221 protein-coding genes, 2 tRNA genes and 1 pseudogene (2 of these 224 only partly in view) are annotated in these 230,686 nt (G+C 65.2%); 99 read left to right on the top strand and 125 right to left on the bottom strand.

Annotated features, from left to right (window positions below; translation table 11 throughout):
* Positions 1–1,310, bottom strand: the 5' portion of a protein-coding gene (locus ACOOHB_RS03905; protein ID WP_420443502.1) for an FAD-dependent monooxygenase. 268 nt of this gene lie to the left of the window's left edge; only the first 1,310 of its 1,578 coding nucleotides appear in the window; it begins with the start codon at positions 1,308–1,310; its stop codon lies off the left edge, out of view.
* Positions 1,311–1,423: 113 nt separating this feature from the next.
* Here ACOOHB_RS03905 and ACOOHB_RS03900 point away from each other — a divergent pair, with 113 nt between their 5' ends.
* Positions 1,424–3,706 (top strand): CotH kinase family protein, encoded by a 2,283-nt coding sequence (locus ACOOHB_RS03900; RefSeq protein ID WP_420443501.1) that lies wholly within the window; start codon positions 1,424–1,426, stop codon positions 3,704–3,706.
* 64 nt (positions 3,707–3,770) lie between these two features.
* Here ACOOHB_RS03900 and ACOOHB_RS03895 read toward each other — a convergent pair whose 3' ends face one another.
* The 4 genes from ACOOHB_RS03895 to ACOOHB_RS03880 form a co-directional block, all read right to left on the bottom strand.
* Complete coding sequence (locus ACOOHB_RS03895) at positions 3,771–4,196, bottom strand: PPOX class F420-dependent oxidoreductase (protein ID WP_420443500.1); 426 nt, start codon at positions 4,194–4,196, stop codon at positions 3,771–3,773.
* A gap of 220 nt (positions 4,197–4,416) precedes the next feature.
* A complete protein-coding gene (locus ACOOHB_RS03890) occupies positions 4,417–4,896 on the bottom strand; it encodes an adenine phosphoribosyltransferase (RefSeq protein ID WP_420443499.1) in 480 nt (159 codons plus the stop codon).
* A 37-nt stretch (positions 4,897–4,933) separates the two neighbouring features.
* Positions 4,934–5,320, bottom strand: a complete 387-nt coding sequence (locus ACOOHB_RS03885; protein WP_420443498.1) for a type II toxin-antitoxin system VapC family toxin — start codon at positions 5,318–5,320, stop codon at positions 4,934–4,936.
* Entirely contained in the window at positions 5,317–5,574 is a 258-nt protein-coding gene (locus ACOOHB_RS03880) for a type II toxin-antitoxin system VapB family antitoxin (RefSeq protein ID WP_420443497.1), read from the bottom strand. The genes ACOOHB_RS03885 and ACOOHB_RS03880 overlap by 4 nt, the downstream gene beginning before the upstream one ends.
* 240 nt (positions 5,575–5,814) lie before the next feature.
* On the opposite strand from ACOOHB_RS03880, the gene ACOOHB_RS03875 reads away from it, so the two are divergent.
* Positions 5,815–6,645 carry an HNH endonuclease gene (locus tag ACOOHB_RS03875; protein WP_420443496.1) on the top strand — a complete coding sequence of 277 codons (831 nt, stop codon included), beginning with the start codon at positions 5,815–5,817 and terminating at the stop codon, positions 6,643–6,645.
* 11 nt (positions 6,646–6,656) lie between these two features.
* On the opposite strand, the gene ACOOHB_RS03870 is transcribed toward ACOOHB_RS03875, so the two are convergent.
* The 9 genes from ACOOHB_RS03870 to ACOOHB_RS03830 form a co-directional block, all read right to left on the bottom strand.
* Positions 6,657–6,950: a hypothetical protein gene (locus ACOOHB_RS03870; RefSeq protein WP_420443495.1), complete on the bottom strand. Its 294-nt coding sequence runs from the start codon at positions 6,948–6,950 to the stop codon at positions 6,657–6,659.
* 63 nt (positions 6,951–7,013) lie between these two features.
* Positions 7,014–7,550, bottom strand: a complete 537-nt coding sequence (locus ACOOHB_RS03865) for a DUF1697 domain-containing protein (protein ID WP_420443494.1) — start codon at positions 7,548–7,550, stop codon at positions 7,014–7,016.
* A complete protein-coding gene (locus ACOOHB_RS03860; protein WP_420443493.1) occupies positions 7,543–7,677 on the bottom strand; it encodes a hypothetical protein in 135 nt (44 codons plus the stop codon). Before ACOOHB_RS03860 ends, ACOOHB_RS03865 begins: the two co-directional genes overlap by 8 nt.
* On the bottom strand, positions 7,674–8,045 hold the full coding sequence (locus ACOOHB_RS03855) for a DUF5615 family PIN-like protein (RefSeq protein WP_420444653.1): 372 nt from the start codon (positions 8,043–8,045) through the stop codon (positions 7,674–7,676). Before ACOOHB_RS03855 ends, ACOOHB_RS03860 begins: the two co-directional genes overlap by 4 nt.
* A gap of 5 nt (positions 8,046–8,050) precedes the next feature.
* Positions 8,051–8,497, bottom strand: a complete 447-nt coding sequence (locus tag ACOOHB_RS03850) for a hypothetical protein (protein WP_420443492.1) — start codon at positions 8,495–8,497, stop codon at positions 8,051–8,053.
* A gap of 4 nt (positions 8,498–8,501) precedes the next feature.
* A complete protein-coding gene (locus tag ACOOHB_RS03845; protein WP_420443491.1) occupies positions 8,502–9,443 on the bottom strand; it encodes a phytanoyl-CoA dioxygenase family protein in 942 nt (313 codons plus the stop codon).
* 21 nt (positions 9,444–9,464) lie between these two features.
* Positions 9,465–9,884, bottom strand: a complete 420-nt coding sequence (locus ACOOHB_RS03840) for a nitroreductase family deazaflavin-dependent oxidoreductase (protein WP_420443490.1) — start codon at positions 9,882–9,884, stop codon at positions 9,465–9,467.
* Between the two features lie 115 nt (positions 9,885–9,999).
* The gene (locus ACOOHB_RS03835; protein WP_420443489.1) at positions 10,000–11,307 is read right to left on the bottom strand and encodes a sensor histidine kinase; all 1,308 of its coding nucleotides are present in this window, start codon (positions 11,305–11,307) and stop codon (positions 10,000–10,002) included.
* Complete coding sequence (locus tag ACOOHB_RS03830; RefSeq protein WP_420443488.1) at positions 11,304–11,981, bottom strand: response regulator transcription factor; 678 nt, start codon at positions 11,979–11,981, stop codon at positions 11,304–11,306. Before ACOOHB_RS03830 ends, ACOOHB_RS03835 begins: the two co-directional genes overlap by 4 nt.
* A gap of 149 nt (positions 11,982–12,130) precedes the next feature.
* On the opposite strand from ACOOHB_RS03830, the gene ACOOHB_RS03825 reads away from it, so the two are divergent.
* The gene (locus tag ACOOHB_RS03825) at positions 12,131–13,471 is read left to right on the top strand and encodes a hypothetical protein (protein ID WP_420443487.1); all 1,341 of its coding nucleotides are present in this window, start codon (positions 12,131–12,133) and stop codon (positions 13,469–13,471) included.
* Between the two features lie 34 nt (positions 13,472–13,505).
* Here ACOOHB_RS03825 and ACOOHB_RS03820 read toward each other — a convergent pair whose 3' ends face one another.
* The 3 genes from ACOOHB_RS03820 to ACOOHB_RS03810 form a co-directional block, all read right to left on the bottom strand.
* The gene (locus ACOOHB_RS03820; RefSeq protein WP_420443486.1) at positions 13,506–14,393 is read right to left on the bottom strand and encodes a phytanoyl-CoA dioxygenase family protein; all 888 of its coding nucleotides are present in this window, start codon (positions 14,391–14,393) and stop codon (positions 13,506–13,508) included.
* A gap of 215 nt (positions 14,394–14,608) precedes the next feature.
* Positions 14,609–15,106, bottom strand: coding sequence for a hypothetical protein (locus tag ACOOHB_RS03815; RefSeq protein WP_420443485.1), 498 nt, complete (start codon positions 15,104–15,106; stop codon positions 14,609–14,611).
* 417 nt (positions 15,107–15,523) lie between these two features.
* Positions 15,524–17,200: an Eco57I restriction-modification methylase domain-containing protein gene (locus ACOOHB_RS03810; protein WP_420443484.1), complete on the bottom strand. Its 1,677-nt coding sequence runs from the start codon at positions 17,198–17,200 to the stop codon at positions 15,524–15,526.
* Between the two features lie 257 nt (positions 17,201–17,457).
* Between ACOOHB_RS03810 and ACOOHB_RS03805 the strand changes: the two genes are divergently transcribed.
* On the top strand, positions 17,458–18,090 hold the full coding sequence (locus ACOOHB_RS03805) for a GNAT family N-acetyltransferase (protein WP_420443483.1): 633 nt from the start codon (positions 17,458–17,460) through the stop codon (positions 18,088–18,090).
* Positions 18,091–18,146: 56 nt separating this feature from the next.
* The gene (locus ACOOHB_RS03800; protein WP_420443482.1) at positions 18,147–19,109 is read left to right on the top strand and encodes an alpha/beta fold hydrolase; all 963 of its coding nucleotides are present in this window, start codon (positions 18,147–18,149) and stop codon (positions 19,107–19,109) included.
* Between the two features lie 39 nt (positions 19,110–19,148).
* Here the strand turns inward: ACOOHB_RS03800 and ACOOHB_RS03795 are convergent, their stop codons facing one another.
* From ACOOHB_RS03795 to ACOOHB_RS03785, 3 genes are all read right to left on the bottom strand, one after another.
* Positions 19,149–19,538: a RidA family protein gene (locus tag ACOOHB_RS03795; RefSeq protein WP_420443481.1), complete on the bottom strand. Its 390-nt coding sequence runs from the start codon at positions 19,536–19,538 to the stop codon at positions 19,149–19,151.
* Positions 19,539–19,596: 58 nt separating this feature from the next.
* Complete coding sequence (locus ACOOHB_RS03790; RefSeq protein WP_420443480.1) at positions 19,597–20,718, bottom strand: LLM class flavin-dependent oxidoreductase; 1,122 nt, start codon at positions 20,716–20,718, stop codon at positions 19,597–19,599.
* A 95-nt stretch (positions 20,719–20,813) separates the two neighbouring features.
* Complete coding sequence (locus ACOOHB_RS03785) at positions 20,814–21,659, bottom strand: TauD/TfdA dioxygenase family protein (RefSeq protein ID WP_420443479.1); 846 nt, start codon at positions 21,657–21,659, stop codon at positions 20,814–20,816.
* 70 nt (positions 21,660–21,729) lie between these two features.
* Between ACOOHB_RS03785 and ACOOHB_RS03780 the strand changes: the two genes are divergently transcribed.
* The 5 genes from ACOOHB_RS03780 (at position 21,730) to ACOOHB_RS03760 (ending at position 26,300) form a co-directional block, all read left to right on the top strand.
* Positions 21,730–22,869 (top strand): hypothetical protein, encoded by a 1,140-nt coding sequence (locus ACOOHB_RS03780; RefSeq protein ID WP_420443478.1) that lies wholly within the window; start codon positions 21,730–21,732, stop codon positions 22,867–22,869.
* A 171-nt stretch (positions 22,870–23,040) separates the two neighbouring features.
* Positions 23,041–24,267 carry a cytochrome P450 gene (locus ACOOHB_RS03775; protein WP_420443477.1) on the top strand — a complete coding sequence of 409 codons (1,227 nt, stop codon included), beginning with the start codon at positions 23,041–23,043 and terminating at the stop codon, positions 24,265–24,267.
* A 22-nt stretch (positions 24,268–24,289) separates the two neighbouring features.
* Positions 24,290–24,688, top strand: a complete 399-nt coding sequence (ligA, locus tag ACOOHB_RS03770) for a protocatechuate 4,5-dioxygenase subunit alpha (protein WP_420443476.1) — start codon at positions 24,290–24,292, stop codon at positions 24,686–24,688.
* A complete protein-coding gene (locus ACOOHB_RS03765; protein WP_420443475.1) occupies positions 24,685–25,572 on the top strand; it encodes a class III extradiol dioxygenase subunit beta in 888 nt (295 codons plus the stop codon). Before ligA ends, ACOOHB_RS03765 begins: the two co-directional genes overlap by 4 nt.
* Before the next feature lie 68 nt (positions 25,573–25,640).
* Positions 25,641–26,300 (top strand): TetR/AcrR family transcriptional regulator, encoded by a 660-nt coding sequence (locus ACOOHB_RS03760; protein ID WP_420443474.1) that lies wholly within the window; start codon positions 25,641–25,643, stop codon positions 26,298–26,300.
* Between the two features lie 4 nt (positions 26,301–26,304).
* Here the strand turns inward: ACOOHB_RS03760 and ACOOHB_RS03755 are convergent, their stop codons facing one another.
* The 5 genes from ACOOHB_RS03755 to ACOOHB_RS03735 are packed head-to-tail and all read right to left on the bottom strand — an operon-like array spanning position 26,305 to position 30,418.
* A complete protein-coding gene (locus ACOOHB_RS03755; RefSeq protein ID WP_420443473.1) occupies positions 26,305–26,925 on the bottom strand; it encodes an LLM class flavin-dependent oxidoreductase in 621 nt (206 codons plus the stop codon).
* Between the two features lie 51 nt (positions 26,926–26,976).
* On the bottom strand, positions 26,977–27,753 hold the full coding sequence (locus tag ACOOHB_RS03750) for an SDR family oxidoreductase (protein ID WP_420443472.1): 777 nt from the start codon (positions 27,751–27,753) through the stop codon (positions 26,977–26,979).
* Between the two features lie 10 nt (positions 27,754–27,763).
* Entirely contained in the window at positions 27,764–28,294 is a 531-nt protein-coding gene (locus ACOOHB_RS03745) for a 3-phenylpropionate/cinnamic acid dioxygenase subunit beta (RefSeq protein WP_420443471.1), read from the bottom strand.
* Positions 28,291–29,661 (bottom strand): aromatic ring-hydroxylating oxygenase subunit alpha, encoded by a 1,371-nt coding sequence (locus ACOOHB_RS03740; RefSeq protein ID WP_420443470.1) that lies wholly within the window; start codon positions 29,659–29,661, stop codon positions 28,291–28,293. The genes ACOOHB_RS03745 and ACOOHB_RS03740 overlap by 4 nt, the downstream gene beginning before the upstream one ends.
* 16 nt (positions 29,662–29,677) lie before the next feature.
* Positions 29,678–30,418: a class II aldolase/adducin family protein gene (locus ACOOHB_RS03735; protein ID WP_420443469.1), complete on the bottom strand. Its 741-nt coding sequence runs from the start codon at positions 30,416–30,418 to the stop codon at positions 29,678–29,680.
* A 178-nt stretch (positions 30,419–30,596) separates the two neighbouring features.
* Between ACOOHB_RS03735 and ACOOHB_RS03730 the strand changes: the two genes are divergently transcribed.
* From ACOOHB_RS03730 to ACOOHB_RS03720, 3 genes are all read left to right on the top strand, one after another.
* Positions 30,597–31,784, top strand: a complete 1,188-nt coding sequence (locus tag ACOOHB_RS03730; RefSeq protein WP_420443468.1) for a CaiB/BaiF CoA transferase family protein — start codon at positions 30,597–30,599, stop codon at positions 31,782–31,784.
* Between the two features lie 86 nt (positions 31,785–31,870).
* Positions 31,871–33,082, top strand: a complete 1,212-nt coding sequence (locus ACOOHB_RS03725) for an LLM class flavin-dependent oxidoreductase (RefSeq protein ID WP_420443467.1) — start codon at positions 31,871–31,873, stop codon at positions 33,080–33,082.
* Between the two features lie 67 nt (positions 33,083–33,149).
* The gene (locus ACOOHB_RS03720; RefSeq protein ID WP_420444652.1) at positions 33,150–34,253 is read left to right on the top strand and encodes an NAD(P)H-dependent flavin oxidoreductase; all 1,104 of its coding nucleotides are present in this window, start codon (positions 33,150–33,152) and stop codon (positions 34,251–34,253) included.
* Between the two features lie 117 nt (positions 34,254–34,370).
* Here ACOOHB_RS03720 and ACOOHB_RS03715 read toward each other — a convergent pair whose 3' ends face one another.
* From ACOOHB_RS03715 to ACOOHB_RS03705, 3 genes are all read right to left on the bottom strand, one after another.
* Positions 34,371–35,081: a nucleotidyl transferase AbiEii/AbiGii toxin family protein gene (locus ACOOHB_RS03715; RefSeq protein WP_420443466.1), complete on the bottom strand. Its 711-nt coding sequence runs from the start codon at positions 35,079–35,081 to the stop codon at positions 34,371–34,373.
* Entirely contained in the window at positions 35,078–35,821 is a 744-nt protein-coding gene (locus ACOOHB_RS03710) for a hypothetical protein (RefSeq protein WP_420443465.1), read from the bottom strand. Before ACOOHB_RS03710 ends, ACOOHB_RS03715 begins: the two co-directional genes overlap by 4 nt.
* Before the next feature lie 102 nt (positions 35,822–35,923).
* Positions 35,924–38,173, bottom strand: a complete 2,250-nt coding sequence (locus ACOOHB_RS03705; protein ID WP_420443464.1) for a xanthine dehydrogenase family protein molybdopterin-binding subunit — start codon at positions 38,171–38,173, stop codon at positions 35,924–35,926.
* Between the two features lie 232 nt (positions 38,174–38,405).
* Between ACOOHB_RS03705 and ACOOHB_RS03700 the strand changes: the two genes are divergently transcribed.
* The 4 genes and pseudogenes from ACOOHB_RS03700 to ACOOHB_RS03685 all read left to right on the top strand — a co-directional run bounded on the left by ACOOHB_RS03700 (position 38,406) and on the right by ACOOHB_RS03685 (position 40,507).
* A complete protein-coding gene (locus tag ACOOHB_RS03700; RefSeq protein ID WP_420443463.1) occupies positions 38,406–38,663 on the top strand; it encodes a hypothetical protein in 258 nt (85 codons plus the stop codon).
* 12 nt (positions 38,664–38,675) lie between these two features.
* Positions 38,676–38,930: pseudogene (locus ACOOHB_RS03695) on the top strand (redoxin domain-containing protein); the annotation flags it as partial.
* A 57-nt stretch (positions 38,931–38,987) separates the two neighbouring features.
* On the top strand, positions 38,988–39,581 hold the full coding sequence (locus ACOOHB_RS03690) for a protein-disulfide reductase DsbD domain-containing protein (RefSeq protein ID WP_420444651.1): 594 nt from the start codon (positions 38,988–38,990) through the stop codon (positions 39,579–39,581).
* Positions 39,582–39,601: 20 nt separating this feature from the next.
* On the top strand, positions 39,602–40,507 hold the full coding sequence (locus ACOOHB_RS03685; protein ID WP_420443462.1) for an aminotransferase class IV: 906 nt from the start codon (positions 39,602–39,604) through the stop codon (positions 40,505–40,507).
* Positions 40,508–40,516: 9 nt separating this feature from the next.
* On the opposite strand, the gene ACOOHB_RS03680 is transcribed toward ACOOHB_RS03685, so the two are convergent.
* From ACOOHB_RS03680 to ACOOHB_RS03645, 8 genes are all read right to left on the bottom strand, one after another.
* Positions 40,517–41,224, bottom strand: coding sequence for a hypothetical protein (locus tag ACOOHB_RS03680; RefSeq protein ID WP_420443461.1), 708 nt, complete (start codon positions 41,222–41,224; stop codon positions 40,517–40,519).
* A gap of 132 nt (positions 41,225–41,356) precedes the next feature.
* Positions 41,357–41,971, bottom strand: a complete 615-nt coding sequence (locus ACOOHB_RS03675) for a hypothetical protein (protein WP_420443460.1) — start codon at positions 41,969–41,971, stop codon at positions 41,357–41,359.
* A 19-nt stretch (positions 41,972–41,990) separates the two neighbouring features.
* Complete coding sequence (locus ACOOHB_RS03670) at positions 41,991–42,866, bottom strand: alpha/beta fold hydrolase (protein ID WP_420443459.1); 876 nt, start codon at positions 42,864–42,866, stop codon at positions 41,991–41,993.
* An 81-nt stretch (positions 42,867–42,947) separates the two neighbouring features.
* Positions 42,948–45,170, bottom strand: coding sequence for a catalase/peroxidase HPI (gene katG / locus ACOOHB_RS03665; RefSeq protein WP_420443458.1), 2,223 nt, complete (start codon positions 45,168–45,170; stop codon positions 42,948–42,950).
* A gap of 112 nt (positions 45,171–45,282) precedes the next feature.
* Positions 45,283–45,723 carry a Fur family transcriptional regulator gene (locus tag ACOOHB_RS03660; protein WP_420443457.1) on the bottom strand — a complete coding sequence of 147 codons (441 nt, stop codon included), beginning with the start codon at positions 45,721–45,723 and terminating at the stop codon, positions 45,283–45,285.
* A gap of 86 nt (positions 45,724–45,809) precedes the next feature.
* Positions 45,810–46,850 carry an LLM class flavin-dependent oxidoreductase gene (locus ACOOHB_RS03655; RefSeq protein WP_420443456.1) on the bottom strand — a complete coding sequence of 347 codons (1,041 nt, stop codon included), beginning with the start codon at positions 46,848–46,850 and terminating at the stop codon, positions 45,810–45,812.
* A gap of 455 nt (positions 46,851–47,305) precedes the next feature.
* The gene (locus ACOOHB_RS03650) at positions 47,306–48,013 is read right to left on the bottom strand and encodes an ABC transporter ATP-binding protein (RefSeq protein ID WP_420443455.1); all 708 of its coding nucleotides are present in this window, start codon (positions 48,011–48,013) and stop codon (positions 47,306–47,308) included.
* Positions 47,997–48,521: a PadR family transcriptional regulator gene (locus ACOOHB_RS03645; RefSeq protein WP_420443454.1), complete on the bottom strand. Its 525-nt coding sequence runs from the start codon at positions 48,519–48,521 to the stop codon at positions 47,997–47,999. Before ACOOHB_RS03645 ends, ACOOHB_RS03650 begins: the two co-directional genes overlap by 17 nt.
* A 66-nt stretch (positions 48,522–48,587) precedes the next feature.
* Here ACOOHB_RS03645 and ACOOHB_RS03640 point away from each other — a divergent pair, with 66 nt between their 5' ends.
* Both ACOOHB_RS03640 and ACOOHB_RS03635 read left to right on the top strand, forming a co-directional pair.
* Positions 48,588–49,280: an ABC transporter ATP-binding protein gene (locus tag ACOOHB_RS03640; protein WP_420443453.1), complete on the top strand. Its 693-nt coding sequence runs from the start codon at positions 48,588–48,590 to the stop codon at positions 49,278–49,280.
* 50 nt (positions 49,281–49,330) lie between these two features.
* A complete protein-coding gene (locus ACOOHB_RS03635) occupies positions 49,331–51,685 on the top strand; it encodes an FtsX-like permease family protein (RefSeq protein ID WP_420443452.1) in 2,355 nt (784 codons plus the stop codon).
* Positions 51,686–51,709: 24 nt separating this feature from the next.
* Here the strand turns inward: ACOOHB_RS03635 and ACOOHB_RS03630 are convergent, their stop codons facing one another.
* Complete coding sequence (locus tag ACOOHB_RS03630) at positions 51,710–52,543, bottom strand: phosphate/phosphite/phosphonate ABC transporter substrate-binding protein (RefSeq protein ID WP_420443451.1); 834 nt, start codon at positions 52,541–52,543, stop codon at positions 51,710–51,712.
* Positions 52,544–52,605: 62 nt separating this feature from the next.
* Positions 52,606–53,817, bottom strand: coding sequence for an acyl-CoA dehydrogenase family protein (locus tag ACOOHB_RS03625; RefSeq protein ID WP_420443450.1), 1,212 nt, complete (start codon positions 53,815–53,817; stop codon positions 52,606–52,608).
* Between the two features lie 78 nt (positions 53,818–53,895).
* Here ACOOHB_RS03625 and ACOOHB_RS03620 point away from each other — a divergent pair, with 78 nt between their 5' ends.
* On the top strand, positions 53,896–54,528 hold the full coding sequence (locus ACOOHB_RS03620) for a dimethylsulfonioproprionate lyase family protein (protein ID WP_420443449.1): 633 nt from the start codon (positions 53,896–53,898) through the stop codon (positions 54,526–54,528).
* Here ACOOHB_RS03620 and ACOOHB_RS03615 read toward each other — a convergent pair.
* The 5 genes from ACOOHB_RS03615 to ACOOHB_RS03595 all read right to left on the bottom strand — a co-directional run bounded on the left by ACOOHB_RS03615 (position 54,506) and on the right by ACOOHB_RS03595 (position 59,117).
* Positions 54,506–54,949, bottom strand: coding sequence for an SRPBCC family protein (locus ACOOHB_RS03615; protein ID WP_420443448.1), 444 nt, complete (start codon positions 54,947–54,949; stop codon positions 54,506–54,508). The genes ACOOHB_RS03620 and ACOOHB_RS03615 overlap by 23 nt on opposite strands.
* 79 nt (positions 54,950–55,028) lie before the next feature.
* Complete coding sequence (locus tag ACOOHB_RS03610) at positions 55,029–55,943, bottom strand: SDR family NAD(P)-dependent oxidoreductase (protein WP_420443447.1); 915 nt, start codon at positions 55,941–55,943, stop codon at positions 55,029–55,031.
* Positions 55,944–55,947: 4 nt separating this feature from the next.
* Complete coding sequence (locus tag ACOOHB_RS03605; protein ID WP_420443446.1) at positions 55,948–58,122, bottom strand: heavy metal translocating P-type ATPase; 2,175 nt, start codon at positions 58,120–58,122, stop codon at positions 55,948–55,950.
* A gap of 43 nt (positions 58,123–58,165) precedes the next feature.
* Positions 58,166–58,567, bottom strand: coding sequence for a heavy metal-responsive transcriptional regulator (locus ACOOHB_RS03600; RefSeq protein WP_420443445.1), 402 nt, complete (start codon positions 58,565–58,567; stop codon positions 58,166–58,168).
* 127 nt (positions 58,568–58,694) lie between these two features.
* The gene (locus ACOOHB_RS03595) at positions 58,695–59,117 is read right to left on the bottom strand and encodes a DUF1330 domain-containing protein (RefSeq protein WP_420443444.1); all 423 of its coding nucleotides are present in this window, start codon (positions 59,115–59,117) and stop codon (positions 58,695–58,697) included.
* A 96-nt stretch (positions 59,118–59,213) separates the two neighbouring features.
* Between ACOOHB_RS03595 and ACOOHB_RS03590 the strand changes: the two genes are divergently transcribed.
* Complete coding sequence (locus ACOOHB_RS03590) at positions 59,214–60,239, top strand: aldo/keto reductase (protein ID WP_420443443.1); 1,026 nt, start codon at positions 59,214–59,216, stop codon at positions 60,237–60,239.
* A 51-nt stretch (positions 60,240–60,290) separates the two neighbouring features.
* Here ACOOHB_RS03590 and ACOOHB_RS03585 read toward each other — a convergent pair whose 3' ends face one another.
* Both ACOOHB_RS03585 and ACOOHB_RS03580 read right to left on the bottom strand, forming a co-directional pair.
* Complete coding sequence (locus ACOOHB_RS03585) at positions 60,291–61,418, bottom strand: methyltransferase domain-containing protein (RefSeq protein WP_420443442.1); 1,128 nt, start codon at positions 61,416–61,418, stop codon at positions 60,291–60,293.
* A 15-nt stretch (positions 61,419–61,433) separates the two neighbouring features.
* Positions 61,434–61,823, bottom strand: a complete 390-nt coding sequence (locus tag ACOOHB_RS03580; protein WP_420443441.1) for a hypothetical protein — start codon at positions 61,821–61,823, stop codon at positions 61,434–61,436.
* A 127-nt stretch (positions 61,824–61,950) separates the two neighbouring features.
* On the opposite strand from ACOOHB_RS03580, the gene ACOOHB_RS03575 reads away from it, so the two are divergent.
* Both ACOOHB_RS03575 and vapC read left to right on the top strand, forming a co-directional pair.
* Positions 61,951–62,187, top strand: coding sequence for a type II toxin-antitoxin system VapB family antitoxin (locus ACOOHB_RS03575; protein WP_419922966.1), 237 nt, complete (start codon positions 61,951–61,953; stop codon positions 62,185–62,187).
* Positions 62,174–62,566, top strand: coding sequence for a type II toxin-antitoxin system VapC family toxin (gene vapC, locus ACOOHB_RS03570; protein ID WP_420443440.1), 393 nt, complete (start codon positions 62,174–62,176; stop codon positions 62,564–62,566). The genes ACOOHB_RS03575 and vapC overlap by 14 nt, the downstream gene beginning before the upstream one ends.
* A gap of 66 nt (positions 62,567–62,632) precedes the next feature.
* On the opposite strand, the gene ACOOHB_RS03565 is transcribed toward vapC, so the two are convergent.
* The gene (locus ACOOHB_RS03565) at positions 62,633–63,082 is read right to left on the bottom strand and encodes a cupin domain-containing protein (RefSeq protein ID WP_420443439.1); all 450 of its coding nucleotides are present in this window, start codon (positions 63,080–63,082) and stop codon (positions 62,633–62,635) included.
* Between the two features lie 127 nt (positions 63,083–63,209).
* Here ACOOHB_RS03565 and ACOOHB_RS03560 point away from each other — a divergent pair, with 127 nt between their 5' ends.
* The 7 genes from ACOOHB_RS03560 (at position 63,210) to cysC (ending at position 72,122) form a co-directional block, all read left to right on the top strand.
* On the top strand, positions 63,210–64,259 hold the full coding sequence (locus tag ACOOHB_RS03560; RefSeq protein WP_420443438.1) for a sterol desaturase family protein: 1,050 nt from the start codon (positions 63,210–63,212) through the stop codon (positions 64,257–64,259).
* Between the two features lie 15 nt (positions 64,260–64,274).
* Complete coding sequence (locus ACOOHB_RS03555) at positions 64,275–65,021, top strand: sulfotransferase family protein (protein ID WP_420443437.1); 747 nt, start codon at positions 64,275–64,277, stop codon at positions 65,019–65,021.
* Between the two features lie 111 nt (positions 65,022–65,132).
* Entirely contained in the window at positions 65,133–66,311 is a 1,179-nt protein-coding gene (locus tag ACOOHB_RS03550; protein WP_420443436.1) for a DUF1214 domain-containing protein, read from the top strand.
* 42 nt (positions 66,312–66,353) lie between these two features.
* Positions 66,354–68,660: an SDR family NAD(P)-dependent oxidoreductase gene (locus ACOOHB_RS03545; protein ID WP_420443435.1), complete on the top strand. Its 2,307-nt coding sequence runs from the start codon at positions 66,354–66,356 to the stop codon at positions 68,658–68,660.
* Entirely contained in the window at positions 68,657–69,580 is a 924-nt protein-coding gene (gene cysD / locus ACOOHB_RS03540; RefSeq protein ID WP_420443434.1) for a sulfate adenylyltransferase subunit CysD, read from the top strand. Before ACOOHB_RS03545 ends, cysD begins: the two co-directional genes overlap by 4 nt.
* The gene (gene cysN / locus ACOOHB_RS03535; protein WP_420443433.1) at positions 69,580–71,526 is read left to right on the top strand and encodes a sulfate adenylyltransferase subunit CysN; all 1,947 of its coding nucleotides are present in this window, start codon (positions 69,580–69,582) and stop codon (positions 71,524–71,526) included. Before cysD ends, cysN begins: the two co-directional genes overlap by 1 nt.
* The gene (cysC, locus tag ACOOHB_RS03530; protein ID WP_420443432.1) at positions 71,523–72,122 is read left to right on the top strand and encodes an adenylyl-sulfate kinase; all 600 of its coding nucleotides are present in this window, start codon (positions 71,523–71,525) and stop codon (positions 72,120–72,122) included. The genes cysN and cysC overlap by 4 nt, the downstream gene beginning before the upstream one ends.
* Positions 72,123–72,190: 68 nt before the next feature.
* Here cysC and ACOOHB_RS03525 read toward each other — a convergent pair whose 3' ends face one another.
* On the bottom strand, positions 72,191–72,928 hold the full coding sequence (locus ACOOHB_RS03525) for a maleylpyruvate isomerase family mycothiol-dependent enzyme (RefSeq protein ID WP_420443431.1): 738 nt from the start codon (positions 72,926–72,928) through the stop codon (positions 72,191–72,193).
* A 224-nt stretch (positions 72,929–73,152) separates the two neighbouring features.
* Here ACOOHB_RS03525 and ACOOHB_RS03520 point away from each other — a divergent pair, with 224 nt between their 5' ends.
* Both ACOOHB_RS03520 and ACOOHB_RS03515 read left to right on the top strand, forming a co-directional pair.
* The gene (locus ACOOHB_RS03520; protein WP_420443430.1) at positions 73,153–73,569 is read left to right on the top strand and encodes an ester cyclase; all 417 of its coding nucleotides are present in this window, start codon (positions 73,153–73,155) and stop codon (positions 73,567–73,569) included.
* Positions 73,570–73,639: 70 nt separating this feature from the next.
* The gene (locus ACOOHB_RS03515; protein WP_420444650.1) at positions 73,640–75,649 is read left to right on the top strand and encodes a molybdopterin-containing oxidoreductase family protein; all 2,010 of its coding nucleotides are present in this window, start codon (positions 73,640–73,642) and stop codon (positions 75,647–75,649) included.
* Here the strand turns inward: ACOOHB_RS03515 and ACOOHB_RS03510 are convergent.
* The 4 genes from ACOOHB_RS03510 to ACOOHB_RS03495 form a co-directional block, all read right to left on the bottom strand.
* On the bottom strand, positions 75,638–75,874 hold the full coding sequence (locus ACOOHB_RS03510) for a hypothetical protein (protein ID WP_419922951.1): 237 nt from the start codon (positions 75,872–75,874) through the stop codon (positions 75,638–75,640). The genes ACOOHB_RS03515 and ACOOHB_RS03510 overlap by 12 nt on opposite strands.
* Complete coding sequence (locus ACOOHB_RS03505) at positions 75,871–76,092, bottom strand: type II toxin-antitoxin system HicA family toxin (RefSeq protein ID WP_419922950.1); 222 nt, start codon at positions 76,090–76,092, stop codon at positions 75,871–75,873. The genes ACOOHB_RS03510 and ACOOHB_RS03505 overlap by 4 nt, the downstream gene beginning before the upstream one ends.
* 66 nt (positions 76,093–76,158) lie before the next feature.
* Complete coding sequence (locus tag ACOOHB_RS03500; protein ID WP_420443429.1) at positions 76,159–76,476, bottom strand: type II toxin-antitoxin system PemK/MazF family toxin; 318 nt, start codon at positions 76,474–76,476, stop codon at positions 76,159–76,161.
* Entirely contained in the window at positions 76,470–76,703 is a 234-nt protein-coding gene (locus ACOOHB_RS03495; RefSeq protein WP_420443428.1) for a hypothetical protein, read from the bottom strand. Before ACOOHB_RS03495 ends, ACOOHB_RS03500 begins: the two co-directional genes overlap by 7 nt.
* Before the next feature lie 98 nt (positions 76,704–76,801).
* Here ACOOHB_RS03495 and ACOOHB_RS03490 point away from each other — a divergent pair, with 98 nt between their 5' ends.
* From ACOOHB_RS03490 to ACOOHB_RS03460, 7 genes are all read left to right on the top strand, one after another.
* Positions 76,802–78,175 (top strand): LLM class flavin-dependent oxidoreductase, encoded by a 1,374-nt coding sequence (locus tag ACOOHB_RS03490; protein ID WP_420443427.1) that lies wholly within the window; start codon positions 76,802–76,804, stop codon positions 78,173–78,175.
* Positions 78,172–78,837 carry a maleylpyruvate isomerase N-terminal domain-containing protein gene (locus tag ACOOHB_RS03485; protein ID WP_420443426.1) on the top strand — a complete coding sequence of 222 codons (666 nt, stop codon included), beginning with the start codon at positions 78,172–78,174 and terminating at the stop codon, positions 78,835–78,837. The genes ACOOHB_RS03490 and ACOOHB_RS03485 overlap by 4 nt, the downstream gene beginning before the upstream one ends.
* An 11-nt stretch (positions 78,838–78,848) precedes the next feature.
* Positions 78,849–79,442, top strand: coding sequence for a hypothetical protein (locus ACOOHB_RS03480; protein ID WP_420443425.1), 594 nt, complete (start codon positions 78,849–78,851; stop codon positions 79,440–79,442).
* Positions 79,443–79,601: 159 nt separating this feature from the next.
* Positions 79,602–80,093, top strand: a complete 492-nt coding sequence (locus ACOOHB_RS03475) for a sulfatase-like hydrolase/transferase (RefSeq protein ID WP_420444649.1) — start codon at positions 79,602–79,604, stop codon at positions 80,091–80,093.
* A gap of 9 nt (positions 80,094–80,102) precedes the next feature.
* On the top strand, positions 80,103–80,876 hold the full coding sequence (locus tag ACOOHB_RS03470) for a TIGR03084 family metal-binding protein (RefSeq protein WP_420443424.1): 774 nt from the start codon (positions 80,103–80,105) through the stop codon (positions 80,874–80,876).
* 8 nt (positions 80,877–80,884) lie between these two features.
* A complete protein-coding gene (locus ACOOHB_RS03465; protein ID WP_420443423.1) occupies positions 80,885–81,247 on the top strand; it encodes a hypothetical protein in 363 nt (120 codons plus the stop codon).
* An 18-nt stretch (positions 81,248–81,265) separates the two neighbouring features.
* The gene (locus tag ACOOHB_RS03460) at positions 81,266–82,051 is read left to right on the top strand and encodes a hypothetical protein (RefSeq protein WP_420443422.1); all 786 of its coding nucleotides are present in this window, start codon (positions 81,266–81,268) and stop codon (positions 82,049–82,051) included.
* Between the two features lie 85 nt (positions 82,052–82,136).
* Here the strand turns inward: ACOOHB_RS03460 and ACOOHB_RS03455 are convergent, their stop codons facing one another.
* Together ACOOHB_RS03455 and udp are read right to left on the bottom strand one after the other, a co-directional pair.
* On the bottom strand, positions 82,137–83,300 hold the full coding sequence (locus ACOOHB_RS03455; protein WP_420443421.1) for an enolase C-terminal domain-like protein: 1,164 nt from the start codon (positions 83,298–83,300) through the stop codon (positions 82,137–82,139).
* The gene (gene udp / locus ACOOHB_RS03450) at positions 83,297–84,088 is read right to left on the bottom strand and encodes a uridine phosphorylase (protein WP_420443420.1); all 792 of its coding nucleotides are present in this window, start codon (positions 84,086–84,088) and stop codon (positions 83,297–83,299) included. The genes ACOOHB_RS03455 and udp overlap by 4 nt, the downstream gene beginning before the upstream one ends.
* 57 nt (positions 84,089–84,145) lie before the next feature.
* On the opposite strand from udp, the gene ACOOHB_RS03445 reads away from it, so the two are divergent.
* The 5 genes from ACOOHB_RS03445 to ACOOHB_RS03425 all read left to right on the top strand — a co-directional run bounded on the left by ACOOHB_RS03445 (position 84,146) and on the right by ACOOHB_RS03425 (position 91,951).
* Positions 84,146–85,759, top strand: a complete 1,614-nt coding sequence (locus ACOOHB_RS03445; RefSeq protein ID WP_420443419.1) for a flavin-containing monooxygenase — start codon at positions 84,146–84,148, stop codon at positions 85,757–85,759.
* A gap of 62 nt (positions 85,760–85,821) precedes the next feature.
* Complete coding sequence (locus tag ACOOHB_RS03440) at positions 85,822–87,054, top strand: cytochrome P450 (protein WP_420443418.1); 1,233 nt, start codon at positions 85,822–85,824, stop codon at positions 87,052–87,054.
* A 61-nt stretch (positions 87,055–87,115) separates the two neighbouring features.
* A complete protein-coding gene (locus ACOOHB_RS03435; RefSeq protein ID WP_420443417.1) occupies positions 87,116–88,345 on the top strand; it encodes a cytochrome P450 in 1,230 nt (409 codons plus the stop codon).
* 132 nt (positions 88,346–88,477) lie between these two features.
* Entirely contained in the window at positions 88,478–90,181 is a 1,704-nt protein-coding gene (locus ACOOHB_RS03430; RefSeq protein ID WP_420443416.1) for an RNA-binding domain-containing protein, read from the top strand.
* A 129-nt stretch (positions 90,182–90,310) separates the two neighbouring features.
* Positions 90,311–91,951: a hypothetical protein gene (locus ACOOHB_RS03425; protein WP_420443415.1), complete on the top strand. Its 1,641-nt coding sequence runs from the start codon at positions 90,311–90,313 to the stop codon at positions 91,949–91,951.
* A 53-nt stretch (positions 91,952–92,004) separates the two neighbouring features.
* On the opposite strand, the gene ACOOHB_RS03420 is transcribed toward ACOOHB_RS03425, so the two are convergent.
* Entirely contained in the window at positions 92,005–94,554 is a 2,550-nt protein-coding gene (locus ACOOHB_RS03420) for an NB-ARC domain-containing protein (protein ID WP_420443414.1), read from the bottom strand.
* Positions 94,555–94,730: 176 nt separating this feature from the next.
* Here ACOOHB_RS03420 and ACOOHB_RS03415 point away from each other — a divergent pair, with 176 nt between their 5' ends.
* Genes ACOOHB_RS03415 through ACOOHB_RS03390 form a run of 6 tightly spaced genes read left to right on the top strand, consistent with a single transcriptional unit; the run spans position 94,731 to position 101,407 of the window.
* The gene (locus tag ACOOHB_RS03415; protein WP_420443413.1) at positions 94,731–95,864 is read left to right on the top strand and encodes an aromatic ring-hydroxylating oxygenase subunit alpha; all 1,134 of its coding nucleotides are present in this window, start codon (positions 94,731–94,733) and stop codon (positions 95,862–95,864) included.
* Entirely contained in the window at positions 95,861–96,889 is a 1,029-nt protein-coding gene (locus ACOOHB_RS03410; RefSeq protein ID WP_420443412.1) for a hypothetical protein, read from the top strand. Before ACOOHB_RS03415 ends, ACOOHB_RS03410 begins: the two co-directional genes overlap by 4 nt.
* 6 nt (positions 96,890–96,895) lie before the next feature.
* Positions 96,896–97,753: an FAD binding domain-containing protein gene (locus ACOOHB_RS03405; protein ID WP_420443411.1), complete on the top strand. Its 858-nt coding sequence runs from the start codon at positions 96,896–96,898 to the stop codon at positions 97,751–97,753.
* Positions 97,750–98,238 carry a (2Fe-2S)-binding protein gene (locus ACOOHB_RS03400; protein ID WP_420443410.1) on the top strand — a complete coding sequence of 163 codons (489 nt, stop codon included), beginning with the start codon at positions 97,750–97,752 and terminating at the stop codon, positions 98,236–98,238. Before ACOOHB_RS03405 ends, ACOOHB_RS03400 begins: the two co-directional genes overlap by 4 nt.
* Positions 98,235–100,616 carry a xanthine dehydrogenase family protein molybdopterin-binding subunit gene (locus ACOOHB_RS03395; protein ID WP_420443409.1) on the top strand — a complete coding sequence of 794 codons (2,382 nt, stop codon included), beginning with the start codon at positions 98,235–98,237 and terminating at the stop codon, positions 100,614–100,616. The genes ACOOHB_RS03400 and ACOOHB_RS03395 overlap by 4 nt, the downstream gene beginning before the upstream one ends.
* Positions 100,613–101,407, top strand: coding sequence for an IclR family transcriptional regulator (locus tag ACOOHB_RS03390; protein ID WP_420443408.1), 795 nt, complete (start codon positions 100,613–100,615; stop codon positions 101,405–101,407). Before ACOOHB_RS03395 ends, ACOOHB_RS03390 begins: the two co-directional genes overlap by 4 nt.
* A 24-nt stretch (positions 101,408–101,431) precedes the next feature.
* On the opposite strand, the gene ACOOHB_RS03385 is transcribed toward ACOOHB_RS03390, so the two are convergent.
* From ACOOHB_RS03385 to ACOOHB_RS03375, 3 genes are all read right to left on the bottom strand, one after another.
* Positions 101,432–101,596: a hypothetical protein gene (locus ACOOHB_RS03385; RefSeq protein WP_420443407.1), complete on the bottom strand. Its 165-nt coding sequence runs from the start codon at positions 101,594–101,596 to the stop codon at positions 101,432–101,434.
* A tRNA-Leu gene (locus ACOOHB_RS03380) sits at positions 101,556–101,639 on the bottom strand. Before ACOOHB_RS03380 ends, ACOOHB_RS03385 begins: the two co-directional genes overlap by 41 nt.
* A gap of 92 nt (positions 101,640–101,731) precedes the next feature.
* Positions 101,732–102,571 (bottom strand): TIGR03560 family F420-dependent LLM class oxidoreductase, encoded by an 840-nt coding sequence (locus tag ACOOHB_RS03375; RefSeq protein WP_420443406.1) that lies wholly within the window; start codon positions 102,569–102,571, stop codon positions 101,732–101,734.
* Between the two features lie 74 nt (positions 102,572–102,645).
* On the opposite strand from ACOOHB_RS03375, the gene ACOOHB_RS03370 reads away from it, so the two are divergent.
* A complete protein-coding gene (locus tag ACOOHB_RS03370) occupies positions 102,646–104,118 on the top strand; it encodes an N-acyl-D-amino-acid deacylase family protein (protein ID WP_420444648.1) in 1,473 nt (490 codons plus the stop codon).
* Positions 104,119–104,128: 10 nt separating this feature from the next.
* Here ACOOHB_RS03370 and secG read toward each other — a convergent pair whose 3' ends face one another.
* On the bottom strand, positions 104,129–104,356 hold the full coding sequence (secG, locus tag ACOOHB_RS03365) for a preprotein translocase subunit SecG (protein ID WP_420444647.1): 228 nt from the start codon (positions 104,354–104,356) through the stop codon (positions 104,129–104,131).
* Between the two features lie 237 nt (positions 104,357–104,593).
* On the opposite strand from secG, the gene ACOOHB_RS03360 reads away from it, so the two are divergent.
* Positions 104,594–105,823 (top strand): ATP-binding protein, encoded by a 1,230-nt coding sequence (locus tag ACOOHB_RS03360; RefSeq protein ID WP_420443405.1) that lies wholly within the window; start codon positions 104,594–104,596, stop codon positions 105,821–105,823.
* A gap of 35 nt (positions 105,824–105,858) precedes the next feature.
* Here ACOOHB_RS03360 and ACOOHB_RS03355 read toward each other — a convergent pair whose 3' ends face one another.
* From ACOOHB_RS03355 to rapZ, 6 genes are all read right to left on the bottom strand, one after another.
* The gene (locus ACOOHB_RS03355) at positions 105,859–107,481 is read right to left on the bottom strand and encodes a thioredoxin (protein ID WP_420443404.1); all 1,623 of its coding nucleotides are present in this window, start codon (positions 107,479–107,481) and stop codon (positions 105,859–105,861) included.
* Between the two features lie 87 nt (positions 107,482–107,568).
* On the bottom strand, positions 107,569–108,336 hold the full coding sequence (tpiA, locus tag ACOOHB_RS03350) for a triose-phosphate isomerase (RefSeq protein WP_420443403.1): 768 nt from the start codon (positions 108,334–108,336) through the stop codon (positions 107,569–107,571).
* A 20-nt stretch (positions 108,337–108,356) separates the two neighbouring features.
* Positions 108,357–109,517: a phosphoglycerate kinase gene (locus tag ACOOHB_RS03345; protein ID WP_420444646.1), complete on the bottom strand. Its 1,161-nt coding sequence runs from the start codon at positions 109,515–109,517 to the stop codon at positions 108,357–108,359.
* Between the two features lie 14 nt (positions 109,518–109,531).
* Positions 109,532–110,536, bottom strand: coding sequence for a type I glyceraldehyde-3-phosphate dehydrogenase (gene gap, locus ACOOHB_RS03340; protein ID WP_420443402.1), 1,005 nt, complete (start codon positions 110,534–110,536; stop codon positions 109,532–109,534).
* A gap of 164 nt (positions 110,537–110,700) precedes the next feature.
* Entirely contained in the window at positions 110,701–114,516 is a 3,816-nt protein-coding gene (locus ACOOHB_RS03335) for a cadherin-like beta sandwich domain-containing protein (protein WP_420443401.1), read from the bottom strand.
* A 451-nt stretch (positions 114,517–114,967) separates the two neighbouring features.
* Positions 114,968–115,882 carry an RNase adapter RapZ gene (rapZ, locus tag ACOOHB_RS03330; RefSeq protein ID WP_420443400.1) on the bottom strand — a complete coding sequence of 305 codons (915 nt, stop codon included), beginning with the start codon at positions 115,880–115,882 and terminating at the stop codon, positions 114,968–114,970.
* Positions 115,883–116,067: 185 nt separating this feature from the next.
* On the opposite strand from rapZ, the gene ACOOHB_RS03325 reads away from it, so the two are divergent.
* On the top strand, positions 116,068–117,402 hold the full coding sequence (locus tag ACOOHB_RS03325) for a DUF222 domain-containing protein (protein ID WP_420443399.1): 1,335 nt from the start codon (positions 116,068–116,070) through the stop codon (positions 117,400–117,402).
* 286 nt (positions 117,403–117,688) lie between these two features.
* Here ACOOHB_RS03325 and uvrC read toward each other — a convergent pair whose 3' ends face one another.
* Positions 117,689–119,581 carry an excinuclease ABC subunit UvrC gene (gene uvrC, locus ACOOHB_RS03320; protein WP_420443398.1) on the bottom strand — a complete coding sequence of 631 codons (1,893 nt, stop codon included), beginning with the start codon at positions 119,579–119,581 and terminating at the stop codon, positions 117,689–117,691.
* A 194-nt stretch (positions 119,582–119,775) separates the two neighbouring features.
* Between uvrC and ACOOHB_RS03315 the strand changes: the two genes are divergently transcribed.
* The 5 genes from ACOOHB_RS03315 to ACOOHB_RS03295 all read left to right on the top strand — a co-directional run bounded on the left by ACOOHB_RS03315 (position 119,776) and on the right by ACOOHB_RS03295 (position 125,442).
* Positions 119,776–120,111 (top strand): STAS domain-containing protein, encoded by a 336-nt coding sequence (locus tag ACOOHB_RS03315; RefSeq protein ID WP_420443397.1) that lies wholly within the window; start codon positions 119,776–119,778, stop codon positions 120,109–120,111.
* 8 nt (positions 120,112–120,119) lie between these two features.
* Positions 120,120–121,295, top strand: coding sequence for a PP2C family protein-serine/threonine phosphatase (locus ACOOHB_RS03310; protein ID WP_420443396.1), 1,176 nt, complete (start codon positions 120,120–120,122; stop codon positions 121,293–121,295).
* An 88-nt stretch (positions 121,296–121,383) separates the two neighbouring features.
* Positions 121,384–121,812 carry an ATP-binding protein gene (locus ACOOHB_RS03305; RefSeq protein WP_420443395.1) on the top strand — a complete coding sequence of 143 codons (429 nt, stop codon included), beginning with the start codon at positions 121,384–121,386 and terminating at the stop codon, positions 121,810–121,812.
* Positions 121,805–123,121, top strand: a complete 1,317-nt coding sequence (locus ACOOHB_RS03300) for an ABC transporter substrate-binding protein (RefSeq protein ID WP_420443394.1) — start codon at positions 121,805–121,807, stop codon at positions 123,119–123,121. The genes ACOOHB_RS03305 and ACOOHB_RS03300 overlap by 8 nt, the downstream gene beginning before the upstream one ends.
* Positions 123,118–125,442 (top strand): sensor histidine kinase, encoded by a 2,325-nt coding sequence (locus ACOOHB_RS03295; protein ID WP_420443393.1) that lies wholly within the window; start codon positions 123,118–123,120, stop codon positions 125,440–125,442. Before ACOOHB_RS03300 ends, ACOOHB_RS03295 begins: the two co-directional genes overlap by 4 nt.
* Positions 125,443–125,456: 14 nt before the next feature.
* Here the strand turns inward: ACOOHB_RS03295 and ACOOHB_RS03290 are convergent, their stop codons facing one another.
* Positions 125,457–126,035, bottom strand: coding sequence for a carboxymuconolactone decarboxylase family protein (locus ACOOHB_RS03290; RefSeq protein WP_420443392.1), 579 nt, complete (start codon positions 126,033–126,035; stop codon positions 125,457–125,459).
* A gap of 30 nt (positions 126,036–126,065) precedes the next feature.
* Entirely contained in the window at positions 126,066–128,918 is a 2,853-nt protein-coding gene (uvrA, locus tag ACOOHB_RS03285; RefSeq protein WP_420443391.1) for an excinuclease ABC subunit UvrA, read from the bottom strand.
* A 211-nt stretch (positions 128,919–129,129) separates the two neighbouring features.
* Here uvrA and ACOOHB_RS03280 point away from each other — a divergent pair, with 211 nt between their 5' ends.
* The gene (locus ACOOHB_RS03280; protein WP_420443390.1) at positions 129,130–130,221 is read left to right on the top strand and encodes an S-(hydroxymethyl)mycothiol dehydrogenase; all 1,092 of its coding nucleotides are present in this window, start codon (positions 129,130–129,132) and stop codon (positions 130,219–130,221) included.
* A 247-nt stretch (positions 130,222–130,468) separates the two neighbouring features.
* On the opposite strand, the gene ACOOHB_RS03275 is transcribed toward ACOOHB_RS03280, so the two are convergent.
* Together ACOOHB_RS03275 and ACOOHB_RS03270 are read right to left on the bottom strand one after the other, a co-directional pair.
* Positions 130,469–131,932, bottom strand: a complete 1,464-nt coding sequence (locus tag ACOOHB_RS03275) for an HNH endonuclease signature motif containing protein (protein WP_420443389.1) — start codon at positions 131,930–131,932, stop codon at positions 130,469–130,471.
* 613 nt (positions 131,933–132,545) lie between these two features.
* Positions 132,546–132,788, bottom strand: a complete 243-nt coding sequence (locus ACOOHB_RS03270; RefSeq protein ID WP_420443388.1) for a hypothetical protein — start codon at positions 132,786–132,788, stop codon at positions 132,546–132,548.
* A 49-nt stretch (positions 132,789–132,837) separates the two neighbouring features.
* Here ACOOHB_RS03270 and ACOOHB_RS03265 point away from each other — a divergent pair, with 49 nt between their 5' ends.
* A complete protein-coding gene (locus ACOOHB_RS03265) occupies positions 132,838–133,248 on the top strand; it encodes a hypothetical protein (protein ID WP_420443387.1) in 411 nt (136 codons plus the stop codon).
* Between the two features lie 119 nt (positions 133,249–133,367).
* Here the strand turns inward: ACOOHB_RS03265 and uvrB are convergent, their stop codons facing one another.
* A complete protein-coding gene (gene uvrB, locus ACOOHB_RS03260; protein ID WP_420443386.1) occupies positions 133,368–135,482 on the bottom strand; it encodes an excinuclease ABC subunit UvrB in 2,115 nt (704 codons plus the stop codon).
* Positions 135,483–135,660: 178 nt separating this feature from the next.
* Here uvrB and ACOOHB_RS03255 point away from each other — a divergent pair, with 178 nt between their 5' ends.
* Entirely contained in the window at positions 135,661–136,170 is a 510-nt protein-coding gene (locus ACOOHB_RS03255) for a hypothetical protein (protein ID WP_420443385.1), read from the top strand.
* A 45-nt stretch (positions 136,171–136,215) separates the two neighbouring features.
* On the opposite strand, the gene coaE is transcribed toward ACOOHB_RS03255, so the two are convergent.
* The 5 genes from coaE to ACOOHB_RS03230 all read right to left on the bottom strand — a co-directional run bounded on the left by coaE (position 136,216) and on the right by ACOOHB_RS03230 (position 142,066).
* Positions 136,216–136,845: a dephospho-CoA kinase gene (gene coaE, locus ACOOHB_RS03250; RefSeq protein WP_420443384.1), complete on the bottom strand. Its 630-nt coding sequence runs from the start codon at positions 136,843–136,845 to the stop codon at positions 136,216–136,218.
* Between the two features lie 29 nt (positions 136,846–136,874).
* Entirely contained in the window at positions 136,875–138,218 is a 1,344-nt protein-coding gene (rpsA, locus tag ACOOHB_RS03245; RefSeq protein WP_420444645.1) for a 30S ribosomal protein S1, read from the bottom strand.
* Between the two features lie 249 nt (positions 138,219–138,467).
* Positions 138,468–141,188 carry a DNA polymerase I gene (polA, locus tag ACOOHB_RS03240; protein ID WP_420443383.1) on the bottom strand — a complete coding sequence of 907 codons (2,721 nt, stop codon included), beginning with the start codon at positions 141,186–141,188 and terminating at the stop codon, positions 138,468–138,470.
* A 62-nt stretch (positions 141,189–141,250) separates the two neighbouring features.
* Positions 141,251–141,826 carry an ANTAR domain-containing response regulator gene (locus ACOOHB_RS03235; RefSeq protein ID WP_420443382.1) on the bottom strand — a complete coding sequence of 192 codons (576 nt, stop codon included), beginning with the start codon at positions 141,824–141,826 and terminating at the stop codon, positions 141,251–141,253.
* A gap of 157 nt (positions 141,827–141,983) precedes the next feature.
* Positions 141,984–142,066 (bottom strand) — tRNA-Leu (locus ACOOHB_RS03230).
* A 147-nt stretch (positions 142,067–142,213) separates the two neighbouring features.
* Between ACOOHB_RS03230 and fabD the strand changes: the two genes are divergently transcribed.
* The 5 genes from fabD to ACOOHB_RS03205 all read left to right on the top strand — a co-directional run bounded on the left by fabD (position 142,214) and on the right by ACOOHB_RS03205 (position 146,699).
* On the top strand, positions 142,214–143,398 hold the full coding sequence (gene fabD, locus ACOOHB_RS03225) for an ACP S-malonyltransferase (RefSeq protein ID WP_420443381.1): 1,185 nt from the start codon (positions 142,214–142,216) through the stop codon (positions 143,396–143,398).
* A 14-nt stretch (positions 143,399–143,412) separates the two neighbouring features.
* Positions 143,413–144,378, top strand: a complete 966-nt coding sequence (locus tag ACOOHB_RS03220) for a beta-ketoacyl-ACP synthase III (protein WP_420443380.1) — start codon at positions 143,413–143,415, stop codon at positions 144,376–144,378.
* A gap of 52 nt (positions 144,379–144,430) precedes the next feature.
* Entirely contained in the window at positions 144,431–145,165 is a 735-nt protein-coding gene (gene fabG, locus ACOOHB_RS03215; protein WP_420443379.1) for a 3-oxoacyl-ACP reductase FabG, read from the top strand.
* A 108-nt stretch (positions 145,166–145,273) separates the two neighbouring features.
* Entirely contained in the window at positions 145,274–145,507 is a 234-nt protein-coding gene (gene acpP, locus ACOOHB_RS03210; RefSeq protein ID WP_419552816.1) for an acyl carrier protein, read from the top strand.
* Positions 145,508–145,517: 10 nt separating this feature from the next.
* A complete protein-coding gene (locus ACOOHB_RS03205; protein ID WP_420443378.1) occupies positions 145,518–146,699 on the top strand; it encodes a beta-ketoacyl-[acyl-carrier-protein] synthase family protein in 1,182 nt (393 codons plus the stop codon).
* A 61-nt stretch (positions 146,700–146,760) separates the two neighbouring features.
* Here the strand turns inward: ACOOHB_RS03205 and ACOOHB_RS03200 are convergent, their stop codons facing one another.
* Positions 146,761–147,927, bottom strand: coding sequence for a serine hydrolase domain-containing protein (locus tag ACOOHB_RS03200; RefSeq protein WP_420443377.1), 1,167 nt, complete (start codon positions 147,925–147,927; stop codon positions 146,761–146,763).
* Positions 147,928–148,115: 188 nt separating this feature from the next.
* Between ACOOHB_RS03200 and ACOOHB_RS03195 the strand changes: the two genes are divergently transcribed.
* On the top strand, positions 148,116–148,964 hold the full coding sequence (locus ACOOHB_RS03195; protein WP_420443376.1) for an alpha/beta hydrolase: 849 nt from the start codon (positions 148,116–148,118) through the stop codon (positions 148,962–148,964).
* Positions 148,965–149,013: 49 nt separating this feature from the next.
* Positions 149,014–150,354, top strand: a complete 1,341-nt coding sequence (locus tag ACOOHB_RS03190; protein ID WP_420443375.1) for a CapA family protein — start codon at positions 149,014–149,016, stop codon at positions 150,352–150,354.
* Between the two features lie 5 nt (positions 150,355–150,359).
* On the opposite strand, the gene ACOOHB_RS03185 is transcribed toward ACOOHB_RS03190, so the two are convergent.
* Positions 150,360–152,861 carry a CoA transferase gene (locus ACOOHB_RS03185; RefSeq protein ID WP_420443374.1) on the bottom strand — a complete coding sequence of 834 codons (2,502 nt, stop codon included), beginning with the start codon at positions 152,859–152,861 and terminating at the stop codon, positions 150,360–150,362.
* Positions 152,862–153,021: 160 nt separating this feature from the next.
* Here ACOOHB_RS03185 and ACOOHB_RS03180 point away from each other — a divergent pair, with 160 nt between their 5' ends.
* From ACOOHB_RS03180 to ACOOHB_RS03165, 4 genes are all read left to right on the top strand, one after another.
* Complete coding sequence (locus ACOOHB_RS03180; protein ID WP_420443373.1) at positions 153,022–153,489, top strand: PPOX class F420-dependent oxidoreductase; 468 nt, start codon at positions 153,022–153,024, stop codon at positions 153,487–153,489.
* A 24-nt stretch (positions 153,490–153,513) separates the two neighbouring features.
* Positions 153,514–153,918, top strand: coding sequence for a hypothetical protein (locus ACOOHB_RS03175; RefSeq protein WP_420443372.1), 405 nt, complete (start codon positions 153,514–153,516; stop codon positions 153,916–153,918).
* A 25-nt stretch (positions 153,919–153,943) separates the two neighbouring features.
* Positions 153,944–154,312 (top strand): nucleotidyltransferase, encoded by a 369-nt coding sequence (locus ACOOHB_RS03170; RefSeq protein WP_420443371.1) that lies wholly within the window; start codon positions 153,944–153,946, stop codon positions 154,310–154,312.
* Between the two features lie 356 nt (positions 154,313–154,668).
* Positions 154,669–156,066 (top strand): HNH endonuclease, encoded by a 1,398-nt coding sequence (locus tag ACOOHB_RS03165; protein ID WP_420443370.1) that lies wholly within the window; start codon positions 154,669–154,671, stop codon positions 156,064–156,066.
* A 230-nt stretch (positions 156,067–156,296) separates the two neighbouring features.
* Here ACOOHB_RS03165 and ACOOHB_RS03160 read toward each other — a convergent pair whose 3' ends face one another.
* The 12 genes from ACOOHB_RS03160 to ACOOHB_RS03105 form a co-directional block, all read right to left on the bottom strand.
* The gene (locus ACOOHB_RS03160) at positions 156,297–156,680 is read right to left on the bottom strand and encodes an MmcQ/YjbR family DNA-binding protein (RefSeq protein WP_420443369.1); all 384 of its coding nucleotides are present in this window, start codon (positions 156,678–156,680) and stop codon (positions 156,297–156,299) included.
* Positions 156,681–156,702: 22 nt separating this feature from the next.
* The gene (locus tag ACOOHB_RS03155) at positions 156,703–158,142 is read right to left on the bottom strand and encodes an acyl-CoA dehydrogenase family protein (RefSeq protein WP_420443368.1); all 1,440 of its coding nucleotides are present in this window, start codon (positions 158,140–158,142) and stop codon (positions 156,703–156,705) included.
* A gap of 94 nt (positions 158,143–158,236) precedes the next feature.
* On the bottom strand, positions 158,237–158,800 hold the full coding sequence (locus ACOOHB_RS03150) for a hypothetical protein (protein WP_420443367.1): 564 nt from the start codon (positions 158,798–158,800) through the stop codon (positions 158,237–158,239).
* Between the two features lie 114 nt (positions 158,801–158,914).
* Positions 158,915–159,703 (bottom strand): enoyl-CoA hydratase/isomerase family protein, encoded by a 789-nt coding sequence (locus tag ACOOHB_RS03145; RefSeq protein WP_420443366.1) that lies wholly within the window; start codon positions 159,701–159,703, stop codon positions 158,915–158,917.
* A gap of 22 nt (positions 159,704–159,725) precedes the next feature.
* Positions 159,726–160,106 carry a MaoC family dehydratase gene (locus tag ACOOHB_RS03140; protein WP_420443365.1) on the bottom strand — a complete coding sequence of 127 codons (381 nt, stop codon included), beginning with the start codon at positions 160,104–160,106 and terminating at the stop codon, positions 159,726–159,728.
* Positions 160,103–160,552: an FAS1-like dehydratase domain-containing protein gene (locus ACOOHB_RS03135; protein WP_420443364.1), complete on the bottom strand. Its 450-nt coding sequence runs from the start codon at positions 160,550–160,552 to the stop codon at positions 160,103–160,105. The genes ACOOHB_RS03140 and ACOOHB_RS03135 overlap by 4 nt, the downstream gene beginning before the upstream one ends.
* 22 nt (positions 160,553–160,574) lie before the next feature.
* The gene (locus ACOOHB_RS03130) at positions 160,575–160,865 is read right to left on the bottom strand and encodes a hypothetical protein (protein WP_420443363.1); all 291 of its coding nucleotides are present in this window, start codon (positions 160,863–160,865) and stop codon (positions 160,575–160,577) included.
* A gap of 6 nt (positions 160,866–160,871) precedes the next feature.
* A complete protein-coding gene (locus tag ACOOHB_RS03125; RefSeq protein WP_420443362.1) occupies positions 160,872–161,609 on the bottom strand; it encodes a Phenylacetic acid catabolic protein in 738 nt (245 codons plus the stop codon).
* Between the two features lie 107 nt (positions 161,610–161,716).
* Positions 161,717–163,552, bottom strand: a complete 1,836-nt coding sequence (locus ACOOHB_RS03120) for an ATP-binding cassette domain-containing protein (protein ID WP_420443361.1) — start codon at positions 163,550–163,552, stop codon at positions 161,717–161,719.
* Positions 163,553–163,602: 50 nt separating this feature from the next.
* Entirely contained in the window at positions 163,603–164,490 is an 888-nt protein-coding gene (locus tag ACOOHB_RS03115) for a branched-chain amino acid ABC transporter permease (protein WP_420443360.1), read from the bottom strand.
* Entirely contained in the window at positions 164,487–165,248 is a 762-nt protein-coding gene (locus ACOOHB_RS03110; RefSeq protein WP_420443359.1) for an ABC transporter ATP-binding protein, read from the bottom strand. Before ACOOHB_RS03110 ends, ACOOHB_RS03115 begins: the two co-directional genes overlap by 4 nt.
* A gap of 59 nt (positions 165,249–165,307) precedes the next feature.
* Entirely contained in the window at positions 165,308–166,585 is a 1,278-nt protein-coding gene (locus ACOOHB_RS03105; protein ID WP_420443358.1) for an ABC transporter substrate-binding protein, read from the bottom strand.
* A 90-nt stretch (positions 166,586–166,675) separates the two neighbouring features.
* Between ACOOHB_RS03105 and ACOOHB_RS03100 the strand changes: the two genes are divergently transcribed.
* Positions 166,676–167,980, top strand: a complete 1,305-nt coding sequence (locus ACOOHB_RS03100) for a glutamine synthetase (protein ID WP_420443357.1) — start codon at positions 166,676–166,678, stop codon at positions 167,978–167,980.
* A gap of 56 nt (positions 167,981–168,036) precedes the next feature.
* Here the strand turns inward: ACOOHB_RS03100 and ACOOHB_RS03095 are convergent, their stop codons facing one another.
* Complete coding sequence (locus ACOOHB_RS03095; protein WP_420443356.1) at positions 168,037–169,374, bottom strand: glutamine synthetase family protein; 1,338 nt, start codon at positions 169,372–169,374, stop codon at positions 168,037–168,039.
* A 52-nt stretch (positions 169,375–169,426) separates the two neighbouring features.
* Here ACOOHB_RS03095 and ACOOHB_RS03090 point away from each other — a divergent pair, with 52 nt between their 5' ends.
* The 3 genes from ACOOHB_RS03090 to ACOOHB_RS03080 are packed head-to-tail and all read left to right on the top strand — an operon-like array spanning position 169,427 to position 172,690.
* The gene (locus ACOOHB_RS03090; protein WP_420443355.1) at positions 169,427–170,698 is read left to right on the top strand and encodes a cytochrome P450; all 1,272 of its coding nucleotides are present in this window, start codon (positions 169,427–169,429) and stop codon (positions 170,696–170,698) included.
* A gap of 4 nt (positions 170,699–170,702) precedes the next feature.
* A complete protein-coding gene (locus ACOOHB_RS03085; RefSeq protein WP_420443354.1) occupies positions 170,703–171,995 on the top strand; it encodes a cytochrome P450 in 1,293 nt (430 codons plus the stop codon).
* Positions 171,992–172,690 carry a type 1 glutamine amidotransferase gene (locus ACOOHB_RS03080; protein ID WP_420443353.1) on the top strand — a complete coding sequence of 233 codons (699 nt, stop codon included), beginning with the start codon at positions 171,992–171,994 and terminating at the stop codon, positions 172,688–172,690. The genes ACOOHB_RS03085 and ACOOHB_RS03080 overlap by 4 nt, the downstream gene beginning before the upstream one ends.
* Before the next feature lie 14 nt (positions 172,691–172,704).
* Here the strand turns inward: ACOOHB_RS03080 and ACOOHB_RS03075 are convergent, their stop codons facing one another.
* Positions 172,705–173,589: an alpha/beta hydrolase gene (locus ACOOHB_RS03075; protein WP_420443352.1), complete on the bottom strand. Its 885-nt coding sequence runs from the start codon at positions 173,587–173,589 to the stop codon at positions 172,705–172,707.
* 110 nt (positions 173,590–173,699) lie between these two features.
* Here ACOOHB_RS03075 and ACOOHB_RS03070 point away from each other — a divergent pair, with 110 nt between their 5' ends.
* The 3 genes from ACOOHB_RS03070 to ACOOHB_RS03060 all read left to right on the top strand — a co-directional run bounded on the left by ACOOHB_RS03070 (position 173,700) and on the right by ACOOHB_RS03060 (position 175,694).
* Positions 173,700–174,494, top strand: coding sequence for an SDR family NAD(P)-dependent oxidoreductase (locus tag ACOOHB_RS03070; RefSeq protein WP_420443351.1), 795 nt, complete (start codon positions 173,700–173,702; stop codon positions 174,492–174,494).
* Positions 174,495–174,634: 140 nt separating this feature from the next.
* On the top strand, positions 174,635–175,450 hold the full coding sequence (locus ACOOHB_RS03065) for a DUF433 domain-containing protein (RefSeq protein ID WP_420443350.1): 816 nt from the start codon (positions 174,635–174,637) through the stop codon (positions 175,448–175,450).
* A 76-nt stretch (positions 175,451–175,526) separates the two neighbouring features.
* On the top strand, positions 175,527–175,694 hold the full coding sequence (locus ACOOHB_RS03060; protein WP_420443349.1) for a hypothetical protein: 168 nt from the start codon (positions 175,527–175,529) through the stop codon (positions 175,692–175,694).
* 101 nt (positions 175,695–175,795) lie between these two features.
* On the opposite strand, the gene ACOOHB_RS03055 is transcribed toward ACOOHB_RS03060, so the two are convergent.
* The 11 genes from ACOOHB_RS03055 to ACOOHB_RS03005 form a co-directional block, all read right to left on the bottom strand.
* Positions 175,796–176,224 (bottom strand): hypothetical protein, encoded by a 429-nt coding sequence (locus ACOOHB_RS03055; protein ID WP_420443348.1) that lies wholly within the window; start codon positions 176,222–176,224, stop codon positions 175,796–175,798.
* Positions 176,225–176,406: 182 nt separating this feature from the next.
* Entirely contained in the window at positions 176,407–176,865 is a 459-nt protein-coding gene (gene fabZ / locus ACOOHB_RS03050) for a 3-hydroxyacyl-ACP dehydratase FabZ (RefSeq protein WP_420443347.1), read from the bottom strand.
* Between the two features lie 87 nt (positions 176,866–176,952).
* The gene (locus ACOOHB_RS03045; RefSeq protein WP_420443346.1) at positions 176,953–177,348 is read right to left on the bottom strand and encodes a c-type cytochrome; all 396 of its coding nucleotides are present in this window, start codon (positions 177,346–177,348) and stop codon (positions 176,953–176,955) included.
* A complete protein-coding gene (locus ACOOHB_RS03040) occupies positions 177,345–177,758 on the bottom strand; it encodes a hypothetical protein (RefSeq protein WP_420443345.1) in 414 nt (137 codons plus the stop codon). The genes ACOOHB_RS03045 and ACOOHB_RS03040 overlap by 4 nt, the downstream gene beginning before the upstream one ends.
* Positions 177,759–177,761: 3 nt before the next feature.
* Positions 177,762–178,568, bottom strand: coding sequence for a tryptophan synthase subunit alpha (trpA, locus tag ACOOHB_RS03035; protein ID WP_420443344.1), 807 nt, complete (start codon positions 178,566–178,568; stop codon positions 177,762–177,764).
* 10 nt (positions 178,569–178,578) lie between these two features.
* On the bottom strand, positions 178,579–179,745 hold the full coding sequence (gene trpB, locus ACOOHB_RS03030; protein ID WP_420443343.1) for a tryptophan synthase subunit beta: 1,167 nt from the start codon (positions 179,743–179,745) through the stop codon (positions 178,579–178,581).
* Between the two features lie 57 nt (positions 179,746–179,802).
* Complete coding sequence (locus tag ACOOHB_RS03025) at positions 179,803–180,474, bottom strand: phosphoribosylanthranilate isomerase (protein ID WP_420443342.1); 672 nt, start codon at positions 180,472–180,474, stop codon at positions 179,803–179,805.
* A 64-nt stretch (positions 180,475–180,538) separates the two neighbouring features.
* Complete coding sequence (locus ACOOHB_RS03020; RefSeq protein ID WP_420443341.1) at positions 180,539–180,853, bottom strand: putative quinol monooxygenase; 315 nt, start codon at positions 180,851–180,853, stop codon at positions 180,539–180,541.
* A gap of 89 nt (positions 180,854–180,942) precedes the next feature.
* Positions 180,943–181,827, bottom strand: a complete 885-nt coding sequence (locus ACOOHB_RS03015) for a YgfZ/GcvT domain-containing protein (protein ID WP_420443340.1) — start codon at positions 181,825–181,827, stop codon at positions 180,943–180,945.
* Positions 181,824–184,013, bottom strand: coding sequence for an anthranilate synthase component I (locus tag ACOOHB_RS03010; protein WP_420443339.1), 2,190 nt, complete (start codon positions 184,011–184,013; stop codon positions 181,824–181,826). The genes ACOOHB_RS03015 and ACOOHB_RS03010 overlap by 4 nt, the downstream gene beginning before the upstream one ends.
* 21 nt (positions 184,014–184,034) lie before the next feature.
* Positions 184,035–184,364 (bottom strand): GroES family chaperonin, encoded by a 330-nt coding sequence (locus ACOOHB_RS03005; protein ID WP_420444644.1) that lies wholly within the window; start codon positions 184,362–184,364, stop codon positions 184,035–184,037.
* Between the two features lie 136 nt (positions 184,365–184,500).
* Between ACOOHB_RS03005 and ACOOHB_RS03000 the strand changes: the two genes are divergently transcribed.
* Positions 184,501–185,199 carry an alpha/beta hydrolase gene (locus tag ACOOHB_RS03000; protein ID WP_420443338.1) on the top strand — a complete coding sequence of 233 codons (699 nt, stop codon included), beginning with the start codon at positions 184,501–184,503 and terminating at the stop codon, positions 185,197–185,199.
* Between the two features lie 12 nt (positions 185,200–185,211).
* On the opposite strand, the gene ACOOHB_RS02995 is transcribed toward ACOOHB_RS03000, so the two are convergent.
* The 8 genes from ACOOHB_RS02995 to ACOOHB_RS02960 form a co-directional block, all read right to left on the bottom strand.
* On the bottom strand, positions 185,212–186,768 hold the full coding sequence (locus ACOOHB_RS02995) for an acyl-CoA synthetase (protein WP_420443337.1): 1,557 nt from the start codon (positions 186,766–186,768) through the stop codon (positions 185,212–185,214).
* A gap of 78 nt (positions 186,769–186,846) precedes the next feature.
* On the bottom strand, positions 186,847–187,629 hold the full coding sequence (gene hisF / locus ACOOHB_RS02990; RefSeq protein WP_420443336.1) for an imidazole glycerol phosphate synthase subunit HisF: 783 nt from the start codon (positions 187,627–187,629) through the stop codon (positions 186,847–186,849).
* Between the two features lie 38 nt (positions 187,630–187,667).
* On the bottom strand, positions 187,668–188,474 hold the full coding sequence (locus ACOOHB_RS02985) for a HisA/HisF-related TIM barrel protein (protein WP_420443335.1): 807 nt from the start codon (positions 188,472–188,474) through the stop codon (positions 187,668–187,670).
* On the bottom strand, positions 188,471–189,130 hold the full coding sequence (gene hisH, locus ACOOHB_RS02980; RefSeq protein WP_420443334.1) for an imidazole glycerol phosphate synthase subunit HisH: 660 nt from the start codon (positions 189,128–189,130) through the stop codon (positions 188,471–188,473). The genes ACOOHB_RS02985 and hisH overlap by 4 nt, the downstream gene beginning before the upstream one ends.
* 63 nt (positions 189,131–189,193) lie before the next feature.
* Positions 189,194–189,802 (bottom strand): imidazoleglycerol-phosphate dehydratase HisB, encoded by a 609-nt coding sequence (gene hisB / locus ACOOHB_RS02975; protein WP_420443333.1) that lies wholly within the window; start codon positions 189,800–189,802, stop codon positions 189,194–189,196.
* A gap of 82 nt (positions 189,803–189,884) precedes the next feature.
* Positions 189,885–190,958: a histidinol-phosphate transaminase gene (gene hisC / locus ACOOHB_RS02970; RefSeq protein ID WP_420443332.1), complete on the bottom strand. Its 1,074-nt coding sequence runs from the start codon at positions 190,956–190,958 to the stop codon at positions 189,885–189,887.
* Positions 190,955–192,259, bottom strand: coding sequence for a histidinol dehydrogenase (hisD, locus tag ACOOHB_RS02965; protein ID WP_420443331.1), 1,305 nt, complete (start codon positions 192,257–192,259; stop codon positions 190,955–190,957). Before hisD ends, hisC begins: the two co-directional genes overlap by 4 nt.
* Positions 192,260–192,512: 253 nt before the next feature.
* The gene (locus tag ACOOHB_RS02960; RefSeq protein ID WP_420443330.1) at positions 192,513–193,661 is read right to left on the bottom strand and encodes an ATP-binding protein; all 1,149 of its coding nucleotides are present in this window, start codon (positions 193,659–193,661) and stop codon (positions 192,513–192,515) included.
* Positions 193,662–193,871: 210 nt separating this feature from the next.
* Between ACOOHB_RS02960 and ACOOHB_RS02955 the strand changes: the two genes are divergently transcribed.
* Complete coding sequence (locus tag ACOOHB_RS02955) at positions 193,872–194,030, top strand: hypothetical protein (protein WP_420443329.1); 159 nt, start codon at positions 193,872–193,874, stop codon at positions 194,028–194,030.
* A 125-nt stretch (positions 194,031–194,155) separates the two neighbouring features.
* Here ACOOHB_RS02955 and ACOOHB_RS02950 read toward each other — a convergent pair whose 3' ends face one another.
* Both ACOOHB_RS02950 and ACOOHB_RS02945 read right to left on the bottom strand, forming a co-directional pair.
* A complete protein-coding gene (locus ACOOHB_RS02950; RefSeq protein WP_420443328.1) occupies positions 194,156–194,734 on the bottom strand; it encodes an IS3 family transposase in 579 nt (192 codons plus the stop codon).
* A gap of 90 nt (positions 194,735–194,824) precedes the next feature.
* The gene (locus ACOOHB_RS02945) at positions 194,825–196,273 is read right to left on the bottom strand and encodes a Fic family protein (RefSeq protein WP_420443327.1); all 1,449 of its coding nucleotides are present in this window, start codon (positions 196,271–196,273) and stop codon (positions 194,825–194,827) included.
* 179 nt (positions 196,274–196,452) lie between these two features.
* Between ACOOHB_RS02945 and ACOOHB_RS02940 the strand changes: the two genes are divergently transcribed.
* On the top strand, positions 196,453–196,641 hold the full coding sequence (locus tag ACOOHB_RS02940; protein ID WP_420443326.1) for a hypothetical protein: 189 nt from the start codon (positions 196,453–196,455) through the stop codon (positions 196,639–196,641).
* Between the two features lie 19 nt (positions 196,642–196,660).
* Here ACOOHB_RS02940 and ACOOHB_RS02935 read toward each other — a convergent pair whose 3' ends face one another.
* From ACOOHB_RS02935 to mshD, 4 genes are read right to left on the bottom strand one after another with little or no spacing between them, the layout of a single operon-like run.
* Positions 196,661–197,578: an HpcH/HpaI aldolase/citrate lyase family protein gene (locus ACOOHB_RS02935; RefSeq protein WP_420443325.1), complete on the bottom strand. Its 918-nt coding sequence runs from the start codon at positions 197,576–197,578 to the stop codon at positions 196,661–196,663.
* 54 nt (positions 197,579–197,632) lie between these two features.
* Positions 197,633–198,274, bottom strand: a complete 642-nt coding sequence (gene nth, locus ACOOHB_RS02930) for an endonuclease III (RefSeq protein WP_420443324.1) — start codon at positions 198,272–198,274, stop codon at positions 197,633–197,635.
* A gap of 9 nt (positions 198,275–198,283) precedes the next feature.
* The gene (gene rlmN / locus ACOOHB_RS02925) at positions 198,284–199,444 is read right to left on the bottom strand and encodes a 23S rRNA (adenine(2503)-C(2))-methyltransferase RlmN (RefSeq protein WP_420443323.1); all 1,161 of its coding nucleotides are present in this window, start codon (positions 199,442–199,444) and stop codon (positions 198,284–198,286) included.
* A complete protein-coding gene (gene mshD / locus ACOOHB_RS02920; RefSeq protein ID WP_420443322.1) occupies positions 199,441–200,205 on the bottom strand; it encodes a mycothiol synthase in 765 nt (254 codons plus the stop codon). The genes rlmN and mshD overlap by 4 nt, the downstream gene beginning before the upstream one ends.
* A gap of 105 nt (positions 200,206–200,310) precedes the next feature.
* On the opposite strand from mshD, the gene ACOOHB_RS02915 reads away from it, so the two are divergent.
* Together ACOOHB_RS02915 and ACOOHB_RS02910 are read left to right on the top strand one after the other, a co-directional pair.
* Complete coding sequence (locus ACOOHB_RS02915; protein WP_420443321.1) at positions 200,311–200,754, top strand: hypothetical protein; 444 nt, start codon at positions 200,311–200,313, stop codon at positions 200,752–200,754.
* The gene (locus ACOOHB_RS02910; RefSeq protein ID WP_420443320.1) at positions 200,751–201,464 is read left to right on the top strand and encodes a ubiquinone/menaquinone biosynthesis methyltransferase; all 714 of its coding nucleotides are present in this window, start codon (positions 200,751–200,753) and stop codon (positions 201,462–201,464) included. Before ACOOHB_RS02915 ends, ACOOHB_RS02910 begins: the two co-directional genes overlap by 4 nt.
* Positions 201,465–201,488: 24 nt before the next feature.
* On the opposite strand, the gene ACOOHB_RS02905 is transcribed toward ACOOHB_RS02910, so the two are convergent.
* From ACOOHB_RS02905 to ACOOHB_RS02890, 4 genes are all read right to left on the bottom strand, one after another.
* Entirely contained in the window at positions 201,489–201,980 is a 492-nt protein-coding gene (locus ACOOHB_RS02905) for a YbaK/EbsC family protein (protein ID WP_420443319.1), read from the bottom strand.
* Positions 201,981–202,050: 70 nt separating this feature from the next.
* Positions 202,051–202,929 carry a 1,4-dihydroxy-2-naphthoate polyprenyltransferase gene (locus tag ACOOHB_RS02900; RefSeq protein WP_420443318.1) on the bottom strand — a complete coding sequence of 293 codons (879 nt, stop codon included), beginning with the start codon at positions 202,927–202,929 and terminating at the stop codon, positions 202,051–202,053.
* Positions 202,930–203,052: 123 nt separating this feature from the next.
* Complete coding sequence (locus tag ACOOHB_RS02895) at positions 203,053–203,376, bottom strand: hypothetical protein (RefSeq protein WP_420443317.1); 324 nt, start codon at positions 203,374–203,376, stop codon at positions 203,053–203,055.
* 6 nt (positions 203,377–203,382) lie between these two features.
* Positions 203,383–203,649, bottom strand: a complete 267-nt coding sequence (locus ACOOHB_RS02890; RefSeq protein ID WP_420443316.1) for a hypothetical protein — start codon at positions 203,647–203,649, stop codon at positions 203,383–203,385.
* A gap of 171 nt (positions 203,650–203,820) precedes the next feature.
* On the opposite strand from ACOOHB_RS02890, the gene ACOOHB_RS02885 reads away from it, so the two are divergent.
* The 3 genes from ACOOHB_RS02885 to ACOOHB_RS02875 all read left to right on the top strand — a co-directional run bounded on the left by ACOOHB_RS02885 (position 203,821) and on the right by ACOOHB_RS02875 (position 209,217).
* On the top strand, positions 203,821–204,912 hold the full coding sequence (locus tag ACOOHB_RS02885; RefSeq protein ID WP_420443315.1) for a Zn-dependent alcohol dehydrogenase: 1,092 nt from the start codon (positions 203,821–203,823) through the stop codon (positions 204,910–204,912).
* Between the two features lie 43 nt (positions 204,913–204,955).
* Positions 204,956–206,080, top strand: coding sequence for a DUF418 domain-containing protein (locus ACOOHB_RS02880; RefSeq protein ID WP_420443314.1), 1,125 nt, complete (start codon positions 204,956–204,958; stop codon positions 206,078–206,080).
* An 80-nt stretch (positions 206,081–206,160) separates the two neighbouring features.
* Positions 206,161–209,217, top strand: coding sequence for an N-6 DNA methylase (locus tag ACOOHB_RS02875; protein ID WP_420443313.1), 3,057 nt, complete (start codon positions 206,161–206,163; stop codon positions 209,215–209,217).
* A gap of 111 nt (positions 209,218–209,328) precedes the next feature.
* Here the strand turns inward: ACOOHB_RS02875 and ACOOHB_RS02870 are convergent, their stop codons facing one another.
* Positions 209,329–210,240 carry an MBL fold metallo-hydrolase gene (locus ACOOHB_RS02870; protein ID WP_420443312.1) on the bottom strand — a complete coding sequence of 304 codons (912 nt, stop codon included), beginning with the start codon at positions 210,238–210,240 and terminating at the stop codon, positions 209,329–209,331.
* Positions 210,241–210,367: 127 nt separating this feature from the next.
* On the opposite strand from ACOOHB_RS02870, the gene modA reads away from it, so the two are divergent.
* From modA to ACOOHB_RS02855, 3 genes are read left to right on the top strand one after another with little or no spacing between them, the layout of a single operon-like run.
* Entirely contained in the window at positions 210,368–211,138 is a 771-nt protein-coding gene (gene modA, locus ACOOHB_RS02865; protein WP_420443311.1) for a molybdate ABC transporter substrate-binding protein, read from the top strand.
* A complete protein-coding gene (modB, locus tag ACOOHB_RS02860) occupies positions 211,135–211,980 on the top strand; it encodes a molybdate ABC transporter permease subunit (protein WP_420443310.1) in 846 nt (281 codons plus the stop codon). The genes modA and modB overlap by 4 nt, the downstream gene beginning before the upstream one ends.
* Positions 211,965–213,152: a sulfate/molybdate ABC transporter ATP-binding protein gene (locus ACOOHB_RS02855; RefSeq protein ID WP_420443309.1), complete on the top strand. Its 1,188-nt coding sequence runs from the start codon at positions 211,965–211,967 to the stop codon at positions 213,150–213,152. Before modB ends, ACOOHB_RS02855 begins: the two co-directional genes overlap by 16 nt.
* Here ACOOHB_RS02855 and ACOOHB_RS02850 read toward each other — a convergent pair whose 3' ends face one another.
* The gene (locus ACOOHB_RS02850; RefSeq protein WP_420443308.1) at positions 213,153–214,307 is read right to left on the bottom strand and encodes an epimerase; all 1,155 of its coding nucleotides are present in this window, start codon (positions 214,305–214,307) and stop codon (positions 213,153–213,155) included. It lies immediately after the preceding gene.
* Between the two features lie 220 nt (positions 214,308–214,527).
* Here ACOOHB_RS02850 and ACOOHB_RS02845 point away from each other — a divergent pair, with 220 nt between their 5' ends.
* The gene (locus tag ACOOHB_RS02845; RefSeq protein ID WP_420443307.1) at positions 214,528–215,202 is read left to right on the top strand and encodes a hypothetical protein; all 675 of its coding nucleotides are present in this window, start codon (positions 214,528–214,530) and stop codon (positions 215,200–215,202) included.
* Positions 215,203–215,262: 60 nt separating this feature from the next.
* On the opposite strand, the gene ACOOHB_RS02840 is transcribed toward ACOOHB_RS02845, so the two are convergent.
* Positions 215,263–217,560: a N,N-dimethylformamidase beta subunit family domain-containing protein gene (locus ACOOHB_RS02840; RefSeq protein WP_420443306.1), complete on the bottom strand. Its 2,298-nt coding sequence runs from the start codon at positions 217,558–217,560 to the stop codon at positions 215,263–215,265.
* Positions 217,561–217,605: 45 nt separating this feature from the next.
* Positions 217,606–218,013, bottom strand: a complete 408-nt coding sequence (locus tag ACOOHB_RS02835; RefSeq protein WP_420443305.1) for a rhodanese-like domain-containing protein — start codon at positions 218,011–218,013, stop codon at positions 217,606–217,608.
* 166 nt (positions 218,014–218,179) lie between these two features.
* Here ACOOHB_RS02835 and ACOOHB_RS02830 point away from each other — a divergent pair, with 166 nt between their 5' ends.
* The gene (locus ACOOHB_RS02830; RefSeq protein WP_420443304.1) at positions 218,180–220,486 is read left to right on the top strand and encodes a hydantoinase/oxoprolinase N-terminal domain-containing protein; all 2,307 of its coding nucleotides are present in this window, start codon (positions 218,180–218,182) and stop codon (positions 220,484–220,486) included.
* Here ACOOHB_RS02830 and ACOOHB_RS02825 read toward each other — a convergent pair.
* Positions 220,455–222,023 carry an amidase gene (locus ACOOHB_RS02825; protein WP_420443303.1) on the bottom strand — a complete coding sequence of 523 codons (1,569 nt, stop codon included), beginning with the start codon at positions 222,021–222,023 and terminating at the stop codon, positions 220,455–220,457. The genes ACOOHB_RS02830 and ACOOHB_RS02825 overlap by 32 nt on opposite strands.
* 67 nt (positions 222,024–222,090) lie before the next feature.
* Between ACOOHB_RS02825 and ACOOHB_RS02820 the strand changes: the two genes are divergently transcribed.
* From ACOOHB_RS02820 to ACOOHB_RS02790, 7 genes are all read left to right on the top strand, one after another.
* On the top strand, positions 222,091–223,716 hold the full coding sequence (locus tag ACOOHB_RS02820) for a flavin-containing monooxygenase (protein WP_420443302.1): 1,626 nt from the start codon (positions 222,091–222,093) through the stop codon (positions 223,714–223,716).
* A gap of 27 nt (positions 223,717–223,743) precedes the next feature.
* Positions 223,744–224,895, top strand: coding sequence for an acyl-CoA dehydrogenase family protein (locus ACOOHB_RS02815; RefSeq protein WP_420443301.1), 1,152 nt, complete (start codon positions 223,744–223,746; stop codon positions 224,893–224,895).
* Between the two features lie 29 nt (positions 224,896–224,924).
* Positions 224,925–226,043: an acyl-CoA dehydrogenase family protein gene (locus tag ACOOHB_RS02810; protein WP_420443300.1), complete on the top strand. Its 1,119-nt coding sequence runs from the start codon at positions 224,925–224,927 to the stop codon at positions 226,041–226,043.
* 31 nt (positions 226,044–226,074) lie between these two features.
* Positions 226,075–226,299, top strand: a complete 225-nt coding sequence (locus ACOOHB_RS02805) for a type II toxin-antitoxin system HicB family antitoxin (RefSeq protein WP_420443299.1) — start codon at positions 226,075–226,077, stop codon at positions 226,297–226,299.
* On the top strand, positions 226,296–226,538 hold the full coding sequence (locus ACOOHB_RS02800) for a type II toxin-antitoxin system HicA family toxin (protein WP_420443298.1): 243 nt from the start codon (positions 226,296–226,298) through the stop codon (positions 226,536–226,538). Before ACOOHB_RS02805 ends, ACOOHB_RS02800 begins: the two co-directional genes overlap by 4 nt.
* Positions 226,539–227,369: 831 nt before the next feature.
* Positions 227,370–229,982 carry a UvrD-helicase domain-containing protein gene (locus ACOOHB_RS02795; RefSeq protein WP_420443297.1) on the top strand — a complete coding sequence of 871 codons (2,613 nt, stop codon included), beginning with the start codon at positions 227,370–227,372 and terminating at the stop codon, positions 229,980–229,982.
* Between the two features lie 470 nt (positions 229,983–230,452).
* On the top strand, positions 230,453–230,686 hold the 5' end (the start) of the coding sequence (locus ACOOHB_RS02790) for a 3'-5' exonuclease (protein WP_420443296.1). It continues 2,145 nt past the right edge of the window; 234 of the gene's 2,379 nt are visible here — the first part of the coding sequence; the start codon lies at positions 230,453–230,455; its stop codon lies off the right edge, out of view.

The raw sequence follows: 230,686 nt of genomic DNA, 5'->3' as shown, positions 1-230,686 counted from the left end.
CCGTCAGCGATGATCTTGGCTCGTTCGGGGTGCAGCAGTGTCAGGAACGTCGACGGTCCGTCGTCAGGCTCGACACGCACCCTCGGGAGCAGCTTGCGCAGGCGTGGCGGCACGTCGTCGGCCAATTCGAGCGAGCGTGCGGTGGGAGCGATCTGAGCGGTGATGTCGATCGGTTTGCCGCGTCGCAGTCGGCTGATCGTCGCTCGCAGGGCGTTGGCCGGCGGCGAGGTGTTGAACAGCAGCTTGCCCATCTTGAGCGCTTCTTTGATCGTGCCCTTCGTGTCCTCGTAGCACTCGGCTTGGTAGCGATCCAGCAGCGAGCTGGGGGCGGCGGCGGCGGCCACCAGCTCGATCTTCTGGCACAGGTTGCGGGTGTTGCGGATGCCCATGTTGAGGCCTTGGCCCAGGAACGGCGAGGTCTGGTGCGCTGCGTCGCCACAGAGGAAGACGTTGCCGAATCGCCAGCGGTTCGCGATGAGCGAATTGAACTTGTAGACGGTGTGGCGAAGCAGCTCGGTGTGGTCGGGGTCCGAGAACGGGGCGATGAACTCTCGGATCCGCTCGGGTGACTGGATCTCCAAGATGTCGTCACCGGGGTTGATCCGGAACTCCCAACGGACGTGGTTCTCCACGCCCATGGGCAGATATGTCGTCGGGCGTTGTTGGTCGACAATCTGGTAGGCGCAGCCGTCGTCACCCACTCGATGCTCTGGCGCCGAGATGGCATCGATGACCAGGAATGACACGTTGTCGCCGAGCTGTGTCAGGCTGCCGCCGGCCTGCTTGCGCACGAAGCTGTTGGCGCCGTCGCACCCGAGCAGGTACGTCGAGCTCAGGTCATGCATCGTTCTGCTGGACAGCTCTTCGATGGTGAGCTGCGATTCGCCTTCGGTGTAGAGCTTGCGGGCGCTCCAGCCGTAGAACGTGTCGATGTTGTCGGTCTGGCCGACTACGTCCCGGAGGATGTCCTCGACCTGGGGTTGCACAAACCAATTGCGGGTATCGCCAACCTCAAGGGCTGTGTGCGCGAACGGTTCGTCGAGGTTGTCCTTGTCGAGGTAGTAGCCCGCTCGTGGAGTCCGCTTCAGCGAGATGCGGCCGAAGTCGTCGCCCAGTATCTCGGCGAGGATGGCGCACGAATAGGCGTCGAACATGACGGCCCTGGGGTAGGGGTAGGGGTGCTCGAACTCCTCGATCAGCGCCACCGCCATGCCGGCCCGAGCCAGATGCAGACTCGCGACGCTGCCAACCGGTCCGCCACCGACTATGATGGCGCCGTAGTGCTGCCGATCCGGGAGCGTCCCTGACATCGCGGCAACCCTAAACGGCTCCTATCAGAGGCGAAGCGGGCTGACTGCGCTACTCGATGAGACCTCCTCGATATGGTCCGCTCACATCTCGCTGACTTTGAGAGGCTGGACGAATGCGAGCACGCACTCGCCGCCAGCGCCGCTTGGCCGCTGCGCTATTGGCAACGACGATCATTGCGGCCGGCTGCACGAGCACAGCCGACAACGCTGTACCCCCGGCCACGGCTCTCGTCCCAACCACGGTCCCCTCCACCACCGCGGCGCCCGCAGCACTCACAGACGACGAAGAAGCCCCTCAGCGCGACGCCTATTTCGCCCTCGACCGCGTGCTCGACGTCAGCATCGAGATCGCCGTCGAGGACTGGGACGCCTTGCGCCACCAGACCCGCACTCTCGCGGACGTGTTCGCCGAGATCGAGGAGTACGGCCTCTCGCGGCCCTTTGCCGACATCTACACCTGGTTCGGTGCCACGGTGACCGTCGATGGCCAGACACACGCCGATGTGGGCGTGCGCAAGAAGGGTTTCGTCGGCTCTCAGAGCTCTACCAAGCCATCCCTCAAGCTCCGCTTCGACAAGTACACCGACGGCCAGTCCCTTTCAGGGGGCATGAACCGGATGACCTTGAACAACAGCGTCCAGGACCCCTCGATGGTCAATACCTGCCTGTCCTACCGGGTGTTCGCTGCGGCTGGCAATCCTGCACCGCGCTGCAACTTCGCCAACATGTCAGTGAATGGCACCGATCTTGGGCTGTACGTGCATGTGGAGGAGTTCAAGGCCCCGTTCCTGTCGAGCCACTTCGGGAATGCGGATGGCAACCTGTACGAAGGCACTGTCAGCGACTTCACGCCGGAGTTCCGCGGCACCATCGAGAAGAAGACCAACGAAGACGCCGACGATTGGTCCGACATCGACGCGGTGGTTGGGGCCTTGAGGGATTCGTCCGATGCCGGCCTGAATGCGTTGGGCGAGATCGTGGACCTCGACCGGTTTCTCTCGTTCTGGGCGACAGAAGTGCTGGTGGGTCACTGGGACGGCTACGCCGGCGACCGGAACAACTACTGGTTCTACCGGGAGCCCGAGGGCCGGTTCGTGTTCATGCCATGGGGCACCGACGGCACGTTCCACCTCCAGGACGACCCCAATCCTTTCGACAACATCTCCGACCCTCCGCCGTCCGTGCTGGCGCTCACCGCCATTCCGAACCGCCTGTACAACCACCCTGACTGGCGGGCAAAGTACGTTGCCCGGCTCACCGAGATCCTGGACGCAGTCTGGGATGAAACCGAATTGCTGGCAGCGGCTGACGAGATGGCCGCCATCGTGCAGCAGCACGCCCTACCAGAAGAAGCCAGGGCGGCCGCCGCCGATACCGAACGGGTGCGGACGTTCATCTTGAAGCGAAAGGCCGAGATCCTCGCTGACCTCTCCCCCACGCCACCGGACTGGCCCGAACCCCAGGTGTCTGCGGGGCCCAGTGCCGGGTCGGGAACCTTGGAGATCACCTTCGAGACAACCTGGGGAAGCAACCTGAGTCCCAACCCGCTCGGGCAGGGAACCATCCACAGCCTGCTGCTGAACGGTGCCCCCGAGCCGATCCAAGGCATGGGAGTCTTTGCGGGCGACGCCAACCCCGACGAGAGAGTTCTGCTTCCGGGGGTCGAGGCGGCCGCTTCCATCGTCGTCGCGGGGCTTGACGACGACGGCTCCGTCAACGGAATGTCACTGGTCATAGATCCCCGACTGTTGGTGGCAGGCAGAACGCTGGTCATCGGCGTGGACGCCATAGCGGGGGGAATATGGTCCATCCCGCCGGGAGGCTCGGCACCGGACAGCTTCTCGCCCTTCACCGAGGGCGCGCTGGAATTGTCGAGTGGCCAAACGACTCCCGGCGCCGCCATCTCCGGCGCCTTCTCCGGCGCCTACGGGTCCGCGCCGTCATTGTCCGGCGGCAACGGCGCAGACGCGCAGGATGCCGACCCTTCCACGACCCCTCTCGACGTCGGATTGGTCATCAATGAGGTCGCTGCCAAGGGCGACCCGCTCGACTGGTTCGAGCTGCACAACGCATCGCGTGTCCCGATTGCCCTCGATGGCTTCGAGATGGCCGACAGCCTGACGGACGCCGGAAAACGAGTGCCGTTCCCAGCCGGCACGGTGATCCGTCCGGGCGCGTACATGGAATTCAGCCTTGACAAGGACAGCTGGCCTGGCTTCGCGCTCGGGGGCGACGAGGAATTGGGCATCTGGCTGTCGGACGGCACGCTCGTTGCCAGTGTCGACTGGGACGAGGGCCAGTCCGGTGCGGACCAGAGCTACGCCCGAGTGCCCGACGTCACCGGCCGATTCGAAACTGTCGAAACCCCCACCCCAGGAGCCGCCAACCAGCCCTGAAGCGACAGTCCCTCGTAGGGCGCTGTCGTGGCGAGTGCTGTGCTGCGTCTGAGGTCGAGACCGCCTATGCCGGGGTGTGCTCGAAGGCCAAGTCTTGGTACAGGTACTGGGTGACCGTGACCCGCAAAGCAACGCCCGTTTCTCCGCGGTCCGGGAACGGCTCGCCCGTGTACTTGTGGCTCAGCGCGTCGAGAACCGCCATGTCGGCATCGGGCTCGACCACGCACGTGCCGCGCATCTGCAGCTCCTCATAGGGGTTGTCGATGTCGACGATCGAGATTGCGACGCGTGGATCGCGCAAGACGTTCCGCGTCTTGAGCGAGTCCTGGCCCGTGGCCATGATCACCGTGGATTCGTCGACGAGGTCGATCCAGACTGGGTCGAGCTTGGGCGATCCGTTGGCGCGGACGGTCGCAAGGTGCGCGAAGTTCGGTCTGCGCACCAGGTGCTGAGCTTCGGCGCTCATGATCTTCGCTGTCGGTGTGGTCATGATTTGCCTCGCTCAGTGGATCCGCCGGTCGGACTCACCGTAAGCGCGGTCGCCGCGCGAACGCCACGCCATCGCCATCGCCATCCGTGCCAGTGAATGCCGGGTGCGTTGCTGTTCGGTGACGGCTGCAACTGCCGGGAGCGTTGCTGGACGGTGACGGCTGCAACTGCCGGGAGCGCTATTCGACGGTGATGGCCGCAGCGATGTGCGCCCCTCTGAGCTAGCGACGCCCGTCGAGGATTGCGAGTTCGACAATGAACGAGAAGCCGACCAGTTCGCCGCCGCCGAGCGTGACCAGTCGGGCGGAAGCAGCCGCCGTGCCACCGGTGGCCAGCACGTCGTCGACAATCAGCACCCTTGCCCGGTCGGCGACCGCGTCGGTGTGCATCTCGAGCCGCTCGGAGCCGTACTCGAGCTTGTAGTCGGCGTGCAACGTTTCGCGGGGAAGCTTCCCCGGCTTGCGAAGCGGAACGAAGCCAGCACCGAGCCGTTCCGCTGCTATTGAGCCGATGACGAATCCCCGAGCCTCAGGCGCCGCAACGAGGTCGATGCTGTGGTGCTCGAATGGCGCCACCAGCTCATCGACGCAGGAACGAAGCCCTGCCGGATCCGCCAACAGCGGCGTGATGTCCTTGAAGACAATCCCCGCCCGCGGAAAGTCCGGAACGTCCCGAATCAACGACTGCCAATCGCCAGCCATAAGGCGTCTCTCTACACAACCCGCCGAGCCGGCTGCATCATGCTGATTCAACGTCAGTCGCTGCGAAGTCGCCGCCCTTGTACAGCAGTGATTCTTGGGTTACTTCCGCCAGCGCGTACGCGAAGCAATCGCCGAAATTCAACCCGGCGGGGTGCCGACCCTTCCCGTAGCGTCGCCACGCCAGTCGCGCTACATGCGCCTGTTCGGCCGTCACCTCAACGAGCTGGATCGGCGCGCGGTCGACGAGGCGGTCGAGTTCGTCACCCGCAGCGGTTCCGCCACGGCCTTCGACCACCATGGCAGCTTCCAAGAAATTTGCGACGGACATTCGGCAGTTCTCGGCCCGTGCCAGCGCAACTTCGTGGCGGTCAGCATCTTCCTCGACAAACAGGATCGCAAGGACCGCCGACGTATCGACGATCACTTGGGCAATCCGTATTCGTCGTAGAGCGCATCCCCATGTGCGACCGCTGGTGGTCCGTCGGTGAGCAGGCTCGCGCAGCGCTGTCCGATGGCATGCAACTCACGGACACGAGCATCAACGCTGCGCCGTCGCAATTCCCGTTCAAGGCGTTCTCTGAGCGCCTGGGTGATCGCTCCTGTCTTGGATTCACCGGTCAAGTGCGCGAGCTCCTCAGCAAGTCGACACGTTTCGTTGTTCTTGATGTTGAGGCTCATGACGCCGAGCGTAGGGTAGATACGCACACTCCACATCTACCTTCTTTCGACGCGTGATGCAGAGCTCCTCCCGATCGACCCTGCTGTGGGACCACCGCGACTCGAGGCAGCCGTCCCAACTACTGTCCCGGAGTGTGACGCCGCAGGTCTCCGTTGGCCGCCAGCACTGACTTTGACGAGCGGGTGCGCTCGTCGGCGCTCGCGTTTCTTCGTGTTGTCCAAGAACGCACAGGTGGACTCGTGCGTCGTGAAGATGTCGCTGACTTCAATATCGATGGCCAGCGAATCGCCCTAATGGACCCGCAACGCGGCATTCGCAAACCGAGGCAACTTGACGCAGCGCTGAGCATTCGTACTGTCTTCTCGATCGACCCCGGCCGGCGACCGTATGACGATGAGAGGGGCTCGGACGGCTACCTGCGCTACAAGTGGCGAGGAACTGATCCACGACACCCCGAAAACGTCGCTCTTCGACGAGCCATGGAGGCCAACCTTCCGCTGATCTGGTTTCAAGGCATCGAGACCGGGCTGTACCTGCCGGTCGCTCCGGTTTGGTTCGTACACGAGGAGCCAACCCGGCACCAATTTGTGGTCGCCTTCGATGAGCACCAACGTGACTCGTGGGATCAGACGAGCGACGCTCAAGTGATCGATCTGCGTCGGGCCTACGCCGACCGTGTCGTGCGCGAACGGTTGCACCAACCCGTGTTCCGTGAACGAGTACTAGCGGCGTATGAGAATCGCTGCGCGCTGTGTCGTCTGCGCCACCGTGAGTTGCTGGACGCCGCACACATTCGCAGCGACGCTAAGGGGGGCGAACCAGTCGTAACGAACGGCATCGCCATGTGCAAGATCCATCACGCCGCGTTCGACAACCGGTTCATGGCCGTGCGGCCTAACTACGAAATCGAGGTGAGAGCCGACGTGTTGGTCGAAGAAGATGGCCCGACGCTCAAGCACGCGCTTCAGGGACTCCACGGCCGCAGCATCGAGGTTCCGCGTAGAAGGGCATTGCGGCCCAGTTCCGCACTTCTGGAAGAGCGGTACGAGGAGTTTCTCCGCGCCGGCTGACCAAGGGTGGGTTACCGGCGAGGCACCACTGTCCTTTTTGTTCCCGTAGCAGTCTTCGGTCCGTACTTGCGTTGCGCGGCTTGCTTCGACACCCCCAACATGGCCCCGATCATGGACCAACTTCGACCCTCGACTCGTGCTGACCGCACAGCCTCGACGAGCTGCTCGTCGATGGTGTCACGTCGGGTCGCGAGTTTGCTGATGAGCTGAAGCGATGCGGTGTCGGCTTCGACGAGATCTGCTGGGTCAACTCGATCCGCCCACTCTTCCAGCGCCTCGGCGCGCTGCGCACTCGTCAAGCTCATCGCTGCCACCAACCTCTCAAGAACTTCGGGCGTGCCGCCATGGCATGAATGATCGCAGCTGCGTCAGAGCTTGGTGGCGATTTTCTGCAGTGTGTTCCAGTTGCGGGCCGTGGCGACGATGCCGAGACGCTTCTCAAGGTAGGCGTACGACAGGGTCATCGCCTTGACGCCCTCCGGCGTCCACACGAACGCCTCGGTGCCCGCAATCGCGAGGGCTTCGGGGCTGTGGTCTTCCTCCAGGAGCACGGCTGCCGCTGCCACGCCGGGCTCCTCCGAGAGGAAGTTCACCAGGTAGCGGGAATTGTCGGTGGCGGCCTCCCGAAGCGGATTGCGGCCGAGCACTGCACGAATCTGGTCTGCTGTTCGAGCGACGCAGGGGACGTTGACGTCGAACTCTTCGGAGAGCAACTGCTGCACTGCGGCGGCGACCTCCTCGGGCACCGCCGATTCAGCCGTGAGAATCACGTTCCCGCTCTGCAGGACGGTCGCAACGTCGTGATAGCCCCTGTCGACCAAGACCGACCTGAGCTGTGCCATCGGCACTCGGTTGTGGTTCCCGACATTGATGCCGCGTGGCATCACGAGATAGCGCTCAGACATCGCGGTCAGGAATGTCGATGAGGCGGCCGCGTGGGATGAGGCGGTCGGAGTCGTGCGCCAGCTCTTGGTTCATGCGCGGGTGCAACGCCATGGGCAGGGAAAGCTCGCTCGTGGGCACGCACGTCATCGCTCAACTCTTTCGAGCCACCAGACGAACGATTCGGATTCCTCGAACGCAACAGCGTGTTCGGTCAGGAACGTGGCGAGCGCATCAACCAACTCCGGCACGTGATCGCCTGTCCCACGTGGGAACCGGCGCGAAGAAGTGAAGATCACGCCCGAGTGCCGTTGCCCGGCGGCGATTTTCGACTTGTGAAGGGCGGCGAAGTCCTTGACGTTCTCGGTGACGATTGCACGGCCGTCTGTGGTCGCAGCGATGAACAACTCGGCATCGGGTAACCCCGCCAGTTCGCTGCGCTCCTTGACGGCGACGACATCGTGTCCGAGCAGTCGCAGCTCAGCGGCGACCGCTGGAGCGTGCATCTCGTCCAGCAGCAGCCTTACCCCGAGAGCAGTCGGCGCTCGTTTTCCCAGACGGCCAATTCGAGCTCTGCTGCTTCGTCGTTCTGAGCGATCCCGGCGTCGATCTCGTCTGTGAATTCGGCGTAGTAGCGACTCGCGGCTCGGACCTGTGGCTCTGCAAGGCCCATCTGGTCGGCCACATGGGCAGCTCGTACATCGAGACTGCCTTGTAGGTCTCGCAACAGTCCCACGATTTCCCACACGTCCGGTCCGGCAGCCAAACTGGCTCTGCGACCGCTTGGCCCGTCGCGGAACACGACCCCGGGGTGAGCCTCCATGCGGAGTCCCTCGTCGATCAATCGCTCGCCCACCGCAGAAATCGATTCTGAGCCCAGGTGTGCTCGCCGCTTTAGTCGGTCATACGCGCCCGGGCGCCGGAAGCGAATCGACAGCACGGTCATGGTGACACTGTAGTCACTTGTCACCGTGTCAGTATTGGCGAGGCCAGACCCTTGGGAAGCGTTCAGCGCCGTCGAGATTGTCGCCGTCGTCGAGCCCCACGGTATTACGGAACGGCTCGGGGGACGACGGCCGCTTGAAGAAGGTGACGTCGTCGCCTGCGAAACGCACCGAAGCCGCCCGCCGCAGCCGGTCCGCACTGACGTTGCCAAGCGAGCCGTGCAGCGTCATCCAGTGGTGCACGATGACATCGCCCGGACCGGCCTCGTACCTGCGAACGTCGAAGTCGTCGGGATGGTCGTCGATCGCAGGCAGGTCATCGAGACCGTCGAAGTTCAGCCCCGGAATATTCATGGTGCCCTTCAAGGTCACGAAATCGTTCGGCTTGAACACCTTGCCCCAGCGGTGGCTCCCGGCGACGTAGCCCATGACGCCGGATTCCATCGTGACCTCGTCGACGGGAACCCAGCAGACCGCCACCTTGGTGCCTTGCAGCAGCCAGTACGGCTTGTCCTGGTGCCACGGCGTGCGCACGCTCGAACCAGGCTCCTTGAGGAACAGCTGGTCGCTGTACAGATTCACTCGCTCGCTGCGGGTCAGCGCAGCGGCCACCTCGGGAAGCGGACCCGCCACATGCAGGTCGCGCAGCCCGTCGTGCCAGCTGCACGCATCGGTCTCCACGATGCTGCGGCCTTCCGGCAGCCGATCGGGCTCGATCGCAAGCGTCGAGGAATCGTGTTCGTCCAACATCTGGCGCACGCGATCGGCGACGTCCACCCGGCACCCGGCCCGGCTCGCGCCCGACACCAGCCCTTCGCGCCCCGTCTCGGTATCCCGGTTGAACACTTGGTCCAGCGCGGTCCGGAACTCGTCGACCCAGCCCGCCGGACAGATGTCGCGCAGCACCACAACGCCGTCCCGGTCGTAATTCTCGAGTTCGGCGTCGGTCACCGAGCGGATGGGGTCAATCATCGGGCAGCTCCCGATCGCGGGTCAGTTGCGGACGAGGCGGAAGACGGGGATCTCGCGGCCGTGCTCACCGGCGCTCTTCTCGTACTCAGCGAACTGCGGCATCAGTGCAGCCTGGGCATCGAAGAGCCGCTTGCGCTCATCGCCCTCGGTGAGGTGCGCCGTGGCTTCCCACGTCTCGGTGCCGACTTCGACCGTGACCGTCGGATTGGCGACGAGGTTGTAGTACCACAGCGGATTCTCGGGAGCACCACCCTTGGAGGCGATGACCACGATGTCGTCGCCGTCGGTTGAGTACACGAGTGGCGAGCACAGCTCACGGCCGGTCTTCGCGCCCGTCATCGTGACCAGGATCATCGGAGCACCCTTGAGCCAGCCGCTGCACTTGCCCCCGTTCTCACGGAACTCTTTGATCACCGGTTCGTTGACCTTCAAGAAATCCATCGGGTGCTCCTGCCTGTCAGACGAGCCTGTGCCTCGTCACGTCGTGGATGCCGCGCCACAGCGACGACGGCGCACGTTAGCTGCACGCTTCGGGATTGCTCAGGCCCAGTCGTCGTCAAGGCTCGGTTGGGCTTGCTGGCTCTGGTTCATCGAGCGTTGCCAGTGCGGCACGAGGCAACTCCAAGAGCACCTCAGCACCGCCCAGAGCAGTCGACTCGCCGATTTCGACCGTTCCGGAATGCCGATCGACGATTGCCTTGACCAACGACAGACCGATACCGGCGCCGCCGGAGGCGCGCTGTCGGGAATCGTCAAGTCGGACGAAGCGGTCAAACACCCGCTCCCGGTCGGCTGCGGCGATGCCTGCCCCGTCATCCTCGACGGTTGCCCGCACGGCGTCCGCAGAGCTCATCGTGGTGATCTGCACCCGACTCGCGGCATGGCAAACGGCGTTCTGCACGACGTTGAACACCGCACGTTCGATCTGCGTGCCGGTGCCAAGTGCCAAAGCGGAGCCGTCGGAGGACACAGTGATGTCGATATCGGCATCGTCCAGCCGGCTCGCGACCTCCCTGCACACCGCCGAGAGATCGACCGTCGAGAAATCCCGGTCATCGCGCTGTACATCGAGCCGAGCCAAGTCCAGCAAGTCTGCTGCCAGACCCTGCATTCGGCGGGCCTCGGTCTCGATCTTCGGGGCCAACTCGGCCAGTCGCTGGGGATCGCTGCTGATCTGGGCAATCTCCGATACGGCGATGATGGTCGCCAGTGGTGACTTGAGTTCGTGACTGGCGTCTGCCACGAACGCCCGCTGGCGTTCGGAGGCGGACTCGAGCCGGTCCAGCATCTCGTTCATCAATCCAGCCAGCTCTGCAATCTCGTCATCGCCGCTGGGTTCCGGTACTCGTTCATCGAGTGTCGACCCGCTGATCGCTGCGACACGACGGGAGATGTCGCGCACGGGCCGCAACGTCCGCCCGACAGTGATCCAGATCGCGGCGCCGAGGAGCAGTACGACAACCGGCACGATGATCTTCAGCGCATCTGCCACGGCGTCGACACCGTCTTGAACCTCTCGGATCGATGCCTCAGCAAGTTGCTCGTTTCGCAGATCGCTGCCGGAGGCTTGTTCTGAGTCACCAGCAGAGCCATCGGCATCCTGCTCGGCCATGGGTGCGCCGTCGTCGTGGACTGCACCGCCTGCAGCACCCTCACCGTCGTCGCTCTCGCTGGACCCTTCGCCGCTGGCCGCATGCGAAGCCGACTCCAGAGCATCGCCGAGTGCAGCCCGCGCATTGTTGGCAAGGTTCCGCTCGACGAGCTGCACGATCACTATCGAGGCCGTCACCAGCACGAGCGCGGTCGCCACCGTTGCCGCCAACGTGGCCCGAACCTGGACAGAGCCGAGTCTCGGGAGCCTCATGTCGCCGGCTCGACTATCCGATATCCGACGCCGCGCTGGTTGGTGATTGTCCTGACTCCGAAGGGCTCATCGAGTTTGCGACGCAGGTACCCGATGTACACCTCGACGATCTTGGGGTCCACGTCAGTGTCGAATCCCCAGACCCTCGCGAAGATCTCCCGTTTCGATACGGGTGCCCCGCCGGCACGCATCAACACTTCCAGCACTCCCAGCTCGGTCCGGCTCAGGCCGATCTCATGGCCCTGACGCCGAACTGAGACAGTCGCCGGATCGAACACCAGGTCCCCCACCTCCAGCACCGCTGGCCGGGGAGTCGGCGGCCGGCGAGCGAGAGCACGCAGACGGGCCAGCAGCACGACGAACGAGAACGGCTTCGCCAGGAAATCGTCTGCACCGGTGTCGAGCGCCTCGGCTTCGTCCCACTCGCCGTCTTTCGCGGTCAGCATCAGGATCGGTGTCCAGTCGCCTTCTTCCCGCAGTGTCCGACAGATCAGATAGCCGTTGAGGCCCGGAAGCATGATGTCCAGAACAATCACGTCGTAGCTGCCCTCGCGAGCCCGCCACAGGCCCGCAGCGCCATCATGCTCGACGTCTGCATTCATTCCGTGCTCTGCCAGACCGTCGCGAATCACTTCCGCCAAGTTGACTTCGTCCTCAACCAGCAGCACGCGCACATGCCCATCTTGGCCGAGGATTGCCAAGAGGAAGCTGAGAGAAGACTGAGAAGACAGGCGGTCGTTCTTACCCGTCTCTCAGTGTTCGGGAACGACCATGCGTCTCGATGAGGTCGCTTCCGCGATCGAAACCAAGGAGTTCTTCACTCATGACCAATCGCAAATGCTCTCTCTTCGCCGCACTGGCCCTGTGCTTGGGCCTGCTGCTTGCCGCCTGCGGAGGCGACAACGAATCCGAAGGCGAACACGGCGGCGGCGAATCCTCCGGTGAGCACGGCGGCTCGGAGGACGCAAACACCATCGCTGCCCGCGAAGACGGCCCTGAGGGCGGTTCTGCCCCTGCGTCGGCTACGTATCTGACCACCAGCGGGATCAGCCGCGGGGTCTTCTCGGGCCCGGAGGTGCGGGCCGACGACTACTACGCCGACAAGCTCAACGGCCTCGAGTTCGCTCTTTCCTATGACAGCACGAGCGGGTCATTCTTGGGTCGGGTCAAGAACGAAGCCTCCGAAGGATTATGCGATTCAAGGATCAAGGTGATACTTGACGGCGACAAAGCCAATTCTCAGAGCCTGGTGATCCCGTCGCTGGAGGTTCGCGAGAGGGCCACCTTCACTCTGACGGCGGATTCTGGATCATTTGCGACCTGGTCCGTAGAGACAGAAACATTCACCTGCAACAACACGCCCGCACACGGTTCATTCGAAAGCGGCGAAGGCGGGTCCGAAGGCGGGTCCGAAGGCAGCGAGGGCGGGCACGAAGGCAGCGAGGGCGGCGAAGAGAACGAAGGCCTCGGCTTGTCGATCGATCAGCCCTCGGTGGCCAACATCAACGGCTTCGATGTGAATATCGTCTTTGACCCGACCGCCAAGGCGTTCACGGGCGTGATGACCAACAGCACGAGCCAGCCAATCTGCGGCGGTCGCCTTGAGATCCATGTCGGCCGTGGCGGTTCGACCCTCGAACTCGGCCCAACCGTCGATGTCGATTGGGCGCCCGGTCAGGCTCGCACTGTGGTCTTGGGATTTGACGCAATGCCCGGCGACACGTACAGCCTCCACCCAGAGGTCACCCCCTGCCCCGGCTCGTCGGCTGCAGAGAGCGCTGCGGAGAGCACTGAAGGCGGCGAGGAATCCGGCACCCGCTACGCCAAGGACGAGACGCACGACGAGAGCCGTAGGGGTGTCCGACTCGTCCTTCGCTACGACCCCGTCCAAGATGCCTTCGTGGGGACCGTCACCAACACAACCGACACTGTCCTCAACCGAGTCCGCGTCGAAGTCCACCTGTCCAACGGAGTCGAACTCGGACCTACCACCCCAGGCGACCTGCAACCGGGTGAGTCAGCCCAGATCACCCTCACCGCGGACGGTGAGCAATTCGACGCCTGGAGCGCCCATCCCGAATCAGGCAGCGACGAGCACGGCACCGAGGGAGACGCTGGGCACGGCACCGAAGAAGACGCCGAGCACGACGAGTCGTCCAACTAGATCGCGGCTCACGTGTCGCCCGAGGACGGTCGGCTCAGGCTGGGTTGCCGTCCTGGGTCACCACGTCCTGCATCTCGCGGACGTGACGCAGCCACAGGCCACCCCCGTTGTACGGGCGAGGGTCGTAGGAGCGGTGCCCGAGCAGCCGTTGGACGCGCTCGCTGCACCCGGACAGCTCGCCGAGGCTGAAGTCCAACGGGCTGGCTTCTTCAGGGGTCAGCCAGCCAGCTACGAAGCTGACGTGCATCGCCCTGCGCCACTGATCCGCAGCGAGATTGGCGCCGCCCCCGTGCAGCACATAGCCCGAGTAGACGAGGGCGTCCCCCGGCCCAAGCTCAGCCGGCACCGAGGGGCGCTCCTCATAGCGAGCAAGTTCGGACTGACGATGGCTGCCCGGCACCACCCGGGTTGCGCCGAGTTCCTCGGTGACCTCATCCAGCCCGATCATGGCGCTGACCGTGACCTCCGGCGAATTTGGCCATGTCGCCTTGACGAACGCCCACCAGTTGTTGGCGTCGCGGTGCAGCATCTGCTCCGGCTCCCCCGGCCCGATGTACATCACCTGCGCGGTGTTCAGCCAGTACGAGCCGCAGACCGGCAGCAGCATCGCATCGGCAATCGCTGCATACAGCTCGTTGTCGAGAATGTCGAAGAACGCCGGCGACAGCCGGGCCAAGCTCGAAAAGCGGATCGTGTTCGCCCCAACGAACCGCTTGCCGTCCTCGCCGAGTCCCTGTGTCGCACCTCCCGGCTCGACACCTCGGGCAAACGCGTCGGCAGCGGCACGCATCTGGGCGATGGGCTCGGCCCCGAACATCCCCTCGACAATCACGCCACCGTCGTCACGAAGCGCCCCGAGGATGGGCTCGAGCCCGGCTGTGGCCGGGGTCCTGCGGAGCGAACGAGTAGCGGTCATGCTCATGGAAACACGTCTCGGAATCTTCGGCTCGCACAACGAGCGATCCGCAACGACGCTACTCCTCCAGTCGTGTCGTAACCCTTGATGTGCCTGCTGCGCCGACGAGTCCGCTAGCCCGAAATGCACGTCGGCCACGAGGGGCTTGTTTCTGCGGTGTCGTAGCCCGAGTCCATCTTTCTAGGAGGACTGAACGACCTCTGACTTGAGAGCCCGAACGTTCAATGGGTCGCTGTAGCTTGGCGCTCACGCACCTGCGTGTACACGCTTACCGGCATATGGGTGAGCGCTTTGGAGACGAGTCGCCGAAAGAACGCACCAGCCGAGAGATCCTCCGGCGTCCTGTCGTGCACGAGCTCGACCTCTGTGTTCGGCTCCCGAGGTGCTTCGTCGGCGATCGATCGCTCTGCTGCACCCGACTCCGTGATCTCGGCCTTGTCCGCCACTCCGAAGAGCAGCAAGCAGCAACAGTCGGAAACATCGGGCCCTGACGTGAGCTTTCGGAGCATGTCGATCGCGAAGTCAAGTTCTTGGTCCGGAATGTCGGCGCCTGCGACGGAGAGGAACCCGAGTGAGGACAGTGGATGGCGACCTCGAAGGTTTTTTGCGTCGCCGTATCCCTCTTCGAACCGGTTCCGCAGGTTCTTGGCGTAACTCGACAGCATCGTCTTGGTCGAAATCAGCACCTCGACGCCCGCCGCCCATGACGCGATGACCACATCACCCTGCTTGAGATAGGCGGCCCATCACGCGGGCCTCAGCAGGCAGCGCTCGCCGTGCCCCCTGCGTGTTGTATCGGCCTTCTACCTGCGAACGGAGGCTGCGGGTTAGGCCTCGCTCGACGAACTCACGTACATCACGTGGAAGGATTCGCGGAATCTGGCGTCGAGGCCAGCTCGACGGAGTTCTTCTGCGGCCCACACATCTGTGGCGCCCGCCACGATGCCAGAGCTCTGTTATGTGCCGACCGCTTCTCTGAGCAGGAGTGAGAGCAATTCGAAGTCGGGCGCGTAGCTTCCGTCGCGCCGCCACGGATTGACGAACGGCTCCCTTGGAATGAATGCATCGAAGCGGTCAAGCTTCTGCGGTTGGGCCATTGAGATCCCTGTCGGGTCGGCGCTGCGTGGCGGGCGGCGTCAAGCCGCGACCCGCTCTGCGGGCAGCGTTACACCGTAGATGCACTGCGCCACCGCGGTTGCCGCCGCTCGGTCGCGCGTCCTGAAAGCCCGCCTCAACCGGCTCTTGTCGTCTGCGCTGATTGACGACAGGTGCGGAACTCGGATCTTGCGCAGGTATTGCGCTTGGAAGCGATACGTCCCACCTCGCATCTTGACGCAGTAGGCCCCGACGAACAGGTTTGCGATATCGGACAGCAAGAGGCCGCCGAGTACTTCGAGGTCCCAGACGTCCGAGACGACGAAGTAAAGGTTGTGGTGGGGGTAGTAGTGCCCCTCGTCGAGCACCGGATGAGCAGCCGACTTGATGTCCGGAATCAGCAGCTTGGGTCGTTCCCGCAGACCAGGGGTCACACGGTCGATTGTCCTGTACCAAGTGCTCGGCCGACGCCTCGCAACATGCCGGCGGCGTACCCGTGACTCGTGGACTCGAAAGTACGCAGCAAGACGGGGGAACTCGGCGAGGTCTACGAGCCGGCCGTCTTCCCATGGGTTGATCAAGTAGCGGCCGCCCCACTTCGGTTGCCCGCTGGCGATGTCGCCGGCAGTCACGAGAGGCAGCAGCCGATCGTCCTCGATGCCCTGCGGGGCGTCAGAGATGTAGACCTCATCGCAGCCGGTCGCGATGCCGATTCCGACTCGCGTACCGGTCCGCGGATCTTCGAGCGGAGGGAATCGGGATTCGAGGTCGGCCAATAGTTCGAGGACGTACGGCGAACCTGTCGGCCAGTGATCGCCGCCTGTGAGCCATCCCTTCAGCTCCGCGACCTCGAAAGAAGCGTCGGCCGGCTCCTCGTCTGCTTCTGAGCGAAGCCAGGGTGCAAGACGGCGGCTTGCCGCTTCGTCAAATGAAGGACGGGCCTCGACGAGCTTTACCCGTCCTTGCGGCGCATTGCGCAGAACGGTGATGGCTGGGTAGGAAGACACCGAGGCTTCGAATGCGTCGGCGTCGTGCATCTCGATGAGCGCTTCAAGTGCGTACCGGTCGCCGACGAGCTGGCGCAATCGGGCGCCGTATTGGTTGCGCATCCAACGATCGGCACAGATGAACCCGAGCCGCCCGCCTGGCGCCAGTAGCGCCAAGCCCTTCTCGAAGAATCCGACGAACAGGTCTGCTCGGCCCCGCATTGTCGAGCACTCGGACCGGTAAGCGTCGCTGACGTCGTCCGGTATCTGTTCCAGCCGGACATAGGGCGGATTGCCGACTACGAAGTCAGCGACATCGTCCCCATGATCGGTGAGCAGGAAGTCGCCCGTCGTGACCCAGCTTTGGGCTAGGTGCTCGGCAGTGCTTAACGACTCACCGAGTTCCAAGAGCTTGGCGGCGACGGTCTTACGCGTGTGTTCGGCGTTGTGCGCCAATAGGTCGAAGCCCTGGACTGCGTCGTCGAGATCAGCGAGCACTCGTCCATGCATTGCGCAGGATTCGGACAGCCGCTCGATGATGGGAAGCAGGAAGGCCCCGCAGCCACACGCCGGTTCCACGATGGTGGAGGCACCGAGGTCAGCCTCGGGCCGGTAGCCGACCAAATCCAAGATGAGGTCCACCACCCACCGGCGCGTGAATACCTCGCCGTGCTCGCCGTCTGGGTCCGGCACCCACGCCGGAGGCGGCAGTGCCTCGCTCGTCAACGTCAACTGGGTACCCCTCATCGCCGAGCCCCGACTCCTGTCGCCAAACTACATCCGTGTAGCCCCGTGGGCTGCGACGCTAAGGCCCCCCTGTGACAAGCCCGTCACGCCCTGAGTCATATCCAGGCCCGACCGCTGACCCTCTCACCATGACCGAGTTTCTCTCTCATCCCTCCCTCCACTTCCGACTCTCGGGACGATACGGAAATCTCATCGGAGTAGCGTCGCTGAGCGAGGACCGTTAGCGACCTTTGGGGGTAGCGATGGAGATCGTCACTGTCGACCGCGACCGGGCTGCACAGCTCACCGACGAGGTAGTGGAGCTGGCCTATGCCACCGGGCCTTCGACGTACGACTACCAATTCGGCCCCCGCGCGGCGTTCGACCGTCTGGTGGGCGACTCATGGCTCGCCGAAGGCACGCTTTACGCCTTCGACGAGACCAGGCTCGCAATCGACGGCGACGATCTGTTGGGCATCGAGATCGGTTTTTCGGGTCCCGAGTTCGACCGTCGCAAGAAGACCCTGCGACCGCTGTGGCAGCCGATCCTCGACGACGGCGTGTTCACCCCCGCCGAGTTCGCAGAGCTTGGGCGGCGCTCTTACCTCGCCAGTTACCTCAACGTCGTCATCCCCTCAAGCGCCTACTACGTCCATGCGCTGTCGGTCCGGCCCGACCGGCACGGCCAAGGGATCGGCGCTGCACTGATGAAGGACGCCATCGAACGCGCCACAGACGAGGGGTACCGGGCGGTCCACCTCGACGTGCTGTCCGACAACCCAGCGGTCAAGTTCTACGAGGCATTCGGGTTCGAGGCACTAGCACAGACAATCGCGCCCATCCCCCACAGCCACGGCGTCCCGATGGAACAGCGAATGGCGCTCGACCTGCGCTGACCCGCAGCCGAAGCTGGCATCATTCGCTGGCTCCGACAGGCCCCCGGGGGATGACCGTGACTGAATTCGTTCGCACCGACGAAGCGCACTTCGACGCACTCAGCGACTGGGACTACGAGCCCCGGTACCACCAGTGGAAAGACTTGCGCGTCCACTACATCGATGAGGGACCTCGGGACGCACCCGTCATGCTGCTGCTGCACGGCATGCCGACGTGGGCGTACCTCTACCGGACGATGATCCCGGGCCTCGTCGACGCCGGGTACCGCTGCATCGCTCCCGATCACCTCGGCTTCGGCCGAAGCGACAAGCCGACCGATCCGAACTGGTACTCGATCGCCCGACACACCGAGGTCCTGACCTCACTCATCTGCGGCCTCGATCTCTCAGACATCACCGTGGTCTGCCAGGACTGGGGCGGCCCGATCGGCCTCGCCCAGGCGGCGATGATGCCCGAGCGATTCAGCCGGCTCGTCATCATGAACACCTGGCTCCATCACCCCGAGTTCGAATACGACGAGAGCTTCCTGCGGTGGATCGACGCCTGGGGTCCCGGTGGCCGGTATGCGCACCCGCGCCCGAGCATCGGGCTCGTGCCCCTGCTGGCAGGCCGCATGGTCCGCTCGCGCGACGTGGTTCCCGCGATCAAAGCCGGCGTCGAACCGGATCTCGACGGCGAAGCTGCACTGAGGTTCGCTGGATTCTCAGCGCCGTTCCGTGGCCTTCCCGAGGAAGGATTCAACGGTGCCCGCTGGTTCCCGCTGTCCATCCCCGTCGGCGACTACGACAGCGGTAACGGCGCCGGGCAGACCCTGCACTACCGGGTGCTGCTTGGCTGGAACAAGGCCACCCACTTTGTCTGGGGCGCTGAGGACGACGGCTTCACCGAGGAGTGGGGTCGCACGTGGGCTGAACGAATGAACGCACCGATCGACGTGCTGCCCGACGCCGGCCACTTCCTGCAGTTCACCCACGGGCCCCAGATTGTCGAGCACATCTTGCGACGCGCCGACGCGTAGCCGGCCGAGCGCCGCCGGTCGCCTCGGGGCTGGCGACAACTACTCCTTGTAAGCGACCACTTCGATCTCGATGAGCGCTCCGGGAATGACGATCCCGGCGATCACGGTCGTGCTTGCGGGCGGGTCGCTCGGGAAGTACTTCTTCCGAGCTGCGCTGTACTCGCCGTACTGCTCGATGTCGGTGATGAACGCCTGCAACTTGACGACATCGGCCATCGAGAAGCCTTCCTCGCTCAGCGCGAGGCTCATGTAGTCGAAGATCTCCTCGGTCTGCCCGCCCATTCCCTTGCTCAAGTCGTTCGCGATGGAACCCGAGATGTAGATGGACGGTCCGGCTCGCACCGCTACGGAGAAAGCCCCCGATCGGATGAGCTCAGGAACCGGATGGGCCTCGATGAGTGCCTCTGAACGTATGACCTTGCCAGCCATGGATCATTCCCCCTTGTGATCGGATGAGATTCTTGGTCTCGTCATGTTCCCACGACCATCAGATCAGGAACCGAGGCTTCTCCACCCCGTAGTCGCCCCACATCGATTGCCGTCTGACGGCGTTGGGCCCTCGGAACTCCGGAATCACGTACTTGCCGATGAGCTCGATCGCCTTCAGGTGCGCTGAGACGCCGAGATCGTCGATGCGCAAGACGATCTCGTCGACTCCCATCGCCTCGAGACGCTTGATTCGCTCGACAAGGTCGTCAGGCGTGCCGATCATGATCGTTGGGGTGAACTCTCCAAGGGCGAGCGGATCGTTCTCGTGTTCCTTCATCTTGCGGATCTCGTTGATGCCCTCGAAGCCCGACCGCTGGTCAAGCTGGTCGTACATGTCATAGGTGCTGCGGAAGAACCTGATCACGTCGTGGCGGGATTCCTCGACGGCCGCTTCCCGAGTTGCAGCGCAATGACTCGTGAGAGGGCAGAAGCAGAGCGACGTGTTGACCGGGTACTGCGCTATCGGTTCGGGCGTCTTGCAGGCGTCGCGGTACAGCCCAATCAACTCCCCGAGGTGGTCCCAGCCAAGATACGAGTCATTGGTGATGGCGCCCAGGCCCATGTTTCCCGCAATCGTGTGTGTCTCGGGACTGATGGTGACCACCCAGATCGGAAAGAGCTCCTCGCGGTAGAGCCGCGGGGTCACCTCGATCGGCGGGATGTTGTAAAACTCGCCGTGGTGCTCCATCGGGAACTCCGTGAGCGCCTTCACTGTCACTTCGAGGCCTTCACGCCACTGCGCCCGGGTGTCGGAAGGGTCGACCTCGAACGGATCCAGCGTCTTCACGTTGTTGGAGCGGGCCGTACACAGCTCGACCCGACCGTGAGACAGGATGTCGACTGTCGCCAAGTGATTCGCCACCTTGATCGGGTGGTTGAACTTCAGCATCAGGATCGACATGAATCGGAGCTTGATCCGGCTCGTGCGCATCGCGACTGCGCCATAGAGCGTCTCGGGCGCAGCGATCGTGGCACCAGGGGCAAAGTGCTGCTCAGAGGTTCCCCAGAAGTCCCACCCCATCTCCTCGCAGAGCTCCGCCTCGCGGATGACCTCGTGCAGCCGGTGATGATGCGTCATCCCCCGCGGTGTCGTTCCCTCGCTCAAGAACCCGAACCGCATGAGTCAACTCCCCCTGCGTGCGCGCTTTGACGCGCCGGCCGGCGCAATCATCCTCGCACAGGCCTCTCGCGGAGGCCGAGGGAGCGTTTCGCCGGTCAGAAAGGCCGGTCGCCGATGAGGGTCACCCGCTCCATTCGGCGGTGCATGCCGCCGTGGTCGGGGACGGCGTAGTGCTGAGTGCAGCGGTTGTCCCACTGGGCGATTGACTCCGGCCGCCACCGGAACCGGCATTGGTACTCGGGTCTGCTCGCCTCGTCGTACAGGCGCTGCCGAAGCGAGCGGCTCTCATCGGGGGTCATCCCGTCGATGGTGAGCGTGAAAATGCGGTTGACGTACAGGCTCTGGCGACCCGTGACGGGGTGCGTGCGCACGACCGGGTGCTTCTGGTCCGGGTACTGCTCCGCGGCCTCGGCGCGCTTGCGTTCGCTCATGTGACGTCCGAACGCCTTGACGTAGGAGTGGATCGCAAATCGGCCGTCGATCTGTTCCTTGACGTCATCCGGCAGCCGCTCGTAGGCCAGTTCCATGTTCGCAAAGCAGGTGTCACCGCCATATGACGGGACGATGCGACCCATCAGGACAGAGCCGAGCGGGGGACTCTCCCGGAACGTCACATCGGAGTGCCAGGTCTCGGCGGCATAGAAATTCTCGGCGGTCGACTCGAGCACGAGGATCTCGGGGTGATCGTCGACGTAGGGGGCGAAGGGGTGAATCTCCAGATCGCCAAGGGCCCGCCCATATGCCACATGCTCGGCCTGGCTGAGGTGCTGATCGCGAAAGAACAGCACCTTGTGGGCCAACCACGCGTCCTGCAGTTCGGCCATCAGCTCGTCGTCAAGTTCCCGCAGGTCAACGTTGGCGATCTCGGCACCGATCGAACCGGTGAGCGGCTCTACTCGTATGCGGTCATATTCGTTCGCCTTTACCGCATCGACACGCACGTAACTCCCCCTCCGAGGCTCGCGACACATACTGTCACCCACAGTCGAGTCATCACGCAAGCGAGTGCACATGAGCACAACGACACCTCCCGCTGGCCCCGTGTCGCTGTGCCGGCCGGACTGGCTGTACCAGATCGTCGTCGACTATGCGGGTTTCGGCGCGCACCTGACAGGCACAGATGCAGATCGCTCCACAGCCGACTGGCTCACAAATCTGATCTCTGAGATCGGCGGAACGGCGACTCTCGAACCCTTCGCCTTTGACCGTTTCGACGTGGGCGCAGAGCTGCTTGCCGACGGCGCAGCGGTGCCGTCGGTTCCGCTCTACTACAGCGCGATCGGCAGCTTCGAAACCGACGACGTGCAGGTGGTCAGGTTTGGCGCCGGCGTCGCAGGCTCGGCCCCGGCATTCGAGGAGCGGCTGCGCGGCCTGGACTCACGAGCTGCCGTCATCGCCGTCGACGGGCCCGACGATCTGCCGGTGCAGTGCAATCGCTTCCCGACCAAGATGCTCGGTGTGCCAGGCGTGATCGTGCCCGGCAACTGGTTCGATCGGCTCGGCAAGGCTCAGCTGCGCCTCCGGTTTGATGCTTCGATCGAGCCGGCGACGAGCACAAACGTGCTTGCCACATTCGGGTCAGCGGATTCGTCGGTGACCGCCGTCACGACCCCGCTGACTGGATGGACGCCCGCTGCCGGCGAGCGGGGCACCGGGCTCGCAGCCGCCCTCGCTGTGGCCGTGGAGCTGTCAAGCGAGTACTCCGTGCACTTCGCGGCGTGCAGCGGGCACGAGATCGACCACATCGGCCTTCGCCATCATCTCGCTCAGCGCGATGTGCGAGGCATGCCCGCCGTCCACTTCGGCGCTTCGATCGGCGCGGGCGCAGTTGAGCCCGGCGTCTCGGGAGCGCTCGAGCTCGCTTCGACGCGAATCGCACTGACGACGGCTACGGGACGCTGCAGGGCCGATATCGCCGAAATGGCGGCAGGTGCCAACTGGACCCTGCGCGACGTCGAGCCTCCCTGGCCGGGCGAAGGCGGCACGTGGCAGGAAGCCGGAGCTTCGGTGCTGTCGTTCCTCGGACCGTTCACGCTCTTTCACACCGCCCACGACACACCTGAGCGGGCCACGACGCCAGAAGCGCTCCACCTGGCGACAACAGTCGCCCTCGCCGCCGCTCGTCGATTTCTCGAGGATGCGAGTCGGTGACGTCACGTCAAGCCAATGCCAAGATCTGCGAGCCAGGACCGGCGATTTAGGCGGGACCGCTGAATTCTCGGGGGCATGAACGCACCTCCTACGCTGAACCCTTCAGTCCGACGTACGCGCTCTGGCGATCTCTTCACGAACTGACCCGCCCTAACCGCAAAGGAACGCTCGATGACCGACACGGCACCTGTTGACGATTGGGACACCGACTACGACATCTTCGACCCGGGATACGTGACCGATCCGGCGCCGGTGTGGGAGGAGCTGCGTAGCCAATGCCCCATCGCCCACAGCGAGCGGTGGGGCGGCTCCTACTTGCCCACCAAATACGACGATGTCCAAGCCCTCGCCAAGATGGTCCCCGAGTTGTCGAGCCGGGACGTGCTGGTGGTGCCGATAGCTGCGGCGCCCTCCGACGCCACCGACTCCCTGCCGTACGGCACCGTCAGCGCTCCGATCTCGGTCGATCCGCCGATGCATGGCTGGACTCGCCGGCTGCTGCTGCCGCACTTCTCCCCCAAGGCGGTCGAAGGGCACCGCCAGTACACCCAAGAACTCGCTGACCGCCTGATTGATGAGTTCATCGAGCGCGGCACGGTCGACGGCGCAGGCGAATACGCGCAGCAGATCCCACCTCGGGTGATCGCTCACTTGCTGGGCATCGACGAGAGCCGGGTGGAGGAGTTCACCTACTGGGTGCGATGCGTGCTCGAGCTGGGGCTGACCAAGCCCGAATTGCGGGCGGAGTACCGCGACGTCATCCGAGACTTCTTCAAGGAGGTCGTTGCCGACAAGTTGGAAAACCCGGACGACGGCTTCGTGAGCGACCTGCTGGGGGGCACCGACGCCGACGGCAACCCGGTCGATCCGCTGGTCGTGGTCGGCATGCTCAACCTCCAGCTGATCGCCGGTATCGACACCACGTGGAGCTCGATCGGCGCGTCGCTGTGGCACTTCGGCACCCATCCCGCCGACCGTGAGCGCATGGCGGCTGAACCCGAACTTTGGCCCTCGGCGATCGAGGAACTGCTGCGCTTCTATTCCCCGGTGACCATGGGCCGTCGTGCTGAGGTGGACGTGGAGATCGGCGACGTCACGATCCCAATGGGCAGCAAGGTGCTGTTGAACTTTCCCGGCGCCAACCGAGATCCCGAGATGTTCGAACGTCCCGACGAGGTCATCCTGGATCGTCCCCACAATCGCCACATCGCGTTCGGCGCAGGCATCCATCGCTGCGCGGGCTCGAACCTGGCCCGCCTCGAGATGGACATTGCGCTGCGCACCTGGTTCGAGCGCATCGGGGACTTCGAGGTGAGCGAGCCCGATGAGGTGACCTGGGCAGGCGGCCAAGTCCGCGGCCCCCGCTACCTCCCGATCCGCTTTCCGTCCACCAGCTGACGCTGCGCAGCTGGAGACGACCATGCCGCTCGACAAGCCTTACCTCGACGTGCCCGGCACCACCATCTTCGATACCGAACAGGCCCGGAAGGGTTACTGGCTCAACCAGTTCTGCATGTCGCTGATGAGCGAGGCGAACCGCGAGCGGTTCCGTGCCAACGAGCGTGCCTACGTCGATGAATGGAACATGTCCGATGAGCAGAAGGCCGGCGTCCTCGAACGCGACTTCAACCGGCTGATCGGCCTCGGCGGCAATATCTATTTCTTGGCAAAGATCGGCGCCACGGATGGCTTGTCATTCGTCCAGATCGTCAGCTCGATGACCGAGAACGACGCGGAGGGCCACCAGTCGATGATGCTCGCCGGCGGCCGATCTCCCGACGGCAACCGCTACCTGAGCGAGTGGGAGGCGCAGCAGTGAGTGCACGCATCACCGCCAGTGTCTTCACGAGCCACGTGCCCGCCATTGGCGTCGCCATCGACCGGGGCAAGACCGGCGAAACCTACTGGCAGCCCCTGTTTGCGGGGTTCCAACCGGCCCGAGCGTGGATCCGGGAGAACACGCCCGACGCCGTGATCCTCGTCTACAACGACCATGCCAACGCGTTCGGGCTCGAGATGATCCCGACGTTCGCCCTCGGCCTGGCAGCGAGCTACGAACCAGCCGACGAAGGATGGGGACCCCGACCCGTGCCGACGGTCCACGGCCACCCGGAGCTGGCGGCGCACATTGCACACTCCGTGATCCAGCAGGACTTCGACCTGACCCTGGTGAACGAGATGACAGTCGACCACGGGCTCACGGTCCCGCTGTCGATCATGTTCGGACAGCCCCAGGCATGGCCCTGCCCGGTCGTGCCGCTCGCCGTCAATGTCGTGCAGTACCCGGTCCCTTCGGGCCGGCGCTGCTTGCAGCTGGGCCAGGCCATACGGCGTGCCGTCGAGAGCTTCGACAACGATCTCGACGTTCAGATCTGGGGCACCGGCGGCATGAGTCACCAGCTCCAAGGGCCTCGCGCCGGTCTCATCAACCAGCCGTGGGACAAGGCATTCATGGACCGACTGATCGCCGATCCCGCCGATCTAGCCGGCATGCCCCACATCGACTACGTCCGCGAGGCCGGTTCTGAGGGCATCGAACTGGTCATGTGGCTCATCGCCCGTGGAGCCATGTCCGACTGTGCTGAAGTCGCCGACCCGGCCGAACGCGCCGACAGTGCAGCGCCCTCAGTCGTCCACCGCCTGTATCACGTGCCGGCCAGCAACACCGCCGTGGGCCAACTCATCCTGGAAGAACGCCCCTAGCGCTCTCGCGCATGCGTCCGGCGACACTGAAAATCCGGCGTTACCAGCGTCGCTAGCGTTAGACCGCGATGTCGATCACGGGTGACCCAATTCTCGGCGAGAACGCCGACCTCCACGGCACCGAATTGGGCAAACGCCAGCGCAACAAGCTGGACAAGCAGCGGCGCATCGTCGCCGCTGCCACCGCCCTCTTCCAAGCGAAGGGCTTCGAGGACACCACCACCGCCGAGATCGCCACGGCCGCAGGAATTGGCGCAGGCACGCTCTATCTCTACGTCGAGTCGAAGGAGGAGTTGCTGGTCAGCGCGTTTGTCAACGTGGCAGTCGAGGCGTGGACCGAAGCGTTCGAGCTCGTCGACCGCTCGGCGAAGGTGGTCGATCAGATCATGACGCTGCTGCTCCACGTCACCGACCACCACGAAGCGGATCGGCGGCTGGCTCGGTCGTTCTTCAAGGAGCTCCCCTACGTGAGTACGTCCGGACGTGTCGGTACCGATGCATTCACTGGCTGGTTCTCCAAACGGCTCGCCTCGCTGCTCGACGACGCAAGCACAAACGGCATGCTCGATCCCGACGTCCCCAAGTACACGCTGGCCTTCAACCTCTATTCGCTGTGGCAGGTCCTCATGCGGCGCCTCGTCACGGACAGGATCGCCTACGACGAAATGGTGACCCAGCTCGAAGACGCCGTCCGAGTTGCGGTGTGGGGGATGACGCCGGAAGCCTGAGACCTCAGGCGGTCTTCGCCACCGGTCCGACGGTGTCGAGCCACCTGCGCATGAGCAACACGATCTCGGTTGGCCCCTCGCCTGCTGCGAAGACCTTGAGATGGGTAGCGCCGAGATCGCGGTACGCCTCGGCGAGTTCCACCCACTTGGCCAGATCGTCATCGGGCCGGGTCCGGATCGCGCATTCGATGCCCAACTCGGCAGGATCACGCCCGGCATCGCGCGCATAGCCCCGGACACGGTCGAGGCTGTGCCACTGGCCTTGGTAGGAGACATGCTCCGAGGTCCAGTAGCGCCGCAGCCGGCCCCCCGAGAGCAGATCGAGTTCGGCGCACTGCTTGGCGACCAGGGTGGTCTGGCGCTGGGGCAACAACAGCACGCCCGTCGCCAGCTCGACGCGTTCGGTCACCGCAGCGATGAAGCTCAGGAACACGAGCGGCTCGTGGACACCGGTGGACGACGTGTGGACCCTCTCCCCCTCGGCACGTTCGGGATGCCCGCCGATCACATGATCATTGGTGGAGATGCCGTCGAAGCCGGCCGCCTCGAGTTCACCGACTAGGCCGCGAATCACGCCCCAGTCGGTGCCCATGTTGATGTTGCCGAAGGCCGCTCCGAGTCGCATGAGGTCCCGGTCTACTCGAGGGCCGGCGACGACGAGTCCCTCGTGGCCGGGCTAGGGGAGGTTGGCGCCGCCGTCGCTGTGGATGAAGCGACCGGTCATGCCCCGCGATGCTTTGGATGCAAGGAACACGTAGCTCTCGGCGTGGTCCGCAGGGCCGAGGGCGACATCGAGCGGGCTGCGCTGACGGATGGACTCGACTCGGTCAGGTTCCTGCCCAAGGGATCGGTCGTACAGGCCGAGAGAGCGCAGGCCGCGCAAGTCAGTGCTGTGCGTGCCGCCAGGGGCGACACCGTTCACCCGGATTTCGGGTGCCAGCTCATGGGCCAGTGACAGCACAAGGCCGCGCACAGCGAACTTGCTGGCGACGTACAGGATTCCCCCGCGTCCGGGCGTGAAGCTGCTGGTCGAACCGGTCAGGATCACCGACCCTCGGCTCTCTCGCAGGGGCTCGATGCTGACCCGGACCGCCAGCAGCATGGAACGCACATTGACATCCATGACCTCGGTGAACGCTTCGTCGAGGGCGTCATGGGGAAGCTCGGCCAGCCCGAGGTAGTAGTCGAACAGCCCGACGCAGCTCACCAGCGTGTCGATGCCCCCGAATGCGTCGAGCATCGACGCCACGGCGCCGTCGTTGTCGTCCGCGCTCGTGGCGTCGCCGCAAATGACAGGCCCAGCCGACGCTTCGGCCAGCGCCTCACACTTGAGCGGATCGATCTCCAGCGTGCCCACGCTGGCTCCCTCGGCCAAGAAGGCGTCGTGAACGCCCCGGCCGATGCCGGATCCTGCCCCGATGATCAGTGCTCGTTTGCCGGCCAGCCTGCTCATGGAATGACCGTCACAGGAAGATGGCCAGGTTCTGGGTGCGCAGCACCGATTCGTCGATCTGGATGTCCCTCGATCGCAGGCGCATCCCGTCCGGGGTCGTCACCAAAACGTCGGTGCGGCCGGCGGACAGCAAGCTCGGCGCCGTCCGGTCGCCACGCGAGCGGTACAGCAGCACGGCCGATTCCACGATCAGCTCTTCCTCGTCGCCCTCGAAGGTCCGGACATTGGAGATGTGGTGGCGGATCCGGCTCTGTGGGTCCTCGGTCCATGCGTAGTCAGTCGCAAAGCGCTGCACTCGTTTCGACAACGAGTACCAGTCCTCGTCGAAGTGGTCCATCGTTTGCAGATCGGCCTCGTCGGCTGCCTTGACAGCCGTGACTCGCACCGGCATCCGGTAGCGGATCTGCGGATCCATGAGCTCAAGCCATCCCTCGAAGTCGGCGCTGTCAAGAAGGTGCGCTTCCTCCACCAGGAACTGCGCGGCGGCCTGATGCCGCGGGTCGCCGTATGGCAGCGGAGTCCGAGCCCGCTGCGAACTCATACGGGCGTCTCCCCCATGCCGAAGGCGATCATCTCGCGTTCGGGCGCTGGCCGGGAGACCAGTTCGGCCCACATCGAGAACCAGTGGCGCTGATTGTGCTCGCCGAAACCCTGGTACGCCGTGCCTGGGCCACGGAAGCCCTCGAATTGGGAGACGATCGGATCGCCGTCGAGCGTCAGGCCCATGCGGTTGTTGAGGAGCAGGTTTCGTGCCATCGACCCCCGCGCCATCGTCGTAATCGACACCCAGTTCTCGACATCGTCCTGCTCGAACATGCCCGACGACCCAAAGCACATCAAGTACGCCTTGTACGACGCGGCCTTGTAGTCGTCCGGGGCGTCAGCCGCCACGCAGAACCACGAGTACACCTCGGTCTCGGCCGGTCCGACGGGCTGCCACAGGCGCACCGAGATGAACGGTGTGATCCGCCCCTCGCCGTCGGTCTGGGGCCAGTTGTGGACGAAGCTCAGGTTCGGGAACAGCGTCGCTGCCGACGGCATGAAGCCCGACTCCCCTGCCAGCGCACGTTGGGGAGCGCTCAACCTCTCCCCCATGCGGTCGATCATCTCGTCGGGGTAGCCGACGTACTGCAGTCCTGTCCTGAACCCGCTGCCGGCCGGCAGCTTGTAGGTGGTGCCGCCGCCGGGTCCCGCGTGCCACAGCACGCCTTCCTTGCGCTTGTAGGGCTTCGGCTCGCCGAAGAGTTCTATGTCGACCACGCTCGCGTGGGTGTGGGGCGTGTGGTAGCTGTCGCCCATGAAGTTCTCGGCGCCGATCTTCCAGTTCGCCTCGATGCGCCAGCGCTGGGGGCCCCGGAACTCCATCCCCACCGCGCTCTGGCCGGTGTAGAAGTCGAGATAGAACGCAAAATCCCCCAGCCAGGTCTCGAAATCGGGAGCATTCGGGTCGAGGCTGGCGAAGATCATTCCGTTGCGAACTGCGATCGACGGGGCGGGCAGGAGTGCCTGACCTTCCTTGATGAAGCCCGCATCGCCGCCGTAGGCGTCGGCGTGGAATGGCAGCCCGGCGAGTTGGCCGTCGTTGCGGTATGTCCATGCGTGGTACGGGCACCGAAATGTCCGGGCGCTGCCGCGTTCGGCACGGCAGACCTGCATGCCCCGGTGGACGCACATGTTGAACATCACGTGGATCTGCCCGTCGCTGTCGCGGGTCACCAGGAACGAATCGTCCAAGATGTTGCGGACGACGTAGTCGTTCGGCTCAGCGATCTCGGATTCGTGCGCCAGGAAGTTCCACGACCGGCCGAACAGCCGAGCCCGTTCCAGCTCGAACACTTCGGCGTCGTTGTACAGGTAGGCAGGAATGAGGCCCTGGCGCACCGCGGCGGTGACCTCGTCGATCTCCATAAGTCCTCCCCGTGTCTTAGTTCAGCCCAAATCCGTCCTGGTCCAGGGCCGTCAAGTGGTGCCGCCACAGCGTCTCACGGTTGAAGGCCCCTCCGAGGTCCGGCAGTTCGGCCAGGTCGGCGCTCGGAATCGCCTCAGGAATCGTGCCTGCGGAGCGCACACGCAGGTGAATGCGGGCAAGCGTGTCGAGCTGCAGCGCCCGCAGCACCGCCTCGGCGACGTTTGCGCCGATGGTCACCACGCCGTGCCCCTTCAGCGCGAGGGCCGCAGCGCTGCCCAGCGACGCCACCATCTCTGCGGCCAGCTCGTCGGTGCGGATCAGGACCGAACGCGGGTGCATTGGAATGCCGGCGGCTGCAAGATGAGTCGCCGGGATGTCGTAGGCGCCGAAGATCGGCTCAAGCGCGAAACCCGCAAGGCTGGCCACTACGACATCGGGCGGATGGGCGTGCACCACACAGGCAACGTCGGGATGTGCCGCAAGCACCGACGTGTGGATCGGCAACTCGCTCGGCAACTTGTAGTCCCCACCGGGGTCGTCGATGATCTCGCCCGAGTCGAGATCGATGACACGCACGTCGTCGGGCGTCGTGAACCGAAGCCCCGCTTCCTCGGGCCCACGGCACCGCATCAGCGCCCGGTTGCCGTCGAGCCGCAAGCTGATGTGCCCCAAGATGTTCTCGACCAGCCCGCGATAGGCCATAACCCGACACCCAACGGCAACCTCACGCCGGAGTTCGTCGAGGCCATCAGACACATCCCGACGCTATATCTGATCCAAGACCCTCAAGGCTCGGAGCCGAGCGGCGCTGTCGCCGCCGGGGTTGTGGCGATGTACACGGACAGCTCACGCTTGTCAGGACATGGTTCTTCGTCCGGAGTGACTGAACCCGTGATAGTTCTGCACGTCGGCAAGATGGCCTATCGGGGGCGAGATGAGCACAGGTGAGACCTCTGCGGGGCCGCTGTCGGGGGTCCGAGTTCTTGATCTGTCGTCGGTGTTGATGGGTCCGGCTGCCACGCGCACGCTCGGGGATCTCGGCGCCGATGTCATCTTTGTTGAGCCTGCGAAGGGCGATCGCAATCGCACAATGGGGTCCGGTCCTGCCGAGGGGTTTTCGGGCATCTCGCTCAATCTGCTGCGCAACAAGCGCAGCATCGCGGTCGACCTCAAGCATCCGCGTGGCCGCCAGGCATTCCTGGACATCGCCGCGACCTGCGACGTGATGATCACGAACCTCCGCCCCGGTCCGCTCCACCGGCTCGGCTTGCACTACGAGGCGGTACGGGAAGTCCGAGACGACATCGTGTTCTGCCGGGCACACGGCTACCCGTCGTCAAGCGACCAGGCGAACGCCCCCGCCTATGACGACATCATCCAGTCCGCCAGCGGCGTCGGCGACCTCTTCCGCCGCATGGGCGCCGAGCCGAGCCTGCTGCCGAGCCTCGTCGCCGACAAGGTCTGCGGTCTGACCATCGCCAACGCCGTCGTCGCGGCGTTGTACCACCGGTCTCTCACCGGCCAAGGCCAGTGCATCGAGATCCCGATGATCGACGTCATGCGGGCCTTCGTGCTCACCGAACACGGCTCGGGCGCCATCTCCGAGCCCCCCGTTGCAGAAGCCGGCTACGCCCGCATCCTGACGCCCGAGCGCAAGCCGCAGAAGACGTCTGACGGATGGATCAACATCCTCCCCTACGACGCTGCGCACTACATCGCACTCTTCGAGGCCGGAGGCCGTCCGGATCTCGCCGAGGACGAGCGCTTCAGTTCGGCGCGGGGCCGCGTCGTCCACAGCGACAGCCTGTACCGCGACGTTGCGTCGGTTCTCCCTCAGCGCACGAGCGCAGAGTGGGTGGCGTTCTGCGAAGAACACCGCATTCCGGCGACAGAAGCGGCTTCGCTCGATGAGCTCGTCGAACAACTCCCGCTTGCCGAACATCCCGTCGCCGGCCCGTACCGGGTCATCCCGCCTCCCGAGCAGTTCTCCGTGACACCCGCAACCATCCGGCGCCCGGCGCCCGGCATTGGCGAGCACGGCCGAGAGATCCTGTCCGAGATCGGATACGAGGCAGCCGCCATCGACGATCTGGAAGCCGAAGGCATCCTCACCTCCCCGTGAGCGGCGAGCAGCGGGCGCAGCATCAGCCAGCGATACAGCCATGATCGCTCGTTCCGGCGCCGCAGCGCTTCGGTAGTGTCCCGAGGGTGAAATTCGCCGCGTTCCTGGCCCCCCATCATCTTCCCGGGGAGAGTCCTGCGCTGCAGCTGCAGCGAGACCTGGACCTCGTCACCCACCTCGACCGGCTGGGCTACGACGAGTTCTGGTGCGGCGAGCACCACTCGACCGGCTGGGAGACGATCGGCTCGCCCGAGATGTTCCTGGCCGGTGCCGCCATGCGCACCAGCCGCATCAAGCTGGGCACGGGCGTCACCTCGATCCCCTACCACCACCCCTTCAACGTCGCCCAACGCATCGTCCAACTCGACCAGATGAGCTTCGGGCGGGCCATGCTCGGCACCGGACCGGGCGCGCTGCCCTCGGATGCCCACACCCTCGGCATCGATCCCATGCTGCTGCGTGACCGCCAGGACGAAGCCATCCCGGTCATCAAGCGGCTGCTCGCAGGCGGAGAGCGCTTCACCTACGAGTGCGACTGGTTCTCGATGTACGACGCCAAGCTGCAGATCCTGCCGTACCAGCACGAGATACCGATGACGACGGCGTCGATGATCAGCCCGTCGGGAATGACCCTTGCGGGCAAGTACGGCATGGGCGTGCTGTCGATCGGGTCGATGTCTACCGACGGTCTGGCATCGCTGCCGCTGCAGTGGAGCTTCGCCGAAGAAGCCGCTCAGAAGCACGACCAAGTTGTGGACCGGGCCAACTGGCGGGTGATGTTCAACTTCCATGTGGCGCCCACCCGTGAGCAAGCCCATCGAGATGTCGAGCACGGACTGCTGCGGTGGCACAACGAATACAACGTCGACACGCTGCAGCGTCCGGGCCTCGAACCGCTGGCGTCCACTGCGGAGGCCATCGACTTCTACGCCAACCCTGACACCGCCGCGGGCGTGATCGGCACGCCGGACGACCTTGTCGAGAACATCCTGCGAATGCAGGAGATCACCGGCGGGTTCGGCGTGATGATGGGCTTCGTCAATGACTGGGCAGAACCCGAATCCATGTTTCGCAGCTGGGATCTGGTAGCTCGCCACGTCATCCCGGCGGTGCGCGGGCAGCTCACATCGATGCAGGAGTCGAACGAGTTCGTGATCAAGAACCGGGGGTACTTCGACCGGGCGGGCAAGGCCATCCTGGCGAAGATCCTGGCCAATGAGCGCGCCACGGCCGCGCTGAAGGGCGGCGGCACCCCCAAGACAGCATTCACGCCTCGCCTCGGCGCCGATACTGACTGACAGCCGCACTTTCTCCCCGGCGCCGGAGCCCGATGGGGACCAACGCTGACCCACCTAGGGTGCGGGAATTCTGACTCCTGGGGATCCCGCACGGCTCGAAGCCGTCATCGGTGTCACGGCCCCCGTCCTGCAGTCAGGCATGGGTGGTGTGGCCGGTCCTGAGCTGGTCGCGGCGGTGAGCAACGCCGGCGGACTCGGGATTCTTGCCGCGCTCAACCTTCGGCCCGACGCCGTGCGTTCGGCGATCAGCAAGGTGCGACAGCTCACGGAGCGGCCGTTCGGCGTCAACATCTGGCTCCACGACGACGTTCGGACGCCGCCTGACGTCATGGAGCACTCTGACCTGGTTCGCTCGGTGCAGAGCGTTCTCAACGAACTCCGCCCCCGCTTCGACCTGCCGGCAACACTCGAAGCCCCGCGGCCCATGCCCGATCTTGTCGACGCAGCGCTCGAAGTGATGATCGAGGAACGCATTCCCGTGTTCTCTGCGGGCCTCGGCATTCCAGAACCCGAACTGGTCGACCGGTTCCACGAGGCCGGCACTCGGGTCGTGACCATGGTCGCGACGGAAGCAGACGCCACAAGCGCCGTCGCGCAGGGCAGCGACGTGGTGATCGCGCAAGGTCTCGAAGCAGGCGGGCACCGCAGCCACGGCCGCAAGCTCCCCGCTGCGGAGGCCGTCGGCACCGGGACGTTCACCCTGATCCCCCAGGTTGTCGAGGCGATCGACGACCGAGTTCCCGTGGTGGCAGCCGGCGGCATCGTCGACGGGCGCGGCCTTGCGGCGGCCACGATGCTCGGCGCTGCGGGCGTGCTCATGGGCACCCGATTCGTGGCCACTACAGAATCACAGGCCAGCCAGCTCTGGAAGGACCGCCTCATTTCGGGACGCGGCACGACCGTGCTCACCGACGGATTCACCGGCCAGTGGGCCCGGGTCCTGAGATCGGAGTTCACCAGTCACTGGGCAGAACATGGCGGAATGCCGCTGCCTGGCCTGCTGCAGGCAGCGGCACGTGCCGACCTCCAGCGGGCCGCGGTGGCGGCCGATGACGACCAGATGCAGCCGCTCTATGCCGGCGCCGGGTTCGACTTGCTCCACGACTTGCCGGGCGCAGGCGACGTCGTCAACAGCGTCGTCGAGGAAGCGAGACAACTCCTCGGCCGGTGACAGCGACGATTGCCGTTGTCTCGACCCGTCGGCGGCGCTCGCCAAGCCGAGTCGGTGTCGAGGTCCAGAATGCGGACAATCGCGCTGGTGCGCTCAGCATGGCGCTCGGCCGTCCGGTCAATCAAAGGCGGTGGCCAGCCAGGCAGCCAGTTCCGGTTGGCGCTGGTGCCAGTAGGACGAGACTGTCGTGAAGCTCGCCTCCGGCGCTGCCTCTGCAAGCCATGGGTCGTCGGCCACGTCGTCGAAAGAGCCGAGTGCCTTCACAATGTGCGCCACGCTCACGTGCTCCAGATCGACTCCGTACCGCTCGGCGTACAGACGCAGCCCCATTTGCGGACCAATGCCGGCATCAGCGTCGATGCGCATGAGGTCGAAATAGTCCCGGAGCTCACCTCGATCGCCGATCACCTTGTACTTGGTTGCTGCGATGTCGCGAACCGATCCAACGGCCAATTCCTCGATGAGCACCGGCGGATCGATCTGTCTCTGATCACGCGCATGCAGGAACTGCACTTTCACACCGTCCACCTCGCAGTTGAGCGTGCCGTCTGCAAGTGCCATAGCCGAGACCTCTGCCGCGGTTCGCAGGTCGTCCAGGACCGCCTCTGGTTCGAACGTTTCATGCACGAAGACATCGAGGTCTCGGCTGCGCCGGTGCCGCAGATGCACAGCCAACGCTGTTCCGCCCATCAGAACGCCCGACGGCGGCGAGGCCGCAGCAACTATCGGCCAACAAGCGCGGGTCTGCGGATCGAGCACATCGGACCAGTTCTCGAGGGTGTCGCCGCCGGGTTCCTCGCCACTGCGTTCCTCGTCGCGCGGATTCATTGCGACGCGGGACAGCGATGTGCCAGGGTGTTCTCTATGAGTGCACGCGTCGTGGGCTGGGTCGATCTCAGCCTCAAGCAGTTTCGGAGCGCATCGATGGAAATGTGCACTGACGCCCACAGCGCGCCGCCGGCCGACGGGCCATTGAGCAGCCGGTTGGCGACGTAGGCCTCGTCGTCCGGTAGCCGCAGCGACGACGGATCTGGGTGGTTCCAGAACAGCGACCAGAATTGGCACGGCAAGGGTCCCGAATGCACCTGCGTCGGCGATGGCGGAGGCAGCCGTACACCTGTGGCCTGAGCAAGCAGCTGCTCGAAATCTGGGGAGGCAACCGCAGGCTCCCAGACACTGACCTCACGTACGCCACTGCGGCGGCCCCGCTCCGAGGCACGAATTCTCACCGTGCCGCGTGCGGACAGCGTGTTCAGCGCGTGGCGCGCCGCTGACCACGACACCCTTGCGGCCCTGGCAACGTCCGCAACGCTGCGGAGACTGGCGGACGACGTCACCGCAGCGAGCACCAAGCGCTCGACTCGGCTGAGCTGGTCCGGTGACTCGGCACACGAAGCTCCGACGTCGTCCGGCTGTCGTGCCTCCACAGCCATGCACCGCTCACGGGCCGCCTCACGGACGAAGCGCGCAATTGTCTCGCCGGAGACAAGTGCGGCCTCGCGGATCCGGTCGAGATCCTGTTGACCGATCCTCAGCGAGAACTGCACCGAGCGGAGCTGGGCGGCCATGGATTAATCGTATCAACAGAATCTCGCGTTTATATATGCATTCGCGAGCAGCTTCCCTTGACCCATGATGCGGCTCGGGGGGATAAGCCAACCTCGAACGGATCACTGCAGTGAGCGCCAGATCTTCTCGGGAGTCAGCGGGAGATCCAGGTGCTCGACGCCGTAGGGCTCCAGGGCATCGAGCACGGCGCTGTGGATCGCGGGAGTGGCAACAACGGTCCCGGACTCGCCGATGCCTTTGACGCCGAGGGGGTTGAGTGGCGATGGCGTCTCGGTCTCGTAGCACTCGAAGAAGGGAAGCTCCGCAGCGGACGGCAGTGCGTAGTCGGCGAGGCCGACGGTCATGGGGATCGCCTCGTCGTCGTAGAACATCTCCTCGTACAGCGCAGCGCCCACAGCCAGCGCCAAGCCGCCGTGCACCTGCCCATGAGCCAGGACCGGCTGCAGGATGACGCCGGCGTCGTCGACGCTCACCAGGCGGCGCACGTGCACCTCCCCGGTTGCGGTGTCCACCTCCACCGCCGCCACGCATGCCCCGAACGAAAAGGATCCCGCTCCGCCTTCGGTTCTGAAGTGGTGGTCGACGCTGAGTTCTCCCAGGTCGGCCCAGCCGAGGGAAAGGGCCGGGGTCCCCACCACGTGAAACAGCCCGCGGCCGCTGTCGAACGTGACATCGTCGGGGTCGGCCTCGAGGAGCTCGGCTGCACGCTCACGAGCCGCCGCAACAAGGTCGACGGCCGCGCCGTGGGCGGCCGAACCGCCGAGCTGCGCCGAACGAGACCCGATCGTTCCCCCGCCGATTGGCGACCTGTCCGTGTCGTCGTGCGAGATGGTGATGAGGTCGATATCGAGGCCGAGCTGGGCGGCGACAATCGGAGCAAAGGTCGTCTCGTGGCCTTGACCATGCGGCGAGGTTCCGACCACGACGTCGACGCGACCGTCCCGTTCGAGTCGGGCCGTCGCTCGCTCCCCCTCGCCGCCACCGGTGATCTCGACGGTGCAGCTCACGCCGACGCCAAGGCGCATGGCGCTGTCGCCGCCGGCGAGTCGCTCGACCTGCTCAGCGCGCAGCCCGTCGTAGTCCGCTTCGGCCACGGCCCTTCGCAGCGCTTCGGGATAGTTCCCGCTGTCGTAGGTGGCTCCTACAGCTGTCCGGTACGGGAAGCGGTCGGCCGCCACGAGGTTGGCCATGCGCACCTCGAGCGGGTCGCGGCCGATCGCACGGGCGAATCGGTCGACCGCCCGCTCGATCGAACAGGCGGCCTCAGGCCGGCCGGCGCCTCGGAACGCAACGGTTGGTGTCGTGTTGGTCACCACCGAGGTGCCTCGCAGCGTTGCGTGTGCGATGTCGTAGACACCAGTTCCGCTGTTGCGCAGGTTGGTGGTGACGTTGGTGCCCATGGCCGGGTACGCACCGCTGTCCTGCAATGCATCCACTGAATAGGCCACGATCGTGCCGTCGCGATTGCCGCCGATGCGGATTCGATGGCACGAGGCTCGTCCGTGGCCCATCGCCAACGACGCTTCCGAGCGGGTCTGTGCCCAGCGAATGGGCCGCCCGAGCTCGCGTGCCGCCCAGGCGACGGCCACGTCTTCGGGGTAGCAGCCCCATCCCCCTTTGGCGCCGAATCCGCCTCCGACGTCAGGCGAGATGGCCCTCACCGTTCCGGGTTCGAGGCCGAGCAAAGTCTCGATGACGTGCTTGGCCCCCGCCGGTCGTTGGGAGCAGACCCAGGCCGTACAGCGACCGTCGGGACCCCACGACGACGCGCCGGCGAGCGGTTCGATTGGGTGCGGTCCCAGCCGCGGGTGCGCCAGGTCGAACTCCACCGTCACGTCGCAGCCAGCCCACACCTCTTCGGGGACGGGGTCAAGCTCCCAGGCGAGGGCGACATTCGTCCCGGCGTGCTCATGCAGCAGAGTCTCACCACCGAGGCTGGCATCAAGGTCGACGACCGCGGGCAGCGGTTCGTAGTCGACGACGACCAGCTCGGCTGCGTCCACCGCCGCTGCACGCGTCTCGGCGATGACCAGGGCGATGGGCTCGCCGACGAAACGCACGGTGTCATTGGCCATGAGCGGTCGCCACAGGTCGCGGTTCATCGAGGGCAGCCGGGGCGGAAATGGCCAGCCGTCTACCTCGGGCCCGAGGTAGACCGCGATCACCCCGTCGGCCTCGCGAGCCTCCTGCACATCGACCGAATCGAGCCGCGCATGGGCTTCAGCCGAGCGCACGAAGGTGGCGTGCGCCGCGCCAGCCAGCTCGGGGACATCGAGTCCGTCGATGTAGGTGCTCTGGCCGCGCAGCAGCGGCTCGTCTTCACGCCGACCGCTGAATCCTGATGTAGCCACGGCAGCAACGTAGCTCCCCGCCCCTACGGCGAGCGCGGCGCTCCCGGACAGCGGGTTTGGCGCCCGGCTGGCCGCTTGACTGAAGAAATCTGTTGCCGAGCGCGTGGCCAAGCGCTCCTGGCAGGGACCAGCTCGGTCCTGTTGGGGCGCTCGTACCGGGAAACGCGGACAACGAGCGTGCAATGATCAACGCCGCAGAACAGCACTTCACGGCAGACGATGGGAGCGTGTGATGGAAATCACGGTTGACACCAGAGGCGGCCCGTCGAATGGTCCGTACTTCGAGGACGCCGAGGGCTTCAACATGCCGGAGCCGCCTGGCAACGGGAGCCGCCGTATCCCGTTAGGAGACTTCCCGACCGGACCCCAGGTTGGAACCCGGTTGCCCGACATCGTCGCGACCGACCAGTCGGGTCGGCTGGTCGACGTGCACGCCGACCGGGCTGGCCAGCCGGCGGTGGTCGTGTTCTATCGGTCGGCTGTGTGGTGACCGCCATGCCGCACCCAGCTGGTCGAGCTGGAACGAGGCATGGACACCTACCGCGAGGCGGGCGTTCGCCTATATGCGCTGAGCTACGACGAGCCTGATGCGCTCGCCGACTACACCACGGCCCACGACACAACCTTCACCATGCTGTCGGACCCCAACAGTGAGGTAATCACGTCGTTCGGGATCCTCAACACGCTCATCCCGCCAGACGATCATCCGTGGTACGGCCTCCCGTTCCCCGGCGCGTACGTCATCGACGCTGACGGGACAATCGTCGCCAAGTTCTTCGAACACAACTTCGCCGTGCGCTCCGGTCCCGAGCAAATGCTCGCGGCCGCGCTCGGTCAGGAGTTTGCGGTCGCGGCCGCGCAGCGGCCCGTCGACAAGGTTTCAGCGGAAGTGACCATCAACGGAGATCGGCTGCCGATGGGCGTCACTCGCCACATCGTCGCCACCTTCCGGGTGCCCGAGGGTCAGCATCTCTACAGCGATCCCGTTCCCGACGGGCTGGTGGCCGCAGCGATCGAACTCGACGACATCGACGGGATCCTCTCCTACGAGCCGCTGGGGCCGCCGACCTCGCCCCTGACGCTCGCCGGATCCGGCGAAACGCTGCAGACCTACGAGGGGGACGTGGTGCTGCGGCTCCCCGTCACCCAGAACGCACGGCAGATGCACAAGGACGACCAGGGCCGCTACGTCATGATCAGCGGCCGGGTTCGCTGGCAGGCCTGCAACGACTTCGAGTGCTTCGGGCCCGAATCGATGCCGTTCAGCTTCCGCGTGGATGCGGGCTTCCCGGTGCTGGGCGACATGGGACCGGGCGTGGGCCGGGTGCCGGCCATGAACGGCGCACAGCACTTCCAGAGACTGATCGATCGCCGCGCCGTCGCGGCGTCCAGCGCCGACGACGAGTAACCCAGCAAACGGAGCCTTCGATGACCGACGACAACCCTTACAGCCGGGGCTGCGCCTGGATCCAGGGTGAGTTCGTCCCGATCGGCGACGCCAAGATCCCGCTGCTCGACGTCGGATTCAGCCGGTCGGATGTCACCTACGACGTCGTTGCGGTGTGGGACGGGAAGTTCTTCCGCCTGGACGAGCATCTGGACCGGTTCGAACGCAGCATGAAGCATCTCCACTTGAACCTGGACGTCGACCGAGAGCAGATCGGGCAGATCCTGCATGAGTGCGTTCGACGGTCGGGGCTGCGGGAGTCCTACGTCGACATGATCGCGACGAGAGGCTGGCCCGGCCGTGAGAGCCGCAATCCTTGGACCTTCCGGAACCAGTTCTACGCCTATGCGATTCCCTATGTATGGATCGTCGAGCCCGACAAGCAGGAGGCCGGGTCACACCTGGTCATCGCCCGGGACACGGTGCGCATTCCCGAGGCCTCCATTGACCCGACGGTCAAGAACTTCCATTGGGGCGACCTGACCCGCGGCGCGTTCGAGGCCCGCGAGCGGGGCGGCAGCGTGGTCGTGCTTCCCGACCTGGAGGGGAACCTCACAGAAGGGCCCGGGTTCAACATCTTCCTGGTTTCGGATGGCGAGTTGTACACACCCGACGCTGGTGTGCTCGAAGGCATCACCCGCCGGACGATCCTCGAGCTGGCTGCCGAGCTGGGGCTGCCCACCCATGTCGCACCGATCCCGGTCGGCGACGCCAGCCGAGCCGACGAAGCGTTCATGACCAGCACTGCCGGCGGCGTCATGCCGGTCACGTTGATCGACGGCCGACCGCTCGGCGATGGACACCCGGGGTCGATCACGACTCAGCTTCGGCAGGCCTACTGGGACGCCCACGACGATCCCCGCTGGACAACCCCGGTCTCCTACTGAGTCGCCCCGTTACCCCTGCGTCAGTTCGAGGTCGGTGCTCACGAGCGGCGTTTCAATCACGAGGCTGTGCTCGGTCCGCTCAACGGTGGCGCCTGGGGGTCCGGCAATCTGCCATGACCCCGGCGCAGCTCCGATGACCCGGAACGTCGTTCGCTGCTGCGGGTTCTCCCGCAGCGGTGCCAGGCCGAGCCGGAGCGTGCTGTCGGCCCAGTCGGCGTGGCGGAGGGCGACCCGGGGGAAATCGACGTCGACGACTTGGGGGCACGACTCCAACGGGGCGGCCGACAGCGCAGTCCACCGCCCCGGACCGGAAGCCTCGGCTGCTGCCAGGAAGGCGTTGAACTGGCCCCGCGGGTGCTCCTCGTCCAGACCCATGCCCCAGGTGAATTCGCCCCGGTCGTCGTCCCAGGTCGGCTCGTACGACGCGTCGATGGCCGACGCCAGCCGTTCGGTGAGGTCGGTCATGCCCCACTCACGGGCCAGTACCAGCGCCGAGGGGACGCCGCGGCCAGCGACCAGGGGCAGATCCGGATCTTGGTCGAGGCGGGCCGACCGGCATGCCGCGTCGAACAGGCGACGGGCCTCTTGCGCCTCCTGGGGGGCCACGTAGAACGCCGTGGTCAGGGCGGCTCGGACCGGCAGGCGATGGTGCACGTCGACCTGGGGGTCGTAGTAGAAGGTGGTGGTCGTGGGCTCGGCCTCGCCGACCAGATCCAAGTAGTGCTCTCGGGCGTACTCCCACCAGGGCCCAAAGGCCGCCTGGTGGTGGTCAGTGCCGTAGCGGTTGTCATGAAGCCTCAGACCGAGGCCAGCTCCAGCCAGTCAGAACGGCCAGATCTTGGTGTTCTCTCAGTGGCAGCCGATCGGGGCCGCCAGCCACTGCTGGCGCAGGTGACCGGCAATCTGTGAGTGCGTCCACGTGAAGGTGTGCTCGCCGTCCCGGATCATCTCGAACGGCTCGTTCCAGCGGCTCTCGGCAGCGATCATCTCGCGGATACCGAGTAGCACCAAGAAGAAGCCCTTGTAGAAGAGCATGCCGTCGGCTGCTACGGGGTCCATCTGGATGCCCCACGGCTCTATGCCGTTGGCCGTCCAGCCCGGCACGTCGTAGTCGCCCCACAGTTGGCGAGGGATGAATGGCCGGTAGGCGTCGGGATAGTTGGCGCGGTCAGGGTCGGGGCCGAACTGGGTGAGCCAGTCGGCGGCCGACCACCAGCCAGTGTGTCGTTCAATCAGCTGGTCCAAGATCGCCACGTACCGCTCGGTCCACGCTGGCGTGCGGTGCGCCAACAGGCCGAGGGCGTAGGAGGAATCGACCAGGTCGAAGCGATGCCCGCTGGCCATCGGCGGATCGGAGCGGTCGTCCCAATGAGGATGGGGCTGGCCGGTTCGCGACCAGTCATCAGGCGTGTGGGCCTTGCGGTCGAGGTAGCGGAGCCAGCCCAGGCTGCGATCGGACAGCATCAGAGCTTCCTGAGAAGAGCTACTGGGCCGTGTGGGCGAGGATCTCGTCCCACACCTGAGGCCAGATCACCTCTGGCAGCTCGTGGCCAACCCGGTCAAGGGTCACCATGCGTGAGCCCTCAATCGCCTCCACCGTGGCTTCGCCATGGGGATACGGCAGGATCGGATCCTCGGTTCCGTGGATGACGATCGTCGGCGTAGAGATGCCTCGCAGCTTCGCCGACCGGTTCTCCTCATCCATGAGAGCCAGCCCGTGGTGGTTCATCGCAGGCCAGTTTGCGGCCCGGTCGTGCTCCCGCTCAAAGATCGCCGTGAAGCGCTCGACGTCGAATTCGGCACGGCTGCCGGCGAGCGCTCCGAAACTCTCCAGCCGCGACTGCACCCGGTCTTCCCGCGTCAGCGGCGGCTCCATCATGTATTTCACGTTGACGTCGATGATCTTCTGGTGTGGCGGCGGCAGCTCTGGGGTCTCCCCCATGAAGATCGCCCGTGCGATCTCGCCGCCGGCAGGCGACGACATGATTGACGTCATCGACCGTATCCGGTCCGGATGATCGATTGCCACCTGTTGGCTGATCATCCCGCCCATCGAGGCCCCCACGAAGTGTCCGCTGTCGAGCCCGTAGGCGTCGAGCACCCCCACCGCGTCATTGGCCATGTCGGCCAGCCCGTACGACTCCTGCTCGAGGTCGAAGCACGTGGTCTGGCCCGTGTCCCGGTTGTCGAACCGGATCACGTAGCGCCCGCCGTCCACGAGACCGGCGATGAAGCCCTCTTCCCACAGGATCGCTTGGGCACTCGCACCCATCACGAGGAGAATGGGAATGTCATCTGGGTTGCCGAAATCCTCGGTCCAGATGTCGATCCCATTGGCTTTCACCGTTCGCTCGGCCATGTCTCTCCCTCTGCTGTGGCGCCGAAGCTAGCCCCGACCCGACGACGTGCCGAAGCCGACACCGAACTCGGGACGCTGACCTCAGTCGAGGTCGAACCGGTCCAGGTCCATGACCCTCGCCCACGCCGCCACGAAGTCCCGCACGAACTTGTCTTCGGCATCGGCTGACCCGTAGAGCTCGGCGATGGCCCGCAGCTGGGAATTCGAGCCGAGAACGAGGTCGACGGCGCTGGCCGTCCAGGTGACCTCGCCGGTTCCGCGATCGCGGCCCTCGTAGACGTGCTCGGTCTCCGACACCTGCCACTGGGTGCCCATGTCCAACAAGTTCACGAAGAAGTCGTTGGTCAGCGCCCCGGCCCGGTCCGTGAGCACGCCCACCGATGTGCCGCCGGTGTTGGCGCCCAGCACCCGCAGCCCGCCGATGAGCGCCGTCATCTCCGGGGCCGTCAACGACAGCAGGCTCGCCCGGTCCACCAGCATCACCTCGGGCCGTCGCTTGTCACCGGACCGCCAGTAGTTGCGGAACCCGTCCGCAGTCGGTTCGAGCACGGCGAAGGACTCGGCGTCGGTCTGTTCCGCCGAGGCATCGGTGCGCCCCGGCCAGAATGGAACCGAGACGTTGTGACCGGCGTTGCGCGCCGCCTGCTCGACGGCGGCACACCCGCCTAGAACGATCAGATCCGCAAGCGACACCTGCTTCGAGCTGCTCTGGGAGCCATTGAACTCGGCCCGGATTCCTTCGAGCGCCGACAGCACTGCCGCGAGCTCAGCCGGGTCGTTGGCCTCCCAATCCTTCTGGGGAGCGAGCCGGATCCGGGCGCCGTTGGCACCGCCGCGCAGGTCGCTGTCACGGAACGTCGATGCCGAGGCCCAAGCGGTCGAGATCAGCTGGGACACAGAAAGTCCTGAGCCGACAATCTGGGCCTTGAGCGCTGCGATGTCGCCATCGTCGATCAGCTCGTGGTCGACGGCAGGGACGGGGTCCTGCCAGATCAGCTGCTCGTCGGGGACCTCTGGTCCGAGGTAGCGCGCCACGGGTCCCATGTCGCGATGGGTGAGCTTGAACCACGCCCTGGCAAACGCATCCGCGAACTCGTCTGGGTGCTCCAAGAAGCGCCGCGAGATCGGCTCGTAGATGGGATCGGTCCGCAGCGCCAAGTCGGTGGTCAGCATGACCGGGACGTGGCTCTTGGACGGGTCGTGCGCGTCGGGCACGGTGCCAGCCGCAGCGGGATCGGTCGGGATCCACTGCCACGCACCCGCGGGGCTCTGGGACAGTTCCCACTCGTAGCCGAACAGGATCTCGAAGAACGAGTTGTCCCACGTCACCGGTGTGTGTGTCCAGATGCCCTCGAGACCGCTGGTGATCGTGTCGCCCGCTTTGCCGCTGCCGTAGGTGCTCGTCCACCCCAGACCCTGCTCCTCCAGGCTGGCGCCTTCGGGTTCCGGGCCCACATGCTGGTCGCCATCGGCGGCGCCGTGGGTCTTCCCGAAGGTGTGGCCTCCGGCGATCAGAGCAACCGTCTCGGTGTCGTCCATGGCCATGCGGGCGAACGTCTCTCGGATGTCCCTCGCCGCTGCGAGCGGGTTGGGCTCGCCATTGGGCCCCTCGGGATTCACGTAGATCAGGCCCATCTGTACGGCGCCGAGCGGGTTGGCCAGCTCCCGATCGCCGCTGTAGCGCTCGTCGGCGAGCCATTCGTTCTCGGGCCCCCAGTAGATGTCCTCCTCGGGCTCCCACACGTCTTCGCGGCCGCCGCCGAACCCGAACGTCTCGAAACCCATCGACTCGAGCGCGACGTTCCCGGCCAGGATCATCAGATCGGCCCAGGAGATCTTGCGGCCGTACTTCTGCTTGACGGGCCAGAGCACACGACGTGCCTTGTCCAGGTTGGCGTTGTCGGGCCAGCTGTTGAGCGGCGCGAAGCGGTGCGTGCCTGAGCCGCCGCCTCCCCGGCCGTCATGGATGCGGTAAGTGCCTGCGCTGTGCCACGCCATGCGGATCATCAGCGGCCCGTAATGGCCGAAATCGGCCGGCCACCAGTCCTGCGAGCTGGTCATCACCGCTTCGACGTCGACCTTCAGCGCTGCGAGGTCGAGGCTCTTGAACTCTGCGGCGTAGTCGTACTCGGCGTCCGTCGGGTCGATCAGCGGGGAGTTCTTGCCGAGCGGCCGCAGGTTCAGCTGCTCGGGCCACCAATGCTGATTCGCCAACGATCCCATTGCAGTGGCGCTGTCATGTTGCACCGGGCATCTGGCCGCTGGCGTCGCTCCGGCGGCGGTGCCGGTGTCTTCAATCGTCATGGGTGCTCCTTAGCTGAGTGTTGGGCCGTTTGTTGAACTGTTGTTTCGGCTGGTTGGGGGGCTGGACGGTGGGCTGTCCGCTGAGCTGGCTGGCGAGATTGCTCTGCGGCCCTCATGCATCGGTCCCCGCGACAGCGGACGCCGCTAGGCACGCGGGGCAGTAACCCCAGTAGATGACCTCGGCTTCATCAATGGTGAAGCCATTGTCATCAGAGGCTTCTAGGCAAGGCCGGTATCCCACTGCGCAGTCGACGTCGACCATCCGGCCGCAGCCGCGGCACACAAGGTGATGATGGTTGTCGTCGACCCGGTCCTCGTAGCGGGCCGCCGAGCGGGCCGGCTGAATGCGCCGGATCAGACCTTCGGTGGTCAACATGGTCAAGGCGTCAAAAACTGCCTGTCTGGATACTGACCCGATATTGGCACGCACATCGTCGGCCAGATCGTCAGCAGTGGCATGCGGACGGGCCGCCACGGCATCGAATACTGCCAACCGCTGTGCGGTCACCTGTATCCCGCGCGTTCGCAACAGCAGCTGGGCGTCCTCAATCACGCCGTCAATATATCAGCAATTCTAGACTAGGTCCAAAATTAGATTGGACCTACATAGAGGACCAATCGAGGCAGGTGCTGCTCGCCTCAGGCACTGGCTAGCGAGACGACCTCGAACAGCGACTCGTAGCCCGCGAGCCCGGGTGGATCGTTCCGTTGGGGCAGCCGGTACAGGATGATCTCGTCGCTCAGACCGGTGTAGTCGGCGATGCGTGCCGCGCACTGGGCCGGGGTCCCGGTGATGCTCATGGTGTCGACCACCTCGTCGGGCACCAGTTCCATCGCGTGGCGCATCTGCCCCTGCGGTACCAGCCGAGCGGCGGCATCAGCAAACTCGTCGAAGCCGAGCTGGCGGAGCTGTGAGTCGTAGTACGGATGCGGCACCGGGTGAAACAGGCCGCAGATAGTGGCTTGGGTCACCTTGCGAGCCAGCTCCTCGTCGGCGTTGACGCTGAGGAACGAACCCATGAGGAAACCCAGGCTGTTGGGGTCACGGCCAGCTTCGGCGGCTGCACTCCGTGCCGCCGGCCGGACGATGTCGCTCATGAAGCCGACCGAAGCCATCACTCCGACGCCGACGCCGTCGGACACCTCGCCCGCCAGCCGCACCATCTTGGGCCCCGAGGCCGACAGGTACACCGGAATCGACGGCCGTGTCGGCTCCCAGGTGGCCCGCCAGCGGATCCGGTGGTGATCGCCGTCGTAGCGCACGGGCTCCCCCGCCCGCCCGGCGACCACGCTGCGAACAATCTCGATGTATTCGCGCATCTTGGCGAGCGGGCGGGAGGAGTCGGCGCCTATGTACCAGTCATTGAAATGGGGATTGCCGGTGCCGATCCCCAGGGTGAATCTTCCGCCGCTGAGCTCGTCAAGATCTCGGGCCGCGATCCCCGTCAGCCACGGCTCACGGGCGTAGGCATTGGCGATGTAGGTGCCGACAGTGACCCGCTCGGTCGCAGCGATCACAGCAGCCGCCGAGACGAACGCACTTCGACCGGCCTCAACCGTGTACATCGAGCCCATCCCCGCGGCCTCCCCCTCACGTGCCAGCTCGACGAAGTCGGCCATCGAGTCCTCAAAGCCAAGCAGCAGGCCCAGCACGGGCTTGGATGTCGATTGCTCGTTCACACTCATCGCATTCCCTCTCGTCCGCGGTCCGACGCAGACACGGCACTCTTACAACTATGGCGAATGCGAAGAAGCATCGCCGCACCGACGGGATCGAGCCCCCATGCCCCCAACCGGACCTCTCACTGGACGCATCGCCTTGGTCACCGGGGTCTCCCGCGACCTCGGCATCGCGGCGACTGTCGCTCGACGGCTCCATGAACGCGGTGCTGCCGTATACGCGACCGGATGGCCCGCTCACGACCGAGAGATGCCATGGGGCCACGAGCCGCCACCACCGGCGGAGCCTCCGTCCGGACGCATGATCTGGTTCACCAGCGGCCAGCACATAGCACCGATGGATACGGAGATCGCCTACGCCGTGTCCAAGGGCGCGCTCCACCAGATGACCGCGACGATCAATCATTCACTCTCGGCATCGCGCATCGTCGCCAGCTGCGGCCACCGGTCCGGCGCTACCGGTCGCGAACGGTGTGGGGTTCAACGACGCGTCCGTCGAGGAGGCGAATAGAGCGGTCGGCGAAGGCAGCGGCCCGGGCGTCGTGGGTAGCCATGACGATGGTGTGGCCGTCACTGGCGAGGGTTCGGAGGAGGTCGACGATCTCGTCGGACCGCACGCTGTCCAGGAACGACGTCGGTTCATCGGCAAGGACACACTTCGGTTCGTTGTAGAGCGCCCTAGCGACGGCGACGCGCTGGGCCTCTCCAGTGGACAGCCGTGAGGCAACGGTGTGGGCGCGGTGAGAGAGTTTGACCGCATCCAGCAATTCGGTGGCCCGTGCTCGGCCGTCAGCCATGGCTCGGCCGTCGAGGAGCAAGGAGATCGCCACGTTCTCCCAGGTCGCCAGACTTGGGACGAGTTCGACGATGGGCAACACGATGCCGATGCTGTGAAGACGCAGACGGGTGCGCTCGTTGTCGGTCAATGTGGCGAGGTCGACGCCGGCAAAGCGGACCGTGCCCGCCGTCGGCGTGTCGAGCCCGCCCAACAGGTGAAGAAGGGTTGACTTGCCACACCCACTCGGTCCCTGAATGGCTACGAATTCGCCCGGGTAGACGCTGATTGACACGCTGTCGAGTGCGGTGACGGTCCCGTCTGTGCCAAAGACTCGGGTGACACCGATGGTCTCGACGACTGGCAACGTGTCACACGTCGAGGGCACGTCGAAGCTCGCCGAGGCGCTGGGCGGTGTGGTCCATCCAGCGCAGATCTGCCTCAAGGTGGAACAGGGCGAAGTCGAGCAGCACACGCATGTGCTCGTCGGCGTCGGACTTGGCTCTCGTGAGCTCTCGCATCCGCCCCGAGTGCATCTCCCTTTGCGCTTCGATGATCTGCCCGGCATCCCTGCCCGACAGCAATGCAAGGGTCACCTTGAGGAACAGGGCGCTGTCTATGGGCGACTGGGCCGGTTCGGGCTCGGAATACCAACGCTCGAGGTCGGTAACGCCATCGGCGGTGATGGCGTAGGTCTTGCGGTCGGGGCCCAGTCCGGGGGTGGTCTCGGCGAGTTCGACAAGACCGTCACGCTCGAGGCGTGACAGCGTTGCGTAAATCTGGCCGAACCGCAGCGGCCGCATCTCGGCGAACAGGCTGTCGTAGGAGCGCTTCAGGTCGTAACCGTGGCGTGGGGTGGTCTCCATGAACCCGAGCAGGGCGTGTTGCACACTCATCGACACGAGTGTGGCACAAGATCGTGGTCCATGCACACTCGGTATACACAGATAGAATAGTTGCTTGTGACCAACATTCGTGCCACCAACTTGAGGCGTGTTCACCGACGCGGAGCCACCGAGATCGTCGCCCTCGACGACGTATCCCTGGACCTCCACCCGGGCGAGTTCGTGACCGTCACCGGTCCGAGCGGCTCGGGCAAGTCGACGCTGCTGCACCTTCTCGGGCTCATCGACAACCCCACCGCCGGCACGCTGTGCATCGACGGCGTCGACACCGCCGGCTTCTCCGATAATCGACGCGCAGAGTTCAGGCGCCGAAGGTTCGGCTTCGTGTTCCAGTCATTCCTGCTCCTGCCGGGCCTGGCCGCGTGGGAGAACGTCGCCCTCGCCGAACTGCTCGACGGCAAGCCGCTGCGCACCCAACGCACCAGGGCATTGGCGCTGCTCGACGACGTGGGCCTGACGGATCGATGGGACCATCCACCCCACGAACTCTCCGGAGGCGAGCAACAGCGAGTCGCAATTGCCCGCTCGCTCATGGCAGACCCCGAGGTCGTCTTCGCCGACGAACCGACCGGAGCACTCGACCAAGCCAACTCGGTGAACATCCTGGCGTTGCTGCGCCAGCTCACTGCTGAAAGAGGGCGGAGCCTCTTCGTCGTCACCCACGAACCCGCCATTGCTGCCAGCGCCGGTGCCAGGATGATCAGCCTGCGCGACGGGCAGATCGCCGACGACCCGGTGCCGACGTCATGAGGTTCGACCGGTTCCGGCTGCTTCACCTTCGACGACTTCGGGAACACCGAATGCGTACGGCCGTGTCGGTCCTCGGGATCGCTTCAGGTGTCGGGCTCATCGTCGCCATGTCGTCGCTGCTCACTTCTGCGACCGCGACGGCCAATGCGACTGTGGCCCTCCTGGGCGGGGCTCGCTACGAAGTCACCGTCGCCGCAGCAGACCTGGACCGGGCACGCGACGCAATTGCGGGCGTCGAAGGTGTCGAGGGCGTCCGCCGCTTTGTCGAAGTGCCCGTCATGGTCGACGGCGACCAAGGATGGCTTGTCGCGCTTGAAGACCGTGGCGATGGGGTCACTACCCGCCAGGCACAAGCCCTGGCGTCCACCACGGGCGTCCGGACTGGGTCAGCTCTTCCGGCGTCTGGCCGTCATGTCTTCACTGGCCCGACCGGGGAGCCCACGGTCGCCCAGATCGCAGGCCGAGCTGACCCCGAACTGCAGGATCGCTACGGGGGCCGCTTTGCGGCCGCTGACCTCGATACCGCGCTCGGACTGCGCGGACACGCCGGGACCGAAACACTGCTCGTCTATGGGCAGCCGGACGCAGCCGCTCTGGCGGCCGTTGCTGGAGACGCGGACATCCGCGAGGCGAGCAACAGGGTCGTCCAAGCCCGCAACACCATCAATGTCTTGTTCACCTCGCTCTCGATCCTGGGAGCCATGGGACTGGTTGTCGGCGGCTTCCTGCTCTTCAACACCATGAACATGACCGTTCTCGACCGTCGCCACGAAATCGCGTCGCTGCGAGCGCTCGGCGGCAGCCGACGAACCATCCTCACCGGCGTGCTCGCCGAAGCCGCAACGCTCGGGGCCGTCGGCTCGGCTCTCGGACTGGTGCTGGGCGCAGCCCTGGCTCGCTCGGTGATCGCCACGGTTCCCGATGCGTTCGCGCGTGCCATCGGAACACCCCTGCAGACCTCGGTCCCGGCGGATCTCCTCGTCGTCGCATGGCTTCTGGGAGTTGCAACCGCGATGGCATCCGCCATCGTTCCGGCTCGCAGGGCGCTTCGTATCGAACCCCTCGAAGCACTCCGCCCCGACGTAGGTGATCCCTCCGAGCATCGTGTCACCGGTCGCTTGTGGCTCATCGGCCTCGGTGTCGCCCTCTTCGTGATCCCACGAGGCCAGCTTGCAGTCGGCGCCGCCATAGCCGGACTCTTGTGCATCGCTGCCGGCGCCGCCCCGCTGATTACGGCGATGACCGTTGCCGTCGCCCGACGGTTGGGTACCAGCGGCGAGCTTGCAGCGACAGCGCTGAAGCGTTCCCCGCGTCGCGTGTGGGGTACCACGGCCGTGGTGATGGTCGCCGTCGCCGTCGCCGTCACCACCACTGGCATGGCGATCAACCTTCGCGACACCTCCAACGAGAACCTGTCCACGACCCTTCACACTGACTTCTGGATCGGCACCACTACCGGTGACACCATCGCCCTCGTCGGCCTTCCGCCGGCCTGGACGTCTGAATTCGAAGCCATACCGGGCGTGCGCTCCGTTGCCGCCAGTACCTGGATCCCTGCTGAGTCGGGACCCCACATCGTCGGCATCAGCGGCGTCTACGGCGATTCCGCCTACCCCTTCTCCCGCCTCGCCAGCGATGACGCACGTGCCCAGATGGCGGCCGGTGACGGTGCCATCGTGCTGAAGCAGACCGCGCTCACATTCGACTTGGAAGTCGGCGACGTCATCGACATCCCTGGCGCAACACCCACCCTGCGACTGCCGATCGTCGCCATCAGTGACGCCATCGCCCCCGGCAGCGGCGGCATGATCAACATTTCCCATGACCTCTTCGCCACCCACTACGGAATCAGCAGCTTCGCTCGATACGAAATCCAACTCGAACCCGACGCCGACCCAGCCGCGGTCCGCGAGCAACTCGACCGGATCACCGCAACCGCACGACTTCCTATCCAGACCTTCACCGGCGAGGAGTTCCTCGGCGACCTCCGGCGATCCGCCGACCAGATCCTCGTCCTCGTCGCGATGATGCTGCTCGTGATTGTCACCTGCGCCGCAATTGCGCTCCTTAACACGCTGCTGGCATCAACACTTGAGCGAACCAACGAATTCGCTGCGCTCCGAGCCATCGGTGCCACCAAGCGACGCATCCTCACGAGCGTCGCGGCCGAGGCCCTCGCCATCGGCCTCACAGGGGCAATCCTCGGCGCTCTCGCAGGATCCGCCTATCACGCCATTCTCGTCCGCACCTTTCGGACCACAACCGCGTTCGACGTCGACTACGCCTTCAGCCCCGCCGCGTTCGCTGCCGCCATCATCACTGGCGTCGCCATTGCTGCAGCCGGCGCAGTCCTCCCGTGCCGCCGAGCCAATCGACTCAACATCCTCGACGCACTCGCCCGCTGAGCCTTGGCCTTGCGCGCTGCAGGATCAGAAGATCTTGCCGACGAGTTCGGCCTTCTCGACGGCGCCCATGAGGTCGCCCCAGCCGTCGTCGGTGGCTCGCACCCACTTGGTGAGGTGTTCCATGCGCATCATCTCGGCAATCTCTGGCTCGTCGGGGTCCATGGCCACGAGGAGCTCCACAAACCGGGCGCTGATGTCGTCGCCCAGATCGGGTCCGGCGGTGAAGGCGCAGTGGCTGTAGGGGCGGGTGCGCCACACCTCGACGATGTCGTGCTCGGTCACCGGGTGGCGTCGCATCAGCGACGGCAGCCACGGCTCGAAGATCACACCAGCATCGGCTCGACCATCGACCACTGCCCCGAAGATCGCCCAGTCATCCACCCACGACTGGAGGTTCGGGTACTCGGTGGGCTCAAGCTCGACGAGCTCGCAGTCCGATTCGACGTCGAACCCGGCCTCTGCGAGCTGCGCAACCGGCAGCAGGAACAGCTCGCTGGAAACGTCGACACCCAGGGCAAGGCGTCGCCCGCGCAGATCATCGAGATCAGTGATGCCAGCGTCGGCTCGGGCGACGATCAGGGTGTGAACGTCCTCATCGGTGTCGCGCATCGCCAAGGTCCGGCATGCGTCCGGGGACTGCAGCAGCAACTGGGCATGGGCCATCGGCGCGTTCCACGCAATGTCGACATGGCCCTCCAGCACAGCGCTGCACAGGGCGTCGTAGGTGGAATAGAGCGCGTACTCCATCTCGAGGCCGACCTCGTTGAAGTACTTGCGAATGGCGTTCCAGATGAAGATGGCTCGCTTCGGATCAGCCGCAGTGGCACCGATCAGAAGCGGTCGCGGATTCTCGGTCATCGAATCGTCTCCCCTGCAGCTCAACGTAGTGCCGTGCCCGGTGGCGACGAACGTTGCGCCCGTCAAAGCAAATCCGTTGGTGCGGGATCGAGGCCGAGCTCCAGCTTGCCGGCGAGCTCTGCGGTGCGGTCCCAGTCGAAGACCATGTGCCCTCGGAGCGTCAGCAGATCGCGGGAAATGCGCTGCAGCGGCGAATCGGCGAAGTGCACGGACGCACCCGACGCTTCCAGCACGGTGCTGACGGCGTCGATCGACAGGCGAACCGTTTGGGCAGCCGCGAGGCGGATTCGGCCTCGGTCGACGGTTTCGAATACCCCTCCCCCGTCGTAAACGTCGCACACCTGATCCACCGCGTCGTCCCATACCAGACGTGCCGCTCGCACCGTCGCCTGCGCCTGAGAGAGGCGGATCTGAGACGCCGGTTGGGCGGCTTGGCGGTCACCCATCGAGTACGCAAGCACCCGCGACGACAGGCGCTCTCGGAAGTTCTCGACGGCGGCTTCGGCGCCGCCCAATGCTGCTGCGGCGGCCACGAGCGTGAGCACCGGCACCATCGGGTACCGCACGAACGGATCGGCGCTGTGTTCCGCCCCTGGCGGGGAATTGCCCGCAAGCTCGATGGCGGCGAGCGTCTGGTCGGCGGGGACGAACACCCGATCAGCCACCACATCGTTGCTGCCGGTCCCCCGCATGCCCGAGGTGTGCCACACGTCCACGACCTCGACCTCTGCGATCGGCAGCAGGAAGAACCGCGCCTCGGGGCCTTCGTCCCGACGGATCAGCCCATTGAGCATCACCCAGTCAGCGTGTTGTACTCCCGTCGCCCATTGCCACCGGCCCGTGAGCTCGTAGCCGCCGTCGACCGGTGTGGCGGTCCCGGTCGGCGCAAGCGTGCCTGGCATCAGCACATAGGGGCGATCGCCCCAGACCGCCGCCTGGAGCTCTTGCGGCCCGCGTGCCACGAACCAGTTGTGCAGCACGAGGAACAGCAGCGTCCACGCTGACGAGACGCAACCGTGAGCGAGGATGCGTGTCATCTCGCCGAGCGACCGGAGCCCGAGTCCGTGGCCGCCGCGCTCACTGGGCACAAGCATCCTGAACACACCGCTGGACGCGGCGTCCTCCATCGTCGCCTGGGGAAGCTCGCGTAGCTCTTCGGCCTCAGCCGCCCGCTCATCCAGGCGCTCCACCATCGACACCGCCCACGCCACGACATCAGCGTGCGAGAGGCGCCCGTCCGGTGATCGATCCCCGTGCGGCAGCGTTGCGTTCACCGCTTGGAAGATAGCTGTGGTTCTGAAGTCGGCTTGCAGGCTGTGTGTATCTGGGAAAATGCCGGGGTGTCAGGCGTCATGGATGAGCTGCTTCAGCGCATCGCCGAGTTCCACCGCAGCCGTCCAGTGGTCCCCGAGTACCCGATGGTCGCTGAGGTGCTCGACGCGCTCGACGAAGCACGCAGCCCCGCCCAGGTCGAGCCCCGTCAACTGCCAGTGCTCCGGCTCCTCGACGCCGTTGGACTCAGCGGCGATACCGCCATCGACGCTGTGCTCGAAGAATTCCTCTCGCTCGCCCCTGCGCTGCCTTGGCGCCAGACCGCCGGCTATTTCGGCGTGCTGAGCCAGGACTTCCACGACAACTACGGCTATGTGCAGCTAGTGGGCCCTGGCTCGATCATCGAGCATCACTCGGTGCGGGTCGGCATCGCCGTGTGGGGTCCGCACCTCCACTACCCCAACCACCACCACGAGGCCGAGGAGCTGTACCACGTGCTGGCCGGCGAGCCGTTATTCAGCGGCAGCGATGGCGTGCGCCGTACCACCCGACCCGGAGACGCCGTGCATCACGCGCCCTGGCAAGAGCACTGCCAGGACTTCGGCGCCACCCCCACGGTGCTTCTCTACTGCTGGACCGGAGCCGTAGTGGCCGACGCGGTGCTGTCGGAAGGCATGCCTTCGGGATCGGCTATGCCTCAGCGACAGCCTTGAGGTTCTCCAGGCTTTGGGCGATGTTCTGCACCAAGAGACCGTGACGGTTGTGCTTCTGGAAGAACTCCAGGTCGAGAATCGGAGAATCGAAGCTCTCGGTGACTCGGCAGCCCGAGTCGGTGGCCTCGATCTCGTAGCGCCATAGCGTGCGGCGGCCGTCCTGGGCGGGTACTTCGAAAGCCCATTCGCGACCAGGCTCAGCAGAGACGACGACGCAGCCTGCGTCCCACTTCATGTCGCCGTTCTGGTTGTATCCCCGGAACTTCGCGCCGACCACGGGCTCAGTCGAGCCGTCCTCCCACTCGGACTTGTAGCACTCGGGACTGATCTCGCTGATGCGTGACAGACCCGTCAGTAGCTCGTACACCGCCTCTGGACTTGTGTTGATGTCGATGCTTGTGCTGCCGGTGGTCTCAACCATGAGTGCCCTCCTGTCGGGGTCGTAGCTAGCGTGATACTACCGACGTCGACCCCAGCGGACCCGCACATCTGGTCGCCGGTCAGACGCTAAAGCTGACAGCCGTGAGTTCTTCTGAGGCATGCCACAGCCGCCGCTGCAACGCTGCCTCCTGAGATCGGGCACTCGACGTCACCACCACCGGATGGCCGCGCATCTCCATGAACCCGTCCGGGCCGTAGAACTGGGCTCCGGAGGCGGTGGGATCGGTCGCAGCCCTCAGCGTCGAAAGGGCGCCCATGGCTGCGCTGTGCCGCAGCGGCTGAATCAACAGATGGATGACTCGTATGCCCGGGAAATGGCGCAGGATCTCCGTTTCGGACCAGCCTGGATGAGCCGCCAACGCCACAGTCGGAGTCCCAGCCGCCAGCAACCGGCGTTGTAGCTCGTAGGTGAACAACAGGTTCGCCAGCTTCGAGCGTCCGTACGCAGCAGCCTGGCTGCGATCCTGCGCAGCCCCGAGACGGTCGAAGTCGATCCGCGACCGGTACCGGTGAGCGTCGCTGCTCACCGTCACCACCCGCGACCCGGCAACAGGCAACATCCGCTCCAGCAGCAACCCCGTCCAGGCGAAGTGGCCCAGGTGATTGGTGCCCATCCGGATTTCGAACCCGTCGGCGGTCTGCCGGCGCGGTGTGTGAAAGACCCCTGCGTTGTTGACGAGCAGGTCGATGCGCTCGAACCGGTTACCGATGGCCGACGCCGCTTCACGCACCGAATCCAGCGACGCCAGGTCGAGTTCCTGTAGCACTAGGTCGGAACCGGGATGATCGGCCCGAATCGCATCGACCGCCGCCCTGCCCCTGTCGAGATCCCGCACCGCAAGCACCACCAATGCGCCACGGCCCGCCAGGGCACGCGCCGTCTCGAGACCATTCCCGGAGTTGGCGCCCGTGACAACCGCCACCCGGCCCGACTGGTCGGGAATGTCGGAAACAGTCCACTTCTTGCTGGTCACGCGATCAGACCGTCTGGCGGTAGCCCGCGAAGCGTCGCAGACGGAGGCTGTTCGTGACGACGAACAGCGACGACACGCCCATGGCGCCGGCGGCGATCATGGGGTTCAGGATGCCCAACGCCGCAAGCGGGATCGCGGCGGCGTTGTAGGCGAAGGCCCAGAACAAATTGCCCTTGATCGTCGACAGCGTCCGACGTGCCAGCGCTATGGCATCTGCCACGGCTCGCAGGTCGCCGCTCACGACGGTGAGATCGGAGGCTTCGATGGCTATGTCGGTGCCGGTTCCCACGGCAATGCCGAGATCGGCTTGCGCCAATGCTGGGGCGTCGTTGATGCCGTCCCCCACCATCGCCACTCGCTTCCCGTCTGCTTGGAGCTGTTGCACGACGGCGGCCTTTTCACCGGGATAGACCTCGGCGATCACAGATTCGATGCCGACCTTGGCGGCGACCGTGCGGGCAGTGCGCTCGTTGTCGCCGGTGAGCAGCGTGACCGCCAGGCCCTGGTTGTGCAATGCCGCTACCGCCTCCAACGAGGTCGGCTTGATGCGGTCGGCGACCACCAGGACAATCTCCGCTGTCCCGTTGCGGCCGGCAAGGACGGCCGTCGCGCCTGCGGCCTCGGCGGACCCAGCCAACTCAGCGACGGGGCCGGGCACGGTGTCGAACAGACTGCGTCGGCCCACCCGGATTTCGATCCCGCCGATCGTCGCCGTTACGCCCGAACCCGGTGTCACCTCGAACTCGTCCATGTCAGCCAACCCGTGGGCGAAACCATCGGCCAACCCGTCGATGGAGTGGGCGATGGCTTGGGCGATCGGATGCTCCGACAGCGCTTCCGCCGACGCCGCCAGCCGGTGCACCTCGTCACGCTCGGCGGCCGACAGCTCGCCCGCATGCACGCCGGCGAGCGTCATGGCTCCTTCGGTGACGGTGCCGGTCTTGTCGACCAGGACGACATCGACCGAGCGTGTGTCCTCAAGGATTTCGCCTCCCTTGATGATGACCCCAAGCTGAGCGCCTCGACCGGTGCCCACCATGATCGCGAGCGGTGTCGCCAACCCGAGGGCACAGGGGCAGGCGATGATCAGCACCGCCACGGCCGCGGTGAACGCTGCCCCGGCCACGTTGCCCAGCACCAACCACACCGTCAGAGTGACGAGTGCTGCGGCGATTGCGAAGGGCACGAACACCGCCGACACCCGATCGGCGAGACGCTGTACCTCTGCCCGGCTGCCTTGCGCTTGGGTGACCAGCCGGATGATCTGGGCCAGCGCCGTATCAGCGCCTACCTTCGTCGCCTCGACGACGAGCGCACCGTTCGCATTGATCGTCGAACCGATCACCTCATCGCCGGGTCCGACCTCGACCGGCACCGGTTCGCCGGTCACCATCGACGCATCGACTGCCGAGTGTCCGTCGACGACCACACCGTCTGTGGCGATCCTCTCCCCCGGCCGGACCACGAACCGCATCCCGACCGCCAGATCCGCGAGCTCGATCTCACGCCCGTCGACCAAGCGGGCTGTCCGCACGCCAAGGTCGGCCAGCGCCCGGATGGCGTCACCGGAGCGGCGCTTGGCCCGAAGCTCCAGCCACTTGCCCAGCAAGATCAGCGTCACGATCACAGCGCCGGTCTCGAAGTACACATGGCCATCGCCGACGCCGCCAATCGACACAGCCAGCGACCAGGCCAGCGCCGACAGCGACCCCATCGACACAAGCGTGTCCATCGTGGTGGCGCCGTGCCGCAGGTTCACCGCCGCAGCTCGATGGAACGGCCACCCCGACCCAACGATGACCACCGTTGCCAACGCGGCGACCGGCCATTCCCAGCCGCCGAACTGCAGCGCCGGGATCATCGAGATAAGCACCGACGGCACCGTCAGCACCACGCCGATGACCAGCCGGATCAGCAGGTCCGCCTGGCGCCGCTGCTCGGCTGCGTCGCCTTCATCGGGGGCGATGACGGAGTAGCCCAGTGCCTTGATCTCCGCTGCGACGAATGCCTCGTCGAGCGATCCGTTATGGGTGATGGTGGCCCGCCCGGTGGCGAAGTTCACGTTTGCCGCCGCCACGGCATCCAGCTCGTCCAATCGGCGCTGAATCCGGCTCGCGCAGGCGGCGCACGTCATCCCATCGATCGCCAGGTCGGATCGGGCGGTCACATCGGTGGCCATGTGCCCACCCTAAAGGTTCCACTCAACTGGAAGGTCAAGTCCCTTATCGGGTCCGGCTGATCACCTGGCAACGGTTGGGGTCAGTGCATGACGCCGGGTCGAGACCCTGTGCCCGTCTCAGCAGTGCCGCCAGCTCCTTGCGGGCCGAACGGAGCTGGGCGATCTGAACGTCGATGGCATCCACGTGGGCCTCGATGAGTGTCGTGGTATGCGCGCACGAACGCTCGCCGACACTCTTGAGCTCGAGCACCGAAGAGATCTCGGCCAATGTCAGCCCGGTCGCCTGCGCATCCCTGATGAACTGCAGTCGCTCCACAGCGTCGCCCGCATATTCGCGGTACCCGCTCGCTGTGCGGCCTGGTTCATCGAGCAGACCGATCGACTCGTAATATCGAATGGTCTTCGTGCTCACCCCGCAGCGATCGCCCAATTCCCCGATTCTCATACGCACGACCGTACTTGACCTCCCCGCCTCAACCTTCCAGCTGGAAGGAATCCCGACGGAGGAATAGAGATGAGAATCACCGCTGTCGTGCTCTCCGAGGTCGGCGGTCCGCAAGGCCGCCTCGATTTCACTCCCGGACGAACTCGGCGACCGTCTCGATGTTGAGCTGACCGGCCAGCCCAGCAGTGCGGTGAACAGATGCTGCCCGCCACTCGTTGGAGGACGACATCGCAAGGAGTGCACCGCGGCTGGGGTACTTGGCGATGGCGATTTCGTCCCACAGGTCCTCGACCTGGCCGAGCGCCAGGAACGTCACGTCTGCAGCGAACTGGATCTCGCCGCCGTAGTCCCCGATGATCTTCATAACCGCTCGGCCGTACAGCTGGTACGCCTCGTAGCCGGTGAGATCGGTTTCCCGCCCATCCTCGTACTCGGCCTTGTCCTTGAACTTCAGCAGGTTGACCATGTAGATCGGCCCGTCGGGACCGGGCTGCATCATCTCGTCGATGCGTTCCCGGCGCGTGGGCATCACTTCGTTGACGACCTCCATCGGGTCACCCTCCTGTCCTGGGCGTGGGCCCCATCAGTCAACAGCTTCCTTGAGCCAGAGATCTAGGGTCGGTTCCTCACGACATCGGGGGGACCCATGGCCGATCTGGTGACACGAACCCAAGCAGCGCCCGTCGTGTTGGGTGCAATTGCCTTCGGCAAGCCCTCCGAGACGACTCGCGACCATCCCCTGGCGGCCGATGACTCGTGCAATGACCTGCTTCGAGCCTTCGCGGCGCTCGGCGGCGAAGAACTCGACACGTCGAGGATGTACCAGAACGGAAACAGCGAGGCGGTCATCGGCCGACTGCCGGCAGGCGCGGGCATCAGGGTGGGCACCAAGTACCACCCCAGCGTCGACGGAGGACCGGTTGCGCAGATGGAGCAGTCGCTTGCGGCCCTGCGGCGCGAATCGGTGTCGATCTACTACATCCACATGCCCTCGACCGAGATCCCCCTCGAGGACACGCTCGCCGCGATGAACGAGTGCCATAACGCTGGTCAATTCGAGCGATTCGGACTGTCGAACTTCCCCGCCTGGCAGGTCGTCGAGATCGCCCAGTACTGCCAGCGCCAGGGGTACGTGATGCCGACCGTGTACCAGGGGGTGTACAACGCCCTGAATCGCACCGCGGAGTACGAGCTTGTCCCGGTGCTGCGCAACTACGGCATCAGCTACTACACCCACGGGTCGCTCGCGAGCGGGTTCCTCACGGGCAAGTACCGCAAGGGTGTCGAACCGGTGAAAGGGGTCGACCGGTTCGCCCAGTCACGCCGCATCAGGCAGTACCAGGAGCGCTACCTGCATCGGGATGAGATGTTCGCAGCGCTCGATGCCATCACAGCCGCCGCATCAGCAGCCGGCCTCAGCACGCTCGAAGCGGCCGTGCGCTGGACCCAGCATCACTCCGCCGTCGATGCATCGCTCGGCGATGCGGTGCTCATCGGCGTGTCACGCATCGAACAGCTCGAGCCGATCATGGCGGCGTCAGGGGGCGGACCGCTGCCCGATGCCGTCGTCGAGGCATTCGACGTGGCGCACGACTGCGTGAGGATGAAGTCCGAGTACTACATGCAGTACCCCTACCCCACCGAAGGCAGCCCCTGGCGCTCGCGCTATTGACGTGGCGCTGGCGTCGCCGCCTATCGCAGACTGCTCGAGAGGTCGGTCTGGTCAAGTCCGGCCGACGAGCAACGTGAGCTGCCCGCGTTGCTGCTTGCCCGTCTGCAGTACTCGTCCCGTCGGCACTGTCTCGATGGAGACCATTCCATCGTCGAACCCGGCACTCACGGACTCGGCCACGAGGTCCATGTCACGCATCGGGCCCCAGAAGGGCTCGTGGTTGTTGTAGGTGTCCCAGTCGATCATCGCCTGGGTGACAGGGTCGACCCCCGCGTATCCGGCGAAGTCGGCGTGGACCATGAGCCCGCCCGGAGCCAAGAGACGACGGCACTCGGCGAACGTTCGGCGCAGTGCCGCAGGAGACATCTCATGCAAGACGATGTGCGACACGATGAGATCGAAGCTGGCGTCTCCGAAGTCTGTGCACTCGGCGTTCTGCTGGGAGAAATGCACCGCCCGGCCCAGCAACTCGGCTCTCGCATGCGCGTACCGCAGCACAGGCGCGCCCAGGTCGATGGCGTGGACCTCGGCGTCACCGAACGCGTCGACGTAGGGCAACGTGGAATTGCCGGAAGTGCAGCCCATGTCGAGAATCTGCCGCGGCGAGAACTCGGGGAACGAGACCGCCAGAAAGTTCTGGCAGATCGACTGCCCGTAGTCGTCATTGAGAGCGCCCATCTGGCCCATCGCATAGACGTAGACACCACGGTCGAACACCGCTCCGGCCGACACGTCGTCGTCGGTGTACTCGCCCCGGTAGCCGCCTGGCATGGCATGGATGTCGACGTCGGCGTTGTACCAGGGGATCTCGAGACCGGGATCGAGGCGCAGGGACCCGAGCCCCGTATCGGCTGCACGCGCACGTTCCGCGAGATCGTCGGCCTGGCGAGCCACGGCATCGCCGACCGAGCTCCACAGCAAGTGCTGGCTGGATCGCCGGACCGAACTCCACAACCGGTAGTACGTGTCCGAGCTCAGTGCTTCGCGGACTTCGTGGCGATCGGCCGGTTCGGCGCCGTGCTCGGAGACCCACCGGTCCCGCACCCGACAGTCGTAGATCTCGCGAACGCCAGGACTGACCCGGGTCGCGATGTGCGACTTCAGCGCCTGGACGAAGCTCTCGCGTGCGACCTCGTCGTGCGTCTCGTCGGGAAGGAGTGCGTGTCGTTGCTGGCTCATCTGGCTGTCCCCTGTCTATAGCTCTGCGAATGCGCGATCGACAACTTGCAGATACCGGTCCTCGGTCTCGCCAGCCAGCGCCTCTTCACGCATTTCCTCGAACACGCGGTACACGCGGCCGGCGAACGCCGCCGCCTCTGCAGCTCGGGCTGCGGTCTGGTCGCCGTCGGGTCGGTACGCCTCGATCGCCTCTGCGACCTCAATGCCGGCTTCGGTGAGCACCGCTTCGAGGGTGGTCTGCCGCTCCCGCAACGTCCACACCTCGGCCGCCAGCGCCGTCACGATCGCCAGGACCGCATCGGTCGCACCTTCGTCATCGAAGAACGTCGGCCGGGCGCCGCGCGCCATTGTCGGATAGCTCCGCCCTTCGGTCGGCTGAGCTTGCGGCGCTGTGGGCTCGCCCATCACTCCAGCATTCCAGAAACTCGTTCGCCAAGCCGACTGTCCTGCCCTTACTGTGCCTCGTCGGCGCCGGTCATCGGGCGGGCTGTCGTAATACACCTCTATACACCACTAGGTGTAAAATGCGTCCATGAGCCGGACAAACATTGACATCGACGACGAGCTGATCGGACGAGCAATGAGCAGATACGGGCTCAGAACCAAGCGTGAAGCGGTGCATTTTGCGCTTGAACAACTCGTCGGAGGCGAGCCGATGAGCGTCGAGGATCAATTGGCCACCAGGGGCATCGGTTGGGACGGTGACCTCGATGCCATGCGTGCCGACCGCTTCGGAGACTGGGGGCAAGACGACGATGCTTCTGGCTGACTCATCCGCGTGGGTCGAGCACCTCCGCGGTGCCGATTCCGATGTCGCGTTCGCACTGCTCGATTCGATTGAGCAGCACGAAGTGTCGGTTATCGATCCGGTCGTGCTCGAAGTCATGGCTGGCGCCCACGCCGGGGCTGTCGGCCGAACTCAACGAGTCTTGGAAGCTCAGCACTTCGAAACTCTGGAACCCTGGCGAGACTTTCTCTCCGCGGCAATGATCTACCGGGGGCTGCGCCGGAGAGGCATCACCATTCGCTCCCAGATGGACGCTGTGATTGCTGCAGTGGCCATCCGGCTCGACATTCCTGTCCTCCACCGCGACCGCGACTTCGACGTCATCGCGCGGCACACGTCCTTGCGAATCGCGACCGTCTGAGCCATATCGAGTACGGGGGGCGCGAGCATGTCGCGAACGGAACGCAATTGACCGTCACCCAGCAATTCATTCGCTCGCTCGTTCGACACGTCTCCCCTCCGCGAACACGTTGAGGATCCACGTGGTTGCCGGCGAGTAGACGTCGATGAAGACGGCTTGCTCGTCGCCGAGGACCCTGCCCCCGTGCGGCACATCTGTCGGTGCGTACCAGCCATCGCCCGGCCCGATCTCGCGGGTCTCATCGCCAACCGTCAGCAGCAGCCGGCCCGACAACAGGAGGCGGTCGCTTAGGACCGCCCTGAACTGGTCGTAGGGATGGCTGTGCATCTCGTAGGTCGCACCCGGCTCGTACACCGCCCGGATCAGGTGCATGTGCTCGCCGGTCACGATCTGCGCTGCGACCTGATCGGCGTCCCAGCGCGTCGTGTCGAGCTCGTCCCAACGGAAGATGCGCAGACCCGTGATCTCGGCGCCGTGCTCGTTGTAATGCGTCTCGTTCGACAGCGGTTCGTTCATGCCGCTCCGTTGCTCCGACTGAACCGGAATGCGTCTTTCGGCAGTCTCGACGCCGAACATACACTGGTGTCAGTGGCAGGCTTGCAGACCCGCCAACAGCCGCTCGAGACCGCTCGGGGGTGATGCCGTGCCCTCGACGCCCGCTGGCGCTCGCAAGACGTGGAACTACGCGCCGGAGCTGCCGCTGCGCTCGGCGCCATTCCTGCGCTGGCCTCCCCGACCGATCGCCATCGCAAAGCACCTCGGCCGCACATGGCTGCCCCTGCGGTCCCGCTTTTTCATGCTGGCAGTGTCGTTCGGGATCTGGGCCTGGTTCATGCCATCGCCCGAGCGCACCAAGCGCTTTGAGCTCGACTGGATCTTCGGGGTGTGGCTTCGCAACCTGATCCTCGTAACCGTCGTCGCAGGCGGGCTCCACGTCTGGTTCTACGTCATCGGTCGCCAGGGCGATTCCTTGCGCTACGACGCCCGGCCTTTCGGCCGGAACAAGCGGGTGTTCCTGTTCGGGAACCAAGTCCGGGAGAACGTTTTCCTCACGCTCGGACCGGCCGTGCTGATCTGGACCGGGTTCGAAGCCCTGCTGCTTTGGGCCTACGCCAATGGATACGCCCGAATGATCTCGTTCAGCGACAACCCCATCTGGTTCGTGGCATTCGTGGCGATCATCCCGTGGTGGTCCGTGCTGTACTTCTCGGCCCACCATCGGCTGCTGCACACCGGCCTTGCGTACCGCCGCGTCCACTCCTGGCACCACCGCAACATCAACGTCGGTCCGTGGTCAGGGCTCTCGATGCACCCCGCCGAGCACCTCGTCCTGTTCTCCGACGTGGTGCTGCTGTTCCTGGTGCCGTCCCACCCGGTGCACCTGTACTTCATGACCATGCACCACGGCATCGGGGCACCGTTGTCGCACACCGGCTACGACGCCCTGTTGCTGGGGCCGCAAAAGCACCGGCAGGCCCGTTTCGAGCTGGGCGATTTCCACCACCAGATCCACCACCGGTTCATCGAGTGCAACTACGGCGGACCCGAATCGCCACTGGACGAGATGATCGGCTCGTTCCACGACGGGACTCCGCAAGGCGACGCAGCGCTCGCGCACCGCCGTCACGAGCGGTTGAGCACCCGCACGGCCCGCAAGGACACCGGAGGGGATCACCGTGCCGGAGCCGGCTGAGCGGGGGGCTCACAGATGCTCTTGATCCTGTGGGCCACACCCCGCTCGATCTCGACGGCGTTCGAGTGGATGATGCGCCAGCGAGGCGACTTCGAGTGCTTCCACGAGCCCTGGAACGAGCTCTACTACTACGGCGAGGACCGCCGGTCCCAGCGCGATGCCCATGTCCCCGCACGACCGGGCCACAACTATGCGTCGTTCTGGAACGAGATCTCAGCGCTTGCCCAGGCGCAGAAGGTGTTCGTGAAGGACTTCGCCTATTCGGTCGAGCATCACCTCGACGACGCCAAGCTCTCGGCGATGACCCACACGTTCCTGATCCGGGACCCGAAGCGAGTGGTCCAGGGGCTGGGCCGTCACTGGCCCGACTGCACGTGGGACGAGGTCGGGTTCGGATCGCTGCACCGCCTGTTCGGACAGATCGCCGACCGCGACGGCACTCCCCCGCCCGTCATCGACGCTTCCGACCTAATCGGCGACCCCGAAGGAACGATCCGGGCCTATTGCGACGCGGTCGGCATCCGGTTCGTCGCCGAGGCGCTCGAGTGGTCCCAGGGCGAACGCACCGAAGTGAGCTGGTACGGCGAGGGTTCTGGCCCTTGGCACGATGCGCTGCGCCAGAGCACCGGCTTTCACAAACCCCCCACGGAATATCCGCCCTTGGAGGACACTCCTCGCCTCCAAGAGCTCTACGAGCGAAGCCTGCCCCTCTACGCAGACATGCTCGCCCACAAACTCGGTCCCGCCGCGCTGCTGGGTTGACTTGCCCGGTCTTCTGGTCCTGCCGGTGAGGAGGCAACCGTGTTGACGATGGAACGGCTGCGAGCTGGGCAGGAGTTGCTGTCGGGCCGCTCGCGTCTGTAAAGGTGCGCCATGCGACGGTTCGCCATCGGTCTCCTTGCGGCGTTTCGAAGGGTCTCGCTGTTCGTCTTGAGAGTGCGCGGCAAGACGCACGACGATGTGGCCGCCCAGCGCGTCGTCAGCGGCCAATCCTGGAACGAATTCTGCGACTCGTTGAAAGCGGCGGGTGCTGCGCTGAATTTCCCCGGCACGCCGCAGGACTCGTTCAGCCAAGCCGAGGGGTATCGCTACCTAAGCCGTCTCGCTCGTGCCGGCCTGAATGCGTTCGTTGAGCACGCCGACCCCAACGCACCTGTGCTGCATCGCGTCGTCGACGAGACCACCAAGCTGGGGGCGGACAATCCCGACAACTTCTATCTGACGGCCGCATTGGACGGGGACTACGAGTACAAGATCACCGGCCAGCGCAACGACATCGCCTACCTGAGCTTCGGAACGCAGTCCGGCAACTACGGCCAGGGCGGCGGGCTGCCCCCCACGGGATACATCGAATCCGACGAGATCGACATGGACCCCGACGGGGGCTTCGAGCTAGTGCTCAGCAACACTCCCCAGGTCAGCAACTGGCTCCCGATGACGCCCGAGACCGGCACGCTGGTGGTCCGTCAGACGTTTGGGGACCGTGTTACAGAAACCCCGGCCGATCTGACGATCGATCGCATCAATTGTCCGGCCGACGAGCGCCGCCCCTCCCACCTGACGGCACGGGCGCTCGATGAGGGGCTGAAGAAGGCGGGGACGCTGGTGATGGGCGCACCATTGCTGTTCGCCAAGTGGGCGCGCGACTTCTCCAAGCACAGCAACGAGCTGCCGATGTTCGATCCGGACGTGTCGCTGGCCGCCGGCGGGGATCCGAACATCACCTACTACCACAGCCACTGGGCACTGGCGCCCGACGAGGTTCTGCTCATCGAGGCCACGCCTCCCGAATGCGAGCACTGGAACTTCCAGCTGAACAACTACTGGATGGAATCGCTGGACTATCGCCATTTCACGATCCACACCAACAAGCATCTCGCCCACTACGAAGCCGACGGTTCTGTGCGCTTGATCGTGGCGCACGAAGATCCCGGCCTGCCGAACTGGCTCGACACCGCAGGCCACACGTCGGGCACGATGTGTTTCCGGTGGGTGCGGGCCGCCGAGCACCCCCAACCGAGGTGCCGAGTGGTCAAGCTGAACAGCTTGTGAAGCTAGCCCAATGACAGAACGCTCCTGCAGCCGGAAGGTGTCGTGACTTCCACGGACTATGAGAACCCCTATCGCCCTGTACCCATCAGGATCTTCAACCGGCTCGGTGGGGCCGGTCTGCAATTCGGGCTCTCCGACCGGCTGGACGTCGGTGCATTGCGTGAGGCTGCGCAACGCAAGACCGGCCTGACGGACTTCGGCGACGACGGGCATTTGCGTGCCCTCGAAGTGCTCGTCGCCTCGATCAACGACGAAGCCCGCCTGACCCCGACTGGACTGCAGATACAGAAGTCGCGGCTCGTCGCGGCGCTGGTTCACCGGCTGCGTATCGAGGATCTGCTCAAGCGGCACCCCGAGATCGACGACATCGGCCTCGGCACAATCATCCTCGTCACGGGCTTGCAGCGCACCGGCACCACGTTGCTGCAGCGCCTGCTGAACTCCCATCCGGAGGTGCGGGGCATCTCGGGCGCGGAAGCGCTGGTGCCGGTGTCGACGGCCGACGGGACCGAACGCGCGCAGCGAGCTCGCCAATGGCGTGCGGTTCTTGCCCAGAAGACGATCTCCTATCTGGCACCTGAGTTCATGGCGATCCATCCGATCGGCCACGACCAGGCCGAAGAAGACGTCCTGCTGCTCGACCTGAACTTCATGAGCCAGTCAGCCGAAGCCATCATGCATGTGCCGAGTTATTCCCGCTGGCTGGAAGAACAGGACCACACGCAGACCTACGAGTACTTCCGCCGGGTGCTCAAGGTGCTGTCGTGGCAGCGTCCCGGGCGCGCCTGGGTGCTCAAGACCCCACACCACATGGAGTACCTCGACGTGTTCGGGAAGGTGTTCGATGGCGCGACCATCGTGCAGACCCACCGCGACCCCCGAGTGACGCTCGCATCGTTTTGCAGCATGGTTGCCCACGGCCGCGGCATCTTCAGCGACTTGGTCGATCCGGCCGAAATCGGGCAACACTGGTGCTACAAGTCGCACAGGATGGTTGACGTGGCCATGCAGACCCGGGCCGAATCCTCAGCCGGTCGATTCGTCGACGTTTCCTACTACGAGCTGACGAACGAACCGATCGCCGAGGTGAGGCGGATCTGCGGTCTGGCGGGGATCGGTTTCGATGCCGAAGCCGAGCGAGAAGCCGGGCAGTACATGGCGGCAAACCCGCAGAACCAATTCGGCAAGCATGAATACAAGCTCAGCGATTTCGGACTGAGCGAGCAGATCGTCGACGAAGCCTTTTCCTCCTACCGGGAGGCCTATGCAATCCCGTTCGAAGAGGCCCCGAACCAGCCATCGAGCGCTCATGATCAACCCACCGGCGAGGCACCTTCTGGCATGACACGAGAGAAGCGAACGTTCCCTGGCAGCGCCATCGTCAACGCCATGAGCGCGGCCCTCCGGGACCTCCGAGATTCGAAGAACCCCGACCTCAGCCCTGTCCCAGATGACGTGCGGATCGACGGCAAGACGTGCCTCGTGACCGGCGCCAACAGCGGAGTGGGTCGAGCTGCGGCGGTTGAGCTCGCACGGCGCGGCGGGAACATGATCCTGGCTTGCCGTCCCGGTCACGACGGCATCTGCGACGAGATCAAGCGACAGTCCGGGTCCGAGACCGTGGAGATGATTGAGGTGGACCTCGCCGATCTCCGTTCTGTGCATCGCTGCTGCGACCAGCTGCACGAGCGCGGCATCCGCATCGACATTGCGCTCATGAATGCCGGCCTCTTGTCGCGCAGGTCGAGGCAGACCCCGCAGGGATACGAAGTCATGTTCGCGGTCAATTTCCTATCCAAACGGGTGATGATCGACCGATGGCTGACCGACGGCGTCATTCGCCCGTCGAGCCACCCCAGCGAGACCCCGCGGATCGTGTTCGTCGCATCGGAATCTCACCGGTCCTGCGACCCCATCGATTTCGATCGCTTCGGTGCCTACACCGAACACGCGATGACCGAGAGCCTGCAGAGATACGGCCAAAGCAAGCTGACCCTGTGCACGTTCGCAACCGAGCTGTCCCGACGCCTGAATCAGGACGAGAGCATCGATGTCGCAGTGCACGCGTTGTGCCCGGGAGGCGTGGCCACCAATATCGCCAGGGAATCGCCGCCACTGCTGAAGCCGATCATCAGCCCGGTGCTGCGATTGTTCTTTCAGTCTCCCGAAGAGGCCATCGGACCGGTCGTGTACCTGTGCTGCGCTGAAGAAGCGGGCAGCTCCACTGGGATGTACCTGCACATGATGCATCGCAAGCAGGTATCGGCCCCGGCGTCGGACCCGGAAAATGGGACCAAGCTGTGGGCGGCCAGCGAGGCATTGGTGGCGGAATCGAGCGAATTCAGATGAGCGCCTCAGTGCCGGTCGAGCTGCGGCTGACCCATCTTGAGCAGCTGGAATCTGAGGCGATCCACATCATGCGCGAGGTGGTCGCCCAGTGCGAGCGGCCGGTGATGCTGTATTCGATCGGCAAGGACTCATCGGTCCTGCTGCACCTCGCCCGCAAGGCGTTCTACCCAGGGAAGATTCCATTCCCGCTCCTGCACGTCGACACGACGTGGAAGTTCTCCGAGATGATCTTCTTCCGGGATCGGATGGCCGCTGAGGTCGGGTTCGAGCTGATCGTCCACACCAACGCCGAGGGTGTGGCCCAAGGGATCAACCCGTTCGATCACGGCTCGAAGAACTACACCGACATCATGAAGACCCAGGCGCTCCGCCAAGCGCTGGACGCGGGCGGGTTCGACGCAGCGTTCGGGGGTGCTCGGCGTGACGAGGAGAAATCACGGGCGAAGGAGCGGGTGTTCAGCTTCCGCAACGCGCATCATCGCTGGGATCCGAAGAACCAGCGTCCCGAGCTGTGGAATCTGTACAACGGACGGGTCAACAAGGGCGAATCGATCCGGGTGTTCCCGCTGAGCAACTGGACCGAGCTCGATGTTTGGCAGTACATCGGTCTCGAGGAAATCCCCATCGTTCCGCTCTATTTCTCGGCGATGCGGCCGGTGGTGGATCGCGACGGTGTGCTGATCATGGTGGACGACGACCGGTTCGTCTTCAATGAAGGCGAGGTGCCGGAGCTGCGCTCGGTGCGGTTCCGCACGCTTGGCTGCTACCCGCTCTCGGGAGCGATCGAGTCGACGGCGACGACGCTGTCCGAGATCATTCAGGAGATGCTGCTCGCCACCCGCTCTGAGCGCGAAGGCCGGGTGATCGACTACGACCAGTCGGGCTCCATGGAGGAGAAAAAGCGCGAGGGGTACTTCTGATGGCCCCTGCATCCGGTCTGGCGGCCTCTGGATTCGTCGAGTCTGACTTTGACGCCTACCTGGCCTCCCATCAACAAAAGGACCTGCTGCGTCTGTTGACGTGCGGCAGCGTGGACGACGGCAAGTCGACGCTGATCGGCCGGCTGCTGCACGACTCCCAGCTCATCTACGAGGACGTGCTGGCCAGCCTTGAGGCCGACTCTGCGACGCAGGGTTCGGCAGGCGACCAGGTCGACCTTGCCCTGCTCATGGACGGTCTTCGGGCCGAGCGGGAACAGGGCATCACGATCGACGTCGCCTACCGCTGCTTTTCCACGGCCCGGCGCACGTTCATCATCGCCGACACCCCGGGCCACGAGCAGTACACCCGCAACATGGCCACCGGCGCGTCGACCTGCCAGCTGGCGGTCATCCTGGTCGACGCCCGCCACGGGGTACTGCCCCAGACCAAGCGCCACAGCTACATCACCAGCCTGCTGGGCATCCGCCATGTGGTGGTGGCGGTCAACAAGATGGATCTCGTGGACTGGTCGGCGGATCGCTTCGTTGCGATCTGCGAGGACTTTCGAGCGTTCTCCAAGACGCTCGAGTTCGGCGAGCCGTACTTCTTGCCGACCTCCGCCCTGCTGGGCGACAACGTGGTCGACGGGGGCGACAACCTCGACTGGTTCGACGGGCCGCCGCTCTTGAAGCACCTCGAAACCCTGGACGTCGACGCCGGTGTCGATCTTGAGCACTTCCGTATGCCGGTGCAGATGGTCAGCCGGCCGAACCCTGATTTTCGCGGCTTCTCCGGCACTGTTGCTTCCGGGGCCATTCGGCCCGGCGATGAGGTCGTGGCCCTGCCATCAGGGCTCGGCTCGACGGTGGAGCGGCTCGTGACCTTCGACGGCGACCTCGACGTCGCCGGGCCGGGCCGGGCGGTCACCGTCACCTTGGCCGACGAGATCGACATCAGCCGCGGCGACATGCTGGCCAGGCGCGGCGATGAACCGCTACGGGCGCACGAGCTCGACGCGATGGTGGTGTGGATGGCCGAAGCCGAGATGGAGACCGGCAGCTCGTACCTGCTGCAGTCCGCCAACGGCATCTCGAACTGCACGATCCGCGGCCTGCGCCACCGCGTCGACATCAACACGCTCGGACACGAGCAGGCCCTGGCCCTGGGACTCAACGACATCGGGTGCTGCGTGGTTGCGTCGGACCGGGAGCTGCTCTTCGACCCCTACAGCAGCAACCGCACGACAGGGTCGTTCGTGCTGGTCGATCGACTCTCGAACGCCACCGTTGCCGCAGGCATGATCACCGGCGCGGCGTCGGCTTGGGACCACACGCCAGACGCAGCGCTCGTGCGACAGATCTCCGAGATCAGCGACGCCGAGCGGGCCATCCGGTTCGGCCAGCAGCCCTGCACCATCTTGCTTACAGGGCTCACCGCAGCGGGCAAATCCACCCTCGCCACCGCCCTCGAACGTGAGTTGTTCGACCGGGACAAGGTGTCGATCCGTCTCGACGGCGAAAACGTTCGCATGGGCATCTCGCGGGATCTCGGCTTCAGCGCGCAGGAACGCTCCGAGAACCTCCGCCGGGTGTCGGAGGTCGCACGGCTCGTCAACGGACAAGGACTCATCGCGATCGCCGCACTGGTGGCGCCCAAGAGCGAGGTTCGCCAACTCGCCCGCGACCTCGTCGGCGTCGACCGCTACGTGGAGGTGTTCGTGGACACACCCATCGAGGTGTGCCGGGAACGTGATCCCCATGGCATCTACGCCATGGCCGACAGCGGCGAGATCCCCCAGTTTCCTGGCGTCTCGGCCCCCTACGACCGGCCCGCCGACGCCGACCTGCGCGTCGACACCTCCACACAGAGCGTGGAGGAGTGCGTAGCTGTGATCGTGCGGTTGCTGACCCAACGTGGCTTCCTTCGGGGGCCGAGCGCGCCATGAACGAACCCGTCTCGCGCAACATCGTCCGTGCCGAAGGTCGGGTCAGCGGTGCCGACCGCCAAACGCACTTCGGCCACCGCTCGGTGACGGTCTGGTTCACCGGGCTCTCCGGCAGCGGCAAGTCCACGCTCGCCTTCGCCCTCGAAGAAGCGCTCATCGAACGCGGCATCGCTGCTTACGTCCTCGACGGCGACAACATCCGCTTCGGGCTTAACCGCGACCTCGGCTTCTCGCCCGAGGACCGCGCCGAGAACATCCGCCGCATCGGCGAGGTGTGCCGCCTCTTTGGTGATGCGGGCATCGTCGTGCTGACCGCATTCATCTCGCCCTATGTCGCCGACCGCGACCAGGTTCGTGCCATTCACCCTGAGGGCACGTTCGTCGAGGTGTACGTCGACACCCCGCTCGAGGTCTGCGAAGCCCGTGACCCGAAGGGCCTGTACGCGAAGGCCCGCGCCGGCGAGATTCCCGACTTCAGTGGCATCTCGGCGCCCTACGAACCGCCGCCATCACCCGAGTTCGCCATCGACACGTCGCAACCCCTCGAAGACTGCGTCGCCCAACTCCTCGAAGCCCTCCCGCTGTCCCTCGCGTAGGAAGCTCAAGCGGTGACCGAGTGCGCGCCGCTTCCCGTGAGGCCGCCAACGCAAGCGTGGCGCCGCCGCTAGTCCCAGGTCCCGAACTGGAAGGCCTCGCTGGGCAAGGCCCGCCACTGCTGCCATACCTCCGAGTCGCCGTCGCAAACCTCGACCCCGTGGTGCGGTCGGCCCCACAAGCCCAGCAGAACCTGGATCGGCGGGCCTTCGATGACTGCGGCCGCCGTCGACCCGGACTCAGACAACGACTCGATGGTCACGCTGCCGACTTCGTCGCCGTCATCGACCAGGCGAGCAGTGAGCCGGCCCGGGTCCCGATCGAGAACGCGGCGCATCGCGGGCAAGAAGAACTGGCACGTGTACTCGGCGGCGTCGAGAGCCTGCGCCGACGTCATGGAGTGCTCGTGACCCAGAGCCAACTCGACATCGAGGCGGTGCATGCCCAGCTCGGATGCCGCATGCCAGGCCCACAGCCGTGCGGTGCCTTCTCCTCCGGTCATTGAGAAATAGCAGCGTTGATCGGGATCGTCCACGAGTCGATCGATCGCAGAGTGGGCCCACGCTGCGAGATCCGTCATCGGCGAGCCGGCCAGTTTGCGGCCGCTTCGCTCATACCCACGTTCACGGGACTGGGGATCATCCGGTGCCGAGCTGATCATCTCTGCCCACGCGATCCCCACGCGACCGATATGTGCCGCTGCGTTGTGCACCGTCCAGCCAGGACAGTTCGGAACCGGCTCCGCCTGCTCTTGGTCGGTACGGCCACAGATGTAGTCAATGGCCGACCGCGCGGTCGCGATTCTCACGGAGTGTTCCAGCATCGGCTCCCTTTCGCCGCTACCAACTGTCGAGCCAACAGTACGAACTCAGATCTTCGCTGTGCCGATCTCGGACGACAAACTCGCAGGCGTCCGCCGTCGGTTCCACCGCCGTTAGTGTCGGCACGTACTTCGCCGGTGCGACTCCCCCAGCGCTGTGTGAACAGCCACGGCGTCCATCAGGTGAATTCCTCCACGAAGGGAGCCATTCCATGGGACAGATCAACGACACAGCCGCCGCGTTCTTCGACGCATGCGAGACCGGCGCAGGATGGGACGGTTGCGCCCAGTACTGCACCGACGATGCGACGTTCTCCGCACAGTCCGAAGCGATCGGCGACCTCACCGACCTCCGCTCCTACACCGAGTGGATGAAAGGCATCCTGACGATCCTCGAAGACGGCTCGTACGACCTGAAGTCGTGGGCCGTCGACGAGGAGCGCAGCAGCGTGCTGGCCTACGCCGTATTCAACGGCACCCACACCGGCGACGGCGGTCCGGTTCCGCCGACGGGGAAGGCAGCCAGCTCGGACTACGTGTACGACATGCGGTTCGAGGGCGGCAAGATCGCTCACATAACCAAGATCTGGCACTCAGGCGTCGCCCTGCAGCAGCTCGGCTGGGCCTGAACTCCGACGCCAGTCCTACCACCAGATCCGCCGGGGTCGAGGAGTGCCAGGAGACCAGATCGTGACGCCAATGCGGACGAACTGCCCACGTGACTGCTACGACAACTGCGGGATCGTGGTGCGCTCCGGCAAGGACGGTCGGGTCATCGTCCAAGGCGATCCCGAGCATCCAGTCAGCCGAGGAACGCTGTGCACGAAGTGTGCAACGGCCTACAACGGCGTGTGGCAGGACCCCGAGGCCCGCCTCGCCACCCCGCTGCGCCGGGTCGGCCCGAAGGGCGAAGGCGCATTCGCACCCATCAGCTGGGAAGACGCTCTGGCCGAGACCGCGGAACGCACGCAGCAGGTCGTCGACGAGCGCGGCCCCGCGGCCGTGCTCCACACCCACTACTCGGGAACGATGTCGATGCTGGCGTTCATGTTCCCGCTGCGGTTCTTTCACCGCTTGGGCGCGACCGAAGTAGAGCCGGATTCGATCTGCAATCTGGCCGGACATATCGCGTGGTCGTACATGTTCGGCACGTCCGTCGCTGGATTCGACCCGCGTACCGCGGTCGATTCATCGTGCATTCTCGTGTGGGGTGCCAACCCCTCTCACAGCGCCCCGCACATGGACAAGAACTGGCTGGGAGACTTCGACGGGTCCGTCATCGTCGTGGATCCGATACGCACGGCGACCGCGGCCCGGGCCGATCTTCATCTCCAGCCGTACCCCGGCACCGACGCTGCACTGGCGTTTTCCATAGCGCACGAACTCGGCGCCATGGCGGCCTTCGACACCGAGTTCATCGCTGACCATGTCCAAGGCGTCACCGAAGTGCTTCCCGCCATCGAGACGTGCACGCCGGAATGGGGTGAGGAACAAACGGGTGTCCCGGCTGGTGACATCAGGCAGGCTGCCCGGCTCTATTCAGCCGGGCCGGCGCTTCTGTGGGCCGGTCAAGGACTCCAACGTCAGCCCACGGGCGCAAATGTCATGCGCGCCGTCGGCTTGCTGCCGGCGCTGACTGGCAACATCGGCAAGCCCGGCGCAGGGATCAGCTACCTCAATGTTGCGGCGGCCATGCTCGGCGCGGACTTCGACGAGCTGTCCGGCACGTCACTGGCCCAAAACGGCGCTCCCAAGGTCAACCACATCGGCCTTGCAGCCAAGCTCGAGAACCCCGAACGATTCGGAGCGTTGTTCAGCTGGAACACGAACCCGGTCGCCTCGGCTGCCGAGCAGGACAGGCTCCGTGCGGCACTGTGCCGACAGGACCTGTTCACCGTCGTCGTGGACTGCTTCCCAACTGACACGGTCGACTACGCCGACATCGTGCTGCCCGCCGCAAGCTTCCTGGAATTCGACGACCTCACGTTCAGCTACATGTCACCGATCGTGGGAGCGCAGCAAAGGGTCCGAGAGCCGATCGGCGAGGCGCTGCCGAACCAAGAGATCTTCCGCCGGCTCGCTGGGGCGATGGGCCTCGACGAGCCAGAGCTCCACGTGACCGACGATATGTTGATCCAGCGGCTCCTCGACCAGCTCGACCTCGGTCTTTCCTTCGCGGAGCTGGCAGAGCGAGGCCACGTGTATCTGGCCCGTGAGCCAGTCGACTTCTTCGCCGACCGACGCTTCCGCACCCCGTCGGGCCGAATCGAAATCGCATCCGACGCTGCAACGGCAGCCGGCTTGCGACGGGCTCCGGTTCCGACTGCGGACGCCCGTGAAGCCGACGGGATCTTCCGGCTGCTGTCGCCTGCCTCACAGTGGCGGCTCAACGACTCCCACGCCAACGACCGCACCATCGCCCGGCGAGCAGGTCCTGCAACCGTCACGATCCACCCCGCGGACGCGGCCGATCTCGGCATCGCCCACGGCGACCAGGTCCGAATGCGCAACAGCGCAGGCCAACTCAAGGTCGAGGCAAACGTGGAGAACGTCACACCTCGTGGCGTCCTCGTCAGCTACAAGGGACGTTGGCCCAAGCTCGAACCCAGCGGGGCCAACGTCAATGTCCTCCACGAAGCCATTTCTTCCGACATCGAGGGCTGCAGCGCAGTGCACGCCACGCGGGTCACGCTCGAACTAGCGCATTGACGCCGTCGGACCGCGCTCGGATGCCTGCCTGACGTCGATATCGATCTCGATGCCGTCGGGCTCGATGTCGAGCAGCTCGGCGATCACCGTTCGCGCAGCACGCTCAACATCGCTCCTGCGGCGCGCCTGGCTGACGCCCAGCATGTTGGGAGGCAGACCATAGGTGATCTCGATCTCCCACCAATCCCCGTTTCGTTCTGCAACGGCTCTATAGGGTGCGTTCACGAGTTCTCTCCCTGCGCCACTCGCTCAAGGTGCGCCTCCAGCTTGCCGAGAATCGTCCGTGCGGTTCCATCTGCAATCACTCGGTGCCTCGGGATCGGGAACCGAAAGCCGGCACACTCCCAGATCTCATGCTTGCCCTGGCGCAGGATGACGGCTGTGCAGCCATGGGCATCGGCGAGCCGCCGGATTCGACGCACCAACTCCGTTCGTCTTGGCACCGTAGTTGTATACGACACCCCAGACAAGCAACGCAAAGGGATTCGTCAGCAGAACGCCGTGAATCCTCAGAGGCTGAGAACAGCCCGGAGGCCTTCGTCGATGGCGTCCATGAGCGCCCCGGGCAGTTGCCCTGCCGCCTCGGCCAGCCACGAGCGGTCGACAAGCTCCAACCCGAGCGGCACCGCGACAGAGTCCGTCGGCAAGCCCGTCACGGCTGTGTTCAGCAGCACGTTGCCGGCGAGTCCCGCTCGGTCGAGATTCGACGTCAGGGGTACGACATGGGTCTGCCAAACCTCGGCTCGCAGAACGTCATCCGACGACACCACGACACATGGCCGACGCTTGTCCAGATCGACCCAGTACACCGCACCTCGCGCTACCACGGCGCAGATCGCTCCATCCGCTGTCCGGCAGCGAGCGCATCTGCCCTGCTCAGCTTCCGCTCGGTAGTGACCAACGCTGCGTCTGCGGTGAGCTGTTGAGCGAAGGACATGGTCGACTGAGCCGCATGGCGGCGGAGCTGTTCGGTCACCCACCTCGAGAACGGGACGTGCAGGCTGTCGATGATCGGCACAACGTCATCGGGGACGCTGATCGTCTTGTTGGGCACATACGTATTATACATACGTACTCGCGCACGCGGAACAACTCGGCGGCGCTGCCGTATGCCACGAAGCAATCCTCGTTTCTGTTGAATGAGGGGCCACTATGCAACGGGACATGCATCTGAGCGCGTTCATCCAGGCGTCGCCGAACCATCAGATCAAGGGGATGTGGAAGCACCCTGCGGACGAGACGTCGTGGGGCTACCGGACCTTGAGCTGGTGGCAGGACCTCGTGCGCACCTTGGAGCGGGGCTGCTTCGACGGGATCTTCTTCGCAGACGTGTTGGGCACCTACGACGTCTACGGGGCGAGTCGCGGCGCTGCCTTGCGTGGCGCGGTCCAGATTCCCGGCATCGACCCCACCCTGCTGATCCCCGCGTTGTCGGCGTGCACCGAGCACCTCGGTTTCGCAGTGACTATGTCGACCAGCCACCACGCTCCGTACCACACGGCTCGGCTGTTCTCGACTCTCGACCACCTCACCGCAGGCCGTGTCGGCTGGAACATCGTGACCTCGTACCTGTCCGATGCCGAACGCCAGGGACTCGGCGAGATCCTGCCCCACGACGCCCGTTACGACCGGGCCGACGAATACGTCGATGTCTGCCTGAAGCTGTGGGAACGCAGTTGGGAAGACGGCGCGATCGTCCTCGATGCCGAGGCCGACACGTTCACCGACCCGGCCAGAGTGCACGAGATCAACCATTCCGGCGAATGGTTCACGGTCGAGGGCCCCCATATGGTCGAGCCCTCCCCTCAGCGCACACCGGTGCTGTACCAGGCCGGTAATTCGGCGCGCGGTGTCGAGTTCGCGGCCAACACGGGAGAGGTCGTCTTCATGTCTGTGCCAGGCAACGACCGGGGTGCCGCTGTTGTGGCATCGCTGCGCGAACATGCCGCGGCAGCCGGCCGCGATCCCGAACAGATCAGGGCACTGCAAGTGGCGCGGGTCGTGGTCGCCGAGACTGATGCGCAAGCCCGGGCGATGCGCGACGAGTGGTCACGGTTGTTCTCCGTCGACGGCTACCTCGCTCTCTACGGTGGCTGGACGGGCATCGACTTGGGCGGCCACCCGCCGGACACGCCGATCGACGACATCGAGGCGAACGCGATCCGCACCCAGGTCGAGCGCTGGAAGCTGGAAGATCCCGACAAGACCTGGACCGTCCGCGATGTCGCACGCCGGCTGTCTGACACCGCCGGCGGGCTGGGGTTTGTGGGTTCGCCGGCCACCGTTGCCGATCAGATGGAGGCGTTCATCGAGACCACGGGCGTCGACGGGTTCAACGTGACGACGGCTCCTGTCCCGTGGGGGTTCACCCAAGTGGTCGACTTGCTGGTGCCCGAGCTCCAGCGGCGTGGTCGGTTCCGCACCAGCTACGAGGGCAATACCTTCCGGGAGAACTTCTTCGGCGCCGGCCAGCGGCACCTGCACCCCACCTACCCCCGCCTGAAACGAAACGAGATACACCCATGACGTCTGCCACCGACCCGTCGATCGACTCAGCCCGCGTCCGGGCCCTTGTCGTCGAAGCCGTCACCAAGTCAGCCGAACTCATCGACACCCCGGCCACAGCCGAGCAGTGGGACCAGCCCTCGGCCCTCGAAGGCATGACTGTCGGAGCACTCTGCGCCCACCTGGTACGCGCCGCCGGCGCCACCATCGCCTACCTCGACCGCACCTCGCCCGACCGACGCCCCGACGGCGACCTCCTCACAGCGGCCACCTACTTTCACGCTGCGGTCGACTCCCCCGTCCACGAACAGATCAAGGATGTCTCCGCAACCGAATCGGCCATCGGTCACCAAGCCACCGCGGACAAGTGCCGCCAACTGGCCGACGACCTGGAAACACGACTGGCCGACGAACCCACCGACCGCCTCGTCGCCGCACTGGGAGGCCGACTCCTCACGCTCGACGACTTCTGCCGCACCAGGCTGATCGAAGTGCTCCTCCATCTCGACGACCTCGCCGTCAGCACCGGCCAGACCCGCCCGACCACCGACCCGCTCGGCGCAGCCATCGTCATCGAAATCTGCATCGACATCGCCCGAAACCGCATCGGCGACTGGAACGTCCTCTACGCCCTGACCCGAGCAGAACGCTCAAGCGACACCGCGGTCTTCCCCGTCTTCTGATCGCAGACCCAATGAGCCTGATCAACGTAGCCAGGTTCAGCGCCGATGAGCTGTACGAGATCGTCGCGACCTACGCGGGCTTCGGCAACCATCACACCGGAACCCCGGTCGATGCCCAGACCACTGCGTGGCTGAAGGACGTGCTCTTGAGCCTCGGTGCCTCGGTGCATGAAGACTGGTTCGAGTTCGACCGCTTCGTCTGCACCGCCGAGTTGCGGGTCGGGGACCAAGTCGTGCCCGCGCTGCCCGTCTTCTACAGCGCGCACGGCGACTGGCGGACCAAGGACCTCTCGGTCGTCGAGGCCAATGTCGCCGTCGGCGAGCGCGGCACCGGTCTCGCGGTCGCGTTGGCGATGGCCGCCGAACTCGCCGCCGATCACCACGTCACGCTCTCTGCATGCAGCGGCCACGAGTTCGATCACATCGGCCTCAAGCACTATCTCGCCGGCCGAGAAGTGGTCGGCTGGCCAGTCGTCCATCTGGGCGGGTCATCGCTGTTCCACACCACTGCCGACACTGCCGCCGCGACGACGCCGCAGGCCATGGCCCTGGCCGCCGACGTCGCGATCGATGCGGCCAGGCTTTTCCTAGACAGTCACCGATGAGCGGTGCAGGCAACCCCTGCCCACGCTGAGCGATCGCCTGATCGACGAGGTCCTCGGACACGTGGTGATCGTGCTCGACGACACAGGGTTCGCGCAGCTCGGGTGCTTCGGCTCCGACATCGACACACCGAACATTGATCGACGGGCTTCGCCCGCGGCCTGCGCTACACGAACTTCCACACGACAGCGCTGTGCTCGCCCACCCGGGCATGCCTGTTGACCGGGCGCAACCACCACTCGGTGGGCATGCGGTTCGTCTCGAACATTGACAGCGGATTCTCGAACAGTCGCGGCGTGATCTCGCCGAGTGCGGCGACGATGGCCGAGATGTTCCGCGATCACGGGTACGGCACCTTCGCGCTCGGCAAGTGGCATTTTGCGACGCTCGAAGACTGCTCGCCCGAGGGGACGATCCTCGCGCCGCGCAACCCCGGCGTCGAGCCATGGGACAAACTGCACGATGCCAACAAGGCCGTCTACCTGCGCATGCAGGAGGCCTTCGCCGGCTTCCTCGATCACACCGCCGACCAGGTCGGCCGGCTCATCGACTTCCTCGAGATGATCGACTTGCTCGACGACACGATCGTGATGTCGGTGTCTGACAACAGTGCCAACCAGGAGACGGGGACTTCGCTGGGAACGCCGCTCTAGCATTCGATCGTGGATCAGATTTGCGACGATCTCGAAGCTGAAACCGAGGCTCTGACCGCCGTCGTCGGCTACTTGAACGAAGAACAATGGCGCTCACCTACTGTTGCCGCGGGCTGGGACAGCCACGAGACAGTCCTGCATCTCGGCGCCGGTGATTGGCTCGCGCATCTCACGCTGACCGATCCGACGTCATTTGCCATCGCTCATGGCCAACTGTCGAGCGGTGAGGCATCGGTCAACGCGTCGGTCGGCCCAGAAGTGCGGTCTCTTTCCGGAGCTGATCTGTGGCGGTGGTTCCTCGATATGCGTACCGCCATGATCAACGCACTGCGCAGGCGGGATGCTCGGGATCGCATTGCCTGGGTCGGCCCTGAGATCGGAGCGCGGTCGATGGCGACAGGTCGACTGGTGGAGACGTGGACGCATTCCCACGATCTGGCGGACACTTTCGGCGTCGAGTATCCCCAGACTGACCGGTTGCGCAACATTGCACACCTTGGCGTCATCACCCGCGACTTCAGCTACGTCAATCGAGGATTGACTCCGCCGGTCGATCCAGTTCGAGTTGAGCTCACCGGCCCAAGGGGAGACATCTGGGCCTGGGGACCCGAAGATGCTGCAGACCGAGTAACTGCCACCGCCTATGAATTCTGCCTGGTCCTGACACGGCGTCGACCGCTGTCCGACTCTGCAGTCCACGCGCGGGGCCGCCTCGCCATCGAATGGATGGAGATCGCCCAACCCTGGTTCGAACCGCCACGGATCAGCGATATGGCCTACTGAGCATGAACGTGAGCGAAGAAACCCCCAGTGAGCTTCAGGCCGCTTCGGAGGCCGCTCTTGAGTGGATCAACGCAACGCAAGAGTCGCACTACGAGATCACCGGAGTCATCGACGCCGAAGACACCGTGGCACGAGCACGAGAAGGATCCTTCGAACTGGGCTTGGTGCTGTGCGACGGCGACGTCTGTGCGCGTGAGCAGGTGGTGGTCGAACGATCCGCCGAGGGCTTTCGAGTGTCGGCCGCCGACGTTGACGATCCGCTGATCCCGCCGCTGCTCGACCCGCCGATCGGGGTACGCACCGGGTGGCTCAACGCCCAACTCGACAAGCACAAGTTTGTCGTCCTGGTGTTCTACCGCGGCTTGTGGTGACCTCCGTGCCGCCGCGAGTTGCGCGGCTTTGGAAAGTCGGGAGTCGTCGAGGAGATCCGGGCTGCGGGCGGCGAGATCTTCGCCGTCTCCAGTGAACCCCAGAGTCTCGCGAGCGAAGCACAGGACACATGGAAACTGGAATATCAAGCCGTAGGCGACCCGCACCACGAGATCCTCGGAGACTGCCGCGAGACTGACCGGTTCGACCTCTACATCGGCGACACAGCAGTATTGGAGCGACACTGGTCCTCGCACCCGAACGGCATCTTCCAGGCCGGGATTCTGGCCCTCACCGAGGACCAACGAGTGCTGTACCGGTGGCACTGTCGCCCAACTCATCAGAACCGTGGTGGCGCCTCCGGTCGAGTCACTGCGTCGCACGTGTGGTCTCGCATCCGAGACGGACTAGCCAGCGACACCGACGCCGCATGGGATACCGATCCCTCACTCGACGCCCCAGAGGCCTTCTGGCCGTACTTCGTCGCTCAGCTGTTTGCCCATGGATGGTTCATCAAACCGAAGCGGTTCCCACTCGGCCGATCCGACGACGAGCCGTCTGCGCGCGTGTCCGCGATGAAACCACGACTCATTGGATTCGCCGCGGCGTGGGCCATCTGCTTCGTGCTCCTGCCAGCTCGCCGAGTCCTCCTCGCTCTGACCGGCTACGCCGTGGCTATCACACCGGCCGTCCGCCGAGTGAATCGCGAGTTCCAGCACATTCCCGCCGGCAGCACGCCCGAGCCAGGCGGGCGAAGCCTCGGCACCGAGCCCCCGAAGCCCCACCCTCGACAGCCGAGTCGCTAAGACGATCTCGAACCGACTGACCGAGTTGGAGGCAGAAGCTTGAGATCGCGCCGCCTTGCACCAAGTGGCGGAAGGGCGAGTCGAGTTACTCGAAGGTGCGCCTGGCCGTTTCCCAAGCGTTGATCTTGTCCCAGTCGTACTCCACTCCCAGCCCCGGGCCGGTGGGTACAGCGACGTATCCATCAGCATCCACATCGTCGAGGCCATCGCCATAACCGTCTGCGTAGATCGGCGGTTGCAGGCAGTTTTGCGATGTGTCGGGATTGACCAAGCCGAGTTCGTAGAAAAGCGTGTTGGGTATGGCAGACATGCAGTGTCGGTGCATCGGGCCGGCCGTGTGGAGCTGTACCTCCATGCCGATGGCGTCGCAGAAGTGGGCCAGCCTCATCGTGCCGGTGATGCCGCCGTCCAACTCGGGATCGATGTGCATGATGTCGGTGCCACGAGCGAGCACGAAGTCGGCCTTTTGCTCGAATCCTCGGATGTGCTCGGCAATGAGCATCGGTGTGCGGACGAAGTCTCGCAGACGCTTGTGAGCGGCGGCGCTCGAAGAGGCATCGCGGTACGGGTCTTCGTACCAGAGGAATCCCAAGTCATCGCAAGCCCGACCGACTTCTACGGCATCCATGAATGACCCCAAGGACGACGCGGGGTCTGTCATCAACTTCATCGTGGACCCGACGCGATCGCGAACCGCTGTCATGATGCCGATCTCGTTGTCCACGTCGCCGTCGAAGAAGCCGTGAATCTTGAACGCCGGGAAACCGCGTTGCTGGCATTCCTCCGCGAAGTCTGCGTACTTCTCGATGCTGTCTAGGCCGCCGGACGTCTTTTGGCCCGGTGTCGTGCTCGCATACGTCGGCAGCCGTTCCCGGTACCCGCCCAACAACTGGCTGATGGAGGCGGCGTACTTCTTGCCCGCGAGGTCCCACAGGGCTGTGTCCAATGCTGCGATACCGACCTTGTCGTAGTGCCGGAACTGCAGTTTGAGGAGCTCGAATATCCGTTCGCGCTGCTCTGGGTCCCTACCGATCAGGAGTGGCGCCATATCGCTGACCTGCGCCATTGCGTGTTCGGTTGCGCCGAAGTGGGGTGCGTAGCTTCCCGTGTGACCGTCGTCGGTCTCGATCGACACCATGAACTTCGAGACGCTCAGCTCTGCCCCAGGCGAGTAGGTCACGATCGACGGACCGACGTCGGGGAGCTGATACGTGTAGGCCTGAACGACGATGCGGCTGATCTTGCTCACGGTGCACCTCGGTGAGATTTCTGTTGAAGCAGACGCCGGGCCGCCTCGACGACCACGCCGACCGCCCGTTCCTCGGTGGCAGCGATTCGGGTCTCGTCGACGACGGCCTCGGATTCGGTGCGCTGAGCGATCACCCCGGCGACGCACCCGGCCCGCCAGCCGTTGGCCGCACACATCGTGAACAAGGTGGCCGACTCCATCTCATAGTTGAGCACGCCGATGCGACGCCACTCCGCCAGGCTGCCCCGCAGCCACGGCACGACCTCGCCGGCCACGGTGTCGTAGCGCTCCTGGCCGGGGTAGAAGGTGTCGCTCGACGCCGTGATCCCGACCTGGTGGGGAGCGTCGAGGGCGACCGCGGCATCGACCAAGGCCCGGGTGCACTCGAACGAAGAGGCGGCCGGGTACTCCAGCGGCGCGAAGTGCCGGCTCGCCCCGTCCAGGCGCACCGCTGCCTGGGTGATGACCAGGTGACCGATCAACAGATCAGGCTGGATGGATCCGGTGGTGCCGACCCGCAGGAACGTCCGCACGCCGACCTGGGCCAGCTCCTCGACCGCAACCGAGGTCGACGGCCCGCCGACGCCAGTCGAGCAGACCACCACCGGCTGGCCGTCGATCAACGCCCGATAGCTCGTGAACTCCCGGGTCGAGGCCAAGTGGGTCGGCTCGGCCATCGTCTCGGCGATCCTCGCCACCCGGGCAGGGTCGCCCGGCACGATGGCGAGCGAGGCCCCGCCCAGATCGGCGGCACTCACACCCAGGTGCATCACGCGCTCGTCACTCATCACCCGACCCTATTTCTCCGCCGCCATACTGCGAGGCGGGCGATCGAAGGGACAGCAATGAGCGATTCCCGCCAGAGCGAAGTGGCGGTGCTGGGTGCTGGGGTGTCGGGCATCTACCAGATCAAACGCCTCGTGGACCTCGGCATCGACGCCGTGGTCCTCGAAGCCGAGAACGGCCTCGGCGGCACCTGGTATCGCAACCGCTACCCGGGCTGCCGGTTCGACTCCGAGAGCTACACCTACGGCTACTCGTTCTCCAAAGAACTGCTGGACGAATGGCACTGGAAGGAACGCTTCAGCTCCCAGCCCGAAAACCTGCGCTACCTGAACTACGTGGCCGACAAGTTCGACCTGCGCCGCCACATGCGCTTCAACAAGCGAGTCGAACGCATGGCCTGGGACGAAAGCGAACACCGCTGGCACCTCTCGCTCGCCGACGGCGACACCCACACCGCTCGCTTCGTGGTCACCAGCCTCGGTCCGCTGTCGGCACCGACCCTGCCTGCCTACCCCGGCATGGACGAGTTCGAAGGCCCGTCATTTCACACGTTCTTCTGGCCCAACGAACCCGTGGAGCTCGCCGGGAAGCGCGTCGGCGTCATCGGCACCGGGGCCACCGGCATTCAGGTGATCGGCGAGATCGCAGACAAGGTCAGCGAGCTCAAGGTGTTCCAGCGCCGGCCCAACTGGAGCACGCCGCTGAACAACTCCCCCATCTCCGAAGCAGAGATGGACGCAATCCGCGATCGCTACGACGAGATCTTCGCCAACTGCGCTGCCTCGCCCCAAGGCTTCGAGCATGTGCCCCGCTGGGGATTCTGGGACATGACCGCCGACGAGCGCCGCGAGCTGTGGGATGAGCTGTACACCCGGTCTGGTTTCGCCATCCTGGCGGGCAACTTCGCTGAGATTTTCGTGGACGAGGCTGCGAACCGGGAGATGTCGGAGTACATCGCCGACCGGATCCGCCAACGGGTCCACGACCCCGCCGTGGCAGAGAAGCTCATCCCCACCGACCACGGCTTCGGACTTCAGCGGCTGCCGCTGGAGACCGACTACTTCGAGGCCTACAACCGCCCCAACGTTGAGCTGGTGGATCTGTCAGAGACACCCATCGAGCGCCTGACCGCAACCGGCATCCAAACCGCCGACCGCCACTACGACTTGGACCTGATCGTCTACGCCACCGGCTTCGACGCCATTACCGGGGCATTCGACCGGGTGGACATCCGCGGAGTCGACGGCACCTCGCTCGGCGAGAAATGGCGTGACGGACCCAGCACATACTGCGGCCTGCTGTCGCACGGTTTCCCCAACATGGCGATGGTGGCCGGACCCCAGAGCGTGTCCGGCTCCACAAACTTCCCACGGGCCATCGAGGGCGGCGTCGACTGGGTGACGGGATTGCTCGAATACCTGCGCGAGCACGGATACAGCCGGGTGGAGGCGCAGCCCGAGGCCGAGCAGGAATGGGTGGACGAGGTGATGCGGTTCCACGAACGGCTGCTGTTCCGGCGCAGCAAGGGCTGGTTCACCGGCTACAACTCCAATGTCGCCGGCCACGAGGAAGGCAACGTCCGCTACCAGGCCTACTTCGGCGGGGCCACCCGCTACACCGCCAAGGTCACCGAGCTTGCTGCGAACGGCTACCCCGGCCTCGCCATGGCCTGACGCGTCCCGGCAGGCGCGCTTGCTTCCCTCGCGCGCACAATGAGCACGAAGGGGAGCCAGCGATGTCGACGTGTCCGTTTCATCCGTTCTCGACGGAATACCTCGCCGATCCGTACCCGACGTTCGCCGCGGTGCGTGAGGAGTCCCCGGCCTTCTACAGCGACGAGCTCGACATGTGGGTGGTCACCCGCTACCGCGACGCGGCGATGGTGATGTCGGACACCGAGCTGTTCTCGGCGTTGAACTCCCAGGATCCGCTGCTGCCGTTCTGCCCCGAAGCCGGCGAGGTGCTGGCCCAGGGGTTCGGCTACACGCCGGTGATGACGAACCTGGACCCACCCGAACACGCCCGGATTCGTCGGCACAACATGACGGCGTTCTCGACCCGACGGGTCGCGGGCCTCGAGCCGGTCATTCGTGAGATCACCACGAGCCTCCTCGACGACATGCTGTCCGAGGAGCGGTTCGACTGGGTGGCCGGTGTGGCGTACCCGTTGCCGATCAACGTGATCTTCGAGCTGGTGGGCTTTCCCTCCGAGGACGCCGACATGGTCAAGGGGTGGGGCGGGGACCGGTTGACGATCATGTTCGGCCACCCTGACGAGTCCGAGCAGCTGCGCGTCGCAAAGAACATGGCATCCCTCTGGCAGTACTGCTCGGAGCACGTGCAGCGCCGCAAGGTCGACCGGGCCGACGACTTCACGTCCGCCCTGCTCGACATCCGCGACGCCGATCACGATGCGATCACCGAGACCGAGATCACCAGCGTGGTCATGGGACTCGGGATCGCCGGTCACGAGACCACCACCAATCTGCTGGCCAACGCGATGCGACTGCTGCTCGAGCATGTCGACCAATGGACCGAGATCTGTGCCGACCCGTCGCTGATCGCCAACACAGTGGAGGAAGCCCTGCGGTTCGACTCCAGCGTCAACGCGTGGCGACGACTGGCTCGTACCGACGTCGGCCTCGGTGAAGGAGTGGTGATCCCCGAGGGGGCCAAGGTGCTGGTGCTGCTCGGCTCGGGCAATCGCGACACGGCCGAGTTCGACGACCCGGACCGCTTCGACATCCACCGCGAGCGTGCACGTCGCCACCTCTCGTTCGGCAAGGGAATCCACTACTGCCTCGGCGCCCCACTGGCCCGTCTCGAGGCCCGCGTCGCGTTCGAGGAGGTCACTCGTCGAGCACCCGACCTTCGGCTCGCCGACCAACAGCTCGACTACCCGCCCATCATCTCCTTTCGCGGACCCCGGCAGCTCTGGCTCACCCGCAACCAGGAGAACGCCCCATGACCACTCCCGACCTCGACTGGCTCCATGCGGAGGTACGCGCCGCGAACCGGGGGCGGCAGCTGTGAGCACGGGTCACGACCTGGGCGAGTACCCCCAGTGGGCTGCGGACCCGACGAGCTTCAATCTGAACGACCTCGACGACCGCTTCCTCGACTACCCGTTCCCGACCTACGCGCGCCTGCGCGAGGAGTCACCCATCCACCGCAACCCCGACGGCAGCTTCTTCGTGACCTGCTACGACGAGGTGGCGGCGGTGCTGAACGGTCGGGCGATGAGCTCGGACAAGAAGGTCCCCTTGCGAGGCGTCTTCGGACCCGACGCGCCGATCTACGAGCACCACGCCAACGTGATGGTGTTTCTCGACCCGCCCGACCATCCGCGCGTGCGTGGCCTGGTTGCCCACGCCTTCCGGACGCGAACGCTGGCGACATGGCAGCCGAAGGTCGAGCGTGTGGTCGACGAGTTGCTTTCCGACGGCCTCGTCGACGGCGAGATGGACCTCATCGGCGACTTCGCCTATCTCCTCCCCCTCACTGTGGTCGGGGAGATGCTCGGCGTTCCTACCGACGACCGTGAGCGATTCAAGTTTTGGGGAGCGTCGGTGACGGCGTCGCTGGAACCAAATCCCGCCCAGGAGGTCATCGATAGGGCCAATGCCGCAGTCGAGGACTTCAAGGGCTACCTCGGCGAGCTCGCCGATCGCCGCCGCCGCGAACCTGGTGACGATCTGATGTCGATCCTCGTCAAAGCCGAAGAGAACGGCCAGACGCTCACCGAGTCGGAGCTGTTGCACAACGCCGCATTCCTGCTGAACGCCGGACACGAGACCACTTCGAACCTGATCGGGAGTGGAATGGACGCCTTGTTCCGTCACCCCGATCAACTCGAGCTGCTGCGCGAGCGCCCGGAACTGGTGGACTCGGCAGTCGAGGAGATGCTCCGCTTCGACAGCCCCAACCAGATCGGCGGGCGCCTGGCCCTCGAAGACGTCACCTTGCGGGACACGACAGTGCCGGCCAACACCTTTGTGTGGGTGTCAAACGGCGCCGCGAACCGCGACCCCGCCGCCTGGCAACAGCCGGATCGCTTCGACATCACTCGCAGTCCCAACCCTCACCTCGCGTTCGGACACGGACCGCACCTCTGCCTGGGGGCAGCACTGGCTCGCATGGAGGGCCGCGTCGCCTTTGACCGCATTGTTCGCTTCCCAGATCTCCGCCCCGCTGCCCGGCCCGTGCGCCGACCGCGCGCTCGCCACAGAGGATTCCTCTCCTACCCAGTAGCGGTGTGAACTGCCTCGCCCACGGCGTCATCGATCGCCACATCGACGGCACGAGGACCTCGTTATGCGCAGTTCGCATTAGTTATGCGTACTGCGCATAACTTTTTCAATAACGCATAACTCTGTCGTATAATGTTTGGCGTGGACAGCCAAGAGCTGCGTCAGCTACTGGACGGGGGCGAGACCTTCACCGTCGAGTTCAAGTCTGACCACGGCGACAATCCGATCAGCGATGCCGAAGTGGTGGAGACAGTGGCTTGCCTGGCCAACGGCGACGGTGGATTCTTGCTGATCGGCGTGAGCGATGACGGCACCCCCCACGGCGCTCAGCCTCGCCACGGACCGCAAACCCACCCCATTCGCATCCAGGCGCTCATAGGAAGCCGAACTGAGCCTTCGGTGGAGGTCGCGGTGGAGCTCGTTGAGGTTGATGAGGCAGAGGTGCTGGTGATCGTCGTGACTGCGCCTGACTCGGTGGTGGGCACTCAATCGGGGCGGTACCTGCGCAGGGCCATCGACGTGCACGGTCGACCCCAGTGCCTGCCGATGCGACCTCATGAGGTGGTGTCGCGAGCGGGCAGCGTGGGGGCCCAGGATTACAGCAAGGTGGTTGTGCCCGGGTTGGCGCTCGACGATCTCTCAGAGGTGGAATTCGCCCGGATGCGTGAGCTGGCGCGGACCGGCGACGACACGCTTGTCCTGCTGTCGAGAGAGGAGATGCTCAAGGCGCTCGGCTTCATGACGGCCGATGGCCGGGTCTGTGTCGGCGGGCTCTTGCTGTTCGGCGCAGAAGGGCTGATCGCCCAAAGGTTGCCCGCCTACGAGGCGGGGTTTCAAGAGCTTGACGGGCTCGAGGTGCGAAGCAGTGAGACGGCGGCCTTCCCATTGCTGCGAGCGATGTCCGAATTCTCCGATCGGGTCCTGGCTCGGAATCCCGAGGACGAGATCGACGTGGAACTCCAGCGGATTGCCTTGCCGGCCTTTGCCAGCACAACCGTGAGAGAGCTGATCGCCAACGCCCTCGTCCACCGTGACTACACCGCCAAAGGGCCGACGCTCGTGGAAGTTGCCGCTGACGCCCTGACCATTTCCAATCCAGGGGGTCTGCCTGCGGGGGTGACGACCGCCACGCTGCTGACCGCGCCCCCGCATCCTCGGAATCCGGCGCTGGCTGATGCGTTCAAACGAGCCGGGCTGGTAGACCGGACCAGCCGGGGCATCAACCGGGTATTCGAAGGCCAGCTGACGCTGGGGCGCCCGGCACCGGATTACAGCCGCAGCACGCCCAGCTCGGTGGTCGTCCGGGTGCATTCGGGGTCGCTCGACAAAGAGCTGGCTCGCTTCGTCGCTGAAGCTCGGCGTCGAGGCGAAGCGCTGTCGCTGGACGACCTGCTGGTCCTCTATGAGATCCGGGCCGATGGCAGCGTCACCGTGGAGCGGGCAGCCGAGTTGGGCCATGTCGGCCACGCCGAGGCTCGCACCGTGCTGAATCGCCTCGCCGACAGGGAGATCGTTGAACCCCAGGGAAGCGGCCGGGGCCGACGTTACGTCTTCACGCCAGCTCTGAGCCGCCGCTTCGGACTGCCTCCCCGACAGGGAACGACCGGTTTGCCGAGCAGCGCCGAGCACCGAGAGAGGGTTCTCCATTTCGTCCAGCAGCACGGCTCCATATCTCGCGGTGATGCCGTTGAGCTCTTCGAAATAACCCCCGATCAGGCCAGCCGCCTGATGCGCGCCATGCGCGACAAAGGCCTCCTGGACATGGTCGGCCAACGCCGCGGCACCCGCTACGTACTCCCCTCACACTTTGGAGGGAATCCGGGGTCGCAGCGGCGCCGCTGCTAGAGACCCAGCTCTTGGTGCTTCTGTCTGAGCCGGCTCAGACCGCCGTTGTTCTCCTTGGGCGGCTCCGTCCAATGAACCGTCGACAGCCCCAACACCCGCTCCTCCGCCGACGCTCTAGGTTTCAGCGCTGTGGTCGGAGCAGATCCGCGAAGCAACCGCCTCCCGGTCGGTGCTGACGCGCGTCAATGGAACACGCTTCAATTCGAGCGGACGGTGCTTGTGGTCGCCCGCACGCTCACGTCGACCGTCTGGGGCTTGGACTTCTTGGACGAGGTGCTGGCAGATCCACGAGTCCAGATTGTCTTCACCGTGGAGGACCAGTCACCGTCAGCATTTCACCGGGGTGCGTCAGACCTCTTGGACATGGTCGAGGCACCGGTCATCTCGTGGGCGCAGGCTGCATCGCATCGCTTCGATTTAGCGATCTGCTCGAGCCACCGCGGCAGCCTCACTCAGCTCAACGCGCCGCTGCTCGTCGGACTGCACGGCGCCGGCATCGGCAAGCCGTCAGCCGTGCCCGATCCCGACATGCTGCGTCGGACTGCATCCAAAGCGATCGGCGGGACGCCAGCATTGACCATCGCCGTCGCACACCCCGAACAGATCCCGTACTTCGCCCATCCCGAAACGCCGCGCGACCCACACTCGGTGGACGTTCAGGTAGTCGGTGATCCACTCCTCGATCGGCTTGCGGCGAGCGAAGTCCTGCGTGAGCAGTATCGCAGCGAACTGGGCCTTCACGACGGCCAGCGGCTGATCGTCGTGTCCTCGACGTGGGGCGACAACTCGCTGATGAGCAACGTCGGCGACCTAGCCGCCAGACTGACCGCAGTGCTGCCCGCGGACCGCTACCGCGTGGCCTATGTGCTGCACCCCAACATCTGGATCGGTCACGGCGGTTGGCAGGTGCGTGCCTGGCTTCGCAGGGAACGCGCCGCCGGTGTCCTGATTGTCCCACCCTGGCGCAATGCATGGCGAAGCTGTGTCGTGGCATCCGACGCCGTCATTCATGACCACGGCTCGGTGGGACTGTATGCCGCGGCGCTGGGACGACCCACCCTGCATGTCGTGCATGACACCCGGGACATGCTGGCCGGCTCGGCGATCGCCGAGCTGACGCGTCTGAGTCCGAGACTTCGACTTGACCGGCCGCTGTTTCCTCAAGTCAGTGAAGCAATCGATGAGCATCAAACCGACAGTTACCGCGACGCGACGAACCGTGTCAGCGGCGCCCCAGGCCAATCCCTCGCCCTGCACCGCAATCTGATCTATCGCTTGCTCCACTTGGATCCCCCGTCGTGGCCCGCCAGGGTGCTCGCGGTGGATCCGCCTCCGGAGCGGCTGCCGCAGGTTCACAGCCATCAAGTTGTCGTCGACGTTCGCGCCGATCGCGCCGTCGGTGTCCGTCGGTTTCCCGCAGCTACCCCCCCCCCCCCCCCCCCCCCCGTACGAACAATCGTTTGGGTCACGTCATCTGGTGTCTGCCGTATCGGAACCCGATATCGCTCTGTCTCGCAGTGCGGCGGTCATCGTCGCGGATTCCCCAGCACTGCCCGCCCAGCAGCTCCTGGCGCGTTTCCCCGGCTGCGCTCTCGTCGTCGAGCCGTGGCCCGCTCCAGCTGCGACGATGTACTGGCGCGACGGCGAGTCGTTCACCTTCCAGCCAGCGGATCCCAACAGAGCGTGCGATCCAGCCGTTGCCGCCTCGGCGCTGTATGCCCTGGTGACGGCCGGACGCCCCGTGGGCTTCGACCTGAGATTGAATGTTGAACCCAGCGGATCGCAGCAGACCTGGCAGGTGCGGCGCTCTGGCAGACAGCCGGCTAGGCGCTGATGAGACGCTGTTCGAGCCGCTCGGCTTCGGGATGGCCGATCCGCGTGTAGCAGCGGTGACTCTTGTGCAGCCGCTCCGCTGCCGCGGCCTGGCGTCCCTCGCGCTGCAGCAGTTCGGCCCACAGCTCGTGCAGGCGAGCCAAGTCGAAGTCCAGCCGAAGTCCGTTCATCACCCTCTCCGCAGCTGCCAGCTCCGTATGTGCCGCTCCTCGATCATCGAGAGCCAAGAGCGCCTCCGCACGACACCGCCGGACCTTTGCCAAGCTGATCGTGTCCCCGAGTACCGTCAGCGGGGGTGATGCAGCATCGAGAGCTTCGAGCGCATCTTGAGGTTGGCCGAGTCCGATCAGGGCCTTGCCACGCAGGTAGTCCGCCAGGGCGACGCCCCGGCGGTTCTGCAGCGCCTCCATTTGCTGGCGTGTGCTCTCCAGGGCATCGAGAGCATCCGACCAGTGGTGCTCGATCAGCGCACAGACCCCTGCGAACTCTGTCACTGATGCCACGAGCGCTGCATGGCCTGAGCGACGCGCAGCAAGGTCCGCAGACCTCAGCTCCGATCGGGCACGCTCGTGATCGCCGAGCTCGGCGTGCGCGCGGGCGAGATGGGATCGCAGCCGCGCTTCGGCGGCAGGTTCGCCATCAGCCACCGCAGCCTCGATGCCCATGGTGTCTGCATCCATCCACTCGCTGTAACAGCGCCGTGCTTGGATCAACGGCCAGAGCGCTTCTGCAAAGTCCCACGCATCACGGTGCAAGCCGTGATCGACCGCCAGCTGCATCGCCGCGAGCACGTTGCGGCGCTCCTCGTCGAACCATTTGAGCGCTGATTGCTGCGATCCGAACTCCGGCGCGGCGGGCGGGACGCCGATCCAGCGCTGCGAGAGCCGCAGGCGTTCGCGCACCATCGCCCGGTCGGCCCGATGCAGCGCGCCCAGATACCAGTCCACAACGGCACCAGCAATGCGCCGGTGGACATGAGGCTCATCGTCGCGGCGAGCTGCCAGGATCATGTGGCTGTGTACAAGCGGGTGGATCGCGAAGCGACCGCCGGGTTCGGCATTGATCAGATGACGCTCACGCAATGCTTCGAGCCGCTCGACTGCGTCGGCGAACGTGCACTCCGCGGCGACGGCGACGATCGGCGCGCCCAGCGATGTGCCGGGGTGACATCCGAGCCGCCTGTAGAGATGCCGAGCGTCTGCTGGCAGGGCGGCGTAGGCAGCTTCGAACGTGGCCTCGACCGAATGGCCGTGTCCCGCCGGTATCGCCTGCAAGCGATCTGCGGCGCTGCTGATCTCGTCGATCAAATCCTCAGCGGCCAACTCGGGGCGAAGCACCAGCTGGCTCGTGCAGACATTCAGCGCGAGCGGCAGACCAGCGCACAACTCGATCAGTTGCGCTGTGACATCGTCCGACGGCATTGGCCGGTCCGCCACGAGACGATCCCTCACCAGCGCAACCGCCTCGGTTCGCGGCAGCGGTTCGACCCGCACAGGGTGTGCCCCTCCGAAAACCAGATCGCGGAGTTGCGAGGTGCTCACCGCCACCACCAGCGAGCCTGGCCCGCTCGGCTTCGCGGCTTGGACCTGAGCCGGCTCGTCCACGTTGTCGGCGAGCATCAGGAGCCGGCGATCGTCCGTCAATCGGCGGTAGTGACGGCATCGCTCCTCGAATGAGTCGGGGACGGCATCGGGCGGTACGCCGAGGTCTCGGAGCAGACCGGCGACGACGTCGCTCGGGTCCGGCCGGGTCGCTCCCTGGCGCGGCGCGAAATCTGCGTACAGGGCGCCCTCGGGGAACTCTTGCCGTACCGAGTTCGCCCACCGCGATGCCAGCGCTGACTTGCCGACACCGGGCATCCCACTGACGACGGCGACCACCGTTCCTTGATTGCGCTGTGCATGCTCCAGGACGCCGTCGAGCCGTGCGAGTTCGCCACGGCGGTTCACGAATCGAGACGGCGCGGGCGGCAGGAAGTTGGGAGCCCGCGTCGGCTTGCTGTCCTGCCCGATACCCAGCACGTAGAGCAAGGGCCACTCCAAGGACTCCCGCTCGCGCACCAGCAGTCTCGAGATCTCTTCGCCTCCGAAGAAATCGATCGGAACCGACAGACGGAACGGCTCTCCGGCGAGGTCTGCCCGAATCTTCTCCTGCGCACCCCGGGGTATGTCGCGCTCGGTGTAGGCGAGCAGGCGATCAACGCTTTCGTGACCCTCGCACGCCCGTTTCGCGTCGGCGCATATCTTGCGCGCTAGGCCGCGCTGCTGGAGCGTGCAGAGGCCAACCACTTTGTGCCTGCGCTCGACGCCGAGTTCGATGCCGTCCCGCAACACCTCGCTATCGGCAGTCCAGAACGTCTCGAAGTCCCGGCCCTGATCGCCGCCGGCACCGACCGGACCGGCCGGGTAAACGAAGTACGAAGAGACGGTGACGCATGCCAACTCGAAGCACAGCCGCTGGAAATCGAGGCTGGCATCACGGGCACCTAGTTGGGTGAGCGCCAGACGTATCTGCCGCTGCAGCACCCACTCCGCCGACACAGGGGTCACAATAGCGAGGGGCAGTCGTTGCCGAACGCGGTTCGGGGACAAAGGCAGCCCGCAGGGCCCGGATGGTGAGGGTGACATTCGCCATAGTGGTCGAGCTGATGCCCTGCTACGTTTCGGATAGCAGCGTGAATTTCGCAATGCGGAACCGTGGGGAATGGGGGGACGTGATGTCAGATTCGTCCGAGGTAGATCCAAGAGGAACCAGGGTCGCGTTGGACCAGGCAACCCATGCGCCCGGCGCGATCTATGCCAGCCCGGAGATCTTCCGTCGCGAGGTAGTCGAATACTTCAAACGCGAGTGGCTCTACGTGGGACGGGTCGAGGAGCTGGCCGATCCGGGCGACTACATGGCGCTGCGCCTGGTTGGCGAACCCGTACTGCTCTCGCGCGATCGAGACGGTCAGCTGCACGCCAGCTACAACATGTGCGTCCACCGAGGTGTCGAGGTTGCGTACGGATCGGGCAATCTCAAGGCATTCAGCTGCCCGTACCACGGCTGGGTATACGGCCTCGACGGCCAGCTGAAGGGGGCCGCCTACATGGCCGAGACCAAGGGATTCGACGTCGCCGATTGCGCCCTGACACCACTGCGGCTCGACGTCTGGCGGGGCAACATCTTCATCAACTTCGATCACGATGCCAAACCGCTGGCTGATGCGATGGCCGGGATCGACGAGGAGTTCTCTTTCCTCGGGTGGGAGAAATGCCGCCTGGGCAACAAGATCGAAATCGACCTCGCGTGCAACTGGAAGTTCATACACGAGAACTTGATGGACTTCTACCACGTCGGGGTGCTGCACGCGGACAGCTTCGGCGCCAACTTCAAGTTCGAGCCCGACCACGTGAACGTCAAACCCGACGGCGGTCTTTCGATCTTCTACGATGCCGGCCCTCCCACGCCGGGGGCCGAGCCACTGCTCGGCAAGATGCCGTGGCTCACCGACAGGCCGCACAGTTTTGCCTGTACTGCGTTCACTTCGCCCAACCTGACGTTCTTCGGCCGCATCGACTGCATTCGGCCGATGATCTCGTGGCCGATCGACGAAGGCCACACCCGGGTGGTCGTATACCACCTGTTTCCCGAGGAATTCTTCGACAGGCCGGACTTCGCCGAGACGCTGAAGATCTACCACGACTATCAGATCCTGGTACTCGAAGAGGACCGGATCATGATCGAGTCGATGCAACAGGCGATGAGTTCACCCGCCTACCGGCCCGGGCGTATGAGCACCCTGGAGAAGGGCGTTCACAACTTCCTCAACGGCTATCTGGACCGCGTGATCGGTGGAGCGACCCCATGACAGCCACAGTTGCCGGCGCAGCCGACGTGCTGATGCGCGACTACATGGCATTGGAGCCGAACGAGACCGTTCTGATAACCGCCGACACCGACAGCGACGAGGCGGTGTGGCAGGCGGTGCTCCAAGCATCACTGCTCGCCGGTGCCAATGCATCGGTCATGTTGATCCCTCCGCTTCCGTTTCAGGGCCGCCTTGCCGACCCGTACCTCACTCCGGCGGTTTCGGCCGCGGCGCTGGCCGCAGATGTGTGGATTGATCTCACGTTCCCCTACCTCGCCGGCTCGGAGCTTCACGATCAGGCGATGGAGGGCGAACACATCCGCTATCTGCTGGGTGCCGACCTGAACGCCGGGGGCCTGTTGAGGCTCTTTGGGCGGGTCGATCTCGACCGCTACTTCGCGGTGCACCATGGGTTTGACGCGCTGGTGAACGAAGCGGTCGGCAAGACCGTGCGCATCACGGACAACGCTGGCACCGACGTGAGCTTCGTTCTCGGGCAGCGTGGATTCGACAAGCCGCGACGAGCCGATAAGCCAGGGACGGTCTTGGTGCCGGGGCAATGCACGTTGTTCCCCGATGTCGAAACGGTGAAGGGTCGCATCGAGGTCGGAGCCATCTTCCACGAGTACTACACACCGCTCGCTGCACCCATGACCCTCGAGATCGATGGCCGCATTCGGGCCATTGGGGGCGGAGGCAATGAGCGTTTTGTCGCCGACCGAGCGCTGCGGCGGGCGGGTTCGGACGGCGACTACGGATATGTCATTCACTTCACCCACGGCATCCATCCCACGGCCCGAGTCACCGGCGAATCGTTCATCGAGGACACCCGTGCCCAGGGCAACAACGCCATCGGCATGGGCATGCCGTGGTGGGACCCCGGCGGCGGTGAGAACCACCCCGACGCTGTCTTGTTCTTGCACACAATCGACATCGATGGTCGACGTGTCGTCGAAGACGGTGCCATCGTGGGCCCTGAGTCGTTGGTGGCTCTCGCGGCCGAGCTGCAGCCCATCGTCGGCTGAGTCTCCATGAAACCCGCTCCGTTCTCGTTCGTTGCTCCCGAGTCGCTCGACGCGGTGGTCCGAGCCATGGCCGAGTACGGCGATGACGCTCGGATTCTCGCAGGCGGCCAGAGCCTGGTTCCGCTCATGAATCTCCGGCTGGCCCGACCCGAGGTGCTCGTGTCGATCAACCGCTGTGGCGAGCTCGACTACATCCGGGTCTCGAACGATCGCCTCGTCGTCGGTGCGCTCGTGCGCCAGATCGATGCCGAGACCGACTCTCTGGTCGAAGCCGAGTGCCCGTTGTTGGCCAAGGCGCTACCCCACGTCGGGCTGCCCGCCACGCGCAACCGTGGCACCGTCTGCGGCAGTCTGGCCCACTGCGACCCGCTAGCCGAGTTGCCGGCCGTTGCGCTCGCGTTGGAGGCCGAGCTGGTGCTCACGAGTGCCGCTGGCGAACGTCGGGTTCCGGCCCAGGACTTCTTCGTAGCTGAAATGACCACCAGCATCGAGACAGGTGAGGTCGTTTCGGCGGTCACGTTCAAACGCCAGAATCGGGGCGAGCGAAGCGCCGTGGCTGAAGTCTCGAACGGTGGCCACGTGTTCCCGGTGGGCGGGGTCGCACTGCGGTGGGCCAGCGTGGACGGCGTCTGCACGATGGCACGCATCGCGGCGTTCGGCGTTGGGTCGGCGGCCCAGCGTTTAATCGACGCCGAGGGAGCGCTGGTCGGCTCCGACCTCGGCCCAGCGGCAATCGCAGCCGCCGTCGAGGCGGCCCGCAGTGCAGTCAATCCGACCGGCGACATCCACGCCGACGCCGAGTACCGACGACACCTCGTCGGCGTCCTTCTCGAACGCGGCCTGCTGGAAGGGGAAGGCCCATGACAGACGAGTACCAGGTGACCGTCACCGTCAACGGGCGAATCCGAGAATCCCGAGTGGAGGCTCGGCGGTTGCTCGCCGACTACCTGCGACACGATCTCGGCCTGACGGGCACCCACATCGGCTGTGAGCAAGGGGTGTGCGGTGCGTGCACGGTGTTGCTCGACGGCCGCACCGCCCGCAGCTGCCTGCACTTCGCCGTGGCGGTTGACGGATCGGACATCCGCACCGTGGAAGACCTCGCAGGCCTCGATGAGCTCCATCCGATCCAAGAGATGTTCCACCAAAAGCATGCCCTCCAGTGCGGTTTCTGCACACCGGGATTCCTCCTCACGGCGGTCGAGCTGCTGGAAAGCAACGCCGACCCCGACGAGGCCACCATCCGGGAGGCACTGATGAACAACGTCTGTCGCTGCACCGGCTACGCCAACATCGTCGATGCGGTAGCTGAGGCCGCGGTGGAGATGCGAGGGGGGAACCGAGCATGAGCAGCGACCGGCGAAGCGCCGTTGGGCACGGCGCTGTTGGCCAAAGCGTCTTGCGTCGAGAGGACGACTACCTCCTACGAGGCCAGGGCCGCTTCGTCGACGATCTGCCCGCGCCGCTCAACACCCTGCACCTTGCCTTCGTGCTCAGCCCCTACGCCCACGCCCGGATCTTGTCGATCGACGTGAGCGAGGCGCGCGCGCTCGATGGCGTGGTCGACGTCCTCACCGGCGAGGATCTGGCAGCCCTGGTGAAGCCGATCGCTGCTCAGATCGAGCTGCCCGGCTACAACCTCAACACCCGCGACGTGCTGGCTGTCGACGAAGTGCGGTTTGCGGGCGAGGCGGTGGCCGTGGTCGTGGCCGAGAGCCAGTACATCGCCGAAGACGGCATCGAGCTGGTCCAAGTCGACTACGAGCCGCTTCCTGTGGTCACCGAGATCGAAGAAGCGACCGATCCCGCCGCCCCGCAGGTCAATCCGACAGTGCCGGGCAACGTCTACTACGAGGGTCGATTCACAACCGATGGCGTGGCCGCTGGTTTCGAAGCGGCGGCCCATGTCATCTCCGAAGACTTCCGCTCGAACCGTGTGACCGCTGTTCCGATTGAACCCCGCGGGTGTCTTGCTGTGCCCGAGCACGCGGGCAACCTTGTCTTCTACTCCTCGACCCAGATACACCATCTGCTGCGGACTGCCCTGGCCGAGTTCCTCGACGTTTCAGAGTCAACCCTGCGGGTCGTGGTTCCCGACGTCGGCGGCGGATTCGGCATCAAGGCGGCCCTCTACCCCGAAGAGTTCGTCTGCGCCGCGCTCGCCCTGCGTTTGCGCCGGCCCGTGAAGTGGATTCAGGACCGGTACGGAGCCCTGCTCACCGATGTGCACGCCCGTGACAACCGCTACCGGGTTGAGGCCGCGGTCGATGATGACGGCATCGTCCTCGCGCTCAAGGCCGAGATTCGAACCAATGGCGGCGCCTACTCAGCGTTGCCCTTCGGCTGCACCCTGGAGACCACTGGTGGCGCCCGCATGATCGTTGGGCCGTACCGGATCACCGAATACTCCTACACGGCCACCGCCGTCGCAACCCACACCGCGCCTGTGTTGGCCTATAGGGGCGTGGCCCAACCGGTTTGCTTCATGGCGATCGAGGGCATCATGGACCGGATTGCCCGCCGGCTCGAGCTCGATCCAGCTGAGGTTCGGCTGAGAAACATGGTGCCCACCTCAGAGCTTCCGTGGACCAACGTCGTTGGTGTCCGCTACGACACAGGCAGTTTCATAGAGTCGCTCAACCAAGCGATGGAGATGGCGAAATACGATGAGTTCCGCGCCCGCCAGGCGGCCCAGGGCCGACTCGTCGACGGCAAGTACCGAGGCATCGGCATCTGCAGCTTCACGGAGGTGAGCGGGACGGGAGCCCCAGGCTGGCGTGCCCGCGGGCTGACCCGTCTGCCCGGGTTCGACAGCGGGACGGTGAAGGTGGAGCCCACCGGCAAGGTGACGGCCTTCGTGAGCCACGCTCATTCGGGGCAAGGCCACTTCACGACCTTCGCGCAGGTCGTCGCCGACGAGCTCGGGGCCCGATTGGAGGATGTGACTGTCTTCGAGGGCGACACCGCTGCCGGGCCCTACGGCACGAACACCTTCGCCAGCCGCAGCGCAGTCACAGGCGGCGGAGCGCTGGTGCGGGCCTCGGAGAAGGCCAGGCTGAAGCTGGCGCGGATCGCCGCGGACATGCTCGAATCCACACCAGAAGACATCGTGGTCTCCGACGGCCAGATGTTCGTCGCCGGCGTGCCGAGCCGAGCGCTCACATTCGGGGAAGTCGCCGAGACGGCTTACGCGATGAACACATTCGACCTCCCCGAAGGCGAGAGCTTTGGCATCGAGGAGACCGACTTCTACGACCCGCCCCTTGTCACCATGGCCAATGCCACCCACATTGCACAGGTGGCTGTCGATGCCGGAGACGGGACAGTCGACATCGAGGGCTACACCGTCGTACACGACTGCGGTCGCATCATCAACCCGATGATCGTCGATGGTCAGGTGATGGGCGGTGTGGCACAAGGCATCGGCGAGGCGCTCATGGAAGAGTTTGTGTACGACCCCGACGGCCAGGTCCGCACGGCGACTCTGGCCGACTATCTCCTGCCCAGCTCGGTGGACGTTCCCAACTTCCAGATCGCTCACATCGAGTCTCCGTCGATCGATGCCGTCGGTGGGTTCAAGGGCGTGGGGGAAGGCGGTGTGATCGGAGCCGTACCCGCGCTCGTCAACGCAGTCGCCGACGCTCTGTTCGATCTCGACGTCAACGTCAACACCAAGCCACTTCGACCCGCGCTGCTGTCAGGCCTCATTCGAGAGGCCGGAGGGTGACTGCGGCTGCGGCCAGCCAAGGGGTGAAGTCCATCGAGGTTGGTGCCCGGGTGCTGGCCGCGCTCGCCGAGGCTCCCGGTGCCCTCCCCCTCGGCGAGCTTGCGTCGCGGGCTGACATGATGCCCCCCAAGGCGCACCGATACCTCGTCAGCCTGATCCGCTGCGACCTCGTGCTGCAGGATCCGATCACCGGTCGCTACGACCTCGGCCCCGGCGCGTTGCAGTTGGGCTTGGCCGGTCTGCGACGGCTTGACGGGGTTCGCTTCGCGACCGACGCGTTGGTCGAGCTCAACCAACGCCTCGATGTAACCACCGCGCTATCGGTGTGGGGCCAGCACGGGCCGGTGATCATTGGCTGGCGCGATGCCAGCGAGGTCGTTCACTGCAACTTGCACATCGGTTCCGTGCTGCCGCTCATCGGAACGGCAACCGGCAGGGTCTTCTTGGCCTATCAGCCATGGAGAATGATCGACGAGAGGATCGCCGAAGAGCTCGAACGGCTGGCGGGTTCTCCTCTTGGTGATCGCTATCGCGATGCTGGCGCGGTGCAGGAGCTGATCGATCAGGTTCGCCGAGACGGGTTGGCCATCTCCCGCGGCGACTATTTGCCCGGGCTCAGCGCCGTCGCCGCACCGGTGTTCGATCATCAAGGTCGACTTGTTGCGTCGACCGCAGTTCTGGGTCGGAGTGGGACGATGGATGGTGTCGGCCCAGATTCCCCCGCAGCGGCTCTTCGCCAGGCGTCGGAGGAGGTCTCCCACAAACTCGGCTATTCCGCCACGTTCGACTGACGGCGCACGGCACCGTTGCGAAGGTCAACCGACCGGCGTGGCATGCGGTTTGGCGTCGGGATACGACCAGATCACCTCGGCGAGCTCATCGAACGCCACTGCGAGACGTAGAGGCTCAAGCTCTGCTTCGACACCGAGCACCTGTTTGTGTCGGAGGGGGGACTTGAACCCCCACACCCTTTCGGGCACTAGATCCTTAATCTAGCGCGTCTGCCAATTCCGCCACTCCGACATGAAAACCCAAAATCGCTGCATCGCAGCCCCCTTGAGGGCCACAGCGGAGCGCATCAGCATAGCGCTGCAGGGTCAGTCGTCCGGCGGAGCTCAGGCCTCGTCGATCGCCGTCGCCAGCGCGTCGAGACTCACCGGATTGAGCTCGCCTCGCCACGACCACACGACGATGTCGACCCCAGCATCGAAGAAGTCCTGCGCTCCAGCCACCGCCTTGTCGATGTCGCCGTCGGCCTCGAAGCCCAGGTGAACGGACCGGTCAATCTCGGCCTCGTCACGGCCCACGCGTTCGCAGTGCGCCCGCAGAATCTCGTCCAGCTCCTGCCACGCTGCGACATCGGCCGGGAAGGTCATGTCCCACTGATCGGCGTACTTCGCTGCGGTGCGCAATGTCCGCATCCTGCCCTGCCCGCCGATGACGATCGGGATGCGCTCCTGGATCGGCTTCGGCTCGCACCACGCGTCGGTGAGCTCAAAGAATCGCCCCTTGTGCGTAGTCGTGGTCTCGGTCAGCAGCTTGACGATGACCTCCATGCCCTCTTCGAGCCGGTCAGAGCGGTCCCTCAGCGGCCCGAGATCGATGCCGTAGGCGTCGCTCTCCATGAAGTTCCAGCCGGCGCCCATCCCCAGCTCGAAGCGACCATTCGAGATGTGATCAAGCGTGGCGGCCATGTTGGCGGTTACCGCCGGATGGCGGTGATGCATGCCGTTGACCATGGCGCCGAGACGGATCCGCGTCGTGGCCTGCGCCAGCCCTGCCAGCATCGTCCAGCCCTCCAGGTTCGGTCCGTCGTACGGCGGCGCCAAGGGATAGAAGTGATCCCAGTTCCACGCCGACTCGAAGACCTCGATCTCGTCGGCGGCCTGCCAGATCGCCAGGTACTCCGGCCAGCTGGCGTGGTGCGGAGGGGTCTTGATGGCGTGACGTCCCATGTGGGCTCCTTGTCGCAGACGACCCGAACGATACGTGGTGAACTCGCGACCTTGACTTGGACCGGAAAGGGCCCATAGCTGTGATCGACAAGGCAGACCTAATCATCCGCGACGCCCGCTTGATCGACGGAACCGGCGGTGCGTCGACCCATGGCGACATTGCCGTCACCGATGACCGGATCGTCGGGCTGGGCGATCTCGGCCATGCCGTTGGCGCCGTCGAGATCCATGCTGGCGGCAAGGCGGTGTCACCCGGCTTCATCGACGTGCACACCCACGACGACCGTGCGCTGCTGGTCGATCCCCTCATGACACCCAAGGTCAGCCAGGGCGTCACCACGGTCATCACCGGCAACTGCGGAGTCAGCTTGGCGCCGCTGCGAACCACCGGACGGCCGCCGGCACCGCTCGATCTCGTCTGCGAGGACGGCGAAGGGTTCTTCGCAGACTTCGGCGACTACCTCGCTGCTCTTGACCGTGACCCGGCGGCTGTCAACGCACTCTGCCTGGTCGGCCACGCCTCCCTGCGGGTCGAGGCCATGGACACGCTGGACCGCCCGGCGACCGGCGGCGAGATCACGGCCATGCGCGGCCGTTTGGAACAAGCACTGGAGGCCGGTGCCATCGGTCTGTCGACGGGTCTCTACTACGCCCCGGCCGCCGCTGCGCCGACTCCCGAGATCATCGAGCTGGCTAGAGCGGTCCGGGCAGCGGGCGGCATCCACACGACCCACATGCGGGACGAAGCCGACGGTGTCACCGAGTCGTTGGAAGAGACATTCACTATCGGCCGCGAAGCGGGCGTGCCGATCGTGATCTCACATCACAAGTGCTCTGGGCAGGCCAACCACGGCCGCTCAAACGAGACCCTTGCGCTGATCGAAACAGCAAGGCACCGCCAAGAAATCGGGCTTGATGCCTACCCCTACATCGCCAGTTCGACCACCTTGGGCTCAACCAAGCTGGCGGACGCCAGCAAAGTGCTGGTGACTTGGTCCAAAGCGCAGCCTGAGGCGGCCGGGCGGGACCTTGCCGAGATCGCCGCCGAGATGGGTCTCGACCCTGAGGCCACGGTGGACGCCTTGCTGCCCGCCGGCGGGATCTTCTTCATGATGGACGAGGCGGACGTGCGCCGCATCCTGGCGTACCCGGTCACCATGATCGGCTCCGACGGCCTGCCGCACGACGAGTTCCCCCACCCGCGCCTGTGGGGCACCTTCCCGCGGGTGCTCGGCCACTATGCACGCGACGAAGGCATCTTCTCGCTGGAAGAAGCAGTGCACAAGATGACTGGGCTGCCGGCCCGACGATTCGGTCTGGCGGATCGGGGCGTACTGGAGGCCGGTGCGATGGCCGACCTCGTCCTTTTCGACCCAGAGACCGTGATCGACACCGCCACTTTCGAACAGCCGAAGCAGGCGGCGCGCGGAATCGAACTCGTCGTAGTCAATGGCAGGGCGGTTTGGCGGGACGGCACCAATACCGGTGCGCGGCCGGGCCGGGCGATCAGGCGAGCAGCAAGCCCGTCGCCGCTAGGCGAGCAATAGGCCCGTGCCGCTAGGCGAGCAGTAGACCCAGTATCAGCGTGGTGAAGCCGAACGACACGGCCACCACGACCGTGATCCGGCTGAGGTTCTTCTCGGCGACCGTCGAGCCCGCAGCAGTGGTTCCGACGCTGCCACCGAACATGTCGGATACGCCGCCGCCACGGCCGCTGTGCAACAGCACGAGGCCAATCAAACCGAAGGCTGACAGCAGGTGAATCCCGCCGACGATCCATGTCATCACGGGCCAGAAGGCTACCGGCGCACCGCGCCCGCTCCGTGTACGGCGCATCGCGTTACCGCTCGCGAAATTGGACTCCCCAGGTAGTTGAGGCCGTCTCGAACCAACCGCTCCCTGAGCCCATAGGTCGGTTCGGCGGTGAGTGCGCCAAACCGACACATACACCTGCGCCAAAGCGACATCGACACGTGCGCTAAACCGACATCGACAGGTGCGCAATAGCAGTAATATACGAGCGTGGATGCATACCTAGAGCGCTTGGTGGATCCTTGGATCGACGAGATCCTCGACTCCGCGCCCGCAATGATGATCACGGGAGCACGCGCCTCGGGCAAGACCACGACGGCGCTGCGGCACGCTGCCAGCGTCGTGCGCCTCGACAACGAGCGCGAGGCCGGCCCATTCAGGGCAGATCCCGACGCGGCGCTGCGGGAGCGTCCAGAACCGGTACTCCTTGACGAATGGCAGGCGTGCCCCGAGGTACTCGGGGCCGTCAAACGCGCCGTCGACACCGAGCGCCGTGCGGGGCGATTCATTCTGACGGGCTCCGCGCAGTCCGACGCCGACCCGGCTCTGTGGCCGGGAACCGGCCGGCTCATCAGGGTCGCCATGCACCCGCTCACGGTGCGCGAACAGATCTCGCGATCCGGCCATCCGTTCATAGACGGGCTCTTGTCTGGGGATCCGCCCCAGCTGCCCGCCGACCCACCCGACCTGCGCGGCTACGCAGAGATCGCGCTGCGAGGCGGATTCCCTGAACCAGCCGTCGAGCTCGAAGGCAACGTCCGCAGAGGCTGGCTCGAGAGCTACGTCGAACAGCTTCTGACCCACGGTCGCGCTGGCTCGGGCAACGGCCGCGACCCGGTGCGTCTGGGTACCTTCTTCGCGGCCTATGCCCTGAACTCGGCCGGGATCGTGAACGACGCCACCCTCTATGAGGCAGCCGGCCTGGACCGGCGCACGTCCCGCTCATACACGAGGCTGTTGACCGACCTCGGCGTCATCGCCGAGCTTCCCGCATGGAGCAGCAATCGTCTCAAGCGGCTGGCCCGCGGAACGAAGCGCTACATCGCCGACACCGGCTTGTGGGGCGCGGCCGTCGGCGCCGACGTCGAGTTGGTCATGAGCGACGGCGACCTGCTCGGCCGGATGATCGAAACGTTCGTGGTGAACCAGCTCCGTGCCGAGGCAGTCGTGGATCCGAGTCGACCGAAGCTGCACCATCTGCGCGACCGTGACGGTCGCCACGAGGTGGACGTGATCGCCGACCTCGGAGCACGCGGTCTCGTCGCGATCGAGATCAAGGCCCACAGCGCTCCAAAGCCCGCCGACGCTCGGCATTTGGCTTGGCTGCGCGACGAGCTCGGACAGCAATTCAAAGCGGGCGCCCTGCTGCACACGGGCCCGGCCCGCTATCACCTCAGCGACCGTATCGAGGCGATCCCGATCTGCTCACTCTGGAGCTAGGCCCGCACGGCACCCGCTCTGTGTGCGGGAGGCGCCTACGGGCGGATCGGGTGGGTGATTGGCGTGCTGCCCTTCGCTCCGGGCACCCATCCCTCGATGATGGCGCTGAAGCCGCCCGCTCCCCCGCCTGCGGTCACGACCATCGGCGACCACGGCGGAAGCTTGCGCAGACTGCCGCCGGAGGAACCTTCGGTAGATCCGAAGACGAGCCCGTGATCGTCGCCGTCGTTAGCGTCGCGGGCCTCGTCGGAGCCTGCAGTGCGGACCTGCGTGGTGCCCCCCAAGCGCTGCACGAGAGATTCCGGCAAACCCTCTTCGATGCCACCGGCACCGCGAATGGCGAAGTCGAGATCCATCGCCAGCAATGGATCGAGTTCCTCGTGGAAGCGCTGCCGTGTCCAGCCTGCGTCGCCGAACGTTGCCATGTGCTCGGGCGTCATCACCAGCATCGCCTCGCTCGGCAGCTTGCGGTTGCCGACGCACAGGAGCTGCTGTGCGATCGTGCGGATGAGCGAGTCGGGTGTGCGTGAGATCTGGTCGATGCAGCCGATCGGGCCATGTCCGGCGAACAGCGTCACGGTGTCTTGTCCGGGCTCGGAGCCCCGGCTGACCGACAAAGGCGGCCAGCCGTCGGGCAGGCCCTCCTCGTCTTCGGCGAAGCACCAGCCCACCTTCGAGGGCGACCCCAGTGCCGAACGGTCGATGCCGCCGATGCCAGGCTTGCCGCCGCCCACGTTGCGGATCACCAACTGCAACGCTCGTCCGATGGTGGAGTTGGCGCGATTGCCCTGGCCGAGAGCGTTCTTGTCGGTGTTCATGTCGATGCGACGACGGATCGAACCGTTCACGATCACGATCGGCCCTGAGAACCACAACGTGCACAGCAGGCCGTGCATATTGAACGTGTCAGTACACGCAGCCTCGACGGCCGCAAGTACCACCGGCAGGTACTCGGGCTTGCAGCCAGCCATGACGGCATTCACCGCGACCTTTTCCACTGTGCACTCGGCCAGCGTCGGCGGCACCACGGCCACGATCTCGTCGGGAGCCCGGGTGGTCCCCGCCAGCATGGCGGCCACTCGTGCCTCGGTCGGCGGCACCACCGGCAACCCGTCGGACCAGCCGCGGTCATAGGCAGCCTCGACTGGATCTTCAGCAGAGGCCAGCTCCACACGACGACTCGTGAACGACGTCGCCCCGAAACGCAACGCCAGCTCGTCGGCCAGCAACGGGTCGACCGAGAGCGAACCACAACCAGGCCGCATCTCGGCCAGTTCCGACCCAAGATCATCAGCCCCGCTGAGCGCCTCCCAGCCGCGACGGTCCCACCCCACGGTGCGGGCCATCTCGCGGCCGTCCATCACCGCCATGAGTGTGGGGACGGTGTCGATCTCGTGATGCCACGACACGGAGAGGTCAGCATCGTGAACAACATCCGCCGACGATCCCGTCACACCCACTGGAAAGGCGGGGTCGTCCTGGGTGAACACGGTGAGTCGGGTTCCGCTGCGTATGGCATGGTCGACGAGCTCGGCGAGCACCGGCTCGATATCGCGGCACGTCGGGCAGTCGCGTTTCACGAATGCCACGAGGCCGTCCGAAAGGGACGGGCGCCCACCACCGGAGTCAGCGGCTGGAAACTGGCTTTCAGGAGACACGCCGTGACTCTAGGTTCGGCCCCCTGACCGCCGCTGCCGGCGCCACACACGCCTCATTTCGTTTGCGATCCGCGCGCCGTGCAGGCGCTATCTGGCCGCGTTGACGATTCGGGCGAATTGGGTGGCGTCAAGGGAGGCGCCGCCGACGAGGGCGCCGTCGATATCTGGCTGGCGGAGCAATTCGGGGGCGTTGACGGGTTTGACCGAGCCGCCGTATTGGATGCGGATCTGCTCGCCTGCGCCGGGACGAATGTCGTTCACGACGCTACGCACCGTGGCGCACATGTCCTGGGCGTCCTCTGGGGAGGCGTTTCGGCCGGTGCCGATGGCCCACACTGGCTCGTAGGCCACCACCAGCGTTTCAAATTGCGCACGGGTGAGCTTGGCGAGGCTGCCGCGGAGCTGCGTGGTCACGACGTTGGTGGCGCGGCCGGCTTCGCGTTCTTCGAGCGTTTCGCCGACACAGACAATCGGGGTCATGCCTTGCTTGCCCACTGCTGCGGCCTTGGCTGCGACGATCTCGTCGGTCTCGCCGAAGAGGGCCCGCCGCTCGCTGTGGCCGACGATGACATAGGTCACATCGAGCTTGGCCAGCATGGTTGGCGAGACCTCGCCGGTGAAAGCGCCCTGATTCTGGTCGTGGCAGTTCTGTGCGCCGAGCTTGAACTCGAGGCGGTCGGCGTCGATGACGGTCTGGCATGACCGCAGGTCCACAAAGGGCGGGTGGAGGCTCACCTCGACCTGGTCGTAGCGGTGCCGGGCCAGTTCGTAGCTCAGTTTCTGGCAGAGCTGGATGGCCTCGAGGTGGTTGAGGTGCATCTTCCAATTGCCCGAGATCAGTGGCGTTCGACTCATCGTCCCTCTCCCCGACTGGCTCACCGCTGTGGCGAGTCTCGCAGCGCCGCGAGGCCGGGCAGGTCGCCGTGCTCGATGAGTTCGAGACTTGCGCCTCCCCCGGTCGAGATGTGATCCATATACGGCGCCAGGCCGAATTGGGCCACGGCGGCAGCGCTGTCACCACCCCCGACGACGGAGAAGGCTCGGGAGTCGGCCATCGACTGGGCGACCGCACGGGTTCCGGCGGCGAACCGGTCGTCTTCGAACAGTCCCATCGGGCCATTCCAGAACACTGTCCGGGCTCCAGCGATCACGTCGTCGAATTCCGCCGCCGAGCCGGGTCCGATGTCGAGGCCGCGGAAGCCGTCGGGCAGGCTGCGCCGCATCTGGCGCACGGTGCCGCCGGGATCCAGCGCCGTGATGTCGCTTGGCAGCACGATGTTGGCGCCGCCGTCGAGCAAACGCTTGCACACCTCGATGAAGTCCGGCTCGCAGAGCGAATCACCGATCCGATGCCCCATTGCGGCCAGGAATGTGAAGCACATGCCGCCGCCGATGACCAGCGTGTCGACCACCGACAGCATCGTCTCGACCACACCGAGCTTGTCGCTCACCTTTGCCCCGCCCAGCACGGCCACGAAGGGTCGCTTGGCGTCTGCGCGAAGGCCGCCGAGCACTTCGGCTTCCCGGTGGAGCAGCCGGCCTGCAGCACTGGGCAGGCTTTGCGGCGGGCCGACGATGGACGCGTGCGCCCGGTGACTTGCACCAAAGGCGTCATTCACGTAGCCGTCGAACGGGGCCGTGCTGCCAGCCCCGCCGAACGGAGTGCCGATATCGCCACCGACGAGTGCGTCCACGAATGCGGGATCATTGGCGGTCTCGCCTGGATGGAAGCGAAGGTTCTCCGCCAGGCTGATTCGGGGTGCGAGCTCAGCGAGACGCTGGGCGACGGGGGCCAGCGAGTACCGCTCTTCGGGCGTGCCACCGGGGCGGCCCAGATGCGAGCACGCGGTGACAGCGGCGCCCCGTCCAATCAGCCAGCGCAATGTCGGCAGTGCCGCTCGGATGCGCAGGTCGTCGGTGATCTCTGGCCGCCCGTCGGACCCGTCGCGCAGCGGAACGTTGAAGTCGCAACGCACGAGGATCCGCCGGCCGTCAAGGCCACCAAGCCGTTGCTCGAGATCCTCGAGCGCCGGCAGCGTGCCGACATCGCTCATCGGTTGCAGATGATGTCCACGAGGTCCACAAGCCGGTTCGAGTAGCCCCACTCGTTGTCGTACCAGCCGAGGACCTTGACCATGCTGCCCATCGCCATCGTCAGGCCCGCGTCGAACACGCAGCTGGCCGGGTTGCCCACGATGTCGCTGCTGACCAGCGGATCCTCGGAGTACTCGAGCACGCCCGCAAGCGGTCCGCTGGCTGCGGCGGCTGCGAAGGCCTCGTTCACCTCTTCGACGCTGGGACTGGCGTCGAGCATCGCCGTGAAGTCGGTGATAGAGCCATCGGGGATCGGCACACGCAGCGAGGTGCCGTCGAGCCTGCCTGCCATCGCCTGCAGCACCAGCCCGGTCGCACGAGCCGCACCGGTCGATGTCGGGATGATGTTCACCGCTGAGGCGCGCGCTCGGCGCAGGTCGGAGTGCGGTCCGTCCACAAGCGACTGATCGCCGGTGTAGGCGTGGATGGTCGTCATCAGGCCCTGCTGCACGCCGAATGCCTGGTCGAGCACCTGCACCATCGGGACGAAGCAATTCGTGGTGCAGCTGGCGTTCGAGACCACCTTGTGCGCTGCGGGGTCGAACTCAGCGTCGTTCACGCCCACGACGAATGTGGCATCAGCGCCCGAGGCAGGGGCCGACACGACCACGAGCGGGGCACCAGCGTCGAGGTGCATGGCCGCCTTGTCGCGGGAGGTGAAGATGCCTGTGGATTCCACCACCACATCCACCCCGTAGTCGGCCCACGGCAGATCGGCAGGGTTTCGCTCCGACAGCACCGGCAGCACCTTGCCGTCGATCGAGATGCCGCCGTCAGTGGCAGCGATGTCGTTCGGCAGGTTGCCCAGCACCGAGTCGTACTTCAGCAGGTGAGCCATCGTGGCGGTATTGCCGAGGTCGTTCACCGCCACGATCTCGATGTCGCAGCCGGGGCGGTCGGCCGCCCGGTAGAAGTTGCGCCCAATCCGGCCGAAGCCGTTGACGCCCACGCGCACGCTCATCTGCTGTCGTCCCTTCGCTCGGCGAGTCTGGCGGGCTGCCTGCGCCCCGGCTCGTTCTGTCGCTAGCTGTCTAGCGGACGCATGGTCGCAAGCGGCGTTTTCCTCGACGGCGTCCGCCTGCGTGCCGTTGGCTGAACATCTTGTACCCGCAGCGGTGGTGCCACCTACTGGAATACTGGATCCATGTCGCCGTAGTTGTTCTGAGGCTGAAAGACGCGGACGTAGTCGATCAAGATTCCCGGTTGCGCACTGCGGCCGTTTGTCGACGTTGCTTGGCTGTTTCCGATGTAGATGGACGCCGGGACATGGGAGATCCCTGCTTGCTCAAGAACCGAATTAGGGTCGCCCGGAATCAGGAACTCGAAGAACTTGTCGCGTTCGCTGCCTTCGTAGGCCACGTTGCGTCCATTCCACTGGACCGTGCCGTCGCTCCGTCTCCACTGAATTGGGTAGTACCCAATACCGATGTTCTCTTTTCTTGTGATCTCCCAATCGTCGTGGAAATCCGCGATTTTCAAGAAGCTTCTGTAGCCACGCGGTGTCCACTCCAGTCCGATCGTCATCGTCACCGGCGTATTCTCAAGAAACTCGCTGTCGCAATCGCCAGCGACTGCACGGCCAGTGTCCAGTTGGTAGATCCGCGGCAATGTCTTGTTACCGGCGTAGCAGAAAAGTATGTTTCTGTGGGTGACGATGGGCTGAAGCTCTGGAACAAAATAGCGCGCGAACCAATTCCGATACTGGTGGGCGTGGATGGTTGCCCCGCTGCGACCGGGCAAGAATTCGAAAAGGTCGATTTCCGTGCTGTGGGTGGTCGTCAGCTGCTCGATGTTGTCGACAACGATTCCGTAGCGTTCATGATGATGGAGCCGGTCCCTGGTGGCGTTGCCGAGATAGACGGCTAGGTTTGTCCAGTAACCGTGGGCTGCCAGCCTGGGAATCGTTATTTTCGCTTCCAAATAGCCGTACTTGAATCGTACGTTTCCCTGGGTATCGAGTGTCGCAGTGCTCTTGGTCGACGAATTCCCGATTTCGGTCCGCGCCGAGGCGCATTCTTCGAAAGCTGTCATATAGAAATTGCCGTCAGTGAAGTGCTGGCAGGGCGACACATTCTCACCGTCGGTCTTGCACGGTGCCGCGCCGATACTCCATATCGCTGGGTCCAGCTCGTCATCGTCATTGCAGTGTTCGAACTCTTCGCTGAATACCAACCGGTAGTTGTCGCTTGGCTGCACCAGGTTAGGGAGCTCGTCGAGATATTCCTGTGTGGTTTCCAGCGATTGCGGCAGCAGCTCTCCCAGGAAGAGGCAGTTGTATCGCTCTAAATTCAGCTCGGGAAAAACGTCGCAGTCCGCCGCCTCGGCAGGCGGTTCGATATACACATCGCGGTGGATTTTCAACCCGGAGTCGGTGTCTTCAGCAGACAGCTCGATCTGATGGCGCGGAAAGTCCGAAAGGAAGAAGTTCATGGAGCGCTTATGGCTGTATTTCCCGTCGATGTACATATGGAGCTGGCCGCTGGCAGGCAGCACGCCGACGCCGACGGTATGGCAGCCGTCATCGGTGGCCGGGTTCTGGAATTTCGACTCACGGTGGCAGAACTTGTATTGGTGCACCTCTTTGTCGGGTTCGGCTTCCACCTTGAACCGGAGATCTGACGGCTCAACATGGGCGACATCGAGCCCGACGACGTCAAAGTAGAAGTGGCGTCGACGGTCCGGCGCTCCGGTGTAGGTCCAATCCAGATCGATGTCGCCGCTGCCGGAGTGCCACAGCAGGGATCTGGGAAACAGCTCGTGTGCTTCTTTGGTGAAGTGAATCAACGGCCTGCTGCTGGTCGCAGATTCTTGCTGCCCGCTATTGGGACCCGAGCCGTCGACTGCATCGTTTGCTGGGTCGTCGTGGCCGGTGCCGGCGGCCGGGTTGATGGTGATCGGGATCTTGTTCGCGACCAGCTCGGCGAGTCCGGTGGCATCGCTGAGTGCCAGGGCCGCATACAAGACCTGCGACGTTTCAATGGCGGTGCCGTCGTCGATGCTGAGGCTCACGTCGCGTTCGGCGCCTGCGGCTGCCGTTCCTTGCGGGTCGAATCTCTCGTAGTGGAACACCCGGTAGTCGCCCGTGGCAGTGCGCGGCAGCAACTCGCCGTATCCGTAGTTGTAGTTGTCCAGGTCCGCCACCGGATCGTCGGACAGCCGAATCCCTGCGGTCTGATCGGGGTCGACACGCGTCAGTGCCGCGGCATGCTCGTCGAACGAGCTGTTCAGGATCGCCACAACCGGCCACTCGTTGGCGGCATCGGCCGTGTTGGCCAACACACAGGTGTGCTCGGCGGTGGCTGCGCTGAGCGAGCGCGGACAGCTCAACGTGAACCCGTCGACACTGACCACAGAGTTGCCAGCGCCGCTGTTGTCCGCCCGCACCACATCAAGCCCATAGGTGCGGTTGCTGCCGTCCTCGGCGGTCACGACAACCGAGACCGGGTTCGAGCCCACGGCCAAGCCCACCGCGACACCGCCAGGTGCGTCGGGCTGGCCCCCTACCGTCGCCGATGCGGTGGGATGGGTCGGCGTGGGCGACACGACCACCTCGACGACCTCATGGCCGACGTCGACCCGGTGGGCATCTGTGGTCACCGGCGCACTCCCCATCAGGTCCTCGGCGGACCCCAGTGCTCGCACCTGCAGGCTCTCCAGGGTCCCGTCGCTGCTCTTGGCATCGCTCTGGGGAACGGAGAACTGCACGCTGTTGGACAACAGTCCCGCGATGTTGTTGGTCCCGTTGTCCCACACGCCGATTGCGAAGAACTCCTCGGGCTCCCAATCGCTGTCGTCCACCGCGTGCACCGCAAACGTCTTCTCATCGAAGGGGTTGGCCAAGCCGGACCAGTCCAACCAGGAATACCCGATCAGATGCTCGCCGACCCACACGTTGCCAAGCTGCGCCGTCGCATCGGGCAGGACCCCGAACTCGACATCTGCGGTCGAGCCCGCAACCAGCGCCCGCTGGGCGTCCTGTGAGCTGTGCAACAGCGCGACCAGCGGCCACGCCGCCGCTTCTGTTCCCGCGTTTACCAACTGGCACAGCACCGACCCGCCCTCGGCCACGCTGCGGGCCTCGCACTTCAACTCGAAGTCGTCCAGCCAGGCCACCGGGTCGTAATCAGCAGCAGGATCGGTGACATCGGAGAGTTCGGCGACAGGCAACTCCACGCTGGAGGCAACCAAGGCGCCGATGTCCCGCTGGGCTTTGCGGGATGGGTCCGGATAGCCGTGGTTCTCGGGCGCATATCCCACACTCAGCCACACGGCCTCTTCGCCCTCGACGATCTCATCCGCCGCGACATCGATGGAGAACTGCACAGGACTCGACACGGCCTTGTAACCGTTCCAATACGCCAGCACGTACTCCACCCGCTCGCCGGCTACCTCGTCCTCGCCCCGAGCGAAGCGCGGCAATTGCGTCACTGTGCCGATGGCCACATCGGCGTCGGTACCGCGCAGCGACACGCTGCCGCCTAGGTCCGGTCGGCTCAACAGCGCCACCGCAGGCCAATGCGGTTCGCCGGCGCCGTCATAGGCCAGCGTGCAGTTCAGGGCGGCGCCCTCAGCGAGCCCATCCGCGTCGCAGTCCAGTTCGAACGTGCCGTTGCCTGCATCGCCGTCACGCGCCACCGGCACGATGGAGGCCTCGACGTAGTCCCCGACTTGCCAACCCATGTCGCCCGTTGTCCAGATGTATGCCGTCACAATGAGACCCGTTCTCACCTCGGCATCCGTCGAGGTCAACTCCAACGACCCCAGGCGAAGCACCACGTCTTCCGGAAAAGCCCTCGAGACGCTCAGCTGTACCTTGCCGTCGTCGGTCGCGAACAGCGCCCCGATGTTGTACTGCCTTTGGTTCCAGATGAAGCTGTTGGAGCTGGTCTCCCCCAAGCTTCCGAACGCGCTCCATCCCGCGTGGACATCCAGCCTGCCCACGCTCAGGGTTCCCCGCCAGACCGCCGGGTCCTCGGCGAGGTGTATCGACAGCCCTGCTCCGTTCCCGTCCGTGTCCCCGTCCTCGCCGAGTTCCCCCTCCAGGCCTTTGTCCGTGTCGACCGAGGCTGCGCGGTCCGCTCTCTCAATGCCGCTATAGCTCGATGCCGCGATCCCCCCCCCCCCCCCCGGGGTTCACGAGCACGCCTGCAAGCGCTAGCACAGCAGCCCCAGCCAACCGCCAGCGCGGTCTCGGATACGGCCGGGCATGCGAGTGCGCTTCAGAATCCATCCACATCTCACGGTTGCGTCGCATGGGCTAATGCCCCTCCCGATCCTCAGGCCCCTCAACGACGGACAGGCGCTGCGAGACGAAGTCAGACATGATGTCAACACATTATTTCATGCGTTTGACACATATAACGCATCGCCTGAAGCTTCTGTTCGAGGACGCTCAGCGGGCGATGTCGCGGTGGCGGCAGTGGAGATCGTGGCCCTCGTCGGCCAGCAGGCGGGTGACTTCCTCGGCAATGGCCACGCTGCGGTGCCGACCGCCCGTGCAGCCCAGCGCAATCGTCAGGTACGACTTGCCCTCGGTGCGATAGGACGGCAGCAGCGCATCGAGCAGCGGCATGAGGTGCTCCAAGAAGGTGCCGGTCGCCGGTTGGCCGAGCACCCACTCGCGCACCCCGGGATGGAGCCCGGTGTAGGGCCTCAGTTCGGGCACCCAGTGCGGATTCGGCAGGAACCGGCAGTCGAACACCAGGTCGGCTTCTCTTGGCACGCCGTGCTTGTACCCGAACGACATGACCGCCGTTCGCATCTGAGGATCGTCGCCAGGGGTCCCGAACTCGTCGCGCACCCGGTCGCGCAGGTCATGAACGTTCAGATCGCCCGTGTCGATGACCACATCGGCGGTCTCGCGCACGTCGGCAAGCAATTCGCGCTCGAGCTCGATGGCGTCGACGACCGAGTCGGCGACCGGCTCCGCGCCAGACGGGTTCTCCGGAGGGGTTACGGCGGGAAGATCGCCGGTGTGCAGCGGATGGCGGCGCCGGGTGTCGTCGTAGCGCCGTACCAGCACGTCGGTGGGCGCATCGAGGTACACGACTCGCACCGACGCGTTGCGCTCGCGCAGCTGCGTGACTGCTGTGACCAAATCTTCCCGGTATTCCCGGGTGCCTGCCACCAGCGCCACGCGGCGCAGGCGGGCACCGGGACGGGCCACCATGTCGGCGACATCGCCGATGAGATGCGGCGGCAGGTTGTCGATGACGAACCAGCCGACGTCCTCGAGCGCATTCGCCGCCGTGGAGCGGCCCGCGCCTGACAGGCCAGCCACGATGACGAACTCTGGCCCCTCAGCCACCGCGCCGATCGTATTGGGTCGATCGTGTCGGATCGATGGTCTGGGGCTGGTCGTCGTGGGCTGATCGTCTGCGGCTGCGGGTACCGGTGCGCCGCCGGCGATGGCGAGCGGGCGTCGCTGCTGCGCTTATGGGCTGTTTCGGGGCGTTCTTATACTTGTCACAGCCCCTCAGTACGGTTGTTCGTATGTTGAAGGAATCGGCGGACGTGCTGGAGTCGCAGGTCGGTGCCACTGCCTCGGTGCTGGAGGTTGCCTCCGGCGCTCAGGTGCCGTCGGGCGGGTTGTGCCTCGCCCGGTTGAGTCGCCCCGAGCTTGCTTCGCTTGGTGTTGCGGCGTTGACCGAGGTGCTGGGCGGCGTCGAGCGTCATGTGAATCAGGTGGCGGGCTACCGCGTCGAGGTGCTGGCTGGGCTGGATGCGGCGGGTGTAGCCGAGGGGCTGCGGGGCGCGTCGTCTCGGGAGGCGGTGCGCGACGCGACCGGCGTGTCGGATCGGTCCGCACGTGAGCTGTGCCGGGTTGCGGCGAAGGCTCAGCGGTGCGAGCCGGTCATGGAGGCGTTGGCCGGGGGCGACATCAACACCGAGCAGGCCGAGTCGCTGTGCGATGCCCGAGTGCCCGACGAGGTGCGTCACCAGCTGATCGCAGAGGCTGTGTCCGAGGGCACCGACCAGACCAAGCGCCGTGTGCGAGCCGCCGAGGCCGAGCACCGTTCCGAAACCGCCGAGCAGCGGTTCGCCCGACAACGAGCCAAGCGTCGGGCGCAGTGGGGCACCGACGACGACGGGATGCTGCGCATCGGCGCGCTGCTCGATCCCGAGATCGCTGCACGGGCCGGAGCGGCGCTGTCGGCGATCTCCCAGGCGATGTGGCGTGACGACAAGCACCTGGGGGTGGGGCGCCGCACCCCCGCCCAGCGAGACGCCGACGCGCTGGCGTACCTGCTGTGCGGCGTGACCCTCAGCGAAGCCGATGCCAAAGCAATAGCCAAGCTCATTGGCCAGCCCCCCGGGGAGGCGAATGGGAAGGCGTCGCCGCAAGGGCCAGCGGGAGCGGCGCATGCGGCTTTCGGGTCGGCGCGGCCTGACGTGCAGGTGCAGGTCTTGATCGAGTACGAGGCGCTGCGCGGCCAAACCGATGCAGCGGGCACTACTGACGCTGGAACAGAGTTGGCGCCCGAGATCGTCCGCAAGCTGGCATGCGACGCCGAGATCATCCCGATCATGCTCAACGGCCCCGGCGGCAGCGCCGATATCGGCCGTGCACGACGGACGGTGTCGGCTCGATTGCGGCGGGCACTGATCGCACGCGACCGGCATTGCGTGTGGCCAGGCTGCAAGGCCCCGCCGTCACGCTGCGACGCGCATCACATCTGGCACTGGACGCACGGGGGGCCGACCAATCTGGCGAACCTCGCCCTGCTGTGCCACGCACACCACCACGACCTGCACACGCAACAACTCATGATCGAGCGCAACCCCGACGGCACCTGGACAACCAGCCGCCAACCCAGAGCCCCCTAACCACCACCCGCCGCCGGCACTGCGGAGAGATCAGGCGATGTCGGCGGCTGACTTGGGGTGACTGAGCCAGCGGGGGACTGCACCGCTTGATGATGAATTCAAGGGAGGGGGTCCGCCTGCTGGAAAGTCCGTCTGTTGAGGGGCGAGGGTGTCCAAGTTCAGGAAGCGAATACGCAGCTCGAACTTGGAGGAAGGGTTCAACCATGGCCCCGCGCTGGCTGGTTGTCTTGGATTGCTGTCGTGCAGAGCACTGGTTCACCTTGGGGCTCGGGCAGCGCAGGCTGCCTCAGGAACCGGCCAACGCATCGGTGGGCTGGGTTGTGGCGGCGGGATGGGTGGCGGCGTAGACCGACTCCGCAACGGCGTCCGGCAGCCAGCTCAGGGACTGCAGTTCTTCCTCGGTAGCCGACTTGACTGCACCGACGCTGCCGAACTCACGCACCAGGCGCGCCCGTCGCTTGTCTCCTAGGCCCGTGATCCCGTCGAGCACCCCGCGCTTCATCGCCTTGCCCCGCAGCCGCCGGTGATACGACACGGCGAACCGGTGGCTCTCGTCGCGCACCCGCTGAAGCAGGTACAGCGCCTCGGACTGGCGAGGGATCCGCAACGCCTCGGACCGGCCCGGTACGAACACCTCTTCGAATTGCTTGGCCAGCGCACACACCGGGATCTGCTCCCGCAACCCCAACTCGTCGAGCACCGCCGTCGCAACGCCGAGCTGCCCCTTGCCGCCGTCCACCACCAGCAACTGGGGCGGATACGCGAACCGCCCCTGCTCGGGCGCCGGCAGCTCCCGCTCGGTCAAGTAGTTCCGCAACCGGCGGCGCAGCACCTCGTCCATGGCGGCATAGTCGTCATTGCCCGCAACGTTGCGAACGCGGAAGTGGCGGTATTCGCTGCGACGGGGCAGGCCGTCTTCCAGAACCACCATCGAGCCGACGTAGTTCGTGCCCTGCAGGTGGCTCATGTCGTAGCACTCGATGCGCAACGGCGGCCGCGGCAGATCCAAGTGCTCCGCCAGCTCGTTCAGCGCTCGGGCGCGGCTGTTGTGGTCGGTTCCACGGCGCAAGCGGTGCCGCGAGAGCGACTCGCGAGCGTTGTGCCGTGCGGTCTCCATCAACGCTCGCTTGTCGCCCCGCTGCGGGATGCGCACGGCAACCCGAGATCCCCGCTGCCCGCTCAGCCATTCCTCGTAGAGGCCTACCTCCGCGGGGACCTCAGGCACCAGCACCAGCTTCGGCCAGCCGAGCGGATTCTCGTCGTGATACAGCTGCTCTAGCACCCGCGCCACCAACCGCGGACCGTCGAGTTCTTCCACCTTGTCCACCACAAAGCCCCGCTGGCCCATCACCCGCCCCTTGCGCACAAAAAACAGCTGCACGGCTGCTTCGAGCTCGTCGTCGCTGATGCCGATGACATCGAAGTCCTCGTTGCGGGTCCCGGCGATCTGCTGCTTCTCGATCGCCCGACGAACGCTGGCAAGACGGTCCCGCAGGCGAGCGGCCAGTTCGAACTCGAGTTCCACCGAGGCGTCGGCCATGCGCTGTTCGAGGTCGTTGACGATGGCGTCGGTGTCGCCTTCCAGGAAGCGAACCAAATCCCGGACAAGCCGGTCGTAGGCATCCCGCCCGATCTCGCCCACACACGGTCCGGCACACTGCTCGATGTGGTACAGCAGGCAAGGACGACCGAGCCGCTGATGGGTTGCCAGCTTGCTGTCGCTGCACGTGCGGATCGGGAAGGTTCGCAAGAGCAGGTCGAGTGTTTCCCGGATGGCGTACGCATGGCCATACGGTCCGAAGTACCGATTGCCACGCTTGCGACGCCCACGCATGACCATCGCTCGAGGCCACTCGTCCAGCAGTGTCACCGCCAGGAACGGATACGACTTGTCGTCCCGCAGCCGGACATTGAACCTCGGTTGATGCCGCTGGATGAGGCTGTACTCGAGCATGAGCGCCTCGACCTCGGTGGACACCTCGATCCACTCGACCGAAGCGGCCGTCGCAACCATCTGGGCGGTGCGATGATGCAGCCCCCTGGGATCACCGAAATAGCTGTTCAGGCGCGAGCGCAGGCTCTTCGCCTTGCCCACGTAAATGATCCGCCCGTCCGCGTCCAAGAACTGGTAGCTCCCCGGCACATCCGGTACCGATCCCCCCTCAGGACGCAGGCCCACACTCGCAGGCTAAGAGACCGGACGCACAGAAAGCCCCACGCATCCATGAAGCACACTGATAGGTGGATACCGCGGGGCGTGTAGTAAGTTGCGCCGACGTAAGGCCAAGTCTTGGCGCACCTGCCTTGGCGGGCCCCGGGGTTGGCAGGATGCGGTCATTCCGCATCTCGTAGCTGCGCAGGAGGCTGCACAATATGGAACTCGCACAGGAGCGGGACGCAGGCAAAAACGTGATCAGTCCCGCGGGCCGGGTGGATGGATCGAATTCCGCCGAATTCCACGAGGCGCTGATGGCAGCTCTCTCGGGCGATGACAACCGCGTCATCCTCGACATGGGCGGCATCGACTACATCAGCAGTGCTGGCCTGCGTGTGCTGCTGCTGATCGCACAGCATCTCGGCACCAGTTCGACGCCATTTGCCGTTTGCTCCCTCGCAGCCTCGGTCGACGAAGTGTTCCGGATCAGCGGTTTCAATCAGATCATCACGGTGTACGGGACGCTCGACGAGGCGACGGCGCAACTGGCGTAGTCACGCCCATGTCCAAGGCCTGGCGCATCCTCGTCGTTGACGACGAGCCTGATCTTGAACCGCTCGTCCTGCAGCGGATGAGAAGGCACATTCGCAGTGGCAAGTACGAGTTTGTGTTCGCGGGCAACGGCCTGGAGGCGCTGGAGAAGCTGCGGGCTGACGACACCATCGACCTGGTGCTGTCGGACATCAACATGCCCCAGATGGACGGGCTGACCCTGCTGTCGCAGCTTGGCTCGATCGATCACGACCTGCGAGCAGTGATCATCTCCGCCTACGGCGATATGGGCAACATCCGCACTGCCATGAATCGCGGTGCCTTCGACTTCGTCACGAAGCCCGTCGACTTCGACGACCTGCAAATCACGATCGAGCGCACCGTCGAGCACCTCCGGCAATGGCGAGAGGCCACCGCATCACGCGACAAGCTCGTCACGCTCCAGAACGAGCTCGACATCGCTTCGAACGTGCAGCAATCGATCCTGCCCGTCGACTTCCCTTCGACGTCGGCGTATGAGATCAACGCCAACATGGTGCCGGCTCGCAACATCGGCGGCGACTTCTACGACTACGTCGCTGTGCCGACTGACCGGATGTTCGCAACGGTCGCCGACGTGTCCGACAAGGGCATCCCAGCAGCGCTGTTCATGATGTCGAGCAGGACAGCCCTCAAGGGCGCTGCCATCGGCACCGGCTCGCCGCGGGAAGCACTGATCGAAGCGAACCGTGTCCTGCAAGCGGACAACCCCACCTTCATGTTCGTGACCGTCATCATCGCGGTCTACGACCCCAATAACGGCGAGGTGGTATACGCCAGTGCGGGGCACGACCCGCCAGTCGTCGTCCATGCTGATGGCAGTGCGCATCAGATGCCCGCAACCGGCGGCATCGCCTTGGGCATCGCCCCTGAAGCGGTCTTTGCGAAGAACCTGACAGAGAACAAGATGACACTCGCGCCCGGCGAGACCCTCGTCCTGTACACCGACGGCGTCAGCGAGGCGATGAGCGTTGACCAAGAAGAGTTCGGCCTCCAACGACTCCTGCAGATCTTCGCCGGCAAACCGCCCCAGAACGCCAAGGAAGCAATGACCGCGATCTTCGACGCGGTAGCGGAATTTGCCGGCGAAGCTCCCGCCTCGGACGACATCACGTGCTTGGCTCTGCACCGGAGCGCCTCGGCATGAGTGGCGCACTCGGCCTTGCCAGGGTTCCGACTGACTTGCTCTTGGGCGCAGCCATGCGCCGGGGAGCCCCCAACACGGAGCACCGCCCATGCGACGTTCGTTGAACATCACCCCCGTGCCAGGCGCCGCGGCAGCAGAGGCGCTCCCACGAATCGTCGCGTTCGTGGAGGAAATGGCCGAGCTGGACGACTGGGCGCCGGATCTCATCCTGAGATCCAATCTCATCCTCGAAGAACTCATCTTGAACACGCTCACGCACGGGCGAACCAGCGGCCTCAGCGACATCGAGATCACGTTGGAGAGCGGCGTGAACTCGGTCACGATCACTATCGTCGACGACGGCGCAGCGTTCGATCCTTTGACCGACGAGCCATCGCCCGACACCGAATTGCCCCTGCAGGAGCGGTCGATCGGCGGTCTAGGTCTGCACCTGGTGCGCACCATGGCGGAAGATCTCGCATACAAGCACGCCGAGGGCAAGAACCACCTGACGCTGGTCGCCCGGGCTGGTGCCTGACAGAACGCCGCCGCGCCTGCGACTGTCGTCGCGACAGCGCGCCGGCGCCTCGGCGGCGGTCCTTGCAATCGGCGTCGCCGCGCTGCTCGGCGCTTGCAATGGATCGGATACCGGCGCCGGGGATGATGGCGGGGGTTCCGGTGACGCGATTGCGACGCCGGCTCGCCCAACCGTTCCGGAGACACCGAACATCGAGACCGGCGTGTACGACGATCGGGTGGTATTCGGCCAATCGGCCGCGCTGAGCGGACCTGCCGAAGAACTCGGCCATGGAATGGAACTCGGGATCCTGGCGGCGTTCAATGAGGCCAACGGGGCCGGCGGCGTGAACGGGCGCCTCCTCGAACTCGTGTCGCTCGACGACGCCTACGAGCCCGAAGCAGCCATCGCCAACACACGCGAGCTCATCGAGAACAAGGGGGTGTTCGCCCTGATCGGCGCCGTGGGGACGCCGACGTCCCGTTCAGCCACCCCTGTGGCTGCTGCGGCCGATGTGCCGTATGTGGCGCCGTTCACCGGGGCCGGATTCCTGCGGAACGACGACTGGACGAACATCATCAACCTCCGTGCCTCCTACGCCCAGGAGACCGAGGAGATGGTGGAACGGCTGACGGTGGACCTGGGTCTCGAACGAATCGCCGTGCTCTTCCAGGACGACTCGTTCGGTCGGGCTGGTTACTTCGGCGCCCTCGCCGCTTTGGACCGGCGTGGCATGGAGCCCGTCGCAATCGGCTTCTATCCCAGAAACACCACAGCCATCAAGTCCGCTCTGCTGGACTTGAGGTCAGGCAATCCCGAGGCCGTGATCATGGTTGGCGCATACGGACCTGTAGGCACCCTCATCACCTGGGCGCGAAACACCGGGTTCGACCCCGTGTTCATCACGCTCTCGTTCGTCGGTGCGAATGCACTCGCAAACCAGCTCGGTGCCGACGGTGAAGGCGTGCTCGTCACCCAAGTCGTGCCGTTCCCGTTCGACGAATCCACGCCGGTCGTGGCCGCCTATCTGGCCGCCTTGGGTCAGCAGGACCCCGATGCGGTACCCGGCTTCGTGTCGCTCGAGGGCTACATCGCAGGAAGGCTCGCGATCGCAGGATTGGAGCAATGCGGCAGCTCGGTGAACCGCGAGTGCTTCCTGGACGCCATCTTGGGCGCCGACGAACTCGACATCGACGGCTTCACGCTGAACTTCGGTGACGGCGAGAGCGTCACCGAAGACAACCAGGGCTCCGACGCCGTGTTCGTCACCCAGATCGGCCCTGACGGCTTCTACCGCTCCCTCGACACGTTGACGAGCACAGATCAATGACCGACGCAGCAACCACCGAAGAGACAACCCCGGACAACGGCGCCGCCGAGCCGGACGCGGCCGCCCAGACCGACGGGTCTGCTGTCGACGTACAGCCTCTCGCCACATCCGGCGACGGATCCGGGGGCACCAACGGCGTACATGAACACCGCAAGCCCGCAATTCATCACCGCATCTCGACCCAGATGTACGCGGGCATCGCTGCCCCGCTGTTGTTGACGCTGGCCGCCAGCGTCGTCGCCTGGATCTCGTTCACCCGTGTCGGTGAAGCGGAGGAAGAGGTCACCGATGGAGCCATCCCGGAGCTGAGCGCAGCGTTCGGCGTTGCCGAGTCCAGCAACCGCCTCGTGGCGGGCGGCCCGCGGCTGGCGTCCTCGACGCCCGAGGGCTTTTCGATAGTGGTGGGTGAGATCACAGCTGCGCAAGGCGAGTTCGAGACGCAGCTGGACTTGCTGTGGCAGCGCGGCACCGGCTCGATGTGGCTCGGTGAGATGCGTGGATTCGCCGCGCAGCTCAGTTCGAATATTGACGCCATCGAGTCCGAGATGCCCGAGTACTTCACGCTCGGGCGGCAGGCAGATGAGCTCAGGGTTGAGGCCGATGCGGCCGTGCGAGACCTTGAGCGCCAGATCGTGCCGGCGCTCGACGACCAACTCTTCTATCTGGTCGCCGGTCAACGGGATCTGGACACACCGGCCGTGCCCGAGGCCATTCACAGGTCCGACGAGGAAGTGCGGCTGTACCGCCATTGGTCCGCAGTGGGCGGCGACGTGGCCCAGTCGGCGGAACTGCTGGCCAGCGCGTTCAGCGCGTCCCAGTCGGCGTTGATCGAGCCGCTGCGAGAGAGCTTCGAGTCGGCGAGGGATCGAATTGAGATCAGCGTCGCCACCCTCGACGACGTAGCCGGCACCGAACTGCGACCAGCGGTTGACCGCCTGTTCACTCTGGGACTCGACGACGGCAGCGTCTTCGACGTCATGGCACGGCGCTTGCAGATCGAAGAATCCCAGCGCCGTCTGCTGGCCGAGAACCAGGACCTGGGAGTGGCGCTGGTCAGCGAGATCGAGTCGCTCGTCGGCGCCGTGCAGACCGATGTCGATTCGGCCACTGACGCCTCGGCACAGGCCGTGAGCACGGGGCGCCTGCTGCTGATCGTCATCAGCATTGTCGGTATTCTCGGCGCGCTGCTCATCAGCTGGCTGTTTGTCGGCAAGAGAATCCTGCGGCGCGTCGGCCAGCTGTCTAACCGCATGAGGGCCCTGGCCGGCGGCGACCTCGAAACCCCCGTCGACACGAGGGGCAGGGACGAAGTGGCCGAGATGGCAGACGCGCTCGAGCAGTTCCGCGAGGCCGCTCTCGAGGTGCAGCGGCTCAACCTCGTCGAAGAGCTCGCCAACCAGCTGAGCGAGCGCAACGAGCAGCTGTCCCAGACACTTGCCGACCTCGACCGTGCCCAGGACCAGATCGTGGCGAACGAGAAGTTGGCAGCCCTCGGCGAGGTGACCGCTGGCGTCGCTCACGAAATCCGGAACCCGCTGAACTTCGTAAAGAACTTCGCCGAGTCGTCCGACGAGCTTCTCGAAGAACTGCTCGAGGCGATCGCCGACCCGGAGCCGGCCGACGACCAAGCCAACTACATCACCGAGATCACGGGCGACCTCAAGCAGAACCTGAATCGCATCCGCTCACACGGCGAACGGGCCAATCGCATCGTAGAAAGCATGCTCATGATGGGTCGGGGCGGCGGCGAGTCACGCCCCGTGGAGATCAATGCGCTGCTCGACGAGCACGCCATGCTCTCGTACCACAGCGCCAGGGCACAAGATTCCGATTTCAATGTGACCATCGAGCGGGACTTCGACCCCGATGTGGGCGAGTTGCAGGTCATTCCGCAGGACATGGGCCGCGTGTTCCTGAACCTGGTCACCAACGCCGGCTACGCCGCGAACCAGCGGTGGCGGGAGCTCGGCGGCGAACCAGGCAAGATGGTCACGATGGGCGACGGCGACGACACGCCCTACTTCCCGACCATCTGGCTCAGCACCCGCCGGACTGACGAGTCGGCGGTGATCTCCGTACGCGACAACGGCACCGGCATCCCGCCCGATGTCGCGCAGCGGATCTTTGAACCGTTCTTCACCACCAAGCCCACCAACGAGGGCACGGGGCTGGGACTGGCGATGTCAAACGACATCGTGCGAGGTCACGGCGGTCAGATCACGGTGGACAGCGAGCCGGGCGAGTACACCGAGTTCACCGTGGAATTGCCGCTCGAGCCGGTGGAGCGGTCCGAGGCAGAGGACGCCGCCGCGGCGACCTGATCCAAGCGAACCGATCAGCTCTCGTCCGGGAAGGGATCTTCCCACTCGGGCGGCAGCGGGATCTCGAAGGCATTCAGCGTCAGCGAGATCAAACAGTAATAGCCCACCGTCGTCACGAGTTCGATGACGCCCTCGGCGCCGAATGCGGCGACGGCGTCGGCGTAGGTCTCGTCGCTCATGCGATGCAACTCGAGCAATTCAGCCGCTACCCGGTGCGCGATGGCTTCTTGCCCGGTGAACTCTGCTGGCCTGCGGTCTCGAAGCGCATCGAGGTGGCGCTGATCGATGCCCGCTGTGCGAGCCAGGCGCTCATGTGCGGCGAATTCAAACTTCGACTGGTAGTGCGCCCCAACCGTGCAGATCGCCGCTTCCTTGACCGTCTCGGGGAGTCCGCCTGCGAACCGGACTGCGGCACCCAGTGCCTGGGTCGGTCCTCCGATGGCAGGTGCTCGCACCCAGACGCCATAGGGGCCCACGATGCTCTTGACAGACAGATCAGCGGTCGCCGAGCTGCGCGGACCGCTGCGCAAGGCCTCGTACACCTCGCGCCCGCCTCCGGTCAGCTCTTCGGGGGTGATCTCGGGCAGTCTCATCTGCTCGCTCCTTCGCTCACGATGACTCGTTCAGCCGACCAGCGGCGCCAGATACCGACCGGTATGAGATTCCGGTGTCGCCGCCACCTGTTCGGGGGTTCCCGCCGCGACGACAGTGCCGCCGCCGATGCCGCCCTCGGGTCCCATGTCGATGATCCAGTCGGCGGTCTTGATGACGTCGAGATTGTGCTCGATGACCACGACGGTGTTTCCGCCAATGACCAACCGATCGAGCACGCCCAACAGCCGCCGGATGTCCTCGAAGTGCAGACCGGTGGTGGGTTCGTCAAGGATGTAAATGGTGTGACCTGTGGAGCGCTTCGACAGCTCGCTGGCCAGCTTGACCCGCTGCGCCTCGCCCCCTGACAGCGTCGTTGCGGGCTGGCCCAACCGGATGTAGCCCAGGCCCACGTCGACGATCGTCTGCATGTGACGCCGGATCGGCGGTTGCGCCGAAAAGAACTCAAGAGCGTCCTCGCACGACATGTTCAACACGTCGGCAATCGTCATGCCCTTGAATCGGATCTCGAGCGTTTCGCGGTTGTAGCGAGCGCCCTTGCACACCTCGCACGGCACGTACACATCGGGCAGGAAGTGCATCTCGATCTTGATGTTCCCGTCACCCGAGCAGGCCTCGCAACGGCCGCCCTTGACGTTGAAGCTGAATCGGCCCGGCAGGTAGCCCCTCACCTTCGCCTCGTTCGTGGCGGCGTACAGCTTGCGGATGTGGTCGAAGACGCCGGTGTAGGTGGCGGGATTGGACCGAGGTGTGCGTCCGATCGGCGACTGGTCGATGTCGATGACTTTGTCGAGGGCTTCCACGCCTTCGATCGAGGTATGCAAGCCGGGCACCTGCCGGGACAAATAGATCCGCTGCATCAGCGACTTGTAGAGGATCTCGTTCACCAGCGTGCTCTTGCCGGAACCCGACACACCGGTCACGCAGACGAAACAACCCAGCGGGAACTCCACGTCGATCTTGCGCAGGTTGTGTTCTCGTGCACCGCGCACCAACAAGCGGTCGGTGCCGCGAGGGCGGCGCTGCGACGGCATCGGGATCTCCCGGACACCTGAGAGGTACTCCCCCGTCACGGAGCCCGGCGCGCTGCTCAGGCCGTCCACCGGCCCGCTGTAGATGATCTGGCCACCGTGCTCGCCGGCTCCGGGGCCGATGTCGACCACCCAGTCCGCGACCGAGATCGTTTCGAGATCGTGCTCCACGACCAGCACGGTGTTGCCGAGATCGCGCAGATGCAGCAACGTGTCGATCAGGCGGCGGTTGTCGCGCTGGTGCAGTCCGATGGACGGTTCGTCCAGGACGTAGAGCACGCCTTCGAGTCCGCTGCCTATCTGGCTTGCCAGCCGGATGCGTTGGGCCTCGCCACCGGCCAGCGTCGCCGCCGAACGGTTGAGCGTGAGGTAGTCGAGGCCCACATCGAGCAGGAAGTTCAGCCGGGCGTCGATCTCCTTGATGATCGGTGCCGCAATGAGGCGCTGGCGATCGGTGAGTTCGAGGCCGTCAATGATCTTCGCCGCCACGCCAATGGAGGCGGAGCACAGCTCGAAGATGTTTCGACCGGCGACGCGTACTGCCAGCGACACCTCGTTGAGCCGTGCGCCGTCACAGGTTCCGCATGGAACCTCGCGCATGTATCCCTCGATGCGATTGCGCGACCAATCGCTTTCGGTATCCGCGTGGCGGCGGCGCAGGAACGGGATGACGCCCTCGTAACGAGTCGTGTAGCTGCGTGAACGGCCATACCGGTTGCGATAGCGAACCGTGATCTGCTCGCCGGACGGTGCACCTTCGAGCAGCAGCTTGCGCTGACCCGCTTCAAGCTGGGACCACGGCACGTCAAGGGGGATGCTGTGCTGTTCGCCGACCGCTTCGAGCAGCCGGATGAACCACTTCCCAGTGGCGCCAGCCCACGGGGCGAGCGCTCCGGCGGCAACCGACAGCTCGTTGTTCGGAACGACCAGCTCGGGATCGACTTCATATCGAGTGCCGAGGCCGTCGCACGTATCGCAGGCGCCGTACGGGGAGTTGAACGAGAAATTGCGCGGCGCCAGTTCATCGAACGAGCGGCCGCTGGTCGGCGAGTACAGGTGCTGGCTGAAAGTCAGAATCTCCGATTCGGCTGTCTCGCCGTTTCCGGACGGGACCATGTGGATCCACACGTGACCGTCTGCCAGGCCCAGCGCTGCCTCCACAGACTCGGTCAGGCGCTGCTCGATCTCGCTGCGCATCACGAGCCTGTCGACGATGACCTCGATGTCGTGGTTGACGTAGCGGTCCAGGCGCTCGATCTCGTCGGCATCGCCGAGGTCCAGCACTTCGCCGTCCACCCGCACCCGTGCGTAGCCCTGCCGTGCAAAGTCGCCCAGCTGCGTGTGGTAATCGCCCTTGCGCCCGCGCACCACCGGAGCGAGCACCTCGAAACGGCTGCCGGGGGCCAGCTCCATGATCCGGTCGACGATCTGCTGCGCTGTCTGGCGCTCGACGATCTCGCCTGTCTGCGGATCGTGCTGAACGCCGATGCGGGCATACAGCAACCGCAGATAGTCGAACACCTCGGTGATCGTGCCCACCGTCGAACGCGGGTTGCGGCTGGCGCTCTTCTGATCGATGGAGATGGCCGGCGAGAGACCTTCGAGGAAGTCCACGTCGGGCTTGTCCATCTGCCCAAGGAACTGCCGCGCGTAGGCCGACAGCGACTCGACGTAGCGCCGCTGGCCCTCGGCGTAGATGGTGTCGAAGGCGAGGGACGATTTTCCGCTGCCCGACAATCCGGTGAAGACGATCATGCGGTTGCGGGGCAACTCCACGTCCACGTTGCGCAGGTTGTGCTCCCGCGCGCCGCGGACGATCAGTCGCTCACCCATGCAGGGCGATCCTACCTGTGCCTCCTGTTGTCTCCCCGGACACAAACAGAAGTTCGTCGGGCGCCACGCCAACGCCTTGAACGTTGCCTCAATCGGCAGAACTAGGGTCGCGATCGCCAACGTGCACCGGGTGGCGGCGCCCACGAGGCGCGGCCGGAGACCTGACACCAACCACCTAAGACAACCATCCAAGAACGAACTGGGGGCGGTCATGCCATACGAAGTACGAGGAGTCGTGGCGAAGGCTGTAGGCGAGCCGGTCAGCGTCGAGACCATCACGGTTCCCGACCCCGGTCCTGGCGAGGTGATCGTCGACGTGCAGGCGTGCGGCGTGTGCCACACAGACCTGCACTACCGCGAGGGAGCCATCAATGACGAGTTCCCGTTCCTGCTCGGGCACGAGGCGGCGGGCGTCATCTCGGAGGTCGGCGCCGATGTCACCAACGTCACCGTCGGCGACTTCGTGGTCCTCAACTGGCGAGCGGTCTGCGGCAACTGCCGGTCATGCAACCGGGGCCGCCCCTGGTACTGCTTCGCAACGCACAACGCATCGCAGAAGATGACGCTCGACGGCGTCGAACTCTCGCCGGCGCTGGGCATTGGAGCATTCGCCGAGAAGACCCTGGTGGCAGCAGGGCAGGCCACCAAGGTGGACCCCGCCGCCCCGCCCGAGGTGGCCGGACTCATCGGCTGCGGGGTGATGGCCGGCTTGGGTGCAGCGATGAACACCGGCGGCGTCGGTCGCGGCGACAGCGTGGCCGTCTTCGGCTGCGGTGGCGTCGGCGACGCAGCGATCTGCGGTGCACGGCTCGCTGGAGCGCACACGATCATCGGCATCGACATCGACGACCGCAAGCTGGAATGGGCCAGCGAGTTCGGCGCCACCCACACCATCAACTCTTCGGGCATGAGCAACGACGAAGTCGTCGAAGCAATCCGTGATTTGACCGAGGGCAACGGCGTGGATGTTGCCATAGAGGCAATCGGACTGCCCCAGACCTACGAGCAGGCCTTCTATGCCCGCGACCTGGCGGGGACCGTTGTGCTGGTCGGCGTGCCGAATCCCACCATGAAGATCGAGCTGCCGATGATCGAGGTGTTCGGCCGAGGCGGAACGCTGAAGAGCTCGTGGTACGGCGACTGCCTGCCGAGCCGGGACTTCCCGATGCTCATCGACCTGCACCTGCAAGATCGGCTGCCGCTCGACAAGTTTGTCAGCGAGACGATCGGCATCGAGGGCGTCGAGGAGGCGTTCGAGAAAATGGAGCACGGCGAGGTATTGCGCTCTGTCGTCGTCCTGTAGCCCGACCTACTGTCGCCCGTTGTGGAGGGCGGTGGAGCCCTCTGCTCCGGCAATCCAGCAGGTTCCAACCTCGCAGAGTTCTCCTCCGCCCTCCACAACTATTCGCCTTGCTCTAGGCGCTGGCGTCACGTAGGTCTCGGCGGATTTCGCTCGGAGGCGGGCAGTGGCCAGCCCGGGGGTGGGGTTATGGGCTGCGGGCGGTGGCTGGTGCGCCAGCGGGCCCGGAATGCGCCTGCGCAGGGTGCGGCTACGGGCTGCGGGCGGTGGCTGGTTCCCGGGCGGGCGGCCCGTTGCTGTTTGGAGTGGGCGGCAGGAGGTGGGGTCGGCCGTCGGGTGGGGTGTGGATCTTTCGGTCGTGCTGGTGGAGGTCTGTGTGGCAGTCCCAGCACATCGATGCCAAATTCGGAACTTCGGTGAGTCCGCCGTTCTCGAAATAGTCGATGTGGTGGGATTGGGTGTGGTCGCTGGTGAGCTCGCAGCCGATGCAGCCCCCGTCACGGGCCGCCAAGATGAGCCGCTGGGCATCGCTGGCGTTGCGGGTACGCCCCAGGGCCAAGTCGGACCAGTCGGATTTGAACACCGCAGGCAGCACCTTGGCGTCGATGGCGTATTCGGCGAGCTGTTGCGCTGACAGCGGCGTGCCGTCGTCGAGCCGAGGGTTGACGAGCCGGTCGTTCACGACGTCGTAGTCCGCGATGATCATCAGGCTGGTATTCGTCCGCCGCGCTGTGGATGTGCCGGCGATGAGGTCGCTGATCGCATCTGAGGTGAGCTGCGTTTGCGTGGGCTCAACGTCACCGCTCACGCTGCCGTCGACGTCGATGCCCACACGGTCTCCGCTGCAGCCATTGCTGCGCACACGGCTGCCGCTGCCGCCGTTGTTGTCTTGGGCGCGGCGGCGTGCAGAACGCACGGCGGACTGGATCGCGCTGTTGAGGTGGCGACCGGTCATGAAGTCGAACGTGGCAAACAGATGCCACATGCCGTCGCTGCCCAGCCGCATCGACCCTGACCGCTCAGCGCGCTGCAACTCGAGTTCCGCGTCGATCGGGCCGAGCCCCTTCGCAGCGGCCTCTGCCTCAATGTCGGCGTACACCTGCTGGCTCACATAGGCGAACGGGTGACGCGCCACCGTGTCAGAGGGATACGCCCGGCACAGCTCCAGGAACTCTTCTTCACTGCGACGATGCTTCTTGGGCGCCTCGCAGGCGATCACCTTCGCATGAGACGCCAGGATTTTTCCGGACTTGAGCGCATCAAGCGTCGCGGTCATCTCGTGGGAGACGAGACTCTCGGCCAGCCGGGACTCCGACCGTGCCTGTGAAGAGTTCATTCGGGTCAGCTCCCGCAGCTGATGGGCCGCTGCCTGAGCGCCGACTCGCGACGTCATCTCGCCCAAAGCAGCCAGATACTCCCCCTCGACACGAGCACGTTCACCGGCCAACGTCATCACCAGGTCCTTCAGGTCCCGATAACTCAGCTCACCGAGTTCGACATCGCCAGCCGCAGCTTGATACTGAAATGGCTGAACGTCCGGATCCTGGTAGCTGAGCCCGCCGAGTTCGGCATCGGCCGTGCTGTCGTGCCGGGCGTCAACCTCACGAGAAGAGCCAGCGTCATGCCGCCCGACGTCTGTTTCATCGACACAACCGGCCGTCTCGGCTGCCGATGTTGCACCGCAATTGCGGTGTGCAGACAGGTCGATGAACATAAAGAAAGCATACACTCGTACGCCAACGATTACAACCATTTGCGCGCACCAATTTCAGGGAATTTCCGAGAACCACGGTGAGATTCTTGCAAATAACAGGTTGCCAGAGCTCAGCTGCTTCATGCGTCGAAGTACGGGTCTCAAAACGTTTGACAGTGCTCTAGCGAATGCCGACAATGGCGCATGACTGCAGGACATTCGCTTACGCGATCAGTGGGAAGTCGCGAATGGCCGGACGTGATGGCGACAACCGTGACGGTGATACCTCACTACACCCCCCAACATCCGAACCGCATATGAATTCGCCAGCGAGTCGCCGCGACTCAGATTCGAACTGCTATAAACCAGCTCAACGTTTTGCTCTGAAGCTTAGAATGGCTCAGACCCGCCGCCCCTCATTACGTATAAATCAGGGCGGCGGGCCGTTCGGAGCGTAGCTGAATGAAGAAGTTGGTTACTGACGCCAGCATACTATTCCGGCTACAAACCAGCCTTCAGGGCAAGCGAGTCTGTTCCTCAACTCAGCGAATTCTCTAAGACCCATATCAGAACACTTGCCATACTCTATAGAGAAATCACAGTCATAAAACTCGGATTGCATCTGTTCCAGAGCCTAAGTGTCTTCAGGATCATCACATTCTCTGTAATCAGAGTTCGTGGTGTCAAGGAAACCACATTCTTCCGCGAGCTGAAGCATTGTAGCACTGTGCGCAATAAATGCTGGATATGCTGCTATAGATTCTTCTTCCTCGGTCACGGTTTCCGTCTCGGAACCGGTCTCTTCAGATGCGGAAGTGCCGCCGTTGCTCCCTTCTTCAGGGTCTTCGACAGATGTCTCCTCCTCTTCCTCGGTCACGGTCTCCGTCTCGGAGCCGGTCTCCTGGGGTTGAGAAGTAGTCGGCGCAGTGCTTGTTGTCGGCACCATCTCGACCGCCTCGGAAGTGTCCGTCTCGACCTGCTCGCTTGACGGAGTCGCTGCGTCGGTTGTCGGCGCCGGCTGGGGCACGGTCGTCGCTGCGGGAGGCTCCGTGGATGCCGGCATGGTCGATGCAGGCGACTGCCCGGCTGCATCGGCCTCGCCGCGTTCCGATGACAGCGCAATCGCCGCTGCGACCACAGCAACCACAACTGCGGCTCCGGCAAGACTCGCCAGCACGATCTTCCCGCCAGACCAGCCGCCCTTGCTCGCAGCACCCGACGCTGAGGGCCGCTTCGACCGATTCCTGCGCATCCTGTCCCCCGCCGCTCTGGCCTGTCATGGCTGGCCTGTTATCACTGGCTTCAGCCGGAGCGGCGTGGCCAGCATGATCAGATGAGCGAGCCTGTTCGCGAGGTGCGACAGCCAACCGGACTTCGATTGCTATCGGACTATCTGCGGTAGTTCTCAATCCAAGAATTCAGCGGTGGCAGCGGCGAATTGCAGCAGCCGTCGTGCTCAGGCGCTGGCGTCTCGCAGGTCTCGGCGGAGTTCGCGTAGTTCGTCGCGTAGGCGAGCTGCGTACTCGAATCGCAGATCGGCGGCCGCTTCGGCCATCTCTTCTTCCAGCGAGGCGATGAGGCGGGTGAGATCGTCAGGCGGGAGGTCGCCGTAGGCGGCTCGCAACCGCTCGGCGTTGACGCGCCCTGACGCCAGCTTCTCGGGCACAGGAGCAGTCTTGGCAGGGCCCCGCAGCACCTCCAGGATGTCGGTGACGGCTTTGCGAATGGTCTGGGGGTCGATGCCATGCTCGGCGTTGTACGCCTGCTGCAGACCGCGGCGGCGATTGGTCTCCGACACCGCCCGCTGCATCGAGGGAGTGAACTGGTCGGCATACATCACGACCTGCCCATCGACGTTGCGAGCGGCTCGGCCGATGGTCTGGATGAGCGACGTCTCGCTGCGCAGAAAGCCCTCCTTGTCTGCATCGAGAATTGCCACGAGGCTCACCTCGGGCAGGTCGAGGCCCTCCCGAAGCAGGTTGATGCCCACCAGCACGTCGAAATGCCCGAGCCGCAGGTCCCGGAGAATCTCGATCCGCTCGATGGTGTCGATCTCGCTGTGCAGATAGCGGACCCGCACCCCCAACTCCAGCAAGTAGTCGGTGAGATCTTCCGCCATCTTCTTGGTGAGCGTGGTCACGAGCACCCGCTGGCTCTGTGCAGTTACCCGTTCGATCTCGACCATCAGGTCGTCGATCTGGCCCTTGGTCGGGCGTACGACAATCTCGGGGTCGACCAAGCCGGTGGGCCGGACGATCTGTTCGACCACCTGGGAGCTCGTCCGCAGCTCGTAGTCCCCCGGCGTGGCCGACAGGAAGACGACTTGGTTCAGCCGGTCCATCACCTCGTCGAAGCGCAACGGCCGATTGTCCCGCGCCGAGGGCAGCCGGAAGCCATGTTCGACAAGGGTGTCCTTGCGCTTCCGGTCGCCGGCGAACTGCCCATGCAGCTGGGGCACCGCGACATGACTCTCGTCAATGACCATCAAGAAGTCATCGGGGAAGAAATCCAGCAATGTGTACGGCGGCTCGTCATAGGTGCGCCCGTCGAGGTGCATCGAGTAGTTCTCGACACCGTTGCAATAGCCCAGCTCGCCCATCATCTCGAGGTCGTACTCGGTGCGCATACGCAGACGCTGTGCCTCGAGGAGCTGGTTGTTCTTCTCGAAGAACTGCAATTGCTCTGCCAGCTCCACCTCGATCTTGCCGATCGCGACCCGCAGCTTGTCCTCGCCGGTGACGTAGTGCGAGGCAGGGAACACGGTGACTTCTTCGAGCTCGCCCAGACGTTCACCAGTCAGCGGGTCGATTCGGCTGATGCGGTCGATCTCGTCGCCGAACAGCTCCACCCGCACCAGGAATTCCTCGTACGCGGGATGGATTTCGAGCGTGTCGCCGCGCACCCGGAACCGGCCTCGAACAAGGTTCATGTCGTTGCGCTCGTACTGCATCTCGACCAGACGACGCAGCACTGCACGCTGTTCGACCACCTCGCCCACACGCAGGTACAGCATCTGACGCAGGTACTCGGAGGGCGCGCCGAGCCCGTAGATGGCCGAAACCGATGCCACCACGATGACATCCCGGCGGGTCAGCAGTGCGGCTGTGGCCGAGTGGCGCAGGCGGTCGATCTCGTCGTTGACGCTGGAGTCCTTCTCGATGTACGTGTCCGAGGTCGGCATGTAGGCCTCAGGCTGGTAGTAGTCGTAGTAGGAGACGAAGTACTCCACTCGATTGTCGGGAAAGAACTCACGGAACTCGTTCGCAAGCTGCGCCGCCAAGGACTTGTTCGGAGCCAGCACCAGCGTCGGACGCTGGGTGCATTCGATCGTCCACGCGATCGTGGCGCTCTTTCCCGAGCCGGTGATGCCCAGCAGCGTCTGGAACCGGTCCCCGCGGCTGACGCCGTCTGCCAGTTCTGCCACAGCGCGAGGTTGGTCTCCGGCTGGTTCGAAGCCCGCCACGGCCCGGAACGGATGAGCGGCGGTTGGCTTCGGCAGCCAGGGACGGGTTTGACCGGTTTCGTCCAACTCTTGGTCCCGGTGTGGCGGGGCCGTCGAAACCGATGCCATGATTCCGAGGCTAGGGCCGGGACGCGTCGCCATCCCGCCAGCGCCAGCTCATCCGAAGGGGGACACTGTTGGCGCAACCAGCACCGAGGTGACCCCCTGCGGCCATCCGGTGTGGTTATCCTGCCGCGCTGACTACTGACCCGATGAAAATCGACCTCACTACCGCACGAGACCGCTCATGAGCCGCGACGAAACCGACGCCACTGCGCCACCCCAAGACGCGCTCGACGACGCTTTGCCCGACGCAGACATCCTCGAAGACGGCATCGAGCCGATGGAGGAGGATCTCGAGGCCGAAGAGCTGGGGGTCGAGGATCTCGACGATGACCTGGCCGACGACCGCGACGACTTGGAAGTCGATGAGACGATCCCTGTCGAGAAGGTCCCGAAGCCGAGCCACGAGGTGCCCGCTGGTGAGAGCCCGACCGACGACGAAGACGACGACGAGGACGACGAGGAACTCGAGGCCGACCTCGGCGAGATCCTCAAGGAGCGGCTGGCGTCCGAAGACGACGACGAAGACGACGAGGACGACGAGATCGGCATGGTCACCGGCACGCGTTCCTCCTCCAAGCAGGAAGACGAGATCCTCTGCGAGGGCTGCTTCCTGCTCGTCAAGCCGTCGCAGTACGACACACGGTCGCCGGAGCCCAGCTGTCCGCACTGCGGAACACCGCTCGCCTACTGAAATCGCGCGAGGGCCTGCCTGACCGGGGACGGCCCTCGTCGAGCCTCAGGCAGCAGGTTCGCTGTGGGGCAGTGCGCTCGCCCATGCGAAAGCCGCGTCGATGGCGGTCTCCAGATCAGCCAGATCGCCTGAGTTGTCGATGACCCAGTCGGCGATGGCGAGGCGCTCTTCCCGCGGCAATTGCGCGGCGATGCGCGCACGTGCGTCGTCGGCAGAGAACCCCCGAGAGCTCACGAGACGCTCGACGGCGACGTCGGTCGGTGTGTCCACGACCAAGATCCCGCTCGTCTGGTAGCGGGGCCGTTGCCCCTTCGCCAGTCCCTCTCCGAGCAGAGGGATGTCGAGCACGACCATCCGGTCCGTCCCCTCCAGCTCGCCGAGCCGGCGACGAATCTCACGACCGACCGGCGGATGAGTGATCGCATTCAGATCAGCGAGCGCATCGGGGTCAGAGAAGACGATTGACGCGACCGCGCCGCGGTCCAGCGTGCCATCGGGGGTGACGATGTGATCCCCGAAGCGCGCAACCATCTCAGCGAAGACCTCGCCCTTGGGGTCTTGCTGCTCGCGGACTATTGCATCAGCATCGATGAGCGCAGCCCCGCGCAGCACAAAGCCTGCCGAGACAGTGCTCTTGCCACTGCCGATGCCGCCGGTCAGCCCGACTGCGATCATCAGACCGCGTTCGCAGTGGAGCGAACGGTTTAGCCGTCACCCTCAGGGGCGGCCGCAGAGGTCTCTTCGACTTCAGCGGGCTCACCGTCGGGACCCTGATTCTCATAGTGCGCGAGGGCCTGGCGATAGGCCTCTTCGCCATGCTCCTCGTAGTACTCGCGCCACGCCCGCTCGGCTTCTGATTCCTCGCCTTCGGCCGGCGTCTCATAGGTGAACTCGCCGATGAAGTTGCCTTCCTCGTCGTACGCATGATCGCCGAACGCTTCGCGGTATTCCTCCGCGACCACGCCACCCTCAGCAGCTTGCTTGATCGACAGGCTGATGCGCCGGCGCTGCAGGTCGAGATCGATGATCTTCACCCACAGCTCCTCGCCAGGGGTGACGACCTGCTCGGGAAGCTCGACGTGATGCGCGGACATCTCGGAGATGTGCACCAGGCCCTCGATGCCGTCACCGACCTGCACGAATGCGCCGAATGGCACCAGCTTCGTGACACGGCCGTAGACCAACTCGTCCACGCGGTGGCTGCCGGCAAAAGCTTCCCAGGGATCCTGCTGTGTCGCCTTGAGCGAGAGCGAAATGCGCTCGCGGTCGCGGTCGATCTCGAGCACCTCCACCGTCACCTCGTCGCCGATACTGACGACCGAGCTCGGGTGATCGACGTGCTTCCACGACAGCTCCGACACGTGGATGAGGCCGTCCATGCCGCCGAGGTCCACGAATGCGCCGAAGCTGACAACCGAAGAGACACGGCCGGTGCGTCGCTCGCCTCGCTTGAGGTCGCGCAGGAAGCCCTCTCGCTCCTCCTTGAGGCTCTCTTCGAGCCATGCACGCCGGCTGAGCACCACGTTGTTGCGGTTCTTGTCGAGCTCGATGATCTTCGCTTCGAGTTCGCGACCCACATAAGGGGCCAGATCGCGGACTCTCCGGAGCTCGACCAGCGACGCAGGCAGGAAACCCCGCAAGCCGATGTCGACGATCAGTCCGCCCTTCACGACTTCGATGACTGGGCCCATGACAACGCCGTTGGACTCGCGAATTTCCTCAATGCGGCCCCACGCACGCTCGTACTGAGCCCGCTTCTTGGACAGCACCAAGCGACCGTCAGGGTCTTCCTTTTGGAGGACGAGCGCTTCGATCTGGTCGCCGACATTGACGACCTCGGACGGGTCGATGTCGTGGCGGATGGACAGCTCCCGTGACGGGATGACGCCCTCGGACTTGAATCCGATATCCAGCAGCACCTCGTCGCGGTCGACCCGCACGACGGTGCCGGCCACGATGTCGCCGTCGTCGAACTCGACGATTGTCTGCGCGACGGCGTCCTCGAAGGAGATGTCAACCAGGTCGTCGACAGTGACGGTCCGCGGCACGTACTCACCCGCATCGGTGAAGGTGCCGAAGTCGCTCTTCGAAGCTCCGTTGGACCCTTCGTCGCTTACACCATCACCGCCCGTCGGGTCCGGTGGGGCCTCGGCAGATTCTTCGAGTTCGGGGGCGGGGACAAGTGCGTCGGTCACGGAGGGAATGCTCAGGTCGGAAATACGGGCGCAGGCGGCCGAGCATGCCGCACACAGCGCACGGAGATGCTACCGGCCCTGTTGCGTCAAGACTTGGGCTGTTCAGCCCTTGGCGTCTGCCCAGGTGGAGCCCATCGCGATGTGGACTTCCAGCGGAACCGCCAGATCGGCGGCATGCCGCATTGTCTCAACCGTCAGCTCGGTCACTTCGGCGGCCTCGGCGGGGTGCACTTCGAGAATTACTTCGTCGTGCACTTGCAGCACCAACCTGCTCGCTGCGGAACGATCCCCCAAGGCCGCATCAAGCCGGACCAGCGCCACTTTGAAGATGTCCGCGGCGAGTCCTTGGATCGGAGCATTCATGGCCTGACGCTCAGCAGCCTGGCGTACACGGAAGTTGCGAGAGCTCAACTCGGGAAGCGGGCGGCGACGGCCGAAGGCCGTCTCGGTGTAGCCCCGCTCACGACTCTGCTCCACCACCCCATCCATGAACGACCGCACCTTCGGGAACGCTTCGAAGTACGCGTTCAGTATCTCTGCCGCTTCGTCCGTGGGCACGCCGAGGCGCTGGGAGAGGCCGTACGCCTCCATCCCGTACGCCAGGCCGTAGCTCACCATCTTCGCCACCGATCGCTGCTTCGGGTTGACGTCGTCCGCGCCGATGCCGAACAGCGAGGCGGCCGTTGCGCTGTGGATGTCATGTCCCGCCTCAAAGGCTCCCACGAGACCCGGGTCGCCGGACAGGTGGGCAATCACGCGCAGCTCGATCTGGTTGTAGTCGGCGATGAGAAGCTCGAATCCATCGTCAGGCACGAAAGCGCGCCGGAACAACCGGCCCTGTTCGGTCCGCACCGGGATGTTGTGCAGGTTTGGATCTTCGGAACTGAGCCTGCCGGTGCGAGCGACCGTCTGGTTGAACGTGGCGTGGATGCGATCATCGGGGGCGACGCACTCGAGCAAGCTGACGCCATAGGTGGATCGCAGCTTCTCCACTTCCCGGAAAGCCAGCAGCCGGTCCACGATCAGGTGCTCCCCTCGCAGCGACTCCAGCGCTGCTGCGCTCGTGGAATACCCGGTCTTCGTCTTGCGCTGCGGTGTCAGGCCTAAGTCCTCAAAGAGAACCTCGGCCAGCTGCTTGGTCGAATTGACGTTGAGATCGTCCCGGCCGGCCAGCTGCCGTACCTCGGCTTCCAGCGCGAGCACTTCGCCGGTGAGATGATCACGCAACGACTCCAGCTCGCCGCGGTCGACACCGATCCCGACGGTCTCCATGCGAGCCAGGACCGAGATGAGCGGACGCTCGATGTCCTGATACAGGTCGGACATTCCCAAGTCTGCGAGTTGCCGGTCGAGCATCGGCGCCAGCATCGCCACGGCGAGTGCGTCGCGACCAGCCACCGCGCCCCCAGATGGCCCGTCGGCGTCGAGATCGTCGAAGCCCAACTGGCCCTGGGTGTCCCCGTCGCCGAGCTCGGTGCCGCAATGTCGAGCGAGGAGCGTGCCCAGCTCGTCGCGTCCCTCAGACGGGTGGATGAGGTAGGCGGCGATCGAGGTGTCCACGGCGAGCCCAGCGAGCGTCACTCCGGCATCGAGATCGCCCGCAAGGCGAGCGAGTGCGCGCATCAGCGACTTCGCCTGGTGGACGTGGACGCCTGGTCCTTCGTTCCCGACCAGATGCGCTACTGCCCGGGCAACGTCCGGCAGCACGAGATGCTCGGAACCGAGAGCGAGCACGGTCCCCTGCGAGGGGTCGATGGCGACCGCAAGCACACCCAACGTGCCATCACCCTCGATGGCGAACCCGAGCGCGACAGGTCCGTCTTGTTGGGCCAGTTCGCTCAGCAGCGCTGTGGCATCGGCGCTTGAGGCGATCGGCAGCAACTGCGCGTCCGCAAGCCGAGCAGTGTCGGGCGAACTCGTGTCCGGCACCAGCAGACCGTCCAGCGGAGTGCCGACCAGGGCGTCCCGGAGCCGGGCGTGCAGGCTGCCGAACTCCAAGAACTCGAACGTGCGCGCTGCGAGCTCGGCATCGAAGCTGTCCCAGCGGAGATCAGCTGATGTCACTTTGATCGGCGCATCCATCCGCAAGGTCATGAGGTCGATGTTGCGCCGCACGACATCGCTGTGCGCCGCAAGATTCTCGGCCAGCTTCGGGGTCTGCTGCGCGGCCGCGGCCAGCAACTCCTCGACGTTGCCGTACTTGTTGAGGAGCTTGGCCGCAGTCTTCTCTCCGACCCCAGGCACTCCTGGCAAGTTGTCCGACGGATCGCCACGAAGTGCGGCGTACTGCACGTAGAGGTCCGGGGTGACACCGGTGCGCTCTGCGATACCCGCTTCGTCGTAGAGCGCATAGTCAGTGACGCCACGCCGGTTGTACAGCACCCGGATCCTGGGATCGTGCACGAGTTGGTACACATCGCGGTCCCCGCTGACGATCAGCACATCGTCGCCGCGTTGTTCGGCCTCAAACGCCAGGGTGGCCAGCAGGTCGTCGGCTTCGAAGCCCGAGCAGTCGACGGCCGCGATGTTGAGCGACTCGAGTACTTGGCGCACCAGACCCATCTGGTCGATGAGCGTCGAGGGGGTTTCATCGCGGTGCGCCTTGTACTCCGGCGCAGCGATGTGGCGGAACGTCGGCTCGCGACGGTCGAAGCACACCGCTATGGCGTCGGGACGGTGATCCCGTACCAGGTTGATGAGCATGGACGTAAACCCGAAGACGGCGCCGGTGGGTTGTCCCGAGCGGGTGGCCATGTCCTCAGGAACGGCGAAAAACGCCCGGTAGGTGAGGGAGTTCCCGTCGAGCAACAGGAGCTTCGACATCGGAATTCTCCCAACTGTGTCGGGGCGGTCGCCTGAGGCTGGCAGATTCAGATGGGCAGGTTCTAAGGAGTCAGCAGTCCGTCGACGATCTGTTGAGCGATGTCTCGCATCTTCGCGCGGTTGGCCATGGCCGTACTCCGGATGAACTCGAACGCATCCCGCTCGGAAAGCTGGAAATCGTCCATCAGCAAGCCCTTCGCACGCTCCACGGCTTTGCGAGTCTCCAGCTTCTCCTCGAGGCTCTCGACCGTGTCTTCTAGCTCTCTCATTTCCGTAAAGCGACCCCATGCCACCTCGATGGCCGAAACAAGCTCTTCACGCTGAAACGGCTTCACCAGGTACGAGAGCACGCCGGCGTCTCGGGCTTCGGAGATGAGGTCGCGCTTGCTGAACGCAGTAAGGATGAGCACAGCGGAGGTGCGGTCGCCCGCCACCTCCCGCGCTGCGTCCAGGCCGTCGCGCCCGGGCATCTGGATGTCGAAGATGCACACCTCGGGCTGATGCAGGCGGGCCAATTCCACTGCCTCGTCACCTCGACCCGTCTCCGCCACGACCACGTAGCCCTCGTCTTCGAGCATCTCGCGCAGATCGAGCCGGATGATGGCCTCGTCCTCTGCGATCACGACTCGCTTGGACACTCACGCTCCCCTGGCGGAAGAAGGTCGCACCGGCGGGCAGGACCTGCCGGGCTGCTGCGGATCGGTCAGCTTACCGGTCGGGCTGCGGGGCCTCGCCGAAATTCTGTGTCGCAGCCTCCACCTCTGGCTGAGGGTGCCGACTTGCCGCGAGGCCGCGTGCCCGGGGCGGGAGTTGAACCCGCACGCCCGCGAGGGCAGAGGATTTTGAGTCCCCCGTGTCTGCCGTTTCACCACCCGGGCTACGGGCCGCTCAGCGTACTCAGCCGCGCGGTCGCCCTCGCACCGAAACGCCACCTACCCTTTCGGCTGAATCCCAATGTGCGTTCACCGCGCCGCGGCCCGGGCTCGAGCCCGGACTTCCCGCACTGGCGCTGCGGAGGAGGCCGAGTGCTCGCATTCACATTTCCGGGTCAGGGCTCGCAGCAGTCCGGCATGGGGGAGCCCTGGACTTCGCACGAGTCGTGGGAACTCGTCGAAGAGGCATCTGACGCCTGCGGCCGCGACGTCGCAGCGCTGTTGTGCGAAGCCGACGCCGACGAGCTTCGCCATACCCGCAATTCGCAGCTCTCCACCTTCGTGCTGTCGATGGTGGTGCTCGACGCAGTCGAGCGCACGGGAGCGACCTTCTCCATTGCCGCAGGGCACTCGCTTGGCGAGTACAGCGCGCTGACCGCAACCGGCGCTCTGGCCTACGACGATGCCGTGCGGCTCGTCGCCGAACGCGGCGAGGCCATGCAGATCGCCGCCGATGAGCAGGAAGGGACGATGGCAGCGGTGCTCGGTCTCGACGACAACCTGGTGGCGGAGGCGTGCGAGGCCACCCCAGGCGATGTCTGGGTTGCGAACTACAACGCTCCGGGCCAAGTCGTCATCGCAGGCGCTCCCGAGGCCGTCGCCGCCGCCGGCGACGAAGCGAAATTGTCGGGGGCCAAGCGCCTCATGCAGCTGCCCGTCGGCGGCGCATTCCACACACCGTTCATGCAGCCCGCCCGAGACCGGCTGCGCAAGGCGCTGGCCGAAGTCGAGATCCGTGCTCCGAGCGTGCCGGTAGTGGCCAACGTCGATGCGCGCCCACGTTCGGATGCCGACGAGTGGCGCACGGTGCTGGCCCAGCAGCTCACGAGCCCAGTGCTGTGGCGGGCCAGCCTCCATGCGTTGGCCGATTTGGGAGTCACGACGTTCGTGGAACTCGGCCCCGGCAAGGTGCTCACCGGCATGACCAAGCGCACCCACAAGGGAGCGAGGGTGCTGTCGGTCGGTGCCCCCGCCGAGATCGACGCCTTCATGGAAGAGCTGGCGACCGATGCCCCTTCTGCGCCCACGGTTGTGGGGGGCGAGAACCTCTACGTCACCGAGCGACTGATCGTGAGCCCGTGCGCAGGGCTCTTCACTCTTGGCGCGGGCGTCGGCGACGGCCAGCAGATCAGGGTGGGTGATGTGATCGGGCACGTGGCCGGAGAGGAAGTGCGCTCTGCATTTGCGGGTACTGTCATGGGGATCATGGCCGTCGAAGGTGAACGAGTCACCGCACGGCAACCCGTCGCGTGGCTGCGAACGGCAGACGGCACCTGAAGGGGAGGCCACAGATGACGCTCACTGCGGGCTGCGCCTCGAACGCGCGCATCGTCGGCATCGGCACGGCGCTCGGAGAGCGCGTCATGACCAACGACGACCTGGCAGAGATGGTCGACACTTCCAGTGAGTGGATCATCGAGCGCACCGGCATCAAACAACGAAACATCGGCGGCACCACCGCAGGGTTGGCGGCACGAGCGGGGGCAGCGGCGATGGAGGTCGCCGGCGTCGACCCTTCCGGCATCGACATGCTCATACTCGCGACCACCACACCGGACCGCTGCGTTCCCGCTTCGTCGTCGAGAGTGCAGGAAGCCCTCGGTCTCGACTGCGGTGCAATGGACGTCAACGCCGCGTGCTCGGGCTTCGTGTACTCGCTGGTTGCGGGTCACGGCATGATTGCCATGGGTCACGAGCGTGTGCTGGTCATCGGTGCTGAGGTGCTCTCCCGGATCATCGACTGGACTGACCGGGCCACCTGCATTCTCTTCGCCGACGGTTCTGGAGCCGCAGTGCTGGAACGCAGCGAAGAGGGCTCCGATCTCCTCGGCTGGCATGTCTCCAGCGACGGCTCCATGGAGGATCATCTCTACTGCGAGCACGACGGCTACATCCAGATGGCCGGCCAGGCGGTCTTCAAGAAGGCCGTGCTCGTGATGGAGGAGTCGGCACGCCAGTCGATGAAGCAGGCCGGACTGACGCCCGACGAGATCGACGTGGTCGTTCCGCACCAGGCAAACGTCCGAATCGTCGAAACCGCCTGCAAGCGGCTGGGCATTCCCTTCGAGAAGGCTGCGATGGTCATCGAACGCACCGGCAACACCTCGTCAGCGTCGATCCCCCTGGCGCTCGATGACGCAGTGCGCGGCGGGCGAATCAACAAGGGCGACCACGTACTGCTGGTCGGATTCGGGGCCGGCATGACCTCTGCCTCGGCGTTGCTGCGCTGGTCGGGTGCTCCGGCCCAGGCTTCGTGAGCCGGAAGATTCCCGCACGACCCGGCGACCAGCACCACGCACTCGGCACACGATGAACGCCTCAACTGCGCGCCCCTCAACAGCACGGACGGTGCTCGTCACCGGCGGCAGCCGCGGCATCGGATTAGCGACAGCGCGCCTGTTCGCCGACGCAGGCCACCATGTCGCCGTCACGAGCCGCACCGAGGCTCCTGACGACGAGCGGCTGCTGTGGGTGGCGTGCGATCAGGCCGACAGCGATGCGGTCGACGCCGCCTACCGTGACATCGAAGCAGAGCTGGGACCGGTCGAGATCTTGGTCGCGAACGCCGGCATCACGCGTGACCAGCTCGTGCTGCGCATGGCCGACGAAGACTTTGCCGCGGTTGTCAACACCAATCTCACCGGCGCGTACCGGATGGCCAAGCGGGCAGCGCGGCCGATGCTGCGGGCCCGCTGGGGACGGCTGATCTTCGTGTCCTCGGTGGTCGGGCTGCTGGGGTCTGCGGGTCAGGTCAACTACGCCGCATCCAAAGCTGGCCTCGTGGGGATGGCCCGGTCGCTGGCTCGCGAACTTGGCTCACGTGGCATTACCGCGAATGTCATTGCCCCTGGGCCGGTCGCCACCGAGATGTTCGGTGCCTTGAGCGCCGAGCAGCAGGCCGCGATCACCGGGGCTGTTCCGCTGGGCCGTGTGGCAGAGCCGTCCGAGATCGCCGCTGCAGTGGCGTTTCTGGCGTCCGACGACGGCGCCTACATCACCGGGGCTGTGCTACCCGTCGACGGCGGCCTGGGGATGGGTCACTGAACGATGGCGGTATCCGAGCAGGACGTTGACCGCAGGGGTTCTACACTTCCCACTCGCACGACCGTCGCGGGTTCGTGCGGGTGAGAATCCACACATGAGGGGATCAGCATGAGTGACACGTTGGATCGATTCCGGGACTGCGCCGTCGAGGTGCTGGCCGTGGACCCCGAGCAAGTCACGCCCGAGGCCAGCTTCGCTGACGATCTCGACGCCGACAGCCTGGATCTCGTCGAGTTGGTGATGGCTCTGGAAGAGGAGTTCGACATCAACGTGGACGAGGAAGAGCTGGAAGGCGTGACCACTGTTGCCCACGCGATCCAGCTGGTCGAATCCAAGCTGTGAGCTACAGCCAGTGAGCGACAGCCGTCGGGTAGCTGTCGTCGGCCTCGGCGTCATTTCGTGCGCTGGGACCGGCGTGGACGACTTCTGGCAGGGTTTGAACTCCGAGCCGCCAGAGGGCGAACGTCGCGTCACCGACTTCGACCCAGCGACGTACTTCGACAACCCCAAGGAGGCGCGGCGGGCCGATCGGTCAACTCAGCTCGCCATGGCATCGGCTGCGCAGGCCGTCGCCGACGCAGGCGACTTGGCGTCCGACCCGGCGCGCTGTGGAGTGATCTACGGAACGGGCGTCGGCGGACTTCAAACCTTCGAAGACCAGGTTCTCGTGCTCGACCGCAAGGGCCCACGCCGGGTATCGCCGTTCATGATCCCGATGATGATGCCCAACGCTCCCGGTGCTGCGATTTCGATGCGGTATGGCCTGGCTGGCCCCTGCGAGGTTCTGACTACAGCCTGCGCAGCTGGGACTCACGCGATCGGGTACGCAACGCGGCTGATCCGCGCCGGAGCCGCCGACGTGATCTTGGCCGGCGGCTGCGAGTCGGTGATGACTCCCGTGGGCACCGCTGGCTTTGTCAACATGACCGCGCTGTCGACGAGCGGCGTCTCGATGCCGTTCGACAAGGAACGCGACGGCTTCATGATGACCGAGGGCGCTGCCACTCTGGTGCTCGAAGACTGGGACTCGGCGGTCTCGAGGGGCGCAACCATCCACGGCGAAATCCTTGGTACCGGGTCCAACGCCGACGCCCACCACATCACTGCACCGGCACCCGGTGGCTCGGGTGCGTTGCGCTGCATGCAGCTCGCCATCGAAGATGCCGGATTGACACCAGCCGACATCGTGCATGTGAATGCTCACGGAACGTCCACCCCGCTGAACGACGCTGCAGAAGCCGAGGCGCTCAACAAGCTGTTCGGCCCGAGCGGACCGCTGGTGACGTCAACCAAGGGCGTCACCGGCCACGCGCTCGGGGCCGCAGGAGCGTTCGAGGCCGTGGCGGTGCTGATGTCGATGCGACATCGCAAGATCCCGCCGACAGCCGGCTGGACCACACCCGATCCCGAGCTCGCGGAGTTCAACCTGGTGACCGGTCAGGCTGCCAACTGGGAGCCCGGCCCCTCGCTCAGCAACTCGTTCGGCTTCGGCGGCCACAACGGCTGCCTGGTGCTGGGCCCAGCCGTCTCCTGAACGACGGCCGCCAAACGAGCGAAGCGCATCGCGGCCAGCTCCCTGTGGGAGGTCCCCGGCGCTACAGGCTGTCGTAGGTGGCGGATTCGATTTCCTCGTAGAGCCCGTACGAACGCGCATCCGCGAACGGCACGACCTGGCTGATGTAGCAACCGGCCACCTGGTTCTGCAGATCGATCCAGAAGAATGAGTTGGCCAGCCCGGCCCACATGAGCCCTCCGGCCGGGCGACCGGTCGGCGCAGGCTCCTCATTGATTTGGAACGTGAGGCCCCAGGACTTCTCGAGTCCGGGGAAGAACTCTGCATCGTTGGAGTACGGAGGGATAGCGGTGTGCAGCATGGTGACCCGCAGGTCGCCCATGGCATTGGACACCATCTGCTGGTGCGTGTCGGCCGAGACAATCTGGCGGCCGCCGAGGCTGCCGCCGTTCAGCATCATCGTCAGGAAGCGGCAGTAGTCGTCGATCGTGGAATACAGGCCGCCTCCGCCCATCTCCATCTCGGGGTCCTGGGGGATCTCGAATGGCATCTCGACCAGCGAGCCGTCCTCCATCCGGGCATGCATGGCCGAGATTCTCGACCGCATGTCATCGCTGATTCGAAACGCCGTGTCGGACATGCCAAGCGGCCCGGTGACGTTCTGCGCGAAGTACTCCCCCAGCGACATGCCCGACACTGTCTCGACCATTTGGCCGGCGTAGTCGATGCCAGTTCCGTACATCCAACGTTCGCCCGGATCGAACAGCAGCGGAATGCTGAGCGTCGATTTCTGGCACTCGGTGATGCCGGGCGTGCCCGTGGCTTCTTGGTACTGCCCCAGCTCAGCGCTCCAGATGTCGTAGCCCATGCCGGCGGTGTGGGTCAGCAGCTGTCGCAGCGTGATATCTCCATTGCGGGCCCGGGTAACGGGGTTGCCGTCGCCGTCGAAGCCGGTCAGCACATCGAGCTCGTCCAGCAACGGCAATGTTTCCGCCGCCGGGCCGTCGAGCGAGAGCTTGCCCTGTTCGACGAGCTGCATTGCTGCGGTGCCGGTCAACGCCTTGGTCATCGAGGCGATCCAGCACACCGTGTCGTTGGTCATCGCCACATCGCTGTCGGCGCCGCGTGTGCCCGCAGCACCGGAACAGATCTCGCCATCTGGTCCGACGATCGTTGCCACCGCCCCGACGACATCACCGTCGGCAACGCCTCGGTCGAGAATCCCCTGAACTGTGTCTGCAAGTGCCATGAGCGTCTCCTTGTTCGCAGCCAGACGTGGCGCTGCCGGCGCCGGACGGCCCAGCGTGCGCGACGCTACTTCGACGCTCCGGACCGCGTGGCACCGACGTGACCTCATCTGGCGGCTGAGCGAGACGCGGCCGAGCGGTGCGCTGCGCGAGACTCAGGCTCGCGCAATCGGACCCAAAGGGACGTCTCATGGCAGGACCGCAGCAGCTTTCGCTCACACAGACCCACATCGTCCATTCCGACCTCATGGACTTCGATTTCGAGATCACCACGCAAGGCCCGCCTATCGACTGGCCCGAACCGCTGCCGGTCGTGTACCAGACCGACGCCAATTTCGGCATCGGCTTCGCCGCTGACATGGCCACGATGCTGCTCATGGGCGGGGAAATTCCCCCGGTGCTCACCGTGGGGATCGGCTACCCAGTCGGAGGCGACATCGTGTACGTGACCGGCCGGCGCATGTACGACTTCTCGCCGACGTCGGACGAATGGCAGCTTGGACAGCTGAACGCATCCCCGCTGGTCGAGGGCGAAGTCGTCGGCGGCGGCGCTCCGCTGTTCACCCGCTTCATGAGCGAAGAGCTGTGGCCTTGGCTCCAAGAGAACTTCAACGTGAGCGATGATCGCACCTACGTCGGCGATTCGATGGGTGGACTCTTCGGCTGCTACACGCTGTTCAACCACGGCGGATTCTTCAACCGTTATGTCATCGGCAGCCCGTGGATCTGCTGGGACCATCCGCTGGTGTACGACTACGAGGCGGCGTATGCCGGCGCCAACGACGACCTCGATGCGGTCGTGTACCTGGCTGCGGGCGGCGCGGAGGATGTGCTCAGCCCCGCCTTCGACCCGGGTGCGACCGCCATCTTCGAGCAGGCGCGCACCGCCGAGCACACCGAGCGGCTGGGAGAACTGTTAGCAGGCCGTGACTATCCGAACCTCAGGCTCAAGACGATGATCTGGCCCGAGGAGACCCACTTCACCGTGCCGTACGCCCTCATTGCGCACGGCTTGCGGTGGGTGTTCAACGCCGGCTGAGGCGCTGCTGAACTCGACCGCGGACCGGAGGCAGCGCCGAGCGGACGTCTTGGGACGCGCATGGGTGCTCGTGGCGGGCGCTGCTGTGCTCGGCGCAGCGTGCAGTACCAGCACGGTGCGGGTGGCGCCGCTACCGCCGTCGACCGCCGTCACACCGGCCCCTGCGGTGACCGTCGACGTTGGTGACGCCGGCGGGGCCGAAGAGCCGGCGCCGGCGGTGTCGGCCACGACGACTCCGTCTGCTGCGGCCGGCGTTGGCGATGCGGGACCGTCTTCGACGACCGTCGTGGACCCGCCGACGACTGAGCCAGATTTGACGTGGACCCTGCTAGCGGGCGGGGATGTGCTGATGGACCGGAGCGAGGCTGCTGGCATCGATCCGTTCGCTGGTATCGAGCCATCGCTGGACTCGGCTGACATTGCCGTCATCAATGTGGAGATGACCATCAGCGAGCGCGGCGAGCCCGCCAACAAGGAGTTCGTCTTCCGTGCCCCGCCGTCCGCCGCCGCACGCATCGCTGCAGCCGGCGTGGATATCGCCAATCTGGCCAACAACCACACCAAGGACTACGGCGCCGATGCGCTCGTCGACACGATTGATCTGCTCGAGGCCGAAGGTGTGATTGCGCTCGGAGCGGGAGCCACCAGCCCCGACGCCTACCGGCACCGAGTCATCGAGGTGCGGCCCGGTGTGCGCGTCGCGTTCGTCGGGGCCTCGATGGTGGTGCCGCTCGGCTTTCCGGCCGGGGAGTCACGGCCCGGCATCGCTTCGGCGTATCAGCGCGACCGCGTGCTCGCGAACGTCCGGGTGGCTGCCCGGGAGGCCGATGTCGTGATTGTGGTCGTTCACTGGGGCATAGAGCGCATGACCTGCCCGGACGGTCGCCAGCGCGACTTCGCCTTCGAGCTGCTGCGCAACGGTGCCGATGCGGTGATCGGCCAGCACCCCCATGTGCTGCAGCCCGTCGTGTTCGACGACGGGAAACTGGTCGCCTACTCGCTCGCCAACTTCGTCTGGCACTACCGGTCGGGCATCACTGGCGAGACAGGCGTGCTGCAGATCGACTTCGACGGGACCGAGATCGTGGGCTGGTCATTCCATCCGCACCTGCTCGATTCCAACGGTGCGCCCGTGCCGGCTGCCGAAGGTGCTCGTGTGGATCGGCTGACCGACATCGTTGGGGGGGACTGCGCCCGCCACCAGCCGCCTCCGATCACCACTCCCCCAGCGCCCCGAAAGGATGCTGAACCGGACACTGAGGTTGAGCCCGAGACCGAGCCCGAAACAGAAGCCGAACCCGAGGCAGAAGCCGAGTCCGACACCGAGTCTGAAGCTGAGGCCGAAGCCCAGTCCGGGTCAGGTACTGAGCCGGAGTCCAGCGACGGGTGACGTGCTCAGCCGAGCACTTCGGCTGCCGCAAGATCAGCAATGCGGTCGGCGTCGTAGCCGAGATACTCCGTGAGCACCTCGAAGTTGTCCTCGCCGAGGCAGGGCCCGCCGCGCCATACCACCGGTGGCGTGCGTGACATGCGCGTCCGGCAGTTCTGCGTCCACATCGTTCCGCGGTGGCTCTGGGGAACATTGATGTGATGCTCCCGTGCCTGCAACTGGACGTCGTCGCAGCAGCCCTGCGCATTGTTGACCGGGTAGGCGTCGATGCCGTGGGTCTGGAGCGCCTCGGCGGCATTGACGTTGCCACGCTCGGAGGTCCACACCGAGATTGCCTCGTCGATCACCGCTGCACGCTCGCGCCGAGCAGCCTGATCCCAGCCGGCGGCCCCATCACTGTCCAGCTCCACTGCTTCGGCCAATGCTGGCCACCGATCGTCGGTGCAGGCGATCGCCACCCACTGGTCGTCACCGGTGGTCGGGTAGACGCCATGCGGGCTCATGTGCGGATCCTCGTTGCCGCAACGCTGGGGATCTCGGCCGTTGACCGAGGCATCCAGGATGGCCGGAGCCAGGTAGTGCAGGGCTGCTTCGGTTTGCGACACGTCGATGTAGCAGCCGTTGCCAGTGCGGTCACGTCGCTCGAGGGCGGCCATCAGCGATGCCACGATGACTCGTGGCGCCAAGAAGTCCGTGTACGGGCCATACGGCCCGGCGGGACCTCGATCGGGCCAGCCGGTGATCTCGTAGAAACCGGCAATGGCCGCTGCCATGAATCCGTAGCCGGCGAGGCTCGAATAGGGCCCGCTCTGGCCCAGCAGCGAGCTCGACAGCATGATGATCTGGGGGTTGATCGCCGACAGATCCTCGTAGCCGTAGCCCATGCGCGCTGCTGCTCCCGGCGCCCAGGACTCCGTGACGATGTCGGCCCAGCGGATCAGGTCCTCGACCACTTGGCGGGACTCGGGCTTGCTCAGGTCCAGGCTCAGGCTGCGCTTGCCTGCGTTGTACACGCCGTAGCCGACGCTGTTGTCGGGGTGCGGGTCCTCGTCCACGAACGGGTTGACCGTGCGCATGGTGTCCGGGCGGCTCTCGGTCTCGACTTTCACCACGGTGGCGCCGTAGTCGGCCAGGATGCGCACCGCCGAGGGCGTGGCGATGACCCATGAGAACTCCACCACCTTCAGGCCTGCGAGCGGTAGCACCGCGTCGCCCGAGACTGTGCCTTCCGAGACAGTGCCATTGGGCTCAGCGTCGCCCGAGACAGGGCCGTTGGCCGCGGGCCCGCCGGCGACAGCGACCACGGTTGCCGCATGGGGCTGCCGGTCGGCGTCGATTGCCCCGTCGTGAGCGCCGAGCCGTGGCACGACCGGCGTGCGTTCGGGCGCGTCGTCGCTGAAGTGGACCAGCGGGCCGCAAAATCGGGCACGTCGCCCATCGTCCAACTCGGAGTCTCGCCAGAAGTCGCGACTGGCGAAGTGCACATTCGTGAGGAGATCGCTGACCAGTGCCGACGGCGTGATCAGCAGATTCCGGTCAAAAGCCGCAGCCCACAATTCCTCGATCGTTTTGGTCGCGAGAAAGCGGGCATGAGTCGCGAACGATTTGACGATGATCTCGGGCGAGCGCTGGCCGCTGAGAACCTCGACTGCGATGGTTTCCCAGTCCACCGCCGCAAGCTCCTCGTCGGCAAAGCCCTCCTCCGCTTCCCACTCCACGAGCCGTCGCGTGAAGGGCGCGAATGCCACCCCCATGAGCGCCACGCAGATGGTGTTCCCGTCGGCGCAGGGGAACATCATCGGGATGTCGATGCCGCCGAGACTGAGGCCGCCGGCGATGCGGTCAATGGGGTTGGCGTTGACCCGTGGCGACATGTTCTGCGGCTGGCCGTGGGTCATCGACTCCATGGCAGAGACATCGACGTGCTGGCCGAGGCCGCTGAGTTGGGCCTCACGGAGTGCAATGAGCGTCGCCGCAGCGGCATCGCCGGCGGCCTGAAGAAAGCTCTGCGGCACTCCCGAGACCCTCACGGGGGCACGGTCCTTGTCGCCGCTGGCGTGCAGGAACCCGCTGCCGGCCACAGCGGTGAGATCCGAACCTGCCCAGGTGCTGCGCGGGCCGGTCGAGCCGTACGGCGTCACGGACGCATGGACGATGGCGGGATTGACGGCGTAGAGCTCGTCATAGCCGAGACCCAGTGCAGACATGTGGCCGACCGGCGCGTCTTCGATGAGCGCGTCCGAGCCGCTAACAAGCTCCAGCAGAATTTGCCGGCCCTCTGCAGTGGTCAGATCGGCAACGACGCTCTGCTTGCCCTGGTTGTAGGCCCAGTGGCCCAGCGAGCGTTCCGGATCCGGCTCGTCGTCGACGAATGGACCCAAGTGGCGGCTGCGCACGCCACCGGGCGGCTCAACTGCGATCACCTCAGCTCCCAGGCTGGCAAGCAGGTAGCCCGCAAACTGGCTGATTCCCTCGCAGAGATCCAAGACCCGGTAGTGCTGCAACATTGTGTGGTTCACCCCTCGTCTGTGCCGGCACGAAGCGCGGCCCGATGCCGATTCTTCCCTGTTCGGGCGATTCATGCGAACCACCGGCACCGCGAGCCGCCCAACGGTGTGCCGAACGGCGAGACTGCCCGAGCTAGTGGGATGGCCCGGGGAGGGTGAGATGGTGTCAATCGCGACCGACCGAATCGTCGAGCGTGGAGAAATGCAGGCCTTCGTGCGCAAGCGGAACCACGGGGTCCTGCTCACGCTGCGGTGCGATGGCCGTCCGCAGGCATCGCTGGTCACCATGGGCCTCGACGAGCAGGGCGATGCCGTGCTCGTCAGCAGCTACCCCGAGCGAGCCAAGTCGCTCAATCTGCGTCGCAACGAGCAAGCCTGGGTGGTTGTCATGTCGGATGCGTGGGCTGGCGAGTGGGTGCAGCTTGAGTGCCGTGGCGAGGTGGTCGACATGCCCGATGCGATGGAAGGGCTCGTCGAGTATTTCCGCGTGATCAGCGGCGAGCATTCAGACTGGGACGACTACAGGGCTGCGATGACTCGCCAGGACAAGGTGCTGCTGCGTCTGAACATCGAGAGCTGGGGGCCGATCTCGAAAGGCGGCTTTCCCGCCCGTCTCGTCGAGGAGTAGCCGTCGGGCGGTACCGTCGAGAGGATGGCGCTTGCCAGCGATGACGTGCCGGTCAGTCGGCTGCTGAAGGACTTCGTCGTTCAACTGCGTGGGTGCGATGACGAGATGCGGTTGCGAATCGTGCTCCATGAATTCGGGCTGGTGTGGGAGGACACGCCGCCAGTCGCCCGGCTGAGACTCGTGGCCGACGAGCCGGGGCCGATTGATCGGCGCTGGGACGCATTCCTGGCCGCACATGTGGAGCATCGCTGCATGCATGACGGCATCATCGCCCCTGAGTGGGTGTTCGACGAAGCCCGCTATCTCGACGAGTTCTGGTTTCCGGGCCCAGATCTCGACTTCTTTCGCGTCGAAGCCATCGTCCACTCTCCCGCAGCATTTGAAGCCCGCCGCGTCTTCCTGCCCGCTCGCGAGCTGCTCGTGGTCTGAGATGGCGCCTCCACCACGAACAGCGATGGACCGCAGTGCCTTCCTTGAGGCTCTGGCCGAGGTGGCCGAACGCCTGTATCAGCGCGGGGCTGTGGCAAGGATCTACGTCGTCGGCGGTGCGGCCATGGCATTGGCCTACGACGCCGAACGCGCCAGCCACGACATCGACAGCGTGATCCTGGACGGCTACGGGCCGCTCATCGAAGTGGTTCGGGAGGTTGCTCGGGAACGGGGCTGGCCTACGACGTGGCTCAACGACCAAGCAGCCAGCTACGTGCCCAAGACACTCGACACAGCAGCGAGGGTCGTCTTCGACCACCCAGCGCTGCATGTGCTTGCCGCGTCCCCAGAACATCTGCTGGCCATGAAGGCGATGGCCGGGTCGACGCACTGATTTCGACGATCTTGTTCGTCTCATCGAGCTAGTCGGCGCCGCTTCGGCCGCCGACGTGCTCGCCATTGTCGAACGTGTGCTCGGCAGCCAAGCGCTGCTCGATCGGGGGCGCATGGTCATCGAGGCAGCGGTCCAATCCGCACAAGCCAAGGCGCTCAGCGGCGAAGACCCCCGCACAACGCGAGACGCCCGCTGGAGGCCGGAATAACCCAAACGGCATGCGTGTGCCGCATTCCCCAGCCGCCGCTCAGGCTGTGTCGAGTCAGGTTGTGTCGCAGCAGCGGACGAGCGTTGCAGGCACTCGACCGCCGACCTCGACAGCATGACCGTCACACCCCCTCCGTACGGTTGTTCTCATGTTGAGAGACGGTTCGAGTGCTGCCAGCGGGACCGGCCACCACCTGCCGGTGGAGAGTGCAGCAATAGCTGCGGCGCCGCCCGCTGCCGCTGACCTGGCACCCACTGATGCCGCTGCTGACCGGCCATCGGCTGGCGCCGCTGCCGCTATTGACTTGTCGTCTGCCGGCGCCACCTTGTCGCCCGCTGTTGTCGCCACTGACCGGTCGCCTGTTTCCCCGGCTCTCCGTTCCTCCGCGGCTGTTGCTATCCCTGCCTCGGGTTCGTGTGGTCGTTCGGGTGGCGGTGTGTGCGTGGGTGTTGTGGATGTGGCGGGGTTGTCTGATGAGGGTCTGCGTTGTCGTTTGGGTGTGATCGGCCGTTCGGAGTCGACGTTGGCGGCGATGAAGGCAGCCGTGCTGGGCGAGATCGTCCGCCGCCATGACACCGCAGCTGCTGAGCGCGCCGCACGGATGGAGCTCGCAGCGTCAGGACGCAGCGCGAGAAGCGACGTGCGCCTCGCCGTGAGCCTCGAGGCTCTGGATGCGACGCGTGCGGCGCTGGCGAGCGGTGCGATCCCCGCGGCGCACGCAAAGCTGATCGCCCGCGCCGCCGCCGAGGACCCCATCGACGAGCAGTATCTGGCGGCCGCTGCGCAGCGGCAGGGCTATGACGAGTTCCGTCGCACGGTACGCCGCCACCAAGCCGACCGAAACGGCGACGACGGCAAGTCGTTGCTGGAACGCCAGCGCCAGGACCGCTCAGGTCGAGTGTTCACCAGAACCGAGACGGGCATGACGGTGCTCAACGCCCACTTCGACCCGATCGCCGGTGCACAGATCTCCGCCATCGTGGCGGCCAAAGAACGCGAGCTTTACCGTGACGAAGACCCCACCGATCGGCCGAGCCACCACCAGCGCACCGCAGACGCGATCGCCAAGCTGATGCTCGAGCCCGACGCCAAGGGGCGCCCACGGCGCGGTGGCACCTCGCTGCTGATCGTCGCCGATTACGACACCGTCAACCAGCAGCTCGCCAAGGCGCGCCTCGCCGACGGCACACCCATCCCAACCAGCGAACTCGTGCATCTCGCCTGCGACGCACAAATCCTGCCCGCCGTGTTCAACCAAGCCACCGGCGACATGGCAATGGGCCGAACCCGCCGCATCGCCACCGACGCCCAGCGAGCCGCACTGGCCTTTCGCGACCAAAGCTGTGTCGGCTGCGCCAAATCGCCGATCTACTGCGAAGCGCACCACATCATCCCCTGGGAACTCGGCGGACGCACCGACCTCGACAACCTCGTGCTCGTGTGCAACCGCTGCCACCACCACATCCACGACGACGGCTGGCAAGTACACCGCCACCACACCAACCACCGCTACGAACTCCACCCACCAAACCGAACACCCCCATAACCACCAACAGCCCGCCAGCGGGCCACTCACCGCCAGGACTAGCGGCTAGCGACCGCCAACCGGCGACTGGCGCTTGTGCCCTCAGGGCTGGCAAGTTCGCCAGTCTCTCCAGCAACCGCACACCTCGCAACGGTCAGAGAGATCGGGTCGGGGGCGTGCAGTCAGATCGACGCCCTCAACGGCGATCTTGGCCCTCGGATAGGTGAGCCCGAAGATTGTTCAGCACATCGCTAAGAGGCATCGAGTTTGTGGATGAGAGTCGGGAGCGCTCGGTGCCTGTAGCTCTCCTCGATCCAGTCGGCGAGGTCATCGAGCTCGACATCGGCCAGTCGGACGAGGACCGCGCCGTAGCCGTCGTAGTGGGGCATCGTGAACAGCACGTCGGGATGGTTCTCGAGGAGCACCGGCTTCATGTCCAGCTCGCAGAACAGCACGAGTACCTCGGTGTCGTGAACGTTGTTGCGGTTGTGCTCGCGATCGCCCCACATGCGGCACACCAGCTTCATGCGCACTTTCAGCGCAGGTGTGCCGTACGACGTCGACTCGGTCACCTCGGGCAGTTGCATGCCGAGCAGCCGCACATCGTCGAAGGTCGCCATGCCAGAGGATTGCATGGCTCGAGCGTCGAAGCGGGCGTCAGCGGGACGGGACGGCTCGGGCGGCGATGTGGGGCAGGGTGGCGGTGGGGTTGAGGGTGCCGAGCTCACTGTCCCAGTCGCCCGCGAGGCGGGACTGGACGTACGCGTCGGCCAGTGCTGGGTCGCCGTGCTGCACGAGCAGCGACGCTGCCCAGCATTGGGCCATCTGCTCGACGAGACGGCGCGCACCTGCTTCAAGTCTCGTGCCGGAGCCACCGACATCGTTGCCGAGCATGGTCCTGCGGAGGCCGGCGAGGTGACGGTCGAGTGTGGCGTCGGAACCGCGAGCACAGTCCAGCCGGTCTGCGAATGCCTCGGCGCTGTGGGGTGAGCGGGCCATCGCCCGCAGCACATCGAGCGCTATCACGTTGCCGGCGCCCTCCCAGATGGCGTTGAGGGGGGCCTCCCGGTACAGGCGCGGCAGGATCGACTCCTCGACGTAGCCGTTGCCGCCCACGCACTCCAACGCTTCGCGCACAACAGGGCTCGAGCGCTTCGTCAGCCAGTACTTGCCCACGGCGGTCGCCAGCCGCGAGAAGGCGGCCTCGTCGGGATCCGTCGGTGCACGATCGAAAGCACCGGACATCTGCGCCACCGCATCCTCGAACTCCAGTTCGCCCGATGCGTTGGACCGGTTGCCGAGCTTGTCCTTGAGCCGCATGAACCGCAGCCCGTTGCGCTGTCCATCGGGCAGCACGCGTGGCACCAGGAAGCACGACAGCCCCTTGGGCGCCTGGGCCAGCACCAAGAAGGCGTCGCACATCGGAGCTGACGTGAACCACTTGTGGCCCCTCAGACTGTGGGCGTCCTCCAGACCGGCGGCCGTCGCGGCGACCGGTTCAGCGACCGTGGTGTTCGCCCGCACGTCAGAGCCGCCCTGCCGCTCGGTCATGCCCATGCCGACGAGGCAGCCCGCCTTGGTCGACGGTTCGACGAGGCGCGGGTCGTAGCTGCGCGACACCAAGCGAGGTCGCCATGTTGCGGCGAGCTCTGGCTGATGCTCCAGAGCGCCGAGCGCCGCCGACGTCATGGAGGTCGGGCAGCCGTGGCCGACCTCGACCTGGCTCATCAGGTACATGAGCGCGTTGCGCGTGACCACCCCGCCGTCGCCCGGCTGGGATTCATAGCGCATGCAGTGGATGCCGGCTGAAACCGACATGTCCAGCAACGAGTGGTACGCCGGGTGGTAGCGCACCTCGTCGATGCGGTTGCCGAAGCGGTCGTGGGTCGCCAGCTCTGGCGAGTGTCGATTGGCCAAGCTGCCCCACTCGAACACCTCTTGGCTGCCCACCGCTTTGCCGAACGAGGCCATCACCTCGCGCAGGGCACCCTCGCGTTCCGTTGCAGCGCCGAGCACCGGGTCGGTCCCAAACAGGTCGTAGGGCTCCAGCGGCGGCGGCTGGTTCGCGCCCGCCTGCAGTGTCATCGCATCAACCATGGCCACCAGTGTGGTGCGTGGCAGAGGGACGGGCCACAGCAACGACAGCAGCGGTCAAGCAACGCCGAACATCGCCATGCCAGCCCCGGTTCTTCTACGGTCGATCAACGCGCACGCCGACCTGCTTCAGGGCGTCGATGACTCTCCGTGCTTCGGATGTCACGAAGGTGAGGCTCCGCACACTGAGATCTTCGTGGATGTAGTGGATACGCACCGCAAACCCATCGCTGCTGCCATACCGACGGTCGTAGTCAGCAGCCGCGTTCGGCGCCGCCAGATTCTGATCGGGTGACCGCACCAGCACATGTTCCGCGTATCGGACGGACGAGATCGGGAGGACCTGCCTTGAACGCCGTCCCGTCTGCACCGTTACGACTTCGGACCTGACACGCAGGACTGCGTGCGCGGGCACGAAGTACTCGAGAGCCAACGGGAGCAGCGCCGCCCCCACAACGACCGGGACGTAGGGGGGAAAATCGAAGTCGACAAGTGACGCCACTCGAGACACAGCGAATGTCGCGCCAACCGCCCCAGCAATGCCGATCGCAACATACGCGAACTTGCGCAGGCCCGAGCCCATCGATTCAGTGACGACGACGTCGCCATTCGACCGGCGCTTGAACCTTGTTCGGGACCCAGACTGGGATTCGGGCTCCACTGCTCACCCCTTGACCGAGGCAGTCAGCTTGCCACGGTGAGGGTCTCACCAACCACCAGTGCGCTCCCCCCAAAGAAACTTGTGCCGGAGCGGTGGGAACCCACCGGCGAGCGTCTAGCGGCCCTGCCAATCGGGGGTGCGGCGCTCGAGGAACGCGCTGGCACCCTCGGCGTGGTCTGCGGTGGTCTTGAGAACGCTCTGGCCGAGACGCTCGAGGCGGCGGCCGGTCTCGTGGTCGACATCGGTGCAGGTGTTCAGCACGGTCTTGGCCATGCCCAGCGCGAGCGGAGCAAAGGCTGCCATCTCGGCAGCGAGCTCAAGGGCGACCGTTACGGCTTCGCCTTCGGGGGCCACTTCGGTGGCCAGACCCATGGCCTTGGCGTCATCGGCGCCGACGTTGCGCGACAGCATCACAAGTTCCTTGGCACGTCCGAGCCCCACGTAGTGCACCAGCCGGGAGCAGCCGCCTGAGCCGGGAATGAGCCCCACCTTGGCCTCGGGCATGACAAATCGGGCATTGGCGGCGACGACCCGGAAGTCGCAAGACAGTGCCAGCTCGAAGCCACCACCAGCAGCGACCCCGTTCACCGCGGCGACGACGGGGACTTCGAGTGCCTCGATGAGATCGAAGACCGAGTGAATGCCACGGGCCACGGCGCGGAAGCCCCGGGTTCCCATCTCCGTCAGGTCGCCCATCTCCGAGACGTCCTCGCCAGCCGAGAAAGCCCGGCCCGCGCCGGTGATGATCAGCACCCGGATGTCGGTTGCCATCGCGGTCTCCTCGACGGCGTCACGCATCTCAGCGCGCATAGCAGCATTCCAGGAGTTGAACTTCTGCGGCCGGTTCAAGGTCAGGATCCGCACGCCGTCGCGGTCTTCGGTCAGCAGGTGCTCGTAGCTCATCTGGTCTCCCTATTCGCAGATCTCACGACTCGTCAGGGCCGCCGCGCAGGATGACGATGCCAGTGGCGACGACATCACCCCGCTGATTGCGCACCTCCACGCCTCGATCGTGCTCCCCAAAACTCACCGGCGACACCGTCAGGTCATCGCCAGGAAAGACCGGTCCGCGCAGCCGAACGTCCAGATTCAGAATCGCATCGGCACCGAACTGGGCGACGAGCGCATCGAGCGCGATCGCGGTGGTGTGGGAAGCCTGCACCACCACGTCGGGCAGCCCGGCCTTGGCTGCAAACTCAGGGTCGGTGTGCACCGGATTTGCGTCACCCACGCCGTCGACGAAGCTGCGCATCGCCTCCCTTGTGATTGTCGGAGCAGGCGCCTGGGTGAATTCGAAGTCAGTCACCTTCTCGCCTCCCCTGCCGAACTCTCGCCCTCTGCCGCTTCAGGGCCCTTCGAGGGGTCAGCCGGCTTGCGCTCCACAAACACCGTTCTCTGGCGCTGTATCAGCTCACCGTCGGCGTCTCGGTACTCCGACAGCACAGTGGCGAGGTGCAGCGCTCCCTTGTCGATGATGTCCTCCACCGACACCACCACGGACACTCGCTCGCCCAGTCGGAACGAACGGTGCCACTCGAACGACTGGCCGCCGGCGAGGCCTCGCTCCAGGCTGAGCCCGATGGGCCCCACCACCGAATCGCTGCCGCCGACCGTCGGGCCGAAGAAGGGCAGCCGCAGCGCAACCTCGCCGGCGGTGGGCGTTCCGAGCGCATCGACCAGCAGCGCCACGGATTCGGCTTCGACGACCACCTCGGTCTCCACCAGCACTTGGCCCAGCGTCTCGAGATTCACTCCGCTACCTCGCTCCGCACGCTCAGCTCGAACTCAGCAGTTGCCACACCTGTACCAACAGGTCCTCATCGTCGCCGGCAGACGGCGGATCAGAAGCCGGCTGCATGTCCCATCCGTACGGCTTGTTGATGACCTGGACGCGAGGCTCCGGCGATGACTTGTCGCCGCGGTCGAAGGCTCCCACGACGAGCGTGTGGTCGCCCTCGGCAATCCAGAAGCACTCCCAGTGCACCGACGACGACGTCTCGATGATCGCGACCTCAGGCGCGGGCCGTGAGATCTTGACCGCGAGTCCTGTAGCTCCAGGATTCATGGCCGGCTAGAGGAACCGGCGGTTCAGCCGATTGGGCGGTACCTCGATCCCCAGCTCTTCGAGCAGCGGCCTCGTATCGGCGATGTACTGCCTGCGCAGGTCTGCGTTGTTCTTCTTTCGCAGGCCCCACCGCACGTAGGCGTCGCCAAAGTCGGAATCAGACCGTCCGAACATGTCCAGCGCCGCCGGCCACCAGACGTGGATCTGCTCGTTCGCCTCATCGAGGCCCTCGGGCGTCTCGCAGAGAAGGCGCAAATTGCGCAGTCCGAGCGTGCAATGGAACAGTTCTTCCTTGTGCACGCGTGTGGCGATGTCTGCCAGCGGCTTGTAAGGCACGCCGTCCCATGTCTCGCCGATGTACACGCCGACCCGGTCGATCAGCGCATGGAAGTACGACAGGTCGCAGAAGGTATCCATTGGCAGCCGGAACGCGTACTGCTCGATCGGGCGATCGACCTTGTCGACTCCGAGGCCGGCCAGGATGTGAGCGTTGATGATGCCGTGCTCGACCTCTTGCTGCATCAGCTTGACCAGGAGCCCCTTGGTCGCTTCGTCGGGTGCGAACCGCAGGCAGCGGTCCCACAGCTTGGTCAGCAGGTCGGTGTAATGCGGATTCGTGCTGTTCTCGACGTGATAGCTCAGCATCCGCACGAGCAGCTCGTGAAATTCGGCCGGCATGTCGGGATCGCCCTCGTCCCAGATTCGCTGCGGCTCGCCTGTCCGATCCAGCGTTGCCGTGCTCATGTCACTTCCAAGTCGTCGTGATCTCGGTGGCACATTCTCAGCGGCAGTTCAGCGGCATCCCAGCCGAATCCCAGCAGCATCCCAGCCGCTTCTGAGAGTACTCAGCCTCAGGTCTGCTCGCCGGTCTCGGAGCCGAGGTACGCGGCACGCACGGCTGGGTCGGCCTGCACCTCATCGGGGGTGCCGATGCTGATCACCTTGCCCTGATCGAGAACGTATATCCGATCGCTGATGCCGGTGATGAAGTTGAGATCGTGGTCGATCACCAAGACGCCCGCGTCGACAGCCGCAGCCATGTGGCGAATCCGTCGGATCATCTCGGTTGACTCGGCATCGCTCATGCCGCTCGTGGGCTCGTCCAACAGCAGGAACGCCGGCGCCATAGCTGCCGCGCGGGCCAATTCCAGCCGTCGAGCGCTGCCGTAGTCGAGCTCGCGGGCGCGGCGATCTCTCACCTCCCACAGGCCAGCCTCGGCGATGAGCGCGTCCACCGGCGGACCGATCCCCGGCCGGTGCCGGGCTGCTACACGACTGGCCAACTCCACGTTCTGACGCACGGTCAGCGCTCCGAAGAGCCGCAGGTTCTGGAACGTACGCAGGAGACCTGCACGAGCGATCTCATAGCTCGGCTCGGCATTCAGCTCGCGCTCGCCCACCCTGAACCAGCCTTCAGCAGGATCGACGATCCCGGTGATCACGTTGACCAGCGTCGTCTTGCCGGCCCCGTTGGGGCCGATCAATCCGACGACCTCGTCGGGCGCGACGGTGAGGCCTGCGCCATCGAGGGCTCGAAAGCCGCCGAAGTTGACCACAAGGTCGCCTACTTCGAGGGCGGCACCCTCAGGGGCCACCTTGGCGTGCAAGCCCACCGGCGCGACTTCAGCCAGCGGTTCAGGTCGTTCCTCGGGCTTACGGCGCTGCCACCGACGCCACAGCCAGGCATCCAGCTCCCAGTCCCCGAGGAGGCCGTCGGACCTGAAGATCATGAAGCCGAGCATTGCCAAGCCCAAAAAGACCGTCTGAAGGTTCTCGCGGAATATCCAATCCAACGGTCCAGTGTCGAGGTTGAGTCCGAACACCTCGAAGCCGTCTTGCCCGAGGCGTCGGGCCAGTTCGCGCCCGACCGTCATCACCGCAACGCCGACGAGCGCTCCAGTGACGCTGTTGCGGCCACCCACAATCAGCATGGTCAGCGTGAGCAGCGTGTAGCTGAAGAAGAAGTCGTCGGGAAGGATCGAGCCGTTCTCGTACACCCGCAGCGATGACCCGGCGCTCACCACCACCACCGAAATGAGCAGCGCCGCGGTCTGCTGCACGAGCGGATTCACGCCCATGGCACGTGCCGCCAAATTGTCCTCACGGGCCGCAACCGCGAGCTTGCCGCTGCGACTCTGCGCATAGAGCCGGGCAACGATCAACGCCGCCAGCAAGCAGCCATAAATCGGCAGTCTGCTGTCGAGCGCAGCCCCGACCTTGAACGTGAGACCTGCACGGTCGCCACCAGTGAGATCAGGCCAGTTGCGGGCCACCTCATGGGCGACGAACAGCAGGGCCAAGGTGATCACGGTGGCCGCGACAGCACCCGATTCCGCGCCTGAGCGTGCCAATCCGATACCCACGACGAGCGCCACCACGACTGTCACCCCGATGGCCACGGCAACGGCCAACGCCGGGTGCAGCAGGACTTCGTGCAGCCCGAACGGGGCATCGGAAATGCGCTTGAGCTTCTCTTCGGGGCTGATGGCAAGAATCGCAAACGTGTAGCCGGCGATCGCGCCGAAGCCGATGTGGCCGAACGACAGCACACCGGTGTTGCCGACGTAGATCTGGATGCCGAGCACGATGATGGCGTCGACCAGCATGACCGTCACCAGACGTTCGGCGGCTCTGCCTTGCAGGCTCTGGTAGAAGAGTCCGCCCGCCAGGAAAACGGTGAACAGCACGGAGGATCCCAGAATCGGGAAGCCGACATCGCGTCCGAGGCGAGGAAACATCAGACCCGTTCGGCTCGCGCCACGGTAATGAGGCCCTGTGGCCTGAAGATGAACAGCAGGGCGATCAGCAGGAACACCACACCTTCGGTGAGGCTGGCGACGCTGTCGGGCAAGCGTGACCGCAACAGCACTTCCGCCAAGCCCAGTGCCAAGCCGCCGATGACCGCCCCTCGGAGACTGCCGAGACCGCCGATGAGTGCCGCCAGAACGCCCTTGAGCATGGGATTGATGCCAGCGGTGGGGTTGATGCTGCCGGCCCGCATCAGCCAGAACACTCCGGCGATGCCGGCCAACAATCCTGAAAGGGCGAAAGCACCCCGGATCACCGTGTCGGAACGCACGCCCATCAGCCGGGCGGTGTCGAAGTCGGCCGCAGCGGCGCGCAGTGACAGTCCGAACATGGTTCGTTGCAGCAGCAGGGTGGTGCCGATCAGCGTCAGCATGGTCACCGCGATGACGACCGTGTCGAACACCTCGATCCGCAGCGGCCCGACCGAGTAGGTGTTCGTCACCCATGTGGGCCTCGCGAACGGCTTCACCGATGCCGACACATACAGCAAGAAGATTGCGGAAATCACGAAGTGCACGCCGAAAGAGGTGAGCAGCAGCGTGAAGTCTGAGCTTCCCCGCACCCGGGAGAAGGCAACCCGCTCGATCACCAACGAGGTCAGCACTGCGCTCACCACAATCAGCGGTGCCACCACGAACCACGGCCAGTCGCGTCCGAGGGTCCACAACGCCACGTAGCCCCCGACGGTGATGAGTTCGCCGTGGGCGAAATTCAGCAGGTGCATAACACCGAACACGACGGCCACGCCCAGAGCAAGCAGTGCGTAAATGCTGCCCCGGCCAAGGCCGTCGATGAGGTTCTGCGCCAGTTCGATCACCCCGCGCTGCCCCCATGTGACTCGCCGGCGGCCCGCAGCCCGCCCTCGGCGGGCACTTCAGGCCCGACGAACGTGTCGAACAAATCGCCCCGTTGGCTGAGCTCAGCGCCCGTGCCCGCGGCCACGACCTCGCCGCTGCGCAGCACGTATGCATGGTCAGACACAGCCAGCATTCGTGCCGCGTTCTGCTCCACTACGAGCATCGTTCGGCCTTGGTCGCGCAACGTGGCGATCAACTCGAACACCAGGTCGACTAGCGCCGGGGCGAGGCCCAGCGAGGGTTCGTCCATCATCAGCAACCGAGGAGCCGACATCAGCGCGCGCCCAATGGCCAGCTGCTGTGCCTCGCCTCCCGACAGATAACCGGCCGAGACATCCCGCTTCTCCCGAAGCACCGGAAAGCGCTCGCAAACCTCATCGAGCAGTTCTGCTCGCTTCGCCGCGGACACCGTCACCCCGCCGATCTTCAGGTTCTCCTCCACGGTGAGATCGGCGAAGATGCGACGGTGCTCAGGCACGAGCGCCACTCCCAGACGCAGCAACTTCTCAGGCGAGTGGCCAGTGATGTCGCTGCCGGAAAGAGTGACGCGGCCTTCGGCCGGAGCCATCAGCCCGGCGATGGTCGACAGCAGCGTGGTCTTGCCCGCGCCGTTGGGCCCGATGAGGCCGACGACCTCACCGGACCCGACGCTCAGGGTCGCGCCACGCAATGCGCTTATCGAGCCGTACCGAGCGGTGAGGCCTTCGACTTCCAGCATGGAGATCGCGAGTCCACCGCGTCCAGCGCTGTACCCGCTACCCCGGCGCCCAAGCGGACTCAGTCAATCGTGGCGACGAGTACGTCCTCGCCGTTCACGATGCGATTGATCGGCACTGCCTTTGGCGGAATGCCATTCGTGCCCGCATAGGTGATCTCGCCGGACAGTCCCTGGAATCCAGAGAGCTGCTTGACGGCCTCGCCGATCTCGGCGGTGTCGTCGCAGCCGCAGTCGAGCATCCCCTGGATGCCGACGAACATCGAGTCGACGTACAGCGCCATGAAGCCACGGCTCTCGAGTGCCTCGCCCTTGACGGCCTCGAACGCGGCGAGCATGGAATCGATGCGGTCGCCCGCAGTGATGCTGGTGTGCGGCGTATGGGCGATGCCCTCGTTGTTCGCCTCGACCCCGATGCCGGTGGCGTCCAAGGCGTCGGTGCCGATGTAGGTCAGGCCGTCAAGATCTTGGCCTTCGAGTTGCCCACGCAGGGCCGTTACCTGGAAGCCCAACGCGGCTGAGAAGACGACTTCGTTGTTCTGTGAGATCTGAGCGATCTCGTTCACCTGCGAGGAGAAATCGGTGTCGCCAGCCCACACGTAGGTCTGGACGCTGACCACCTCGCCGCCGCCTGCTTCGAATGCGGCGATGAACGCGTCGGGGTTGACGCCGGTGTATGGGATACCTGCGCCTTCGGTGAACACGATCGCCCTGGTGATGCCCTCGCCGAGCGCCCACTTGGCTGCAGCGCCCGCCATCTGGTGGTCGTCGAAGGTGACCAGATAGGAGTTGATCGAGGCATCGGCCAAAGTCGGCTCGGTCGATGCCGCTACGAACAGCGGAACATTGCCGCCTGTGGTCTGCAGGATCGGCAGCGCAAAGTCGGCGAAGGGCGGGCCGATGAGGAAGTGTGCGCCCCAGTCCAGCAGGTCTTCGGTAGCGAGCGCAGCGTCGGTGCCGACTTCGGCTACCCGTACTTCGACCGGCCGGCCGTTGAATCCGCCGCGGCAGTTGGCGAGATCCGCGACGTACGGCACCACCTTGGAGCCCGGGATGTCGACGAAGCCCACCACGTCGCTGAAGTCCATCGCCATGCCCACCCGGATCGGGTCACCGGACGGGGCTTCTTCGCAGTTGTCCAGATCGGCACTCAAGATGTGGTCGATATCGATGCTGGTCATCGTGACGGCGGGCGACGGTGCATCGGTGGCAGCCGGTGCTTCAGTGGCAGCCGGTGCTTCGGTGGCAGCTGGCTCGCTTGCCGTGGTGTCGTCGTCGCTGCCGCAGGCAGCTCCGAACAATGCTGTAACAGCCACCAAGGCCAGGATGCGTCGTTTCATAATGAGACCTTCCCGTGGATCGGGTCGATGCTACTCCTCCAAGCAGAACCTCTCAGGTAGGTTCTGCTGATCATTCCGGAGGAAGCACCCATGGCCAATGAACGCGTCCGGATGCTGTGGCCCGACCATCTCGGACTGGCGCGGGGCAAATACGTCCCGGCCGCACTCGCCCATGAAGGCACTGGTCACGCTGCGGCGGTGTTCAGCCTGGCCTATGACCGCTCGTTCGTGGCCGCGCCTGGATCGGGGGTGCTCGACGGCTTCCCCGACATGCACGCCACCTTCGACCCCGCTGACCTGCGACCAGGCTGGGATGACGACCGCACCCAGGTTGCCGTGTGCGACTTGTCCCAAGCGGGTGAGCCATTCCGCTACTCGGCCCGGTACGCCCTCCGCAAGGCGATCACCGACTGGGAGGCGCTGGGCTACCGCCCCATGGTCGGCATCGAGTTCGAGGCGTACGTGCTCGAACTGACTGACGAGGATGGCTGGCAGCGCTGGGACACACCGGGGTCGTATGTCTACGGCACCGGTCGTTTCGTCGATCCGGTCGGCTTGATCGACGAGATTGTCGACCTCGCAGCCGGCAGCGAGATCGTGCTCGAATCCGTGAACGCCGAGTTCGACGCTGGCCAATTCGAGCTGACGCTGCGTTACGACGACGCGCTGCACGCCGCCGACGACGCGTTCCTGTTCAAGGTGCTTGCCCGCGAGCGCGCGCTACAGCACGGCTTGCGGCTCACGTTCCTGGGCAAGCCCTACGAGCAGTTCGAGGGCAACGGTGTCCATGTCAACTTCTCGCTGGTGGACGCCAACGGGGCGAACGCGCTGGTCGATACCAGCACCGACGACGGGCTGTCCGAACTGGCGAAGTCATGCTTGGCCGGGCTGTGTGCCCACCATCAAGGGCTCACGCCGCTGTGCGCGCCGACGGTGAACGCCTACCGGCGCTTGCGGCCGTTCACGTTCAGCGGTCGGCGGGCCAATTGGGGCTACGACCACCGGGTGGTTGGCACCCGCGTGCCGCCAGAGCGAGGCGAACGCACCCGCATCGAATCCCGCCTCGCGGATGGCACCTGCAACATCCACACGGCAATTGCCGCTGTGTTGCAGGCAGCGCGCCTCGGTGTGGTCGACGGCATCGAGTGCCCCGAGCCCGAGACCAATGACGGCATGGACGCCTGGAACACTGAGGTCACGTCGGCACTGAACCTCGCGGATGCCCTGACCGATCTTCGAGCCGACACGGCCCTCACCGAGGCGGTGAGCAGTGACCTCGTGGACAACTTCTTGGCCATCAAGGAGGCCGAGTGGGAGCGCTACGTCGCAGCTGTGGGAGAGCCGTCGCAGAGCATCAGCGAGTGGGAGATAAGCGAGTACCTGCCCTTCCACTGAGCTGGCCGATACCGCCGGCCGATGCCAACGCTGCGAATTCGAGCGGACAGCGCCGGTCAGGTGAACTCGATGTAGCGCTCACGCTCCCAATCAGAGACGTCATCACCGGCGGGGTCGCAGCCAGCTTCGAGGAATTTCTCCAACTCTGCGGTGGCCATGAGCAAGAAGTTCGTCGAGAACTCCTCTCCCAGCGCGGCCGACAGCGCACTGCCCTCGTACGCAGCGATGCCGTCGGCGGCATTGGCCGGCAACGGAATGGCGTCGCCAGGGTCGTCGTACTTGTCGCCCTCGCTCTTCGGCCCGGGGTCGGCACTGCGCTCAAGCCCGTCGGCACCTGCCGCCAACAGGCCGGCGATCATCAGGTACGGATTGGCGTCGGCGCCTGGTGCCCGGTACTCGACCCGGTTCGCATTCCCCGCACCCACGGTGCACCGACACATCACCGACCGGTTGTCAAGTCCCCAGTGCACGTGGGTGGGCGCGAACGTGTAGGGGCGCACACGCTTGTAGCCGTTCGGCACGGGGCTGCCGAGCAGTGACAGCGCCAGCGCATTGTCGAGTTGGCCTCCCAGCCACTGCGCCATGGTCTTGTTCGGTGCGTCCTGCGAGGAGGCAAACACGTTCTCCCCGCCCGACGACAGGCTCGTGTGCACATGCATCCCGCTGCCCGAGGGCTCGGTCCACGGCTTGGGCATGAACGTGGCCTTCAGCCCAGTCTCTTCGGCGATCTCCTTGACGATGCTCTTGTAGAGCGCCGTGTTGTCGGCGGTGGTCATGGCATCGGCGTGGGCCACGTTGATCTCGATCTGACCCGGTCCGTACTCGGAGTTCGAAGATTCGACCGGTATCCCGGCGTCGATCATTGCGAGACGCATGGCCAGCAGCACGGTTTCGAGATCGCCCCGGTCGGTCAGCGAGGAGTACTGAATGTGACTCTGCACGTGCGACCAGTCCGCCTCGCAGAGGTAGAACTCCATCTCGGTGGCGACCACTGGGCCGTATCCGAGCGCTTCGCATCGCTCGATCTGGCGCGCCAGCACCGTGCGCGGCGCTATCGGGTGCAATTTGTGCGACGGATCGAGGCTGTCGGAGAACACCAGCGCGTAGCCGGGTCGGTGCCCGAAGAGCCTCAGCGTGCCGAGATCGGGAACCAGGTGGGTGTCGAGGAATCCCTTGGCCATGTTGATGTAGGGGCTGTCGACGAGATCGTTGTGCAGATCGAAGATGTAGATGGCATCGGCAAGATGGCAGCCGTTCTCCGCTGCGGACGCAAGGAAGTGGTCCACGGGAAAGCGCTTGCCGCGCAGGTGTCCGTAGGTGTCGACGATGGCGACCTCGACGGTATGCACGTCGGATCCGCGCAGAGTGCTCTCGATTTCGGCGAGGGTTGTCACAGGCTTGCCTCCTAGGTCCACCTAAACGTCTGCACAGACTTACCATTCGCCCATGACATCGGGGGCCGATCCGGCGACGCAGATCGACATCGTCGATGCTCGCCGGTATGCCGATGGCATCCCCTGGGATGACTTCCGCACGTTGCGCCAGCGTCCCGGGCTGCACTGGAACTCCTACGAGGATCACGGTTTCTGGGCCGTGACGCGGCACGCGGACGTGTGCGAGGTGTCCCGCCACCCCGAACGTTTCTCCTCCGCGATCGGCCATGTGAACCTGTGGGACCTCGAAGCCGACGCACTCGAGGCGCGCCGTTCGATCCTCGAACACGACCCGCCCGCGCACACTCGCCTGCGCCGGGTGGTCAGCAAGGCGTTCACACCTCGCCAGATGCGCCGCTACGAAGAACGCACACGTGCCATCGCCGATGAGCTGCTCGACACCGTGGTTCGCGAGGGCGGGGGCGACTGGGTCGACCTGGTGGCAGCGCCGCTGCCGATCAGGGTGATCATCGCCATCTTGGGAGTGCCGCCCGAAGACGCCGACTACATGGTGGAGCTGTCGAACCACCTGGTGGAAGGCACAACCGAAGCCCAGTCGCTGCCGGCCGATGCCTACGGCAACACCACCCCGCTGCGCTTGCTGCCGTTTGGCAGCCCGGCGGCGTGGGGGTTGTACGAGTACGGGGCCAAGCTGGGCAACCAGCGCCTGGACCATCCCACTGACGACCTGGTGAGCCACCTCGTGCATGCCGAGGTCGGCGGCGACCGGCTCACGGCAGCCGAGTTCCGTAACTTCTTCCAAGTGCTGGTGTTCGGCGGCAACGAGACGACACGCACGGCGATCACCCACGGGACGATCGCGTTCGCTGAGCATCCTGACCAGTGGGATCGGCTAGCGGCCGATCGCAGCCTGGTGCCCAGCGCAGTCGAGGAGGTCATTCGCTGGGCATCGCCGATCCTGCACATGCGCCGAACCGCTGCCGTCGACACCGAATTGTCGGGTACTCCTATTTCGGCCGGAGACAAGGTGGTCATGTGGTACCCGTCAGCCAACCGGGACGAGCAGGTGTTCGAGCGTCCCGACGAATTCGACATCGGCAGGGTCGACAATGCGCAGATCGCGTTCGGAGGCGGCGGGCCGCACTTCTGCTTGGGTGCCTATCTGGCGCGGATGGAGCTGACGGTGCTGCTCGAGGCCATGCTGGACCGTGGTATCCGGCCCGCCAGCGCTGCCAACTTGGAGCGAATTCCGTCGAACTTCGTTCACGGCGTCGCATCAGTTGACGTCTCAGTCGACGGTGCAACTGCCCCTGTGCGAGCCTGAGGCAATGAGCACCTGGGCCGAGCCCTACCTCGAGGACCTCGGGCCCGACGACCTCAACATCTCCGACCACGACGTCTGGACCCAGGGCGTCCCCCACGCCACCTTTCACCGCCTGCGACGCACCGAGCCCGTGGCGTGGATCGACGAGGTCGACGGTCGCGGCTACTGGGCGATCACCAAGTACGACGATGCGTTCCGCATCAGCCGGGACGTGCAGACGTTCACCTCGTCGCAGGGCATCCGGCTGGAGGACATGGCGCCGGACGAAATGGAAGCGCGCTGCACGATGATGGAGATGGATCCTCCTGAGCACACCAGGTATCGCCGCCTGGTGAGCCGGGGATTCACGCCACGAGTCGTCAATACCTACGAAGCAGCAATCCGGGCAATCGCATGCGAGGTGCTGGACCGGGCGCTGCCGAAAGGCCGCTTCGACTTCGTGACCGAAGTGGCCCAGGAGCTGCCGATGCGCATGCTCGGCCGGATGCTCGGAACCAGCGACTCCGACGGCCACCAGCTCGTCGAATGGGGCGATGCCCTGCTCGGCAACACCGACCCGGACTTCACCGACTACCCCGTCGGGCTCGTCGACACCGACGAGTTCCGCTTCATGCCCTTCCGCAGCCCCGCCACCGTTGAGATCTTCGAGTACGCGGCCGAACAGGCTGCGAAGCGTCGCGAGTGCCCGACCCCCGACGTGATCAGCCAGCTGCTGGCCCCCACCACCGACGGCACTCCGCTGACCGACCTGGAGTTCAAGAACTTCTTCACGTTGCTGATCGCGGCTGGCAACGACACGACCCGTTACACGATGACGCACGGGCTGTGGGTGCTCATGGCTCACCCCGGTGTGTTCGACACCTGGCGAGCCGCCGTGCTGGCGGGAGACGAGGCGCTCACCGCGACCGCCACTGAGGAGGTGCTGCGGGCCAGCTCGGTCACGACGCACTTCCGGCGCACCGCAACTACCGACACCGAGATTCGAGGCACCAAGGTGCGGGCGGGCGACAAGGTGGTCCTGTACTACGTCAGCGCAGACCACGACGAGGATCGTTTCGCTCACCCGTACAGGTTTGATTTGGCGCGTCAGGACAACGAGCACATGGCCTTCGGCCGGAACGGCCCTCACCTGTGCCTGGGTGCGTGGTTGGCGCGCATGGAAATCAAGGTGGTGTTCGAGGAGCTAATGCGACGGGTGGTCAGGATCGAACAAGACGGCCCGATCGAGTGGCTGCGGTCTAACTTCATTTCTGGCATCAAGCACTTGCCGGTCTCGGTCGTCGAGCGCGCCCCATGAAAGCGCTCATCGTCTCGCACGAGGCCGGCACCAAGCCCGGATTCGTCGGCGATCGACTCATCGAGCGCGGTGTGGCATGCCATTCCCACGTCATGGTGCCCGAGACATCTCTGCCCGACCGGTTCGAGCCGCCGCCCCAGAACGGCTTCGACCTGCTGGTGATCATGGGCTCGTACTGGTCGGTGTACGAGGACGCAATCAGCGCGTGGATCGGCGACGAACTCGACCTCATACGCCGCTCCCATAAGGGCGGCACGCCAGTGCTGGGTATTTGCTTCGGCGGCCAGGCACTCGCAGCAGCGCTCGGGGGCTCCGTAGAACTCTCGCCGGAGACCGAGATCGGCTGGTACGAGATCACGCCCGCTGATGGCACCGAACTGCCGATCTCAACCGGGCCATGGATGGAATGGCACCACGATCGCTTCGCGCTGCCGCCGGGCGCCGAGCTGCTGGCCAGCACCGAGGCCTGTCCACAACTGTTTCGCGTGGGCCCCAGCGTGGGCACCCAGTTCCATCCCGAGATCAGCGTGGAGCTCGCCAGCCACTGGATGCGACAGTCGAGCGACAGCTACCTGGACTCCTGCGGTGTCACCCGCGAGGGCATCCTTGCCGACGTGGCGCGCAACGAGACCGCGAATCGGCGCAATTGCTTTGACCTCGTCGACTGGTTCCTCGACGACGTCGCCTGTTCGTAGGGCTCTACGCGAACTCAGACAGCCAGACGCTCGCTGAGGTATTCGGCCACGCGCGCCACGCCGTCATCGGCCTCGGGGAACAATCCCGCCATCGAATGCCAGACGTGAATCATCTCCGGCCAGACCTCGAGCGTCACATCGACACCAGAGGTGCGGGCCTTGTGGGCAAGCCGTTCACTGTCCGACAGCAGCACCTCGTCGTCGCCGACATGAATCAATAGCGGCGGCAGGCCCGACAGGTCGCCTTCCAGCGGTGATGCCAATTGATCAGCGAGATCACCGTCAGGGCCAACGAAGACACCAGCAAGGCGCCGGATGTCGGGTCCGCTCACCATCGGGTCACGGTCGGATCGGGTGACCATGCTCTCCCCCGTGCCCGCCATGTCGACCCACGGCGAGATGGGAACAGCTGCTGCGGGCAGCGGCAGGCCCAGATCGCGCAGCTTCATGAGCGTCGACACGGTCAGCCCGCCGCCGGCGGAGTCGCCGGCGATGGCGATCCGATCGGCTGAATGGCCTTGGTCGAGCAACCAGCGATACACAGCGACGGAGTCCTCGACCGCTGCGGGGTGCGGATGCTCGGGCGCAAGGCGATAGTCGACCGAGAGCACCGGACAACCGAGGCTCAGGGCTAAGTGACCGGTCAGGTTTCGATGTGAGCCGATCGACCCGGCGACGTAACCGCCACCGTGCACGTACTGCACAATCGCGTCGGCGCTGCCACCCTCGGGCATCTGCAGCTCGCACGGGACGCCATTGGCGTCGACCATTTCGCCCGTGACCCCAGCCGGCAAGGGCCGTGCGGTGGTCTCGATGCCTTTGCGCATGGCCTCGATGTCGGCCGGCATGCGTTGGGACGCGATGATCTCGCGGATTCTCTGGAATGCTGCGCTCGCCATCGTGTCTCCCACGGTTGATTCCGGCCGCCACAACGTAGTTCTGAGACGAGGTGCCACACCGATCTAGGGTCGCGACGTCCCCAGGAGTCACGCCGAAAACGAGATCGCACATGCTGCTCGAGAACAAGATCGCCATCGTCACCGGAGCTGCTTCGGGCATCGGGGAAGCCAGCGCCCAGCGCTTCGCAGCCGAGGGTGCATCGGTCCTCGTTGTCGACATCCGGCGCGAACGCGCGGAGTCCGTCGCCGAGGCGATCCGCGAGGCCGGCGGCGAGGCGCACAGCTTCGGTGCCGACGTTTCGCTCGCCGATGCCGTCTCCGAGATGGTGCAAGCGGCCGTCGATCGATGGGGCGGGCTGGACGTGCTGTTCAACAACGCCGGCACGCTGCGCCCCGGCACCGCCGTCGAGCTCGAGCCCAAGGACTGGGACCTGGTGATGAACGTCAACGTGCGCTCGGTGTACCTCGGCGCCAAGTTCGCTGTCCCGCACATGGAGGCTGGCGGTGGCGGCTCCATCATCAACACGGCATCGGTGAGCGGGCTGCACGGTGACGGCGGTTCGGTCGTCTACGCAGCGTCGAAGGCAGCCGTCATCAATCTGACCCGGGCACTGTCGACAGACCACGGACCCGCCGGAGTGCGCGTCAACGCAATCTGCCCGGGCACTATCGAGACACCACCGGTGATGCGCATGATGAGCGATCCGGACGTCCTCGAGCGCAACATCGGGGCGCACGCGCTGCGCCGCCTCGGCCAACCATCTGAGATCGCAAGCGCGGCCGTCTGGCTGGCGAGCGATCAGTCGTCGTTCGTCAGCGGCGAGGCGATCGTGGTGGACGGCGGCTTGCGAGCACAATCCCCACTAGGACGCCTCGCCGACCCCCGCCCCGCCCACCTCCGCTGACCTAGCCCCGCGGCTGACAAGTCACAGACGCCTCCGCCTCCTGACGACACCAGCAGCAGGCCATGGGCACCTGGCATCGACGGGCGTGTGGCAGGGCACGCTTAGGCTGATGACTGGCCCAGCGCGGAGGTGAAGTGACAGTGAAGAAGCATGCTGACAGCGAAGTCGCGACTCGCGCTGCTATCGGGGCAGGCATTTACTCATTTCCCCAAGCGGCGCAGATTGTGGAGCGAGACCGAGATGTCTCGCGTGCCCAGATCCGTCGCTGGATGACTGTCGTCAGGCCACCCACGTACGACAACGACGCCACGGCGACTATCGACTTTCTCGATCTGATCGGATTGGAAATGGTGTGCCGTTTTCGCGAAGCGGCGCAGATTGTGGAGCGAGACCGAGATGTCTCGCGTGCCCAGATCCGTCGCTGGATGACTGTCGTCAGGCCACCCACGTACGACAACGACGCCACGGCGACTATCGACTTTCTCGATCTGATCGGATTGGAAATGGTGTGCCGTTTTCGCGACCGCGGCGCCTCGCTTCAGAGGGTCCGTCGAGTGCTCGACGGCATGCGCGAACGGTTTCCCGATATTCAGCACCCGCTGGCGCACGAGTCCTTCTACACCGACGGGCACAACGTCTGGATTGAGTTCCAAGGGCACGCGGAGGAGATCGTTGGGAACCGCAAGGGACAACGTGCCATCACCTCAGCCATCAAGACATTCGCCGAGGAAATCCAGTTCATCGACGGACGGCCGGCCTCATGGGATGTGGCCCAGTGGATCGAGATAAACCCCCGCATCTGCTTCGGCGCCCCGGTGGTGACGGGCACCAGAATCCCGGTCAAGTCCATCATCGCCAGCCTCGCGGAAGATCCCCCCGAGGAAGTCGCACGGGGTTTCAACCTCAGCGTGACCCGAGTGAAGGCCTGTGCGGAGTTCGCACGACAGTCTGCGTGACAAGCGACATATCGCCACGGATAGCAAACTTGATGTTGATTCAAGACAAGCTCGCCACGGGTCTGCGAGGTCAATAATGAGCTACACCGAAGCCGAAGTGTCAGCCGCCCGGGATGCGATCAACAAGTACCGCCGAGAGCTCGACGACGAGATCGCAGCAGCATTGGCGGTAGTAGGTCTCAGCGCCGAGCGGGCGCACAAGGAAGCCGAGGTACGGGGCGACATGATCCGGGTGGCTCACTAGTCAGGCGCTTCGCTGCGCCAGCTTGCGAAAGTGTCCGGACTCGGACGCAAGACTGTGACCGCCATTGTCGAAGCCGAACGCACCGGGCGCTGACTCCCGAATTAGGCGCGGCGGGCTATTGGCAACGCCGGTTGCCAGGTTCTCTCGGGCCCGATGTGGGGTCTCGCCGGCGGTCCGAACCGTTCGGTGAGCGCTTGGCTGGCTACCGGATCATTCAGCTCCAACACGCCTGACACGGCCTTCACGCTCATCGCCGTGTCGATCATGCGCTGCGCCGCCCCGCCAGTCGGTAAGTGTGAAGTCAGTACGTAGTACGGCCTCTCGTCTCCGATCGAGCGCAGCAGGAACCCCGTCAGCAATGCCTTCTTGACTGTGTCCGTGCGACGCATACCTGGCCGCTGGCCCTTGAAGGAGCCCTTGTACTCGAAGTACACGAGCTCACCGTTAGGTGCTTCGGCGACGTCATCGACCTCGCAGCCGATATCGGCGAACTTCTGCCGGCCATGCAAATCGAATCCGAGCGCGTCCAAGTAGGCCTTCGCCTGCCGCTCGAATGCAGAGCCCTGCCGGACGGAGTCAGCCTGAAAGTCGTCGCCGACTTAACGGAGCATCCCCAAAGCCTCGCGCGGCCTGCAGGAATGCGCCAATTTCACGCAGTGTTGACGTAGTGACGAGAAGGAAGACGCTGCACCGAGTGCGCCTCTGGGTCAAATCAGTTGCTGGCGTCTGCGTCGGCGAAGAGGAACATCATCGAGGCTTCGCAGACCACCTGACCGTTCACGCTCGCCGTGCCCCTTGCACGGCCGCCCCTGGTTGATAAGCGATCGATCGTGGCTTCGAGCCGCAGCGTGTCGCCCGGAATCACCTGGCGGCGGAAGCGGGCCCTGTCGATGCCACCGAACAGCGCGAGCTTGCCTTTCAAAGACGAGGCCGAGGCAGCTGCGAGACCCGCCGTCTGTGCAATGGCTTCGACCATGAGCACCCCGGGCAGGGTCGGCCTACCGGGAAAATGACCGGTGAAGAACGCCTCGTCGCCGCTGAGGTGCCAGAGCCCCACGCAACGCTCGCCGGGCTGGAGCTCGACGATCTCATCGACGAGCAGGAACGGCGCTCGGTGCGGCAGCAACTCCTCGGGACGCGGGATGTCAGGCTCGCTCACTGCATCACTCACTGGGGCGAAGCTACCGCCACCGCGCGCCGGGGAGCCGAGCGGTCCGTGAGCGCAGCCAACAAGAGCCCCCAAACGCGTACCCGCTGTTCACTGCGTGCCGAAGGTGCTCCGCTGGTAGGCCACGACGGCTGCAATCTCAGCATCGGTGAGAAGCCCGCCGAACGGCGGCATCGAGCCGCGGCCGTTCCACACCACCGACAGGTGGTCGCCAACGGAGAGCCGTTCGCTGACGCCGCCGAGCGCCGCACCCACCCCGCCACTGCCATCGCTGCCATGGCACACCGAGCAACTGTCACCGAATACCTCGTTCCCGAGCGCCACATCTGCGTTGGCGAACGCCAGCTCCAGCCGCTCCAAATCGGCGTCGGTCGCATCGCCTCCACCACAGCTCGCGAGCCCGATCGCGAGCGCTAGCGCGAGCGCTGGCACCCGCCACTTGCGGCGCTTCACTTCACCACGATTAGGCGTGAATGGCTTGTTCATCGGGTCACCCGTGGCGTGCCGACACCGGTGTAGCGGCTCGGTGGCTCATTCCATCGGCGGGACATCCAGTCGGCATCCCGGTAGTGGGCGTGGAAGTGGTCCGGTATCTGGCGCATCACCTGGTCCACGATTCCGCTGTTGGATCCGAAACGTTGCTCGCCTGCGTCTGTCAAGCGGGCCAGCATCGCTTCCAACTCCGGAGCGGGCGGATCGGTTCCGTGCCGCTTCCAGACCACCATCGGTGTTGCGCACACCTCGCAGTCAGCCACCCAGCAGAACTCATCCTCGAAGTACCAGTGCGTGAAGCGTGCCGCCTCGCACAGTTCGCAGTCGGGATCGAGCTCGGGCGGATCCGACGGAGCGTCACCTGAAGGTGCCGGTTCAGCAGCGTTCGGTTCGGCCGGAGTCACCACTCAGCCGCGATCGAGCGCCGTCCGGTAGGAGGCCACGAGCTCGCCCACCGCCTCAGGGCCGTCCGACATCAGGGTTCGGACGACTGCGGAGCCGATGATGACACCGTCGGACACCTCGCAGGCTTCGACGGCTTGAGACGGCGAACCGATGCCGACGCCGGTGAGCACGGGCCGATCGGTCACTGCCCGGCAACGAGCCGCAATCTCGATGGCCGTGCGGGCAAGTGCCGCCCGCTCTCCGGTCACGCCGAGTAGGCCGACTGCATAGACGAAGCCTCGGGACGCTCCGCACAGTTTCGCAAGCCGGTGCTCAGGCGTGGTAGGCGCTGCCAGCAGGATCGCCTCGATGCCTGACTCGGCGGCAGCGTCGAGCCACGACCCGGCCTCGACGTACGGCAGGTCGGGCAGGATCGCCCCCGAAACGCCGGCCTCGACGAGCGCTGCGGCGAAGCGCTCGTGGCCTTGGTGGTGGCAGATGTTGTAGTAGGTCATCGCCGCGTGAGGCACGCCGGTGTCGAGCTCCCGCGCTTGCGCCAGCACTGATGCTGGTGTTGCACCCTCATCCAGTGCAGCCGTGGAGGCCTGCTGGATGACCGGTCCGTCGATCACCGGGTCCGAGAAGGGAATACCGATCTCGATGGCATCGGCCCCAGCGGCCGCGGCTGCCTCGACCGCGCGCTGCCAGCCTGGATATCCGCCGGTCACATACGGGATGAGCAGCTTGGCGCCACTGTCACGCCGAGCCCGAAGATGCGTTTCCAGCGTGCCGAAAGCGCTCGGCTCTGAATTGCCGGGCTGGTCGCTCACTGACGTGCACTCATTGTTCTGGCCCTTCCATCCCGAGCACGTCCATCATCTGGTCAACGTCCTTGTCGCCCCGGCCTGAGAGGTTCATGAGCACGGTCTGGCCTTGGATTCTTGGCGCCTCGCGCACGATCCACGCAAGCGCGTGTGCGCACTCCAGCGCCGGGATGATGCCTTCGGACCGGCTCATCAGCGTGAACGCCTCGACCACTTCGTCGTCGGTCACACTCGGGTATTCCGCTCGGCCGATCGCCGCCAGGTAGGCGTGCTCAGGCCCGACGCCGGGATAGTCCAGCCCGGCCGAGATCGACTCGGCTTCGAGCACCTGGCCCACTTCGTCCTGCATCAGATAGCTCGTCATGCCATGCACCACGCCCGGCACGCCCCGCCCGACGGCTGCTCCTCCGGCAGGCTCGACGCCCACGAGGCGGGCATCACCGTCAGCGAAGCCGGAGAAGATGCCAGCGGCGTTGCTGCCGCCGCCCACGCATGCCACCACGACGTCGGGACTGCCGCCCATCAGGTCCTTGCACTGGGCTGCAGCCTCGTCGCCGATCACATGGTGGAAGGTGCGCACCATCCACGGGTATGGATGCGGGCCCATCACCGAACCGAGGCAGTAGTGCGTGTTCTCCACCGTGGCCACCCAGTCCCGCAGCGCCTCATTGACGGCGTCCTTGAGCGTGCGGCTGCCTGACTGCACAGCCTCCACTTCGGATCCCAGCAACTGCATGCGGAACACGTTCAGGGCCTGACGGGCGACGTCCACGGCACCCATGTAGACCTTGCACTCCATCCCCAGCAGTGCGGCCGCAGTGGCGGCAGCAACGCCATGCTGGCCGGCCCCCGTCTCGGCGACGAGCCGGGTCTTGCCCATGCGCTGGGCCAGCAGTGCCTGACCGATCACGTTGTTGATCTTGTGGGAACCGGTGTGGTTGAGGTCTTCCCGCTTGGCCAGCAGGCGAATGCCGAGCCGGCGGGACAGATTGCGGCACTCGGTGAGCGGTGAGGGGCGCCCGCCAAAGTCACGCAGCGTGGTCTCGAACTCGGAAATGAACGCAGGGTCCACCCAGGCCTCGCGAAACGCTGCTTCGAGCTCCTCGCACGCCGCGACCAGCGTCTCGGGAACGAATCGGCCGCCGAAGTCACCGAAGCGGCCATCGGGTGTGGGCTCGCCCATGACGGACCTTGTGCCTGGTGTTGGCTCGCCCATTACTGCTGCCATGTGATCCCTCGCTCAGTCATCACGCCAGTCGTACGGCGCCGAACCCGGCATCTGCACGTCGTCAGTGTCCTCGTACAACTCCCCTGCGTCATTGGCCCTCGCAATGAACTCGCGCATCTTGAGCACGTCCTTATGGCCCGGCTCCGACTCGACACCCGAGGCCACATCGACTCCCCATGGACGAACGATCTCGATGGCTTGGGCCACGTTGGAGGGGCTCAGCCCGCCAGCCAGCAGCAGCCTGATGCCGCGGTCGCGGCCCTCCAGCTGGCGCCAATCGAAGACGCGCCCGCTGCCAGGCTCAGAGCCGTCCAGCATGAGCACCGAAGCGCCGTAATCGCGCACTCGCTCCACGTTGGGATCGCCTGCCACGAACGCCTTGATGAGTCCCGGCACGCGCTCGGCAATCCAGCGGCTGTCGGCGGCAGTTTCGTTGCCGTGCAACTGCGCCAAACGCAGGCCGGCGCCGTCCATCACCTGCACAACGCGCTCAGGCAGCTCATTGCGGAAGACGCCGACCGTGATGATCCCGCCGGGCAACCGACGCACGATGTCACGCGCGAGTCGCGGAGAGATCTGGCGCGGCGAGCCCGGCACGAAGTTGAAGCCGACCGCGTCCGCGCCCATGCCCACGGCTACCAGCGCGTCCTCCTCGTTGGTGACGCCGCAGATCTTTACGAACACGTCAGGTGACCTCTCGCCGCGTGCGGGCCTTGGGTCATCGGGCGCTGGGGCATCGAGCCCAGCGTCAGAAGTCGACGCCCTTGGCGACGACCGGATCCAGGAAGATAAGCTCGGGCCGACCCGCCATGTAGTCGCGCATTGCCCGACCGAAGTTCTTCATCTGCTCCGAGCCGCCGTGCAACTCCAGCGCAGATTGGTCGGTGTACAGCTCGTAGAACCACACGACATCGTCTTCGTTCTGGTCCTTGTGCGCGGCATAGACCTCGGTGCCGGGCTCTCCGGCAGCGTTGCTCATGCCGATGTCGGCAATCACGGCGAGCAGGTCGTCGCGCTTGCCTGGTTGGGCGGTCAGCTTGGCCAGCAGTGCGGTCTTTGCCATGTCGAAACTCCCTACGATCCAGTCATGTCAGCGACAGCCTGCGAGCGTACCGGTGAGGGCTCCTGAGTGGGCCGATCAAACCGGCGCCCTCAGAACAGCTCAGCGAGCAGGACCGGTTCGCCTGCCGTCGTGTATGCCGTGTCGCCGGCATCCCGTCGCGCCAGGGCGAAGCCCACCGACATATCCCCCAACGCTGCTGCGCTCAACACCTTGGCAACCGCAGTGCCGGCGTCATCGTGTAATGGATCGTCTGGCGCGAGTGGTACCGCAGCCCGCAGCCGGCACACGCTGCGCCGGCCGCCAGCCCGTGAGTCAATCCGCTCGACCAGTTCCTGGCCGCGGTAGCAGCCCTTCGTGAACGACGCCGCACGATCGACAAGGCCCGTCTCGTTCGGGATGTCGCCCGGCCGGATCTCTGTGCCCATCGCAGGCAAGCCGAATGCCATTCGCAGCACGTCGAACTCGTCCGGGGAGACCTGCTCGGCACCATCACCGAGCCGACCGACGACGCTGCCGGGGCTTGCGAGCAGGTCGAACCCGCTGGCCAGTGGCCAATTCGTGGGCCGCACCACGTGCTCCGGGTTGTCAGCGGGGCCGGTGGCCGCCGTTGCGGTTGCTGCATCGCTTGTCGAGCGAGGACCCCTCACTGCGTGCACCGTCCACTGCTGCAGTGAGAACTCCGCTTGTGTTCGCAGCTTGAATCGCTCCAATGACGTCGCCATGGTCTCGCCGAAGCCGGGTTCGGTGTCGGCGATGTAGGTGTCGGGCCCGGTGCGGCATATCGAGAAGAACGTTTCAACACGCCCGCGTGGTTCCAGCAGGAAGGACAGGGTGCTCTCGCCCCGCTCCAGTGCTGTCACGTCGGCTGAGATCTGACCGTGGAGATACACGGCCGCCTCAGGTCCGGACACCACCACGACGTCTCGCGGGATGGTCGCCGTAACAAGCCGATCAAGCTGCGGCCCCAGGGTCATCCGCTTCTCCAGCCGGGCACCAGCCGATCCACTGCATTGCGAATCAGTGCGAGCCCCACACCGTCGTCGAGCGACATGATCGACTCGGGATGGAACTGCACGGCCGCGACCGGCAGTTCGCGGTGCTCGACGGCCATCACGATGTCGTCGTCGAGGCTGATTGCGGTCACTTCCAGCGCGTCAGGCACCTCAGCACGACGGGCGAACAGCGAGTGATAGCGACCCGCCCGGAACTCCTTCGGCAATCCGTCGAGCAACTGACCGCCGAGGGTGCGAATGGCAGAGGGCTTGCCGTGCATCGGCGTGGACAGCTGCCCGAGTTCGCCCCCGAAGTACTCCACGATGCCCTGCAGGCCCAAGCAGACACCGAAGAGCGGAATTCCGGCATCGATCGTGGCGCGCACCACCGGGCCGATGCCGAAGTCGTCGGGGCGACCCGGACCCGGCGACAGCACCACGAGGTCGAACTCGTCAGCACTGATCTCGGTTGTCGGGAACCCAGCCCTGCGTGTCACCACCGTGGCGCCGGTCTGGCGCAGGTAGTTGGCGAGCGTGTGCACGAACGAGTCCAAGTGGTCGACGAGCAGGACGCGTCGTTGGCGGGGCCGGGTCTCCACCGTCCCCGCCGTCGGCGCCGAACGGGGTCGCCGGATCGCGTCGAGGAAGGCCGAGGCTTTCAGCTCGGTTTCGGATTCTTCGTCGTCGGGGATGGAGTCCCACAGCAGCGTCGAGCCCACCCGAACCTCTGCGTGTCCGTCGATCACGCGGATGGTGCGCAGAGTGAGGCCCGTGTTGAGGCCGCCGTCAAAGCCGACCTTGCCGACGGCGCCGCCGTACCAAGCCCGGGCGGTGCGCTCGTGTTGCTCGAGGAACATCATCGCCGCCGTCTTGGGCGCACCGGTCACCGTGACTGCCCAGGTGTGGGACAGAAAGGCGTCGAGCGCATCAAAACCCCCTCGGAGACGGCCTTCGACGTGGTCGACGGTGTGGATGAGGCGCGAGTACATCTCGATCTGCCGGCGGCCGATCACCTTGACTGAGCCCGGCACGCAGATGCGGCTCTTGTCGTTGCGGTCGACATCGGTGCACATCGTCAGCTCGGATTCGTCTTTCGATGAATTGAGCAGCGCCAGGATCTGCGAGGCATCGTCGATGGGGTCCTGACCGCGAGCGATGGTGCCCGAGATCGGGCAGGTCTCGACGCGGTCACCCTCGACGCGCACGTACATCTCTGGAGAGGCTCCCACCAGCCACTCGCCGGACTCACCAGCACTGCCCAGATTTATTAGGAATCCGTACGGGGATGGGTTCTGTTCTTTGAGACGCCGGAACAGCTCCGAGGGCGGCTCGACGCACGGCTCGGAGAACATCTGGCTGGTGACAACTTCGAACAGGTCACCCCGGGAGAAGTACTCGCGGGCGGCTTGCACACCGGCCGCATAGCCGCCCGGCTCGTGATCGCGGAACGCCTCGAGATCGAGGTTTGGCTCATACAGCGTCCGGTCGCCGCCCCCAGCAAGCCCGGCCGTGGTGCGGCCGGCCGCGGCGAACTCATAGCGCAGGCGCTGGGCGACGCCGCCCTGGTGGTCCACGATGAGCAGGTCATCGGGCAGGTACAGCACCAGATCGCGCTGGTGGGCCGGACGCGGCAGCTCCAGGGCAATGGGTTCGAACTGGAACGCGAGGTCATATCCGAATGCGCCGTACAGGCCGAGGTGCGGGTCGTCGCAGCTGAACAGGTCGATCAGAGCGCGCACGACCGTGAACGTGGATGGCTGGCGGCTGCGCTCCTCTTCGGCGAAACGCCGGTCGGGGCGTTCGACCGTGCAGGACACCTCACCGTGCCCGTCACTCGAATCGTGCGCAAGGTTGACGATGCCCGAGGCGCTTCCCAGCGCCGCCAGCGCCTCATTCACAGGTTCGAGCAGGACCGTGCCGCGCTCGTTCAGCGCTGTCACTGACACGTCCTGGGCCCGGCTGGTGACGGCCAGCGGCGGATCGGTGAAACCCATGTCCCAGCGGGTGTAGCGACCGGGATACTCGTAGCTCGACGAGAGCAGCACGCCCCGGGCCTTGTCCAGCCGGTCCACGAGATCTTCGACCTCGGCATCACCGTCCACGGTCGCCGTTGACAGCGAGATCGTGATGCCCCCGCCGGTGCGAAATTGCGTGTCGGCGGTGGTCATGGTTCCAGGGTCACCGATTGGTCACAAGTACAGGCCGGTGCTGCCAGGCTCGATGCGGGGTGCCGCGATGGCGTGGACATCCCGCTCACGCAGGATGAGGAAATCGTCCCCGTGTACCTCGACCTCGTGGCGGTCCTCGGGGCTGAACAGCACTCGGTCGCCCTCCTCGGCGCTGCGGACGTTCGGCCCTGCGCCGACGACTTCGGCCCACACGAGGCGCTTGTTCTGTTGAGCCGTCGCCGGAATCAGAATCCCGCCGCTTGTGCGGCGCTCCGAACCATCGTTGGGGATTCGTACCAACAGGCGATCGTGCAGCATCTTGATCGGCCGCCGCTCGTCGTCGTTATCCACTGCAACGGGCGTCTTGGCCTTGCGGGCACCGGTCTTGGGACTCTTCGAGGGACGAGCGGGCTTCGTCGCCGATCCAGTCCCGTGCTCATTGTTTGTCTCAGGAGCACTCACCGCCCGCACGGTACCGTTCACCGCGATGAATGACGCAGCGAATTCTGCGGCAGCGGCACCTCGGCCCATTGACCCTCGACCCATTGACCCTCGACCCATTGACATGGTGGCGGCCGATGGCACCGATCTCGAGGCCGAGCTGGCCTGGCCATCCGCAGCCTCCGCTGTAGTTGTGCTGTCCCACCCGCATCCGCTCTACGGCGGGGACATGTGGAACCCGCTCATCGACCATCTCTTCAGAGCTCTGCCCGCAGCCGGCGTCGCAGCGCTGCGCTACAACTTCCGGGGCACGGGCAGCTCTGGCGGCAGGCACGACGAGGGACGCGCCGAGCGGCTCGACACCGAAGCGGCCTTCGATGCCGCAGCACAACTCGCCGCCGAGCAAGCCGACGACGACGCCACACCAGCGGTCGTATCAGCCGGCTGGTCCTTCGGCGGCGACGTGTCGCTCGCAGCCGATCATGATGGCTTGGCGGCGTGGATCGGGATTGCGGCGCCCTTGAGGATTGTTGACCCGGCCACAATGTCGGCCCCGAACGACCCGCGTCCCAAGCTGCTCCTGGTGCCCCAGCACGATCAGTTCCGCTCCCCCGCCGAGGCCGCTGAGATCACCCAGCACTGGACGAATTCCCAGCTTGAGGTGATCGCTGGCGGCGATCACTTCCTGATGGGTCATGCCCGGGCGGTTGCCGAACAGATCACTTCGTTCACTGCCGGCCTGTAGCAACACCGGGGCTTACACGATGCGGGAGGACCGGTCGCCCCAGTACTCGTCTCGCAGGATGCGCTTGTAGAGCTTGCCGGTGGGAAGGCGGGGCAGCTCGTCCCGGAAATCGACCGAGCGCGGCGCCTTGTAGCCCGCGATGTGCTCGCGGCAATACGCCAACAGCTCGGACGCCAAAGCATCGCTCGCCTCCACACCTGCGATCGGCTGCACGACGGCCTTCACCTCTTCGCCGAAGTCGTCGTTGGGAACACCGAAGACCGCCGCGTCGGCAACCTTGGGGTGCACTACCAGGCAGTCCTCGATCTCTTGGGGGTAGATGTTGACCCCGCCCGAGATGATCATGAAGGCCTTGCGGTCGGTCAGGTAGAGATAGCCGTCTTCATCGACGCGTCCGACGTCGCCGAGCGTTGACCACAGCTCGTGTTCGGCATGGCGTGAATCGGCGGTCTTGTCCGGATCGTTGTGGTATTCGAACGCCGGTATCTCGCGCTCGAAGTAGATGGTGCCTGACTCGCCCACTGGCAGCTCGTTGCCTTCGTCGCTACAAATGTGAATGACCCCGATGAGCGGTTTGCCGACCGTGCCTGGGCGCTCGAGCCATTCTGGCGAACTCACGTAGCAGAAGCCGTTCAGCTCGGTTCCGGCGTAGTACTCGTGCAGGATCGGCCCCCACCACTCGATCATCTGCCGCTTCACCTCGACCGGGCACGGAGCCGCCGCGTGCACGGCGACTTGGTGGCTCGACAGGTCGTGGCGGGTGCGGGCGTCGGGGGGCAGCTTCAGCATCCGGCTGAACATGGTCGGCACCCACTGGCTGTGCGTGACGCGGTACTGCTCGATGTACGAGAGCGCCTCGGAAGCGTCGAACCGATCCATGACCACCGCTGTGCCACCCATCGACTGGGTGCCGGTCGTGAACGACAACGGCGCGGAGTGGTACAGCGGCGCGGGCGACAGGTAGACGCTCCGGTCGCCGACGCCGAAAAGGCCCCCGACGAGCCCCACGCCGACGAGATCTGGGTCGGTGATCGACGTACCGTCGAGCGGCCGCATGATCCCCTTCGGCCGACCGGTGGTGCCCGAGCTGTAGAGCATTGCCGAACCGCGTGGCTGGGAGTCGAGCGGCTCCGCGGGGTGGGCCGCAATCGCATCGGTGAACGAGTCGAAGCCGTCAGCGACCTCGTCGAGCATGAGTCGAACGTCGCAGTCGCCGATGAGCGGCAGCATCTCGGTGGCAGCCTCAGCAACCGCCGGCGACGCCACCAGCACCCGAGCGCCGCAGTCATTGACGATGTACGCCGCCTCTTCCGCAGTCAGGTACCGGTTGACGGTCGTGAAGTACAGACCGCTGCGGATGGCGCCCCAATAGGCGTCGAAGTAGCCGATGTTGTTGTCGGCGAAGATCGCCACATGGTCGCCAGGGCGCAAGCCTGCTGCCCACATGAGCTGGGCGAACTGTGAGCTGCGGGCTTCAAGTTCGCCGAAGGTGCGCACCTGACCACTGCGGGCCATGACCACGGCGGGACGGTCAGGATCGGTCTTCGAGAACGTGCCGGGGTAGCTCATGGCGCCGAAGTTACTTCGGCGTCCTCAAGCACAGGCCGAAGCTATCCGGCGCCCGCGCAGGCTGTCCTGAAGCGAAAGTCAGTCAGCTGGCGGACGGACGGTGACGCCTGCGTCCATGAGAGCCCGTTTGGCGTCGGTGATGGTGTGCACACCGAAGTGGAAGATCGACGCAGCCAGAACGGCATCGGCGCCGGCAATCACTGCGCCGTCCACCAAGTGCTGGAGCGTGCCGACGCCGCCGCTGGCCACGACAGGGATACCGACGGCGTCGACGACCGCCCGGGTGAGCCCCAGGTCGAAGCCCGCCTTGGTGCCGTCGGCGTCCATAGAGGTCAGCAGGATCTCACCGGCCCCCAAGTCGGCTACTCGACGTACCCATTCCAGCGCGTCGATGCCAGTGTCCTCGCGCCCGCCCTTGACGTAGACGTTCCACGTCGTGTTCCCGTTTGCATCGGCAGGGTTCGACTTGGCGTCCACCGCCACCACGGCGCACTGGCTGCCGAACTCGTCGGCAATCTCGCGCACCAACTCGGGCCGGGCCACCGCAGCCGAGTTAACCGACACCTTGTCAGCGCCTGCCCGCAACAGGGCCCGGGCATCGTCGACGGTACGGATGCCGCCACCGATCGTGAAGGGAATGAACACCTCCTCGGCGGTGTGGCGGGCGAGCTCGATGATGGTGTCACGGTCGTGAGCGGAGGCGGTGATGTCGAGAAAGACGATTTCGTCGGCGCCTTGTCGGTCGTAAGCGGCCGCCAGCTCGACTGGATCACCTGCGTCTCGCAGCCCGACGAAGTTGACGCCCTTGACCACCCGCCCGTCGTCCACGTCCAGGCAGGGAATGACCCGCACTGTCTTCATGAGACTGTCTTCATGAGATTGCCTTCACCGGAATGCCCTCATGATTGGCCGGCCTCGGGGATCGGCTCGTCGTGGGCTGCGCTCCCGCGTGCCACCACCACGGCGGCGCCGGGCGAGATCGCGCCATCGTGGAGCGCTTTGCCGACGATGGCCCCAGCGAGCGTGTGGCCGTTCGCCGAACGCAGGTCGCGCAAGTCGGCGATGTCGGCGAGACAGCCGACCCCGCCACTCGCGATGATCGACATAGCGGGAGGTCGTTGAGGTGCGTCCAGCACGTTCCGCAGGCCAGACAGGTCGCTCCCGCCGCCCATGCCATCGCGGGAGATCTGGGTGACGACAACCGCCTCGGCGCCGCTGCCAGCCAGCCGAGTCAGCGCCTCGGACAGGCTCACCCCGCTGCGATGCTTCCAGCCGCGTGTGGCGACTTCGGTGCCTCGTACGTCGAGACCGACGGCGACGCGGTGTCCTGCTGCGATCAACTCCCCCACGAGGTCGGGGTTCTCGATTGCCGCAGTACCCACCACACAGCGCGTGACTCCCGCGTCGAAGAGCGCTTCAGCGCTCGCACGGCCGCGCACGCCTCCCCCGCACTGCACGCGAACACCTGCGTCGCCGATAGCAGCAACGACCGATCGGATCACGTCCCGGTTGCTGCTGTCGACTACGCCCGAGAGGGCTGCGTCAAGGTCGACCATGTGAATCCAGCGCGCACCCGCCTCCGCAAATTCGTGGGCTACCTCGACCGGGTTTGCGTCATAACGCACCTCACGGTCATAGTCGCCTTGCAGCAGGCGCACGCAACGGCCCTCGCGCAGGTCGATCGCCGGGTACAGCTCGAAGCTCATCTGCCGCAACGCTCCGCTACTACAGCGGCGAGGAAGTTCTGCGCCAGCAGCTTGCCGGCGTCACCGGATTTCTCGGGATGGAACTGCGTTGCCCACGTGCGGCCGCTCTGTGTGACTGCGGTGATCGGTGTCGGATAGTCGCAGGTCGCGACCACCAGGTCGACCTCGGTGTCGGGTGCGTAGCTGTGGACGAAGTACATCCAGGCACCGTCTTCGAGCCCTGCCAGCAGCGGGCAACCCGGCCGCTGCACGACGAGGCGATTCCACTGCATCTGGGGCCGCACCATGCCGTCCGGCAAGAGCCGCACCGTCCCAGGCATAACGGCCAACCCGGGTATTCCTGGGGCCTCTTGCGAGGCTTCGAACAGCATCTGCATGCCAACACAGATGCCCAAGAAGGGTCGTCCGCTCTCGATGGCCTCGAGCGCCGGCTGTTCTAAGCCGGTCGCACGGAGCTGCCTCATGCAGGTGCCGAAATGCCCGACGCCTGGCAGCACGACCCCATCCGCGTCACGGATGAGGCCTGCATCCGCAGTGAGAAGGGCGTCAGCGCCCACTCGTTCGAGTGCCTTTTGGGCCGAGCGCAGGTTGCCGATGCCGTAGTCGAGCACGGCGACCAACGGTCGGCCTGGAGCCGTCTCGCTTGATTCGGTCACTGTGCGGTCGCCTTGAGATCTACCTGAAGCGGGCTTGGCGGTGTGCCGATCACCGGCTGCCCGTCATAGGACGCCCTTCGTGGAGGGCAGCACGTCGTCAGCAATACGAATGGCGTCATAGAACGCCCGCGCCGCGCCCTTGAAGCTGGCCTCGATGATGTGATGGGTGTTTCGGCCGCGCAGCATCACCAAGTGCAACGTGATGCCTGCCGACATGACGAGCCCGCGCCAGAACTCCTCACACAGCTGAGGGTCGAAGGGCGGGTCGCCCAGGATCTTCTCTCCCGGCGGATCGATGTCGTAGTGCAGGAACGGACGACCCGACAGGTCGAGCACGACCTCGACAGCCGCCTCGTCGAGCGGCACGGTGTACGACGAGAAGCGGCGCACGCCTGCCTTGTCGCCCCAGGCCCTTCGCATGGCCTCGCCGAGCGCGATGCCCGTGTCTTCGACGGTGTGGTGGGCATCGATTTCGAGGTCGCCGACGGTACGCAGCTGCAGGTCGAATCGAGCGTGCTTGGCCAGCTGAGCGAGCATGTGGTCAAAGAACGGCAGGCCCGTCGAAATGTCGTTCTGGCCAGTGCCGTCGAGATCCAGCGTCAGGTCGATCTGGGTCTCTTTGGTGTGGCGCTGCACGGTGCCAGTTCGTGAGGAGACAGGGCGAGCAGTCATAAGGAACCCTCCGCATCGATCAGCATCGGTCGCATCAGCCTGCGGCCTGCGCAGCGGTTTTGCACCCTCCGGCTGGACAAGCTCATGCGAGCACCCCTGCGAGGGCCTCGAGGAAGCGGTCGTTCTCGGGAGGCGTGCCGACAGTGACCCGCAAGCAGTCCGTGAGGCGGGGCCACCCCGAGCAGTTCCGCACGAGCACCGAGCGGTCGACGAGCGCTTGCCAGACATCGTCGCCACTGTGCCCGGTGGGACTGGTGCGGAACAAGATGAAATTGGATTGCGAGGGCCAGACGTCGAGGCCCAGCCGACCCAGGGTCGTCTCGATCCGCACGCGCTCGGACACGATCGCAGCCACACGCTGCTCCATCTGGTCCGCGAAACGCAGAGCGACGCGCCCCGCAATCTGCTTGAACGTGTCGACGTGGTACGGCAGCACGACCTTCTCGAACTCAGCAGCCATTCCTGCAGGGATCACCGCGTAGCCCAACCGCGCCCCGGCCATCGCCCACGTCTTCGAGAACGTGCGGGCGACGACGAGATTGGCAGGGCCTCCTGCGTCGTCGCAGAAATCGATGGCGCTCCAGTCAGCAAATTGGCCGTAGGCCTCGTCGACCACCACGAGGCCGGGCGCTATCTCCAGCGCCCGTTCGAGCACCTCAAGTCGCTCGGGTGTGCCAGTGGGATTGTTGGGCGAGCACAGGAACACGATCGAGGGCTGATGCCGCTCGACGATCCGCTCCAACTCAAAGACGCTGACGCTGCCGTCGACGTGACGCTCGCCTTCGACCACTGCGCTCTGGGTACCGCGCGCAATCTGGCCGTACATCGCATAGGTGGGCTCAAACGTGGCAACGCTTCGACCGGCCCCGCCATAGGTCAGGCAGACGGTCTGCAGCACTTCGTTCGAGCCGTTGGCCACGAAGATGCGTTCAGGCTCGATGTCGTGCAGCTTGGCCAGGTCGGCCCGCAGCGCGCTGGCCGTGCGATCGGGGTAGCGATGCCACTCGACGCTGCGCAGTTCCGCCGCAAGCGCCTCCGAGAACTCCGGCGGCGGTCCCACCGGTGCCTCATTGGTGTTCAGGCGCACCTCGACGTCGATCTGCGGGGAGTGGTAACCCTCCAGCAAGCGCAGGTCGTCCCGCACCGGCGGTCTCACGGTCGAACCCCCGATGTGGACCACTCCTTGCGGCGCGACACCGAGGCCGCGTGCGCCCACAGCCCCTCGGCTTCCGCCAGCTCAGCCACTGCTGGCGCGAGTCGGTCAAATCCGGCCTCGGAGACCTCGACCACATGCATCCGCTTGGTGAAGTCCTCGGTGGTGAGCGCTCCCGCGAATCGGGCCGTTCCTGCCGTGGGCAGCACGTGCGATGGCCCGGCCACGTAGTCGCCGACCGACGCCGGCGCCCACTGCCCGACAAACACGGCGCCAGCGTGACGGATGTTGCCCAGCAGTTCTTCGGCGCCGTCACACATGAGCTGGAGATGTTCGGGCGCAACGAAGTTGGCGACCTCGGCAGCCTGAGCAGGGCTGTCAACAAGGCACACGAAGCCGTCGGCCTCCAAGGTGGCCAGGGTCTCGTCGCGCCGTGGCGACAGATCGACGATCTGAACGATCGCGTCGCAGACGGCGTCGGCGCAGGCAGGGTCCCAGGTGACAAGCCAAGCCCGGCCCCCGGGGCCGTGCTCGGCCTGCAGCACGACATCGGTGGCTGCAGCGGCCGGCGGGCACGTCCCGTCGGCGATCACGACGATCTCCGAGGGCCCCGCGAATGCCGACGCAACGCCCACGTCTCCGGCAACGAGCTGCTTTGCGGTCGCGACCCAGGCATTGCCCGGCCCTGCCACGACATCGGCGCGACGGATCGTCTCGGTGCCGTACGCCAGCGCCGCGACAGCCTGCACGCCACCGACACGGTGTACCTCGGTGACGCCACAGAGATGTGCGGCAGCCATCACGGATGCCGACAGGTTGCCGTCCGGTCCCGGGGGGGAGCACAAGACGATGTCCTCCACGCCTGCGGCCCGGGCCACGAGCACTGTCATGAGAACCGTGGAGGGATAGGCAGCCAGACCGCCCGGCACGTACACCCCGGCACGGTCCACCGGCTGGCTGATCGAGCGAACGGTGACACCGTCGCGTTCATAGGTATGCCCCACCGCGGCTTCCGTGCGATGGAATTCCAGGATGCGCTGGTGAGCGGTCTCCATGGCGGAACGCAAGGCAGGAGACAGCGACTCCCACGCAGCTCGGAGATCGCTCTCCGGGACCAGCGCGTCGGGCACATCGACGCCGTCGAAGCGGTGAGTGAGCTCCCGGACAGCCGGATCGCCGCCGGTTCGGACATGATCGATCAGCTCGCGAACGGCTTTGGAAGACACCGCAGCATCCGTCTCGGGGCGCGGCAGCAGTTCGGCTATTTGATCGCTCCGACCCCGCAGGTCCAGCCGCTTCAGCACCGCGCCGAGGGTACCTGCGACCCCACGAGCCACTGCTGTGAATTCGCGCCTGTGACGAACACCCAAGCGCACCCTGTGGCGCAGTGCGGCTCACGCGTTGAGGCCAGCCATGTCGAACTACTTGGTGACGCCACCGAAGGGACTGTCAGACGCTCCCTTGTCATCAGAAGCTGGCGGGCTCAGATCTTGAGGTGTGCGCGGGACGCGTGACAGATGCGTGCGCCGACGGCCCGTACGGATCGGTTGGTGGCCTTCAGCTCCATAGTTCTCCGTCGCGCAGCGCGCCGTGGAAGGTCTCAATCGGCCACACGTCTATACCGTCCTCGGTGCGGAAGGCTCGACGTCCTCGATAGATCACGATGCGCCGAGCCAAGCCCGGCAGATCAACTACGGCTCGCAGTCCCTTGACGAATGAGGTGTTGTATCGCTCGGCTGCTTTGACCTCGATTGCCGCGTACTTGTCTTCGCGTCGCAAGACGAAGTCGACCTCGATGCTTGACTCGGTCGCTGCCCAGTACGCGATCTCGTCATAGAGCCTCTGGCGCTCGTTATGGGCGCGCAGCTGGCCGAGCACCCAGCCCTCGAACAGGGCGCCGCGCTCCTCCGCAGCGACCGGGCCGAACTGGCGCTTGACGGCTCGCACCAAGCCCGGGTCCGCCCAGTACAGCTTCGGCCGTCGTCGCTCGCGGACCCTCAGCTTGGCCTCGAGAGCAGGAAGCGGTGCGGCGACCAGGGTGTCCTCGAGAATCTCGAGGTAGCCCTCGACGGTCGAACGTGCGACACCGGCATCACGTGCGATGGCTGCGGTGTTCAGTTGCTGGGCGTGCATCAGCGCAGCGACTGGAAGGAATCTCACGAATCCGGCCAGGTTGCGTACGGCGGCCTCGGCGCGGATTTCTTCTCGCAGATACAGCTGGGTATAGCTCGATAGCACTTCGCCGCGATCGCGGGCTGCCCACACCAGCGGGATAGTTCCGTGACGCAGTGCCTCGTCGAGGTCGAAGTCGCTGCTCAGCTCCGCGGCGGTGAGCGGATGCATCGCCATGCGCAAGGCTCGGCCCCCAAGAAGGTTGGTACCGGCAGACTTGAGCTTGCGTGCACTCGAGCCCAGAAGGGCAAAGCGAAGATCCCGATCGGCAATCTGGCGATGAACCTCGTTGAGCAGACTCGGAATCCGCTGAACCTCGTCGACGACGACCCAATCGCCCGTCTCAACCGCTGAGACCATGCGGCCGAACAGCGCAGGGTCGCCAAGCAGGTCGGTGAACAGGGCCTCGTCGAGCAGGTCGAAGCGCACCGCCGACGGCAGCGCCGAGCGAATCCACGTGCTCTTGCCCGTCCCTCGCAGACCGAGCAGAAAGAAGCTCCGCTCCGGAAGTCGAGTCAGCCGTTCGTACAGCACGCCATCAAATATAGCCGAAATATGCTATATATGCCGTGACTTTCCCGTATCTATGGCCGTACCGCGCAGATGGTGGCTAGTGAATCGGCCCGGGACGTTCCTGTAGATGCCAAGTGCGGGTTGTGAGGGTGGAGAGGTCGGCTCGGAGGGTGCGGTACCCAAGAGCGCTCGACGTTGCGCGGCGCGAGCGGAACTATCTACAGCCATTTCGTGCTGACCGCCAAGTACGCCGAGGCCATGAGTTACGGCCAGCTCGATGTCGAGTTCGTGCCGGTTCACCAACGGCCAGATGACCAACACACCCCTGCCGGAGCGACCCAGCGTGCCGCTCGCGACCATCAACACCACCCGCACTGCCAAAGTGTTTGACACCCCCTTCCTGTTCGGGTTCACCCACGAGTTCATGCACGTGCTCGGCTGGGACCGCTGGAAGCTGGGCTGGCTCGACGACACACACATCGCCTGCGTCGCAGATCCCCACACCGTCGGACCGTTCATCCAGCTCGCCACCGACAACGGCAACACACCCCCTCGAGGGCGTCTTGGACCAGCCGCGTGTCGATGCGTTCGCTCATCGCGTATCCCAGCAGCCGGCGGCTGCCCAAGTCGAGCACCACCGCTAGGTACAGCCAGCCGTCGCCGGTGCGCACGTAGGTGATGTCCGACACCCACGCCCGGTCGGGCCGGCCAGGAGCGAACCGGCGGCCGACCAGGTCCGGAAGCTTCGGCGCCGAGCGTGCAGGGGTGGTGGTGCGCTTGGGGCGCCGCGGGCGGATCCCGGCGATCCGGTGGGCTCTCATGAGCCGGGCGACACGCTTGGGGTTCACCCGATGCCCTCTCGAGCGCAGCTCCGCTGTCACCCGAGGAGACCCATAGGCCCCGCCCGAGGCGGCATGAATCTCACCGATCTCCGCCACCAAGGCCGCCTCGGCCGCCTCACGGCGGGTCGGCCCTGCCGCGTGCCCGGCGCGCCACTCATAGAACGCCTGGCGGCTGACCTTGGCCACACCGCAGCACATCGAGGTCGGGAACCCCTCGGCCTTCCGAGCCAGCACCCACCGATACCGGCCCACTCCCCGCGCACATCTTCAGTGTTCGGTGCAGGCGGATTACTGGATTCATGCTGCCGGTTTGTGTTGGGGCCGAGTAGCAACGGCGTGTGTTCAGTAGGCGTGATTGCCAGTGTGCCCTGCACGTCGCTGGCACGGTTTGCGGCTGCGGGCGCCCATGTGCCCGCAGCGCGGGGCTCGGCTCGGCCTAGACGGCCCATCTGCGGCGTGCCTCTCAGCCTCGACGATGTGATCAGGCGATGTACGAGTGCCGTCCGGCGGCGCGGCCTGATTGTGGCTGCCCGCGAGTTCGTGCAGCCGTTCGGGGATGTTCGCTTGGCCGTCGAGATGCAGCCTCCAGCCTTCCGCGATCAGCGTGTCGCGGTTGTCAGCGACGTTCAACAGTTCCCGGGCCTCGAACACCCGCACCCCGGACTCGTGATCACGGTGTTCTGCGAGCAGGCCGAGACCGGTGAGCCGACTCACCGCACGCGCCGCTGTGCGCTCGTTGAGCCCAGAGCGCTCAACGAGAAACGGCAGAGTCGCAGCCGGTGCGGTACGGATGACGCGCAGTATCTCGTCCGCTGAGGATCGCTGCCTCGAAGGTACCTGGTTGCACTTGCGCTCCCAGTCGGCGACACATCTGGCGACCGCGGTCGCGTAGTCGCAAGCGACCACAACCGCATCCGCGGTGAACTCGACCGATGCCGTCATGGAATCAGAACGCTCATCGTCTGACCGGTCGCCAATGAACAGACGGCTCTCCTGCAAGGTGTCGTAGTATTCCTGTCGGCGTGCGTCGATCGCTGCTGACAGCGGCACCGGGACGTGCAGGTGACCATCTCGCCGAAGGACGAGATTCGTGAGCGCCCTCCCGATTCTTCCGTTGCCGTCCGTGAAAGGGTGAATCGTCTCGAACTGCGCATGCACGATGGCGGCCTTCACCACGGCCGGCGCCCAAACAGTGCGATCCGAGATGTACTCGGCGAGGTCGGTCATCAACGCGGGCACTTCTGTGTGCGGCGGGGGCACGAAGTGAGCGTTGGTGGGCGTTCTCTGCCCGCTGCCGATCCATACCTGTTCGCTGCGAAGCCGCCCTGCGTCGAACCGGTCCACGGTGTCCGTGAACAGGATGCGATGGAGCCGTTCGATGTCGCGGACCGTCACATCGCTGCTCGCGCTGGCGGCGAGCGTCATGGCCTCTGTGTTCATGTGAACGCTGCCGAGCGTCAATCTGTCTGTGCGGTCAGTCTCGGCTCGCCGACGGCCGCGCAGAGACTCGAGCAGGCTCAGCGAGCGCATGGTCGTCCTGATGTTCTCAACGCTGCTCGTGGCAAGTCCTTCTGCCCGGGTGAGCACAAGGCGCAGCGTCGGCGAGCCGGAGCAGTCGAGCCGATTCGCATCGGCAATACGGCGCTCGGCCAGCCGCACCAGCTCGCGAACGTGGGGCTGCACCAATGGGCACCAGCCGTTCAGCACGCATGGCACATACGCCCTGTAGGGAGACGACACCATGCCGGTGCCGACCCAGCGGGTGTAATCGAGTTCGAGATATCGGCCCATGCTCGTCGACGTCCCTCAACGTTTGCCCGCACGACACTAACACCATCAAACTGTCGAATTCTTGTGTTCATGTGGACAATCGCACTGAATCACCCCGGACGTTCGGTGGTTGGTTGATCGGGGTGGGTCCATCGTTCGATGCGGACAGGCAACGCCACGATGTGGCTAGCGTGCCGCGGGTGATCAGCGCTGCGGAGCTGTCCTCGATCGAGACCGCCGTCGGCGAGCTCAGCAACCGCATTTCGCGGGCAGCCGACGAGCTGATGGGCACGCCGCACGAGGACGCCGGCGTCGAGCTCTATGAGGTCGAACGCTCGCTGCGCATGGCCCGGCGCCGATTGGCCCAGGCCACTGACGCACTGCGCTGAACGCCATCTGGACTGGCGGTCAGGACCGCTCGGCGATTGCCTTGGCGGTGGCGACGATCTTGCGGGCGCGGGTCAGATGGGGCACGTCCACCATCTGGCCGTTGTGGGCGAATGCCATCAGCCCTGCGGCTTCGGCCTCCACAAACGCCTCGAGCAGCTCCTGTGCGTCAGCCAATTCCTCAGCGCTGGGCGTGAACGCAGCGTTGACGATGTCGATCTGTGCGGGGTGGATGGTGATCTTGCCGGTGAATCCCATGGCCGCAGAGGTCGCGCAATCTTCAGCTAGCCCCTCGTCGTCTCGGAAGTCCACAAACACCGTGTCGAGCGGCTGCTTGCCCCACGCCGTGGCTCCCACCAGGCACATGACCCGGGCGTACTCGAACACTGGCAGGTAGGCGCCCGAGGCGTCCCGGTTGGCCTTCGAACCCATCGCTGCGGACAGATCCTCGGCACCCCAGCTCAGCGCATCCACACGATCGTGCTGAGCGAGTTCGCCGATGTTCAGCAGGCCCTGCGGCGTCTCAGTGCCCAGCACCAACAGCACCACGCCTCCGGGCGGGTGGCCGTTCTCGAGTTCCCAGCGAGTGATCATCCCGTCGAGCTGAACGACCTCTGCCGCATTGTTCACCTTCGGCACCAGATAGGCGTCGGGCGGGCAGACCATCGTCTCGGCAACGTCGGCAACGCACCACGGACTGTCGAGCGGATTGATCCGCACCACCCGCTCCTTGGCACCGAAGTCGACATCGGCCAGCCAGCCCGCCAGAGTGGCCCGGGCGCTGTCCTTGTTGTCGGGTGTGACGGCGTCCTCGAGGTCGAGCACGAGGCTGTCCGCGTCGGTGGCCAAGGACTTCGTGAGCATGCGCTCGTTGGCGCCGGGCACAAAATGCGACGATCGCCGCACGGTTGCATTGCCAACACTCTGGGACTCGGTCATTCGGTCGGGCCTCCTAGGCCTCGGGTCGTCGTTGCGGCCGAGGCCGCTGGTGGATCAGGCCACGAAGGCACTCGGGCAGTAATCGTTGAGCACGCAGTCATCGCAGGCGGGCTTGCGGGACGAGCAGACCCGCCTGCCGTGCAGGATGAGTCGCAGGCTGAAGTCGCCCCGCTCGTACTGCGGGATCATCGGATTCAACGCAAGCTCGACTTTGACCGGGTCCTCTTCTTCGGTGATGCCGAGTCGTCGCACGAGACGGCCGACGTGGGTGTCCACGGGCAAACCGGGCAGGTCAAAAGCGACCGAGCGGATGACGTTCGCCGTCTTGCGGCCCACGCCAGGCAGCTTCACGAGTTCTTCCAAGCGGCTCGGAACCTCGCCTCCGTGGTCGGCCAGCAGCTGTCGGGCCATGCCTTGCAGGTTGCGGGCCTTGCTGCGGAAGAAGCCGGTGGGATGCACCAACTCCTCCAGCTCAACGAGGTCGCACGATGCCAGGGCCTCGGCGTCGGGGTACTTCTCGAACAGCGCCGGCACAGTCGCGTTGACGCGAACGTCTGTGCATTGCGCCGACAGGATCGTCGCCACCAGCAACTCGAACGGATTGCGGTGCACGAGTTCGCACACGGCCTCATACTCGTCCTTGAGCCGTTCGTGGGTCCGCTGGGCGCGCCCTTTCGGCGATCGAGGCCTAGCCATGGCGAGTTTCTAGCGCTCTTGCTGGGCGCGTGCGCCGCGGCGGGCTCGGGCGCCCGGCTGGATCGTGACCAGCTTGTCGGCACGCAGCTGCCCGCACGCCGCATCGATGGAGGTGCCCCGGTTGACGCGCACGGTGGCGTTGACGCCGTAGGACGCCAACTCTGACGCGAAATGCTCGATGCGCCCCGATGGCGATGGCGCGTGGCCGTAGCCCGGCGTGGGATTCAGCGGTATGAGGTTGACATGCGCCGCAAGCGGACGTGCATATGCAGCCAGTTCGACAACGTCGTGATCGCGATCGTTGACGCCGTCGATCATCGCCCACTCGAGGCTGATACGGCGCCGCTTGGCACGGCGGTAATCGGCCAGTGCGCTCGCGAGCTCACGCAGGGGATACGTGCGATTGATTGGTGCGATGCGATTGCGCAGGCGGTCGTTCGCGGCGTGCAGCGAGACTGCCAGATTGACCGGCAGGCTGGCAGCCGCCAGACGCACGATGCCCGGAATGACGCCGACAGTGGACACAGTGATGTGCCGGGCGCCGATGCCCATGTCGTCATGGAAGCGCTCCACCGCTGCCCAAACGGCGTCGTAGTTTGCCAATGGCTCGCCCATGCCCATGAACACGATGTTGACGGCTCCGCTGCGGGCGGCTCCGATATTGACGGCTCCGCCGCGGGCGGCTCCGCTATTGACGGCTCCGCCCGCCGAGCTGCTGTGGCTGGTCGATGGCTGCTGCAGCGTGCCCAGCACCTGCTCGACGATTTCCCCGACGCTCAGATTTCGGTCGAATCCCACCTGGCCCGTTGCGCAGAAACTGCACGCCATGGCACAGCCAGCCTGGCTGCTGATGCACAGCGTGGTCCGATTGCGGTAGCCCATGAGCACGGTCTCGACCAGGTGTCCATCACGCAGCGACCACAGGTACTTGCGAGTCTTGCCGCGATCCGCTGACTGGGCACGCACCATCTTCAACGCCGGCGGCAGCAGTTCGCCGATGGCCTGTCGCAGGTCCTTGGGAACGTTGGTGAGCTCGGCCAGCGGGCGGCGCTGGCGGTACAGGCCATCCCACACCTGGTCCAGCCGGTACGAGGGCTCGCCATCGAGCAGCTCACCTAGCTCCGCCCGGCTGAGGTCCGCGAGTGCGGGATCGGCGACGGAGGTTGTCACGACCGGCCAGTGCCGTAGGGCGAAAGCGGTCCGATGCCCGTGAACAGCCGTCGCACAACGGCAATCTCGAGGCCGAGGTCCCCGTAGAGCGTGACGGCCGGCGTGTTGTCGGCGTCGACGTAGAGCATGGCCCGGGTCAGGCCTGCGTCAAAGAGATGCTCGTAACCGGCCAGCGTGAGGGCTCGGCCGAGTCCCCGGCCGTGGTACTGGGGATCCACCGCGATGACGTACACCTCGCCGACCGGCGGGTCCTCATCGTTGTGCACCTTCGTCCAGCAGTAGGCAACGATCTGCCCGTCGAGGTCGTACACCCGGAAACCGTCGGCGTCGAACCACGGCTCGGCTTGGCGCTCAGCGACCTGAGCAAGCGTCCATCCGCCCTGCTCGCGGTGCTGCGAGAACGCCCGGTTGTTGACCTCCACCCAAGCCTGCTCGTCCTGGCCGACCACGAACGAACGCGTCTCGATTCCGCTGGGCTGATCCATCGGCAGGGACCGCTCCATCCGGTACAGATCGCGCTCGAACGTCAGACACAGCGATGTCAGTTCACGCCCGAGCGCAGTCTGCGAAGGCGCCGGATCGCTGCCCGCCGCTTCGGTGTGATCGGGATGGTCGATCCAGACCGACACCGGTCCTGCAACGTTGTCGAGTTGCCGTCCTAAGGCTGCGGCCAGCGCTCCCGGCGGCCACTGTGCAGCGTTGGCCTCCACGACAGCGCCGTGCTGATCGGCACCGATCGAGATGACGGGATCGGCACTCACTACCAGAAGGCTAATGCTGCGCGGTCGAGGCTCTCAGGCCGTGCCAGCTCAACGCATGCGTCACGCCGAAGCGGATCGTGTGGGCGCAGGTGCCACACTTGCCCGGTGAACCAGATGCGGTGGCTGAACCGCAGCCAGCCTCAGACGCTCTACAGCGCCGTGCTGCTGTGCTACTTCTCCGCGGTCCTGCTGCTGTTCGGCAACCGCATCGACTGGCAACTCGCCCTCGACGTGTTTGAGAGCATCGTCTCGCTGTTCGCCAGCGAGCGCACAGCTATCGAGCTCGGCGACAGCATCGTGCCGCTGGCCGTGACCGTGCTGCTCGGCGGCTCACTCGTCGGGGGCGGCTTGGGAACCGCCAACGAGCGGCGATGGGGCCACTGGCTGTGTTCCGCAGCGGCGGTCTACTCGACGGTGGCGACGCTGTGGTGGGGTGCCCGCACCAGCTTCCAGCTCGGGATCTTCATGCGCCTCATGTTCGACGTCTTGCTGCTAGTGCTGCTCTTCCACCCGATCAGCCGCAGTCATCGACGCGTCTGGTTCCGGTGAGTCTGCGTCTGCGTCGACGGAGGCGGTCCGAGCTGCCCAGTCCGCAGGACAAGGCAGACACTGTCCAGCTGATGTTCGACGAGATCGCGCCGCGCTACGACCTGCTGAACCGCCTGCTGACATTTCGGCTCGACACCCGGTGGCGGCGACGAGCGGTGGCGGCCCTGGGCCTTCAGCCGGGCGAGACCGTGGTTGATCTGGCCTGCGGCACCGGCGATCTGTGCAACGAACTTGAGGCGGCGGGCTTGTTCGCCGTCGGAGTCGATTTCTCCGCCGGCATGCTCCAAGCGGCGACAACCCGTGCTCCGCTGGTGCGTTCCGATGCGCTGAGCCTCGGCGTGCGCGAGGGCTGGCTTGCCGGTGCAACCTGCGGCTTCGCGCTGCGAAATTTCGCCGACCTCGATCGCTTCTTCGCAGAGTTGGCTCGGGTGCTTCGGCCCGGCGCTCGAGTGGCGATGCTCGAAGTCGCCGAACCCGCCAACCCAGTGCTGAGAGCGGGGCACAAGTTGTACTTCGGCAAGATCGTTCCCGCCGTCGGCAGCCTGCTCTCGAGCCGTTCGGCCTACCGCTACCTGCCCGAATCGGTGGCGTACCTGCCCGCGGTGCCAGAACTGCTCTCCCGGATCGCCGGGGCGGGCTTCCACAATGTTCAGCGGGACGCGCTCAGCGGAGGCATCGCTCAACTGATCACGGCAACGCGAGACGCCTGATTAGCGCCCGCAGGCGGAGTCTGTCTAGGCCTCCGGCACCGTCTTGGCGAGATCGGGGACTACCTCGGCTGTGGGAAGTTCAGCGAGCGAGGCAGGCGGGCACAGGATCTTGCAGTCACGCGAGCCACCTCCCACGATGATCGCATCGCAGTCCATGACCCTGCTGTCGATCCACACGGGAATGTCGTCGGGCAATCCGAACGGTGTGACGCCGCCGATCATCATGCCGGTGCGCTCGATGGTCTCAGAGGCATCTGCGAACGATGCCTTGCGGGTTCCCAGCCTGCGCCGCACGATGCCGTTCACGTCAAGCCGGGTCGTGGCGAGCACCACGCAGCACGCCATCGGCCGCTCGGCCGACTTGCCCACCACGCAGATGGCGTTGGCCGATGCGTCCATCGAGTACCCGTACCGCTCGCAGAACTGCGCCGTGTCGGCGAAATCGGGATCGCATTCCACCAACTCGAATGCCACGCCAAGCGTTGCGAGATGATCCAGGACTGCCTCGGAGCTCATCGCGACATCTTGGTGGATCGCGGCCGAGATGCCGCAGGTTGCAAGACTTCCGACACTGGGTAGACGAGGCTCATGCGCCCAAGACCAATCCGACCGTGAGCAGCGCGCCCACGACGAGTTGGAGCCGCCCGGTCCCGGCCAGCACGGCAACCAGTTCCTTGCCAGTGGCGCCGCGCAGCACCGTGCGCACCGGCGAGATGGCCACCACGACCGAGGCGAGCCCGAGGATCGCCCAAGGTCGCAGCAGCGACAGGTACAGCGGCGAGATCACGACGATGAACACGACGGTCACGTACATCGCCCTGGTCGGCCGATCGCCGACGCGCACCGCCAGCGTGCGCTTGCCCGCCTGCTCGTCGGTGGGCAAGTCCCGCAGGTTGTTCGAGATCAGCAACGCCACCGAGCCCAGCCCGACGGGCACCGACGCAGCGAGACCTAGAACGGTCAGGCGGGCGTCTTGCACGAATGCCGACCCCGCAGTCGCTACCAGCCCGAAGAAGACGAACACGAAGAGCTCGCCGAGGCCGCGATAGCCGTACGGCCGCCGGCCACCGGTGTAGTACCACGCAGCCAGGATCGACGCCGCTCCCGCCGCGATTAGCCACCACGACACTGCTGCTGCGACGACCACGCCGACCGCTGCCGCCACCCCGAACGCGGCGAACGCGGCATTGCGCACGGCATTCGGCGAAGCAGCGCCCGATGCCACGAGGCGTTGGGGGCCCACCCGGGCGACATCGGTGCCTCGCACGCCGTCGCTGTAGTCGTTGGCGTAGTTCACCGCAATCTGGATGAACAACGACACGACCAGCGCGCAGACAGCCCGCCACCACACGATCGCACCGGCTGCCGCGGCATCCGAGGCTGCAGTGCCCACGAACGGCGGCACCAGCGATGCGGGCCAGGTACGGGGTCGTGCCCCTGCGAGCCAGTTTCGAACGCCGGTCATTCCTGCGGTGCGGCGTCGGATGCGGCCGGTGCCACTTCTGTCACGGCTCCGAAAGCTAGGCGAGTCTGGGGAGGGCGAGCGTTTCGGAGACGGACGGGCCGGTTCGACATCTGCGTCCCTGGCTCAGCCCGCCGCGGCCGCCCACGGTGCTGACTGGCCCGCCTGGTAGTGGTCGGGTCGAATGCCGAATGCCTCGATCATCCTGTGCCATCCACTCGCAGAAGCAAGCAGCGCACCGAGGCGCAGAATCTGCTGCTCGTTGAAGTGAACGCCCAACCGCCCATACATCTCGGGCGGGATCTTGCCCGAGTGTTCGAAGCCCGACAGCCAATCGCACAGCGCCAGTGCGGCCTTCCACGACTCGGGCAGCTCCGAGGCCTCGTAGTCGGTGAGCTGTGCGACGACTTCGTCTGTGAGCCCAGTGCGCACCAACGATGCGCTTCGCACGAGGCTTCAGTGGAAGCACTCGTTCCGGTTCGCCATCCGGATGCGGCACAGCTCGATCATGTGCCGATCGAGCGCGCCCGGATCCTCGTCGGGATGGCCGCCGTACACGGCACCGACCCAGCCGAGGAACAGGTCAATGGTGGCCTCGTCAGCGGCAAGGGTCCGGAACAGGTTGTCGTCGGTGTAGGCCTTCGCGTACCACGTGTCCAAGCGCCGTTGCTGCTTGTCGTCCAGCTCGGTCACCTTCGGCAAGTAGCCGTGCTCGTTGGCCATGACTCCCCCTCGGCGCGGATTTCTCGCTGCCATCGACGCTACCGCAGCAACCACAAGTGCACCGCTGTGCCCACCGGACTTTCCAGGCACATGCGTTCGGACTCGCGCCTAGTCTCGGCCTGAACCAATTGCGGCCACCTCGGACGGCCGACCAACGCAAGGGGACGTGACATGAAGGCTGCTGTGCTCTGCGAACAGCCGGGAGACTTGGTAATCGAGGATCTGCGTATTGACGCGCCCGGCCCGAACGAGGTGCTGATCCGCACCGTCGGTGCCGGTCTGTGCCACAGCGATCTGCATTTCATGGAGGGCCTGTTCCGCACACCGCTCCCCCTGGTGATGGGCCACGAGTCCGCCGGCGTGGTCGAGGCGGTCGGTTCTGACGTCAACTACGTCTCTGCGGGCGACCATGTCGTGGCCTGCCTGTCGATCTTCTGCGGCCAGTGTCATCGCTGCCTGTCGGGCAATCCTCATCGCTGCACCAACGTCCGGGCAACATCCCGCCCGAAGGACGCAGCCGCCCGGCTCAGCCGGGACGACGGCACCGAAGTCGGCCAGATGGCTCGTCTCGGGGGATTCGCCGAGGAGTTGCTGGTGCACCAGAACGCGTTGGTGAAGATCCGCCCTGACATGCCGCTCGATCGGGCGTGCCTCATTGGCTGCGGTGTCACCACGGGCTTCGGCGCAGCAGTGAATACCGCCGGCGTCGGGGTCGGCAGCGTGGTCTGCGTGATCGGCTGCGGCGGCATCGGGCTCTCGGCCGTGCAGGGTGCGCGGGTCGCCGGGGCGGGCCGCATCATCGCTGTCGACATGACCGACGAGAAGCTCGAGACAGCCCGCCAGCTCGGCGCCACCGACACGGTCAATGCCAGCGAGGTGGACGACGTCGTCACCGCCGTCAAGGACATGACCGGCGGCGGCGTGGAGTACAGCTTCGAAGCCATCGGTCTCGCTCAGACAGTCCAGCAGGCATTCGGGATGCTCGACATCGGCGGCACGGCCACCGTGATCGGCATGGTTCCCTCCAAGACCAGGGTCGAGCTGCGCGGCATCGACTTCCTGTCAGAGAAGAAGCTGCAGGGCTCGATGATGGGCTCGAACCAGTTCCGCAGAGACATCCCGATGATGGTGGAGCTCTATCTGGACGGGCGCCTCATGCTGGACGAGATGATCTCGGGACGCATCGCCCTCGAACAGGTCAACGAGGGCTACTCGTGGATGAAGGCCGGCACCTCAAACCGAACCGTCATCACCTTCGACTGACCCCGCAGTCGACCTGCGGCGCCCAAGACCTCGACTGACTCCGATGTCGTCGGAGGCCTCGGCAACGCCGTCAAGTGAGCGGAATTCCACCCTCGATGCGGTGCGCGGGGTGGCAGTGCTCGGCATCTTGGTCATGAACGCCGTCTCGTTCGGCCTGCCCGCGGCGGCGTATACCAATCTCGACGCAGCCGGATCGCGGACGCTGCTGGACTGGCTCGTCGGCGGTGCCGGAGAGATCTTCGCCGACCAGAAGTTCATGGGCCTGTTCTCCATGCTGTTCGGCGCAGGCATCGTGCTGTTCGCTGAGCGCGCCGCTGCGAAGGGTCGGCGCAGCGCGCTGCTGGGCCTGTGGCGCAACGCACTGCTGCTCGGTATGGGCGTGGTGCATCTGCTCGTGTGGGACGGCGACGTGCTCACGGTGTACGCCTTGTGCGCCCCGGTCGTGCTTGCGCTGCGGCGACTGCAGCCCAAAGTGCTCTTTGCGTTGGGCGGTGCGTTCTACGCAGCAGTGGCTGTCATCTCCTGGAGTGTGCAGTCGTCGCTGCGCAGCTTTTCCAGCGTCCTCATCGACTTCTGGCACTACGGCGACTACTACGACGTCGTAGAAACGTGGTTTTTCGCGGACTACTTCGGGCGAGCCTTGGGCGCCATGCTCATCGGCGTGGCGCTGTACCGCACCGGCGTCATGAGCGGCCACCGGACGCCGTCGTTCTACCGCCGCGTGGCGGCATGGGGTCTGGGCATCGGGCTGCCGCTGTCGGGTGCAGGGCTCGCCCTGACGGTGGGAACCGATTTCGACATCGACTGGGCCATCGCAGGAACCATTCCGAACACGGTTGCCACCGTGCCCATCTGCCTGGGTTACCTGAGCTTGATCGTGCTGTGGAATCGCAGAAGCGACTCGCCAGCGCGCCGACGCATCCGAGCCGTGGGACAGATGGCGCTCACGAACTACCTCACGCAGACTGCGGTGGGCATAGTGGTGCTTCGATGGCTGCTCGGTGACGTTTCGCTCACCCGCAGCAGCATCGCCGTCTTCGTGGTGAGCGTGTGGGTGCTTCAGCTCTGGTGGTCACAGGCGTGGCTAGCGAGATTCGGGTTCGGGCCCCTCGAATGGCTGTGGCGTAGTGCCACCTACCGTCGCTGGCAGCCGTTGCGCATTCGCTAACCCGGACATGCCGAGTCGCGGGATTCTTGTGAGGTCAGATTGCAAGTGGGCTCAGGACCTGCACCGTTACAGTCGAACGGGTGAGCACCCACCCCCCTCTCGACCTCAAGACGGTGGTAGCTCGGCTGTGCAATCGCGCCGCGCCAGGTCGGACAGAAGCAACTGTCCAATCCGATATCCGTCTCTTGCTCATCGCCTCGGGTTTGAACATCTCCGAAGACGACATGCTCGACGTAACGCTGGAAGCGCCACTTGGCGACCGCCGCAGGATCGATATCGAAATGGGGCACACGGTTATCGAGGTCAAGAAGTCACTCGCCGGCGGCGCTTCTCTGAACGATGCGACCTCACAGCTCGCGGGCTACGTGGCTGAACGTTGCCGCCAGCTCGGCCAGCGTTACGTCGGAATAGTCACGGATGGACGGGATTGGCACCTCTTCCATTTCGCCGCGGACAGTCTCAGTCCGATCTCCACCTATTGCCTCGACCCAGCTCTCGCAGAGCCCGAACCGTTGATTACGTGGCTCGCGGCGGTCTTGGTCACACAGCAACAGATCGCACCAACGCGGGAGGCGATCTCGAACCGCCTCGGAGCGGACAGTCCTGGACACGCACTCGAGCGGGCGACCCTGCGGGCACTCTACGACGCGAATCGAGAGAACCCAGAAATTCAGGTGAAGCAGGAGCTATGGGCCAAGCTCTTGACCACCGCGCTCGGCACCCAATTCAGTTCCGACGAAGACGATCTCTTCGTCGAGCACACACTCTTAGTGGCTACGGCCGAATGTGTCGCGCACGCTGTCCTCAATTATCCGATCACTCAACTCACTCCGTCCAACCTGTTGCGTGGGGAATTATTCGCCCAGCAATCACAGATACACGGTGTAGTCGATCACGATTTCTTTGACTGGCCACTCAACTGCGGCGAATCTGGAAGCATTTGGATTGCAGCACTAGCGAGACGCCTTCAGCAGTTCGACTGGTCAAGCGTGACGCACGATGTCATGAAGACTATCTACGAATCCGTCATCGGGGTTGATACCCGCAGACGTCTTGGCGAGTACTATACTCCTGATTTTCTGGCCGAATCGATGATAGAAGAGGTCGTCACTGACCCTTTGAAGATGACGGTCTTGGATCCCAGTTGCGGGTCAGGCACGTTCCTCTTCCACGCTGTTCGGAAATACCTCGAAGCCGCTGAAGGCGCGGGCATCGCAAACGGTGATGCTGTCGTAGGCGTCGCAAAGAGCGTTTACGGCGTCGATGTCCACCCGGTTGCAGTGACGCTTGCCCGCGTCACGTACCTGCTCGCGATCGGAACCGAGCGTCTCGCTGCCCCTGATCGAGGGCCTCTGCGAATCCCTGTGTTTCTTGGTGACGCTCTCCAATGGGGACAACGCGGCGACATCTTCGCGTCAGAGACACTCAACGTCAGCACAGGCGACGGTGCGCATCTATTCGCCGATCAACTGCGGTTCCCACAGGCTCTCTTGAATGACGCAGACCGGTTCGACTCTCTCATAACTGATCTCGCAGAAATGGCCACAACAAGGGAACCAAGTTCCCGCCCCACTCTATTTGGCTCCATAACGACTCGGCACGGCCTCTCTTCGAACGACGCTGCAATCTTACGAGCGACCTTTGAAGCCATGTGCCGTTTGCACGATGAGCGTCGCGACCACATCTGGGGTTACTACGTTCGAAACCTTGCTCGCCCGGCTTGGTTGACACTTCCCGATAACCGCTGTGATGTCTTGATTGGAAATCCACCGTGGCTGGCGTACCGGCACATGACGGCGTCGATGAAGGCGATATTCCGTGAGATGTCAACGTCACGCGGTCTTTGGTCCGGGAAGCATGTTGCAACACATCAGGACTTAGCTGACTTGTTCGTTGTCAGAGCTGTCGAGCAGTACTTGGCTCCCGGAGGGTCTTTTGGATTTGTTATGCCTGCGGGCGTCCTGACAAGAGCGCAGTCAAACGGTCTTCGCTCTGGCAATTTTCCACTAGGGAAAGGGGACAATCTTCGTGTGCAGTGGGAGACACCTTGGGATCTTTCGCCGATTAGCCACACGTTCTTCCCTCGGACGGCATGTGTTGCGTTCGGCAAGCGATCGGAAACACATCTGTCGATGCCTACACAGGTTGAACGCTGGTCAGGTCGGCTCCGGAACCCGAGTCTCCCGTGGGATTGCATACGAAGTACTCTCTCGCGGTCTCTTCAGGAAAGTCAAACCGTTGAGGCGACCCAGTGGACTTCTCCGTACAAGAATAGGTTTCGGAATGGAGCCAACGTTTACCCACGCTTGTTGACCACGATCAGATCAGACCAAGAACCGCCTCTGGGTGTAGGAGCGGGCCGACGAGCCGTGCGCTCGGACCGAGGAATCTATGCCAAGCACGCCTGGAAGACGTTGCCCGAACTGCACGGAGTCGTCGAAAGGGAATTCATTTTCCCCATGTTGTTGGGCGAGTCAGTTCTTCCGTTTCTTCAACGGCAGCCTGTTGAGGTGCTGCTTCCATTCAACGGCTCAAGGATAATGACGGACGAGGAGATCGATACGTACGATGGCTTTGCGCGTTGGTGGCAGACAGCACGGGCACTGTGGGCCGAACATGGTGGCGTATCCCTCGACTTGCAAGACTCCTTGGATCACTACCGCAAGCTCACGTCCCAATATCCCCTTACACCGTTACGAGTTGTATATGCGGTTTCGGGGATGCATGTGGCAGCGTGCCGTGTCCTCAACGATGACGCGTTGGTCGAGCATCAGCTCAATTGGGCGCCGGTGAGCTCGGAGAATGAAGGCACGTACCTCTGTGCCGTCTTGAACAGCGTTGCAGTCACCAGTGCCGTTGAGCCGTACATGGTGTCTGGGAAGGGCGGAGGGCGTCATATCGGACCTCACCTTTGGAAGCTGCCGATTCCGGACTATGACGATCAGGATGACTCGCATCGCCGGCTCGCATCTCTCGGAGCACGTGCTGAGCAGTTCGTCGCGGATCTTGATATCCCCGTGATGAAGGCGCACGGCCGCATGCGCGCAAGGGTGCGTGCGAGCATCGCAGCCAGCGATCTCGGGCCCGAGATCGAGGATGCGGTCACTGGGCTCTTGGGTACCACCGGTCGCGTGTGAGTCCGAGGTCATGCGCTTCGCGCTGCGCGAACGCCCAGAGCGGCCGCCCACCCGCATCACGCCCACACAACCTCACGCGCACCGACCTCGAGGTGATGGCGCCGAACTCCGCTACGACAGGATCTGCGTGGCCTCCATGTAGCCGGGCTCAAGGAACTCGACACCAGGCGTGACTCGAGCCAGTTCGTCCGCGATGCTGGAGGTGTCGGTCGGCACTGAGAAACCCGGCAGCCAGTTGTCGTGGTGGCCGAGGATGAGCTTGCGGGGCCGCAGCAGGTCGGCTTGACGGCCGATGAATTGGGCCAGCGAGCCCTGGATGGGCTCGCCGTCGATGTTTCCCCGACCCGCCGCCGCAAGAATCGCCACATCGGGGCGGAGGTCGCGCATGACCCCTGACCAGTGCCCCGAGGTGTCCTGAAACAGCACCGAACCGTCGGGTGCCTCGATCAGGAAGAGCAGCGCTCCCCCGTCGCCCCGGTCGCTGTGACCGACTGCTGACGCCGCGATGTGCTCGCTCGTCGCTGGATCGACCTCGCTGGCCAGATACTTCATCAGCTGGGCGAAGCGCTCCTGCTGTTCTTGCCAGGTGACGCCCAGGTCACCCAGGCAGACCTCGCCAGGCTGGTGCATCTGGGTGTGGGACCACACACAGGAGTGCTGGCTCGGGTACACCGACACGCGCACACCGTCCCCCCGGTCCCCCCGGCTCAAGTCGACCGTCTCGCCGCCGGCTACGCAGATCATCCGGTCCGCTGGGATGCCGGCTTCGGCCATGAGCCGCACCGACTCATACGAAGCAACCAGCGTGGCGTCGGTGTTGGCAACAATCCGCTCAGCGCCATAGAGGTGGTCGAAGTGGGAATGGCCCACGAGCACCCAGTCAGCCTCGGTGACATCGTCGGCCGAGAGCCCGGGTCCGACGGCGTTTTGTGCTCGATCGATATAGGCATCCAAAAAGATGGTGAGACCTGCGGTGCGCAGCCGGAATGTTGCGCACCCGTACCAGTCGAGCGTCGTAGCCATGGCCGGAACCATACGCCCGGGCTCAATGGCTCCGCGGGCCGGGCACACTGGCGCGACTATGGGTGGCTGCCGCAGGGGGAAACGCCGGGCTTCTACCCGCGTCGGTGCTGCGCTGGCGTTGCTGACCATGGCGACGCTGCCGTTCGTGGCCGGATGCATGTCGAGTCGTGACAGCGAACCGGCCGGGCCTCCAGACGCAGCACTCGACGGCAGCCTGCATGTCCTCGTTGCCGCCTCGTTGCTGCCGGTTGCCGAGATGCTCGCCGACGACTTCGAACAGCTCCACACAGGCGTGGACGTGCTGATCGCGGGTGCAGGAAGCTCAGCGCTGCGCGAGCAGGTTCTCGCCGGCGCACCGGCCGACGTGTTCATCCCCGCTGACCCTGTCCATCTCGACACCATCCGTGACGAAGTCGGGTTGGCCAGCGCACCCGTCGTCGTGGCCCGAAACTCGCTGGTGCTGGCAGTACCGGCCGGCAACGACGCCGGGGTGACGTCGCTCGCCGACCTGGCCCGGCCCGAGCTGCTCATCGGGCTGTGCGCGGCCGAGGTTCCCTGCGGCGCTCTGGCGCGAACGGGATTGGCCGAGGCCGGGATCGAACCGGTCCCGGACACCGATGAGCCGAACGTCCGCGCCCTGATCACCAAGCTGGCCGCCGGTGAACTCGACGCTGCCGTGGTGTATGCCAGCGACACAGCCCCGAACGCGGGAGGCGGTCCGCAGAACGGTTCCATCGTGAGTCTGGGCTGGACTGCCGGTACTGCGCCTCGTACGTCATACGCTGCCGCAGTGCTGGCCGATGCGCCAAATCGTGCAGCGGCCGAAGCGTTTGTGAAGTACCTGCAGACAGGCTCGGCGCGTGACGCGTTTTCTGACCACGGATTCGCCGCGCCATGACCGACGGAACGACTCCTGTGAGTAGTGGCCGCTCCGACGGACGAGTGACGCGCCGGACGCAGCGGGACCTGCCGCCGTGGCCCGTGGCAATTCTGGCGAGCGTCGGCGTCGTGCTGTTCGCCCTGCCCGTGGTTGGGTTGGCAGCACGCACACCGTGGACCGGGCTCTGGACGCATCTGTCGAGCCGCTTCGTGGTGGACGCCGCAGTGCTCTCGGTGGTGTCGTCTGTTGCCGCTGCGATCGTCGCAGCGGCCGTCGGCGTTCCCTTGGCTTGGGTGTTGGCGCGGGTGTCCTTCCGGGGCCGCTCGGTGGTTCGAGCACTCGTGACGCTGCCGATGGTGCTGCCGCCGGTCGTCGGCGGCGCAGCGTTGCTGTTCGCGCTCGGACGCCGGGGCGTCGTCGGCGGACCATTGCACGACGCCACCGGGTTGTTGCTGCCGTACTCGATCTGGGGTGTCATCCTGGCGAATGCGTTCGTCGCCACACCGCTCGTGATCCTCACCATAGAAGGGGCGCTGCGGAACCTCGATCGGCGCTACGAGGCCGCTGCTGCCACGCTCGGGGCGTCGCGGCTGCGCACGCTGTGGCGGGTCACCCTGCCCATGATCGGACCCGCACTGGGTGTTGCTGTCGTGGTGGCCTGGGCACGCGCTCTCGGCGAGTTCGGCGCGACCGTGACGTTTGCCGGAAACCTCGGAGGGCGAACCCAGACACTGCCGCTCGCAGTGTTCGTGGCACTCGAGGCAGACCGCGATGCTGCGGTTGCCATCAGCTTGGTCCTGGTGGCGCTGTCGCTGGGCTTGCTCATCGCCCTGCGGGACCGCTGGTGGCCGAGCCGATGACTCTCGCAGCACGCAACACGGCCGACGGCGCTCTCGATGCCGACATCCGGCTGCGGCGCGGTGACTTCGAGTTGGATGTCTCGCTGCGCGTCGAAGTCGGCGAGACAGCGGCGCTGCTGGGACCGAACGGGGCCGGCAAATCCACGATTGTGGCGGCGCTCGCCGGACTGCTACCGCTCGAAGGCGGCGGCGTCCACCTCGCCGGCCGGGTCCTCGACGACCCGGCGGCCGGCGTCTTCGTCCCGCCCGAACAACGTCGCATTGGCGTCGTGTTCCAAGACCAAGTCCTATTCGAACATCTCAGCGCGCTCGACAACGTCGCGTTCGGCTTGACCGCTCGCAGGATGCGCCGGGCCGAGGCGCGTGAACAGGCGCAAGCTTGGCTGGGCGCAATGGACCTCGGCGACCTTGCCCACCGCCGGCCCAAGGCGCTGTCGGGCGGCCAGCGTCAGCGGGTCGCGCTGGCCCGAGCGCTCGCATGCCAACCCGACCTGCTGTTGGCGGACGAGCCGCTTGGATCGCTGGACGTCACCGCGCGCAATCGCCTTCGGCGCAATCTGGCAGCACACCTCAGCAGCAGTCGCAACGGCGGCAGCGTGACACCGGTACCGCTGCAGGGCGCTGGGAACGTGCCCCGATTGCTCATCACTCACGACCCCACCGATGCCTTTGTCCTGGCCGACCGCGTTCACATTCTTGAAGACGGTCGTCTCACCCAGTCGGGCACGCCCGAAGAGTTGCGACGGGCACCTGCCACGCCATACGCGGCCGACCTGTCGGGGATCAACCTGGTGCGAGGCACGGCGCAGGGCGGGGAGGTCACCGTGACGTCCGATGACCCCTCGGCGGCGGGTCAGAGCCGGAGTCCAGCCACTGTGCTGCACGCCGCCGACACAACAGTGAACGGACCTGTCCTGGCAACGATTCACCCGCGGGCGATCGCACTGCATCGCGAGCGACCCAGCGGCAGCCCACGCAACGTGTGGCGCACAACCGCGGACGCCGTCGAGCCGCTGGGAGACATCACCCGCGTACTGCTCGGAGCGCCGCTAACTCTCACCGCCGACATCACGCCCGGCGCGGCCCACGAACTGCTCATCCGGCCCGGCTCCGTCCTGTGGGTCTCGGTCAAGGCCACCGAGGTCGAACTGGCGCCCGACAGCCGCGACTAGTCAGCCGGAACGGCTGACGGAAGTCCACCCCTTGCCAGCGCCGGGGCGATCGTCGAAGTCCGCGCTGTAGCGGTCGGAGAAGCCGGGGTCCGCAGCAGCTGCCGCCGATGCGATGTCGTCGGTGGAAATGGCTGCTTGCCAGGCGTCGATCAGGCGGTCTTCAGCCTCGTAGTCAAAACGATCGACGATCGAGCGCTCCATGGCCCCGCCGGGCTCAGGGTGATTCTCCTGTCGGGCCAGCCAGCGCGCCGTCTCCGTGAGCCCCTCAACCGGGTTGACGACGTCTCGGTACCCAAGTTGGTACACGGCCTTGTCACAGCTGATCACGCGGTGATGAGGCGTGCTGCGCTGGGTGAGATGGTGCGACACAGCCGCGTATTCCCACGGGATCGACACGATCTCAAACGTGTGATCGAGCGCCGCGGCAATGATCTCCACCCACTGCGCCAGCGTCGGCGTCCACTCGTCGGAGACGTTGTACGCCTGCCCCGACGAGCGCGCCCCACCATCGACGGTGGCAAGCACCATTGCCGCAGCGTTGCGCGCATCTGCCGAAGCCTGCAAGGTCATGCCACCGTCGGGCAGCACGATGCGAGTGCGGCCGTCAAGCACCCGGCGCACGATCTTCCACTCGCGCGGGCTGATCTGACCGGGACCGTAGATCCAGGGATAGCGCAGGTGCGAAGCCGTGGGGTGCTCGCCGAACACAACAAGCTCAGTGGCCGCGACCTGGCGCACCTTGTTGTTGACTCGGAACTCCGGCGCCTCATCGGAAACCAGCCGATCGTGCTCACGGGTCGGCACCCGCATGCCTGCTGGCCAGAGGGCATCGGCATCGCCCCAGCCGCTGTACACCGGGAAGCCCCCGATGCTCACGAACTTGGCGACGCGCCCCGCGAGCGCCCGAGCGATTTCCCGCAGGCGGCCGTACATGATCACCGACAGGTCGTAGGTGGCCGAACCGAGGGCGCCGACGAACTCATCGACGTCGAACGGGTCGGTGTGGATGTGCTCGACGAGGTCGGTGATCTCGTCGACCTCGTGACGGCCCGTGTGCAGGATCGTGACCCTGTAATCACGTTCGAGCAAGCCCTTCACCACGTGCGGTCCGGTGGGACCGGTGCCGCCGACCACCAACGCCGTTCGTTCGCTCACGCCTCGTCCTCCGTCTCACCTGTCGCCCGGCACCCGGACCGTGAGACGGCCCCGCAGTCGATGTCGCTCGGGAAATGCCAATGTCCTGGCGACATTACGGCCCTGCCTGCGCAGCTCGCATCGATGCCCTCTCAGCGTCAATCGTGACGTCCCGTGATGCTCGCACCGTTCGCCGGTACGCTCCCGCAACGATGGACGCGAGCGTCAGCGGAACCGGGTCATGATCGAGTACAAGCGCGGTACTCGGGTAGTAGTGACCGAAGACATCTCGGGCGTCCCTGAAGGTACTGCGGGCAAGTGCGGACGCGGTATCGGTTTCGCCATTAAGCGCTACCGCGTGCGTTTCGACAATGACGTCGAGGCCATCTCTGTCGCCCACAGCAAGCTCGTGCCCGAAAACGAATGGTCACAGTTCCTCGCCAAGCGGGCGCGTACAGAGATCGAAGCAGCAGAAGGGCGCGCCCGGATTGCCGAGGCCCGTGCCGCGGCCGCCGAGTCGCGCGGGCTGCCCGCCGCAAGCGCAGAAGCACCGGCCACAGAGACTGCGCTCGAACCAGCACCCGCTGCAGAAGCCTCCGGGAGCGAAGAAGCCGGCGATCCCCGTTTGGCGGCTCTGCTCTCGCGCTCCAAGTCGGCACGCACTGAAACCGGCGTCCCCGCTCCGGAGAGTCCAGCGCCTGCAGCCGTTGAGCCAGCTCCCGCACCGGCCGCCGAAGCGCCACCAGAGCCCGCCGCCGCGACTCCCCCGGCCCAGCCCGCTCGCACCGCCGCTCCCTCGGGCCCCGAACGCGCCGAGGTTCCCGAGTTCGTGCCCGGTCCCGAAGTCGATGCCGACTACACGCCTGCCGCGAACCGAGTCAGCGAGCTGCTGGGGCAAGTCCGCAAAGACGACTGAGCGCCAAACAGGCCCCGGCACACGAGAACCTGACCGCCCCAAGCGGCACAGCAGGAATCGTCAGTCGACGCCTGGCGGCGGGAACGGCTCGGGGTCTGCGAACCGTCGCACCACGTTGGCCGTAATGCGAGCAATGTCGTTGTCGTAACCGTCACGCGCCAGCGCGCCGAACCACGAGATCGAACCCACCGAGAACACCGCCCCGCCATTGGGCGTCTCGTAGAACACCATGTCGGCGCGCACATACGGATCGGGCGTAGGGAAGAAGATCGAGCCTTCGAACTCTTCCTTCGTGCGCAGCATGTCGGGCCCGAAGGTGGTTGCCGAAGCCAGCACCACAGCATGGTCGGGCGATCCGAGGCGGATGTCATAGCGGTCGACCTCCTGGCCGGCTGCGCCGCCGCCGAGTCCTGAGGTGCCGATGCGCTCGCCGGGCACCCCTTCGAGGATCCACGCAGCCCGAGAGCCGTCGGCGTCGGGATCGCGCACGAAATAGGTGGCCTTCTCGAAGCCCTGGGCGGCGAACCCGACGCCACAGATTTCGTTGGGCGCCCGGCCTTGCCGACGCCACAGCCCCCCGTACTCACCACCCCAGGCGTGGTAGCTCTCGCCCGGGCCGGTCTGCCAATTCCGCACACCGTCCTCTGCCCGGCGCAGCTCGATGGCACCCGGCCAGTCGTCACTGAATGCCACCCGCCAATAGAAGCCATTGCCGCCGAGGTACATGAGCCGGCCGCCTTCGCGCTGCCAGTCCGCGAGCGCGTCCAGCATGGCGGTTGACCAGTACTCGGGGTGGCTGCCGGTGACGAGCACTCGGTACGGCGCGATGGCTGCGAGACCTTCGAAGTGCAGGTCCTCGTCGGTGACGATGTCGTGACCGACCTCAAGATGTTCGAGGAAGGCGTTGATGTCGGTGTCGGGCGTGAAGTTCCAGCCGTCGGCCCCGGGGCGGAGGTTCAGTACCGGCCGCAGGCGCGAGTTGAACATCACACCGCTTCGATCAGGGTGCTTCTCGTAGTGGCTGCGTCCCAGTTCGGGATGGTCGCGGATGTACGCGTGCTCAGGTCGAAGGCGTGTCTTTGTCGGGATGAAGTCGGCGCCCTCGAACAGCATCCGGTGGTTGGCGTAGGCCATGTAGGTAGCCGTGGGCATGAGCAATGCCACATCGGCGGTCGGGGCGCCTGCGGCGGGCCGGACGAAGAACGGCACCCGGTCCTCTCCGGCGGCGCCGCGCACCCCGAAGGCGTATATGCCGCTCGGCAGATCGTCGGGCAGCGCTGCGGTGACCGTGGTCTCCCACCCGGCGTCGTAGAGATCGTCGTGGTGGAAGTGCACCGCGTCGAAGTGCGCCGGGTTGTCGATCCAGCGGTGTGCCGAGCCGTCCCATGCCGGCCCCGTAATGGCCCGCGTCGGAAGCTGGTGCAGAAGGACTGGCCCACAGCTCGGATTGCGAGCGGGCACCTGGCGCCCAGCCATATTGGCCGCCAGATCCCACGATGCCGAGAAATCACCAGACCGCAGGATCGGCCGTGCGACGCGGCCGTCGAACCGTTCACCTCCGGGACCAGCGCCCAACCACAACTCGACCGGAGCCAGCGCAGCTGCGCCGACCAGCGCCCCCGACGTGGCTGCGACCCGGACCCCGTGCCGAACACGGTCGTCGCCCGCCGAAGCGTCGAGTTCGGCTTCCAGTTCCACGAACGTCAAGTCACTCATCCGGCTTGCCTCGACGGCATCGCGCCCCGGCGAATCGGAGCGCGCCGTTGCCAGGGACACGCTCAACTTTCCAACTTCGATATCGAGCTCGACTTCGAGCAGGTACCACCGGTTGCGGGTCAACGGAAGCTTGTCAACCGTCACTCGCGTCTCGGTGCCAGCCGCCGAGGTCGATGCGACGGCGCGCCCGTCCACGAGGTCGAGCCGCAATGCCTCGAACTCCGATGAGCCCGGCGACGCGTCGGACGCACGGGCGGTCAGCGTCACGATGCGCGCCGGCCGATCGAGCAGGGTTGGCATCACCCAGACCCGAAGTCCAAGGCGCTGCGCGCTCGGCACCCCATCCACAGAAGCGACCCCGTACGAGCCAGGGGTGAGCGGCTGCTCGTCAAGCTCAACCGACCAGCTGTCGATCGCATCGACGGGACGCTCGTCGAAGCCTGGGCCGTAGCGGGTCGGATCGCCGCAGACGATCCTGGTGACATCGACCACTGCAGGGCCTGGCTGGTGGCTCGATGCCTTCAGGCGGACGCTCTCGCCGGCGCGCAATGTCCATGGCTCGCAGTAGCCGAGGATCTGCTTGAGCGGACCGGCGTCAGTGGAGGTGGGCGCGACGGCGCCGGGCGCAGTGGAGTCACTCACCGTGTCGTGCTGGGACTGTTCAACGGGCTCGGTTGCGTGCCGAGCTCAGCGCTGCGACCTGAACGTGTCGTAGTCGGTCACCGGCATGCCGTCGGCGCGCCAGCCGCCGAAGCCGGTCACCACATGGCTGACCCGCGGAACGCCCATGTCGGCCATCGTGTCAGCGGACAGGGCCGAGCGGGCACCTCCGGCACAGCACAGGATGAACTCGCGATCCTCGGTGAAGACCTCTTTGGTGTAGGGCGAATCGGGCGAGACCCAGAACTCGAGCATGCCCCGGGGCGTGTGCATCGAGCCCGGAATGGCGCCGTCACGCTGGAGTTCGCGTACGTCACGGATGTCCACGATCAGCGCTCCCTGCTCGGTGACCCGTCGGTGCGCCTCCGCCGGCGAGATGTTGTCGATACGGGTCTTGGCCTCCGCGACCATCTCGTTGACTGACTTGACGACCATCGGTTCCTCCTTGCGGCGCTGCATGCGTGTTCAACCGGCGGCCATCGTTACACCGCAGCGAAAGCAACGGGGCGCCGTGCACACAGTTTCACCGACGCGAGCGCCCGAGTCCACTCGATCGAGCGGTCAGCACTCCCGAGGGGCTCGCGCTGGCACACTTGCGGCGGTGACAGAGCCGCTCGGAACCCCGCTTGGCCGCTTCTGTATGGGCGTCGACACCGGAGGCACGTTTACCGACGCAGTCGTCTATGACCACAACACGGATTCGGTGGTCGCGGCGGCCAAGACGCCGACCAGCCATGAGGACCTGTACGGCTGCGTCGTGGCGGCGATGACGAGTGTGCTCGACAGCAGCCACGTCAGTGCAAGCGACATCGGGCTCGTGGCGGTCTCGACGACGCTGGCGACCAACGCATTGGTCGAGGGCGCTGGTCGACCTGCCGGCCTGGTGGCCATCGGGTTCGAGCCCGAGGCGCTGACTCGCGTCGGACTGCGCCCCGGCACTGCAACCGGCACAAGCGAGCTTCTGCATTCAAGAGCAGACACCTCCCCCGCCGAGGGCGGGCGCGATCGGCCGACCAGCAACCTTGCGACAGCGCCAGTCGTGATCGTGGGAGGCGGGCACAGCGCCCACGGTGACGAGCGCGACCCGCTCGACCTCGACGAGCTCACACGAGCCATCGACCGAATCGACGCTTCTGTCGAGGCATATGCCGTCGCAGCGCAGTTCAGCGTCCGCAATGCCGCACACGAACTCTCCGCACGGGACGCGATCCGCGAGCGCACCGGCAAGCCTGTGACCTGCAGCCACGAGCTGTCGCCGCGGCTAGGCGGTCCACGACGAGCGGTCACGACTCTCCTCAACGCGCAACTCATCTCGGTGACTGCCCACTTCACCGAAGCAATCCGTGCTGCCATGGGATCACTCGGGCTCGACGCACGGCTGATGATCGTTCGGGGCGATGGCTCGCTCGTCTCGGCTGAATTCGTGGCACTGCGGCCGATCGAGACGGTGTTGTCGGGGCCTGCGGCCAGCGTGATCGGTGCCCGCCACCTCGCCGCATCGTCAGTGACGGATGCAGGTGCACTCGACGCGGGCTGCCTTGTCGTCGATATCGGCGGCACGACCACCGATATCGCAGCGATCCGCAACGGCGCCGCCGTCCCTGCTGACGGCAGCGGCGACAGCAACACTGCAACGGTCGGCGGTCACGCCACGATGGTCACGGCACTCCCGACGATGACCCTGGGCCTCGGCGGCGACAGCGAGATCAGCATTCCTCCCGACGGAGTCCTCGGCGAACTCGCCGTTGGTCCTCGCAGAGTGGTGCCGCTATGCGTGGCAGCACAACGGCACCCCGACGTGGTGCTGCCGATGCTGCAACGTCAGCTTGAGGCCCAACGTCTCCTAGCAGAGTTCGGGGAGGTGCTGTTACGAGCCGCTATCCCTGCGTCGACTGAGCACCTCGACGGTCTCGACAACGAGGTGCTGCGGCTCGTCGATAGCGCCGGCGGCGCGCTGCCCTTGGTGGATCTGAAACGGTCGGCCCGCTGGCGCAGTGCCGTGGGAAGGCTTGAGCGCCGCGGCATGGTGCGACGCGCCGCACTGACGCCGACTGACGCCTGCGTCGTGCTCGGGTTGGTCGATGCCGAATCGGTGGGCGATGCGGCCGCGGCCCACGCAGGAGCAGAGCTGTTCAGCCGCCAGCGCGACCGCTACGGCGTCAACATCGGTACCGGCGCCGCCGACCTGTCCCGCCGCGTGATGCGCTCCGCGCTGCGAGGCGCCGCTGAAGCGCTGCTCAGCGTCGCGCTCGGTGCGGACGGCATTGCCCCTGGCGAAACCAGGCGACCACTCGCGCAAGCAGCTCTCGACCGCTGGCATCGCGACCTCGGGCGAACCACCGCCAGCGAAACCGGCAGCACTCACGGTGATCGCTCAACCAACCCGCTGTGGGGCCTGCTCGAGCCCAGCGAGCAGCCGGGCGTGCCGGTCGCGGGCGATGTTGCATCCATTCCGGATGATCCAGCACCGCTCGCCCGCCTCAGCGCAGGTGTCGCTTCGCCAATCGTTGCCATCGGAGCCCCAGCCCCCACCTACGCCCCGCTCGTTGCGGCACTCCTTGGCACCACTGCTGTGGTTCCAGCGCATGCCGAGGTGGCGAATGCCGTCGGTGCGGCCGTGGCCCGGGTCCGCATCACAAAGCAGATCACCGTCACCGCACCCCGTCGCGGCAGCTACCGGGCACATTGGGGCGACGACCCGCCGGTGTGGCACAACCTCGACGAAGCCCGCGAGTGGGCAACAGCCCAGGCAACCGAAGCCGCCCAAGCCGAGGCCGCCGCAGCCGGCGCCCACGACGCTGAGGTCACCGTCGACTGGGAAACGCGCACCGCCCCCAGCAACGGCCGCGAACTCTTCGTGGAGGCAACCCTGAGCGTCACCGTCGCCGGCCGCCCCTCCCCTCGCTGAAGCACCCCGGTCGCAGTTGCTGAGGCGGAGCAGATGTGTGAACGAGACGTCCCTCGGTCCGGCAGGGGGTCTGCACCGTGCCAAGCCAATCCACATCGGGCACTGGCCGTGCGGTGATCGGATCGTCAGCGAACCCAGCCTCGATGGCCGCGGCAATCCCGAGCAATTGCCGGTCGCTGTAGCTCGGACCCACAAGCTGCAGGCCGAAGGGCGTTCCTTGGCCATCGAGACCGCACGGCAATGCGGTCACGGGATGGCCGACCACGGTGAGCGCCGCCGACAGGCCCAACCATGCCATGTAGTTGCGAACAGGTCGCCCGTCGATCTCAGCGGGATACAGCTGGTGCCAGTCAAAGGGCGGCACGCTCACACCCGGGCAGATCAGCACGTCCAAGGTGTCGAACAACGCGTCGGTGGCCCGGTACAGCTCCACCTGTCGCCTCCGCGCCTTTGCGATGTCCAGCACCGTCGTACGCAAGGCCTCGTCGTAGGTGGCGCGGATGTTGGGATTGAACCCGCCGTCAGGCCCGGTGGCGTCGGGATCGAAACGGTGAATGCTGCGGTGGTAGTTCGTGGCGAAGATGTCCGAGCGAAGCTGCCAGTCCACTTCGAGCGCATCGCTGAGGTCGATGGTGGCTTCCTCTACTGACCCGACAATGCTGCTCAGGCGTTCGACCCGGTCGGCGAACACCGTCCGAACTGCGTCAGAGACCAGCAGCCCGCCCAGGTCGGCGCTGACACCCACACGCAGCGATGCCACATCGACCACAGGGAGGTCTGCGAACGCCCCAGCGTCCAACGGGAACGCCATGGGATCACGGCGTGCCGCACGGTCGCGGCCCGCGACCACCGACAGCAACAGCGCCACATCAGAAACGGTGCGGGCCATCGGACCCTGCACGCTGTAGTTGGTACGCCCGATTGTGCGCTCGTCGTGTGCAACCGTGCCAGGCGTGGAGCGATGAGCGGCCACACCGCAGTACGAGGCCGGGATGCGCAGGCTGCCGCCATGGTCCGATCCGGTAGCCAACGGCGCTATTCCGCACGACAGCGCAACAGCAGAACCGCCCGAGCTGCCCCCACAGGTCAGTGAGGGATCGAACGGATTGCCGGTAGCACCGAAGAGCCGGTTCACGGTGTTGGCGCCGATGCTGAGCTCAGGTGTGTTCGTCTTGCCGATGATGACGGCGTCGGCGGCCCGGACCCGCGCCACGATGCCGTCGTCGGCAGTTGGCACATTGTCGGCAAAGGGCACGGCGCCATAGGTGGTGGTGAGCCCTGCGGTGGCCTGGATGTCCTTGATCGCCACCGGCAGGCCCGCCAGCGGCCCCAACTCGTCGCCGCGGGCGCGTGCGTCGTCGATTGCACGAGCCGTTGCTCGCGCTGCGTCGTCATCGCGGATGACGAGCGCATTTACCGCCTCGTGGGTCGCATCGGCCCGTGCAAGACACGACTCCAGCAGTTCGACGGCCGACAGCTCGGCGGTTGCCATCAACTGCCGTGCCTGGGTCGCGGTGAGATCGCAGGGTTCACCCATCCCCCGGAGCGTGCCACAGCGGCCCGCCACAGGCTGCGCTCAGCTGCCCTCGGTAGTCTGACCGGCCATGAGCAGCGGGGATGGGGCCAGCTCGAACGGCCACAAGTCGTACGTCAACGAAGTGGTGGTCGTGGGTGCCGGGTTCGCCGGCATGTACATGCTCCACAAGCTACGCGGGCTCGGCTTCGACACCGTCGTGCTCGAACGAGCCGGCGGCGTGGGCGGCACGTGGTACTGGAACCGCTACCCCGGCGCTCGCTGCGACGTCGAGTCAATGCAGTACTCGTACTCGTTCGACCCCGAGCTCGAGCAGGAATGGTCATGGTCGGAGCGTTACTCCGGTCAGCCCGAGATTCTCCGATACGCCAACCACGTCGCCGACAGGTACGACCTGCGGCGCGACATCCGATTCGAGACCACTGTCGAGCGGGTCGACTGGGACGACGGCGCCCGCCAGTGGCGGTTGCAGACCGACCGGGGCGAATACCGAGCGCGCTTCGTGGTGATGGCCACCGGCTGCCTGTCCACTGCGAATGTTCCGCAGTTCGAAAGTGCCGAGACGTTCGGTGGCCCCACCTACCACACAGGCCGCTGGCCCCATGAAGGCGTCGACTTCTGTGGACAGTCGGTCGCGGTGATCGGCACCGGATCATCAGCCGTCCAGGCCATCCCAGTCATCGCTTCGGAATGCAGGGAGCTCACGGTCTTCCAGCGCACGCCGAACTACTCGGTCCCGGCCCGCAACGAACCGCTCGATCCGGCCGAGCAAGCCAAGTGGAAGGCCAACTATCGCGAGCTTCGGGCCAAGATGTTCGGTGAGCGAGCGGCCATGGTGCAGCGGCTGCCTGACAGCGAGGACCCCGCCAAGGAGGCGAGCGACGACGAGTTCTACCACCGCATGGAGGAACGATGGGGGGTGGGCGGATTCACCTTCTACCGGGCCTACGGCGACATTGTCCTGGACTCCGAATCGAACGACCGGGTAGCCGAGTTCGTCCGCAAGAAGATTGCTGGGATCGTTCACGACCCCGAGTTGGCGGCAAAGCTCACCCCGCACAACACCATCGCCTGCAAGCGCCCATGCCTCGACACGCAGTACTACGAGACGTTCAACCAGCCCCACGTCCATCTGGTTGACGTGTCCGAGACGCCGATCGAGCGCATTTCCGAAGCCGGGGTCGTGGTCGACGGCCGGGAGTATCCCGTCGACGCGATCGTGTACGCCACCGGTTTCGACGCGATGACCGGAACGCTGCTGCGCATGAACATCACCGGGCGCGATGGCATGCGGCTCGCTGACCACTGGGACGCCGGGCCACGCACCTATCTCGGCCTCGGCGTGGTCGGCTTCCCGAACATGTTCACCGTGTCGGGGCCCGGCAGCCCCTCGGTGCTGACCAACATGATCCCGTCCATCGAGCAGCACGTCGATTGGATCGCGCGCTGCCTGGTGGACCTGCGCAAACGGGACGCCACCACCATCGAGCCCGAGCCCGATGCCGAGACGTACTGGGTGGACTACGTCAATGCCATCGCCGATCTGACGCTGTACCCGACGTGCAACTCGTGGTACCTGGGAGCGAACATTCCCGGCAAAACCCGGGTTTTTATGCCGCTGCCCGGATTCCCGCCCTACGTTGAGATCTGCGAGGACGTGGCGTCCGACAACTACCGCGGCTTCGCCCTCGCCTGATCATCTTCTCTCCCGCAAAGGCCGCTGATGAGATTCACGCCCACTGAGTTGACTGGCCCCGAACTCGACCTCCAAGCAGAGGTACGCGAGTTCCTGGCCGCCGAACTGCCGCCTGGCACCCATGAGCCATGCCTCGGGATGGCCGCGGACCACGATCGCGAGTTCTCGGCCAAGATGGCCGCCCGGGGCTGGGTGGGCATGGCGCTGCCGTCACGCTGGGGCGGCTCGGACCGCACCGCCGTGCAGCGCTTCATCGTGGTGGAAGAGATGCTGCGGTGGGGCGCGCCAGTGGGGCATCACTGGGTGGGCGACCGCCAGACCGGCAACGTCATCATGAAATTCGGCACCGACGAGCAGCGCGAGCGATTCCTACCGCCGATCTGCCGGGGCGAGCTGGGTTTCTCCATCGGCATGAGCGAACCAGACAGCGGCTCGGATCTGGCGTCGGTGTCGACCCGGGCCGAACGCGCCGACGACGGCTGGATCGTGAACGGCACCAAGATCTGGACGTCGAACGCACACATGAACGACTGGTTCATCTGCCTGCTGCGGACCTCGCCGATGGAAGACGGGAACAAGCACGCTGGGCTGTCGCAGTTCCTCATCGACCTGCGCTCGCCGGGCCTTGAGATCAACCCGATCCCATTCCTTGACGGGAGTCACCACTTCAACGAGGTCACCTTCCACGACGTGTATGTGCCCAACACCAATGTGGTCGGCGATCCCGGCATGGGCTGGCACCAGAACACCGCCGAAATGGCCTACGAGCGCGGCGGTCCCGACCGCTGGCTCTCGCCGTTCTCGACGGTGGAACAGCTGCTGCGCGAAACGGCAGGCACGCCGATGGAGGACACCGTGTCGGATCTGTTCGGTGAGCTCGCAGCTCGATGGTGGAGCATCCGGAACCTGTCGCTGTCGGTGGCGCGGCTGATCGACGAGGGCGAGGCCCCGTCGGTGGAGTCCGCGCTGGTGAAGGAGATGGGCACCCGCTACGAGCAGGAGGTCGTCGAGAAGCTCGTGCAGCTCATCGACGAGGAATACTCACCAGAGTCGGAGTCGCTGTTCGAGCGCATGCTGGCTCAATGCGTGGTGACCTTCCCGGGCAACACGATCCGGGGCGGAACCATCGAGATCCTGCGCTCGGTCGCTTCCAAGGGCCTCCAAGGGCTGCCGACATGACGGCGGCCCCATCGACACAGCCTGCCGGCATGACGGCGGCCCCACGTGAGCCGGTCGTGGTCGACGAGTTGGTCACCGAGACTGCACACCGGCTCTTCAACGAGCTGTGCACACATGAGGCGGTACAGGCTGCCGAGGACAACGGCGCTGCGCCGGAGATCTGGGACGCGTTCTGCGAGACCGGATTCGACCTGATCGCCATCGACGAGGACGCCGGCGGCTCGGGCGGCACGCTGGCCGACGCAGCCGAGGTATTGCGGATGGTGGGCTACCACGCGGCGCCCATTCCCGCAGCCGAGAACGGCATCCTCGGCGGCTGGCTGCTGGCGTCGGCAGGGCTGGACCGGCCCGACGGGCTCGTCACGGTCATACCGCCGCGCGCCGCCGATGGCGGTTGGAGCGGTGGTGGCGCCTGCTCGGTCGATATTGCCGGAGATGGCAGTGCAACGGTGACCGGTGAAGCGCTGCGGGTGCCGTGGGCACGCAGCGCAGAGGTCATCGTCTGCGTATGCGAGTGCGGCGGGCAACCCGTCGTGGTGGCGGTTCCGGCGGCTCATTGCGAGATCACACCGCTTCCGAACATGGCCGGAGAGCCACGCGACACTGTCCGGCTCAACGGCGCGGCTGGCCGCGCAGCCCCCGCGCCCGACGGCGTCAACGCCGATTCGCTCGCCCAGCGGGGCGCCCTGTCGCGGGTCGCTCTCATGGCCGGCGCCATCGAGAAGATGTGCCAGCTCACGGTGACCTACACCAACGACCGTGTGCAGTTCGGCCGCCCAGTGGCCCGCTTTCAGGCCGTCCAGCAGCACTTGGTATGGGCCGCGCAGGACGCAGCGCTGGTGCGGATGGCAGCCGAGTGCGCCGCTCGCGAGGCCGCCCGCGGAGGTGCCGACTTCGAGATTGCGGCAGCCAAACTCATCGCCAATCAAGCCGCCGCTCGGGCCACCAAGGCCTGCCACCAGGCCCATGGCGCCATGGGAATGACCCAGGAGTACCCCCTGCACCACTACAGCCGTCGCCTGTGGAGCTGGCGCAAGGAATACGGCTCCGACGCCCACTGGTCGGCGGTGCTTGGCAACATGGCGACCGACGCCGGCGCCGACGGCCTCTACCCCCTCATCACCGACGGCAGCGCAGCCCTACAGTGAAGTGCTGACAAGCACCGACAGGGAGGTGGCTGTGTCGCCGACGACTTCCGAGATCATCTTCGAGGTCAGTGATGATGAAGTCGATGGCGGATACTCTGCCAGCGCACTTGGGTACGGCATTCACACCCAGGCAGAGACGATCGAGGAAATACGCGACAACATCCGCGAAGCGGTTGAGTGCTACTTCGACGACGCGTCGATCCGTCCCAGCGTCGTCCGGTTGCACTTCGTCAGAGACGAAGTCCTGGCCCTGTGAGGCTGCCGCGCGATGTGCGCGGGCGCGATCTGCAACGTGCGCTCACCACGCTCGGCTACCAAGTCACTCGTCGACGCGGCTCTCATGTCCGAGTCACGACTCAGGCCAATGGCGAACATCACGAAGTGATCCCAGATCACAACCCCATCAAGGTCAAGACCCTGTCGGGCATTCTCAAGAGCGTCGCCGCTCATCATGACCTGACAGTCGATGAGCTATTGGAGATGCTCGACATCTGATCAGCCCTGATCGTTGCCCTTCCTCATCGCTTGGAGCGAAGCCGAGCATCGGCTGAGCGCCGCGGTTCGGGCACGGTGCATCTACGCTCGCTGCATGCACGACGGCGCATTCGACGAATTCGACCAGTGAATTCGGCCAGTACAGAGATGTCTCGGTGAGACTCGACGCTGTCGTCTGTCAAGTCGGAACGCTTGTCGGTCACGACTGCGGTGCTGTTCCGGAACCCGGCTGGGCCCGGCTCGCCTGTGACGATGCGCGCTCGACCGCCGAGCAGGCCTTCGCGCACCTCCACGCCAACATGCTTAACGAAAGCGGGGCCCCACCCTCCGGTGCCTACGAAGCTCTATTCGTAACGCCGACCCACAAGCTGTTCCCGTTAGTCCCATTAGTTTCGGCGTGAAAGTAATGGGCTCAGCGAAATGGTAGTACGGGTAGAATCCAAGATTTGGCCCGACTTGATCAGTCTAATGAACTGGGCGGTTCGATGTATCAGCGACTCGACCGCCAAGATCTCTTCATTGTCCATAGAAGAATTCTTCGACAGATATATTGCAAGCGACCACATCCTTTCGGATACTTCGAAGAATCATTTTCGCCGCGTATGTCTTCTGCTAGCTCCTAATGAAACTGCGGCGATCCCAATCATTGCATCAGAATTCATCAAGTATGAATACATATACCGACAACTAACAGACCCGCGGCTTCATATGCCGTATCTCGCGGAGATTGACCTGGATCGCAGTAGAACGCCCTACCTTTGCCAACTCCGCGACCATGTTCTTGAGACGGTGCGTCGGCACGAGGAGGAAGCACGGCAGCGACGTCGAGCTGTGGAAGAACGCGCATCTGCTGAGGCCGAGCGCGAGGCCGAGCGTCGGCGGCAACTTGCCGAACAACGCGAGAAAGAGGAGTTGCTACGACGTGAGAGGCAAGCGGAAGAACAGCGCCAGCAATCGCAGCGCCAACAGATTCGGGCCCAGTGTGTCAACGCCTTCGAGCAGAGCTTCCTGACTGCCGACACAAGTTGCGCTCGGTTGTTGACAACCGGAGTTTACGAAGCGAACGACTACTACCATGACAAAGCGCAATTCGTGCAGAGCTGGGCTCGAGAACACCTGAACATTCCTCTCGATGATGAACAGGCTGCGGCGGTGGGCGAGACGTCAGCCAACGTCCTCGTAACAGCCCGCGCGGGATCAGGCAAGACACGAGTGCTGGTGACGCGGGCGATCTTCCTGCAAGAGCACTGCGGCGTGCCGCCCCATCAGGTCATGCTGCTCGCGTTCAATCGTGCCGCTGCGACAGAGATGGAGAAGCGACTTCGCGAGCGCCTGAGCGAGAGTATTCCTCATGTAATGACCTTTCATGCGCTGGCACACGCACTGGTCCATCCATCGGAGAAGCTCCTCTTCGATGACAAGGACGACGGCAAGTTGCATCTGACGAAGGTGGTTCAGCAGATTATCGACAAGTTCGTTCGTGATGACGAATGGCAGGGCCGTATCCGTGATCTCATGCTGGCGTATTTTGAGGCCGACTGGAGTCGCATCGAGTCTGGCGGCTATCATCTGACCGGCGACGAGTTCGTGCAGTTTCGTCGTTCGCTGACCCAGGAAACGTTGAAGGGTGATCGCGTCCGTAACTTCGGACAGAAGGTCATCGCGAACGCGCTTGTCGAGCACGGCATCGATTACAGATTCGATCATGGTTTTGGTTGGAGTGGCCGCAGACTTCGTTCGGATTTTCTAATTCGTAACAGCCGTGAGACCTCGATCTACATCCGGTACATCGACGAAACCAAGGAGCGAGCTGGCAGCGATGATGAGTGGACGTTGCTTCGTGGATCTATCGAACGGGCGCAGTTCAAAGGCAAGCTGCTTGAGTTCACGCACGAAGAGATGCAGAGCCTCGGCGAAGACAAGTTCATTCTTCACCTGTGCACGAAACTGAGGGAACACAACTTGACACCGGAGCGCTTGTGCCGAGACAAGCTGTGGAAAGAGATCAAGGACCGCGCAGTCGGCGAATTCAGCAAGGCCATGGAGCAGTTCGTAGGGCGTTGCCGGCAGCGCAACTGGCTGCCACGCGACCTCGACATAGAAATCATCAGGCACGCGGCAATACCGGGTGCCTCAAGAACCGAGTTGGAGTTCTACCGAATCGGCTCCGCCGTGTACAACGCTTACTTAGAACATCTGGGACGGAACGGACGTGAGGACTTCAACGGCCTCATGCTCCGGGCAGCAGAAGCTGCCGCCGAGGGTACGCTGAGCTTCGGGCGAAAGGGAAACAACGGATCAATCAAGGATCTGCGTTACCTCCACATCGACGAGTATCAGGACTTCTCCAGGTCGTTTTACAACTTGACGCAGGCGATGCGAAGCCGCAACCCGAAGATGGAGGTGTTTTGCGTCGGGGACGACTGGCAGGCGGTCAACGGCTTCGCTGGCTCCGACCTGTCGTACTTCAGAGGTTTCGACACGCACTTCGCGCCAGCGAAAGCGAAGACCATCAGTCACAACTACCGATCCGCGGCTCGCATCGTTGAGACCAGCAATCTCCTGCTCGGCGACGACGATGCCAAGGCCCGTGCCGTACAAGACAACGGGGGGCAGGTCTATGTGTGCGATTTAGAGTCATTCGTGCCACTCGCGACGGAGCGGCAGCGACGACTTGACCTCGAGATCTCGACGACGAGTGAGGGATACGAAATCGCCCTGGGCCGCCTCACGTACTACGCGGCGAAACAGGGTTCAGTCGTGCTGCTGAACCGGACGCACAACCCAGACGTGATTCCGGGCGGCAGCTTGGAGAGTGCGCTGGCAATGTTACGCGAGACGCTCCCAGCGAAGCTCCAGGAACGAGTAACCGCGAGTACTGCGCACGGGTACAAAGGACTCGAAGAGGACTCCGTCATCGTCCTAGATGCAGTTGCGAACCACTACCCGCTCATTCATCCCCACTGGATGTTCGGACGCATTTTCAGCGACTCGCTCGACACGATCGAGCAAGACGAGCGTCGACTCTTCTACGTTGCACTGACTCGCGCGAAGAAGAACTTGTTCATCTGCACTCAAGCCAGCAAGATGAGCCCGTTCTTGGCTGAGATCGAAGGAGATCCCGTCGTGCATCGTTTGGACTGGCGAAGCTTGAAGCCGGTCCCGCATGACGAACCTGAGCGATGCGAAATCCGGGTCCATGACTCATACGACGTTCGTGAGCAGCTCAATGCCGATGGCTTCGCCTTCAAAGATGCTCAAGATTGGCATGAAAAGCACTGGTCAAGAGTCATGTGCCGGTCGAAGGTGACGCAAGCGTGGATTCGTGATGCGCCTTGGAACGATGGAAGGGCCGTCATCAGGATCTATGGCGAGGCTGGCACTCTCATCTGGTCATCGGAAGCGAATGGCATAGATACCTGGGATCCAAGAGGTTGTTTGTGACGATGATCTCGGCCCGTTCGATTCAAGTTCAGACACCGTGGCCTTGCCTTTCGAGAGTTTCATGCTTGCACCTCGAGTAGCCCGGTGTCATTCAACTTGGCCGGTTAGCGCCGGATCCCCAGAGTCGGTGATGCTTCGCCCCGTACTCAGGAGGACTCCTACGGCTGCTGACCATACGCGTGAGTTGCTACTGATCGTTGGCGTAGATCCGGCCGTGGCGGTGTCCGGCGTGAACGACGGCGAATCCAGCGACGTTTATTCGTCATGGGCCGCTTACCTCGATCGGAGCGTGCGCCGCATGCGGGTCGGTCGGAGAATGCTCCAACACTTCGCCGCACCCCTGTATGTGCCTGTCTGTCTCGCCGGGCACCACCCGCCGCGCATCACCTGGTTGCGGTCCTGAAGTCGGCCGCAGTACGAGTCAGCATCGGCTGGCAGGCCATTACACACGGGTTCTACAGTTGCTGACCGTGCCGAACGCACCTTCTCACGTTGCCCCAGGCCTACGTGTCGCGCCCGGATTCCGTGACTCACTTGCCAAGCTGACGAAGGACGAACAATTCCGCGTGTACGACGCGATGGCACGCTTCGCGGAGAATCCCGGACTGCCTGGGCTCAACTTCGAGAAGTTGCACGTCAAGGGGCCAAGGGTCCCGCTGTGGTCGATTCGGGCGTCGGACGAGCTGCGCATCGTGCTCCACCGC

This window comes from Candidatus Poriferisodalis sp., assembly GCF_965215815.1.
Classification (GTDB): Bacteria; Actinomycetota; Acidimicrobiia; order Acidimicrobiales; family Poriferisodalaceae; genus Poriferisodalis.
The sequence above is the reverse complement of the archived record's forward strand: the minus strand, read 5'-3'. Positions and strand labels throughout refer to the sequence as shown.

Bases quoted from the DNA above. Each gene is read 5' to 3' on its own strand.
- katG (WP_420443458.1), bottom strand. From the start codon at position 45,170: ATGACGATTGAAGACACCGGCACCGCCGCCGGAGCGACGCCAGCGGCC.
- ACOOHB_RS03105 (WP_420443358.1), bottom strand. From the start codon at position 166,585: ATGAAACGACGCATCCTGGCCTTGGTGGCTGTTACAGCATTGTTCGGA.
- ACOOHB_RS02885 (WP_420443315.1), top strand. From the start codon at position 203,821: ATGAAGGCTGCTGTGCTCTGCGAACAGCCGGGAGACTTGGTAATCGAG.
- ACOOHB_RS03605 (WP_420443446.1), bottom strand. From the start codon at position 58,122: ATGGCCACCGATGTGACCGCCCGATCCGACCTGGCGATCGATGGGATG.
- ACOOHB_RS03690 (WP_420444651.1), top strand. From the start codon at position 38,988: ATGCTCGCGGCCGCGCTCGGTCAGGAGTTTGCGGTCGCGGCCGCGCAG.
- ACOOHB_RS03670 (WP_420443459.1), bottom strand. From the start codon at position 42,866: ATGGCCGAGCGAACGGTGAAAGCCAATGGGATCGACATCTGGACCGAG.
- ACOOHB_RS03900 (WP_420443501.1), top strand. From the start codon at position 1,424: ATGCGAGCACGCACTCGCCGCCAGCGCCGCTTGGCCGCTGCGCTATTG.
- ACOOHB_RS03860 (WP_420443493.1), bottom strand. From the start codon at position 7,677: ATGACGTGCGTGCCCACGAGCGAGCTTTCCCTGCCCATGGCGTTGCAC.
- ACOOHB_RS03130 (WP_420443363.1), bottom strand. From the start codon at position 160,865: ATGAATCCTGGAGCTACAGGACTCGCGGTCAAGATCTCACGGCCCGCG.
- ACOOHB_RS03405 (WP_420443411.1), top strand. From the start codon at position 96,896: ATGAAACCCGCTCCGTTCTCGTTCGTTGCTCCCGAGTCGCTCGACGCG.
- ACOOHB_RS03745 (WP_420443471.1), bottom strand. From the start codon at position 28,294: ATGAGTTCGCAGCGGGCTCGGACTCCGCTGCCATACGGCGACCCGCGG.
- ACOOHB_RS02935 (WP_420443325.1), bottom strand. From the start codon at position 197,578: ATGACCGAGTCCCAGAGTGTTGGCAATGCAACCGTGCGGCGATCGTCG.
- ACOOHB_RS02835 (WP_420443305.1), bottom strand. From the start codon at position 218,013: ATGGTCGTCAAGTCAGTCAACGAGATGGTCGCGGAGGCCAAGACCCGT.
- ACOOHB_RS03845 (WP_420443491.1), bottom strand. From the start codon at position 9,443: ATGATTGACCCCATCCGCTCGGTGACCGACGCCGAACTCGAGAATTAC.
- ACOOHB_RS03305 (WP_420443395.1), top strand. From the start codon at position 121,384: ATGCGACGTTCGTTGAACATCACCCCCGTGCCAGGCGCCGCGGCAGCA.
- ACOOHB_RS03590 (WP_420443443.1), top strand. From the start codon at position 59,214: ATGGCCGATCTGGTGACACGAACCCAAGCAGCGCCCGTCGTGTTGGGT.
- ACOOHB_RS03125 (WP_420443362.1), bottom strand. From the start codon at position 161,609: ATGAGCACGGCAACGCTGGATCGGACAGGCGAGCCGCAGCGAATCTGG.
- ACOOHB_RS03595 (WP_420443444.1), bottom strand. From the start codon at position 59,117: ATGGAGGTCGTCAACGAAGTGATGCCCACGCGCCGGGAACGCATCGAC.
- ACOOHB_RS03045 (WP_420443346.1), bottom strand. From the start codon at position 177,348: ATGAACAAGCCATTCACGCCTAATCGTGGTGAAGTGAAGCGCCGCAAG.
- gap (WP_420443402.1), bottom strand. From the start codon at position 110,536: ATGAGCGTGCGCGTGGGCGTCAACGGCTTCGGCCGGATTGGGCGCAAC.
- ligA (WP_420443476.1), top strand. From the start codon at position 24,290: ATGCCGCTCGACAAGCCTTACCTCGACGTGCCCGGCACCACCATCTTC.
- hisB (WP_420443333.1), bottom strand. From the start codon at position 189,802: ATGACTGCTCGCCCTGTCTCCTCACGAACTGGCACCGTGCAGCGCCAC.
- ACOOHB_RS02845 (WP_420443307.1), top strand. From the start codon at position 214,528: ATGATCGAGTACAAGCGCGGTACTCGGGTAGTAGTGACCGAAGACATC.
- ACOOHB_RS03565 (WP_420443439.1), bottom strand. From the start codon at position 63,082: ATGAACGAACCGCTGTCGAACGAGACGCATTACAACGAGCACGGCGCC.
- ACOOHB_RS03675 (WP_420443460.1), bottom strand. From the start codon at position 41,971: ATGCTGTCCGATCGCAGCCTGGGCTGGCTCCGCTACCTCGACCGCAAG.
- trpB (WP_420443343.1), bottom strand. From the start codon at position 179,745: ATGGGCGAGCCCACACCCGATGGCCGCTTCGGTGACTTCGGCGGCCGA.
- ACOOHB_RS03755 (WP_420443473.1), bottom strand. From the start codon at position 26,925: ATGCGACTCGGAGCGGCCTTCGGCAACATCAACATGGGCACCGACTGG.
- ACOOHB_RS03870 (WP_420443495.1), bottom strand. From the start codon at position 6,950: ATGAGCTTGACGAGTGCGCAGCGCGCCGAGGCGCTGGAAGAGTGGGCG.
- ACOOHB_RS03480 (WP_420443425.1), top strand. From the start codon at position 78,849: ATGAGCCTGATCAACGTAGCCAGGTTCAGCGCCGATGAGCTGTACGAG.
- ACOOHB_RS03255 (WP_420443385.1), top strand. From the start codon at position 135,661: ATGAGCCGCGACGAAACCGACGCCACTGCGCCACCCCAAGACGCGCTC.
- ACOOHB_RS03805 (WP_420443483.1), top strand. From the start codon at position 17,458: ATGGAGATCGTCACTGTCGACCGCGACCGGGCTGCACAGCTCACCGAC.
- ACOOHB_RS03865 (WP_420443494.1), bottom strand. From the start codon at position 7,550: ATGTCTGAGCGCTATCTCGTGATGCCACGCGGCATCAATGTCGGGAAC.
- ACOOHB_RS03295 (WP_420443393.1), top strand. From the start codon at position 123,118: ATGACCGACGCAGCAACCACCGAAGAGACAACCCCGGACAACGGCGCC.
- ACOOHB_RS03825 (WP_420443487.1), top strand. From the start codon at position 12,131: ATGACCAATCGCAAATGCTCTCTCTTCGCCGCACTGGCCCTGTGCTTG.
- vapC (WP_420443440.1), top strand. From the start codon at position 62,174: ATGCTTCTGGCTGACTCATCCGCGTGGGTCGAGCACCTCCGCGGTGCC.
- ACOOHB_RS03410 (WP_420443412.1), top strand. From the start codon at position 95,861: ATGACAGCCACAGTTGCCGGCGCAGCCGACGTGCTGATGCGCGACTAC.
- ACOOHB_RS03200 (WP_420443377.1), bottom strand. From the start codon at position 147,927: ATGGCACTTGCAGACACAGTTCAGGGGATTCTCGACCGAGGCGTTGCC.
- ACOOHB_RS03220 (WP_420443380.1), top strand. From the start codon at position 143,413: ATGACGCTCACTGCGGGCTGCGCCTCGAACGCGCGCATCGTCGGCATC.
- ACOOHB_RS03325 (WP_420443399.1), top strand. From the start codon at position 116,068: ATGTTGAAGGAATCGGCGGACGTGCTGGAGTCGCAGGTCGGTGCCACT.
- ACOOHB_RS02880 (WP_420443314.1), top strand. From the start codon at position 204,956: ATGTCGTCGGAGGCCTCGGCAACGCCGTCAAGTGAGCGGAATTCCACC.
- ACOOHB_RS03315 (WP_420443397.1), top strand. From the start codon at position 119,776: ATGGAACTCGCACAGGAGCGGGACGCAGGCAAAAACGTGATCAGTCCC.
- ACOOHB_RS03160 (WP_420443369.1), bottom strand. From the start codon at position 156,680: ATGCAATCCTCTGGCATGGCGACCTTCGACGATGTGCGGCTGCTCGGC.
- coaE (WP_420443384.1), bottom strand. From the start codon at position 136,845: ATGATCGCAGTCGGGCTGACCGGCGGCATCGGCAGTGGCAAGAGCACT.
- ACOOHB_RS03685 (WP_420443462.1), top strand. From the start codon at position 39,602: ATGACCGACGACAACCCTTACAGCCGGGGCTGCGCCTGGATCCAGGGT.
- ACOOHB_RS03075 (WP_420443352.1), bottom strand. From the start codon at position 173,589: ATGGCGAGCGCAGCATTCCAGAGAATCCGCGAGATCATCGCGTCCCAA.
- ACOOHB_RS02995 (WP_420443337.1), bottom strand. From the start codon at position 186,768: ATGAGCTACCCCGGCACGTTCTCGAAGACCGATCCTGACCGTCCCGCC.
- ACOOHB_RS02810 (WP_420443300.1), top strand. From the start codon at position 224,925: ATGACGGCGGCCCCACGTGAGCCGGTCGTGGTCGACGAGTTGGTCACC.
- cysC (WP_420443432.1), top strand. From the start codon at position 71,523: ATGAACGAACCCGTCTCGCGCAACATCGTCCGTGCCGAAGGTCGGGTC.
- ACOOHB_RS03575 (WP_419922966.1), top strand. From the start codon at position 61,951: ATGAGCCGGACAAACATTGACATCGACGACGAGCTGATCGGACGAGCA.
- acpP (WP_419552816.1), top strand. From the start codon at position 145,274: ATGAGTGACACGTTGGATCGATTCCGGGACTGCGCCGTCGAGGTGCTG.
- ACOOHB_RS03195 (WP_420443376.1), top strand. From the start codon at position 148,116: ATGGCAGGACCGCAGCAGCTTTCGCTCACACAGACCCACATCGTCCAT.
- ACOOHB_RS03580 (WP_420443441.1), bottom strand. From the start codon at position 61,823: ATGGGCGAGCCCACAGCGCCGCAAGCTCAGCCGACCGAAGGGCGGAGC.
- ACOOHB_RS03070 (WP_420443351.1), top strand. From the start codon at position 173,700: ATGCTGCTCGAGAACAAGATCGCCATCGTCACCGGAGCTGCTTCGGGC.
- ACOOHB_RS03175 (WP_420443372.1), top strand. From the start codon at position 153,514: ATGGCGCTTGCCAGCGATGACGTGCCGGTCAGTCGGCTGCTGAAGGAC.
- ACOOHB_RS03490 (WP_420443427.1), top strand. From the start codon at position 76,802: ATGCAACGGGACATGCATCTGAGCGCGTTCATCCAGGCGTCGCCGAAC.
- ACOOHB_RS03010 (WP_420443339.1), bottom strand. From the start codon at position 184,013: ATGACCACCGCCGACACGCAATTTCGCACCGGCGGGGGCATCACGATC.
- ACOOHB_RS03645 (WP_420443454.1), bottom strand. From the start codon at position 48,521: ATGAGTGTGCAACACGCCCTGCTCGGGTTCATGGAGACCACCCCACGC.
- ACOOHB_RS03400 (WP_420443410.1), top strand. From the start codon at position 97,750: ATGACAGACGAGTACCAGGTGACCGTCACCGTCAACGGGCGAATCCGA.
- modA (WP_420443311.1), top strand. From the start codon at position 210,368: ATGGCGACGCTGCCGTTCGTGGCCGGATGCATGTCGAGTCGTGACAGC.
- ACOOHB_RS03275 (WP_420443389.1), bottom strand. From the start codon at position 131,932: ATGTTCATCGACCTGTCTGCACACCGCAATTGCGGTGCAACATCGGCA.
- ACOOHB_RS03585 (WP_420443442.1), bottom strand. From the start codon at position 61,418: ATGAGCCAGCAACGACACGCACTCCTTCCCGACGAGACGCACGACGAG.
- udp (WP_420443420.1), bottom strand. From the start codon at position 84,088: ATGAGTGACGAGCGCGTGATGCACCTGGGTGTGAGTGCCGCCGATCTG.
- ACOOHB_RS03760 (WP_420443474.1), top strand. From the start codon at position 25,641: ATGTCGATCACGGGTGACCCAATTCTCGGCGAGAACGCCGACCTCCAC.
- ACOOHB_RS03445 (WP_420443419.1), top strand. From the start codon at position 84,146: ATGAGCGATTCCCGCCAGAGCGAAGTGGCGGTGCTGGGTGCTGGGGTG.
- modB (WP_420443310.1), top strand. From the start codon at position 211,135: ATGACCGACGGAACGACTCCTGTGAGTAGTGGCCGCTCCGACGGACGA.
- ACOOHB_RS03715 (WP_420443466.1), bottom strand. From the start codon at position 35,081: ATGAATCCGCGCGACGAGGAACGCAGTGGCGAGGAACCCGGCGGCGAC.
- ACOOHB_RS03895 (WP_420443500.1), bottom strand. From the start codon at position 4,196: ATGACCACACCGACAGCGAAGATCATGAGCGCCGAAGCTCAGCACCTG.
- hisF (WP_420443336.1), bottom strand. From the start codon at position 187,629: ATGAAGACAGTGCGGGTCATTCCCTGCCTGGACGTGGACGACGGGCGG.
- ACOOHB_RS03000 (WP_420443338.1), top strand. From the start codon at position 184,501: ATGAATGACGCAGCGAATTCTGCGGCAGCGGCACCTCGGCCCATTGAC.
- ACOOHB_RS03710 (WP_420443465.1), bottom strand. From the start codon at position 35,821: ATGGCCGCCCAGCTCCGCTCGGTGCAGTTCTCGCTGAGGATCGGTCAA.
- ACOOHB_RS03630 (WP_420443451.1), bottom strand. From the start codon at position 52,543: ATGACCGAGAATCCGCGACCGCTTCTGATCGGTGCCACTGCGGCTGAT.
- ACOOHB_RS02820 (WP_420443302.1), top strand. From the start codon at position 222,091: ATGAGCAGCGGGGATGGGGCCAGCTCGAACGGCCACAAGTCGTACGTC.
- ACOOHB_RS03520 (WP_420443430.1), top strand. From the start codon at position 73,153: ATGGGACAGATCAACGACACAGCCGCCGCGTTCTTCGACGCATGCGAG.
- ACOOHB_RS03775 (WP_420443477.1), top strand. From the start codon at position 23,041: ATGACCGACACGGCACCTGTTGACGATTGGGACACCGACTACGACATC.
- ACOOHB_RS03795 (WP_420443481.1), bottom strand. From the start codon at position 19,538: ATGGCTGGCAAGGTCATACGTTCAGAGGCACTCATCGAGGCCCATCCG.
- ACOOHB_RS03600 (WP_420443445.1), bottom strand. From the start codon at position 58,567: ATGAGAATCGGGGAATTGGGCGATCGCTGCGGGGTGAGCACGAAGACC.
- ACOOHB_RS03185 (WP_420443374.1), bottom strand. From the start codon at position 152,861: ATGTTGCAGCACTACCGGGTCTTGGATCTCTGCGAGGGAATCAGCCAG.
- uvrB (WP_420443386.1), bottom strand. From the start codon at position 135,482: ATGGCATCGGTTTCGACGGCCCCGCCACACCGGGACCAAGAGTTGGAC.
- ACOOHB_RS03620 (WP_420443449.1), top strand. From the start codon at position 53,896: ATGGATGAGCTGCTTCAGCGCATCGCCGAGTTCCACCGCAGCCGTCCA.
- ACOOHB_RS02900 (WP_420443318.1), bottom strand. From the start codon at position 202,929: ATGACCGGCGTTCGAAACTGGCTCGCAGGGGCACGACCCCGTACCTGG.
- ACOOHB_RS03635 (WP_420443452.1), top strand. From the start codon at position 49,331: ATGCGTACGGCCGTGTCGGTCCTCGGGATCGCTTCAGGTGTCGGGCTC.
- ACOOHB_RS03700 (WP_420443463.1), top strand. From the start codon at position 38,406: ATGGAAATCACGGTTGACACCAGAGGCGGCCCGTCGAATGGTCCGTAC.
- ACOOHB_RS03170 (WP_420443371.1), top strand. From the start codon at position 153,944: ATGGACCGCAGTGCCTTCCTTGAGGCTCTGGCCGAGGTGGCCGAACGC.
- nth (WP_420443324.1), bottom strand. From the start codon at position 198,274: ATGGCTAGGCCTCGATCGCCGAAAGGGCGCGCCCAGCGGACCCACGAA.
- ACOOHB_RS03395 (WP_420443409.1), top strand. From the start codon at position 98,235: ATGAGCAGCGACCGGCGAAGCGCCGTTGGGCACGGCGCTGTTGGCCAA.
- ACOOHB_RS03740 (WP_420443470.1), bottom strand. From the start codon at position 29,661: ATGGAGATCGACGAGGTCACCGCCGCGGTGCGCCAGGGCCTCATTCCT.
- ACOOHB_RS03080 (WP_420443353.1), top strand. From the start codon at position 171,992: ATGAAAGCGCTCATCGTCTCGCACGAGGCCGGCACCAAGCCCGGATTC.
- ACOOHB_RS03550 (WP_420443436.1), top strand. From the start codon at position 65,133: ATGCGACGGTTCGCCATCGGTCTCCTTGCGGCGTTTCGAAGGGTCTCG.
- ACOOHB_RS03515 (WP_420444650.1), top strand. From the start codon at position 73,640: ATGCGGACGAACTGCCCACGTGACTGCTACGACAACTGCGGGATCGTG.
- ACOOHB_RS02945 (WP_420443327.1), bottom strand. From the start codon at position 196,273: ATGGGCCGATATCTCGAACTCGATTACACCCGCTGGGTCGGCACCGGC.
- ACOOHB_RS03090 (WP_420443355.1), top strand. From the start codon at position 169,427: ATGACATCGGGGGCCGATCCGGCGACGCAGATCGACATCGTCGATGCT.
- cysD (WP_420443434.1), top strand. From the start codon at position 68,657: ATGAGCGCCTCAGTGCCGGTCGAGCTGCGGCTGACCCATCTTGAGCAG.
- ACOOHB_RS03290 (WP_420443392.1), bottom strand. From the start codon at position 126,035: ATGAGACTGCCCGAGATCACCCCCGAAGAGCTGACCGGAGGCGGGCGC.
- ACOOHB_RS03015 (WP_420443340.1), bottom strand. From the start codon at position 181,827: ATGACCCTGGGGCCGCAGCTTGATCGGCTTGTTACGGCGACCATCCCG.
- ACOOHB_RS03085 (WP_420443354.1), top strand. From the start codon at position 170,703: ATGAGCACCTGGGCCGAGCCCTACCTCGAGGACCTCGGGCCCGACGAC.
- polA (WP_420443383.1), bottom strand. From the start codon at position 141,188: ATGTCGAAGCTCCTGTTGCTCGACGGGAACTCCCTCACCTACCGGGCG.
- ACOOHB_RS03750 (WP_420443472.1), bottom strand. From the start codon at position 27,753: ATGAGCAGGCTGGCCGGCAAACGAGCACTGATCATCGGGGCAGGATCC.
- ACOOHB_RS02870 (WP_420443312.1), bottom strand. From the start codon at position 210,240: ATGGCTACGACGCTCGACTGGTACGGGTGCGCAACATTCCGGCTGCGC.
- ACOOHB_RS03880 (WP_420443497.1), bottom strand. From the start codon at position 5,574: ATGAGCCTCAACATCAAGAACAACGAAACGTGTCGACTTGCTGAGGAG.
- ACOOHB_RS03820 (WP_420443486.1), bottom strand. From the start codon at position 14,393: ATGAGCATGACCGCTACTCGTTCGCTCCGCAGGACCCCGGCCACAGCC.
- uvrA (WP_420443391.1), bottom strand. From the start codon at position 128,918: ATGGGTGAGCGACTGATCGTCCGCGGCGCGCGGGAGCACAACCTGCGC.
- ACOOHB_RS03145 (WP_420443366.1), bottom strand. From the start codon at position 159,703: ATGAGCTACGAGCACCTGCTGACCGAAGACCGCGACGGCGTGCGGATC.
- ACOOHB_RS03310 (WP_420443396.1), top strand. From the start codon at position 120,120: ATGTCCAAGGCCTGGCGCATCCTCGTCGTTGACGACGAGCCTGATCTT.
- ACOOHB_RS03555 (WP_420443437.1), top strand. From the start codon at position 64,275: ATGCTCTTGATCCTGTGGGCCACACCCCGCTCGATCTCGACGGCGTTC.
- ACOOHB_RS03165 (WP_420443370.1), top strand. From the start codon at position 154,669: ATGTTGAGAGACGGTTCGAGTGCTGCCAGCGGGACCGGCCACCACCTG.
- cysN (WP_420443433.1), top strand. From the start codon at position 69,580: ATGGCCCCTGCATCCGGTCTGGCGGCCTCTGGATTCGTCGAGTCTGAC.
- ACOOHB_RS03780 (WP_420443478.1), top strand. From the start codon at position 21,730: ATGAGCACAACGACACCTCCCGCTGGCCCCGTGTCGCTGTGCCGGCCG.
- ACOOHB_RS03180 (WP_420443373.1), top strand. From the start codon at position 153,022: ATGGTGTCAATCGCGACCGACCGAATCGTCGAGCGTGGAGAAATGCAG.
- ACOOHB_RS03890 (WP_420443499.1), bottom strand. From the start codon at position 4,896: ATGGCTGGCGATTGGCAGTCGTTGATTCGGGACGTTCCGGACTTTCCG.
- ACOOHB_RS02905 (WP_420443319.1), bottom strand. From the start codon at position 201,980: ATGAGCTCCGAGGCAGTCCTGGATCATCTCGCAACGCTTGGCGTGGCA.
- ACOOHB_RS03375 (WP_420443406.1), bottom strand. From the start codon at position 102,571: ATGGGACGTCACGCCATCAAGACCCCTCCGCACCACGCCAGCTGGCCG.
- ACOOHB_RS03060 (WP_420443349.1), top strand. From the start codon at position 175,527: ATGAGCTACACCGAAGCCGAAGTGTCAGCCGCCCGGGATGCGATCAAC.
- fabG (WP_420443379.1), top strand. From the start codon at position 144,431: ATGAACGCCTCAACTGCGCGCCCCTCAACAGCACGGACGGTGCTCGTC.
- ACOOHB_RS03485 (WP_420443426.1), top strand. From the start codon at position 78,172: ATGACGTCTGCCACCGACCCGTCGATCGACTCAGCCCGCGTCCGGGCC.
- secG (WP_420444647.1), bottom strand. From the start codon at position 104,356: ATGACATGGATCGTCGGCGGGATTCACCTGCTGTCAGCCTTCGGTTTG.
- ACOOHB_RS02825 (WP_420443303.1), bottom strand. From the start codon at position 222,023: ATGGGTGAACCCTGCGATCTCACCGCGACCCAGGCACGGCAGTTGATG.
- tpiA (WP_420443403.1), bottom strand. From the start codon at position 108,336: ATGAGTCGAACGCCACTGATCTCGGGCAATTGGAAGATGCACCTCAAC.
- ACOOHB_RS03100 (WP_420443357.1), top strand. From the start codon at position 166,676: ATGGCCAATGAACGCGTCCGGATGCTGTGGCCCGACCATCTCGGACTG.
- ACOOHB_RS03730 (WP_420443468.1), top strand. From the start codon at position 30,597: ATGAGCACAGGTGAGACCTCTGCGGGGCCGCTGTCGGGGGTCCGAGTT.
- ACOOHB_RS03415 (WP_420443413.1), top strand. From the start codon at position 94,731: ATGTCAGATTCGTCCGAGGTAGATCCAAGAGGAACCAGGGTCGCGTTG.
- ACOOHB_RS03280 (WP_420443390.1), top strand. From the start codon at position 129,130: ATGCCATACGAAGTACGAGGAGTCGTGGCGAAGGCTGTAGGCGAGCCG.
- ACOOHB_RS03110 (WP_420443359.1), bottom strand. From the start codon at position 165,248: ATGCTGGAAGTCGAAGGCCTCACCGCTCGGTACGGCTCGATAAGCGCA.
- ACOOHB_RS03840 (WP_420443490.1), bottom strand. From the start codon at position 9,884: ATGGATTTCTTGAAGGTCAACGAACCGGTGATCAAAGAGTTCCGTGAG.
- ACOOHB_RS03020 (WP_420443341.1), bottom strand. From the start codon at position 180,853: ATGGCAAAGACCGCACTGCTGGCCAAGCTGACCGCCCAACCAGGCAAG.
- ACOOHB_RS03835 (WP_420443489.1), bottom strand. From the start codon at position 11,307: ATGAGGCTCCCGAGACTCGGCTCTGTCCAGGTTCGGGCCACGTTGGCG.
- ACOOHB_RS02890 (WP_420443316.1), bottom strand. From the start codon at position 203,649: ATGGCCAACGAGCACGGCTACTTGCCGAAGGTGACCGAGCTGGACGAC.
- ACOOHB_RS03790 (WP_420443480.1), bottom strand. From the start codon at position 20,718: ATGCGGTTCGGGTTCTTGAGCGAGGGAACGACACCGCGGGGGATGACG.
- ACOOHB_RS02815 (WP_420443301.1), top strand. From the start codon at position 223,744: ATGAGATTCACGCCCACTGAGTTGACTGGCCCCGAACTCGACCTCCAA.
- ACOOHB_RS03615 (WP_420443448.1), bottom strand. From the start codon at position 54,949: ATGGTTGAGACCACCGGCAGCACAAGCATCGACATCAACACAAGTCCA.
- ACOOHB_RS03155 (WP_420443368.1), bottom strand. From the start codon at position 158,142: ATGGTTGATGCGATGACACTGCAGGCGGGCGCGAACCAGCCGCCGCCG.
- ACOOHB_RS02985 (WP_420443335.1), bottom strand. From the start codon at position 188,474: ATGAGCTTCGAGCTGTACCCGGCGATCGACCTGCGCGAGGGCCGTTGC.
- ACOOHB_RS03440 (WP_420443418.1), top strand. From the start codon at position 85,822: ATGTCGACGTGTCCGTTTCATCCGTTCTCGACGGAATACCTCGCCGAT.